The 230,686-nt window shown below is 55.1% G+C and carries 189 protein-coding genes, 1 rRNA gene and 1 riboswitch (1 of these 191 cut by a window edge); of the genes, 117 read left to right on the top strand and 73 right to left on the bottom strand.

The genetic code is table 11. From position 1 onward, the window contains the following. Together P1X16_RS14195 and prfA are read right to left on the bottom strand one after the other, a co-directional pair. Positions 1-1,355 carry the 5' portion of a hypothetical protein gene (locus P1X16_RS14195; RefSeq protein WP_277230114.1) on the bottom strand. Its footprint begins 184 nt before the window's first position, so the window shows 1,355 of its 1,539 coding nt (coding positions 1-1,355); the start codon lies at positions 1,353-1,355; its stop codon lies beyond the left edge, outside the window. 163 nt (positions 1,356-1,518) lie between these two features. Next, the gene (prfA, locus tag P1X16_RS14190; RefSeq protein ID WP_277230112.1) at positions 1,519-2,589 is read right to left on the bottom strand and encodes a peptide chain release factor 1; all 1,071 of its coding nucleotides are present in this window, start codon (positions 2,587-2,589) and stop codon (positions 1,519-1,521) included. 411 nt (positions 2,590-3,000) lie between these two features. On the opposite strand from prfA, the gene thrA reads away from it, so the two are divergent. From thrA to P1X16_RS14155, 7 genes are all read left to right on the top strand, one after another. Next, positions 3,001-5,448: a bifunctional aspartate kinase/homoserine dehydrogenase I gene (thrA, locus tag P1X16_RS14185; RefSeq protein ID WP_277230109.1), complete on the top strand. Its 2,448-nt coding sequence runs from the start codon at positions 3,001-3,003 to the stop codon at positions 5,446-5,448. Between the two features lie 416 nt (positions 5,449-5,864). Beyond that, complete coding sequence (locus P1X16_RS14180) at positions 5,865-6,794, top strand: homoserine kinase (RefSeq protein ID WP_277230106.1); 930 nt, start codon at positions 5,865-5,867, stop codon at positions 6,792-6,794. A 71-nt stretch (positions 6,795-6,865) separates the two neighbouring features. Beyond that, positions 6,866-8,158 carry a threonine synthase gene (thrC, locus tag P1X16_RS14175; protein WP_277230103.1) on the top strand — a complete coding sequence of 431 codons (1,293 nt, stop codon included), beginning with the start codon at positions 6,866-6,868 and terminating at the stop codon, positions 8,156-8,158. A 149-nt stretch (positions 8,159-8,307) separates the two neighbouring features. Beyond that, positions 8,308-8,994, top strand: a complete 687-nt coding sequence (locus P1X16_RS14170) for a DUF3365 domain-containing protein (RefSeq protein WP_277230100.1) — start codon at positions 8,308-8,310, stop codon at positions 8,992-8,994. 123 nt (positions 8,995-9,117) lie between these two features. Continuing rightward, entirely contained in the window at positions 9,118-10,296 is a 1,179-nt protein-coding gene (locus P1X16_RS14165; protein WP_277230097.1) for a hypothetical protein, read from the top strand. 140 nt (positions 10,297-10,436) lie between these two features. After that, complete coding sequence (locus P1X16_RS14160) at positions 10,437-11,216, top strand: hypothetical protein (RefSeq protein ID WP_277230095.1); 780 nt, start codon at positions 10,437-10,439, stop codon at positions 11,214-11,216. Positions 11,217-11,272: 56 nt separating this feature from the next. Next, on the top strand, positions 11,273-12,541 hold the full coding sequence (locus P1X16_RS14155) for an NAD(P)/FAD-dependent oxidoreductase (protein WP_277230091.1): 1,269 nt from the start codon (positions 11,273-11,275) through the stop codon (positions 12,539-12,541). Between the two features lie 26 nt (positions 12,542-12,567). On the opposite strand, the gene P1X16_RS14150 is transcribed toward P1X16_RS14155, so the two are convergent. The 3 genes from P1X16_RS14150 to P1X16_RS14140 all read right to left on the bottom strand — a co-directional run bounded on the left by P1X16_RS14150 (position 12,568) and on the right by P1X16_RS14140 (position 14,152). Then, positions 12,568-13,329: an exodeoxyribonuclease III gene (locus P1X16_RS14150; protein ID WP_277230088.1), complete on the bottom strand. Its 762-nt coding sequence runs from the start codon at positions 13,327-13,329 to the stop codon at positions 12,568-12,570. 86 nt (positions 13,330-13,415) lie between these two features. Beyond that, on the bottom strand, positions 13,416-13,778 hold the full coding sequence (locus P1X16_RS14145) for a hypothetical protein (RefSeq protein WP_277230085.1): 363 nt from the start codon (positions 13,776-13,778) through the stop codon (positions 13,416-13,418). Further along, complete coding sequence (locus tag P1X16_RS14140) at positions 13,775-14,152, bottom strand: carboxymuconolactone decarboxylase family protein (RefSeq protein WP_243798438.1); 378 nt, start codon at positions 14,150-14,152, stop codon at positions 13,775-13,777. The genes P1X16_RS14145 and P1X16_RS14140 overlap by 4 nt, the downstream gene beginning before the upstream one ends. A gap of 132 nt (positions 14,153-14,284) precedes the next feature. Here P1X16_RS14140 and P1X16_RS14135 point away from each other — a divergent pair, with 132 nt between their 5' ends. Together P1X16_RS14135 and P1X16_RS14130 are read left to right on the top strand one after the other, a co-directional pair. Further along, entirely contained in the window at positions 14,285-14,887 is a 603-nt protein-coding gene (locus P1X16_RS14135; protein ID WP_277230081.1) for a hypothetical protein, read from the top strand. Then, complete coding sequence (locus tag P1X16_RS14130) at positions 14,884-15,579, top strand: phosphoribosyltransferase family protein (RefSeq protein ID WP_277230079.1); 696 nt, start codon at positions 14,884-14,886, stop codon at positions 15,577-15,579. Before P1X16_RS14135 ends, P1X16_RS14130 begins: the two co-directional genes overlap by 4 nt. Positions 15,580-15,701: 122 nt before the next feature. Here the strand turns inward: P1X16_RS14130 and gldJ are convergent, their stop codons facing one another. Then, positions 15,702-16,943 carry a gliding motility lipoprotein GldJ gene (gene gldJ / locus P1X16_RS14125; protein WP_277230076.1) on the bottom strand — a complete coding sequence of 414 codons (1,242 nt, stop codon included), beginning with the start codon at positions 16,941-16,943 and terminating at the stop codon, positions 15,702-15,704. 68 nt (positions 16,944-17,011) lie between these two features. Further along, a complete protein-coding gene (locus P1X16_RS14120; RefSeq protein ID WP_277230073.1) occupies positions 17,012-18,142 on the bottom strand; it encodes a PorP/SprF family type IX secretion system membrane protein in 1,131 nt (376 codons plus the stop codon). A 282-nt stretch (positions 18,143-18,424) separates the two neighbouring features. On the opposite strand from P1X16_RS14120, the gene P1X16_RS14115 reads away from it, so the two are divergent. Together P1X16_RS14115 and P1X16_RS14110 are read left to right on the top strand one after the other, a co-directional pair. Continuing rightward, positions 18,425-21,493, top strand: a complete 3,069-nt coding sequence (locus P1X16_RS14115; protein ID WP_277230070.1) for an AsmA-like C-terminal region-containing protein — start codon at positions 18,425-18,427, stop codon at positions 21,491-21,493. 145 nt (positions 21,494-21,638) lie between these two features. Beyond that, positions 21,639-22,451, top strand: coding sequence for a DUF4382 domain-containing protein (locus P1X16_RS14110; protein WP_277230067.1), 813 nt, complete (start codon positions 21,639-21,641; stop codon positions 22,449-22,451). A 222-nt stretch (positions 22,452-22,673) separates the two neighbouring features. Here the strand turns inward: P1X16_RS14110 and P1X16_RS14105 are convergent, their stop codons facing one another. From P1X16_RS14105 to fumC, 7 genes are all read right to left on the bottom strand, one after another. Then, on the bottom strand, positions 22,674-23,294 hold the full coding sequence (locus tag P1X16_RS14105) for a thioredoxin family protein (RefSeq protein WP_277230064.1): 621 nt from the start codon (positions 23,292-23,294) through the stop codon (positions 22,674-22,676). A gap of 105 nt (positions 23,295-23,399) precedes the next feature. Beyond that, entirely contained in the window at positions 23,400-23,903 is a 504-nt protein-coding gene (locus P1X16_RS14100; protein ID WP_277230061.1) for a DinB family protein, read from the bottom strand. Positions 23,904-24,052: 149 nt separating this feature from the next. Then, positions 24,053-24,526, bottom strand: a complete 474-nt coding sequence (locus P1X16_RS14095; RefSeq protein ID WP_277230058.1) for a hypothetical protein — start codon at positions 24,524-24,526, stop codon at positions 24,053-24,055. Positions 24,527-24,765: 239 nt separating this feature from the next. Then, complete coding sequence (locus tag P1X16_RS14090) at positions 24,766-25,170, bottom strand: diacylglycerol kinase family protein (RefSeq protein WP_277230056.1); 405 nt, start codon at positions 25,168-25,170, stop codon at positions 24,766-24,768. Beyond that, positions 25,157-25,756, bottom strand: a complete 600-nt coding sequence (locus tag P1X16_RS14085; RefSeq protein ID WP_277230053.1) for a GNAT family protein — start codon at positions 25,754-25,756, stop codon at positions 25,157-25,159. Before P1X16_RS14085 ends, P1X16_RS14090 begins: the two co-directional genes overlap by 14 nt. 76 nt (positions 25,757-25,832) lie before the next feature. Then, positions 25,833-26,894, bottom strand: coding sequence for a DHH family phosphoesterase (locus P1X16_RS14080; protein WP_277230050.1), 1,062 nt, complete (start codon positions 26,892-26,894; stop codon positions 25,833-25,835). Positions 26,895-27,043: 149 nt separating this feature from the next. Beyond that, on the bottom strand, positions 27,044-28,447 hold the full coding sequence (gene fumC, locus P1X16_RS14075) for a class II fumarate hydratase (RefSeq protein WP_277230047.1): 1,404 nt from the start codon (positions 28,445-28,447) through the stop codon (positions 27,044-27,046). Positions 28,448-28,641: 194 nt separating this feature from the next. Here fumC and P1X16_RS14070 point away from each other — a divergent pair, with 194 nt between their 5' ends. Beyond that, positions 28,642-28,890 (top strand): hypothetical protein, encoded by a 249-nt coding sequence (locus tag P1X16_RS14070; protein WP_277230044.1) that lies wholly within the window; start codon positions 28,642-28,644, stop codon positions 28,888-28,890. Between the two features lie 94 nt (positions 28,891-28,984). On the opposite strand, the gene P1X16_RS14065 is transcribed toward P1X16_RS14070, so the two are convergent. Together P1X16_RS14065 and P1X16_RS14060 are read right to left on the bottom strand one after the other, a co-directional pair. Further along, a complete protein-coding gene (locus P1X16_RS14065; RefSeq protein ID WP_277230041.1) occupies positions 28,985-30,472 on the bottom strand; it encodes a TonB family protein in 1,488 nt (495 codons plus the stop codon). Next, positions 30,459-31,106: a sigma-70 family RNA polymerase sigma factor gene (locus P1X16_RS14060; protein ID WP_277230039.1), complete on the bottom strand. Its 648-nt coding sequence runs from the start codon at positions 31,104-31,106 to the stop codon at positions 30,459-30,461. Before P1X16_RS14060 ends, P1X16_RS14065 begins: the two co-directional genes overlap by 14 nt. A 494-nt stretch (positions 31,107-31,600) precedes the next feature. Here P1X16_RS14060 and P1X16_RS14055 point away from each other — a divergent pair, with 494 nt between their 5' ends. The 3 genes from P1X16_RS14055 to P1X16_RS14045 all read left to right on the top strand — a co-directional run bounded on the left by P1X16_RS14055 (position 31,601) and on the right by P1X16_RS14045 (position 33,807). After that, the gene (locus P1X16_RS14055) at positions 31,601-32,095 is read left to right on the top strand and encodes a hypothetical protein (RefSeq protein WP_277230036.1); all 495 of its coding nucleotides are present in this window, start codon (positions 31,601-31,603) and stop codon (positions 32,093-32,095) included. A gap of 111 nt (positions 32,096-32,206) precedes the next feature. Continuing rightward, positions 32,207-32,992 carry a hypothetical protein gene (locus tag P1X16_RS14050; protein ID WP_277230033.1) on the top strand — a complete coding sequence of 262 codons (786 nt, stop codon included), beginning with the start codon at positions 32,207-32,209 and terminating at the stop codon, positions 32,990-32,992. Between the two features lie 74 nt (positions 32,993-33,066). Then, the gene (locus P1X16_RS14045; protein ID WP_277230030.1) at positions 33,067-33,807 is read left to right on the top strand and encodes a TIGR04283 family arsenosugar biosynthesis glycosyltransferase; all 741 of its coding nucleotides are present in this window, start codon (positions 33,067-33,069) and stop codon (positions 33,805-33,807) included. Between the two features lie 24 nt (positions 33,808-33,831). On the opposite strand, the gene P1X16_RS14040 is transcribed toward P1X16_RS14045, so the two are convergent. From P1X16_RS14040 to P1X16_RS14030, 3 genes are all read right to left on the bottom strand, one after another. Beyond that, entirely contained in the window at positions 33,832-34,530 is a 699-nt protein-coding gene (locus tag P1X16_RS14040; RefSeq protein ID WP_277230027.1) for a metallophosphoesterase family protein, read from the bottom strand. A gap of 147 nt (positions 34,531-34,677) precedes the next feature. Then, entirely contained in the window at positions 34,678-34,893 is a 216-nt protein-coding gene (locus P1X16_RS14035; protein ID WP_277230024.1) for a hypothetical protein, read from the bottom strand. A gap of 87 nt (positions 34,894-34,980) precedes the next feature. Continuing rightward, positions 34,981-35,493 (bottom strand): hypothetical protein, encoded by a 513-nt coding sequence (locus P1X16_RS14030; protein ID WP_277230022.1) that lies wholly within the window; start codon positions 35,491-35,493, stop codon positions 34,981-34,983. Between the two features lie 180 nt (positions 35,494-35,673). Here P1X16_RS14030 and P1X16_RS14025 point away from each other — a divergent pair, with 180 nt between their 5' ends. The 8 genes from P1X16_RS14025 (at position 35,674) to P1X16_RS13990 (ending at position 42,772) form a co-directional block, all read left to right on the top strand. Then, positions 35,674-36,240 (top strand): NADAR family protein, encoded by a 567-nt coding sequence (locus tag P1X16_RS14025; protein ID WP_277230019.1) that lies wholly within the window; start codon positions 35,674-35,676, stop codon positions 36,238-36,240. Between the two features lie 116 nt (positions 36,241-36,356). Continuing rightward, positions 36,357-36,611 carry a 4a-hydroxytetrahydrobiopterin dehydratase gene (locus P1X16_RS14020; protein ID WP_277230016.1) on the top strand — a complete coding sequence of 85 codons (255 nt, stop codon included), beginning with the start codon at positions 36,357-36,359 and terminating at the stop codon, positions 36,609-36,611. A gap of 107 nt (positions 36,612-36,718) precedes the next feature. Next, positions 36,719-37,435 carry a 16S rRNA (cytidine(1402)-2'-O)-methyltransferase gene (gene rsmI / locus P1X16_RS14015; protein ID WP_277230013.1) on the top strand — a complete coding sequence of 239 codons (717 nt, stop codon included), beginning with the start codon at positions 36,719-36,721 and terminating at the stop codon, positions 37,433-37,435. A gap of 22 nt (positions 37,436-37,457) precedes the next feature. Then, entirely contained in the window at positions 37,458-39,176 is a 1,719-nt protein-coding gene (gene lnt, locus P1X16_RS14010) for an apolipoprotein N-acyltransferase (protein WP_277230011.1), read from the top strand. Positions 39,177-39,566: 390 nt separating this feature from the next. After that, positions 39,567-40,370: an inositol monophosphatase family protein gene (locus tag P1X16_RS14005; RefSeq protein WP_277230009.1), complete on the top strand. Its 804-nt coding sequence runs from the start codon at positions 39,567-39,569 to the stop codon at positions 40,368-40,370. 353 nt (positions 40,371-40,723) lie between these two features. Then, positions 40,724-40,918, top strand: coding sequence for a FeoB-associated Cys-rich membrane protein (locus P1X16_RS14000; protein WP_277230005.1), 195 nt, complete (start codon positions 40,724-40,726; stop codon positions 40,916-40,918). Between the two features lie 121 nt (positions 40,919-41,039). Beyond that, the gene (locus P1X16_RS13995) at positions 41,040-41,381 is read left to right on the top strand and encodes a hypothetical protein (RefSeq protein WP_277230002.1); all 342 of its coding nucleotides are present in this window, start codon (positions 41,040-41,042) and stop codon (positions 41,379-41,381) included. Between the two features lie 98 nt (positions 41,382-41,479). Next, on the top strand, positions 41,480-42,772 hold the full coding sequence (locus P1X16_RS13990) for an erythromycin esterase family protein (RefSeq protein ID WP_277230000.1): 1,293 nt from the start codon (positions 41,480-41,482) through the stop codon (positions 42,770-42,772). A 43-nt stretch (positions 42,773-42,815) separates the two neighbouring features. Here P1X16_RS13990 and P1X16_RS13985 read toward each other — a convergent pair whose 3' ends face one another. Further along, a complete protein-coding gene (locus tag P1X16_RS13985) occupies positions 42,816-43,838 on the bottom strand; it encodes an SPASM domain-containing protein (RefSeq protein ID WP_277229997.1) in 1,023 nt (340 codons plus the stop codon). 172 nt (positions 43,839-44,010) lie between these two features. Between P1X16_RS13985 and P1X16_RS13980 the strand changes: the two genes are divergently transcribed. Continuing rightward, positions 44,011-44,373, top strand: a complete 363-nt coding sequence (locus P1X16_RS13980) for a hypothetical protein (RefSeq protein ID WP_277229994.1) — start codon at positions 44,011-44,013, stop codon at positions 44,371-44,373. Positions 44,374-44,450: 77 nt separating this feature from the next. Here P1X16_RS13980 and P1X16_RS13975 read toward each other — a convergent pair whose 3' ends face one another. Further along, positions 44,451-45,923: a redoxin family protein gene (locus P1X16_RS13975; RefSeq protein ID WP_277229991.1), complete on the bottom strand. Its 1,473-nt coding sequence runs from the start codon at positions 45,921-45,923 to the stop codon at positions 44,451-44,453. Positions 45,924-46,115: 192 nt separating this feature from the next. Beyond that, on the bottom strand, positions 46,116-47,501 hold the full coding sequence (gene radA / locus P1X16_RS13970) for a DNA repair protein RadA (protein ID WP_277229988.1): 1,386 nt from the start codon (positions 47,499-47,501) through the stop codon (positions 46,116-46,118). A 547-nt stretch (positions 47,502-48,048) separates the two neighbouring features. Here radA and P1X16_RS13965 point away from each other — a divergent pair. The 5 genes from P1X16_RS13965 (at position 48,049) to P1X16_RS13945 (ending at position 53,828) form a co-directional block, all read left to right on the top strand. Further along, positions 48,049-49,485, top strand: coding sequence for an ATP-binding protein (locus P1X16_RS13965; RefSeq protein WP_277229985.1), 1,437 nt, complete (start codon positions 48,049-48,051; stop codon positions 49,483-49,485). Between the two features lie 246 nt (positions 49,486-49,731). Next, positions 49,732-51,387 carry an FAD-dependent oxidoreductase gene (locus tag P1X16_RS13960; RefSeq protein ID WP_277229982.1) on the top strand — a complete coding sequence of 552 codons (1,656 nt, stop codon included), beginning with the start codon at positions 49,732-49,734 and terminating at the stop codon, positions 51,385-51,387. A gap of 330 nt (positions 51,388-51,717) precedes the next feature. Beyond that, on the top strand, positions 51,718-52,557 hold the full coding sequence (locus tag P1X16_RS13955) for a metallophosphoesterase (protein ID WP_277229978.1): 840 nt from the start codon (positions 51,718-51,720) through the stop codon (positions 52,555-52,557). Next, positions 52,557-53,180, top strand: coding sequence for a hypothetical protein (locus P1X16_RS13950; protein WP_277229975.1), 624 nt, complete (start codon positions 52,557-52,559; stop codon positions 53,178-53,180). Before P1X16_RS13955 ends, P1X16_RS13950 begins: the two co-directional genes overlap by 1 nt. A 33-nt stretch (positions 53,181-53,213) precedes the next feature. Continuing rightward, on the top strand, positions 53,214-53,828 hold the full coding sequence (locus P1X16_RS13945; protein WP_277229972.1) for a hypothetical protein: 615 nt from the start codon (positions 53,214-53,216) through the stop codon (positions 53,826-53,828). Between the two features lie 58 nt (positions 53,829-53,886). On the opposite strand, the gene P1X16_RS13940 is transcribed toward P1X16_RS13945, so the two are convergent. The 6 genes from P1X16_RS13940 to P1X16_RS13915 form a co-directional block, all read right to left on the bottom strand. Continuing rightward, complete coding sequence (locus P1X16_RS13940) at positions 53,887-55,266, bottom strand: 1-acyl-sn-glycerol-3-phosphate acyltransferase (protein WP_277229969.1); 1,380 nt, start codon at positions 55,264-55,266, stop codon at positions 53,887-53,889. 309 nt (positions 55,267-55,575) lie between these two features. Continuing rightward, positions 55,576-57,057 (bottom strand): NAD(P)/FAD-dependent oxidoreductase, encoded by a 1,482-nt coding sequence (locus P1X16_RS13935; protein ID WP_277232944.1) that lies wholly within the window; start codon positions 57,055-57,057, stop codon positions 55,576-55,578. A 193-nt stretch (positions 57,058-57,250) separates the two neighbouring features. Next, complete coding sequence (locus P1X16_RS13930; protein ID WP_277229966.1) at positions 57,251-58,330, bottom strand: chorismate mutase; 1,080 nt, start codon at positions 58,328-58,330, stop codon at positions 57,251-57,253. A 240-nt stretch (positions 58,331-58,570) separates the two neighbouring features. Further along, the gene (locus P1X16_RS13925) at positions 58,571-59,419 is read right to left on the bottom strand and encodes a prephenate dehydrogenase (protein WP_277229963.1); all 849 of its coding nucleotides are present in this window, start codon (positions 59,417-59,419) and stop codon (positions 58,571-58,573) included. 27 nt (positions 59,420-59,446) lie between these two features. Beyond that, on the bottom strand, positions 59,447-60,619 hold the full coding sequence (locus P1X16_RS13920) for an aminotransferase class I/II-fold pyridoxal phosphate-dependent enzyme (protein ID WP_277229960.1): 1,173 nt from the start codon (positions 60,617-60,619) through the stop codon (positions 59,447-59,449). Between the two features lie 143 nt (positions 60,620-60,762). Next, positions 60,763-61,596: a prephenate dehydratase gene (locus P1X16_RS13915; protein ID WP_277229957.1), complete on the bottom strand. Its 834-nt coding sequence runs from the start codon at positions 61,594-61,596 to the stop codon at positions 60,763-60,765. Positions 61,597-62,038: 442 nt separating this feature from the next. On the opposite strand from P1X16_RS13915, the gene P1X16_RS13910 reads away from it, so the two are divergent. Then, positions 62,039-62,971, top strand: a complete 933-nt coding sequence (locus P1X16_RS13910) for a hypothetical protein (RefSeq protein WP_277229954.1) — start codon at positions 62,039-62,041, stop codon at positions 62,969-62,971. Between the two features lie 142 nt (positions 62,972-63,113). Here P1X16_RS13910 and P1X16_RS13905 read toward each other — a convergent pair whose 3' ends face one another. Beyond that, entirely contained in the window at positions 63,114-64,448 is a 1,335-nt protein-coding gene (locus P1X16_RS13905) for an alkaline phosphatase family protein (RefSeq protein ID WP_277229952.1), read from the bottom strand. A gap of 51 nt (positions 64,449-64,499) precedes the next feature. After that, the gene (locus tag P1X16_RS13900) at positions 64,500-67,667 is read right to left on the bottom strand and encodes a carboxypeptidase regulatory-like domain-containing protein (protein ID WP_277229949.1); all 3,168 of its coding nucleotides are present in this window, start codon (positions 67,665-67,667) and stop codon (positions 64,500-64,502) included. Positions 67,668-68,058: 391 nt separating this feature from the next. On the opposite strand from P1X16_RS13900, the gene P1X16_RS13895 reads away from it, so the two are divergent. Then, the gene (locus P1X16_RS13895; RefSeq protein ID WP_277229947.1) at positions 68,059-68,841 is read left to right on the top strand and encodes a porin family protein; all 783 of its coding nucleotides are present in this window, start codon (positions 68,059-68,061) and stop codon (positions 68,839-68,841) included. 512 nt (positions 68,842-69,353) lie between these two features. Further along, on the top strand, positions 69,354-71,777 hold the full coding sequence (locus tag P1X16_RS13890) for a T9SS type A sorting domain-containing protein (protein WP_277229945.1): 2,424 nt from the start codon (positions 69,354-69,356) through the stop codon (positions 71,775-71,777). A gap of 218 nt (positions 71,778-71,995) precedes the next feature. On the opposite strand, the gene P1X16_RS13885 is transcribed toward P1X16_RS13890, so the two are convergent. Together P1X16_RS13885 and P1X16_RS13880 are read right to left on the bottom strand one after the other, a co-directional pair. Beyond that, positions 71,996-73,984: a von Willebrand factor type A domain-containing protein gene (locus P1X16_RS13885; RefSeq protein ID WP_277229942.1), complete on the bottom strand. Its 1,989-nt coding sequence runs from the start codon at positions 73,982-73,984 to the stop codon at positions 71,996-71,998. 162 nt (positions 73,985-74,146) lie between these two features. Then, positions 74,147-76,375, bottom strand: a complete 2,229-nt coding sequence (locus P1X16_RS13880; RefSeq protein WP_277229939.1) for a beta-1,3-glucanase family protein — start codon at positions 76,373-76,375, stop codon at positions 74,147-74,149. Positions 76,376-76,972: 597 nt separating this feature from the next. Between P1X16_RS13880 and glyA the strand changes: the two genes are divergently transcribed. The 3 genes from glyA to rpiB all read left to right on the top strand — a co-directional run bounded on the left by glyA (position 76,973) and on the right by rpiB (position 79,852). Beyond that, positions 76,973-78,265, top strand: a complete 1,293-nt coding sequence (gene glyA, locus P1X16_RS13875) for a serine hydroxymethyltransferase (protein ID WP_277229936.1) — start codon at positions 76,973-76,975, stop codon at positions 78,263-78,265. A gap of 144 nt (positions 78,266-78,409) precedes the next feature. Next, complete coding sequence (tatC, locus tag P1X16_RS13870) at positions 78,410-79,282, top strand: twin-arginine translocase subunit TatC (RefSeq protein WP_346771250.1); 873 nt, start codon at positions 78,410-78,412, stop codon at positions 79,280-79,282. Positions 79,283-79,420: 138 nt separating this feature from the next. Further along, positions 79,421-79,852 (top strand): ribose 5-phosphate isomerase B, encoded by a 432-nt coding sequence (rpiB, locus tag P1X16_RS13865; protein ID WP_277229933.1) that lies wholly within the window; start codon positions 79,421-79,423, stop codon positions 79,850-79,852. Between the two features lie 192 nt (positions 79,853-80,044). Here rpiB and P1X16_RS13860 read toward each other — a convergent pair whose 3' ends face one another. After that, positions 80,045-81,457 carry a hypothetical protein gene (locus tag P1X16_RS13860; RefSeq protein ID WP_277229930.1) on the bottom strand — a complete coding sequence of 471 codons (1,413 nt, stop codon included), beginning with the start codon at positions 81,455-81,457 and terminating at the stop codon, positions 80,045-80,047. 414 nt (positions 81,458-81,871) lie between these two features. On the opposite strand from P1X16_RS13860, the gene P1X16_RS13855 reads away from it, so the two are divergent. The 5 genes from P1X16_RS13855 to P1X16_RS13835 all read left to right on the top strand — a co-directional run bounded on the left by P1X16_RS13855 (position 81,872) and on the right by P1X16_RS13835 (position 88,099). Further along, positions 81,872-82,312: a ribosome-binding factor A gene (locus tag P1X16_RS13855; RefSeq protein ID WP_277229928.1), complete on the top strand. Its 441-nt coding sequence runs from the start codon at positions 81,872-81,874 to the stop codon at positions 82,310-82,312. 119 nt (positions 82,313-82,431) lie between these two features. Further along, complete coding sequence (locus P1X16_RS13850) at positions 82,432-83,241, top strand: class I SAM-dependent methyltransferase (RefSeq protein ID WP_277229925.1); 810 nt, start codon at positions 82,432-82,434, stop codon at positions 83,239-83,241. A 53-nt stretch (positions 83,242-83,294) separates the two neighbouring features. Then, positions 83,295-83,672 carry a hypothetical protein gene (locus tag P1X16_RS13845; protein WP_277229923.1) on the top strand — a complete coding sequence of 126 codons (378 nt, stop codon included), beginning with the start codon at positions 83,295-83,297 and terminating at the stop codon, positions 83,670-83,672. Positions 83,673-83,720: 48 nt separating this feature from the next. Next, a complete protein-coding gene (locus P1X16_RS13840) occupies positions 83,721-84,953 on the top strand; it encodes an FtsX-like permease family protein (RefSeq protein WP_277229921.1) in 1,233 nt (410 codons plus the stop codon). Positions 84,954-85,132: 179 nt separating this feature from the next. Beyond that, positions 85,133-88,099, top strand: a complete 2,967-nt coding sequence (locus tag P1X16_RS13835) for a DEAD/DEAH box helicase (RefSeq protein WP_277229918.1) — start codon at positions 85,133-85,135, stop codon at positions 88,097-88,099. A gap of 52 nt (positions 88,100-88,151) precedes the next feature. Here the strand turns inward: P1X16_RS13835 and P1X16_RS13830 are convergent, their stop codons facing one another. The 4 genes from P1X16_RS13830 to P1X16_RS13815 form a co-directional block, all read right to left on the bottom strand. Then, positions 88,152-89,081, bottom strand: a complete 930-nt coding sequence (locus tag P1X16_RS13830; protein ID WP_277229914.1) for a carbon-nitrogen hydrolase family protein — start codon at positions 89,079-89,081, stop codon at positions 88,152-88,154. 150 nt (positions 89,082-89,231) lie between these two features. Then, entirely contained in the window at positions 89,232-90,242 is a 1,011-nt protein-coding gene (locus P1X16_RS13825; RefSeq protein WP_277229911.1) for an ATP-binding protein, read from the bottom strand. 11 nt (positions 90,243-90,253) lie between these two features. Beyond that, the gene (locus P1X16_RS13820) at positions 90,254-91,042 is read right to left on the bottom strand and encodes a hypothetical protein (RefSeq protein ID WP_277229909.1); all 789 of its coding nucleotides are present in this window, start codon (positions 91,040-91,042) and stop codon (positions 90,254-90,256) included. An 18-nt stretch (positions 91,043-91,060) separates the two neighbouring features. Further along, a complete protein-coding gene (locus tag P1X16_RS13815) occupies positions 91,061-91,558 on the bottom strand; it encodes a hypothetical protein (RefSeq protein WP_277229906.1) in 498 nt (165 codons plus the stop codon). Between the two features lie 170 nt (positions 91,559-91,728). Here P1X16_RS13815 and P1X16_RS13810 point away from each other — a divergent pair, with 170 nt between their 5' ends. Together P1X16_RS13810 and P1X16_RS13805 are read left to right on the top strand one after the other, a co-directional pair. Then, the gene (locus tag P1X16_RS13810) at positions 91,729-92,184 is read left to right on the top strand and encodes a hypothetical protein (protein WP_277229903.1); all 456 of its coding nucleotides are present in this window, start codon (positions 91,729-91,731) and stop codon (positions 92,182-92,184) included. Positions 92,185-92,277: 93 nt separating this feature from the next. Next, a complete protein-coding gene (locus P1X16_RS13805) occupies positions 92,278-92,814 on the top strand; it encodes a hypothetical protein (RefSeq protein ID WP_277229901.1) in 537 nt (178 codons plus the stop codon). A gap of 27 nt (positions 92,815-92,841) precedes the next feature. On the opposite strand, the gene P1X16_RS13800 is transcribed toward P1X16_RS13805, so the two are convergent. Beyond that, a complete protein-coding gene (locus P1X16_RS13800; RefSeq protein WP_277229897.1) occupies positions 92,842-93,303 on the bottom strand; it encodes a GNAT family N-acetyltransferase in 462 nt (153 codons plus the stop codon). Between the two features lie 181 nt (positions 93,304-93,484). Here P1X16_RS13800 and P1X16_RS13795 point away from each other — a divergent pair, with 181 nt between their 5' ends. After that, a complete protein-coding gene (locus P1X16_RS13795) occupies positions 93,485-94,672 on the top strand; it encodes a class I SAM-dependent rRNA methyltransferase (protein ID WP_277232938.1) in 1,188 nt (395 codons plus the stop codon). A 3-nt stretch (positions 94,673-94,675) separates the two neighbouring features. Here the strand turns inward: P1X16_RS13795 and P1X16_RS13790 are convergent, their stop codons facing one another. Both P1X16_RS13790 and P1X16_RS13785 read right to left on the bottom strand, forming a co-directional pair. Next, positions 94,676-95,563: a prohibitin family protein gene (locus P1X16_RS13790; RefSeq protein WP_277229894.1), complete on the bottom strand. Its 888-nt coding sequence runs from the start codon at positions 95,561-95,563 to the stop codon at positions 94,676-94,678. Then, complete coding sequence (locus tag P1X16_RS13785) at positions 95,545-95,808, bottom strand: hypothetical protein (protein ID WP_277229891.1); 264 nt, start codon at positions 95,806-95,808, stop codon at positions 95,545-95,547. Before P1X16_RS13785 ends, P1X16_RS13790 begins: the two co-directional genes overlap by 19 nt. A gap of 236 nt (positions 95,809-96,044) precedes the next feature. Here P1X16_RS13785 and crtD point away from each other — a divergent pair, with 236 nt between their 5' ends. From crtD to P1X16_RS13765, 4 genes are all read left to right on the top strand, one after another. After that, entirely contained in the window at positions 96,045-97,547 is a 1,503-nt protein-coding gene (gene crtD, locus P1X16_RS13780; protein ID WP_277229888.1) for a 1-hydroxycarotenoid 3,4-desaturase CrtD, read from the top strand. Positions 97,548-97,658: 111 nt separating this feature from the next. Beyond that, positions 97,659-98,342: a carotenoid biosynthesis protein gene (locus P1X16_RS13775; protein ID WP_277229885.1), complete on the top strand. Its 684-nt coding sequence runs from the start codon at positions 97,659-97,661 to the stop codon at positions 98,340-98,342. A 95-nt stretch (positions 98,343-98,437) separates the two neighbouring features. Continuing rightward, positions 98,438-99,049, top strand: a complete 612-nt coding sequence (locus P1X16_RS13770) for a hypothetical protein (RefSeq protein WP_277229882.1) — start codon at positions 98,438-98,440, stop codon at positions 99,047-99,049. A gap of 302 nt (positions 99,050-99,351) precedes the next feature. Further along, on the top strand, positions 99,352-99,936 hold the full coding sequence (locus tag P1X16_RS13765; protein ID WP_277229879.1) for an arylesterase: 585 nt from the start codon (positions 99,352-99,354) through the stop codon (positions 99,934-99,936). 107 nt (positions 99,937-100,043) lie between these two features. Here P1X16_RS13765 and glgP read toward each other — a convergent pair whose 3' ends face one another. Next, complete coding sequence (gene glgP, locus P1X16_RS13760; RefSeq protein WP_277229876.1) at positions 100,044-101,696, bottom strand: alpha-glucan family phosphorylase; 1,653 nt, start codon at positions 101,694-101,696, stop codon at positions 100,044-100,046. 440 nt (positions 101,697-102,136) lie between these two features. Here glgP and P1X16_RS13755 point away from each other — a divergent pair, with 440 nt between their 5' ends. The 5 genes from P1X16_RS13755 (at position 102,137) to P1X16_RS13735 (ending at position 111,135) form a co-directional block, all read left to right on the top strand. Further along, positions 102,137-103,582, top strand: a complete 1,446-nt coding sequence (locus tag P1X16_RS13755; protein ID WP_277229873.1) for a hydrolase — start codon at positions 102,137-102,139, stop codon at positions 103,580-103,582. 551 nt (positions 103,583-104,133) lie between these two features. Further along, complete coding sequence (locus P1X16_RS13750) at positions 104,134-106,038, top strand: glycoside hydrolase family 13 protein (protein ID WP_277229870.1); 1,905 nt, start codon at positions 104,134-104,136, stop codon at positions 106,036-106,038. A 175-nt stretch (positions 106,039-106,213) separates the two neighbouring features. Continuing rightward, positions 106,214-108,052: an alpha-amylase family glycosyl hydrolase gene (locus P1X16_RS13745; RefSeq protein ID WP_277229867.1), complete on the top strand. Its 1,839-nt coding sequence runs from the start codon at positions 106,214-106,216 to the stop codon at positions 108,050-108,052. Between the two features lie 337 nt (positions 108,053-108,389). Continuing rightward, the gene (locus P1X16_RS13740) at positions 108,390-109,799 is read left to right on the top strand and encodes an MFS transporter (protein ID WP_277229864.1); all 1,410 of its coding nucleotides are present in this window, start codon (positions 108,390-108,392) and stop codon (positions 109,797-109,799) included. 235 nt (positions 109,800-110,034) lie between these two features. After that, positions 110,035-111,135, top strand: a complete 1,101-nt coding sequence (locus P1X16_RS13735; RefSeq protein ID WP_277229861.1) for a glycosyltransferase — start codon at positions 110,035-110,037, stop codon at positions 111,133-111,135. A gap of 424 nt (positions 111,136-111,559) precedes the next feature. Here the strand turns inward: P1X16_RS13735 and P1X16_RS13730 are convergent, their stop codons facing one another. Beyond that, a complete protein-coding gene (locus P1X16_RS13730; RefSeq protein WP_277229858.1) occupies positions 111,560-113,269 on the bottom strand; it encodes a M28 family metallopeptidase in 1,710 nt (569 codons plus the stop codon). A gap of 163 nt (positions 113,270-113,432) precedes the next feature. Then, entirely contained in the window at positions 113,433-113,846 is a 414-nt protein-coding gene (locus tag P1X16_RS13725) for a hypothetical protein (protein WP_277229855.1), read from the bottom strand. 283 nt (positions 113,847-114,129) lie between these two features. Here P1X16_RS13725 and P1X16_RS13720 point away from each other — a divergent pair, with 283 nt between their 5' ends. From P1X16_RS13720 to P1X16_RS13670, 11 genes are all read left to right on the top strand, one after another. Next, positions 114,130-117,156, top strand: a complete 3,027-nt coding sequence (locus P1X16_RS13720; RefSeq protein ID WP_277229852.1) for a pitrilysin family protein — start codon at positions 114,130-114,132, stop codon at positions 117,154-117,156. A 733-nt stretch (positions 117,157-117,889) separates the two neighbouring features. After that, positions 117,890-121,312 (top strand): DUF4175 family protein, encoded by a 3,423-nt coding sequence (locus P1X16_RS13715; RefSeq protein WP_277229849.1) that lies wholly within the window; start codon positions 117,890-117,892, stop codon positions 121,310-121,312. A gap of 40 nt (positions 121,313-121,352) precedes the next feature. Further along, positions 121,353-121,811 carry an ATP-binding protein gene (locus tag P1X16_RS13710; protein ID WP_277229846.1) on the top strand — a complete coding sequence of 153 codons (459 nt, stop codon included), beginning with the start codon at positions 121,353-121,355 and terminating at the stop codon, positions 121,809-121,811. Continuing rightward, a complete protein-coding gene (gene ybeY / locus P1X16_RS13705; RefSeq protein WP_277229843.1) occupies positions 121,808-122,299 on the top strand; it encodes an rRNA maturation RNase YbeY in 492 nt (163 codons plus the stop codon). The genes P1X16_RS13710 and ybeY overlap by 4 nt, the downstream gene beginning before the upstream one ends. A 337-nt stretch (positions 122,300-122,636) precedes the next feature. Beyond that, on the top strand, positions 122,637-123,365 hold the full coding sequence (locus P1X16_RS13700; RefSeq protein ID WP_277229840.1) for a GNAT family N-acetyltransferase: 729 nt from the start codon (positions 122,637-122,639) through the stop codon (positions 123,363-123,365). A gap of 236 nt (positions 123,366-123,601) precedes the next feature. Next, positions 123,602-125,470: a tRNA uridine-5-carboxymethylaminomethyl(34) synthesis enzyme MnmG gene (gene mnmG, locus P1X16_RS13695; protein ID WP_277229837.1), complete on the top strand. Its 1,869-nt coding sequence runs from the start codon at positions 123,602-123,604 to the stop codon at positions 125,468-125,470. Positions 125,471-125,559: 89 nt separating this feature from the next. Continuing rightward, entirely contained in the window at positions 125,560-126,453 is an 894-nt protein-coding gene (locus tag P1X16_RS13690) for a class I SAM-dependent methyltransferase (RefSeq protein WP_277229834.1), read from the top strand. 308 nt (positions 126,454-126,761) lie between these two features. After that, positions 126,762-126,893, top strand: a complete 132-nt coding sequence (locus tag P1X16_RS13685; protein ID WP_277229832.1) for a hypothetical protein — start codon at positions 126,762-126,764, stop codon at positions 126,891-126,893. Continuing rightward, positions 126,877-128,499, top strand: coding sequence for an Ig-like domain-containing domain (locus P1X16_RS13680; protein ID WP_277229829.1), 1,623 nt, complete (start codon positions 126,877-126,879; stop codon positions 128,497-128,499). Before P1X16_RS13685 ends, P1X16_RS13680 begins: the two co-directional genes overlap by 17 nt. 959 nt (positions 128,500-129,458) lie before the next feature. Further along, on the top strand, positions 129,459-129,950 hold the full coding sequence (locus P1X16_RS13675; protein WP_277229826.1) for a DUF4385 domain-containing protein: 492 nt from the start codon (positions 129,459-129,461) through the stop codon (positions 129,948-129,950). 51 nt (positions 129,951-130,001) lie between these two features. After that, complete coding sequence (locus P1X16_RS13670) at positions 130,002-130,484, top strand: hypothetical protein (RefSeq protein ID WP_277229823.1); 483 nt, start codon at positions 130,002-130,004, stop codon at positions 130,482-130,484. A gap of 226 nt (positions 130,485-130,710) precedes the next feature. Here P1X16_RS13670 and P1X16_RS13665 read toward each other — a convergent pair whose 3' ends face one another. Beyond that, the gene (locus tag P1X16_RS13665; RefSeq protein ID WP_277229822.1) at positions 130,711-132,114 is read right to left on the bottom strand and encodes an inorganic phosphate transporter; all 1,404 of its coding nucleotides are present in this window, start codon (positions 132,112-132,114) and stop codon (positions 130,711-130,713) included. 411 nt (positions 132,115-132,525) lie between these two features. Here P1X16_RS13665 and P1X16_RS13660 point away from each other — a divergent pair, with 411 nt between their 5' ends. Then, positions 132,526-134,046: a glycine--tRNA ligase gene (locus P1X16_RS13660; protein WP_277229819.1), complete on the top strand. Its 1,521-nt coding sequence runs from the start codon at positions 132,526-132,528 to the stop codon at positions 134,044-134,046. 100 nt (positions 134,047-134,146) lie between these two features. Here P1X16_RS13660 and P1X16_RS13655 read toward each other — a convergent pair whose 3' ends face one another. Next, positions 134,147-134,551 (bottom strand): hypothetical protein, encoded by a 405-nt coding sequence (locus P1X16_RS13655; protein ID WP_277229817.1) that lies wholly within the window; start codon positions 134,549-134,551, stop codon positions 134,147-134,149. A gap of 230 nt (positions 134,552-134,781) precedes the next feature. Between P1X16_RS13655 and P1X16_RS13650 the strand changes: the two genes are divergently transcribed. The 9 genes from P1X16_RS13650 (at position 134,782) to P1X16_RS13610 (ending at position 150,188) form a co-directional block, all read left to right on the top strand. Then, positions 134,782-137,220: an MMPL family transporter gene (locus P1X16_RS13650; protein ID WP_277229814.1), complete on the top strand. Its 2,439-nt coding sequence runs from the start codon at positions 134,782-134,784 to the stop codon at positions 137,218-137,220. Positions 137,221-137,397: 177 nt separating this feature from the next. Further along, on the top strand, positions 137,398-140,811 hold the full coding sequence (gene ileS, locus P1X16_RS13645) for an isoleucine--tRNA ligase (protein ID WP_277229811.1): 3,414 nt from the start codon (positions 137,398-137,400) through the stop codon (positions 140,809-140,811). A 418-nt stretch (positions 140,812-141,229) separates the two neighbouring features. Continuing rightward, on the top strand, positions 141,230-141,889 hold the full coding sequence (locus P1X16_RS13640; protein ID WP_277229809.1) for a lipoprotein signal peptidase: 660 nt from the start codon (positions 141,230-141,232) through the stop codon (positions 141,887-141,889). Between the two features lie 447 nt (positions 141,890-142,336). Further along, the gene (locus P1X16_RS13635; RefSeq protein WP_277229805.1) at positions 142,337-144,352 is read left to right on the top strand and encodes an ABC transporter ATP-binding protein; all 2,016 of its coding nucleotides are present in this window, start codon (positions 142,337-142,339) and stop codon (positions 144,350-144,352) included. A gap of 62 nt (positions 144,353-144,414) precedes the next feature. Next, positions 144,415-145,161, top strand: a complete 747-nt coding sequence (locus P1X16_RS13630; protein ID WP_277229802.1) for an ATP-grasp domain-containing protein — start codon at positions 144,415-144,417, stop codon at positions 145,159-145,161. A gap of 193 nt (positions 145,162-145,354) precedes the next feature. Then, entirely contained in the window at positions 145,355-147,868 is a 2,514-nt protein-coding gene (gene rnr, locus P1X16_RS13625) for a ribonuclease R (RefSeq protein WP_277229799.1), read from the top strand. 218 nt (positions 147,869-148,086) lie between these two features. Then, on the top strand, positions 148,087-149,058 hold the full coding sequence (locus P1X16_RS13620) for a polyprenyl synthetase family protein (RefSeq protein ID WP_277229796.1): 972 nt from the start codon (positions 148,087-148,089) through the stop codon (positions 149,056-149,058). 93 nt (positions 149,059-149,151) lie between these two features. Beyond that, on the top strand, positions 149,152-149,805 hold the full coding sequence (locus P1X16_RS13615; protein WP_277229793.1) for a rhomboid family intramembrane serine protease: 654 nt from the start codon (positions 149,152-149,154) through the stop codon (positions 149,803-149,805). A 92-nt stretch (positions 149,806-149,897) separates the two neighbouring features. After that, the gene (locus P1X16_RS13610; protein ID WP_277229790.1) at positions 149,898-150,188 is read left to right on the top strand and encodes a PLD nuclease N-terminal domain-containing protein; all 291 of its coding nucleotides are present in this window, start codon (positions 149,898-149,900) and stop codon (positions 150,186-150,188) included. A gap of 122 nt (positions 150,189-150,310) precedes the next feature. Here the strand turns inward: P1X16_RS13610 and P1X16_RS13605 are convergent, their stop codons facing one another. Continuing rightward, entirely contained in the window at positions 150,311-150,931 is a 621-nt protein-coding gene (locus tag P1X16_RS13605) for a DUF2939 domain-containing protein (RefSeq protein WP_277229788.1), read from the bottom strand. 1,105 nt (positions 150,932-152,036) lie between these two features. On the opposite strand from P1X16_RS13605, the gene P1X16_RS13600 reads away from it, so the two are divergent. Then, the gene (locus P1X16_RS13600; protein ID WP_277229784.1) at positions 152,037-152,423 is read left to right on the top strand and encodes a helix-turn-helix domain-containing protein; all 387 of its coding nucleotides are present in this window, start codon (positions 152,037-152,039) and stop codon (positions 152,421-152,423) included. Positions 152,424-152,844: 421 nt separating this feature from the next. Here the strand turns inward: P1X16_RS13600 and P1X16_RS13595 are convergent, their stop codons facing one another. The 3 genes from P1X16_RS13595 to P1X16_RS13585 form a co-directional block, all read right to left on the bottom strand. Further along, positions 152,845-153,408 carry an acyl-CoA thioesterase gene (locus P1X16_RS13595; protein ID WP_277229782.1) on the bottom strand — a complete coding sequence of 188 codons (564 nt, stop codon included), beginning with the start codon at positions 153,406-153,408 and terminating at the stop codon, positions 152,845-152,847. 384 nt (positions 153,409-153,792) lie between these two features. After that, on the bottom strand, positions 153,793-154,110 hold the full coding sequence (locus tag P1X16_RS13590) for a DUF721 domain-containing protein (RefSeq protein WP_277229779.1): 318 nt from the start codon (positions 154,108-154,110) through the stop codon (positions 153,793-153,795). A 71-nt stretch (positions 154,111-154,181) separates the two neighbouring features. After that, positions 154,182-155,318, bottom strand: coding sequence for a DNA replication/repair protein RecF (locus P1X16_RS13585; protein WP_277229777.1), 1,137 nt, complete (start codon positions 155,316-155,318; stop codon positions 154,182-154,184). A 189-nt stretch (positions 155,319-155,507) separates the two neighbouring features. On the opposite strand from P1X16_RS13585, the gene pdhA reads away from it, so the two are divergent. The 12 genes from pdhA to recJ all read left to right on the top strand — a co-directional run bounded on the left by pdhA (position 155,508) and on the right by recJ (position 170,249). Beyond that, positions 155,508-156,563, top strand: coding sequence for a pyruvate dehydrogenase (acetyl-transferring) E1 component subunit alpha (gene pdhA / locus P1X16_RS13580; protein ID WP_277229774.1), 1,056 nt, complete (start codon positions 155,508-155,510; stop codon positions 156,561-156,563). A 58-nt stretch (positions 156,564-156,621) separates the two neighbouring features. Further along, positions 156,622-157,398 (top strand): tetratricopeptide repeat protein, encoded by a 777-nt coding sequence (locus P1X16_RS13575; RefSeq protein WP_277229772.1) that lies wholly within the window; start codon positions 156,622-156,624, stop codon positions 157,396-157,398. Positions 157,399-157,559: 161 nt separating this feature from the next. Then, positions 157,560-158,036: a 6,7-dimethyl-8-ribityllumazine synthase gene (ribH, locus tag P1X16_RS13570; RefSeq protein WP_277229769.1), complete on the top strand. Its 477-nt coding sequence runs from the start codon at positions 157,560-157,562 to the stop codon at positions 158,034-158,036. A 246-nt stretch (positions 158,037-158,282) separates the two neighbouring features. Continuing rightward, the gene (locus P1X16_RS13565) at positions 158,283-158,666 is read left to right on the top strand and encodes a TraR/DksA C4-type zinc finger protein (RefSeq protein ID WP_245120319.1); all 384 of its coding nucleotides are present in this window, start codon (positions 158,283-158,285) and stop codon (positions 158,664-158,666) included. 179 nt (positions 158,667-158,845) lie between these two features. Then, positions 158,846-160,804: a pseudouridine synthase gene (locus P1X16_RS13560; protein WP_277229764.1), complete on the top strand. Its 1,959-nt coding sequence runs from the start codon at positions 158,846-158,848 to the stop codon at positions 160,802-160,804. A gap of 194 nt (positions 160,805-160,998) precedes the next feature. Continuing rightward, positions 160,999-161,739, top strand: coding sequence for a type III pantothenate kinase (locus tag P1X16_RS13555; protein WP_277229762.1), 741 nt, complete (start codon positions 160,999-161,001; stop codon positions 161,737-161,739). Continuing rightward, positions 161,726-163,063, top strand: a complete 1,338-nt coding sequence (locus P1X16_RS13550; protein ID WP_277229758.1) for a hypothetical protein — start codon at positions 161,726-161,728, stop codon at positions 163,061-163,063. The genes P1X16_RS13555 and P1X16_RS13550 overlap by 14 nt, the downstream gene beginning before the upstream one ends. 16 nt (positions 163,064-163,079) lie before the next feature. After that, positions 163,080-163,667 (top strand): LPS export ABC transporter periplasmic protein LptC, encoded by a 588-nt coding sequence (gene lptC / locus P1X16_RS13545; protein ID WP_277229754.1) that lies wholly within the window; start codon positions 163,080-163,082, stop codon positions 163,665-163,667. 5 nt (positions 163,668-163,672) lie between these two features. After that, positions 163,673-163,933 carry a hypothetical protein gene (locus tag P1X16_RS13540; protein WP_277229751.1) on the top strand — a complete coding sequence of 87 codons (261 nt, stop codon included), beginning with the start codon at positions 163,673-163,675 and terminating at the stop codon, positions 163,931-163,933. Between the two features lie 187 nt (positions 163,934-164,120). Then, positions 164,121-166,241, top strand: coding sequence for a SurA N-terminal domain-containing protein (locus tag P1X16_RS13535; RefSeq protein WP_277229748.1), 2,121 nt, complete (start codon positions 164,121-164,123; stop codon positions 166,239-166,241). Between the two features lie 238 nt (positions 166,242-166,479). Then, positions 166,480-168,291: a tetratricopeptide repeat protein gene (locus tag P1X16_RS13530; RefSeq protein WP_277229746.1), complete on the top strand. Its 1,812-nt coding sequence runs from the start codon at positions 166,480-166,482 to the stop codon at positions 168,289-168,291. 236 nt (positions 168,292-168,527) lie between these two features. Continuing rightward, a complete protein-coding gene (recJ, locus tag P1X16_RS13525) occupies positions 168,528-170,249 on the top strand; it encodes a single-stranded-DNA-specific exonuclease RecJ (protein ID WP_277229743.1) in 1,722 nt (573 codons plus the stop codon). 38 nt (positions 170,250-170,287) lie between these two features. On the opposite strand, the gene P1X16_RS13520 is transcribed toward recJ, so the two are convergent. Further along, positions 170,288-170,692, bottom strand: coding sequence for a hypothetical protein (locus P1X16_RS13520; RefSeq protein WP_277229740.1), 405 nt, complete (start codon positions 170,690-170,692; stop codon positions 170,288-170,290). 190 nt (positions 170,693-170,882) lie between these two features. Continuing rightward, the gene (locus tag P1X16_RS13515) at positions 170,883-171,272 is read right to left on the bottom strand and encodes a DoxX family protein (protein WP_277229737.1); all 390 of its coding nucleotides are present in this window, start codon (positions 171,270-171,272) and stop codon (positions 170,883-170,885) included. A gap of 292 nt (positions 171,273-171,564) precedes the next feature. Between P1X16_RS13515 and lptB the strand changes: the two genes are divergently transcribed. The 3 genes from lptB (at position 171,565) to P1X16_RS13500 (ending at position 174,998) form a co-directional block, all read left to right on the top strand. Next, a complete protein-coding gene (gene lptB, locus P1X16_RS13510; RefSeq protein ID WP_277229733.1) occupies positions 171,565-172,296 on the top strand; it encodes an LPS export ABC transporter ATP-binding protein in 732 nt (243 codons plus the stop codon). Positions 172,297-172,504: 208 nt separating this feature from the next. Next, the gene (locus P1X16_RS13505) at positions 172,505-174,025 is read left to right on the top strand and encodes a GH3 auxin-responsive promoter family protein (protein ID WP_277229730.1); all 1,521 of its coding nucleotides are present in this window, start codon (positions 172,505-172,507) and stop codon (positions 174,023-174,025) included. A gap of 520 nt (positions 174,026-174,545) precedes the next feature. Further along, on the top strand, positions 174,546-174,998 hold the full coding sequence (locus P1X16_RS13500; RefSeq protein ID WP_277229727.1) for a hypothetical protein: 453 nt from the start codon (positions 174,546-174,548) through the stop codon (positions 174,996-174,998). A gap of 46 nt (positions 174,999-175,044) precedes the next feature. On the opposite strand, the gene P1X16_RS13495 is transcribed toward P1X16_RS13500, so the two are convergent. From P1X16_RS13495 to P1X16_RS13475, 5 genes are all read right to left on the bottom strand, one after another. Continuing rightward, entirely contained in the window at positions 175,045-175,824 is a 780-nt protein-coding gene (locus tag P1X16_RS13495; protein WP_277229724.1) for a TIGR00266 family protein, read from the bottom strand. A 189-nt stretch (positions 175,825-176,013) separates the two neighbouring features. Next, entirely contained in the window at positions 176,014-176,388 is a 375-nt protein-coding gene (locus P1X16_RS13490; RefSeq protein ID WP_277229722.1) for a hypothetical protein, read from the bottom strand. A gap of 310 nt (positions 176,389-176,698) precedes the next feature. Next, positions 176,699-178,243 (bottom strand): glutamate--tRNA ligase, encoded by a 1,545-nt coding sequence (gltX, locus tag P1X16_RS13485; RefSeq protein WP_277229720.1) that lies wholly within the window; start codon positions 178,241-178,243, stop codon positions 176,699-176,701. Positions 178,244-178,372: 129 nt separating this feature from the next. Next, a complete protein-coding gene (locus P1X16_RS13480) occupies positions 178,373-178,984 on the bottom strand; it encodes a pentapeptide repeat-containing protein (protein WP_277229717.1) in 612 nt (203 codons plus the stop codon). Positions 178,985-179,286: 302 nt separating this feature from the next. Beyond that, entirely contained in the window at positions 179,287-179,676 is a 390-nt protein-coding gene (locus P1X16_RS13475; RefSeq protein WP_277229714.1) for a RidA family protein, read from the bottom strand. A gap of 60 nt (positions 179,677-179,736) precedes the next feature. Between P1X16_RS13475 and P1X16_RS13470 the strand changes: the two genes are divergently transcribed. After that, a complete protein-coding gene (locus P1X16_RS13470) occupies positions 179,737-180,402 on the top strand; it encodes a 3-hydroxyacyl-CoA dehydrogenase family protein (RefSeq protein WP_277229710.1) in 666 nt (221 codons plus the stop codon). A gap of 5 nt (positions 180,403-180,407) precedes the next feature. On the opposite strand, the gene P1X16_RS13465 is transcribed toward P1X16_RS13470, so the two are convergent. The 4 genes from P1X16_RS13465 to P1X16_RS13450 form a co-directional block, all read right to left on the bottom strand. Continuing rightward, complete coding sequence (locus P1X16_RS13465) at positions 180,408-181,850, bottom strand: hypothetical protein (protein WP_277229708.1); 1,443 nt, start codon at positions 181,848-181,850, stop codon at positions 180,408-180,410. Between the two features lie 538 nt (positions 181,851-182,388). Then, positions 182,389-184,224 carry a glutamine--fructose-6-phosphate transaminase (isomerizing) gene (gene glmS, locus P1X16_RS13460; protein ID WP_277229705.1) on the bottom strand — a complete coding sequence of 612 codons (1,836 nt, stop codon included), beginning with the start codon at positions 184,222-184,224 and terminating at the stop codon, positions 182,389-182,391. A 104-nt stretch (positions 184,225-184,328) separates the two neighbouring features. Continuing rightward, positions 184,329-185,918, bottom strand: a complete 1,590-nt coding sequence (locus P1X16_RS13455) for a DUF4270 family protein (protein ID WP_277229702.1) — start codon at positions 185,916-185,918, stop codon at positions 184,329-184,331. Further along, entirely contained in the window at positions 185,902-186,720 is an 819-nt protein-coding gene (locus P1X16_RS13450; RefSeq protein ID WP_277229699.1) for a glycogen/starch synthase, read from the bottom strand. The genes P1X16_RS13455 and P1X16_RS13450 overlap by 17 nt, the downstream gene beginning before the upstream one ends. Before the next feature lie 121 nt (positions 186,721-186,841). On the opposite strand from P1X16_RS13450, the gene panC reads away from it, so the two are divergent. The 7 genes from panC (at position 186,842) to P1X16_RS13415 (ending at position 193,227) form a co-directional block, all read left to right on the top strand. After that, positions 186,842-187,711: a pantoate--beta-alanine ligase gene (panC, locus tag P1X16_RS13445; protein WP_277229696.1), complete on the top strand. Its 870-nt coding sequence runs from the start codon at positions 186,842-186,844 to the stop codon at positions 187,709-187,711. Positions 187,712-187,858: 147 nt separating this feature from the next. Then, positions 187,859-188,206 carry an aspartate 1-decarboxylase gene (gene panD / locus P1X16_RS13440; RefSeq protein ID WP_245120373.1) on the top strand — a complete coding sequence of 116 codons (348 nt, stop codon included), beginning with the start codon at positions 187,859-187,861 and terminating at the stop codon, positions 188,204-188,206. Between the two features lie 100 nt (positions 188,207-188,306). Then, positions 188,307-189,356, top strand: a complete 1,050-nt coding sequence (locus P1X16_RS13435; protein WP_277229693.1) for a lysylphosphatidylglycerol synthase transmembrane domain-containing protein — start codon at positions 188,307-188,309, stop codon at positions 189,354-189,356. Next, positions 189,343-189,825 (top strand): D-glycero-beta-D-manno-heptose 1-phosphate adenylyltransferase, encoded by a 483-nt coding sequence (rfaE2, locus tag P1X16_RS13430; RefSeq protein ID WP_277229690.1) that lies wholly within the window; start codon positions 189,343-189,345, stop codon positions 189,823-189,825. Before P1X16_RS13435 ends, rfaE2 begins: the two co-directional genes overlap by 14 nt. A gap of 89 nt (positions 189,826-189,914) precedes the next feature. Beyond that, the gene (locus tag P1X16_RS13425; RefSeq protein WP_277229687.1) at positions 189,915-190,613 is read left to right on the top strand and encodes a zinc metallopeptidase; all 699 of its coding nucleotides are present in this window, start codon (positions 189,915-189,917) and stop codon (positions 190,611-190,613) included. A 374-nt stretch (positions 190,614-190,987) separates the two neighbouring features. Continuing rightward, positions 190,988-192,148: an acyl-CoA dehydrogenase gene (locus P1X16_RS13420; RefSeq protein ID WP_277229684.1), complete on the top strand. Its 1,161-nt coding sequence runs from the start codon at positions 190,988-190,990 to the stop codon at positions 192,146-192,148. Between the two features lie 155 nt (positions 192,149-192,303). Beyond that, a complete protein-coding gene (locus P1X16_RS13415) occupies positions 192,304-193,227 on the top strand; it encodes a helix-turn-helix domain-containing protein (RefSeq protein WP_245120381.1) in 924 nt (307 codons plus the stop codon). Between the two features lie 176 nt (positions 193,228-193,403). Here the strand turns inward: P1X16_RS13415 and P1X16_RS13410 are convergent, their stop codons facing one another. Genes P1X16_RS13410 through P1X16_RS13400 form a run of 3 tightly spaced genes read right to left on the bottom strand, consistent with a single transcriptional unit; the run spans position 193,404 to position 195,327 of the window. Further along, positions 193,404-194,168, bottom strand: coding sequence for a geranylgeranylglyceryl/heptaprenylglyceryl phosphate synthase (locus P1X16_RS13410; protein WP_277229681.1), 765 nt, complete (start codon positions 194,166-194,168; stop codon positions 193,404-193,406). Beyond that, on the bottom strand, positions 194,146-194,925 hold the full coding sequence (locus P1X16_RS13405; protein WP_277229679.1) for a hypothetical protein: 780 nt from the start codon (positions 194,923-194,925) through the stop codon (positions 194,146-194,148). The genes P1X16_RS13410 and P1X16_RS13405 overlap by 23 nt, the downstream gene beginning before the upstream one ends. Positions 194,926-194,940: 15 nt before the next feature. Then, entirely contained in the window at positions 194,941-195,327 is a 387-nt protein-coding gene (locus P1X16_RS13400; protein WP_245120387.1) for a phage holin family protein, read from the bottom strand. A gap of 147 nt (positions 195,328-195,474) precedes the next feature. On the opposite strand from P1X16_RS13400, the gene P1X16_RS13395 reads away from it, so the two are divergent. Next, positions 195,475-196,614: a DnaJ domain-containing protein gene (locus P1X16_RS13395; protein WP_277229675.1), complete on the top strand. Its 1,140-nt coding sequence runs from the start codon at positions 195,475-195,477 to the stop codon at positions 196,612-196,614. Between the two features lie 136 nt (positions 196,615-196,750). On the opposite strand, the gene P1X16_RS13390 is transcribed toward P1X16_RS13395, so the two are convergent. The 4 genes from P1X16_RS13390 to P1X16_RS13375 all read right to left on the bottom strand — a co-directional run bounded on the left by P1X16_RS13390 (position 196,751) and on the right by P1X16_RS13375 (position 202,552). After that, complete coding sequence (locus P1X16_RS13390; protein WP_277229672.1) at positions 196,751-197,323, bottom strand: fasciclin domain-containing protein; 573 nt, start codon at positions 197,321-197,323, stop codon at positions 196,751-196,753. Between the two features lie 298 nt (positions 197,324-197,621). After that, on the bottom strand, positions 197,622-197,894 hold the full coding sequence (locus P1X16_RS13385; RefSeq protein ID WP_245120395.1) for a hypothetical protein: 273 nt from the start codon (positions 197,892-197,894) through the stop codon (positions 197,622-197,624). Positions 197,895-198,061: 167 nt separating this feature from the next. Then, positions 198,062-200,545 (bottom strand): DUF5686 and carboxypeptidase-like regulatory domain-containing protein, encoded by a 2,484-nt coding sequence (locus P1X16_RS13380; protein ID WP_277229667.1) that lies wholly within the window; start codon positions 200,543-200,545, stop codon positions 198,062-198,064. A 273-nt stretch (positions 200,546-200,818) separates the two neighbouring features. After that, positions 200,819-202,552, bottom strand: coding sequence for a PA14 domain-containing protein (locus P1X16_RS13375; protein WP_277229664.1), 1,734 nt, complete (start codon positions 202,550-202,552; stop codon positions 200,819-200,821). Between the two features lie 251 nt (positions 202,553-202,803). Beyond that, a riboswitch (SAM riboswitch) is annotated at positions 202,804-202,914 on the top strand. 72 nt (positions 202,915-202,986) lie between these two features. Here P1X16_RS13375 and metH point away from each other — a divergent pair. From metH to P1X16_RS13325, 10 genes are all read left to right on the top strand, one after another. Continuing rightward, complete coding sequence (metH, locus tag P1X16_RS13370; RefSeq protein ID WP_277229661.1) at positions 202,987-206,700, top strand: methionine synthase; 3,714 nt, start codon at positions 202,987-202,989, stop codon at positions 206,698-206,700. A 154-nt stretch (positions 206,701-206,854) separates the two neighbouring features. Next, the gene (metF, locus tag P1X16_RS13365) at positions 206,855-207,811 is read left to right on the top strand and encodes a methylenetetrahydrofolate reductase [NAD(P)H] (RefSeq protein WP_277229658.1); all 957 of its coding nucleotides are present in this window, start codon (positions 206,855-206,857) and stop codon (positions 207,809-207,811) included. 153 nt (positions 207,812-207,964) lie between these two features. Next, the gene (locus tag P1X16_RS13360) at positions 207,965-208,444 is read left to right on the top strand and encodes a hypothetical protein (protein ID WP_277229656.1); all 480 of its coding nucleotides are present in this window, start codon (positions 207,965-207,967) and stop codon (positions 208,442-208,444) included. 250 nt (positions 208,445-208,694) lie between these two features. Continuing rightward, positions 208,695-209,279, top strand: a complete 585-nt coding sequence (locus P1X16_RS13355) for an energy transducer TonB (RefSeq protein WP_277229654.1) — start codon at positions 208,695-208,697, stop codon at positions 209,277-209,279. Between the two features lie 116 nt (positions 209,280-209,395). Next, positions 209,396-209,935 carry a hypothetical protein gene (locus tag P1X16_RS13350; RefSeq protein WP_277229652.1) on the top strand — a complete coding sequence of 180 codons (540 nt, stop codon included), beginning with the start codon at positions 209,396-209,398 and terminating at the stop codon, positions 209,933-209,935. A 78-nt stretch (positions 209,936-210,013) separates the two neighbouring features. After that, a complete protein-coding gene (locus tag P1X16_RS13345; protein ID WP_277229649.1) occupies positions 210,014-211,549 on the top strand; it encodes an N-acetylmuramoyl-L-alanine amidase in 1,536 nt (511 codons plus the stop codon). 210 nt (positions 211,550-211,759) lie between these two features. Further along, complete coding sequence (locus P1X16_RS13340; RefSeq protein ID WP_277229645.1) at positions 211,760-213,157, top strand: OFA family MFS transporter; 1,398 nt, start codon at positions 211,760-211,762, stop codon at positions 213,155-213,157. A 45-nt stretch (positions 213,158-213,202) separates the two neighbouring features. Then, the gene (locus P1X16_RS13335; RefSeq protein WP_277229642.1) at positions 213,203-213,343 is read left to right on the top strand and encodes a hypothetical protein; all 141 of its coding nucleotides are present in this window, start codon (positions 213,203-213,205) and stop codon (positions 213,341-213,343) included. Between the two features lie 97 nt (positions 213,344-213,440). Further along, on the top strand, positions 213,441-213,863 hold the full coding sequence (locus P1X16_RS13330) for a DUF2007 domain-containing protein (protein ID WP_277229638.1): 423 nt from the start codon (positions 213,441-213,443) through the stop codon (positions 213,861-213,863). Positions 213,864-213,958: 95 nt separating this feature from the next. Further along, a complete protein-coding gene (locus tag P1X16_RS13325) occupies positions 213,959-214,681 on the top strand; it encodes a class I SAM-dependent methyltransferase (protein ID WP_277229636.1) in 723 nt (240 codons plus the stop codon). A 9-nt stretch (positions 214,682-214,690) separates the two neighbouring features. On the opposite strand, the gene P1X16_RS13320 is transcribed toward P1X16_RS13325, so the two are convergent. Beyond that, entirely contained in the window at positions 214,691-215,920 is a 1,230-nt protein-coding gene (locus tag P1X16_RS13320; RefSeq protein WP_277229634.1) for a molybdopterin molybdotransferase MoeA, read from the bottom strand. A gap of 217 nt (positions 215,921-216,137) precedes the next feature. Between P1X16_RS13320 and moaC the strand changes: the two genes are divergently transcribed. From moaC to P1X16_RS13305, 3 genes are all read left to right on the top strand, one after another. After that, a complete protein-coding gene (gene moaC / locus P1X16_RS13315; RefSeq protein WP_277229630.1) occupies positions 216,138-216,626 on the top strand; it encodes a cyclic pyranopterin monophosphate synthase MoaC in 489 nt (162 codons plus the stop codon). After that, complete coding sequence (locus P1X16_RS13310) at positions 216,616-217,800, top strand: NTP transferase domain-containing protein (protein WP_277229627.1); 1,185 nt, start codon at positions 216,616-216,618, stop codon at positions 217,798-217,800. Before moaC ends, P1X16_RS13310 begins: the two co-directional genes overlap by 11 nt. Before the next feature lie 71 nt (positions 217,801-217,871). Further along, the gene (locus tag P1X16_RS13305; RefSeq protein WP_277229624.1) at positions 217,872-219,797 is read left to right on the top strand and encodes a S41 family peptidase; all 1,926 of its coding nucleotides are present in this window, start codon (positions 217,872-217,874) and stop codon (positions 219,795-219,797) included. A 4-nt stretch (positions 219,798-219,801) separates the two neighbouring features. Here P1X16_RS13305 and P1X16_RS13300 read toward each other — a convergent pair whose 3' ends face one another. Next, positions 219,802-220,221, bottom strand: a complete 420-nt coding sequence (locus tag P1X16_RS13300; RefSeq protein WP_277229621.1) for a molybdenum cofactor biosynthesis protein MoaE — start codon at positions 220,219-220,221, stop codon at positions 219,802-219,804. A 99-nt stretch (positions 220,222-220,320) separates the two neighbouring features. Further along, positions 220,321-220,563: a MoaD/ThiS family protein gene (locus P1X16_RS13295; protein ID WP_277229618.1), complete on the bottom strand. Its 243-nt coding sequence runs from the start codon at positions 220,561-220,563 to the stop codon at positions 220,321-220,323. Between the two features lie 190 nt (positions 220,564-220,753). On the opposite strand from P1X16_RS13295, the gene moaA reads away from it, so the two are divergent. Beyond that, positions 220,754-221,770 (top strand): GTP 3',8-cyclase MoaA, encoded by a 1,017-nt coding sequence (gene moaA / locus P1X16_RS13290; RefSeq protein WP_277229615.1) that lies wholly within the window; start codon positions 220,754-220,756, stop codon positions 221,768-221,770. 61 nt (positions 221,771-221,831) lie between these two features. Then, complete coding sequence (locus tag P1X16_RS13285) at positions 221,832-222,629, top strand: alpha/beta fold hydrolase (RefSeq protein ID WP_277229611.1); 798 nt, start codon at positions 221,832-221,834, stop codon at positions 222,627-222,629. A gap of 95 nt (positions 222,630-222,724) precedes the next feature. On the opposite strand, the gene P1X16_RS13280 is transcribed toward P1X16_RS13285, so the two are convergent. From P1X16_RS13280 to moeB, 3 genes are all read right to left on the bottom strand, one after another. Then, positions 222,725-222,922, bottom strand: a complete 198-nt coding sequence (locus P1X16_RS13280; RefSeq protein ID WP_277229608.1) for a hypothetical protein — start codon at positions 222,920-222,922, stop codon at positions 222,725-222,727. A gap of 364 nt (positions 222,923-223,286) precedes the next feature. Next, positions 223,287-224,453, bottom strand: a complete 1,167-nt coding sequence (locus P1X16_RS13275) for a putative sulfate/molybdate transporter (protein WP_277229605.1) — start codon at positions 224,451-224,453, stop codon at positions 223,287-223,289. A 106-nt stretch (positions 224,454-224,559) separates the two neighbouring features. After that, complete coding sequence (gene moeB, locus P1X16_RS13270) at positions 224,560-225,666, bottom strand: molybdopterin-synthase adenylyltransferase MoeB (protein ID WP_277229602.1); 1,107 nt, start codon at positions 225,664-225,666, stop codon at positions 224,560-224,562. A 184-nt stretch (positions 225,667-225,850) separates the two neighbouring features. Between moeB and fdhD the strand changes: the two genes are divergently transcribed. From fdhD to P1X16_RS13250, 4 genes are all read left to right on the top strand, one after another. Next, the gene (gene fdhD, locus P1X16_RS13265; protein ID WP_277229599.1) at positions 225,851-226,714 is read left to right on the top strand and encodes a formate dehydrogenase accessory sulfurtransferase FdhD; all 864 of its coding nucleotides are present in this window, start codon (positions 225,851-225,853) and stop codon (positions 226,712-226,714) included. 149 nt (positions 226,715-226,863) lie between these two features. After that, the gene (locus P1X16_RS13260) at positions 226,864-227,196 is read left to right on the top strand and encodes a hypothetical protein (RefSeq protein ID WP_277229596.1); all 333 of its coding nucleotides are present in this window, start codon (positions 226,864-226,866) and stop codon (positions 227,194-227,196) included. Positions 227,197-227,248: 52 nt separating this feature from the next. Next, positions 227,249-229,825 (top strand): FdhF/YdeP family oxidoreductase, encoded by a 2,577-nt coding sequence (locus P1X16_RS13255; RefSeq protein WP_277229594.1) that lies wholly within the window; start codon positions 227,249-227,251, stop codon positions 229,823-229,825. A gap of 782 nt (positions 229,826-230,607) precedes the next feature. After that, positions 230,608-230,686 (top strand): 16S ribosomal RNA (locus P1X16_RS13250); the annotation flags it as partial.

Below are 230,686 nucleotides of genomic sequence, written 5' to 3'. Positions count from 1 at the left end.
TTTAGATCCGCAATAGGACCGATTTGGTTGCCTCGATTATCGAAACCGAGTTTGTCACCAGCATCCATTGCAGCTGCGTAATCCTTGGTACGCAAGATGCTGTTTTGGATGTTTATGTTTGACCGGTATGCATTGCCGTTTTTGAAGAACAACTCGTCGTCGATTGAACCCCATATAATAGAGTTATCAACTGTTACTCGAACTATGTTCGGAACAACTGCTTGTTCGGTGGCTACCTCATTTGTAAACCAGAGGGACTGAGACTCACGACGGAACTGCGGAGTATAGTTAGCAATTGTGCAAAAATTCAGGTTGTACGTACCACCGATACCGCGCACGGCGTATTCGCCGCAGTTAGTGAACAGGCAATTGCGCAGATCAAAGTCGCCGGAGAAACCGAATACACCGGCTCCTTCGAAGCTCAAGCCGTTGTCACCGCCGCCGAATGAGCGGGCTTCACCCGAAATGTTGCGTAGAATCGTATTCTCGGCCGTTACTCTCGGGTGAGGGCCGTTGAGTAGGTTGAGAATCAACAAACCATACGAGGCATTTTTGATTTCGGTGAAACGCACCAAGTTGTTGCGGCTGCTACTTGGGTCAAATTGTATACCAAGCCATTGCCCCGGAATATCGGCATAGAAAGGTTCTAGCCGGTCGCCTTGAAAGCGTACGAACGTAGCCGTGTCGGTAGGCGTAAGCTCCCCCGACGGGTTAGTGGCTTCGTTGACGCGTAACGTGCCGCGCACCAACATAGCCGAGCCGGCATGAGAGTAAATTCGGGTACCGGGCTGAATCCGAAGTGTTACGCCGGCGTCTACTACCACATAACCATAGATAACATGGGGGCGGTTTTTAGGCCACGTAGTATTGCGGGTAATATGTTCTTCGGGGCCGTGGAAATAGGCGTTCTGCCCGTAAGCTACCAACTTCACGTCCTGCTCGTTGCCGTTGGTGTTGAACAGCACTTGGTCGTCCACCAAGAACGGCTTGTTGTTAGTGGCATTTGGGCCGAGCACGGCTTTCACCAAAATGAGCAAGCTGTCTTTGCCCCGAATTTCTAGGTCGTTGGCTACGCGGGTTTCGTCGCCGTTGATGAGCAGGGAATAGGTACCGGGGTTGGTGTTGGCCAGCCGAATTTCCCTGACTTTCACAGCTCGGGAATTGCGGTTGTACACCCACAGGCGCTTGCTTACGGTGCCCACCTGCGCAAATACCGTATCAAACAACACAGTATCGGCCGAGAATTCCAGCTTGGCGCTAGCGTCTTTGGTAACTAGATCTTCCTTCGGCTCGCAACCCGGCAGCAAACAAAGCAACGCCGAGAAAACAAGCAGCAGCGGGAGTAGAAAGCGCATAGAGGAAGTTAATAAGTATATCTAACAAGAACGTCATGTTGAGCGGAGCCGAAGCATCTCGCGTGCTGATGTTGGGTTACTAATCCAGTGTCAGCACGCGAGATGCTTCGGTTCCGCTCAGCATGACGTTCTTATAGAAGCTAACGAGCTTACGACATCTTTATTACGACACGCCTTCTTTCAAGCGCTCAGCACTTTCGGCGAGGCGCAACTGCTCCACAAAGTCGTCGATGTTGCCTTCCATTACGCTGGCCAGGTTGTACACCGTGAACCCAATGCGGTGGTCGGTTACGCGGCCTTGCGGATAGTTGTAGGTACGAATCTTATCGGACCGGTCGCCGCCGCCAATCATGCTCTTGCGGGCCGCGCCTTCCACTTCGTTCTTCTTGGCTAACTCGATTTCGTAGAGGCGCGAGCGAAGCACTTGCAACGCCTTGTCGAAGTTCTTGAGCTGCGACTTCTGGTCTTGGCACTGCGCTACGAGGCCCGTGGGCAAGTGCGTGAGGCGCACGGCCGAGTACGTGGTGTTTACCGACTGTCCGCCGGGGCCCGACGACATAAAGAGGTCTTTGCGCACATCGTTCATGTCGATCTGCACGTCCAGTTCTTCGGCTTCGGGCATCACCACAATCGAAGCAACGGAGGTGTGAATTCGGCCCTGCGTTTCGGTGGCGGGTACGCGCTGCACGCGGTGCACGCCCGACTCGAACTTGAGCTTGCCGTACACGTCTTCGCCTTTCACGGCCAAGATAATTTCCTTGTAGCCGCCCGAAGTGCCTTCGGTGGCGTCAATCAAATCCATTTTCAGGCCGTGCCGCTCGGCGTAGCGCATGTACATCCGCTGCAAGTCGCCGGCAAAAATGGCCGCTTCGTCGCCGCCCGCACCGGCCCGGATTTCCATGATGACGTCTTTCGAGTCGTTGGGATCCTTGGGGAGCAGCAGGTCTTTAATAACTGCTTCGAGGCGTTCCTGCTCGGGATAGAGAGTTTCTAGCTCGTCTTTCGCCATCTGGCGGAAGTCCTCGTCTTTCTCGTTGGCAATAACCTCCTTGGCGCTGTCGATGTTAGCCAGCACGTTCTGGTAGGCCTTGTATTCAACAACAATCTTGTTGAGGTCTTTATATTCTTTATTAAGCGTCTTGTAGCGTTTCATGTCGCTCATGGCGTCGGGCTGCGTGAGCTGCTCTGCCACGTCGTTGAATCGCTGTTGGATGGCCTCCAGTTTGTCTAGCATCTTGCCTTCTGAGAATTGTATTGGGAGTGCAAAGGTACTGAAAACAAACACGTCCTGTGCGTGGTGCGGTTCCTCTTGCTAGCCGCAGAAGCGCGACAACTAGGCCTTTTCTCAGTTCTTTTTTCAGAATAGATAGCCAATTACCTATTGTCCTTATCAGAAAATGCCTACTTTACGGCCAGAAGTACGCACGCATGACCTCCCTTTCGTATCTAACTTTACTTAATTCCGCTTCCACCGGCGTCTGCTTGACGACCGGCACAGGCATTATTACAGGTATTACAACCCGCTAGACGGGCTGCGCTACCTCTCCTTGCTTTGATGTTTCGCAGCCCGTCGCCGGCCGCTTCCTAACCAGAAGCCAAGCCGGATCCGACGGGCTTTTTCGTGTCCACTCATCTCTTTAAACTCATGCAGGTTCTGAAATTCGGTGGTTCGTCGGTGGCTACGGCCCCTAACCTCCAACGTGTGGCGCAGCTCGTGGAAACGGCTGCCCGGCAAGCTCCCATCGTGGTTGTAGTATCGGCCCTCGGGGGTACCACCGACGCGCTGATTGAAGCCGGCCGCCTTGCCGCCACCGGTTCCGATGAATACCGCACCCGACTCAAACAATTGGAAGAGCGCCATTTAGAGGCGGTGCGCGGCCTGCTCCCCATCCCCGACCAAAGTGCGGTACTGAGCTTGGTGAAAACCTACTGCAACGAGCTAGACAGCGTGTGCGACGGGGTCTACTCGCTCGGAGAGCTGTCGAACCGGACGCTGGACCGGCTGGTAAGCTTCGGGGAACTGCTGTCGTCGCGGCTGCTGGCGGCTTGCTTGAAAGCGCACGGCGTGGCCCACCTCTGGCAAGACAGCCGGCAGCTGATACGCACCGACTCGCACTACGGCTTTGCCGCCGTAGACACGGCCGTTACCAATCAGCAGATTCAGGAATTTGTGGCCGCGCAGCCAAGTAGGGTGTACGTGGTGCCGGGCTTTGTCGGCAGCGATGCGCAGGGCACTACAACCACCCTTGGCCGCGGCGGCTCCGACTACACGGCCGCCATTTTTGCGGGAGCATTGGCGGCGGAGCGGCTGGAAATCTGGACCGACGTGAGCGGGATGATGACCGCCGACCCGCGCCTCGTGACGCTGGCCCGCCCAATTCCGCGCATCTCTTATCAGGAGGCTATGGAACTGTCGCACTTCGGGGCCAAGGTACTGTATCCGCCTACTATTCAACCGGTCATGAGCCAAGGAATACCGCTTTGGATCAAGAATACCTTCGCGCCGGAAGATGAAGGCACGCTGGTTGAAGTGAGTCCGCCCGCCAACCGGGACGTGGTGCGGGGCCTTTCGAGCATCGGGCAGCTGGCTTTGCTGAACTTAGAAGGCAGTGGCATGGTAGGCATTCCAGGCTTCTCGCGGCGGCTGTTTGGGGCGCTGGCGCTGTTGCGCATCAACGTAATCCTTATCACTCAAAGCTCGTCAGAGCATTCTATCTGCGTGGCCGTACGGGCTGCCGATGCTGGCTCGGCGCAAGCAGCCGTTGACGAGGAATTCAGCGTAGAAATAGCGGCTGGCAAAGTGGCGCCGTTGCGTTGCGAGATGGACCTGGCTATTGTGGCGCTGGTGGGCGAGCAAATGCGTAACCACCCCGGCATCAGCGGGCGTATGTTTGGGGCGCTCGGCCAGAACGGTGTGAACATCCGGGCCATTGCGCAGGGTTCGTCGGAGCGAAACATATCGGCCGTAATCCGGACCGCCGACGTGCGCAAGGCCATCAACGTGCTGCACGAGGAGTTCTTCGAGGAGACCACCAAGCAGGTGAACATCTTTGTGGCGGGTGTGGGCAATGTGGGCAAGAAACTGCTCGAACAAATGGCTCGGCAGCAGCAGTGGCTGCGCGAAAAGCTGCGCCTCAACTTGCGCGTAGTGGGCTTGGCCAACAGCCAGCGCTTCGTGCTGACGGAGGACGGCGGCATCGAACTGAACGATTGGCAGGCGGCGCTAGAGCAAGGCCAACCGCTGGATTTAAAGGAGCTAGTAGAACAGTTGCACAACCGCAACCTGCGCAATACCGTGTTTGTGGATGTGACGGCCAGCGCCGATGTAGCAAAAACCTATGCTTCCTTGCTAGAGAAAAGCGTGGCTGTGGTAGCGTGTAATAAGGTGGCCTGTTCGTCGGAATACGTGAGCTACGCCCGCTTGAAGTCTTTGGCGCGCGAGTTCAACGCCGAGTTCTTGTTTGAAACCAACGTGGGGGCGGGCCTACCCGTCATCGGTTCCCTCAACGACTTGCTGCGCAGTGGCGACGAGGTACACCGCATCGAGGCGGTCCTCTCCGGTACGCTCAACTTCGTGTTCAACCATTACGACGGCACTGTACCCTTTGCCGACGTGGTGCGCCAAGCCCAAGCCGAAGGCTACACCGAGCCGGACCCACGCCTGGATTTAAGCGGCACCGACGTAGCCCGCAAAATCTTGATTTTGGCGCGGGAAGCTGGTCAGGAGATGGAACTAGCTGATATACAGAACGAGTCCTTCCTGCCTGCCTCTTGTTTAGAAGGTGATGTGGAAGCCTTTTACGAGCAGCTGGCCGTACACGAACCCCACTTCCGCAGCCTCTACGATGCGGCAGCCGCTCAAGGTCAACGCCTGAAATTTGTGGCGCGCTACGCCAACGGCAAAGCTAGTGTCGGGCTGCAAGGCGTGGCGCCGGGTCACGATTTCTACGTGTTGCAAGGCAAAGATAATGCGGTACTCTTCTTCACCAACCGCTACCCCGAGCAGCCTTTAGTAGTGAAAGGTGCTGGCGCCGGCGCCGACGTAACGGCCTCCGGCGTTTTCGCCGATGTAATCCGAGCCGCTCGGGCGTAGCAGGCATAATAGCCAAAAATTGCACATCCAATCCGGTTCCAGTAGTCCATTATGCTTCATTCACAAATGGATTTGGGACACAACTAGACCGTCATGCTGAGCGGAGCCGAAGCATCTCGCTAGTGTGGTAAGCTCCTTCTACCACAACGAGTCGAGCGAGATGCTTCGGCTCCGCTCAGCATGACAGTTAGCACTGCAACGTCAGCACGCGAGATGCTTCGACAAGCTCAGCATGACCGTATCTTCTTCAAAGTCAGCACGCAAGATGCCTCAACAAACGGATGCCAGACTAAGCAGGACAGACTGTTAAAGAAATTACACTCTGACTTAGCCAAACAGCTTCTCAACAGACTACTACTTATAATCTCCGCCATTACTAGCAGCGAAGCACAAGCTTCGAGCTACATACTCAGCTTATGCCTACTTCCGATTTTCTGACGCTGTATTCACCGGCCACTGTGGCCAACGTGGTTTGCGGATTCGATGTGCTGGGCTTCGCGCTGGAAGCCCCCTACGACACTATGCAGCTGCGCTTGACCGAGCAGCCCGGCGTGACGATTACGCATGAAGACGACTTCAACCTACCCACCGAGCCCGCCCGCAACGTAGCCGGAGCCGCGCTGTTGGCGTTGCTGCGTGCTGCCCCCGCTGGAACGGGCTTCGAGATGCGCATCAACAAAGCCATTCTACCTGGCAGCGGCATTGGCAGTAGCGCGGCCAGCGCGGCAGGTGCCGTGGTGGGTGCCAATCAGTTGATAGGCAACATCTTCTCGAAGGAAGAGTTGGTGCGCTTTGCCATGTTCGGAGAAGAGGTGGCATCGGGCGCGCAACACGCCGACAATATTGCGCCGGCTATCTACGGCGGCGTCACGCTTATTCGCTCGGCCGAACCACTGGATATAGTGCCTCTGTCGGCGCCGCCGCTGCACGTGACGGTGGTGCACCCGCAGATAGAGGTGCGCACCGCCGATGCCCGCCAGATTCTGAAGCAACAAGTACCGCTAAAGTCTGCTATTCGGCAGTGGGCCAACGTGGCGGGGTTGGTGGCAGGTTTGCTGAAGTCGGATTATCAGCTCATTGGCCGTTCCTTGGAAGATGTTATTGTGGAGCCGGTGCGTAGCATCCTGATTCCGGGCTTTGCAGCTGTTAAGGCCCGCAGTCTGGAAGCCGGAGCGCTGGGTGGGGGTATTTCGGGCTCTGGACCATCCATCTTTATGCTGAGCGAAAACGAAGCAACGGCGCAAGCAGTAGCCGGTGCCATGCGGGAGGTATACGAGCAATTAGGCGTAGACTTTCACATCCACGTCAGCACCATCAATTCCACCGGCGTACGGCTTGCGCTCTAGCGCTACAGTGTACGTCCCGCTACACTGCATTACTTTTCAGAAGGGCCCTAAGTGGCCGCACACGTAACCTTATGCGCTACTACAGCCTCAACCAGCAAGCTCCTACCGTTGATTTTAAAGCCGCTACCATTGCCGGACAGGCACCAGATGGCGGGCTGTACTTCCCGGAACGGATTCCAAAGTTTTCTCCCGAACTGCTGCACAACTTTCGCACCATGGCTCGGGCCGAAGTAGCGTATGAAGTCATTCGTCCTTATGTCAGCGACACTATCCCGGAAGATGTTTTGCGCGGCATCTGCGCCGAAACGGTGGACTTCGAATTTCCATTGGTGCCCGTGACTAACCGCATAGCGGCACTGGAACTGTTTCATGGCCCAACGCTGGCATTTAAAGACGTTGGTGCCCGGTTTATGAGCCGCTGCCTAGGCTATTTCTCGCGGCAGCAAACGGCGCCCGTCACGGTGTTGGTGGCTACGTCCGGCGACACGGGCGGGGCTGTGGCCGATGGTTTCCTGGGCGTTGAGGGGGTCGAGGTAGTTATTTTGTATCCGTCGGGCAAAGTCAGCCCGTTGCAGGAATTGCAGCTGACCACGCTAGGCCAGAACATTACGGCCCTGGAAGTGCGCGGCAACTTCGACGATTGCCAGCGCCTAGTGAAGCAGGCCTTCCTCGATCCGCGCGTGACCGAACATCGCCAACTTACTTCTGCCAATTCCATCAACGTGGCCCGCTGGCTGCCGCAGCAATTCTACTACTGCTACGCCCTACAGCAGTGGGCGCATGAAACCCCGCCAGTGGTAGCAGTGCCGAGCGGCAACTTCGGCAACATCTGCGCCGGACTTATGGCCCACGCCTCGGGTTTGCCCATCGGACACTTTGTGGCCGCCTGCAATGCCAATTCGGCCGTAGCTGACTACCTCCGCACCGGTGTTTTCGAGGCCCGGCCGGCCGTTGTTACGCTCTCTAATGCTATGGACGTGGGCAACCCGAGCAACTTCGGGCGCATTTTGGAGTTGTTCGAACAGCGTCACGCCGATGTAAGCCGCATGGTCAGTGGCGCCATCGTTTCCGACGAGGAAACCACAGCCACCATCAAGCGGGTGCATCAGGAAACTGGCTACTTGCTCGATCCACACGGCGCCGTTGCGCTTCGGGCGCTGGAGCAATATTTAAGCGAAAATCCAACCGAGCACGGCATTTTCTTGGAAACAGCGCACCCCGTGAAATTCCCGGAAGTGGTAGAGCCCGTTATTGGCGCGGAAGTGCCCGTACCCACAGCAGTGCGCGGCCTCTTAACTCGCACCAAGCAGAGCGTGCTACTAGAACCCGATTATAAGGCGCTGCAAGAGTTTTTGCTGCAATAAAGTCGATGACACCCGTGCAGTGTTGCCTCTAAAAGGCGTGGTAGCCTGCCGACTTGGCCTTTGCATGCAAAACCTGAACGCAGGGTGGCAGGTAGTTGGGGAAGTGCGGCAGTTGTCGTCTCTTTGCCGCGTTGATTTGTTGTTTCGCTATGACCCATCTTTCCCGCCCCTTCACTGGATTCTTGCTGCTGTCTGTACTGCTAGCCGCTTGTCGGCCCGACCAGATCGAGCACATCAAAGACGGTAAGAAAATTGCGACTACCCTGGAAAACATGGCGGTAAAGCGTATTCTTCCCGTCGATTTGCTCCGCGCCACGCGCTGGGCCGGCGACTCGCTCACGCGCTACGCCGACCGCGAGCTTAAGCGTGTGCTCCGGGAGAAGCTACAAGCGGGCGGGGTAGCGGCGGCACTCCCCTATTGTCGCCCCGAAACATTTGCCTCTGTTGATACGCTGGAGAAAACGCTGCAAGCCACTGCACAACGCCGAAGTGCCCGGCCGCGCAACACTGCCAACCAAGCGTCCCTTACTCCTGTCGAGCTACAGCCTGATACCACTCGCCGCGTTGCTCGCCTTAACGGCGAAGTATTCACGTATCAGCGCCCGACAACGCTCGATGATGCACTGTGCTTGCGCTGTCACGGCGAAGTTGGCAAAGACATTTCGCCTACTGACTACGCTCTTATTGAAAAGCAATATCCTCAAGATCAAGCCACTGGTTACCGCTTAGGCCAAGCAATGGGCGTTTGGCAAGTAACGCTTCAGCGGGCTGGAGTAGCCGAGTTCTACACCATGAAAACCCGCAAAATCGTGAAGTCCCGCAAGCCGCTTTTCTAAGTTTTGCAACTATAGCTCAACCGAATCAATCGGATGCCTATACTTATACAATTAAACAAGTGACGACCACGGCATAGAAGTATAATAGCCTTAGATTAATGCGTTTACTAACGCGCTTTATATATGGAGCACTATAATATGAGGTGTTATTTATTGCTCCTGTCGGTATTGAGTTGGCTACTTGCCAAACCTATTTCTCCGTGCTATGCTCAACAAGTGTCTCTAAATCAATGTGTCCATACATTATCACAAGATAGCATAGCTATTTACTTCGACCGGGAGTACTCACTAGCCCCCAAGGAATGCGCCGTTATTAAGAGAGTGGGGCGGATAAACGAGAAAGGTAACTTCACTGCAACTGTGTCTGATTATCGGACGAGCGACACGAGCTTATTAGCGCAGTTCACTTATGCGCTTGGCACTTTGAATGGTCCGGCGACACTGTACTTTCCTAACGGCCGTTTAGCCGTTCAGGGAGAGCTTGTCAAGGGACAACAAAGCGGAGACTGGAAGTATTGGTATCCAAACGGACAACCACGCCAAGTACTGCGCTTTACGGTAACGGGCCCTACCCGTATTCTTGCTTATTGGGATTCAACAGGGCATCAACTAGCCAAAAACGGCACTGGCACTTGGGAAGGACAAACAGTATCGGGCCTTATTGCCCGCGGGAATATCCGCTTAGGTTTACCAGATGGCAATTGGACAGGGCAGCACAAGCAAAGCCATATTCCCGTCACGACAGAACTGTACGACAAAGGCGCATTCCGACGGGGGCGTCTAATCAAACCGCAAGCCGACCAGCCTGCTGCTTACAAGTTCTCTGCTTTACTCACTCCATTTGAGCCTTCACCGTTCTTAAAGGCAGATTACATGGTGCTAGGTTACACCTGTGACGAAAGTCAACGCCAAGCTCAATTCCAGCTTATCAAGAAAGACCTGCAATTACCTAGTGTTGAAATAGGAGTTACTCGCTATACAGATCGGTTGAACCAGCGCCTAACTCGTTACCGTTCAACTCATTGGTATAGCTCCATGCCGCCAGAAGTCACCGTACGGTGTTCGCTCGACCAAAAAGGACAGTTTGTAGATTTCGAATCTGAAACTTCTTCCTTACGTGAAGTGATTCGCTCCCTTGTTCTGTCATTACCATCTTGGCAACCTGCGCGCTATCAAAGCCAGCCCGTACTCGGCTACTTGGATATTACATTGGATACATCAACCGATAGAGTACAGATAAAACCTGCTGCTCGCCTACTTCCTTCTCAGCTACCACAACCCAATATAGCTACTTGGCCTTGAGAACATTAGAAGTTAGATGCGCTGCTGCTATACACTCAGCGTATCATGCAGTTAAATTCCATTTGCAAGAATAGTCACTGATTAAAGATCTACTTACCGTTGCGGTTCACAATCGGCTATCGAAACAAATTTAGCTTCTAATGCTACGTATATATAAGCGCTCCTGCTTGGCGCTTTGCAGTATCTTATGGCTTGGCACTGTCACCACGTGGGCGCAGAAGCCTTTGCAAAAAGAAGAGAAGGCCAAGCTAGATGATTGTTACCGGGTAGTTGGCAAAGACAGCGTCGTATTCTTTTACTCGGCTGACTATGTGCTTACGCCTCCGGGCTGCGCCGCCATCCGCCGCCATATCCGGCTGGACAGCGCCGGCCACTTTTGGGGTTACGTGCGCGACTATAAGCTCAGCAACAACAAACCCCTGTTGCAAGGCGCTTACCGGGAGGGGCTTATGGAAGGCCCGTTCGAAGTGTATCACGATACTGGCGAGCTGGCAGCCCGTGGCAATTACCGCAAAGGTCAGCAGGTTGGGGATTGGGCCTATTGGTATCCGTCGGGCCGGAAGCGGCAGGTGCTCAGCTTCCGCAATGGCTTGGACCCGCTGGTGCAGCAGTTTTGGGATGAGGCGGGCCAGCAGCTGGTAAAGGACGGCAACGGCACTTGGTATCGGCAGGAGGATGGCATGCAGCTGTCTGGGGCTGTAGTAGGTGGCATACCCGACGGCCGCTGGCAACTACGCCGCATAAACGATGAGCACTTGGTGGCGCGAGAAAACTTCGTGAAAGGAAACTTCCGAAATGGTGTGCTCATCGACCAGATGTATGCTTATCGGGACCAGTCGCGCTTCAGTGTGGCGGATTGGGAGCAGTACCGGGCAGCCGAAAAGTATAGCATAGGAACCCCTTGTTCCTCAGGCAAATAGGTTTGTTTCCGTGCGCGAACCTAACCTTAAAGCAAATTTTACAGTTTCGGGAGAGTATGAATGTTCCTGTTTCCGCACAGTTGCCCATCGTTATTGTGGGGGCCGGCATGGCTGGTCTTACCTGCGCCAACTACCTGCACCGCGCCGGCTGCCCGGTAGTGGTGCTCGAAGCTGCAGAAGCCGTAGGGGGCCGCGTGCGCACCGACGTCACGTCTGAAGGCTACCGCCTCGACTACGGTTTTCAGGTACTGCTCACCAAGTACCCGGAAGTGCAGCGCATGATTGATTACGGAGCTCTGAACCTTAAAGCTTTTCGCTCTGGCGCCGTTATTCGTATGCCCGATGGCCGCGAAACTACCTTACGTAATCCGCTGCAACAGCCCTTGGCTGCCTTCCCAGCTCTAACATCACCCATTGGTACGCTAACCGATAAACTGCGCATTCTCAGCTTGGTGCAGCATGTGCGTAGCCATAGCGCCGAAGAGCTATTGGCGCACCCCTCCACCGATACCCTCACTTTTCTGCGGCGCTACGGGTGGAGCGAACAAATCATCGACACGTTCTTCCGGCCTTTCTTCGGTGGGGTGTTTCTGGACCGCACCCTAACCACGGCCAGCAACTTCTTCGAGTTTGTGTTTCAGCAGTTTGTGGAAGGCGAAGCCGCAGTGCCTGCACTTGGCATGCAGCAGATTCCTGAGCAATTAGCCAACCGCTTGCCAGCCGGTACCGTGCGCCTCAATACGCCCGTCGAGTCGGTGGAAGGCAACAAGGTGCATTTACGCGGCGGCGAAATCCTAACTGCCGCGGCGGTAGTAGTAGCCACCAACGGCGACACTACTGCTCACCTGCTGCCGCACTTGCCGCAACTCCACGCTACTGCTTGGCGTCGTACCACCTGCACTTATTTTTCGGCCCCAGCCTCGCCAGGCCGCCAAGATAAACTGCTGCGCTTAAACGCGGCACATGGCCAAATGGCGCACAATGTCTGCTTCCCCTCCGACGTCTCGCCCGATTACGCACCACCCGGCCGCACGCTGGTATCGGTTAGCACCCACGGCGAGCATCACTTGCCCGAAACCACACTGGTGGCGTTGCTGCACGCCGAATTGATGGTTTGGTTTGGCGACGAAGTGGCGCAGTGGAAGCATCTGCGCACCTACCACCTGCCCCACGCCCTGCCCGTTTACGCAAATGGCAAGGCGCAGCACCAGGAGCTAAAACTCACCAACACCCTCTACCGCTGCGGCGACTACACGTCTTATCCTTCCTTAAACGCGGCTATGGCTTCAGGCCGAGAAGTAGCAGAGATGATCCTACAATCTTAGCTTATTGGCGCCTTGCCTCTATTCAGCTATATGTTGAGGTAAGCCGGGCAATGGTCGGAGTGCACCACATCAGGTAATAGGCCTGCCTCTTGGATGCGCGGCTCTAGTTCTTTATCGACCAGCAAGTGGTCGAGACGCCAGCCTACATTGCGCTTCCGTGAGCCAGCCCGGTAACTCCACCAGGAATAGTGGCCGGGCGCATCGCCGTGGTGATGACGAAAAGAATCGGTGTAGCCATCGGCCAGGAAATCCTTGAACCACTGCCGCTCCTCTGGTGTGTACCCCGGGCTGCTTTGGTTGGCTTTGGGGTTGTGCAAGTCAATCGGCGTCTGACAGCAATTGTAGTCTCCGCCGATAATGAGCCGCCGTCCCTCGGCCCGTAGTTGACTTACATACTTGCGGAAGAAATGCAGCCACTCCACCTTAAAGGCCTGCCGCTCTGCGCCACTAGTGCCGGAGGGCATGTACACATTCAGCACCGAGAAGTCATCATAATCCAAGCGTAGCACTCTGCCCTCTGTATCGTAGAGTTCGGTGCCGCAGCCAGTTTCTACGTGCCGGGGCAACTGCTTGGTAAAGGTAGCCACGCCGCTGTAGCCGGGCTTGGTGGCCGGGTGCAGATAGGCATGGTAACCAAGTTCGGTAAAGCCGGATATATCCAGCTCTTCTCGCCCGGCTTTTATTTCCTGCAGGCATAGCACGTCGGGCTGCGCTTCACGTACCCAATCTAGTAGTCCTTTACTCAGTGCTGAACGTAGTCCGTTAACGTTATAGCTAACAATATTCATTTGATTACCTGCGAATTATAAGAAAACTTCATGCCGCACTTTTGCCATCAAGAACAAAGAGCAGCATGAAGCTCTCTTTCCTTACATCACTCACTATCTGAGTCGAAATACTCCAGCATGTGCCATTTCAGCATGCGCTCCTGCTCTTTCAAGCTGGCAAATGGCACGGGATGCACAAGGCGGTAATGAGGCCAACCTTCTTCGTCCACCCGCTCCAGTTCATAGTGCCCCGACAAACTAAAGAGCTTACAGGTGGCAATGTGCATCAGATCCTGCTTCTGCTCTTTCGTGAAGGGGCCGGCTCCCTGGCCAAGTTCCTGTACCCCAATAAGCAGCAACAACGCATTTAGGTCGGGCTTTTTGCCGAAACGCTCCCGCATCTCGTTCATCAGTTGCCACCAACGAGCCTCGAACTCGGCTTCCGTTTCCTGCGGATCTAGGTAGCTCATGCGTCGTGGCTGTGCAGCGGAGCAGGCGTAGTGGCTTCTTCTTTCAGAATCTCCCAATACTCCACAGCGCGCCGAAAATGCGGAATCACGATGCTGCCCCCAATGAGGTTGGCAATGGCAAACACCTCATAGATTTCCTCGTCGGTTAGCTTCTCCTCGTAGCATTTGCCAAGATGATATTTGATGCAGTCGTCGCAGCGCAATACCATGCTGCAGGCTAGACCTAGCATTTCCTTGGTTTTCACGTCCAGCGCGCCCGCTTGGTACGTGTTAGTATCAAGGTTGAAGAAGCGCTTAATGACTTTATTATCAGCCGCCATGATCTTCTCGTTCATGCGCTGGCGATACTCGTTGAATTCAGTTACTTGAGACATATAGAATGTACACTTGAAAGTCTGGAAAAAAGGAAACACGAAAGTAGGCACAAATGATCCGGCTACTTGTATTAGCCACAATCAGGGGGTACTTTACAATACTGTTCTATTCTCTTTATTATATCGTTTAGCATGCGCTTTGTACGGTTTTGGCGCACAGCGCTGGCTTTGTTTCTAGGCCTTACTTTCTTCACCTCAGGCATGGCCAAGCTCTATTACCAGCATCAGTTTTGGGGCTGGATAGGCCCGGTGTGGCTAGCCGAGAAACTGCAACCGTTTCAATTAGGGCTGTATGTTGCCTTCGTTGCCGCCAGCCAGATAGTAACGGGCTTCTTACTGATTACGCGGCGGTTCTGGTTGTTAGGTGCAGTATTTCTGGTACCGATGCTTGCCAACATTCTGTTTGTCACCATCTCGCTGCAATGGGGTGGTACACCTTATGTAGTGGCGGTACTGCTTTCGATGGACATAGCCCTACTGCTTTCTGAGTACCGACGGCTGCGGGTGCTGTGGTCGGAAGTGGCGTACGTACCGCCATCCACGCAGCCCATGCGTACCATCAAAGGTCATGTGGTCTGGGCCACAGGCCTTCTACTAACGCTGTCGGCTGTACCCGTGTCATATATGGCACTTTCCTTGAGCTATTGGCTGGCCTTTGGCGGTATAGTGTTGGCGTGGTCCAGCGCTCTTGCCGATGATTACTCCTTCCGGCGGCTCCAAGCCAGCGCGTCATGATTCCACGCTTTCTGTCTGACTTTGTTGGCCTGATATTTCCGCAGGTATGCCTGGCTTGCGAGCAGGCGTTGGGCCGTGGCGAAGAGTACTTGTGTACTAATTGCCGCATGCAACTGCCGTACACCGACTATCATTTGCTTTCGGCAGATACCAATCCGCTGAGCCGTCGTTTTTGGGGCCGCACGCCCATACGCCACACCCTCAGCTACCTTCGCTTCCTACGCCGGGGACGGGTGCAGCACCTCTTGCATCAACTCAAATACCGAGGGCAGCGCGATGTGGGCCGAGTGCTGGGTCGATGGTATGGGCACGAGCTAGCCCAACACAATTTCCAGTTTGACTTGATAGTACCCGTACCTCTGCACCCTAGCAAACTAGCCAAGCGTGGGTACAACCAATCCGACCCTTTCGCAGAAGGCATGGCTGAGAGCCTACGCATACCGTGGCACGCCGCCGGCTTGCGCCGCATCGAACACACCGATTCGCAAACGCGCAAAAACCGCCTCGAACGGTGGGAAAACGTGGCAGGAGTATTCGAAGTAGCGGCCCTAACTCTTATCCAAGGCAAACACATCTTGGTGGTTGACGACGTGCTAACCACTGGTGCCACCCTAGAAGCGTGCGCAGCAACCTTGCTCGCTGCTGGAGCCGCCGAGGTCAGCGTCGCCACTATTGCGTGCGCCGATAGATAGCCGAATGCCTAGGCTGATCTTCCTATTCGAGTTAGCCTATCAACCAGTATCTACTCTGGTTATAAAACAAGAAAGGCTTGCCGCATGGCAAGCCTTTCTTGTTTCGCTATAGCGTTCCGTAATTACTTGTTGGAACCAGCGTTGATCATAGCGCAGCGGAAACCGATGGTTGCCGTAGCAGAGTCTTCGCCCATGAAGCGGCGGGTGCCGGGCGAGAGCCAGTAAGCTACGTCGCGCCAAGAGCCACCTTTGTACACGCGCACGTGGTCGTCGATGAGCGACTGGTAACCTTTCTTGTCGTACTTCTCAGCGGGGTCAAGGAAGCCATTCCGACGGAAGGGGTTCAAGTCTTCCACGTCTTCGAACGACAATGGGCGGTAGATGTCCTGTACCCACTCGTTTACGTTGCCGGCCATGTTGTAGAGGCCATAGTCGTTCGGCGGATAAGCGTAGACGTACTCCGTAATCATAGCGCCGTCATTCAGGGCGCCAGCAATACCTGCGTAGTCACCGCGGCCGCGCTTGAAGTTAGCCAAGAACTGACCCATCTTGCCGCCGTATGGGTTCCGCACCTGGCGGCCATCCCATGGGTAGATGCGCTTGTTTTCTTGGTTTTCGTTGCCGGTTTCCTGTGTACCAACAAGGGCTTGCGCAGCGTACTCCCATTCAGCCTCAGTAGGCAGACGGTAGTTTGGCAGGGTATTACCGTTCTCGATGGCAATGGCAGCACCACCCGCATCTTCGGTAGCACCTTCAGCAGCGGCAGCTCCTTTTTTCTTCTTTTTGAAGAGACCACCGCCACCACCGCCGTCGGCGTTGCTAGCAAGTGTCTCGTTTACCTTCGACGTACGCCATGTGCAATAGTCGTTGGCTTGTAGCCAGCTTACACCCACCACTGGGAAGTAGCGGAAGCCGGGGTAACGCAAGTAGTAGTCTACATACGGGTCGTTGAACGAAAGCTCACGGGCCCAAACCGTGGTGTCGGGCAGAGCTGACTGGTAGAACTCTTCGGAAGAGTCTTTGCGCACGAAGTGCAAATACTCCAGCCAGTGAATGTTAGCTACCTCGGCTTCGTCCATATAGAAAGAAGCAATAGTAACCGTACGCTCGATGTTGTCGTGCGTCATCGTTACGTCTTCTTCCTGCGAACCCAGCACAGTGCGGCCACCTTCGATGAAGACGAGGCCTGGGCCTTCGGGAATGCCTTGATAGTCGGCAACCTTCATGCCTTCTTCGGTATTGTACTCGATGCCCGTGGTAGAGCTGTACTTACCGGGTTTGGTAGCGGTGGGCGGGCCGCCCTTACAGGCAGCGAGGGCGCAGGCCCCTACAACCGCAAAACGCAGGTACTTGGAAAAATTCATGATTAAGTTTAAAACTACCCGTTAGAAAAGACGTTGGACAAGGTAAGCTGCTGCAATAATACAAAAAATCAAAATGCGGGACAAGGCGCAACCGGGTAATTCCGACGTTTTAATCGGCGCCAAGCAGCATCGAGCGAATCAAACGCACGAAGGGCCAAAGAAATTTCGTGTGCGCCACCTAATTCTGCACTTAATGCGCTCAGGCCGATATCATAAGCATATCCGACCCGAAAACTGCCGAGGCTAAGGCCAGCAATAGCGGTTAGAATTTGTTGCGGACGGGGGGCGCCAGGCAAGGGCACACCCCGGTATACGAGGCCAAGCGTGAGGGGCGTAATAGTACCATAAAGTCCAGCTTCAGCCCGCTCAGAACCGCCCTGCCGTACGTAGTGTACCGTGGGCGTTACGCTGATTTCGCGATACTGCTGCTTTTCGGTGCTCCGCACAAAATAGTGCTTGTAGCCCGTGCTTAGCTCCAGACGCAACGGCAATTTGGCCTGCGCACGAAAGCCTAAGTCGGGCTGATTGAGGTGCTGACCTGCGGCCGACACCCAAAACCGTTCGCCGTACAGTAACAAGCCTACTCCTACACTAGCGTAATTGACGGGCGTAAAGTCAACGACTTCGCGGGTAGGCATGCTGGTGGAGCCATCTTCGGCGAGTTGGTCACCGAAGACGAGATTGTCGTAGCTGATGCGTTGGTTGCCGTAGCTAGCGCGTATGCCACCACTAAAGGCCAGGTCTTTGGTAAGACGAGTGTGATAGGCATAGATGCCTCCTACTTCCACGCGGGTGTAGCCGAGGCCGCCAGTACGGTCATGGTTAATAAGCAAGCCCACGGCATTGCGCTGATCTTTGAATCGATAATCGGCGGCGAGTTGGCTGGTTTGAAAGGTGCCAGCCAGCGTAGGAAACTGGTTGCGGTAGCTGAGCGTTACGCTGGCATCGTCGAGTAGGCCAGCATAGGCAGGATTCTGATTGAGACGTGTGGCGTAGGGTTGGGCGAAATACAAATCTTGCGCAGCGGCTGGCAATGCCAGTGCCATAGCCCCGGCCAGCAATGGCTGCCGCAGCTTGCGCTCCTTTGTAAATCTCCGTCCGGTTTGCCCCTTCATCAGTGTGATAAACGCACGACCGGCGGCGCGTAGTGCGTCGCCGGACTTGTTTGCAGAAACTAAATTGCTGAATTCCTTACGCATTAAGTGAAAATCTCAACCACAAATCGATGAGTGAGCCCGTTTTCTGGCCCAGCGCCCCGGACAGACAAGACAGGGGTTGCTACTTTTGTACGTTTACCACGGCTTGGTACCTCGTACTTGGCACTTAGGTTGTTTAGGCAAATAATATTCTTGATTTCAAGCCTTTACCATTGCCTTGAGCTGCACCCTAAGGAAGCAATGTACTTCGTTGTATGCTAGTGTTGTACAGCTTTTTCGAATTGGCACCAAGTCTCCACAACAAAGCCTTCAAGCACAATATATATGCGTAAATTCTGGATTGGATTGCTGATTTTTCTGGTGGTGCTGGTGGCGGGTATCGCCCTTACACCTATCCTCTTCAAAGACAAAATCAAGCAGGCCCTCGACAAGCAGCTAGCCGAGCGAGTCGATGCGAAGGTACAGTACGACCCTAACAATGTCAGCCTAAGTCTATTCAGCAGTTTCCCTGACCTAGCCTTGGGCATTGACGAGCTACGCGTAATTGGGCAAGACTCGTTTGCCCACGACACCCTGGCTTATTTGCCTTCGTTCCGGGTGGGATTGGATTTGATGAGCGTTGTGAGCGGCGACCAAATCAAAATCAAGAGCATCTTGCTCGACCGGCCCGACATCAGCGTGAAGGTGTTGAAAAGCGGCAAAGCCAACTGGGACGTAATGCTGTCGGACTCGGCAGCAGCGGCCAAGGGCCAGGATACCACGGCCCTGAACCTAGCTATCAGCAAATGGGAAGTAACCGATGGCCACGTCCGCTACGAAGACCGCACCTTACCCTTCAGCATGGAGTTGCGTGGCCTCAACCACACCGGCTCCGGCGACTTTGCCAGCAACGTCTTCGACTTGGTGAGCGAAACTACCGCCGACCAATTTTCGATGACTTACGATGGCACCGAATACGTGAGCAAGAAAAAGCTGGCAGCCGACGTAACTATGGCCATGGACCTGGGCAAAATGTTGTTCACCTTCAAAGACAACAAGGTACAGCTCAACGATTTCCCGGCCACTTTTCAGGGTTCTATTGGGCTGCCCAATGCCACCGACATAACCTATGACCTGACGTTTAAAGCGCTGGAAACCGACTTCAAGAATATTCTGAGCTTGGTGCCGGGCGTGTACACGGCGCAGTTTAAGGATGTAGAAGCCGGGGGAAAAGTAGCGTTCGATGGCTACTTCAAAGGCGTACAGAACGCCGTGAAGATGCCGGGCTACGGCGTGAACCTGCAAATAAACAACGGCACGTTCCACTACCCGCAATTGCCGCAAGCTGCTAAGAACATCAACGTGAATATGGTGGTCGATAACCCTTCGGGTTTCACCAACAACGTGAAGGTGAACGTGAAGCAGTTCCACCTGGACCTTGGCGCCAACCCAATTGATGGCAACGTAGCTATTGACGGCCTAGAGCCAATGAAGGTGGATGGCCGCGTGAAAGCCAACGTGGACCTGGCGGAAATGATGAAAGTGTATCCGGTGCAGGACCTCGCCTTGCGCGGCAAGCTGTTTGTGGATGGCACGGCCAAAGGCACCTACTCTAGCACGCAGATGCCGGTAGTACAAGCCAAGATGAACCTGACTGACGGCTACGTGAAATCCAAGCAGTTTCCGGCTCCTATCGAGAACCTGTTGGTAACGGGCACTGTGCTGAATCCTACGGGGCAACTGAACGACACACGGGTTGATATTTCCAACTTCCGGATGTTGCTGGAGGGCGAGCCACTGGAAGGCCGCGTGGCAACTCAAGGCGTTGACAAGCTACGCTTCGATGCCGACGTGAAAGGGGTGGTTGATTTAACTAAGCTCACCAAGATTTTCCCGCTGGAAGGCATGACCGTAACCGGCCGCCTCAATGGCAACGTAGCCGCCAAGGGCAACATGGCCGACATTGAAGCCGGCCGTTACCAGACGGTGGTGGCTTCGGGTACGGTGAACGCACAGAATATCACCTATAAGAGCACCGACTTGCCGCAAGGCATGAAGGTGACCAAAGCCACGGCCACTTTCAACAACAACCAGATTACACTCCAGAACATGAGTGGCTTCGTGGGCTCGTCGGACATTGCGGCTTCGGGTACCATCTCCAACTATATGGGCTACTTGTTTGTACCGGGTCAGCCCTTGCGCGGCAACCTCACGGTGAACTCGCAGCGCTTCAATATGAACGAGTGGATGGTAGACGAAGTAAGTGCGAAGCCTACTACTGGCGCAACGGCTGCTACCAAAGCCCCTGCCACCGCTACCAAGGCAGACGGTGTGCTACAAATCCCGAAGGAGTTTGACCTGACACTGAACACCAACGTGGGACAGGTTATCTACGACAACCTGAAGCTAGATAACGTAAAAGGCACAGTAGGCGTGCGCGACGAAACGGCCACGTTGCAAGGCCTCACTTTCAACACGCTCGGGGGTACGTTTGGCACCAATGGCTCGTACAGCAGCAAAAACCTGGCGCACCCCAAGTTCAACTTCGGGCTTAACATCAAGAACCTGGATTTCCAGAATGCCTTCAATACCTTTAATTCGGTGCGCGCCATGGTGCCTCTGGCCGACAACCTGGAAGGCATCTTCTCGACCAACTTCAACGTGAGTGGCGAACTAGGGCCTGATATGATGCCCAACTACAGTACGCTCACTGGCAAAGGCATATTCGAGGTAGTTCGGGCGGCTGTGAGTGGCTCGCCGGTTATCAACAAGATCAGCAGCCTCACGCAGTTTCAGGAGTTGAAAAGCTTTGCCGTCAACAACAAGGATGTAGCGGCCGAAATCATCAACGGCAACTTCATTGTAAAACCGTTTGACCTAACCGTGGGCCAGATCAAGATGACGGTAGGTGGCTCCAACAACATTGGCAACGGTGGGCTGGAGTATGTAACGGCCCTGAATGTGCCGACTGGCAAGCTCGGCAACCAACTCAACAGCCAACTAACCCGCTTAACGGGGGTACAGAACCTGCAAGGCACCGAGCGGGTAACTCTAGGCCTAAACATTGGTGGCACAGTAGCGAATCCGCAGGTGAAGCTGGCCACTGGCAGCGTGAAAGCGCAGGCTAAAGACTTGGTAGGCAATATCGTGCAGGCGAAAGTTGACGGAGCCAAGTTGCAGTTGCAAGCAAAAGCTAAAGTAGCACAAGACAGCCTCCAACGTGAGGTGCAACGCAAGCAACTGGAGCTACAAGCCAAAGCTCAGCAAGAAGTTGAAAAGAAAAAACTCGAGCTGGAGTCGAAGGCCAAGCAAGGACTTAACAACTTACTTTTTGGTAAGCCGAAGTCGAAACCTGCTCCTCAGAGTACGCCAAAGCCAACCGAAACAGCAGATAGTACAAAATCGGGTCAGTAGAACTTTTTTTTGACGATTTGAGGCAAATCGGCACACTTGTTGCCGTTAACGGAGCAGCTCGATTGATCGGGCTGCTCCGTTGTCTTTTCATACTTACCCTATTCAGTTTTAGTATATGCGGTTTGGTACTCTCCTTCCTTTAGCAATGTTGACAACTGCTGTAGCTTTCACCAGCTGCAGCAAAGACGATGACTCCGGTTCTTCTAAACTGCAAGTAAAGCTGATGGATGCACCTGGTGACTTCCAGAAAGTGGTGCTTGATGTACAGCAGATTGAAGTTCACCTAAAAGAAGAAAACGACCCCGAGGGCTGGAAGATCCTTCCTTTTCAAGCCCAAACTATCAACGTACTCGATTACGTTAATGGCCGTTCGGCGCTGCTAGTAGACACTGATTTCGAGCCCGGCGACCTAAAAGAGATTCGCTTGAAGCTTGGCCCAGCCAGTTATGTTATTGGCAAAGATGGCCAACAGTACGATCTCAAGACGCCAAGCGGGCAAACCTCGGGCGTGAAGCTGAAACTCGATAAGGCAGCCGTACAGGAGCGCGCAACCTTCCAGCTACTGCTCGACTTCGACGTAGCTAAGTCAATTGTAGAGCGTGGCAACTGGCGCCCCGGCAACGACAAGAAAGAGCGGTATTTGTTGAAGCCCGTTATCCGGGTAGTTGCGCAAGATTTGCGTGCCGGCCTGCGTGGCACAGTTACTCCTGCCGCTGCTCGGCCCCAGGTACTGGCTATCCGCTCGTCCATAACAGTACCTGATACTTTCAGCACCGCAGCCGATGCTGCCGGAGCGTACCAATTGAGCGGGTTGCCATCTGGTACGTACCGCGTCGAGTTTTTCCCGACTACCACGGCCCCAACCGGCCAGCCTGAGTACAAGAACGTGGTGAAGTCTAACATCAGCGTTGTGAACGACCAAGTTACCGACCTAGGCTCAACCTCACTGACCCAATAAGCCCCTTACTCACCACACTTAACTAAGCAGTACCTATAGTTATTGAGTGATTATTACCTCTATAAATACTTGACTACTAAATATATTATCTAACACAATCCACTATTTATATCTGCCTCTTGGTTACAGGCTTCAAGAACGGCTAATAACTTAGAGCTTGAAAGCGAAAAAAACCTCTCCCTTGCTTAAGGGAAGAGGTTTTTCGTTTTTATGACAGTACGCTTACTCTAGGCCTTGTATCAGCGCCAACAACTCCTGCTGCGTGGCTTGCGTTTTATTTTGGGCATACCAGCCGTGGATCTTCTCCGCGTATTCTTCGTGAGTGGCACCTTGCGCTTTCAAGCCGAGTAGTAGCTCTTGAGCGGGCGCCGGGCGTGGGCCCCAACTTGCCACCTCTGTAAGCGTATCAGCCCGCAGCACAATCAACTTAGGAATAGAGCGGGTACCATTGGTAAGGTACTGATCCATCAAATCCAAGTTATCGTCGCGGAGCAAGTAGCGGGTGCTGAGCTTGCCGGCGCTGGCTTGCGCTACAGCTTCCAGAACGGGCACAATCTGGGCCGCATCGCCGCACCATCCCTCCGTGATAACCAAACCAATATAGTCTTGGCGCAAATTGGCTAGGGCCACTTGCAGTTCAGGTAGTACCCGCACCATCTTATCAATGCGCTGCATGCGCTGCACGTTGAGGCGCGTGTACTCGGTAAGCTTGTCGGACTGCTGCGGACCGGTGGTTAGGTTGTGGGCCAGCAGGCCGTCGATCAACTGGCGATAACTAGCGTACGAATGAGCCGCCTGTAGGCGCTCTGGCGTGAGAACAGGGGCAACTAATGGGTTCGGCATGAGTGAGGTTACTATTAGTCGAGTATAGATGTCCCTATAACAAAGAAAAGCCCATTTTGGTGGCCGCAATTGACACCAAAATGGGCTTCTGCTACTTCGGAAACTTTACAAACTTGGCGCGTCAGCCATAGCTGCCTTAGCCGACAGTTCGCGGCAGTACGTAATAAAGTCGGTATTGATAGGCTCGAGACCCGCAGCCCGCAATTCCTTCGCCACTTGGGCGCGGTGATAATTGGCGTGTACCGGCACGTGGGTAAAGATGTCGGACACTTGGCTGGTGTAAGTTTCACCAATAGAGTTGGTGTACGAAATCAGGCGCTGCAACTCGGCTTCGTCAGCATTGAGTACGTACTGATGAAACCGCTCAGAAGTCTGTTCGTGCCAGTGGTGCAGCGTAGCTAAGTCGTGCTCTTGCCACACTTTCACGGGGCTAGGCGTAGCCGTAAGACGGCCCAGCCAAATAGCCTGGGCATTGAGTACGTGACTGAAAATGCGCAATCCTCCGGCCGGGAGCGTAGCGCCATTGGCTACAAGCTGATCGAGGTGGTTAAGCAGGGTAGTATTGGCCCATACGTTGTAGGCGCCCAGCTTTTCGTTGGTATTGATCATGAGGTTGGTCTTGAATTTTGCCTGAAAAATAAGGAGAGAAAAGTGCTTCGATGATGAAGTTGGGTTTCCGATAACAACAAGCTTCATGAAACCACTCGGCCACGAGAGGGTGAGCAGGTCAACGAGCTACTCTCTCCATTCTGCTTTTGCTAGCGGGAATCTTGCCAAACCAATCTTTCTTCGGTCCGGCGCTTCGTGAAGTAGCGGCAGTTACCGTCGCCTTTGCCCGTGATACCACCCTCCGGATGACAGATTATTTTTCCGTTTTGGTCGTAGAGGTTGGAGTACTGGTCGCAGCAGCCCAAGGTTTCATAGTACACCACTTGGTCTTCGAAACGGTAGCGCATAATGCGGGCCGGTGGGTTTTGCCGCGGCTCCGCCGATAGTTTCTGGATGCGTGCTTCCAGCCAACCAGGCCGGGCGGCAGTATCGAACTGCACCATGGTGCCGTCGGGTACGGGTGTGACGGTGTTCTGCGAGGTCGGGGCGGGCGTAGAGACACTGCTGGTGTTGCCGCTGGCCGGAGGATCTGTCGGTGTAGTGACGACCACATTCCGCTGGCAAGCCACACCAAGCAAAAGCAACGCTGCCACCGGAACCGACCGAAAGAGAGAGGGACGCATAAGGCGAAGAAAAGAGGGCGCGAGAAGTAGCGGGCCCATCCAAAGCGCGAGCCCAACCGTCAGCTTACGCCCATCAAAGCACAGGGTTCGGTAAGCGCAGCACAAGCTTCAGCTTAAGTTGCGTAGCTTAAGAAGAAGGCCCAAGGTATACTGTTCATAGTCTGTAACATAGCCTCCCATGGCAACTCACGCAGCTGCGGTAGTCACAACGACTTACAGGTAGGAATTTAAGCTGAAGGTCAGGCGACGAATAGCGCCCACACCCGCGGACCGAATATCAACAGTCCTACGACCAAGGCTGCTACGGCTCCTACCAACACGGCGCCGGCAGCTACGTCTTTGGCCCGCCCGGCCAGCGGGTGGTATTCCGGCGACACTAAATTTACAACGGCTTCCACAGCTGTGTTCATCAACTCCAACCCCCACACCACTCCTACCGCCAGCGCGACAAGCGCCCACTCCAGCCAACTCAGCCGGAAGTAGAAGCCAAGACCAATAACTACCACCGTAGCCACGGCGTGGAATTGCAAGTGAATTTCTGAGCGCAGGGCGGCGGCTACGCCCCGAAACGCGTAACCGAAGCTTGCTGCCCGGCGGCGCACCAGGGCCGGAAAGCGGCGAGGTGGCAACTCAGGCTGATTCACGAGCATCGAATTCGCGGAATGTCTTCTGCCGCAGCACGTTCCACTCGGGTTTGATGACACTAAAAATGACGGTGTCGCGCCGACGGCCGCCTTGGGTATAGCGGTGGCTGCGCAAGATGCCTTCCTCGGTAGCCCCCATGCGCTGCATGGCGTCTCTCGACTTTTGGTTGTGCGCATCGGTTTCCAGTTCCACCCGCTCGCAGCCGAGCACCTCGAAGGCGTGCCGGAACAGCAGATATTTTGCGGCACGGTTTAGGCCCGTTCTTTGAAACTCGCTACCTATCCAAGTGTAACCAATAGAAAGCCGCGCTTCCTCCAGTTCGATGTTATAGTAGCTGGTGCTGCCGGCCACCCGGTCGGTGTCTTTGTCGATGACAAGGAAAGGGTAGCGCCGCTGCTGCTCCCGCCCCTGCAGGGCCGCGGCGATGTACGCAGCCAAGCTGATTCGGTCGTCGGCGCGGGTGAGGGTGTACTGCCATAGTTCGGGCTCGAAGGCAACAGTCTGTAAGTCTTCGAAGTCCGTGACAGCCAAAGGTCGCAACAGAACGCGGTTGTTTTCGAGGATAATGTCCTGAGTGAAATCCATAGCGTCAGCAACTGAAGTAAGGCAATACCAAATATGCCTAAAAAAGATTCAGTAGTAAGTATATGGGAATGGCCCGCTAAAATCCGAGGCCCTGCAAGAGTAACTGGTACTGCGCCAAAGGCAGATGACCACCACTGGCTTGCGGGTGGCCGTGCGCAAAATTAGCGGGCGGCTCGGCACCCGTGCGAGCAAAGGCCTCGCGCAAGATATTGGGAATGTGTAAGTCGCGGCTAGCAGCCCGGCCGGATACGGCTACTACGCCATCAGGCAAATAACCCAGGTTGGCACACAGCACTACCCGGTCGGGGAGGCGCTGAATCCACTGCTGTGCAACGAGCGGATGAATCTGGCAGGGCGAGTCAATAGTGATCAGTGCTACCGGTGAAGCAGCTGGACCAGCGGGCGGAAACTTTGGTGGCATTTTGCGCGCCACGGCAAGGTCCGCAGCTACTTCGGCCCGGTAGCCAGCCAGCGTGGCGTCTTGTGCTAGGCCGCGCGGGTTATCGTCGTGGAGCAGGTAGCGCAGAGGTAGCTCGAGGTTGAAGGAGCCAGCACGACGGGCTGCATTGCACATGGCTACGGCTTCTTTCAACCACTTGGCCGTGTGTTGCTTTTTGGTTTCAGCCAGAGGCGGCCACGGAGCCTGGTCGCCGAGGTCGGAGAGGATGCCGATGGCGGCCACCCACCGCAAGTCGGTTATGTCGGCTTCAGCAGCGAGCAGCTCGTAAGCCAGCCACGCCGAACATGGCACCGGGTCGAGGCCATAGCCCGTGAGTACCGTGCTGCCAGCGGGTGGCATGCCCTCCGGAATATGGTGGTCGACGTAGAGCACTGGCACTCCGGCCGCTTCGAGTGTGCCGTGCTCATGCACCCCTAAGTCGGTGACGATAAGCGCATCTGGCTTATGCGCCAGCAACATTTCGTGGACGCTCGGCGTCAAGAAAGCGTTTTCGCCCTTACCTGACGGCAACACCTCTACCTGCCACTCTGGACTGATGCGGTTCAGCCCGCGACCAAACAATGCGCCGGCTGCTAGTCCATCGGCATCGAAATGGCAATACACCACTACCCGACCCGCCGCCGGAATCTGGTTTAGAAAGGCACGAAAAGGCGTTACAAACTGAGGATAGGCCGACATGAAAACGAGCAGCCGGCCTAGTAGCCAGCTGCTCGTTGTTCGTAAACTGTGTTGTTAAGGTTCGGGAAGAAGCTGAGAGGCAAGACTAAAGTCTAGCTCTGCTCCTTGAAATAAGGAGGGAGCTAATCCTACTAACTTCTGGTTCCTTGCTACTTCTTAATCTCGCCTACCATGTCCTCGGGCTTCAGCCACTCGTTGAATTGCTCTTCGGTGAGGTAGCCGAGTTGCAGGGCAGTTTCTTTGAGAGTCGAGCCGTTTTTGTGGGCAGTTTGGGCAATTTCGGCGGCTTTGTAGTACCCGATGTGCGGGTTCAAGGCCGTTACCAGCATCAGGCTGCTGTCAACGTGCTTCTTGATGTTGGCTTCGATGGGCTCGATGCCGGTGGCGCACTTGTCGTTGAAGCTCACGCACACGTCGCCGATGAGGCGGGCAGAGTGCAGGAAGTTGTAAATCATGACTGGCTTAAACACGTTCAGCTCGAAGTGGCCATTCATGCCGCCGATGTTGATGGCGACGTCATTGCCCATCACCTGCGCGGCTACCATAGTCATAGCTTCCGCTTGGGTGGGGTTCACCTTGCCGGGCATGATGCTGGAACCCGGCTCGTTATCGGGAATGTGCAGCTCGCCGATGCCCGCACGGGGGCCCGAAGCCAACAGGCGGGTATCGTTGGCAATCTTCATCAGGCTGGCAGCCACCGTTTTGAGGGCACCGTGAGCTTCTACAATGGCATCATGCGCGGCCAGGGCCTCAAACTTGTTTTCAGCCGTGATGAAGGGCAGCCCCGTTAGGTCGGCTATGTGCTTGGCTACGTTTTCGGAGTAGCCGGGAGGCGTGTTGATGCCTGTGCCAACGGCGGTACCACCCAAGGCCAATTCCGAAAGGTGCGCCAGCGTGTTCTTGATAGCGCGCAAGCCGTGGTCGAGCTGCGACACATAGCCCGAAAACTCTTGGCCTACCGTCAGCGGGGTGGCATCCATGAGGTGGGTACGCCCGATTTTCACGATGTGCATGAACTGCTCGCTCTTGCTTTTCAGCGTGTCGCGCAGCTTTTCGATGCCCGGAATCGTGACTTCCACCAGAATCTTGTAGGCCGCAATGTGCATGGCCGTCGGGAAGGTGTCGTTGCTGCTCTGGCTCTTGTTTACGTCGTCGTTGGGGGCCAGCACTTTCTTTTCATCCGAAAGCTGGCCGCCTTGCAGCACGTGGCCGCGGTAGGCCACCACCTCGTTCACGTTCATGTTCGACTGCGTGCCCGAACCCGTTTGCCACACCACCAGCGGAAACTCCTTGTCGAGCTTGCCTTCCAGAATTTCGTCGCATACCCGGCCAATCAGCTCGGCTTTGTCGGCCGGCAGGATACCCGCGTCGCGGTTGGTGAAGGCGGCGGCCTTTTTGAGGTAGGCGAAGGCGCGGATTATTTCCTTGGGCATCCGGTTGATGTCCTGCGCAATCTGGAAGTTGTCGATGGAGCGCTGCGTTTGGGCGCCGTAGTAGGCGTCGGCGGGCACCTGTACGGTACCCATGGTGTCTTTCTCGGTGCGGAACTGCATGAAGTGGGTGATTAGGTGAGGAAGTGACTGTATTGAAATGACAGGCTCTAGCTGACGGGCGCAAAAGTACACACCGCGCCGGGCTCCGGGGCAGCTAGTTCAAAATTCTGTTATCGGGTAGCACTTATTCTCCGGACATAGTCAAGTAGCTAGGCTCTTGCGTACAACCACCTAATCACTCTTCTTTTTGCGCTATGAAAAAAACTTTTGAATCAGAATCCGACGCCTTGGCTACGCCTTCTGCTACCCCAACTACTGCCCAAGCTCCCGCAACCACGCCCGAATCAGACGAAAACTCCACCGAAAAAAAGCCTGTGCCAGCCGGTAACGGTGCCCCTGACTACAGTGACGTGGAAATCAAAACCGAATCTGACCTGCCTCAGCCCGAAAAGCCCGGCGGCAGCGCCACCGAACCCGAAAGCGGCGGTGGCTACAGCGGCTAAATAAGCAAGACTGTGAAGCACTGATAATGGGGAGGTTGAGGTTCTGCAGGCGTTAATAACGCAGCTCGAACATCAGCCTCCCCATTGCATGAGCTTACCTGTGGTCTTCCGGCCGGAACGGGACACTGACTTCCACGGTGCGGGCGGTCCGCCGCCCCTTTTGAACGGCAGGGTACCATTTCGGGCCTTCTTTGAGCAGGCGGATAGCTTCGGCGTCGCACTCTTCGGAAATGCCACGCACTACTTTGATATCCTGCAGGCTGCCATCTTCGGCTACTGTGAAGCTGAGCTTCACGTTTCCTTCCTTGCCTTCCTTGAGCGCCTCTTCCGGGTATTCCAGCTCTTTCTTCAGGTACTCCTGAAATGCTTTATACCCACCTGCCGGGAGGGCGCCAATGGAGATGGGCGCTGGCGGCCGCTCACGCCGCACCACTACCACTTCGTTGAGCGACTTCGTATCGGGCGCAAGAGCCAAGGCCACCAGGGTATCTTTCGGGGCAAGGCCCTGCTCCGAAGCAGCAAATCCAACATAGCTGAAGGTCAACGCCTTTACTGATTCAGGCACGAGCAACGAAAACGAGCCGTCGGCGGCCGTAGTGGTTGCTAGGTTAGTGCCCTTAGCTGCCACCGTCACGCCCGGCAGGAGTGCGCCGCTGGTGCGGTCCGTGACCCGGCCGCGCACCACCCGCATGCTCGCCGGCGCCGCCACCGCAGATTCAATTCGTCCATTTAAACTGTTGCTGACCATAGGCTTAGAGACCGATGCAGCTTGGGTGTTAGCCGGTTTGGCTTTCGGAGTTGGCGCCATTCGGGCGTAGGCCGCAGAGCTTTCCTTGTTGCCGTGTGCTTGTTTGGTTGCAGCCAACTGCGCAGTATCGGCGGCAACAGGAGCAGCTGCTTTGCTTTCTTCAGCAACACTCGCCACATCTGCCGTTCCCGCGACTGCCTCATTTGCTAGCGTGACAGCAGACACTTCGGTTGTCGTACCTTCTTGCTGGCGTCTTGCGTTCAACCTGCTGCGTGTTGGCTTCGACAACGTTACTGCCTCGTTTTGCTTTACCGGCGCAGGCGCAGAAGCAATAGCCTTGTCGGTTAGTGCCGCTTCTGTGTGCACCTCTGGCGCAGACGCAGCAGGTTCCGACGAAGGCTTCGCGGCTTCTTCAAGCTTTTTTTCCGGCTGGCGCATTGCTATTTGCGGGGCAGCAGCTGGGCCTTCGGTGGTCCGGCGCACTCCTAACCATATGGCCGTGCTTACAAGCAGTAAGACTATAGCCGCTGCCATTTGCCGCCAGGGCCACATCGGTACCACTGGGGCAACATCGGGCTGCTCTTGGGCTAGGCGGGCGCGCAGGCGGGCTTGCAGGTCGCTTACGGCCTGGTCGGTGGTGGCGAGGTCGGTTTGAGAAAGGCCTTCGAGTACGTCGGCGCAGCGGGAGCAGGTCAGGGTGTGGGCTTCTACATGGTGCTGCTCGGCCGCCGAGAGCGTACCGGCCACGTACTGTCGCAGCACCGCCATTGGCAGGTGCTGCCCCCCCGACGCATCGGGCGACAGTAGAGCAGGAAGTTGATCAGCGGGCCGCATCAGAAGAGAAAGACGTAGTGGGCGGTGAAGATTCGAGGTTGCGCTTGAGGTTGCGCTTACCGTTTTGCAGATGACTTTTTACCGTGTTCAGGTCGTAGCCAGTTTCCTGGCTGATGTCGCGGTAACATTTCTTTTCCAGAAAGAACAGTTCCAAACATCGTCGTTGGCCTTCGGGCAAAACACCCAAAGCATGTTCGAGGGCTTGTAGGCGGGCTTCGGCGAAAGTGGCTTCGTCGGGGTCATCAGGTTCTAGATGCTCGGCCACTACCGATTCCATATCGGCGGCATCCGGAAAATGTAACACCAGCGCCCCACCTCGGTCGGGGCCGGGCCGCTGCCGGGCCCGCAGTATCATCAAGCAGTGGTTGCGGGCCGTGGCGTGCAGCCAAGCCGGGAAATTGTCGACCTCGTGGCGCCGCAGCTTTTCAACTAGCACTTCGAAGAGTTGCATCACGGCGTCCTGCGCGTCGGCCTCGCCGGGCCCCAAGTACCGCCGGCAAATAGCAAATACCTCGGGCATATGGCGCTCATACAACACGCCCAAGTCGGCTACTTCGCCGTGCTGGCGGTAACAGGCCAGCAACTCCTCGTCGGATAGCTCGGTCGGCGACTTAGGACGGCGTTTGAAGAACATAGCTCAGCACAAACCTAGCACTAGCGACCTTCCTTTGGTGCGCCAGCCACCGGCTGCCCTGCCAAGATACGGCGGTTGCCGTTGCGACACCAACGGCTAGTTAGGCTCACCAGTATCTTATGCTAATTGTCATTCCGACGCAGGAGGAATCTGAGTTTAACCAATCAACGGTAATACCAGATTCCTCCTGCGTCGGAATGACAACTAGCATAAGACCTGGACACTTTTGTTAAGTTCGTGAAGATTTGTCTGCTCAGGGCAATCCGGTGCCCGAAGTCGAGCAAATAGGGTACCATGCTGCTCAACTGAGTTTGCGCCAATTGCACAGAGATTTTATTGAATTGTCTGCATCGGCGAATCTTGCAGTTTGAAGCCATCAACTGCCCAAAAAGCCCGTTCGTTACTGGCTGGCTACCGTATTTGAGCACTATCTTGTTCAACTTTTGCCCGCGGCTGGTTGGTGTGGGCGTTGATTTTGTCTTTTCCCTGGTGCCGTGCCACAGCCTCTTGCCGATACGCTGACCCACCTGCGCGTGGGCAACCAGACCTTCCTGATCAACTTCTATCAGGACCACCGCGACGACTTTGCGGAGTGGACGCGCCAGCGCCACCAACTCGACCGTGCCGCGGCCCACGAGTTGCTGCGTTCCATCCTTGTCGAGTTCTACAACCAAGTAGCCGACGGCCGCCTGACCAAGCTCCCGCCCGACCTGCGCGCCCACCTCTACGGTATGGCCGATCAACTTCCTCAGGCCGCTGCCACCACTGCGCTACCCGCTGCCGAAGCCCGTCGTCGCCGCCATTTGCTGGGTTTGTTTGGCCAGCTTAGCCCCGATTGCCAGCAGGTATTGATGTTCTTCTATTTCCGGGGCTACAACTTCAAAAAACTAGCCGGCAAAATGGGCTTTGCCAACGCCACCGTCGGCCGACTGCAGAAATCCAGCTGTCTGCGCCGCTTGTACGAGCTGCATTTACGGTCAGAGGAATGAATATCTACTACTTAGCCACAGGCACTCCACAAGCATAGCTCTATTTTGTCGAGCCCCCTATAAGTACTCTTATCAATTAGCTATAAACATCTAACAATCAGTCGCTACTTTATGGATCTGCGCCCTTATTTAGATGAACTGGAACGCTTTGCAGACGGGCAACTGTCGGAGGCGGAGCAGGAGGCATTTGAGCTGCGGTTGGCGCAGGATGAAAAGCTGAGCGCAGCATACGAAGAATACGAGCAATTCACGGCCGACCTGCGCTGGGTGGCCGGCCACGAAACCCTGCGGCACCGCCTCCGCAACCTCGACAAGCGCCTCGACGAACGGCAAGCTGCGCTAGCCAATATGCAGACCCGGACCGCCGCCCCCCGTATCCGGTGGGGCTTACTAGCGGCCGGCGTAGCCTTCATTTTAAGTTTGGGACTGTGGCTGCTCTTGCGCCCTCATCCTCTTAGCGCCGATGAAGCCTGGACCCGCTACTACGTGCCCGAGCCTGGCCTAACTGATGTAGCCGCCCAAGCCACTAAAAGTCCGCTGCTGATTGATGCCATGCGTCAATACCGGGCGGGTCATTACCCAGCGGCGCTTCACTCGTTGCGGCGCGTTTCCGCCGCTACCGTCGCCGACGATACGCTACTTTATTACACCGGTGTGGTCCTACTCCGGCACGCGGAAGCGGGTGCGGCGCGCAACTACCTCACCCGTGCCAGTGAGCAGCCCACTTCGGCTTTGGCAGGCAAGGCCCGCTACCACTTAGCTATGGCCCAATGGCGCACTGGTCAGTTGCCACAGGCTCGCACCAACCTACAGGCCGTCGCCGCCGATCCACAAAATCCGTATCAATTGCACGCCCAGCAAGTGCTGCGTGCCAAGGTGCTGCTCCCCCGCGACTAGTGAGACAACTGCGCCGTGGTGCTCTGTGCTTGCGCAGCAGCCCAAACCGGCGGTTTCTCTAGTCTCGAATACGTATGCGCCCTGTTCCTGCTCAAGCAGCTTCCAATGCCCCGGCTTCTATTAGCATTATCATTCCTACTTACAAGGAAGCTGATAGTATTGGGGCGCTAGTGCGCTACCTCCTCGAGGCTATAGCTTCGGATAATATCCTGGAAATCATAGTAGTGGACGCCAACAGCCCTGATGGCACGGCCGCAGTAGCGGAGCAGGCAGGCGCCAGGGTGGTGCAGTGCCCACGCAAAGGGCGGGCCGCTCAACTCAATTTTGGAGCGCGCCAAGCCACCGGCAGCATCCTTTATTTTCTGCACGCCGATTCATACCCGCCCGCCAGTTTCAGCCAAGAAATTCGAGAAGCTGTGCAGCAGGGCAACGGCGCGGGCTGCTACCGCTTAGCGTTCGACCACCCAAGCTGGTTTTTGAAAGCCAACGCCTGGTTCACCCGCTTTCGCTTCGAGCTATTTCGCTTCGGCGACCAAAGTTTGTTTGTGCGGCGCGACGTGTTCAGCCAGATTGGTGGGTACCGGGAAGACATGGTAGTGCTGGAAGACCAGGAAATCACGCGCCGGCTCCGGCGCGCCGCCCCGTTTCAGATTCTGCCGGGTCCTATCGTCACGTCGGCCCGCAAGTACCGCGAAAACGGCGTGTGGCGACTCCAAAGCATTTACTACCTGATTACGATGATGCACCGGTTTGGGGCTTCTCAGCAAAGACTAGTAAACATGTACCGTACCATGATCCGGCAGGACAAGGTATGAGGTAAGCTACTGATGCAGAACGTCTCAGCGGCGCGCAATAAAATAAGGTGGTTCTAGGTTGCGCTGCAAGGTTAGCTCGAAAGTATCGAGGTTGAGAGCGGCTAAGTGAGATAGTTCGGGGTTGTGCCGGTACACGCAGCCCGTGTCGAGACTAATGGCCTGGGCTCGGGTTCGGGCTTGGCGCTGCACCTCCGCCGTAGGAGTGGGCACGTGGCCGTGCACTAAGCGCCGGCCCTGCAGTCGGGCAGCATCGTAGGTGAACTGCTTGATGTTGAGCATCGTGTGCCAGTCGGCGCGCATCCGGTCGGGGGGCAGCCGGAAGTTGTAGCCTGCGTGTACCAGCGTGAAGCCTTCGATGTCGAGCTGATAAGGCAAGTCTTCGAGCCAGGTAAGGTAGGGGGCCGGAATATCTTCGGGGCGGGTCACGCCAAAGCTTTCCAGGGTGAGCTGCCGGTCGGCAGCCGAAGCCCACGTGAGCTCATGGAAGCCTCGGGCAGCATCGAGCAGTTCTTGGTCGTGGTTGCCGCGCAGGCAGTATACGCGTAGTCCACGGCTTGGCAGCGCCATCAAGTAGTCGAGCACGCCGCGGCTGTCGGGGCCTTTGTTGACGTAGTCGCCGAGCACGAACAATTCGTCTTCGGGTTGTAGCTTTATTTCCTGCTCCAGCAAGTGTTGAAAGGTTTGGAGGCAGCCATGCAAATCGGTGGTAACATATCGGGCCATAGGTAGCAGAACAAGGCGAGAGAACGGGAAAACAACAGCTACTACGCCGCGCCTTTAAGCGCGCGAAATCAACGATACCTGCTTTAACCAGAAAAGAAAAAGCACCTTCCGAGGTGGGAAGGTGCTTTTTTTATTTGTCAGCAATTCTCAGCTATACGCTGGCTTATCCAGTTCAGGCTTATCGAGGTTGCGGTTGGGGTGACGAACACCTGCATCATCGGCCTCCTGCTGAAGCCGCTCCTCGGTTTGCTCGTCTCGGTCGTTTACGGGCAGGTTACCAGCGCCCTTGGGCTGCTCGGTTTGCGAGGGGCTGCCGTGGTTTTCCTTGGACTGATGATTGGTATTATTGCTTTTGTAAGGCATGGCCGTGAAGATTAAAGGTGAAGGGTTTGTTTTCGGTGGGGGTGGTAAGAAAGCAAGGCACTTCTAAAACCGAGAATACCTCGGGGACTATTGATCAATAGCCGTATCGGTAGCGGTAGGGTCGGTGAGGTCGGCGTTGGTGCCTTGGCGAGCCAGCACGTCGTTGTTGGGCTGTGGCTGTTCCATTTGGCCCATACCTATCCGAGAATCAGGGTCTTCCATTTCGTCGAGGCCCGTGCGGTCATCGTCGGCATCCAGCTCATCAACCGGCCGACGGGCCTCTATCGGCGTGTCGTCGTCAAGGAGTTCAGGGTTGGGCATATCCTCATTGGCTTGCCGGTCACGACCTTGGTCGTCGGAGAGCATATTGTCGGGAGGCAAGGTGGTGGAATCGGCGTTGCGGTTTTCCCCGAGAGCCGTGATGCCGTTGGCTGTGTCGGTGCCATAGCCTTCCCGGCCTTCGCGGTTGCCGAAACCGCCACGCGCATCTTCATTCTTGGGTGGGTCGCCGCCGGGGATAATGTGTCCGGCTGCTAGCTCCTGGTCGGTAGTATCGTCGTTGATAACGCGAACGGGACGGTTCTTAGGGTCGATAGCCATAGGAGTTGTGGAATCTTGATGGAGAGGTAGGAAAGTAATGTGTACTGTGGTTTGTGAATTTGGGTTTAGGTTCACCCACAGCTTCTGCGCTGACGCCTGCTGTGGTGGCAAGTCAGTACTTTAGATCAACAGTTTTTTTCACCCCTCGCCTTCGTTTCAAAACGTTGTTATTTGATTTCTATGCCTACTGCATTTCCTGCTATCCGTTCCGTCGAATCATTGCGCCAGCATCTAGAAGCTGGTGAGCCATTGAAGTATCTGTTTTTCTGGGGCCATACCGGCCAGCCGGGCGCGGCAGTTGGCAAAGAGTGCTTCAGCCAATGGTACCCCGCAGCTTTCACACTCGACGGCGACACCTATGCAACGGCCGAGCATTACATGATGGCCGAAAAAGCCCGTTTGTTCGGCGACGATTCCACCCGCGCCGCCATTCTCAACGCCTCTCACCCCAACGAAGCCAAGAAGCTGGGCCGCGAGGTACAGAATTTTGATGGGCCTCAGTGGGATGCGGCTCGCTTTGCTATAGTCGTGCGGGGCAATGTTGCCAAGTTCAGCCAGCACCCGGCGCTCCGAGAGTTTTTGCGGCAAACCAACGCTCGGGTCTTGGTTGAAGCGAGTCCGGTTGACGCCGTTTGGGGCATAGGGCTAGCGCAAGACAGCCCGCACGCCAGCAACCCAACCGAATGGCGAGGCCTGAACTTGCTGGGGTTTGCCTTGATGGAAGTGCGGGAGCAGTTGGCCAAGTAAGGTAGGGCGCCTGCGCTGCAAGGTTTTACGTATGGTACCGCACCCCCTGCCTCCGCTGCTTGATGCGCAGAATCCTCCGGGAGAGGCCGGGGTACCTTCATAACTCATCTACTCTTATGTGGACTGAACAAGACAATGCCCTTACGCGCACCTTCCGCTTTCCCGACTTCAAAACGGCTTTTGCGTTCATGACCGACGTGGCCGCTGCTGCTGAACGGCTCGACCATCATCCGTGGTGGGCCAACGAGTACAGCACCGTCGAATTCCGGCTCCGCACCCACGACGCCGGCAACACCGTAACCAAACGAGACCATCGGCTAGCCGAAGCCATCGACCAACTAGCTGAACAGCACGGCGCAAAGGTCGCCTAAGTACCGACTACTAGTGTAGCCCTGGCGAAGTGAACCGCAGGCTGAAACTTGCTTGCCACTGCCTAGCGTTAGCCGCTGCTGATGCTCCACGTCCTACCTTTGTCTTTATGTCGGAACCTGCTACCACCCTGCTTTACTTAGTGCCCACTCCTATCGGTAACCTCGAAGACATTACCCTGCGGGCTATTCGGGTGCTGGGCGAGGTGGATACGGTGCTGGCCGAAGACACCCGTACCAGTGGCCGCCTCATGCAACACTTAGGGTTGAAGAAGCCCATGCTCAGCTACCACCTCCACAACGAGCACCAGCAGGTACAGCGTCTGCTGGAGCGGCTGGAAAAAGGCGAAACCATGGCCTTAGTGTCGGATGCCGGTACACCCGGAATTTCCGACCCGGGCTTTTTGTTGGTAAGAGAATGTCTGGCGCGCGGCCTGAAAGTGGAATGTTTGCCGGGTGCTACGGCGTTTGTGCCGGCACTGCTTAAGTCGGGCTTCGGGGCCGAGCGGTTTTCGTTTGAAGGGTTTCTGCCGGTGAAGAAAGGCCGCCAAACTCGCTTGCGCGAACTTGCTGCGGAAACCCGCACCATGATTTTCTACGAGTCGCCGCACCGGATAGTGAAGACGCTGGAGCAGCTAGGCGAAGTGCTAGGGCCCGACCGACAGGCGTCGGTGAGCCGGGAGCTAACTAAGCTGTTCGAGGAAACGGTGAACGGCAGCCTAGCGGAACTAGCCGCTAGCTTCGCGGCGCGGGCCAGCATCAAGGGAGAAATTGTAGTAGTAGTTCAAGGCCAAAAAGACCTTAAAGAGGAGCGTCGTGCTGACTAAACCGTCTGTATCAGAAATACCAGTGGCAGCCTCATCGGCAACCAGCGCTTCGGCGCGCGTTGCGTACTGGCGGCCGAGTTTGTTGGCCTTATTGGGGGCTGGGCTCTTGTGGCTAGGCTGGCCGGTACATCCCAGCCCGCTGTCGGCGCTGGCGGCTGTGCTGCTGGTGGCCTGGGTGCCGTATTTGCGCATGGAGCAGCTGCTGGTAGCACGCGGCTCTAGTGGCTGGAAAGTGTTCCGCTACACGTATTTGCTGCTGGTGCTTTGGAACGCCTTTACTACCTGGTGGGTGAGTTTCAGTACCTTGGGTGGTGGCATTGCCGCCGTGGTGCTCAACGCGCTGCTGATGTGCATCCCAACCATGGCTTTCTACCATACCAAGCGGCTGGCGGGCCCCACGCTCGGCTATATCTCGCTGCCCATCTACTGGATTGCCTTCGAGCAACTGCACCTGCACTGGGACCTGACCTGGCCCTGGCTTACGCTTGGCAACGGCTTCGCGCAGGCCAACCAATGGGTGCAGTGGTACGAATACACGGGCTTTTTGGGCGGCTCGTTGTGGATATGGGTGGTAAGTATCCTGGTGTTCCGCGCCTGGTTTGGCTTCCAACGCTCGGCTACTTCCTCCCCTAGCAGCCAGCATGCTATAGCGCATCAGCCTAGTGCTGCACCACTTGGGCGGCCAGTAGCGGCCCGCTGGTTGGCCCCGATACTGGCGGTGCTGCTGCCTATTCTTTTCTCCTACTTCATTGGAGCCACCTACCAAGAGAAAGGTGAAACAGCCGAAGTGGTTGTGGTGCAGCCCAACGTAGACCCGTTTCTGGAGAAGTTCAGCAGCAACCCCAACTTCATCCCGTACGACCAGCAGGTAACCCGCCTTATTGGTCTTACCGAGCAACAGCTTACACCGCAAACCCGGCTCGTGCTTTGGCCTGAAACGGCACTCGAAGAAGCGTATTTCGAGCAGAACTTCGAGTCGAACTCTAAGGTGATTCGCTTGCGCGACTGGCTTCGTCAGCATCCTGGTGTCGAGCTGATTACGGGCATGACCACCATCAAGATGTACGGCAGCAACAAGGAAACGGCCACCCCCACGGCCCGCTTCCGCGACGACCTGGGGTACTATGATGTATTCAATACGGCCGTTCACTTTACGAGTGCCACTGCTCCGGTTACGTTCTACCATAAGTCGCGCCTGGTGCCAGGCGTGGAGAAGGTGCCGGTAGTGCTTACCAAGCTTATTTCCAACATCGACTTGGGCGGCACCGTGGGTTCGTACGGCAGCCAAGACCAGCGGACCGTGTTCAAGACCAATACCCCCGCTCTGCGCCTAGCACCTTCCATTTGCTACGAATCGGTGTACGGCGACTTCATGGCCGAGTACATCAAGAACGGCGCAACGCTCATCGGCATCATCACCAACGACGGTTGGTGGAGCGACTCGCCCGGCCACAAGCAGCATTTCCAGTACGCCACCCTCCGCGCCATCGAAACCCGCCGCGACATTGCCCGCTCCGCCAACACCGGTATTTCGGGCTTCATCAATCAAAAAGGTGAAGTCCTGACGCGCACCGAATGGTGGGTACAAGCGGTTAGCCGCCACGCGGTGCATCTCAACCACGAGCTAACCTTCTACGTGAAGCACGGCGACCTATTAGGCCCCGCTACGCAGGTGCTGGCAGTGTTGCTGTTGGTGTTTGTGCTGGTGCAGGCATCACGGCGGCGAACTTCATTTAATTGAAGTGAGAAAGACGGCCCTAATCCCTCAACCTACTTCGGAGTTGAAGCGCTTGCTGATACACCAGACAAAGGAGGGCGTGTATTTATTTGGCTACGATACGAAAGAGGATGCCGCTTGCCTTTGGGATTCGTGGCATGAATCACTAACCGATGCAGAAGCTGCTAGTAAAGCATATGGCGTTGCTTTAACCGACTGGCAAACTATTCCAGATCCTCTACCCGGCTGTCAACAGGATTGGATTGCACCAGTGCGTGTGAAAGGCCGGGACGAGGGAACGCCACAATGGGGTAGTTTTGAGAAATTAGTTGATGGCCGGTGGTTACCTTTCGGCCCACAGTCGTCACCGAACTCTTTATCCCTTTGACTGCACAAGGCGCCACTTACCAATTTATGGATTACAATCAACTCAGCTTTCAGCTAGCCGCCGTTACCCGCCACGCGGGCCAGTTTATTCGTCAAGAAGCCGCCACCTTCGACCGGGGCCGCGTCGAAACCAAAGGCCTGCACGACCTGGTATCCTACGTGGATAAGGAAACGGAAAAGCTGCTCGTAGCCGGGCTGCGCGAGTTGTTGCCTGAAGCAGGCTTCATCACTGAAGAAGGCACCGAAGGCGCCGTGCAAGCCGACGAATACAACTGGATTATCGACCCGCTCGATGGTACCACCAATTTCGTGCACGGCCTGCCCTGCTACTCGGTGAGCGTTGCGCTGATGCACCACCAAGAGCTAGTTGCCGGGGTAGTGTACGAAGTGAATCGCGACGAATGCTTTCGCGCCGCCATCGGCTCCGGGGCTTTCTGCAACGAAATTCCAATTCACGTCAGCGACATTTCGCAACTCAGTGGCTCTTTGGTAGCTACTGGTTTCCCCTACTCGCAGTTTGGGCAGTTGCCTACCTACCTCCAACTCTTAGGGGCCTTCATGGAACGCTCGCATGGTGTCCGCCGCTTCGGTTCCGCCGCCGTTGATCTGGCGTACGTGGCCGCCGGCCGCTTCGAGAGCTTCTTCGAGTTCAACCTTAACTCCTACGACGTAGCCGCTGGTATTCTGCTCGTGCGCGAAGCCGGTGGCCGCGTTACGCAGTTCCTCGAAGATGGCGACCCAATTTTTGGTCGGGAGCTAATAGCCAGCAACAGCCATATTCACCAGGAAATGCAGGATACCGTCCGGGAGTTCTGGCAGGTGCAAGCCTAGCTTAGAACACGTTGCACTGAAACTAGAGCTAGTAGCTAGTTCCCCTCCTCAGGAGGGGTAAAGGGATGGTTGGTTACCCCCCGAACGATCCACAAGAACAGTCATGCTGAGCGGAGCCGAAGCATCTCGCTAGTGTGGTATATACTACTCCAGCGTCAGCACGCGAGATGCTTCGGCTCCGCTCAGCATGACAGATAGTTTGGCAACGCCAGCAATGAGTAGCCAACTATCCTTATCCTCTTCTCTGAGAAAACAAGCCTACTAGCTTTAGGGAGCAAATCTTTCTATAAACCAGGAAGTAAAGGTCCCGCGCCAGCAAACTTTTCCGTAGGTGTTGTAGTTTTGCAAGCATCATGCTGATTCAGACACTCATTATTGTTCTGCTTTTCGCCGGGGCTTCCTTCTATGTAGGGCGTATTTTCTGGCGGGCATTTTTCGACAAATCCTCAACGGGCTGCGCAAAAGGCTGCGGTGGAGCTTGCGGCACCATCGACGTCGACCGGCTGCAACGCACGATTGAGGCGGCAGCTAGCCGCGGCGCGAAGTAGCTTCACATTTCACTTTCCATATTTTTGGCAACCTGCCCCCGTACTGGCTCCGTATAGCCGGTACGGGGGTTTGTTTTAACGCCCTTTTAATGCTTCAGCTTTCCAACCGAACTCTACCATCATGCAAGACAAAGAAGAAGAACGCTCACTCATGAAAGTGGAAGAGAAGCTCAAAAAGGACGGTTTCACGGCCGACTTTCGCGTATCTGATGGTCGCCTCCACACCATCAGCGAAGAGCGGAGCAAGAGCTATGCCCCCAACGAAGTTGTAATTGTAGACTTCTACCGCTTCGAAGGCGAAAGTGACCCCGACGATATGTCCATCCTATATGCGCTTGAAACCGCCGACGGCGAACGAGGCACCATTTCTTCTGCCTACGGTACCTACGGCGACTCCGACGCGCTTGACTTCCTCAAACAAGTAGAAGACTTAGGCAAAAACTTGAAGAAAGAGCATAAGTAAGCTCCTCCTTCCCGGCCACCACCTTCGCTAGAGTGCGTCCCGAAGCAATTCGGGGCGCACTCTGCTGTTTCTGCCCCACCCAATCTCGACTACAACCCATGAAAACGGCTCTCCCAACCCACCCCTTGCGTACCGCCTCCGACCTCGATCCACTTATGCAAGCCATTGGCGACAAGCGCATTGTACTGCTCGGCGAGGCCTCGCACGGCACTGCCGAGTACTACACTTGGCGCACCACCATATCCAAACGGCTGATTCAAGAGAAAGGCTTTCAGTTCATTGCCGTGGAAGGCGACTGGCCCGACTGTTTCGAGGTGAATGCCGCCATCAAGAAAGACGAGGTAACCTACGGCTCGGTGCCACAGTTGCTGCGCACCTTCAATCGCTGGCCGACCTGGATGTGGGGCAACTGGGAAATTGTGGGCCTCGTGGATTGGCTGCACACGCACAACCGCCAGCAACCCGTTGAGCAGCGGGTAGGGTTCTACGGGTTAGACGTGTACAGCTTGTGGGAATCGTTGCAGGAGATATTGCATTATGTAGAAAAGCAGGGCGACGGTGCCGTGCAAGCGGCCCAACGGGCATTCCAGTGTTTCGAGCCCTACGGCAACGACCCGCAGGAGTATGCCCAAGCCATTGCCTTCGTGTCTGATGATTGCCAGGACGAAGTAACGGATATGCTGCGCGCCCTGCGCAAACAAACCGCCCAACAGCTCGACGGCTTGGCTGACCGCGAAACTAAATTTGGAGCCGACCAAAACGCGCTGGTCGCCGTGAATGCCGAACGCTACTACCGGGCCATGCTGCGCGGCGGCTCTGCGTCCTGGAATGTGCGCGACAACCACATGATGGAGACCCTCACTCGCCTCCTCGACCTGCATGGCCCCGACAGCAAAGCCATTATCTGGGAGCACAACACGCACGTGGGCGACGCTCGCTACACCGATATGCGCCGCGAGGATATGGTGAACGTTGGGCAGCTAACGCGAGAAGCGTATGGCCGTGAAAACGTGTTTATTGCCGGCTTTGGCTCCTACCAGGGTTCCGTTATTGCGGGCAAAAAATGGGGCGCCACGCCCGAAAAGATGACCGTACCCGCCGCCACCCGCGACTCGTGGGAGCACCAGCTTCACCAGCAGCTAGCCGGCGACAATGCCCTTCTGCTTTCCTCGGAGCTGCGAGAACACAAGGAACTCCAGCAGCCCATCGGCCACCGGGCCATCGGAGTGGTGTACCGGCCGGAGTTCGAGCGGTTCGGCAACTACGTGCCCTCCGTCATCCCCGACCGTTACGATGCCTTCCTTTTCATCGACGAAACTCAGGCGCTCCATCCCCTGCCCACGCACGCCGACGAGCACAATCCGCCAGACTTGTATCCATCGGGTCAATAAGAGTTGATTTCTACCACCTGCGCAGGCGTGCTTTAGCTAGTTTTCAGCCCCACACCTTGGTTCCTTGGGTGCAGTTACGGCACATTTCTATCTGGTCGCGGCCTTTCAGCAGGGAGGCCCGGAAGTCACGGTATTTGGTGCCGTGCCAGAGCTGGCGAAACGTCTGCGTCTGTAAGTCGCCGAGGCGGTACTCGGCATCCTTATCGAAGCAGCAGGGCACCACTAAGCCGTCCCAGGTGACCACGCAACTGTGCCACATTTTCCAGCAGTGGTTGAGTAGCCGGTTTTTGATTTGCCAAGTGCCGTTGCCCGTGTTTTCGTAGCGCGAATAGTAGTCGATGGTAGGAATGAGCGGGGAGCCGTTTTGGTAGTCGTAGATCTGCGCGGTCTTGAACCACACATCATCCACGCCCATTTCGCGGGCCAACTGCCGGGCGTCCTCCATTTGGTGCTCGTTGGGCCGTACCACCAGAAACTGAAACACCACCCGCGGCGTGCTCGACTTCAATTCCTTACGCCACCGAAGCAGGTTGCGCGTTCCTTCCAGCACCTTATCAATTTTGCCGCCCACCCGGTACTGCTGGTACACCTCTTGGGTGGTGCCATCCAGAGAAATAATCAGCCGGTCTAACCCGCTTTCTACGGTGCGGCGGGCGTTGGTATCGTTGAGGTAATGGGCGTTGGTGCTCGTGGCAGTGTAAATGCCTTTGCGCGAAGCGTAGTTGACCAGCTCCAGAAAATTGGGGTGCAGATACGGCTCGCCCTGAAAGTAGAAAATCAGGTACCACAACCGGGCCGCCACCTCGTCGATAGTTTTACGGAACAAGTCGTCGGGCAGCATGCCAGTGGGGCGGGTGAAGGAACGCAAGCCGCTCGGGCACTCCGGGCAGCGTAGGTTGCAACTGGTTGTGGGCTCAAATGACAAGGCTACTGGCAAACCCCAATGCCGCGCCTTCCCCGTTAGCTTGCTCAATGCGTAGCCTCCCACTACTTGCGCCGAATTCCAAACTCGGCGCGGAGTAGCTTTCGACAAGAAATTCAACGAATCGGTGAGCAGAGAAGCCATAGCAACGTAAAGGTAGACGGTAGATGCCAACACTTATTACCTGCAATAGTTGGTAAGCTTAGTTGCTAGCGCAACAGCAAGCGTAGTACTGCTCTATTCGCAACTAATTTAATTGGCAAAAACCTAAAGCTGTTGGCTGCCGTAAAAGGAGTACATCTATAGCTGACGAGCCATGAAAATTCAAGTTGAAGAAGGCCAGGACAAAGGATTCCTGCCCGACGGCCGCCACACGGTCGAAATAACAGACATTCAAGAAGGTACCAGTGAGCACCAGAACGTGCCGTTTTTTGCTGCCCGCATGGAAAACGAAGACGGCTTTATCACGCAGCGCTTTTATACCTCACCCACAGCCATGCCCATCTTGCTGTCCTTGTATTCGGCAGTAGGCATTCACCCCGAAGCGGGCAAAGACCTTGACACCAAGCAATTGCTAGGCAAGAAAGTATCCATTGAAGTAGGGGAACATAGCTACTCCGATCCTGCTTCCGGCAACGAGCGCAGCATCAAGCAGGCCTCCGGTTTCCGCACGGCCTAAATTTCTTGTTGGTCCCAAACACAAAGCGCCTCCCGATGCATCGGGAGGCGCTTTGTGTTTGGGGTTATCGAAGCCAGCTATTTGGCGGTGGCCTCAGAAGGCATTAGACTCGTGTAGGTGCTGGCCTTACCGAATGCCTCTTTAATTTCGTCGATGGCGGCATGGCTGCTTAGGCGCTTGGGCTTGGTATTGAGGAAGGTCCCGTCTTCGGCGAGCAGGAAGTACGCGGGTACATCTTCCAGGGCGTAGGCACGTGCTATTTGTGACCGAATACCACCGTTTTGATGCACCTGAATACCCGCTAGCTTCTTACCTACCACCAGTTGCTTCCAGGCTCCTTCGTTATCGTCGAGAGCAATGTTGACGAACACAATGTTTTTGCCTTGAAACTTACGCGCTAAGTCGGCAGCATACGGCAAGTCGCGCAAACATAAGCCGCTGGTTGTGCGCCAGAAATTCAAATACACCAGCTTGCCCCGGAAATCCCGAAGCTGCACGGTGTCGCCGTTGGCCGCTACTAACTTGAAATCAGGAGCGGGGGAGCCGATAGCAAACGCCTTATGGGTTTCGAAATCGTGCTGTAGCACCGGGAAGTACCGGTTGTTGGTATCAATCGTTTTGAAGTCGGCGAGCATAGCTGCCGACTGCTTCACGTGCCCAAACCGGAACGACTCTTGCAATACTCGCCCCATGATGATGGGCCGCACAACGCCGCTAAGTTGAGTTTTAGCAACATCGTAGCACACCTGATAGAAATCGGGGAACGTCCGCTGCTTGCCGCCAGCAATAGCTGTGTAGTGCACGTAGTTCAGCAAGAACTCCTGATACGCCTCACTGCGCATAGCCGCCTCATTGTTGATGAGGCTCTTGTCGTTCAGGAAGTCGTAGTACGTGGGCGTCATCTTCAGCCGACCCTCGGTGGCTACAATCTGCTCCCGCAAATCCTGAAAGGTAAGGCGGTCGTTGGCGTAGCTATAGTCGATTTCAGCTTGCGCGTATTTCTTGAAAGCCTCGCTGAAATGGTTGTCTTCGATGGCGTGCGTTAGGAACTTTTGCTCTTGCTTGCGCCGATAGTCGAGAAACGACAGGAAGGCCGGCTCATAGAGCATGATGTTTTCGGGCAGCACCTGAAAACCTTCATTTTCCACGAACTGCTCATCCATGTCGGTGAGGTAAGTGTTGGCTTCCGAGCCGCGGCCTTTGTACTTGACGCTGCTGGCCATGTCGCTGCCTTTAAAGCGAATATCGAGCGCATCGCCAGGCTCCAGGAATAGGTCGGTTACATCGTCGCCGTGCACGAGGTCGGCGCGGGCCGGACCTTCGAGCTTGAGCGCCATTTGAAACTCCCCCTTATCGTTGAGGCGGGCGTATGTTATTTGTTCTTTAGGATCTAAAGGATTTTCGCGCACCGATACCGCCACCGTGTCCGAAGTGCGGCTTGTTACCTTGCCCGTAAGCGTAACTGTACCTTGCGCCTGAGTGCCAAAAGACAAGGCCAGAAGACCCGCAGCCAGCAGGCTTCTCTTCAAAAAGCGAATAGCGTATGGCATCGAAGCTGAAGTTTCAGACTGTTTACGTGGGAAAGATTACACGACACTAGGACAGAACAAAACTCGTCTTTGTTCACCGTTCGCGGTATAAGTCAATTCCCGAACCGAAGATAAGGCATTTAGATTGTGAAAGTCCAATCCAAATTTTGTCTTTTTTTCGTTGTGCCAGTTTACCACCTTGTTTTTACAATATTATCCAAACAAACCCTCTAATACTGCATCAAGGCGGCTAGCTGGCTGCACTCTAATCCCGTAGCGGGATAAATCGAGGCCTCGAGCATTAAATTGGGAAATGTACATTTCTGCAAATCCTAATTTCTCGGCTTCACTGAGGCGCTGGTCAAGCCGGCTTACAGCCCGGATTTCTCCACTTAGTCCCACTTCTGCCGCCAAACATATTTCGCCCCGGATCGGCAGGTCATTCAAACTACTCACAACGGCCGCGCAAACTGCTAGGTCGAGCGCAGGGTCATCGAGGCGCAAGCCACCGGCAATGTTCAAGAACACGTCGTGCTGACCGAGGCGCAAACCGCTGCGCTTTTCGAGTACGGCGAGTAGCATGTTCAAGCGCTTGGCATCGAAGCCGGTAGAACTCCGTTGGGGTGTGCCGTACGTAGCGGGCGTCACGAGGGCCTGCACTTCTACCAGCAGCGGACGGTTGCCTTCCAGCGTAGCCCCGATGGCCATGCCGCTCAAGCTTTCGGTGCGCTGGCTAAGCAAAATTTCGCTCGGGTTGCTAACCTGCCGCAGGCCAGTACCTTGCATCTCGTAGATGCCTAGCTCGGAGGTGGAGCCGAAGCGGTTTTTGATGGTGCGCAGAATACGGTAGCTCAGGTGCCGGTCGCCCTCGAACTGCAACACGGTATCCACCATGTGCTCCAGGATTTTGGGGCCCGCAATAGAGCCGTCTTTGGTGATGTGGCCGATGAGCAGCACCGGCACGCCAGTTTCTTTGGCGTACTTCAGTAATTCCTGCGTGCATTCGCGCACTTGGCTCACTGAGCCTGCTCCACTCTCTACAAGTCCCGAGTGCAACGTCTGAATAGAATCGACGATGACCACGTTGGGCTGGAGCTGGTCGATCTGCTTGAAGATGTTCTGGGTGTTGGTTTCGGTGAGGATGTAGCAGCCAGGGTGTTGCTCGCCGAGCCGCTCAGCCCGCATCTTGATTTGCTGCTCGCTCTCTTCGCCCGACACGTAGAGCACCTTGAGTTGGCGCAAGGTCATGGCAATCTGCAACATGAGCGTGCTTTTGCCAATGCCTGGCTCGCCGCCAATCAGCACCAACGAGCCGGGTACTAGTCCGCCGCCGAGCACCCGGTCTAGCTCGCCGTCTTGGGTGAGCGTGCGGGGTTCTTCTTCAAACAGAATGTCGGAAATGACGCGGGGTTTGGCGGCTTTGCTGGTGCCGCCCACGCTGGTACTGGCTTTCCAGGCAGTGGCCGCCGTGGGTTCGTCTTTCTGAATAACTTCTTCGACGTAGGTGTTCCATTCGCCGCAACTAGGGCAGCGGCCAATCCATTTAGCTGATTGCGCACCGCAGTTTTGGCAGAAGTATAGGGTCTTAAGCTTGGCCATTCGGAGGGGTTGGGAGGAATAACTATAATGCTGAGGTGGGCAGAAAAGTTTGGTAAGAAACAGGTTTTAAAGAAAGTCGCGCACTGCTTACCAGAGGGCATTATCTGCAACACTACACCGAGCTAGTTTATAGCTGGTTACGCGGACTTTTGATGATTACCCGTACTTTGGCACCGTCAGCGCGGCACTGTTGGCGTGCTGATCTGTCACCTGAACTTATACTTGAGCTACAGGTTGCTTCAACGCCTGCCGGTCTTCGGTGCGTTGCCGCGGGCAGGTAGCCAGGCAACCCTGCAAGGAGGGCTTGCATGAGGAAGGAGGCAGAGTAACCCCAGGCTCTGGCAGCTGTTGGCAGCAAGACTCATCGTCTCTGCTGCCTGATTGAGCAACCACGCTGCTTTGCTTGATGCTCTCAAGCAACGTTAACCGAAGGCTTTATCTGCTTTCGTGCTCGACCCAAGCAGTGCTGCGCTTGGAAAAACACTTCGGTACCTTTAGTAGCAAAGACCAGTACCATCTTACTCATAACGCTTCGGCACCACTTGGCATGGCAAATCCTTCTGTTACTTCCAGCCCCTCTTCCGTTCAGGCTTCCACCCTAACTGTTGCCGACTTCTCCGTTATACCGCTGCTAGCCGATTTGCCGCTTGAAACGCTGGAATGGCTGATTGCGCACGGCGAGCGGCGGGACTACGCAGCCGGCCAAAGCATTCAGCAGCCCGGCGACCCCGCCGAATACATGGTGGCCTTGCTGGCCGGCGGCATACAGTTCTATGCGCTACGCAACGGCAACCGGGAGCCGATTTTTCGGGTGGAAGCAGGCCAAGTAAGCGGGGTGCTACCCTACTCGCGGTTGCAAACCATTAAGGGCTTGAGCGTGGCGGTGGGGCCTACCACCGTGTTTGCGCTGCACCGTAATCTGTTTCCGGAACTAGAGCGCGTGAGCCCGGAGCTAGTGCAACGGCTGGTAGGTTTGATGAGCGACCGGGCCCGCAACGAAGCCCGGGGGCAGGAGCGCGATGAAAAGCTGCGGGCCCTGGGCAAGCTGTCGGCGGGCTTGGCGCACGAGTTGAACAACCCGGCGGCGGCTATTGTGCGGGCAGCGGAAGCTTTAGCGAGTCGTTTGCACGAAGCGCCCATGCAATTCGGCGACTTGGTGTGCCATTGCCCGGAGCCGGCTGCGCTGGCAACCCTTACGGCGCTGGCTGCCACCCCGCCACCCGCCGGGCCGCCACTCTCAGGACTGGCCCGCGCCGACCGCGAAGACGAGTTGATTGATTGGCTGGAAACCCAGGAAGTAAACGATTCTTACTCATTGGCTACCGGTTTGCTGGACGCAGGCTTAACCCCAGCACAGCTCGAAGCGGCCACGGCGGCCCTACCCGCTCTGGCCCGCGCCCCCGCTCTTACCTGGCTCTCCACCCAACTTACTATGCTGCGGCTCATTCAGGATGTGCAGGAAGCCGGCGGGCGCATCAGCACGTTAGTCAGCAACGTGAAAACCTACTCCCACATGGACCGCGCCGGTGGCTTTGCTCCTCTCGACGTGCATGCGAGCCTGGAAAGCACCATCAACATGCTGACTTACCAAATGCGCGAGAAAAACATCCGCCTTGTGCGGGACTACGCTCCGGAGTTGCCGCTGGTGAGCGGACAAGTCAGCAGCCTCAATCAAGTGTGGACTAATTTGCTCGACAACGCTATTGATGCCTTACCTCCGGGGGGCGAAATCACGTTGCGCACCCGGCTTGAAGGAGAGAACATCCAAGTGTTTGTCATTGACAACGGACCGGGCATTCCCGCTGATATTCTGCCCCGCATTCTGGACCCGTTCTTCACCACCAAACCCGCCGGCGAAGGCACTGGCCTCGGCCTCGATATTGCCTTGCGCATTGTGGAAAACCACGGCGGCAAGCTGGAAGTCCGCTCCGAACCCAACCACACGGAGTTTTGCGTTTGGTTGCCAGTGGGCATATCGGAGTAATGGTGACGCAACTAGACGAGGCAAGTTGACTTAAATGGCGTTGTAGGTTATCTTATTATTAGATAGTTCTTGACTATATATAGTTAATCGCCATTCGCGAGCTATTTTGCTATCTATTTCCGACGCATGGCTACCGCTAGAGGCACAAATTCTCTTGATCTGTCTCAGTCGACCAGCGAGTGCTCAGCCAATACGGTAAGGAGCTTTACTCCTTATGCAGTTACTCATCGCAGATACTTTTAACTCATGAATAAGAAACCTATTATTCTCGCCGTCGACGACGATGCACAGGTGCTGAATGCCGTTGACCGAGACTTACGCAGCGAATTTCGGCGCGACTACCGTGTACTGCGGGCCGGCTCGGGCCGGGAAGCACTGGAAACCATGCGCGAACTACGGGCCCGGGAAGAGCCGCTCGCGCTGATCCTGGCCGACCAGCGGATGCCCGGCATGGAAGGGGTGGAATTGCTGTCGGAAGCGCGCACTATTTATCCTGATGCTAAGCGGGTGCTGCTCACAGCCTATGCCGATACCGAGGCCGCTATCCGGGCCATCAACAACGCCCGCCTCGACCATTACCTAATGAAGCCCTGGGACCCGCCCCAGCAGCTGCTCTATCCTACGCTGCACGATTTGTTGGCGGCCTGGCAAAGCGAGTATTCGCCGAAGTACAGCGGGTTACGGCTCATCGGGTTTCAATGGTCGCCGCTGTCACACGAAATCAAGGACTTTCTAACCGGCTACATGGTAGGTTTCCAGTGGCTGGATTTCGAAACCAACGCCGAAGCCCAGGAGCTGCTAACGGCCAAAGGCTTCACCGCCGCCGACCTGCCCCTGGTTATTTTCGAAGATGGTACCGTGATACCCCGTCCGTCTAAAACCGACCTGGCGCAGCGCATGGGACTTACCGTTACGGCCAAGCAGGAGCTGTACGATGTGGTGGTTATTGGGGCCGGTCCGTCGGGTTTGGCTGCGGCCGTGTATGGGGCCTCAGAAGGACTCAAGACGCTGATAATCGAGCGACAAACCTTTGGCGGTCAGGCAGGCACCAGCTCCCGCATTGAAAATTACCTCGGCTTCCCAACGGGCCTGAGCGGTGCCGAACTGGCTCACCGCGCCTGGGCCCAGGCGGTGCGTCTTGGCGCCGAAATTCTGGCTCCCCAGGAAGTGGTAGACCTCTGCGTGCAAGACGGCTACAAGGTTCTGACCCTTACCGACGGCAGCAAGGTGCGCACCCGCGCCGTGGTGCTAACCACGGGCGTTAGCTACCGCACCCTCGACGTGCCGGGCATGGACCGCCTAAGCGGCGCCGGCGTTTACTACGGAGCGGCCCGCACCGAGGCGCGTTCCTGCGACCAACAGGATGTGTACATCGTGGGAGGTGGCAACTCGGCAGGGCAAGCGGCTATGTATCTGGCTACTTATGCGCGCCAGGTGTACATTGTTATTCGGGGCGCGTCGTTGGCGGCTTCTATGTCGGCGTACCTGATCGAGCAGATTGGCAACACGCCCAACATCGAGATTCTGCCTTTCACTGAAGTAGCGGAAGTCTGCGGCAAGGATCATCTCGAAGAAGTGGTCTTGAAAACCAAAGGCGAATTTGTGAAGCGGCCCGCGCGGGCTCTGTTTGTGTTCATTGGCGCCAAACCCAGCACCGAATGGGTGTGCAGCACCGTTATCTGCGACAACAAAGGCTTCGTGCTTACCGGCCGCGACTTAGTGACTGACCCCCGCTATGCTACCTCCTGGAAGCATAACCGCGAACCTTACTTACTGGAAACCTGCGTACCCGGCGTGTTTTCTGCCGGCGACAGCCGAGCCGGCGCCATGGCTCGCGTAGCCTCCGCCGTTGGCGAAGGTTCTATGGCCATCAAATTTGTGCACCAGTACCTAGACGAATAACGCACTGCAAGTAATGAGAGGCCCTCGGGCTGAACAATAAGACCACACGAAAGACAAAATAGAAGAGAGAAAGTAAGTCAGGGAGTAATAGCTGAATTATTCCCTGATTTAATTTACTGGAAACGCGAAAAAAATTAGGCTTCCCTAATACTTGGTTTTTTGGCTGTGTAGTAACCTGCTGCCGCGTTTTCGATGGAAACGAGGACGTAAAAACCTTGCCGCAAGCGAATGGGAGCAGCTTCGTAGCGAAAACACTAAAGCACCTCAGTAGGTATGTAAGCAGCGCCCTGGCAAGTGTAGGGCGCCATTTGCTGATCTAGTGCCTCTATTATGTCTTTTTCTACTTCGTTCCGACTGCGCGCTCTGAGCTGCGCGGCGGCGTTGACACTGCTTGGTGGCTGCGAGATTTTAGAATTCAGTCCCAACGCTTACAATGGGTCGAAAGACCAGACCGATCTAACGGCCAAGCACTTGGCGCGCCTCGCGGCCAACCCGCTGCCGCCCGGCGACACGTTGCGCTTTGTGTTCTCGGGCGACTCGCAACGCTTCTACGACCACGCTGAAAAACTGGTAAAGAGCGTGAATCAGCAGCGTGGCTTGTCGTTGATGGTTATTGCGGGCGACATATCGGACTTTGGGCTGGCGCGGGAAATGCGCTGGATAGACGAACGGCTCAGCAAGCTCAACATTCCCTACCTCACCGTTATTGGCAACCACGATCAGGTAGGCAACGGCCGGGAAGCCTACCAGCACATCTTTGGCCCGCTGAACTATTCGTTTATATACGGCGACACCAAGTTCACCTTCATCGACACCAACAGCCGCGAGTACAACTTCAATGGCAAGATTCCCGATGTGCCGTGGCTGCAGCAGCAAGTAAGCAACCTGCAAGGTGCCAAACGACAAGTCGTGATGTCGCACGTACCGCCAGATGACGGCGACTTCGATTCGCGGCTAACTCCGGCCTATACCAACGCCTTGGCCACGGCACCCAAGCTGCTGTTTGAGTTGAATGGTCACCGGCACTCGTTCCGAATTGGCGAGACGTTCAATGACGGCGTGACTTACATCAATTCCGCTTCCTTCGAGCGAGACCAATACATCATTCTGACGGTTTGGAACGATGCCAACGACCAGCCGAAGTACCGCCTAAAAACCGTCCACTTCTAATGCGCCAGTTCCTTACTTTGCTGCTGCTGAGTGCAGCAACCCCGGCGATTGGTCAGGTTTCGGCTACGGCACCTGTTGCACAAGCTGTTGAGGCACGACCTTGGTACCGGCCTAACCATGTGCAGGTGCAAACAGCTGGCGGTATGGGGTTAATAGCAGCGGGCGTGGGCTACACCACGCTGCGCGACCGGCTGGAAGCGGATATCCTGGTAGGGTACGTGCCCGAAAAGCACGCAGGCTCTACCCTTTCCATTGCCACGGCCAAGCTGCTCTACACGCCCTACACCGTGCCGCTGAGCGACAAGTTTGTGCTCCGCCCCCTCACCATCGGGATTTACGGGAGCTACACCCACGGCACCATCAACGACGAAGTGAAAGGCCAGTACACCAAAGGGTACTATTGGTTTTCGACGGACACTCGCATCGGGCCCCTGCTCGGCGGCCGTCTCTCGTATTTGCGCCCTACGGCAACGCCTACTGACCGACAGCGCCGTATTTCCGCTTACTATGAGCTAGGTTCCAACGACTTGTACTTGGTTAGCTTGTTCAGCAACGCCAACCGGAAATCGTTAAGCCCGGCGGATGTCCTCACGTTAGGACTAGGGCTGAAGATGGATTTCTAGTATTCGTTTCTCTAGCCTCAGTTCTCGGAGCGTATGCCTCTTTCCGCGCGGAATCCTCTTTGCTTGGCCTTAGTAGTTGGCTTACTTGCCACCCATGTAGCGCACGCCCAACAGGATGTACCGTCGGCAGGAAAGGCGCCCTTCTTTCTGACGTTACAGATGGGCGGCGGGGCTGGCTTGGTGGCTATTGGGGGCGGAGTGCAGCTAGCACATCAGAAGCTGGAACCCGAGCTGCTGCTGGGCCGCGTACCGGGTAGGCTTAGCGGGCAGCCTCTTACCATCTTCACATTCAAGACTACCTACCTGCCAGTCAGGCCAACCTTTGGCCAACATTGGCGCGCAAGTGCTGGGGTCGGTGGCTACGTCAATTACACAACCGGCGCCACCATGCGCGACAGCCGCGACACAAAAGTCTATCAGCGAGGCTACTACTGGTTTTCTACCAAGGTTCGCACTGGCATTTTCGTAGCACCGCGCCTCACCTACGCCGGCAACCCGACTCTTGTTCATCCGAGCCCGCCGCGGGTGTCGGCCTACACCGAGTTTGGCACCAACGACTTGTACTTGCTGAGCCGACTGCCCAACAAAGGTGCGCCATCTTTCACCGAGCTGCTTACGCTAGGCTTCGGCTCGAAAGCTAGTTGGTGAGTGGCAAGCTGACGGCGTAGGAGTGTTGACACAACCTTCGGCTTGGCAACGGCACACATTACTCCTTCACTGTTCTGGCCAGATACTTTTCTCTTGCCTCGGACAGCAGCCGTAAAATGGTGGCGCGCTGCCGGAGCAGGTTTTCCATCAGGGGCCGCTGCTGACGGAACAGGCGCAACGCCCGCACCCGGCGCACACGGCTAGCCAGCTGATTCCAGTACGAGAGGGCATAGAAGCCCGTCAGAGGTAAGCTTATGGCGTAGAGTGTGGTCCAGCGCCAATCCTGCGTGAAGTGATGGACCAGCGCAACCTGAACGACGTAACCCACACTAAAGGTTATCATGCCCACTACCAGCATAATAGGCGCCACAAACTCCACTTCTTTGGTAGCCCGTTTGGCCACCACCGATGGCAGCTTGTACGGGAGGTAGTTGTTTACGGCGCCATACAAATACACCGGCAACCCTAGCGCGAGCTTCACCACCGCCCGCAATGCCCGTTCCCCCCGCGTCCGTCCTTTCCGCTCCGACTCCAGCGCGTCGTCGGTGAGGCCGAGGCGCTTTAGCTCACTTAAGTACGCCTGTAGGTGGGCCCGCGCTTCAGTTAGGCGGCCGGGGTCGTGCTGGTCGAAGTAGGTTACGGCTTGCAGCAGCGTGCGGCTAAGCTGGAAGTTGTCGTAGAGGGTGCGGGGGTCGTCTTCGATGAGGTGGCCGGTGAAGGTGCGCTCTAGCTGCTGCACCAGCTCGTCCTCGGCCGCGTCGCGCGTGATAACGAGGCGCTGCTCTAAGTGGCGGCGGAAGTCTTCGGTGAGTTGGTCGGCCGCGGCCAGGGGGTCTTGGCGGTAAGCTTCGGCGTAGTCGGCTACGCGGATGGGCGGGGCCACGTTGATAAGCACATCGGAACGAAAGTGCTGCGGATCGAAGTAGTTGATACCCACCGGCAATAGCCGTAGCCCAAGCTTGAAATCGTGCCGTGCTTCGGCCCCGAGCGCAATGCGGGCTGCCCCAGTTTTAAGGGGCCGCAGACGCCGTTCACTCACGCTGGTGCCTTCGGGGAAGATCATGACCGTGCCGCCCTTGCCCAGGTAGTCGTAGCACTTGCCGAAGGTGGCTTCGTTCTGAGCCGCCATCTGCTCGTTGGTGACGGGGGCACCCTCGGTTTCGACATCCTGCCGACGGTAGATAGGAATCGAGTTGCCCGACGTGAGGATGGCCCTTGTGATTGGGTTCTTGAAGAAGGTGCTCTTGGCTAGAAAGGAAATAGGCTCGCGCCGATTGGCGGCTACTACCAGCGGGTCCATGAGCGTATTGGGGTGGTTGCTGACCATGAGCAGCGGCCCCGGCGTCTGCAACCGGTCCCGGTGCCTAATCTCGAACCGACGAAAAAACACGCGCAAGGCCACCTGCACCAGGGGCTTCATGACAGTATAGAAGAGCATAGGCAACAAGTACGGCGGAACTTGGCAAACGGCCAAGTTGGTGCGTAAGGTTAAGCTTTAGCTAAGACAAGCTAAGCCACCCACCCGATGCAGAGTAGTTCTTGGTGTTCTATATAGGAACGCCATAAGCAGTTTCACGAAACCCGCGCTACTGCTCCTGTACGCCAAATAGTTAAAGCTCCTGAACGTTGTAGAGACGCGACACTTCGCGTCTCCTCGTTGCTGAGGTTGTTTACCCGTGCAAACCAAACAGCGCGGACGACGCGACGCGAAGTGCAGCGTCTCTACAGCGTGAAAAGGTCAGCTAGCTCAATTGCTATTAAGTGGAGGCGCAGGTTGCTTGAACACATCTTGCAAGGCCTGCCGGGCGGCGTGGTAGCCGCACATACCGTGCACGCCCCCGCCGGGAGGTGTGGAGGAAGAGCACAGATAGATGCCTTTGGCGGAAGTCCGGTAGGGAGAAGCACGGAGCGCGGGCCGGGTGAAAAGCTGCGTCACGCTCTGAATGCCTCCGTTGATGTCGCCGCCGATATAGTTACTGTTGTAGTCCTCCATCTGAGCGGTGTCGAAGGTGTGCCGGGCCAGAATACGCTCGCAGAAACCGGGCGCAAACCGCTCCACCTGCTTCTCGATAACCTCGGTCCTGTCCACCCGCGAACCGTTGGGAACGTGGCAGTAGGCCCAAGCGGTGTGCTTGCCAGCCGGGGCGCGGGTTGGATCAAACAGGCTTTGTTGGGCCAGCAATATAAAGGGACGCTCGGGGTGCCGGCCGTCGCTGGTTTGCTGCTCGGAGGCGGCAATTTCTTCGAAAGAACCACCCAGATGTACCGTACCCGCCTCGCGGCATTCTGGCGCCGTAAAGGGTATCGGCCCATCGAGGGCCCAGTCGATTTTGAACACGCCCATCCCGTAGCGGTATCGTTCTAACTGCCAGCGGTACAGCGACGAAAACTTGTGCCCGGCTATCTGGAGCAGTTGCCGGGGCGTCACATCGAGCAACACCGCGCGGGCAGAAGGCAGTTGCTCCAATGACTTCACGTAGAAGCCAGTTTCAACGGTGCCACCCAACGATTTGAAGTGCGAGGTCATGGCATCGGCAATAGCTTGCGAACCTCCCTGCGGAAGTGGCCACCCGCGCAAGTGGCCTACCGCCAGCAGTAATAGCCCGAAGGCCGCCGTGGTAGCGTTGCCCAATGGCTGAATAGAGTGGGCCGCCATACCCGCCCACAGCCCCCGAGCCTCCGGCGTGCGGAACCGCTTAACCAGCGCCGATGCTGAATTAATAGCATCGAGGCCAAAGCGCGCCATAGCAAACGGATGCCGCGGAATGCGGAGCGGCCCCAGAATAGCCGGCGCTAGTTTCGGCCAGTCGCGTACCACCGGCTCTAGCAGTTGGCGGTAAGCTGCCTCGTCGATGCCCAATTCTCGGGCGGTTTCAGAAAGGGAAGTAACCAGCTTGGCCGCCCGCCCGGTATCAAAAGGATGAGCCGCAGCCACGGGCGGGTCGATCAACTTCAAGCCGTAGTCAGCCAGCGGCAGGGTTTTGAAGAATGGCGACTCGGCCGCCAACGGATGGATTGCCGAGCAAATGTCATGTTTGAAACCTGGCAGCGTAAGCTCCGCTGTGCGCATTCCGCCCCCGATGGTGTCTTTGCCTTCCACGAGCAGCACCGACAGGCCGGCCTGTTGCAGCGTGATAGCCGCCGCCAACCCATTTGGGCCCGAGCCCACAACTACCGCATCAAAATCTCGCTTGTCCAATACCTTGTCATTAAATACTCTTACAAGTATAGAACGTATTCGGGCTTCCAACGGCTGTCTTTCAGCCCACCTACTCTTGCTGCTGGCGCCGCTAGTTTATCTCAGCTCAACAACTCGCTACGCGTTGAGTTTTGCTACAAAACGAGAGTTCGAGAGAAGTACAAGTATAACATTGCACCTTTCCCGAACTCTGATCTGATAATGAAGTACTTACACCTTAGCGCTACGAGTTCATCACCTTGTTCTGGCGGTTGATAGACTCCAAGTGAACGGCTTCGAGGTAGCTATGAATGAACTCGGGCGTAAGGCCCAAGGCCGTGCCCTGGCGCAGGCTGCGGTCCAGGATTTCGCTGTAGCGGTTGGTTTGCAGGATGGTGATGTCGTTGTCTTTCTTGTACTGACCGATTTGCTGCGCCACGCCCATGCGGCGGCCGAGCAGCTGCATGATTTCGGTGTCGAGTTGGTTGATTTGCTCGCGCAGACCCGCCAGAGCAGTTTGGAACTCGCGCTGGTTGTCGGGCTCGTGGCGCCATACCAAGTGCTCCAGCATGTCTTTGAGGGCGGCGGCCGTTACTTGCTGCTTGGCGTCGCTCCAGGCATTGTCCGGGTCGGGGTGCGACTCCAGCATGAGGCCATCGAAATCGAGGTCAATCGACTGCTGCGCTACGGCGGCCAGCGTGTCGCGGCGGCCGCAGATGTGGCTCGGGTCGCAGATGATGGGCAGGTCGGGCATCCGGCGCTTCATCTCGATGGGCAGGTGCCACATGGGGGCGTTGCGGAAGTCGGTGTTGCCGTAGCTAGCGAAACCGCGGTGAATCAGACCGAGGTCTTTCAGGCCGGCTTTGGCCAAGCGCTCTACGGCGCCCACCCACAGCTCTAGCTCCGGGTGAATCGGGTTCTTCACGAGCACCGGAATATCCACGCCCCGCAGCGCGTTGGCTATTTCCTGCACCGAGAATGGGTTGCCGGTGGTGCGGGCCCCTACCCACAGCACGTCCACTTCGAAGGCCAAACAATCCTCTACGTGTTTGGCCGTGGCCACTTCCACAGCCACTGGCAAGCCAGTTATTTCCTTGGCTTTGCGCAACCACGGCAGGCCCTTCGTGCCGATGCCCTCGAACATGCCCGGCTTGGTGCGGGGCTTCCAGATGCCAGCACGCAGCATATCCACGCGGCCCGTAGCCGCCAGTTCAGTGGCAGATTGCAGCACTTGCTCTTCGGTTTCGGCGCTGCATGGTCCGGAAATTAGAAGCGCCTTTTTGTGGATGTTCACGGTCTTGGGCGCGAGGGCAGTTTGGTTCATGGTATTGAAGTGTATGTGCGAAGTTTTAAAAGTGTTTTTGTGTCAGAAAAGACTTCCTATTTGATCTGGCGTCCACAGAGCTGAAGCATCTCGCGCGGTGCCGCTGGAGAAGTACTGTCATGCTGAGCGCAGCCGAAGCATCTCGCGTGCTGATGTAGGAGTACTAATCAGACATCAGCACGCGAGATGCTTCGGCTGCGCTCAGCATGACTGACGTTCAAGACTGCCTAGATTATAGGTTTAGGAAATGATTTTGCGAATGTGGTTGGCTTGTTCAATGGAATGTCGCAGCCCTTCGTAGTCCTCATCGGCTAGCAAGCGGCGTAGCTCCTGGAGCTGCCGCAGATGCTCGTCTAGCACGTCGAGCACGTTGGTGCGGTTCTGACGGAAGATGGGTACCCACATAGCCGGAGAGCTTTTCGCCAGACGCACCGTCGACTCGAAACCGCCGCTAGCCAAATCAAAGATACGCTGCTCTTCTTTCTCTTTCTCCAACACGGTGAGTGCCAGCGCAAAAGAGGTGATGTGCGAAATATGCGACACGTACGCGGCGTGCAAGTCGTGGTCAGCGGCATCGAGGTAGAGCAGGCGCATAGGCAAGGCCCGAAACAAGTTCTCTACTAGTTGCACTGCATCCGGGTCGCTGCGGTGCGCGTCGCACATCACTAGGGTTTTGCCGGCAAACAAGTGCTGCACGGCCGCCTCGGGTCCGGAGTACTCGGTACCGGCCATGGGGTGGATGGCCACGAAACGTCCACGGTTTGGGTGCTCGGCCACGGCCGCCAGCAGTTTCTCTTTGGTAGAACCCACATCTACTACTACTTGGCGGCCGGTGGCAGCATCCAGCACCTGCGGCAACACGCTGAGCATGGCATCCATGGGCACGGCTACTACTACTAGGTCGGCGGCGGCTACGGCGGTGGCGAGGTCGGTTTCAATTTCGTCGATCAGGCCGAGTTCCAACGCGCGCCGGGCGTTTTCGGGGCTAGCTTCGACTCCTATAAAGCGGGTGGCTAGGCCCTGCTGCCGTAAGCTTAACGCTAGGGAGCCCCCAATCAACCCGATTCCTATTACAGTTACGATGGTCATGTTCGTTGGAAGTTTACCTGTGTTTAGCTAGGCCAACGCCTTGCGTGACTGCACAATGCGGTCCACCGCCTTCCGAAGCACTGCTTCGCTTTGGCAGAGACTCACCCGGATAAAACCGTTGCCGTTGCTACCGAAAATGCCGCCGGGCGTCAGGAACACGCGGGCCTCATTTAGTAGCTCGTCGCTAAGGGCATAGCCATCGGTATAGGCGGGTGGCACGGCGGCCCACACAAACAGGCCGGTTTGCTCAGGGTCAGGCTGGCAGCCGAGGGTGTGCAGCAGCTCGAATACCACCTGACGGCGGCCCTTGTACACGGCGTTGAGCTCTGCAAACCACTCATCCCCAAGTGCTAGCGCCGCTACGGCCGCCTGCTGCACTGGCAGAAACATGCCCGAATCCATGTTGCTCTTGAAGCGCAATACCTCCCGCAGCCAATCGGCGCGGCCCGCGAGCAAGCCTACGCGCCAGCCAGCCATGTTGTGCGACTTGCTCAGCGAATTCAGTTCCAATGCCACTTCCCGCGCCCCCGGCACCGCCAGTAAGCTCATGGGCGCATCGTTGAGGATGAAGCTGTAGGGGTTGTCGTGGATCAGCATGATCTGGTGCTGCTGCGCAAAGGCCACAAGGCGCGCAAGGAACGCCGCATCGGCGCGGGTGCCGGTGGGCATGTGCGGGTAGTTGACCAGCATCATCTTCACCTCACTCAAGTCCGACTCGGCTAGGGCCTCCAGGTCGGGTAGCCAACCAGTAGCTTCCGTCAGGTTGTACTCGCGGATGGTGGCGCCGCAGATTTCGGCTACTGCCCGGTAAGTGGGGTAACCTGGGTTCGGAATCAACACCACGTCGCCGGCTTCCAAGAACGTCATCCCGATGTGCATCAAGCCTTCTTTCGAGCCGAGCAAGGGTAGCACTTCGGTAGCCGGGTCGAGGGTCACGCCGTAGGCGCGGTCGTACCATTCGGCCACGGCCGCACGCAAAGCCGGAATGCCTTGGTAGCTCTGGTAGCCGTGGGTGGTGGGCAGCGCAGCTGAGGCCGTGAGAGCTGCCGTTACGGTTGGGTGCGGCGGCAGGTCGGGGCTGCCGATGCCGAGGTTGATGATGTCGGCGCCAGCTTGGTTGAGGGCCGCAATTTCGCGCAGCTTCTGCGAGAAGTAGTATTCACCGGTATTCGCTAAGCGCTGAGCAGTTGAAACTTGCATGGCGGTTTGTTGATGGTTGCCAGTTACTCGGGAAGATTTCCAAGCTCCTGCTTGGTGCATTATCGACTTGTTTCTTGTTGAGGCAGAGCCGCCGTTAGCAGCATCTTATCAAGCACATGCTTGATGGTGATAAGCGGACTCGGTCAATAATATTCGCCGCGTTGATAGGCACCAAGCACTTGCAGATCGTCGGTGAGCAGGGTCAACTCTTGCAGCAGCGCCGGCAGTTGTGCGGCTTCGTCGAACTCGACATCAGCATGGAAGTAGTACTGCCAGGTGCGCCCCGGCCGCGGGCACGACTGTAGCTTGGAAAGGTTGAAGCCGTGGCCGGCAATGCACGTTAGCACGCGGGCCAAGCTGCCGCGCTGGTGGTCGGTGTGAAAATAGAGCGAGGCTTTGTTGGCCGTACTGATGGACCGCTCGGGGTCTTGACGCTCCAGCACCAGGAAGCGGGTGTAATTTTCGGGGTCGGCGTGAATATCGTGGGCCAGCACCTCCAGCCCGTAGAGCCGGGCGGCCGCTTCGCCGGCCACAGCCGCAATTCCTATCTGGCTGTGCTCGCGCAAGTGTCGGGCACTGAGGGCGGTATCTACAGTTTCAACCAATTGCCAGGGGTGCAGGGCCAAGAAGTCGGCGCATTGCAGCAGCGCCACCGGATGCGAGTGCACCTCCCGAATATCGGCCAGTTCTTGCCCCGGCAAGGCTAGCAAGTGCTGCCGGATGCGCAAGTATACCTCGCCCGTCACTTGCACCGCCGACCGCTGCAACAAGCTGTAGTTGGGCAGGATGCTGCCAGCAATGGAATTCTCAATGGCCATCAATCCAACCTCAGCGGCGCCACTCGTTACCTGCCGTACTACTTCGCTAAAAGTGGCGCAGGGCGCAATAGCCGGGGTTGAGCCGAAATAGTGACGGGCGGCCAACTCGTGGAAGCTGCCCGCATAACCCTGAATAGCAATGGCGGAAGAGGAGGACATTAGGGGTGACCGATAAGAAGAAGGAGAGGGAAGCACGGGACTTAGGAAAAGAGCATGAAAAAGGGCTCCACTGTGCGGGGCCCTAGGTTTGCGGTGTGCGGTGAGTCAGCAGCGGCAAAAACGGGCCTAGTTCTTCGAGTAAAAGAACGGGTAATAGAAGAAGGTAAAAATGGGAGCGAAGTGGCGCATGGAAGGAAAAGACGTAAAAAAAGCGCCTCTCGAAGTCGAGAGGCGCTGGAGTTTTCAGGTTGGAAAAGCTACACGGCGGCTGCTCGACTACGCAGAAGCGCAGAAGTAATAAAAGCCAAAAAAGTAGCGTTGCTGTGCCATGGGTGAGTAGCTTAACGGCGGCAATGTGGAGAAAGATTTTCAGAAAATCAACGATTTACCTTCTTCATTTTGTTAACTGGTACCGCCCCGAGTTTCGTATACACGACCACCTATGCAACACCGTCTCCTCTTTCTCTTGCTTTTGCCCCTGAGTTTGGCGTGTCCCTCCTTCGCCCAAACTCAACCCGACGCCAAGCCTTCCAAGCCGGCTGCCGCAGCTAAACCTGCTGCCACTAAAACGAAATCAGCCACCGCGGCAGCCAAACCAGCGGCCACGCCAGCCAAGGCCACTGCCGAAGCCGATGTACTAGAAAGAGCGTCGCAGCTGATGCAGGACCGTAAGTACGAGTCGGCTTACAAAGTGCTCAACCGCTTCGACCCCAAGCACCGCCGCCCGGCCGTGGTGCTCAAGAAAATGGAGCTGGCAATCAACTACAACCTGCGCAGCCGCGAGTACGAGGCGTTCGGCTTCCGCGACTTGGAACCGCTCGAACGGCTCGATTCGTTGCGGGTCCGCTACAGCCGCGCCGCCATACCCTACAACTTCCCGATAGAGCGCACGCTGCTGAGCTTGAAAAAGCAGTACCCCGCCAACTACAAAATAAGCCGGGCCTTAGGCGACTATTACTACCAAGTGTTGCAGTGTGATTGTGCCGAAGCCGAGAAGTCGCCCAAAACGCTGATGTCGCTGGTAGCGCGCAACTACACCACGGCCAACGCCCACGGCCTCGGCGACTTCACATCGTATTATGCGCTCGGCTACGTGAACATGCTGCGGAATCGGTTTGCCGAGAGCGTGGCGCCTTTCAAACGGGCCATCAAGCTGCGCCCGAGTTATGCCTGGACTCATTTCCACTTGGCCTATAGCTACAACGAACTCAAGCAACTGGCTAAGGCAGGCGAGGAAGCCCGTGCGGCGGCCCGCTACTTCACCGACGACCCGCAGATGAAGAGCGATGCCCTGTATATGGTGGAAGACATAGAACGCCGCCTCGCCACTACAACCACACCTAGTTCGAAAACCAGTTCCAAGAAAAAGATGTAGGCTAGGCTATAAAAGCAAAGAACTAAAACGACAAACGGACCGCAAAAATTGCGGTCCGTTTGTCGTTTTAGCCTCTTGCACTACACGAGCAATAGAATTCAGTAAGTATAGGTAGCACGTAAATTCACCAAGGGCTGGCCGTCTACCGCTTCACCACTTGCGCGGGCACAGGGCTTTGGGCACCCGTGAACGGCAGACCCAACAACCGGGCGGTAATAGGAGCTACATCTTGCAGCGCCATTTGGGGCACCACCTGCCCGGCCGTAAAGCCAGGACCAAAGCCAATGAAGCCGGTTTGGATTTGGGCGAAATCGGGGAAGAAGCCGTGGGTGCCGCCTTTGCCGAGCCGTATTACTTCGCCTTCGCGGCTGCTGTTCATGGATACGCCCGGTACGGGGGCCAGCGCCAGCGCCACATTCGGGTCGGCGCCAATCTGGTCTAGCTCGGCGCGCTCCACCACCCGGAACAGGTTGCGCTGCTCGGCGGGTGCGGCGGCCAATAGGCGGCGTACTTGCTCCAAGGTTTTCTTGTCGTTCTTGGTTTTCAGCATCAAGAAAGCGGCGGCGCCGGAAGTGTGAAACTGCGCTTTCCAGTCACCTTTGTTGGCGCCGTACAGGCCGTTCTGCGCCAGCCACACGTTGGGGGCCAGCGTGGTGGTGATGTCCACGAAGCCATGGTCACCGGTTACTATCACGGCCGTTTCCTTTTCGATGCCCGCTTTGGTGAGAGCCTCCACAATGTTGCCCACCACCCAATCGGCGGTGGCTAGGGCCCGGCGCACGTGCTCCCCGTCGCGGCCGTCTTGGTGCTCGGCGTGGTCTACCCCGAATACGTGCAAGGTGAGCAGCGCGGGCTTGTAGGTTGCCATCAGGTAGGCCGCAATACGGCTGCCGTTTTCGTCGCCGCTGACATAGTCGCTGCTCATGTCGCGGGCCGTGAGCTTGCCGGTGGCGTTGGTTTCAATTTCCTCCATCAGGCCTTTAGGCATAGTTTGCTCGCGCACCGGCGTGAAACGGTCCATATTTTTATCGAGCGACCAAAACTCGGGCACGTTGTAGTCGATGGGGGCGCCCACCGACACGGGCCACATCACGGAAGCCGACTTGAGGCCCGCTTTGTGCACGGCGTCCCAAAGCGTTTCGGTCTTGATTAGGTTTTCCTCCCAATACCAGCGCCCAGTGGCGCCATCGGGCTCGAAGGGCGAGTTGTAGTAGATTCCGTGCTGCAGCGGGGCCACGCCCGTAATGAGCGTGGTGTGCGACGGATACGTCACGCTCGGAAACACGCCCCGCACCCCATCGGCCGAGGTGCCCTGCGCGGCCATGCGCTGCAAGTTGGGCGTCGGCCACTTGGCTTCCCGGTAGAAATCGGGCCGGAACCCGTCGATGCTAATGAGAACTACGTGCTTGGCCGCTTGACCGAACGAGGTAAATGCCAGGCCGAAACTCAGGCCTACAGTGGCGAGAAATGACTTCATCTAGATGGAAGGGAAAGGTGATGACGAGTTGAAGTCTATTCGAATAGGTTCTTAGAAAGAATAGCGGGCGCCGAGCTGGAGCTGGTATGGCGTACCGTTTTGGAGCGTAGTGCCCACGTTCTCGTTGACGCGGTAGGTGTAGCGCCGCGTGGTTTGGTTGAAGCCACTAACCGTCAGCAGGTTCTGGTTGCCGAGGTTATAGTTCACGCCCCAGTCCTTGTTGAGCAGGTTGGCGAAGTTGAAGGCATCGACGCTGAAGGTGAGGCCCTGGTTTTTGAAGGTCTTGAAGGTCTTTTGCAGGCGTACATCAAACGTGCCCGAGAACGGGTTGATGCCCCCGTTGCGGTCGGCAATGCCGCCAAGGCTGCGCCGGATGTAGTCTTTGGCCCGGTTGTCGGGGTTGTCGAGCACCTTCTGCATGGAGGCCGCCACGGCCGGGTTGGTTTCCGGGTTGTTGGGGTCGAAGACGAAGGCCAGGTCATTGTCGGTACCGGGGCCACCCACGAAGTCACCGTTGATGTCGGCGTCCACGAGCAAGGAGTAGCGCGTGCCGCCTAGGCCGGTGAACCGGGCGCTCAGCGCAAAGCCTTTCACGGTAGGCGAGCTGCCGAAGAACACGACCTTGTGCCGGAACTGGTTGTCGGAATAGTTGATTTCGCTTAGGCTACGCGGGTCCGACTTCACGGGCCGGAAGGTGGACGTATTGGCCACGTTGCCGTTGTAAGACGTGTTGTCGCGGGTATCGTTGAGGGTGTAGCTGGCGTTGAAATACCCGTCGCGGAAGTAGCGCAGCTCGGCATCCACAATCATAGCCGCCTGCCTAACTTTAGCGCCATTGGTGAACTCCAGCGTGCGGCCCACGGCCGGCGTTTTGCGCCCGAGCACGTTGTTGGTGATGCCCGCGCCGGTGATGGTGTTGGCCGGCACGAATACGCCGCGGTTGGCTTCGTTGTCGAGCGTGAAGTAGGGCTGGTCCACGAGGTTGCGGTCCAGGTACACGTAGTTGTCGCGGGTGTAGGAGTACAGGAAGTTGACGCCCACCCGCAGCCAGCTGCTCACAATGCGGTTCACGCTCAAGTTGGCCTTGTACACGTTCGGCACCTGCAAGTCTTTGTTGTTCAAGTTAATGGTCGACACGTACGGCACACCCGGCAGCAAGTCGGGAGCCGTAGAAGGGTCGGCGCGGTAGGCGGGGAAGTCGGGACGGGGCACAGGATTCTGACCCGAGGAAGGCCGCGTCACGTCGATGGAGGCCACCTTGGTGCCGCTGTTCTGGATGTTGTTGACCTGAGCGTAGTTGACGGGGTTGGCCGAGAAAATGCCGCCGCCAAGCCGGACGATGCTTTTCCGTTCGCCCTTCACGTCCCACGTCAGCTGCACGCGGGGCTGAATGTTGTTCCAGTCGGTGGGGTTGTTGTCGGTGCGCAAGCCTAGCGCTTCTTGCACCACGGGGTTGTAGGCACCGGCCGTCAGGTAGCTCGTCATGTCCCAACGCAAGCCCACAATGGCTTCCACGTGGGGCAGCGGATTGTACTGCGCCTGCCCAAACAACGAGGTATTCAACACGTACTGCTGCACCGATGGCACGCCTTGCAACGGTACTTCCCGCGCGTAGCGGGTCGGATTTAAGTCGTTGAATTCCTGCACGCTATTGAACACAAAGCGCCCGTTTTGCTCGCTGGAAATGTAGGTATCCAGGTAAGTCAGCGTGTTGTCGGTGCCGAAGGTGAAGTTGTAGCGGCCTTTGGTCAGGTACGTGGTATTGACGAGCTGGATCTGGTTTTCCAGGTTGTTTTCGGGCGTGAAACGCTGCCCGCCAAGCTGCACCGACGTACTCCCCTGCCGCCCGTTGGGCAGGCGCGAGCGGACCGTCACAATGGCCCGCGGAATGTTGGCGGCCGGCAGTTGGTCGTTGGGGGTGTAGTCGCGCTTCACGGTCTGGTACTGCACCTTCAACTCGTTAAGCAGGTCGGGGCTGAACTGCGTGCGCAACGAAGCCAATGTGCTGTTCTCGCGCGACTTGAAGTTTCCGTACACCTCATATAGGTTGATAGACGAGTTGTCGTCGGTGCTGTTGGGGTTGTTCCAGTCGCTGTAGTTATTGCGCAGCGTCAGGCGGTTATTCTCGTTGATCTGCCAGTCGAGGCGCGCAAAAAATGTGTTAGCCAACGTCTTACGTCCGAACTCGCCGGTTTGCCGGGCGCTGCTTAGGCCGTACTTATTGCGGGCAATGGTCAGCACCGTATCCAGCGCCCCCGCACTGATACCCAAAGCATTGGCATCCGCATCCGACTTAATATCGGCAATAAAAAACGGAGCCGACTGATCTTGCCGGTCCAGGGCCGTGAAGAAGTGCAGTTTGTCCTTGATGATGGGGCCGCCGAGGCTAAAGCCGTACTGGTTGGTGGTAAAATTTTGGGTGCGGCGGTTGCCCCGGATGTCGTAGGGGCTGGCCAGGAAATCGGCGCGGTAGTAGTCGAAGATCGAGCCGGTGAAGGTGTTGGTGCCCGACTTGGTAACGGCGCTGATGGTGCCGCCGCCTTGGCGGCCTTGCGTCACGTCGTACACGTTGGTAGCCACCTCGAATTCGCGGATAGCCTCCAGCGAAAGCGAGTACGGTCCGTTGCCTACCGCCCCAGACGTGAGGTTGTTACGAGCACTCACCCCATCAATCAGGTAATTGGTCGACGAGGGCAATTGGCCGCCTACGCTGCCCCCGTTGGAGGTGGGCGCCAGCGAAGCCAGGTTGGTGAAGCTGCGGTTGAGCGTCGGAATCTGGCGGATGGTTTGGTCGGTGATGGCCGTGCTGCTGCCTAGGCGGTCGATGCGGCTGTTGAGGGCGTTGCCGCGCACCACCACTTCCTGCAAGCCAACGGTGGAAGGCTGCATAGTGAAATCCACAGCCAGTTGGTCGCCTAGGTTCAGCGTCAACTCGTTTTTCACTTGGTTGGTGGAACCGATGTAGCTGGCCCGCACGGTATAGGGCTTGCCAAGTGGAAGCTGCCGCAGAAAATAGCGTCCCTCTGCATTGGTGACGGTCGTCGTCTGGAAACCCGTTGCCTCATTGCGCACAATAATGGTTACGCCCGGCAGGGTAACACCTTTTTCATCAACTACCCGCCCCGCAATGGAAGCATCGGTCGATTGGCTGAAACCGGAGAAGGCACTCAGCAGTGCAACTGAAAAAACGGTGGAAAAGAGAGGAAAATCTTTGCACATAGCAGCAGGCTTGAATGAAGCCGCAAAGGTTCCTGCCTAGTGTAAAGGCAATATTATGGCCGCAAGACGATGGTGTTATCGTTTTGCCAGGATCAGCCTGCACTTTTCACAGAGACTTCACACGCAACATAGTGTCTGCGTAGCAACCCCTTGTTTTCTTATAGCCGTTGAGCTTGCGTACCGAGGTTAGTATCTGCACCTAGTGAGAATGCCGCAAGCTTTATGCCTCACCTTGGCTATATAGCTGCGCTTTGCCGCTTTTTGGGGTCTATGGCCTATCTCCTGACAAGTCTAAATCGGAATTGGCACGGTTTTGTAATTAGCCTTCGCAACACCGGCTTTTCTGCGACGCGCAACGCATCTCCGGTTCACAACTCTCAATCTTCCTGCTATGAATACGAAGCGACTTTTCGGCCGCCTGGCCGCGGCTACCCTTTTGTTTTCCGCCTTTACTCTCTCCGCGCAGGCTCAAATTCAGCCCCACCGCGTACCAGCTTATACCGGCAAATACACTGGCAAAGCACAAGCTCGCTCGGTATATTCTCCAAAATCAACGAGTTCCGCCCTCGGCCCGCAGTTCGGTATCCGGGCCGGCGTAAACGTATCCGACTGGTCGGGCGACGCGGTGCAAAGCGTGATGGACGTAGCCGACTTTTCCAGCGGCGCCGTCACCAAAGAAATGAAGCCTGGCTTCCACGTAGGCTTCTACGCCACGCTGCCATTGGGTTCGAGCTTCGCCATCGAGCCGGGCATCAGCTACTCCGAGAAAGGCACCAAGTTGGTTGGTACCATTCCCTTCGAGCCGCTTGATTTCCTGAATGCCCGCGTGACGGCAACTTCCCGCATGGCGTACATTGATGTGCCGGTACTAGCCAAAGCTTACATCACGCCCGGCTTCTACTTATTCGCCGGCCCGCAAGCCTCCTTCCTGGTCAGCAACAACGCCCGTGTAGAAGCCAGCGCCCTCGGCTTCTCGGCCTTCAAGCAAGACTTCGACATCAAAGACCAGTTCCGCCCCGTCGATTTTGGTGTAGTAGGCGGCATTGGCTATCAGTCCACCAGCGGCATCGGCTTCAGCGCCGGCTACGACTATGGCCTCTCCTCCCTTGACAAGAACAACCGCTTCGACTCTTATAACAGAGTTATTAAAGCTTCGCTGAACTACTCGTTTTAAGCAATCCTCTAAGTTGCCAGCAAGCTACTTTGCAGGTAAGCTATAAAAGCAGCATTCAATGCTGATGACTCATAATATTATGGGCCATCAGCATTGAATGCTGCTTTTATAGTTCAAGCCTCTTTAAAATTTACTGAATCAACCACTGCTTATTGGGATGATTCAGGCAAGTGTAATTATCATACCCGATCTGCAGCAAATTACAAACCGACTAATTCATATTATATAAATACAATTTTATCAATTACTATTCAAGCTTATTCAAGGTAAACCACACTAATAATACCATATTGACTTCCTACCTTTGGTCTATTAGGAATTGTTTGCCCTATGATCATTTAACATGATTCTATTAATCTCATTTTGTCTGAACATTTATGTATAAAATCTCTACTTCATTCATTTTAGCCGCCTCGCTATTCTGCTGCTTAGAAGGAGCTACAGTACTTAATGCCCAGTCACTAGATCCCTCTTTTCAACCTACTGTACTGAAAACGCCACTTACAGCAGGCTTGCAGTTAACAGTAAATTCGCTGGCCGTACAACCTGATGGAAAAATTTTAGTTGCAGGTGGCTTCGACTTTGTGAATGGAACCCTTACAGGTAAGCTACAGCGCCTCAACCCCGATGGCACCACAGATGCTACTTTCAATGTGGGGGGCACCGGGGCTAACGGATTCATCTCCAATATCCTGCTTCAGCCTGATGGCAAGATTCTGGTAGGTGGTGGCTTCACGACCTTCAACGGTCAGCCCTTTCCACTAGTAGTACGCCTCAACTCCGATGGTTCAGTTGATCAAAGCTTTACCTTTGGCACCGCTGCTTCTATCCGACAGATCACTAGCTTAGCTTTGCAGCCAGATGGCAAAATACTGGTTGGTAGCGGCACAACTTTTAACGGCGGTGTGCAGACCGGCGGGCTTGTACGACTACAACCCAATGGGACAGTGGATTCATCATTCAATAGTGGAACTGGTATGGACCAAGGTGGATCTGTATCAACTATTTTAGTACAAGCCGATGGCAAGATTCTGATAGGAGGTTCTTTCACTAATTTCGCCGGCCAACAGCTACGTTGGCTAGTTCGCCTAACCAGTACTGGTGTGGTAGACCCCAGCTTTATTGCCAACACAACAAACATCAACCTCGGTCCTATATCGGCTCTGGCCCAGCAGCCCGATGGCAAGCTCCTGATAGGAGGATCATTTACACAAGTTGATGGACAGCCAGCCGCACGAATAGCGCGCTTGTTGCTTGATGGCACCCTCGATAACTCATTCCAGCCTGGTACTGGCGCTAATAATACTGTTCGTAGTATCAGCCTGGAACCCAACGGCAGCATCGTTATCGGAGGCAACTTCACACAAGTGAATGGCATTAATCGAGGCCGAGTGGCACGCCTTACCTCTACAGGCAACCTCGACACAAACTTTGCAGCTGGAGTTGGAGCTAGCAACCAAGTCAACTACGTTACAACTATTCCTGCTGGCCAAGTGTTAGTTGCCGGCGGCTTTCCTCAATATAACGCTACTTCTTATGGTGGCATTGTTCGGCTAAATGGTACTACTGGCTTGCCTGACGCAGCATTTGCGCCAGTAGTCGAAGCTCGAGGAATACTTACGCAGGCAGTACCACTATCTAACGGGCAGCTATTAGTAACCGGTAATTTTACCCAGTTTAATGGCTTGCCCGCTCCTGGCAGCGCTAATGCGGTACGCCGCATCAATGCCGATGGTACCCTCGATGCCAGTTTCGTGTCCCAATCCACTGGTGCTGGCATTGTACAAGCCCTGCAGCCCAATGGCAGCTTCTATCTATTGGGAAACCAATTGTCCTACGTTTCACTCCAACGGCAGTTCGCATCAGGTGCCATCGACAATAGTTTTAATGCTCAGCCTTTTGGACCAACTACATTCAGCCCTGGTGTAGTACCAGCGCAATTACAAGGCGCAGTAGATCTGAACAACGGACAACTACTCGTATTTGGCCGTTTCCGTACTTACGGAGGCTTGAGTAACTTAAATGGTCTAGTGCGCCTCAACGCTGATGGTACACCTGATAATACTTTTGCAACAGTTAGTGGCCAGGCGGCCCGTCGTGTTGCTAAGGTGTTAGTACAATCTAGCGGGAAGTTGTTGGTGGTGAGTGATGATTTTCCCAACTCATCGGCCACTACTCTTGAGCGTCTCAACGCCAACGGCTCTCCAGACAACACTTTCTCAGTAGGAACGGCGGCTGGCACTGGTGCTGCTTATACAGTTCTGTCACAGCCTGATGGGCGTTTATTGGTTAGTGGCTCGTTCACTACCTTTAATGGCCAGCCAGCACCCTACGGTGTGGTTCGTCTTACAGTTGATGGCAGCGTTGACCCGACGTATTCCGCGTTAGCAGATTTTTATGTTCTGCGAGCAGTACAGCCAGACGGCCGCCTGCTCGCTAGCCGCAACTCGCCTGCTTACAGTAATACGCTTGTTCGCCTCAACCTTGATGGCAGTCTTGACGCAAGCTTTAATCCGATAGCCGTTCCGCAAAGTATTTTCACTGGTGATGATGTATTGAACGGTATTGCACTTCAGCCAACCGACGGCAAAATCGTCCTCTTCGGTTCATTCCGCTATGTAGCCGGACAAACTCGCATTGGCTTGGCTAGGCTTAGCAACATTGCGCTGAACACACATAAGGCACTGGCCTGGCAGCCTCTAGAGCTTTACCCCAATCCAGCCCATGAATCCGTAAATCTACAATTACCTGCCGCCTCCAAAACTCGACCCGCCACCCTAGTAGATTTGAACGGCCGCACGGTGAGACGCTGGTCTGTGCCTGCTCAGCAATCTAAAACCCAACTGAGCCTAAACGCAGTACCGGCTGGTGTATATCTGTTGCAAGTGCATGGCGAATCTGCGCTATACCAACAGAAAGTAATTGTAACGCACTGATTTTAATAGTCGATTAAATAAGTCTCGATTAAGAACAACCGCATCAACTACCACAAAGCCCCTGCCGGTAACCGGCAGGGGCTTTGTGGTAGTTGATGCTAAAGGCCAGGCCGGGTAGCACGGGTAATATGCAACCGGTAGTCTGCAACCAACCGGAACTCCCGCCGCAATAGGTGAGTGAAAGTCCCAGCCTGACCCAATACCTTGATTTCTGATTCTTACCGGGCGCCGTAGCCGTTCAGTGCTGGCTGCAACCCGTCCGCAATTTTAATTAAACGCACCAACTCTGCGCGATACCCCTCCACATCTTTTCCCCTTGCTTGATTCGCCAACTGAGCTGTACTCTCGAAAGTAGCAGTACCTCTGTACATTGACTCCCGTAGTAGCATTCCAAATTGAGCAACCGCAGTAGCGAAACGTATGTTTTCGGAAGCCCGTTCCAATGGTGTGACTGGTCCGAGCAATGTGCGCTCAAACAACCGGCTGGTACTGCCCTGCGGCTCCTTATAACGCAGCTTCACCATCAGTACGTCTGCGGAAGCTGGCGCGGGCTTTTCGGGACTGGCACTGGTTTGATACTTAAGTTTATCAACGGCAGCAGGGGCGCCGACGGGCACCACCTCATATAGGGCCGTGACTGTGTGGCCCGCGCCCATTTCGCCGGCATCTTTACGGTCGTTGTTGAAGTCTTCGGCGGCAAGGGTGCGGTTTTCGTAGCCAATAAGGCGGTATTCGCGTACCCGAGCGGGGTTGAATTCCACTTGCAGCTTCACATCTTTGGCCAGCGTAAAGAGCGTGCCGCCGAACTGCCGCACCAGCACCCGCCGGGCCTCGTCGAGGTTGTCGAGGTTGTCGAGGTAGGCGTAGTTGCCGTTGCCTTTGTCGGCGAGCAGTTCCATTTTCTTGTCTTGATAATTGCCCTGGCCCACGCCGAGCACCGTCAAGAACACCCCCGATTCCCGTTCCTGCTCTATCAGGTGTTCCATGGCGTCGTCGCTTTGCTCGCCCACGTTGAAGTCGCCGTCGGTGGCAAGTATCAAGCGGTTGTTGCCGTCTTTGGTGAAGTTTTCGCGGGCCACTTGGTAGGCTAGGCGCAAACCGGCTCCGCCCGCCGTGGAGCCACCGGCCCGTAGGTCATCAATGGCCCGCAGAATCTGGCTGCGTTTGTCGCCGGCCGTGGGAGGGAGCACGAGGCCGGCGGCTCCGGCGTACACCACCAACGCTACCTTGTCTTGGGGCCGCAACTCCTTCACCAGCAACTGCAACCCGGCTTGCACCAGCGGCAGCCGGTCGTCATCGTCCATCGAGCCCGACACGTCCACCAGAAACACCAGATTAGCGGGCGGCAGCTTATCGGTGGCAACTTGCTTGCCCTGCAACCCTACATGTACCAGCTGGTGCGCCGGGTTCCAGGGGCAAGTGGCCAGTTCGGTAGTCACCGAAAACGGCTCGGGGCCGGTGGGCTGCGGGTAGTCGTAGTGAAAGTAGTTCAGCATTTCTTCGATGCGAACGGCGTCTGCTGGCGGGCGTTGGCCCTGGTTGAGAAAGCGACGCACGTTGGTATAGCTGGCTGCATCCACATCAATGCTGAAGGTGCTAAGCGGGTCTTTGGTAGCGTTGTGAAACCCGTCTTCTTTGACATGCGCATAGGATTCACCGGCGCCAGGAGCGGGGCGTGGCACCGTCGGAAAATAGCCATGCAGGGCTCTCGCCCCGCGAATTCGTATCCCCTCGGCTTTAACTTTCTGACCCTGAGCGATATGCACACCGGCAACTTTGTCTGACAACTCTTCCTGCACTTGGTTAGGTGCAGTGCCAGCGGCACTTATTACCACTTCATTCAGTGGCGTGTTGTCGAGCCGCAACGCCACGTTTACCACGCGCTTCTCTTTGGTGACTTTGCGCTCCTGCGACACATAGCCAACCTGACTAATAACGAGTACCCGCTTACCGGCCGGCATTGTTAAAGCATAGGTGCCATCTGGGTTAGTGGAAACGCCAGTGTTGGTGCCTTTTGCTAGCACAGTCACGCCTGGCAGGCCTTTACCTGTAACTGCATCGGTGATGCGCCCGCGCACCGTAAGCGTGTCAGAAGCCTGGGGCGAAACAAACGAGGCCGCCGGGCCCGCTGGTTTATGTGCAAGTGAGGCCGCAAAGGCTAGGCTAGTAGTGGCGACCAGCAGCGGCAGAAGCAAGGAGTTCTTCATAACAGGCAGGATTAGGTGAAGCGGATACCTGTCTGATGCTTGCGCACTCCGGATTCCATACCGAGCAACAAGAATTTTTGCTCGGTGCTCTGCTAGCTTCTTCACAAAAAAGCAGGCTGCCCGATCTGTGGACAACCTGCATTTCGCACTAGCTACATTTGTTTATTTCTGGAAGCGGCGAATAATGGTTTGTTGGTCTTTGGTGCTGACTTCCAATAGATACAGACCAGCGGGCAAGGTGCTAACCGGGGCCGTACCCTCGTCGAAAGTACCGCTGCTCATCACGCGGCCGCGCGTGTCGAGGATGCGGTAGTGGCTGCCAATCAGCTTCAGCCCCGAGTTGCTTAGGTGGAGTTGGTCGACCACGGGGTTAGGATAAAGCTGCACATCGGCGGTGGCAGCATCGGAGCTTTTGGCGGCCAATGCCGTGCGAGCAGCGCTGTTCTGCGTGATACGCACCCAATTGATATTCCAGCCGCCGGTCTGGGCGTAGATGCCGAAATTGTAGGTGCCCGCATTGACCGTAACGGTCCGCGACACGGTGGTCCAGTTCTGCCAGCCGCCGGTGCCAGGAATTGTGGTATTGCCTAGCTGGATGCTGCCCCCGTTCAGGTCCGCCGACACGGTACCGCCCGCCGCGCCGCTGGCTACGCGGTACTCGATGGTATAGCTACCTGAAGTTGGGAAGTTAATGCTGTTCCACACCAGATAGTCGCCCTGATCAATGAAGCCCATGTTCTGGCCGCCTTCGGAGCAGGCTTCTACCGTCATGCCGTTGTTTACGTTGGCGGCTTCGGCTTCCAGCTGCCGGCTAAAGGCGGCGGTAGCCGTTTGCACCCGCACCGAAGTGGCCTTGTCGTTCCAGTTGCCGGTCCCGAGCGGGTTGTTGACCAGGCAGCTATTGCCAGCACTGCCCACCGTGAGAGAGGCGCCAGTGAAGTTGTCGCTTTCGTAGAGCACTACCTGGTAGCCACTGTTGACCCGGAGCGAAGAAATATCGTTGTCCAGTATACCCCGGCTCTGGAGCTGGCTTAGCGTGTAGTTGCCCACTGGCAGCGCAACGGCCGTGCCGGTGTAGTTGCAGTCTTTGTAAGTGGTAGCCACGCCGCCACTCGGAGTTGTGCCCGTGCCAGCGTAGCCGCCGAACGTGGCCACAACGCGGGTTGGCTGCGGCGTTTGGAGCGTGGCCGACTGGTCGTTTACGTCGTCGTAGGCGAAACCGTAGCTAAGCTGGTCTACGCTGATGCCGGGCAGGTGCCAGAAGCGCGCGTAGTAGTTCATGGGTGCGGTCTGGTAGTAGCGGCTGGCGTCGTACCAGTTCTGCTGGCCGGGGTTAGGCGTGGTGGTGTTTACTACGTGGCGGTTGATAGCAGCCGTTAGCTGGGCCTGCACCACTAGGTCACAGTCCCCGTCGCCTACGCGGTTGTCGAGCACTCCTTTGCCCTCGAATGCTTCCTGCGTGGTCGGCTTGCGCGCCACAACTCCCGTTCGGCCCGTGAAGGCCCCCGACTGCCCCACAACCGTAAGCCGGCCGTTGCTGATGCGCCCCTTGAATACGCCCGCGTTGCCGGCAAAGAAAATCAGATCCTCGTTCACGTACTTGTTCCAGATGGCGTCGATGTAGGAGCCGAAATAGTTGCCGTAAGGGCCGGGGGTGGTGCCGTTGGTACCGTCGTAGAACGCGGCCGTTTTGGAGGGGAAGGTGATTTCGCCGGTGGTGTTGTTTACCGTACCCTGAAACTCAGCGGGTACGTTGGCTTTGTAGGCCGCTACAATATCAGCGTGTGACTTTAGCTCGCCGGTGCGCTTCTGATAGCCGTTACCAAATAGCTCCAGGCCCATTGGGTACTTGTAAGAATCGACGCGGGTGGTGTTGCCGAAGAAGCCGAACTGGTTGTTGGTCAGCTCAATGAATTCGTACAGAATACCGCGGTTCGGGTCACTCGGATTCTGAGCATTAGGCGCTGCGTAGCCCGAGGGCGCCCCCGTCGAGCCGTAGAAATAGAAGTACAACTGTTGCCCCTGGGCAATGAACACCCGACAGCCAGCAATGTAGGGTAAGGTGAAGGTCTTGTTTGGAATGTCACTTAGCCGAAAAAAGCACGACGCATAGCGCGAGTTCTGCCCTGGCCCGGTGTTGCCGTTGTATGTTGGGCCAAGCACCGTGTTGTACGAAGAATTCATGGGCAGCACTTGGCTGGTGCGCGGGTCAATCCAAACATGCTCGCCCGCCGGGTTGAGACCCACAATGGCCACGTACAACGTGTTATCGGCGTAAGGTGAATTGTTGGCAATGGTAAACGGAATGCTGCCCTGGGCCAAGCTGCCGAAGGGCAGTAGCCAAGCGCCAAGCAGCAAGACTAGAACGGAAAGCAGAGTAATCTTTCTCATACAGATAAGGGTTGTGGTGGGAAGAAAGGTTGGATAGGGCACGCGGGCTGGCTCCGCCCCGGCGGCAGGCAAAACCAGCATATACTTATGCTTTACAGCAGCAAGACAGCAGAAATGAGTGATACTAACTCCTCATATTCAGTCAACTAGCCCGCGGATAACAGCTGGGCGCAGGCGGCTACAACATCTAGTGTAGCAACGACCTCATAGGATATTGCCAAGGTAGTATGGTTCAATCGGAAAGAAAAAGGCTAAAAAAGCCAGCTTAGATGCACGGTGTTTAGCGGCTGCTCTCTTACATCACAAGGTCTAGAAGCTTCCTGTACATCTTGCCCACCCATTCCTACGGCGCGGTGCCATTCCAGACGCTCGCCATCTGGACGAGTGTTACGCTTAACACACAAGCAGCCGGTAGTTACATCACCAGCGCATAACCAAATCTTGTAACATTTCTCAACTGAGCCCGCCGACTGAAACGCCTCCAACTGCTTATCACGCTAAGCCGGGTAAACCTTAATGGGCCACGCCCAGCGCGCACTTCATTACCTGTTGCTTTGCAGCTTGGCAGTTCCGGGCAGTGGGTGTACCTTTGAACCTATGGAAACGCAAGCCCCAACCCTGACCCAAGACACCGCCATCTTCGACCTGATTCAGCGCGAAAAAGAGCGGCAAACGCATGGTATTGAATTGATTGCCTCCGAAAACTATGTTTCGGAGCAAGTGATGCGGGCACAGGGCTCCATCCTGACCAACAAATACGCCGAGGGCCTACCCGGCAAGCGCTACTATGGCGGTTGCGAAATCGTCGACCAAATCGAGCAATTGGCTATCGACCGGGCCAAGGAGTTGTTTGGCGTTGAATGGGTGAACGTGCAGCCGCACTCCGGCGCGCAAGCCAACGCCGCCGTTATGCTGGCCATCCTCAACCCCGGCGACAAAATTCTCGGCTTCGATTTAAGCCACGGGGGTCACCTCACGCACGGCTCGCCCGTCAACTTCTCTGGCAAGCTCTACCAGCCTAGCTTCTATGGTGTGGAGCGCGAAACGGGCCTCATCGATTGGGAAAAAGTGAAAGAAACCGCCCGTCGCGAGCAGCCTAAGCTTATCATCTGCGGCGCCTCGGCCTACTCCCGCGACTGGGACTACAAAGCCCTGCGCGAAGCAGCCGATGAAGTAGGCGCCTTGCTGCTAGCCGATATTTCGCACCCCAGCGGTCTGATTGCCAAAGGTTTGCTTGGCAACCCCTTCGATTATTGCCACATCGTCACGACGACCACGCACAAGACCTTGCGCGGCCCCCGCGGCGGCCTCATCATGCTGGGCAAAGACTTCGAGAATCCGTTTGGCTTGAAGACGCCGAAAGGCGAACTGCGCATGATGTCGGCGCTGCTGGACTCAGCCGTATTCCCTGGCACGCAAGGCGGCCCCCTGGAGCACGTTATCGGCGCCAAGGCAGTGGCATTCGGCGAAGCCTTAAGCGACGCCTACACCGAGTACACCCAGCAAGTGATTCGCAACGCGCAGGCACTAGCGAAAGGCTTCACCGACCGTGGCTACGAAATCATTTCGGGCAGCACCGACAACCACCTTATGCTGATCGACTTGCGCAGCAAGGGCCTCACTGGCAAGCTGGCCGAGAATACGCTCATCAAGGCTGACATTACCATCAATAAGAACATGGTGCCCTTCGACGACAAGTCGCCCTTCGTGACCAGCGGCATGCGCATTGGCTCGGCGGCGGTTACCACCCGTGGCTTGCGCGAAACCGACATGGCCCGCATCGTCGACTTAATCGACGACGTACTGATGCATAACGACGACGACGCTTACCTGCTGCGCGTGCGCGGTCAGGTGAACGAGTGGATGCAGCAGTTTCCGCTCTTCGCATAATATCGAGTACCTGAGTAGCGGAGTAACAGAGTAATAAGGCAGAATCGGGGCTAAGTACATCTTCGGAGCCTCGGATTTCGTTTGTGCTCTACGTCTTGCCTTTCGACTTACTCAGTTACTCCGCTACTCCGTTACTTTTCCCCCGTGGATCAACAACACCCTTCTTCCGGGCACCCTGTGATGGGGCAACAGCAGGAAATGTCTTTCATTGACCACTTGGAAGCCCTGCGGTGGCATATCATCCGCTCGGCCATTGCCATTGTGGTATTCACTACGGCTGCTTTCCTAGCCAAGGACTTTCTGTTTCACGACCTGATTCTGGGGCCGTCCCGCGGCGACTTCTGGACTTATCGGGCTTTCTGCCGCTTCGGCCAGTGGATTCACGCCGAAAGCTTGTGCATCGGAGAGCCAACCTTCGACTTGCAGAACCGCCAGATGAGCGGGCAGCTCACTATGCACATCAGCTCCTCGTTTGTGGTGGGGCTGGCGTTGGCATTTCCCTACACGTTCTGGGAAATCTGGCGCTTTGTGAAGCCGGGCTTGTACCCGCACGAGCAAGCCAACTCGCGCGGTGCCGTGTTCTTTGTGTCCATCTTGTTTATTATCGGGCTGCTGTTCGGGTACTTCATTGCGGCTCCACTCAGTATCAACTTCTTGGCGTCCTACCAGCTCGATTCTACCATCGAAAACCAAATCGACTTGCAGAGCTACATTAGCACGCTCACAACCATGAGCTTGTCGTGTGCCTTTGTGTTCGAACTGCCGATGATTGTGTTCTTCCTGGCCAAAGCTGGCTTGATTACGCCGGAAATCATGCGGCTCTACCGCAAGCATGCCATTGTGGTCATTCTCGTTATTGCGGCCGTTATTACGCCTCCTGATATTTCAGCGCAGATCATCGTCACAATCCCGATTGTGTTGCTCTACGAGCTAAGTATCAACATTGCCCGCGTTGTGACCCGCAACCGCACCCAAATGCTCAACGACCGGCTCGCTCAAAATGGCGGCGTCAGCTAGATGACTACAGATTTCACCCAATGAATGTGGGGAATGCAGGAAAAGAAGGGGCTGGTGCCCTGCTCGATTCTCGCATTCCCCACATTTCTTTGTTGCCTTACTCAACGAGTTTTCTTCACTTTCCACACTTCCTCCCCTATGGACACCATTGCTCTAGGCTCCGACCACGCTGGCTTCGAATACAAGCAGATGCTAGCCCAGTGGCTGCGCGACAACGGTTACGAAGTCCGCGACTTCGGCACCCACTCTCCGGCCTCGGTAGACTATCCCGACTTTGTGCATCCGCTGGCCGAAGCCATTACCAGTGGCGAACTAGAGCGGGGAATTCTGGTGTGCGGCTCGGCCAATGGCGTGTGCATCACGGCCAACAAGCACCGCGGCGTGCGCGCGGCTATTGCGTGGGAACCTGAACTGGCCGCCCTGGCTCGTCAGCACAACGACGCCAACATTCTGTGCGTGCCCGCCCGCTTTATCAGCGAAGACAACGCCCGCATCATTGCCAACCAATTTCTGACTACTGCCTTTGAAGGCGGCCGCCACCAAACCCGCGTCAGCAAGATTGACGGGTAAGCAGTAGGCAGCGGGTTAACAAGCTTTCAAAAACCTGCTAGTCACCCAAAACCAAACCCCACCTGTCATCCTGACGAAGGAAGGACCTTATGCCCTATGAACCGTTGACGTACTATCGTCTGGTTCTGCGGCGATAAGGTCCTTCCTTCGTCAGGATGACAGGTGGGGTTTATCAATTCAGCTCAATTCACCTCACTTCAGCCGGTAGACCCGCGGGGTGCTGGTGGGCTGGTAGCGGCCGAAGATGGCGGGCACTTTGTATTGCAGTTCCGTGAGGCGGTTGGTTTGGTCGATGAGGACAGTGGGCGGCGCGGACTCTAGGTTGCGGGCCAAGCGATAGACGGCCGCATACTGGCTGAGGTGCCCGAAGTCCACTTGGGCCAGGCGCCAGTCGAGGTAGGGCGAGCCGATGGGATTGGTGAGGTAAGGCCGCAAGTCGGCGCCAAGTACCAGCAGGCGCTGTCCCCGCAGGTTGGCGTATTTGGGATTGGGCTGCACCGCATAGCGGGCCTCGGCGGGAAAACGCAGGACACCTTCCAGCCGCAGCAGTTCGCGGTAGCGCAGCCCCACCACGCAGCCAAGCAGCACCAGAAACAGCACATCAACCACCCAAGGCCTTGGGGACTTCTGCCACAGGAAGTAACTAAAATACGTGAGTGGCGGCAGCAGCAACCCGAGTGTGCCCGGCGCCGTGCCACGTCCAGCGGCCATCATCAGGATGGCAACCAGTAGCCAGACCAGCATCAGCTGCTGAAACTTCACTTGAAATACCAACCCAAGCGAGGTAGTAAAGGAACGGGCCAAGCCCAGCAGCAACACGGCACCGGGCAAGACAAGCAGGCGCCACTGCAACGGCAGCGGCAAGCCGTCGGCCCCCATGACGAGCCCGCTGAGAGAGGGCCGCAGATGAAATTGCCGGAAGGCGGGCAGAGAATCGTTGTACAGGAAAAAGGTAGCCACCACCGCATACGGAAAACCGAAGCCGCAGAGCAGCAGCAGAAAGCTGCGAAACGAGTTGGCAGCAAACACAATAACGGCAAATAGCCCCACCAGCAGAAACAGCGCCAGCGGGAGGTAGCACAGCGCCGCCACCCCAATCAGAAACCCGGCCCGAAATAGGCGACGGTTGTCGTACCCATCGCGCGAAGTAGGCAGCAAAGCGCTGAACCCGAGAATGATAAACGTGTGCCCGATTAGGAGCGGCGACAAAGTATCGAGGTCCGTCGTGACGCTGGACAGCACCAAGTAAGTAAGCGCCGCTAGGTAGCCCCGCTCGGGGTGGACATCGGCGCGGTTGAGCACAAAGTTTAGGCGCAGCGCCTGGATAAGCAGCAGCCCGAGCGCCAGAGTTCGGTAGAGCCACAACGGCCGCGAAGCTACCACGTCGAGGGCGGCAAAGAGGGCTGCTGACAGCGGTGCCGTGGCATCGTAAAGGTCGCGGTAGAGCAAGCCGCCAGCGTGCAGTCGCTCACCAATGAGCATGGCGCGGAGCTCGGCCATGGTTAGCGGCACGCCCAACCACACCAACGGCAGCCGCACCGCCAGCACCAGCAGGAGCAGCACCACAAGGCGAGTTGGTAGCGGACTTTTAAAAAACTGAAGCACTAGTTAAGCGAAGAAGTGACAGGTAAAGCAGTAATCAGCCGCAAAGAAAAACAGCCGATGAGGCAGCAGAAAGTTTGGCAGTAAAGCTACATTCATCTAGTGTAGTGTGCGTATGATAACTACTCTTGGGCTTAATCCCGTGTTGTTTCACTGCTCCTGGTTTCCTCAGCTACAGCACCGTACCGTAGGGCCACCAAGGGCAGCAAACCGTACACACAGGAGTAGCTTGTGCTTCCCCTTAGCAGTATGCTATACAGGGAGCTGTGCGCTAGCCCTCCGTGTTGAGTGAGTGGAAGCCAGCGGCGAGGGTGTAGTTGCGGCCACCGCCTCAACTACGTTATTCGCTTTTTGCCGGGCGCCTCCTTTTCGCTCACCCAAAAATCTGTCACCTAATCACCTACCTTTGCAGTTCTTATGGAAAGTAAACGACAGCAAAAAGTATCCAGCTTGTTGCAGCAAGACTTGGCCACTGTATTTCAGCGCGACTTGCCGCACTTGTTTCCGGGCCTCGCGCCAGGTATTGCCGGAGTGCGCGTATCTCCCGACTTAGGCGTAGCCCGTGTTTATCTGAGTCAGTTGCTAACGCGCGAAGGCAGCGGCCAAGAGATGCTGGATCTGGTGCAAGACAACCAGAAGCAAATCCGCCAGGCCCTGGCCAAGCGGGTTCGCCAGCAGCTCCGCATCGTGCCCGACTTGGTATTCTTCCTCGACGATTCCGCTGCTTACGCGGCCAAAATGGACCAGGTACTGAGCCAGCTCGATATTCCGGCCGCCGAGCCAGAATCCAACGACCAGCCGGACACCGAAGCGCCCAAACGCCCCAAACTCTTCACCGACGACGCAGAGAGCAACTAACTAGCGGAGTAGCTGAGTAGTACCGTTCTGAAAACCATGCAGTTGAACGGCATATTCAGGTACTCCGCTACGCCGTTACTCGTTTTTCACTTAGTTATTCCGCTACTCAGTTACTCGTTTTGCATTACGATCCGATAAAACGCTCTTTGGGCGAGGTTTTCAACCGCACCCCACTGCTGCGGCGCTTGTTCTATCATCTGCTCGATTTGCTGCTGCTCCGTACCTGGCACGTGCACCGGGAGCTCCGGCAGTGGGCTAAAGGCCGCACCACCGAGGCGCTTAGTATTCTGGATGCGGGTTCTGGTTACGGGCAGTACACCTACTGGCTGTCGAGCATGAGTGCGAAATGGCACATTCTGGCCGTTGATGTGAAAGACGAGCAGATTGCCGACTCCAACAAGTTCTTCCGCCAGATCGGTCGGTCCAACGTGCAGTTTGCGGTGCAGGACCTAGTGCTGTATCAAGAGCCCAACACCTTCGATATGGCATTGGCGGTTGATGTAATGGAGCATATTCTGGAAGACGTGGAAGTATTCCGCAACGTGCACGCCTCCCTCAAAGATGGCGGTATGCTGCTCATTTCCACGCCTTCCGACCAAGGCGGCTCCGACGTGCACTCCGACGACGAAACCAGCTTCATCGAAGAGCACGTGCGCGACGGCTACAACATCCACGAGATTCAGCAGAAACTGCGCACCGCGGGCTTCGAGCGAATTGAGGCCCAGTACAGTTACGGCGAGCCGGGCCAGATATCGTGGCGGCTGAGCATGAAGTATCCCATTTTGATGCTCGGCTACTCGAAATGGTTTTTCGCGCTGCTGCCGTTCTACTACCTCGTCACGTTTCCGTTCTGCTTGCTACTCAACTGGATGGATGCCAATACTAAGCACGACTCCGGCACCGGCCTCATCGTGAAGGCCTGGAAATAGACCTTTTCCGCCCGGCAGCGTATCTTCGGGCTCCAACCCGCTCCTTCTCCCTCATGGCTGATCCATCTGACCTCACGCAAATTCTTCAGTACCTCACAACGCAATCGGCGCAACAGGCACAACAAATTGCGTTGTTCTCAGACTCTTTGCAACGCAATACCAGCGTGCTGGAGACAGTGGTAAGCGTACAGAATCAGATGTTGGATCAGATGCAGCTCATCTATGAAGAGCAGCAGCAGTTTAACCGTAATCAGTTGGCCTTTAACAGCCGACAGGAACAGTTCAACAGTCGGCAGGAAGAAACGGATGCTATTTTGCTTTCGGAGTTGCGCGAAATAAAAACGGATTCGCGGGAGTTGAAAAACGTAGTGCTTAACGACCACGAGGAACGTTTGCGCCGTCTCGAAGAGTTTATGCGTCGCGCTAGCTAGGCAGTTTCACCCATTCTAATTTCTTAATTCCCACCCTGCACGCCCCGCATGGACGTTCCCTTGCTCATTGCCCGGCGTTATTTTCTCTCGAAGAAGAAGCGCAACATTATCAGCATCATTTCCAACATCTCCATGATTGGGGTGGCGGTCGGAACTATGGCGTTGGTCATTGTGCTGTCGGTATTCAATGGGCTCGAAGACTTGGTGCGCACGCTCTACGGCAAGTCGGACCCCGATTTGCTGGTGACGGCCGTGCAAGGCAAGTCATTTCCCGTCAACACCAAAATGCTCGATGACTTGCGGCGCATACAGGGCGTGGGCTTGCTTACCGAGGTTATCGAAGACAACGCCCTGCTCCAGTACCACGACCGCCAGATGGTGGTAAAGATGAAGGGCGTTTCGGAAAACTATTACACCCAAAGCCGCATCGATTCGGCTATTGTCGAGGGGGACCACCGGCTGCTACGCGGCGGCGACGAACCCTACGCGCTGCTAGGTGCTGGTGTGCAGCACGAGCTAAGCATTGCCCTCAACAATCGTCTGGCCCCGTTGCACCTCCTCTATCCTCGCAATACCGGTAAGAAGACGCTGTCGATGAATCCGGAAAATGCCTTCACCGAGCAAAGTATCTTGGCGGGTGGCGTGTTCCTGATCGAGCAGCACATGGACGACAGCTACATTTTCGTACCGCTCGACTTTGCCCAAAGCTTACTGCAATACGGCAACCGGCGCACGGCCCTGGAGCTAGGCGTAGGCGACGAACACGATATTCAGGAAGTAAAGGCGCTGGTTAAACAGCAGCTAGGCAGCCAGTTCCGCGTCCTCGACTCCGACGAGCAGCACGTGAGCTTGCTGAAGGCCATTAAGGTGGAGAAGATGTTTGTGTTCATCACGTTTGCCTTCATCCTGCTTATTGCCTCGCTCAACATCTTCTTCTCACTCTCGATGCTGGTCATCGACAAGCGTAAGGACGTGGCCATTTTGCTGGCTATGGGCGCAACGCCGCTCAACATCCGGCGCATTTTCTTGCTCGAGGGAGCCATTGTAGCTTTGGTAGGCGCCGTCACGGGTTTGGCGCTAGGAGTTGCCATCTGCTGGGCCCAACAGACCTTCCACATCGTGAGTATGGGCATGGCTACGAGCGTCGTAGACTCGTACCCAGTGAAGATGCAGTTCTCGGATATTGCTCTGACTGGCTTGGCCATCGTTCTCATCACGCTCACCGTTTCTATTCGGCCAGCGTTGAATGCGGCGAAAATAGACGTACGGGAGAATTTATAACATTTCTTAGGCAAAAACGGTAGCTTAGACCCCGCAATGGGTTTTTAGCTAATACTTTACCTGTTTTTTATCTTATTAATGTAACTATTTTCATATTTAATTTTATTTTTTGCGTTAATCCGCAATATTTAACCTCTGTAATTACTTTTAAAGCTTCAATTTGCTCGATACTCATCTTTATGAAGGTTTCTACTTCTCAGCCTTTCCAGATTGTTTATTCGTTGCTAGAGCACGAGTATTTAGGTTATCTATTTGAATCTTATGTAGTTCAGCGTAACGCGAAAGGACAGCTTACGCTTCAGCACCAAACGGTTTCCAGCAAGAATGCTCCTGAGTTTGCAGACGGGCTCGACCCAGTTGATTTCGAGCTAATTGCGCTAACCGACCAGATTCAGCAAGACGCCGTTATCAAGGAATTTTCAACCAAGAAGACCACCCCTGCCGATTTTTTTCTGAAAGTATTTGACCCGGAGAAGGGTGACAAGCCGCTCCAGGAAGAGATTTGCCGCTACGTGCAAGAGCGCATGGGCCAAGTACTGTCTCGGCTAACGGGCAAGTTGGTTTTCATTATGGGCAAGGATGGCGAGCCCACTTGGCACGAAATAGGGCTGGCAAAAGAAGCTGCGTCTATTCTATTCCACTTCCGGCGCAACGACGACAATACGCACTATTTCCCTACTATCCAGTACCAAGGGCAAAAGCTTGATTTTCAATACAAAAACGCTGTAATCGTGTGCGAGCAGCCGGCTTGGCTGCTACTCAACGACGTTCTTTACTACTTCCGGCACGAGGTGGACGGCAAGAAGCTGCGGCCATTCCTGAACAAGAAGTTCATTGTGATTCCGCGGCAAGTAGAGGACAGTTACTTTCAGCGCTTTGTAGCGCCGCTGGTCGAGTCGTTTGATGTGCACGCCCGTGGGTTTGATATTCGCTCGGAGCGCCATGTGGCTCTGCCGCACCTTACGTTCTCGGATGTACCTACTGCTACTATCGTGGCCGAAGAAGAGCGCCGTCGCCCTACCCCGGGCCGCCCCCGCTCCTCAGATACAGCCGTAGCCAACGTAGTAGCTCCCTCCGACCATATTCACTTCGACCTCTCGTTTCGGTACGGCAACTACACCGTACACAACGGCCACGACAAGCGGGTGTGGGTGCAGCTAGAAAAGAAAGAAGATAACTACATCTTTCACCGGCTGGTGCGCAACCTAGACCGGGAGCAGGAAATCATTCGGGAGCTAGCCGACCGCGCCTTGGAAGTGCGCAACGGCCGGGCTGTACTTGAAAAAGCCACTGCTTTTCGCTGGCTGCACCACCACTCCGACGAGCTAGCCCGCATGGGCTTTACGGTGCAGCAAGGCAGCACTTCGGGCAAAGATTACTTCATTGGCGCCGTGAGCGTGGAGGTCGGCATATCCGAAGCCAACGACTGGTTTGATGTGCGCGGCACCGTGCGGTTCGGCGATTTCGAAATACCCTTCATCAAACTGCGGCCCTACATTTTGCAGCGCCGCCACGAATATCGGTTGCCTAACGGCCAGATTGCCATTATTCCCGAAGAGTGGTTTACGCAATACCTGGAGTTGTTTGCGTTTGCCGAAGAACACGAGCATACGCTCACGCTGCGCAAGCATCACTTGGCCTTGGTATCAGACCTGCAAAACGGCAACCTAGCCACCGTAGTCATCAGCCGCAAACTAGAGAAGCTGCGGGGCTTCGAGACAGTGGAAGACCAGCCGATGCCGGTAGGTTTCCGCGGCGAGCTGCGGCCCTACCAGAAGGCTGGCTACAACTGGCTGCATTTCGTGAAAGACTACCACTTCGGCGGCTGCCTCGCCGACGATATGGGTCTTGGCAAAACCATTCAGACGCTGGCCTTGCTGCTACAGCGCAAGGAAAGTGGCGAAGCAGGCGGGGCGGCCTCGTTGCTGGCCATGCCTACCTCACTGGTATACAACTGGTTGAGCGAAGCCCAAAAGTTCACGCCCACGCTACGCATCCTCACGTACACCGGCACCTACCGCGACAAAAACGTGGAGCAGTTTGCCGACTACGATGTGATACTGACCAGTTACGGCATTGTACGCCTGGATGCCGAGCTGCTGAAAACCTACAAGTTCGACTACGTGATTCTGGATGAGTCGCAGGCTATCAAGAACCCAAGTTCCACTACCTCGCACGCCGTGCGCGGGCTGCACTCGCGCTACCGTCTCATCCTGACCGGTACGCCCGTTGAGAACAGCACCATGGATTTGTGGTCGCAGATGTCCTTTATCAATCCCGGTCTATTGGGCACGCAGGCGTTCTTCCGCAAGGAGTTTCTGAAGCCCATTGAGAAGGGCAAGGATGAAGGCAAAACGCGCAAGCTCCACGCCCTCATCAAGCCCTTTATCCTGCGTCGTCACAAGGCGCAGGTGGCCCGCGAGCTGCCCGACAAAATCGAGCACCTCAGCTACTGCCCCATGACCGAGGAGCAGCAGCACTGCTACGAGGAAACCAAGAGCTACTACCGCAACAAGATCCTGCAGAACATCGAGGAGCACGGCACGGCCAGTACGCAGTTCATGCTGCTCCAAGGCCTGACTAAGCTGCGCCAGATTGCCAACCACCCCCGCATGGCCGACGAGGAATATGCGCACGAGTCGGGCAAGCTGCGCGAGGTGATTCGTATGATTAAGAGCGTAGTTTCGGAAGGCCACAAGGTGCTTGTGTTCAGCCAGTTCGTAAAGCACTTAGATATTGTTCGGGCCTCGCTAGACGAGCGGCAAATCGAGTACGCTTACCTCGACGGCAACACCCGCGACCGGCACAAAGTGGTAACGCGCTTCCAAGAAACCGAGGACCTGCGCGTGTTCCTTATCTCGCTGAAAGCCGGCGGCGTAGGCCTCAACCTCACCGCCGCCGACTACGTGTTCATCCTTGACCCGTGGTGGAACCCTGCCGTGGAAGCCCAAGCTGTAGACCGTGCCCACCGCATCGGGCAGGAGCGGACGGTGTTCACCTATAAGTTCATCACCAAGGGTACCGTGGAAGAGAAAATCCTGGCGTTGCAGCACAAGAAGATTCAGCTCGTCACGGACCTGATAACCACCGACGAGGCCATCATCAAAAGCCTTACCAAGGAGGATATTGAGGAGCTGCTAGGGTAATACGCAAGAGGTGCTGGTCGCTCTTAAGAGGGCCAGTGCCTCTCGCTAAAAATTAAGGAGTGACGGGCTGCGTTGCGGGCTGATTCGCAACGGTTAGCTGGAATACATCGTTGCGGGAGTAGTGCCCTACGCAGTCAAAGTCTAGCTTGCTTTTGGCTAGTACCGAGGCATCTATTTCGGCCGTTAGCAAGCCTTCTTGGTCCCATAGGGGGCCGGCCAGGATTTCGCCCATTGGGGAGATGATAACGCTGCCGCCCCGGCTCATGATGTCGGGCTCGTCTTGCAAATCCGTTTGGTAACGCTCGGGATAGTCGGTTTTGCGCACGAACTGGTTGCTGGCCAACACATAGCAGCGGCCTTCTAAGGCAATGTGCTGCATGGTGGCCTGCCACGAGTCGCGGGCGTCGGCGGTGGGCGCTAGGTAAAGCTCGACGCCTTTCTGGTAGAGGGACGTGCGCGCTAAGGGCATGTAGTTTTCCCAGCAGATGAGTCCGCCCAATCGGCCTAATTCGGTGGCGAAAGTCACTAGAGTACTTCCGTCACTTTCGCCCCAGATATAACGCTCTAGGCCAGTGGGTTTGAGCTTGCGGTGCTTACCTAACAAGGTGCCGTCTTTGCCGAAATACAGCAGAGTGCAATAAAGCGTACCGCCGATTGGCTCTTTTTCGGTAATGCCCAAGGCCACAAACAGGCCCGCTTGCCGAACGGCCTGCTGAATACGCGCTAGTTCCGGAGAATCCACCTCCAAACTATTTTGCCAGTAGTCCAGCCACATAGCCCGGCCCTTGTCGGTGCGCCGACCTACAATGGCTTCAAAAGTTAAGCCCCGCGGGTAGCAAGGAATAAACGACTCGGGGAAGAGCAACAGCTCACAACCAGCTTCAGCCCCTCGCCGAATCCAGTCGATAACTATGTCCACGCTTTTTTCCGCGTTGAAAAGCGCTGGAGTGGCTTGTACGACTCCTACTTTACTGTTTTTCATGGGCAGGCGATTGGTTGCCGTCGAGTACAAGGTAACTGACGCAAAAGTATCACCCTGGCCGCAACTGGTACCTGCACTCACTAACCAGAACATACCGAATAGCCTGCTAGATGGTAGTTCTGACAAAGCAAGCAGTGGTTTGGCCGGACGTTAGCTTATCGTTTGCAGAGGCAAGCGTACAATGAATTCGGTGTACTGCCCTTCCTTTGTTTCAAAAGAAAGCGTGCCACCGTGGCCCTTCGTAATGATGTCGTAGCTCAGCGAAAGGCCGAGGCCGGTGCCTTCACCAGTAGGCTTGGTGGTGAAAAAAGGCTGGTAGATTTTCTGTTCTACCGCGGCTGGAATGCCGGTGCCGTTGTCCCATATCCGCAGCTCAAACTGCTGGTTTACGACTTGGGTACTTACCCTTATTTCAGCTTCATAACCTGCTTCATTGCGCTCCTGCTTTTTTTGAAGCGCGTAAAACGCGTTGTTGAACAAGTTGGTCAGCACTCGCCCCATATCCTGCGCGGCCACAGTAATAAGCTCTGCCTCAGCAGCATAATGCGTGGTAAGTATAACGTTGAAGTCTTTCTTTTTGGCCCGTATTCCTTGGTATGCCAGCCGAAGGTATTGGTCGGCCAGAACGCTCAAATCGGTGGGCTCCCGCTCAACAGAAGTGTTGCGGGCATGAAGTAGCATGCCTTTCACAATGGAATCGGCCCGGCGGCCATGAAGCGTAATCCTCTCTAGGTTGCCTTCCAGGCTATCCAACAATTCGACAACCAGGGGTTTTTGCCCATTCGGCAGTTGGGTAAGAACCTCTTCTTTAACCTCTTGCACCAGCTCGACGCAAATTTCAGAGAAGTTGTTGACGAAGTTGAGGGGGTTTTGAATTTCGTGCGCCACCCCTGCCGTCAGTTCCCCCAACGAGGCTAACTTTTCACTCTGAATGAGCTGGCGCTGCGTAGCTTTCAGATCAAGCAAAGACTGCTGCAAATCGGCGGTGCGCTGCTGGACTTGCTGCTCCAGCACCTCGTTTTGACGGGCCAGAATCTGGTGTTTTTCCTGCTCCTGACGCAACCGACGCCGCTGCTCCCGGACCACGATGCCCACAATGCCCGCTACTAGCAGCAGCAGGATCGGGCCAATAAGCAGGAAGGGTAGCAAAGCGTTAGGCATCAGCTGACCACTTAGTTTTCAGCGGTGGTAGTTAGGTGACCAACACCAATGGTCTTCTGCCCCAACAGCTTATAGGTCCGTGGGTGCCACTGGCTGTAGTGCAGCCAATAAGGAAGCGCCCGCAGTGGGGCTATGTCTAGGGGAAAGAAGCTGAACATCCAGGCAAACAGCCCCATTTGAATGGCAAACAAAATAGTGTCCGGGCTGCTGACTATGTCATCTAACCGCACTGTTGTCGCAACATCGTAACCCGAATTATATATAATGTTGGTTGCTACGTACGTGACTATGGTGTAGGAAAAATAAACTAGAACGGCGATACTAAAAAAGAAATCTGGTTGGCTTTCTAAATATAAACTGGTGCGGCTTACGCGCATGATATGCAGTAATGCGAGGGATACTAGAATTATACTACCAAAAGCTTGTGAATAGCTATTGACATCTGTGAATAAACCATTCAAAAAAGCGGCATCAAAAAAAGCAATGAATACGAAAACTACTAAAGATATTTTTATATAATTCTTGATTCTACTAGACAGAAAAAGTCTGTAATAAGTAGCCGATAGAAGTGCTACAGCTACTGCAGTGGATAGATGAAATATATAGACATTGTTACGGAAAATTGCTCTACTTACTACATCTAAAATATAAAACACAAACTCAAATTCGATATAATAGGCAACAGGTCTGAATTTATAAGTTACAGTAGAGCGTCGCAGCCATAAAGAAATGAATGGCAACATGGGTGCTGCCTCTAATACCCGGTTTAGAAGGTGAATCGCCTCAAGCCAGATATTCATGGCACGTATTGTTTGAAATTAATCTGCTAGTAGAACACTCGTATCATCACAATTATTAGGGCATTTCATTTCACTATACCCAATCAAATAATCCCGTACCTCAGTTGTTTTAACCCCTGACGGATCAACATCATTGTATGTTCCGGTCAAGTCTTTACCCGCTTTATTAACACCTACAACAATCAACCTTGCTTCACCATTATCGCGCGATACGTAAAAGTTTAAACCCTCGCACTCTTGTTGCTCCATTATTGTTTTTAGGAATGTATTAGAAAAATAATGCGCTCGTCCATACTTGTTTTCGTTTGCGTTACCTCTACCGAAATCGTCCCTGTGCTTCTTGGTCCATTTTTTGGCGTCATCCTTACTTGCGAAAATTTTGCCTCCTGCCCTAGTATCAATAGGGACATGAGCGAAGGTTAGATTTGAAGAAGTTTTGTTCTGACTTTGGGTTTGGCAACCGCCAACTAGTATTAGTGTAAAACAACTTGCCAGGAACCAGCTTCTAGAAATCATTTCAACAAAGTTTGAGGTTACAGTAAAGGAGTAGCAGTTGCTTTCGGGATGCAACACTCAGCTCACCACACATACCCATGTTAGGATATCTATATTACTATAAATTCCTTGAAAAGGAAAGGTCTTGCTGTATATCAAGCACCTCATCCATATTGTCCTACTAACCATCCATGCACCTTTACCTCCGCACGCACGTAGCTGCTTCACCCGCTCAGGTTTCTGCTGGCTTCACGCGGGAGTTGTTTCTGGCTTTGGCTCCACCGTTTCCGCCATTCCGTTTGCTCCGCTTTGATGGCTGCCAGCGTGGCGACGAGGTACATATCGAGTTAGGTGCAGGCCCTTTGCGCCGGCGCTGGACCTCGCTCATTACCGACGATGGCATCATGCCCGATGGCACGCATTACTTTGTGGATAAAGGCCAAGTGCTACCGGTTCCGCTTCGCTACTGGCAGCATCGCCACCTGATGCAGCCTGCCCCTGGCGGAGGCTGCTACATAGTAGAGGATATCGAGTACCGCACTGCCTCCAGCCTGCTCGACCGGCTGCTGTACCCGGTGATGTGGGCACAGTTTGCGTGGCGACGGCCCATTTACCGACGCTGGTTTGGGCTCGTAGGCAGGCGCTAGGCTATGAAATTAGGCGACGGGTAGCGTTACGGGCACCTCTGCCGTATACGCCTAGGTCAAGCAGCGTATATTGCTTGGAATCTGGTTTTGCTTATGCACATCTGTTTCACTTCTGCCCGCCGCGTGCGGCCTTTTCGGCGTCTGTCTACCGCTTTGCTCGTGTTGGCTTTTACGGCCAGTTGCAGTAGCACCCAACCTGCTTACCTCTTCCAGCCAACAGCTTCGTCGCCAGTTACTCAGCCCGCCACGGTTGCAACTGAAGCAGCGACAGTAGTAGCACCTGAAGCAACACCAGAACCAGTGCTAGCCGCTCCAACACGCCGCCTGCACCGACTGAAGCCTCGGCAGCTACGGCAAACGTTGCGCACAGCAGTAGCGCAGGGCTTGGTTCGGATGTCAGCAACCCCACAGGCCAGTCGGTCGGCTACGCAGGCGGTGCGCCACAAGGCTGGGGCAGCACGCAAACCGGCGGAGGTAGGGCTCGGCACCACAGTATTCGGGATACTTGGCTTTTTGGCGGTGCCTATCGGGCTTATAGGGTTGGCGCTAGGTGGCGGGCTCGTGTGGGGTATTCTTGCAGCGGCTGGCGCGCTTGCCATCCTTATTGCCTGGCTTGATCCGTTTGCATAGCCAAGCCAACGCAAACACTTGGCTCTGTTACAGATCGAGCGCCATCTTCACGTCTGTTCGCTGGTAGGGGCTAGTTGGTATGGGCACGTCGCGAAAGCCTAGTTTGCGGTACAAAGCTAGGGCTGGCGTGAGGCGCGAATTCGACAGCAGTTCGAGTTCATGGGCACCCAATTGACGCGCTTTCTGGATGGCGGCCTGCCCCAACGCATAGCCTACTCCAAGGCCTTGCGCAGCCGGCGACACCGCCATCTTAGCCAATTCGAACACGCCGTGGCCTTCGTTGATTAGCGCACACGTACCTACTAGCTGGCCCGCGTGCTCAGCCATCAGAATGGCACCGCCGGGCTCCAGAATATACCGCTGCGGCTCGTCAAGCATTTGGTAATCGGGGGTTTCCATCACAAAGAACTGAGTTATCCATTCTTCGTTGAGGGCGCGAAACACTGGCTGGTGGGCTGGTTCGTAATCGAGGATCCGGATGGTGTGCATGATGAAACAAGATAAATTCTTCCACTGATTTTCTTGTTAGCAAGTGGGCTAAGTGGTTTCTGCTCGTGGTGGTCCACGCCTTTGGTACGTGGTCTTTTTCAAAGGAATAGCAGGAGTTGGAGAAGGCCAAATGGCTTTGGCGTACCTTTGCGTTTTCTTGTTTCGTTTGAATTCCCGCACCATGCCCGCTTCCGTCACGCTTAAGCCAGGTAAAGATCAATCCCTTCGTCGTCGTCATCCATGGGTATTTTCCGGGGCCATTGCTCGCATGCAAGGTGAGGTAGTGGAGGGCGAAGTGGTGATGGTGCAGGCCTCCAATGGTGAATTATTGGGTATGGGCCACTATGCGCCAGGGTCTATTGCCGTGCGCATGCTCGACTTCGGCCCCGCGGCCCAACTACCCGACGCCGGCTTTTGGGAAGCTCGCATCCGCAACGCCTACCAGCTTCGGCAGGGCCTCGGCCTGACGGGCACCGGCACCACCAACGTCTACCGCCTTACGCACGCCGAGGGCGACGGGCTGCCCGGCCTTATCATTGACGTGTATGGCGACGTGGCGGTGGTGCAGGCCCACAGCGCCGGCATGTACAAGGCGCGCCCACTTATTGCGGCGGCCTTGCAGACAGTGATTCCCGGTCTCCGCGCTATTTACGACAAGAGTGCCGAAACCGTACCCGCCAAGGCTGCCCCTGATGCCAAGAATGGCTACTTGCTGGGCGAAAGCAACGGCGCGGAGCACATCGTGCAGGAAAACGGCCACCCTTTCGCGGTGGATTGGGAAACCGGCCAGAAAACCGGCTTCTTCATCGACCAGCGCGACAACCGCAGCTTGCTGGCCCGCTACGCTCCTGGCCGCCGCGTGCTCAACACGTTCTGCTACACCGGCGGCTTCAGCTCCTACGCGTTGCAAGCTGGCGCCGAACTGGTGCACTCCGTTGATTCCAGCAAGAAGGCCATCGAGCTAACCGAGCGGAACGCTGCCCTCACCGGCCTCGAAAGCAAGCACGCTGCCTATGCCGAAGACGTGTTCAGCTTCCTAAAAGCCAGTGAAGAACAGTACGACCTCATCGTCCTCGACCCACCGGCGTTTGCCAAGCACCTCTCAGCCCGCCACAACGCCCTGATGGGCTACAAGCGCCTGAATGCAGCTGGCATCAAGCAGATTGCGCCGGGTGGGTTGCTGTTCACGTTCAGCTGCTCGCAGGTGGTATCGGCGGAGCTGTTTGAGGGTGCCGTGCTGGCCGCTGCCATCGAAGCGGGCCGCCCAGCCCGCATCCTGCACCGCCTCACCCAGCCCGCCGACCACCCCGTAAGCTTGTTCCACCCCGAAGGCGAGTATCTGAAGGGCCTAGTGCTGGCCGTGGAGTGACAACTACTTGCCTGCGCTTGGCGTGGGCATCTGCATCAGAAACTGGTTGCCGGAGCCACCGGTGTAGGTAGGCACATTGCTACCGCCTTTCTCCCAGGCTTCTATCCACCGCATTTGCACTAGTAGCGGCGTGAGTGACTGTTGCTGTTTTTCGTTGGCATATGCTTGGGCATCGGCGGCAATGCGGATGGCTTTGGCTCGGCCTTCCGCTTCGGCGATGTTGATGCGGGCTTGGGCTTCAGCCTGTCGGATGCGGTTTTCAGTTTGCAAGCCCGTTTGAACGGCCGTATTCTTAGCATCGATGGCGGCTTTGAGGCTGGCTGGCGGCTCCAACTTAGTGGTGATTTGCTGCACAAGGAAGCCCATGTTCTGGAGCTGCGCTACCAAGTTGGCTTTCACCCGTGCCTCGTAGTTGCCACGGTTGCTAATGAGGCTGTCGGCGGTATAGCGGTTAGTAGCGACGCGGTAAGCCTCGTACACGGCCGTCTTCAGGAAGCCGTCTTCAATAGCAGGCAATGGGCGGCGGTACTGCCGGAAGATATCGTCTACCTTATCCGATTGGATATAGTAGTTGAGGCTTGGGGCCACGCCGAAACTGGAGCCGTCCTTGCTCTGCACCTCAAACTCCTCGTATTCTTTGTGTTGGGTGTACACTGGAAACTCGTACACAGCTGTACTCAGCGGACTGTAGAACACCCAACCAGTGGTGTAAGTAATGTCGTCGACGCCGCGGCCCGAGCCGGCTAGGTTCACTTTAATGCCCACGTTGCCAGCATCAATGCGCTCCACCTTAATCAAACTACAACCCGCTACAAGCGCCAGCAGCAGTAAGCCAACGAAGACAAGTGGTTTCAGCCAATTACGGCTGGGGTTTAGTTGATATTGGGCCATTTAGAATTAGAAGATGATGGAGGAGTGGAATTAGACTTAAGGAAATAAGCAGCGAGAAATCGGCTAGCCTGGTACAACGACAAGGCTACACCGGCAGCCAGTCCTAGAAACCCCAGGATGCCGCAACCTAGCCACCAGTTAGAGGGTCGGCTCAGCCAGTCGAGACACGCTGGCACGGCATATGGCAGCACCACGACATAGAATAGCAACCAGAAGACTATGCGCGAGTAGAAAGTACTTTTCACCGACGTTGAGTAAATATTCAAATCTACTATATCTGAAGAGTAACACCTGGTAATTTACCATTTGCAGTCACGCTTCTATGAATCGTAAAAACGCGGGTGGCATTACAGACAAAAGGCTATTTACCTTAAGAATTTGCAGTGGCCCCGCTGTTGGCTGTCTTTTTAATTTCGAAACCGAAGCCATAAAGCGCATTTTCGAGTTATAGCTACTTACAACCTAACTTCTACTTCACTCTGTGGCTCGCCATCAACCATTCGTTTCTCCTTCTTCGCAACCTGTTGCCGTCGTTGGGGCGGGCATAGCCGGCATTGCCACGGCGGTTCGGCTGGCCGTGCGGGGGCACCGCGTTACGGTGTTTGAGGCACAGGCGAGCTTCGGAGGCAAGATGCACCAGTTGGAGCTGCCGGGCGGCTACCGGTTCGATGGGGGGCCGTCGTTGTTTACGTTGCCGCACCTCGTCGATGAACTGTTTGAGCTGGCTGGCCGCAACCCCAAAGACTATTTCCGCTACCAGCGGCTCGACCCGATTACGCAGTACTTTTTCGCCGACGGCACCCGCCTCACCGCCTGGGCCGACGAAGAGAAGTTTGCGGCCGAAGTGGAAACCAAGCTGCACGTTCCGGCCGCCGATGTGCTGGCTTTTCTGGCGCGCAGCCGGCGCTCCTACTCGGCTACGGCAGGCACGTTTCTGCAAAAGTCGTTGCACCGAGCCAAAACCTACCTCAGCCCCGAGGTGCTGAAAGCAGTAGCGGCCGTGCCACAGCTGGGTTTGCTGGAAACCATGCACCAGCGGCACCAGTCGGCTTTTCCGCAGGATGCGCGCCTCGTGCAGCTCTTCGACCGGTTTGCCACTTACAACGGCTCCGACCCGTACCAGGCGCCGGCCACGCTCAGCATGATTCCGCACTTAGAGCACGGGCTGGGCGCGTACTACCCCGAAGGCGGTATCTATGCCATTGCCCAGAGTTTAGTTCGACTGGCCGAAGAGCTCGGCGTGCAGTTTCGTTACCAGGAACCCGTGCTGGAAATTCTGACCGCCGATGGCCGCGTAACCGGCGTCCGGACAGCGCAGGACGTGTATGACTTTGGGCTGGTAGTCAGCAACATGGACGTGGTGCCTACCTACCGCCGCTTGCTGCCCACACAGCCCGCACCGGAGCGCACGCTAAGCCAGCCCCGCTCGTCATCGGCCCTGATTTTTTATTGGGGAGTAGCGCGGCGCTTTCCGGAGCTGGGGGTGCACAACATCTTTTTCTCGGAAAACTATCAGCAGGAATTCGAGGCCATTTTCCAGCAAAAGACGGTTAGCACCGACCCCACCGTGTACGTCAACATCACGAGCGGGCATACGCCCACCGATGCGCCGCCGGGCCACGAAAACTGGTTTGTGATGGTGAACGTACCCCATGACCAGGGGCAGGACTGGCCGGCTCTCATCAACCAAACCCGACAAGCCGTGCTAACCCGCGTAAGCAAAGCCCTTGGCACCGACGTGGCTCCCCTCATCCGGGCCGAGCACGTCTGGGACCCGCCGGGCATTGCTGGGCGCACCTCGTCGTTTGGCGGGGCGTTGTACGGCAGTTCCAGCAACAATCAGCTGGCAGCTTTCCTGCGTCATCCCAACTTTTCGCGTAAGTTGGAAGGACTGTACTTTTGCGGCGGCTCGGTGCACCCCGGGGGCGGCATTCCCCTCTGCTTACTTTCCGCCCGAATCGTTTCTGACTTACTTATGAGTTGAGAACTCTGCGTTCTGAATTGACTTCGTGTTGCTCTCGACAGACGTATGCAGTTGAGCGAACGGCCGATTCAAAATTCTCTGTTTGAGATTCATATTCCACTTTTTCCTTTCATGCCCGACCCGACTCAACAATATTTGGCCCCGGCAACAACACAACTGAGCGCCCAACGACGGCGGCTACGTGTTGCGCAAGGTGTGCTGCTTCTGTTTCATATCACCGGCTTTTTGGGGCTAGGTTTCTCGGAAAATCCAGCCTTTTACCTACAGTTTGTACCTCTGAATCTGCTGCTCACGGTAGGACTGTTGCTGGCATTTCAGCCCAACCGCAGCGTGGCATTTGTGTGGTTTTGCTTGGTAACAACGGCCGTTGGCTTTTTTGTGGAGGTGGTTGGCGTCCGCACGGGGCTGGTGTTTGGGTTCTACAAGTACGGCCCTACGCTAGGGTTGCAGTGGATAGGCGTGCCGTTGCTGGTAGGCGTTAATTGGCTGATGCTCACCTACACAACTGGCATTCTAGCACGCTATCTGCCGGTGCCGGCCTTTGTGCGTGCACTGGTAGCAGCGCTGCTCATGGTAGGTCTCGATGCTTGCCTGGAGCCCATAGCCGTGCGCTACAACTTCTGGCAGTGGCGCTTCGACGTTATTCCGCTCCAAAACTTCAAGGGGTGGTTCATGGTATCTCTCATCCTGCAGGTGTTTTTCAACCGCTCCGACTTTGTGAAGCGCAACGAGCTAGCCCCCTTTATATACATGCTACAGTTGCTGTTTTTCTTCGGATTGGGGCTTATAGGTTAACTTTCTATAGAAAAATAAAACCAGTTAGGAATACTATTTGCTTGTATTAGCGGCGTTAGTAACGAGTTGTATTCCCACCCAACCCATTTTGTTCTATGGAGCAAGTAGTACTCCATCAATTACTTGATAAAGCAAATTTACTGTTCCGGTCTGTAGGGCTAGGATTGGTACATGAAGAGCAGATAGCAGCTGCCCTCGACCTCGATTTAGCAGCATTTCGCTACCAGTTTGGCTCTAAGGCTGAATTGATAACCCAGGTTGTTCGGCGCAACATAGAGCGGCAGCGTTACGAGCACGACCAGTTGTTTGGTAACTTAGGTACGCCGGTGGAATGCTTGCTGGCGCTGCTCCATCATAGCCTCCACGAGCTGCGTCGCTCGCCTCACTACGATTATCATGTGATGCGCGAGCAGTATCCACAGGCCTGGGATACTATTCAGCAGTATTTGCAACAGTACTCGTACCCGTTGCTTACTCGACTGTTGCAGGAAGGTATTGTGGAAGGGCAGTTTCGGGCCGACCTCGACGCGCCGTTTATTGCGCGTATCATGCTGGCCCAATTCAGCTTGATTGTCAACGAGGAAGTGTTCCCGCCTGACCACACCAACCTGGCCGACGTTTACCGCAACATCTTCTTCTATTATGTGCGCGGCTTGTGCACTGAAGAAGGGGTTCGGCTGGCAACCACGCATTTCGCCCGCATGTAGCTCTCCTCAGCGTTCCAGACATGCATTTTGCACAAAAAGCCTATGGGCCCGACTTCGTAAAGAGGTTGGGCCCATAGGCTTTTATAAGGTACCGGAAGCAACCACTACAGGAACCTGCAACGCTGCTTAGCCGTTTGTTTTTATATCACCTAAGCCTCGTTAGAGACCCTTAGATCCTGGTTTTTGTTTCTGCAGCACCTACGCTTTTCACCTGGCTGCCTGGTGGTTGTCGTGCTCCAGCTAGCCCGACAGTTTGTGCCGAGTTTAGCGTTGCGCAGGTCTTCCCATTGCTCTTCCTTTCTATGCAAAACATAATTTTCTTTGGTGACAGCCTGACGGCCGGCTACCAACTGCCCGCCAGTGCGTCGTTTCCTAGTGTGCTTCAGCAGCGGATTGATTCACTCGGCTTGTCCTACAAAACCTTTAATTATGGCGTCAGCGGCGAAACCAGCGCGGGCGGGCGGATGCGGTTGGCCAGCGTACTAAACCGCCAGCCCGTTGACGTATTCGTGCTAGCGTTGGGAGCCAATGATGGGCTCCGGGGCATTCCAGTCCGCGAAACCACCCAAAACCTGCAAACCATCATCGACCAAGTGAAGCTCAAGTACCCCGAAGCTCGCATTGTGCTGGTAGGGCTGGAATTTCCGTTCGACTTGGGCCCCTTGGGTGGTCACCGCATGGCCCGCTATGCACTCGAGTTCAAGGCCTTATTCCGCGAGTTAGCCGATAAGAACAGCTTGCCCTTCGTACCCTTCCTGTTGCAAGGAGTAATTGGCCAGCGCCACCTTAACCTTCCCGATGGCGTGCACCCCAACGCGGCCGGTCAGAAGATTCTGGCGGACAATGTGTGGGCCGTGTTGGATGGCGTGTTGGCAACAAAAGTCTAAAACCAGTAACAGCACCAAAACCTCAAACACTAGCGCCCCTCCTTGAAACCAGGAGGGGCGCTAGTGTTTGAGCTCAACAAGCTTTCCAGCAGTTAGTTGCGTTTCGGCTATTTCGCGTTATACAGCTTTTGGTAGTACTCGGTGGCCATGCGGTGCGATTCGAACTCGGGTTCTACTTCGCGCATGGCGGTTTTCACTACTTCCAAATACTTATCGGGCTGGCCGTAGTAGAGCGGCACGATTTCGTTTTCCAGCACGTCGAGCAGGCTAGTTGCCTCGATGTCGTCCTTCACGTTGTCGGCCTGGTAGGGGTCGGTGTGAGGGATGATGAAGCTGTTTTCGCCGTGGCGGGCAAATTCAGGTACCCAACCGTCGGCAATGCTCAGGCTGACCGAGCCGTTCATGGCGGCGGTCATGCCGCTAGTGCCAGAGGCTTCGCGGGGGTAGCGGGGTGTGTTCAGCCAGATATCGGAGCCGCGCTTGAGGTAGCCGGACAGGGTTAGCTCATACCCCGTTAGGACAGCGCAGTTGTTGAGCGGCTTGACTTTGCGGATGATATCGTTGAAAAGGCCAATGGCGCCGTAGTCCTTGGGGTATGGCTTGCCGGCCCATAGCACTTGCACCGGCCGGTCGGCGTTGTTGATGATGCTCAGGAACCGATCGAAGTGGCGCAGAATCAGGTCGGCGCGCTTGTAGCCGGCGAAGCGGCGGGCCCACACTACGGTCAGCACATCGGGGTTGAGCAGGGTGCCGGTTTGGTCGGCTACGATGTCAAACAGCTGCTTTTTCAGCTTGCGCTTGCGGGCGAGTAGGGCTGTGTCGTCGTTGGCTTCGAGGGCGGCGTGCAGTTGCTGGTCGCGCCAGTAGGTGCCGTTTTGGGCGTTGGTAATGGCAATGATGGGGCAAATGCCTTTGTTGCTGCCCCACATTTCGTTGGCTACGGTGCCGTGCACTTTGCTTACGCCGTTGGAGAGGCGCGAGAAGCGCAGGGCAGTAAGCGTGTAGTTCAGCTGGTCGTTTTCTACGCCAGCTACCTGCCTGATTTCCTCGGCAGGCACCGACCCAAAGAACGACATCTTGGCCAGCAGCGGCAGCGGATGTTCCTCGTTGCCGGCTAACTCGGGCGTGTGCGTGGTGAATACCAGTCGCTTACGCACTTCTTCGAGCTGGCGGCCGTGCTTTTCGTAGAGGTAGAACGCCAGCGGCAAGCCGTGGCCCTCGTTGAGGTGGTACACATCCACATTCACGCCTAATATGTCGAGCAGCTTACCGCCACCTACGCCAAGCAGAATGCTTTGCGCGATACGAGCAGCCGTGTCGGCGTCGTAGAGATGGTGGGAGATAGTACGCGAGATAAAGTCGTTTTCGGGAATGTCGGTGGTGAGGAAGAACATGGGGGCCGTACCGAACGTGTCGGGGGCGAGGTAGAGCGCGCGCACGTGCACATCCACATCGTGAATGGTGATGGGGAAGGTGATGCCCGTGTCCTGGAGGAAGGAATACGACTTCTGGCGGAAGTCGGCGCGCATGGTTTGGTCTTCGTTGCGGCCCTGGTCGTAGTAGCCGAAGCTCCACAGAATGCCAATACCTACGAGGTTTTGCTTGAGTTCATAGGCTGACCGCATATGCGAGCCAGCCAGGAAGCCGAGGCCCCCGGAATAGGTTTTGAGCGCCTGATCCAGCGCAAATTCCATGGAGAAGTAGGCCGCCTGCGTCGTGAATTCGGCAGCGGGAGTGTAGGGTTTAAATTCGAAAGCCATCGAGAAGAAAGGTCAGAGAAAAGGCAGCTCAACCAAGCTACCCACCGCCCCGACATACGGCCAGTACAGCAATACGTTCGGGGCAAGCACCGGCCAAGGTGCGGACATTCCGAGTGAAAAACAAAGTGCGATACGCCTGCACGGAGGGAGCTAGCAGAAAATCAGGGCCGAAAGTAGACGCGTGTAGGGCAGCAGGAAAACCAAGGCAAAAGGCTGCTATGTATGGTTCGTCCGCTTCTAAAGCTCGGTATTCAGGATAAGCTGAAGGGCACTATAGATAGTGAAATTCATATAATAAAATGCATATGGTTTGGATGGTACCAAGAACCCAACCCGTTGTAACTTGACACAACCGTAACATCAATCTTGGCCTAACTGGCTGATTGACTAGGTAGTTTTGCGCTCTTGTCCTACTCCACCTCAACCCTAAACAAGCTTAGATGAAGTTCACTCCTTTACTTGCCACCGCGCTCCTGACTTTGTCGGTTGCTTGCTCTAAAGTAGAGCCTACGCCAAGCGCCGCTCCTAGCGCAACGACTGCCGCTGCTGATGTTAGCGCCGCCGGATTTCCGGAAGGGTTTGAAACCGGCACCAAAACCGCCTACACCACGGGCTCCGTCACGCTCGGCTCCGGCTCCTGGACCTTGAACGACGCCCTAATCGGCAACACCACCGCCGACGCCAAAACCGGCAGCCAATCGGTGCGGGTGCGCAACGTGGGCACGGTGGGCATGAACTTCAATACCACCACCGGCGCGAGCGTCGTGACGGTCGGCCACGCCGTATACGGCACCGATGCTAGCTCGCAGTGGGAGCTGTGGGTAAGCCAGAACAGCGGCAGCTCCTACGTGAAAGTGGGCAGCACCATCACGAGCAGCAGCGCCACGCTGAGCACGGCTTCGTTCAGCGTGAACCTAAGCGGCAGCGTACGGCTGCAAATCCGCAAGATTTCGGGCGGCACCAACCGCATCAACATCGACAACGTGACGGTGGAGCAGTACGGCACCGACGGGGGTGGCACCACGCCGCCACCTGCTACCGGCGGCAAGAAGTTTCTCTTTGACGGTTCGCACGGCGAGCTGGCGGGCAATGCCGATTGGGTGCTCGACGTGAACAGCGGTGTAGCCTCGCGCTACCCGTCGCCGGCGCAAAGCGGCATCACCAGCACCACCGCCGAAACCTACTGGACGGGTGCTATTTCGGCGTGGGGCGTGGCCTTGGCCAAGCAGGGTCACACGGTAGAGCAGCTACCAGCCGGCGCGGCCATCAGCTACGGCAACACCGCTAACCCACAGGATTTGAGCTACTACAGCGTATTCGTCGTTGATGAGCCGAACATCATCTTCACGGCCGCCGAGAAAACGGCCATCCTGCGGTTCGTGCAGAACGGTGGCGGCCTGTTCATGATTTCCGACCACGACATCTCAGACCGCAACAACGACGGCTACGACTCGCCCGACATCTGGAACGACCTGATGCAGAACAATTCGGTGCAGGCTAACCCCTTCGGCTTCACGGTGAATCTCGACAACATCGTAGAAAACAGCAGCAACGTGCGCACCGGTACCAACCCGATTCTGAACGGGTCGCAGGGTTCCGTGACGCAACTTTCCTTCCACAACGGCGCCACCATGACCCTCAACCCCACCGCCAACAGCACGGTGCAGGGCCTAATCTGGCGCACTTCCGCCACGCAAGGCAATAGCTTGGCTATGGCTGCCAGCAGCACCTTCGGCTCGGGCCGCGTCGTTATCATCGGTGACTCCTCGCCCGCCGACGACGGTACCGGCTCACCCGGCAATACCGTCTACGACGGCTGGAATGAAAACCCAAGCCACTCCCGCCTGCACCTCAACGCCTCGCTCTGGCTGGCCAAGTTGCAGTAGCGGCTACATAAGGGAAAACTAGGACTGCAGCTAGCAGCCTAGTTTTCCTTTTCAGCTGATGTGGTGCATCTAGCAAGGAGGAGTTCGAGGTAGTTCACGTGGTAGAACGACCACCTAAGAACGTCATGCTGAGCGCAGTCGAAGCATCTCGCTCGAGTCGTTGAACTCATAAGGGATTTACCACACTAGCGAGATGCTTCGGCAAGCTCAGCATGACGTTCAGAGATGAATGTTCAAGGATTGGCCAACTACCTCTCGACTCTCCTTGCTAGATGCGTAGCATCAGCTGAGGAGAGTCGAGAGGTAGTCGTCTAGCTTTAACACTAGGAACTGCTATTCCTATGAGTTAGATAGTGAACAACAGTGCGAGACAACTGCTGAAACACTCGAAAATCCTTTATTCCTATTCGTTTCTGAAAGCCTCGCCATTTGGTGGGGCTTTCTGCTTTTAGACAGCGGTTAAATTCTGCTGTAGAGGCTGCCTGGCGAGGATGCTAGGGTTCTAGGGAGGGGCTTGTTACCTTACCGCCCCCATCAAGTCCCAAATTCCCATGAAATCGTTCCACTTCCTGCTACCGGCGCTGGTAGCTAGTCTGTTGGCGGCATCGGTTGCCGAAGCGCATTCCAACTCCGACTTAGCAAGTTCACCAGCTGCTCCCGCCAAAAAGCCCGCCGGCATCACCCGTATTGATCCAACTTTCTGGTGGGTAGGCATGAAGAACCCGAAGCTCCAGCTGCTGGTGCACGGCCCCGGCATAGCCAACAGCACCGCCAGCTTGCGCTACGAAGGCGTGACGCTGGACGGTACGCAGAAGCTGGAAAGCCCCAACTATCTGGTAGTCAACCTTACCATTAGCCCGACTGCCAAGCCGGGTCAGTTGAAGCTGGAGTTTAAAGGAGCGAAGAACTTCAGCTATAGCTACGAGTTGAAAGCCCGTACCACGCCCGGCGACAAAACGCAGGTGCAGGGCCTGACCACGCAGGATTTCATCTACTTCCTGATGCCAGACCGGTTCTCGAACGGCGACCCCAAGAACGACTATATCAAAGGCATGCGGGCTCCGGCCGCGGCCCGCGACTCGATGTACAGCCGCCACGGCGGCGACCTGAAAGGCATAGCCAACCACTTCGACTACTTTAAAACGCTCGGCGCTACGGCCTTGTGGCTTACGCCCATCGTGGAAAACGACCAGCCCAAGGCCAGTTACCACGGCTACGCCCTCACCGACTACTACAATGTGGACCGCCGCTACGGCACCAACGAGGAGTACCGCGCCTTTGTGCGCAACGCCCACCAAAACGGGCTGAAAGTGGTGCAGGACGTGGTGCTCAACCACATGGGCTCGGAAAACTTTCTGTTCCGCGACCAGCCCGCCAAAGACTGGTTTCACCAGTGGCCCACCTTCACGCGCAGTTCCTTCCGCGACGCGGCCTTCAACGACCCTCACGGCTCCCAATACGACCGGAAGCTGTTCGGGGAAGGCTGGTTCGATACCACCATGCCCGACCTCAACCAGAGCAATCCGCTGGTGGCAACCTACGTCATCCAGAACAACTTGTGGTGGGTGGAAAACACTGGCATCGACGCCTACCGCATTGATACCTACTCGTACTCGGACCGCAACTTCCTGATGCAGTGGGGCCAAGCACTGCTGGACGAGTATCCGCAGTTGGGGATGTTTGGCGAAACGTGGGTGCAGGGCACGGCGCAACAAGCCTACTTCGCCCGTAACATCCTGCCATCCACCGACGGGTTCAAGAGCAACCTGCCCGGCGTCACGGACTTTCAGCTGCAATACGCTATTAATGAGGCGCTAACTAAAGATGCGGGCTGGACCGAGGGCATCAGCAAGCTCTACTATACCCTGCACGACGATTGGCTCTATGAAAACCCTATGCGCAACGTGGTGTTCCTCGACAACCACGACATGAGCCGTTTCTACTCGGTGATAGGGGAGGACTTTGCCAAGTATAAGATGGGGGTAGCGTGGCTGCTCACCACGCGCGGCATTCCGCAGCTTTACTACGGTACGGAAGTGCTGATGAAGAACTTCTCGAACCCCGATGGCAAGGTACGAGAGGACTTTCCCGGCGGCTTTCCGGGCGACAAAAAGAACTTGTTCACGTCGCGTTCTGGCCAAGAGGCCGAGGCGTTCGACTACGTAAGCAAGCTGGCCAACTACCGTCGTACGCACGAGTTTTTGCACGCCGGCAAGCTCATGCAGTTCATCCCCGACCAGGGCGTGTACACGTATTTCCGCTACTCCGATGCTGGCACGGTGATGGTGATGATGAACTCCAACAAAGACGAGAAAACCGTGGACATGGCGCGGTTTGCTGAACGGCTCAATGGGTTTTCCTCAGGTGTGGAGGTGACGACGGGGGCGGCAATTACAGATTTGAAAACGGTAAAGGTGCCGGGCCGGACGGCTTGGGTGGTGGAGTTAAAGAAATAGTGCTTTATTTATAGTGGTTTCACGATTCTTAGTAGAATAAGGCACCGCAACGTACTGCTAGGTGCCTAGTTTATAGAATCGTGTACGCTTTCTGCCTACCTCTCTGCGCCACCTGTCGGCCCGCAACTCCAGCACAAATGCCCGCAGCCACGCAAACTTCTGCCCCCCGCCCCGTATGAAGAAACTTGTCTTGCCGGCCATGCTTGCGTTGGCCGCTTTTACTTTTCCATTCTCGCGTATAGCTCAGCCCGTGTCCGATACTGTCTTCCTTGCGGATCCGAACACCACCGAGGAGGTTCCTCAGGACCACAAACTGGTCATCTATCAGTTGATGACCCGCCTGTTCGGCAACAAAACCGCTGTCAACAAACCCTACGGTACCGTGCAGGAGAACGGCACCGGCAAGTTCAACGACATCACCGACAAGGCGCTCCAGGAAATCAAGAAGATGGGCGTCTCGCACGTGTGGTACACCGGCGTGATTGAGCACGCCACCATGACCGACTACACCGCGCAGGGTGGCCCCGGCCCCGACGATGCCGACATCGTGAAAGGCCGCGCCGGCTCGCCCTACGCCATCAAGGACTACTACGACGTGGCCCCCGACCTGGCCGTGAACGTGAAAACCCGGATGACGGAGTACGAAGCCCTCATCAAGCGCACCCACGCCAACGGCTTGAAGGTGCTCATGGACTTCATTCCCAACCACGTAGCCCGCAGCTATAAGTCGGATGCCAAGCCAGCCGGCGTCTTCGACCTAGGTGCTCAAGACGACAAAACCAAGGCCTTCGCACCTAACAACAACTTCTACTACCTGCCCGGCCAGAGCTTGGTGGTACCCAAAGAAGGCAACCCGCTAGGTCCGGCCCTCGGCCCGCGTGAGGACGGCAAGTTCGCCGAGACGCCTGCCAAAGCCACTGGCAATGACGTGTTTTCGGCCACGCCGACCGTAAACGACTGGTACGAAACGGTGAAGCTCAACTACGGTGTTGATTACCAGAACAACCGCAAAACCTACTTCGAGCCGATACCGGACACCTGGAAGAAGATGCGCGACATTCTGCTGTTTTGGGCCAAGAAAGACGTGGACGGCTTCCGCTGCGACATGGCCGAAATGGTGCCCGTCGAGTTTTGGGCGTGGGTGATTCCGGAGGTGAAGAAGGTGAAGCCCGACATCGTGTTCATTGCCGAAGCCTACAACCCCAAGGAATACCAGACCTACTTCGAGAAGGGTAAGTTCGATTTCCTCTACGATAAAGTGGGCCTCTACGACGCCCTGCGCCGCCTGATGACGGGAGGTGGCAATACCGAGGAAATCACGAAAGTGTGGCGTGAGGAAAGCCGCGGCTACTCGTCGCGGATGCTGCGCTTCCTCGAAAACCACGACGAGCAACGCATTGCCTCCAAGGACTTTGCCACCGACCCGCGCACCGCTATTCCGGCTATGGTGGTTACGGCTACGTTGGGTTCGGGTCCGGTGATGTTGTATTCGGGGCAGGAAGTAGCCGAGCCAGCGCTGAAGTCGGAAGGCTTTTCCAGCGAAGATGGTCGCACCACCATCTTCGATTATTGGGGCGTGCCGGAGCATCAGAAATGGATGAACGGCGGCAAGTTTGATGGCGGCAAGCTCTCGGAAAGCCAGAAGCAGCTCCGCGACTTTTACTGCCGCCTGCTCAACCTGAGCAGTTCCAGCGAGGCCATCCGCAAAGGCAAGTTCTACGAGCTGCAAGACGCCAACAACCTCGGCCAAGACTACGACCAGAAGCACGTCTACAGCTACCTGCGCTACACCGACAACCAGCGCCTACTCGTCGTCGTCAACTTCAGCCGCGACAAAACCTCGAAGCCGACCATCCAAATCCCGCGCGAAGTGCGCCAGCGCATAGGCCTCGACCCCGACAGGTTCTATACCTACACCGACCTGCTCAACAACACACCGCCCACGGAAAACCTCACGCTCAACCTGCCACCCCTGAGCGCCTACGTGTTCGAAATCAAGCCGAAAGGCCAGTAGAATCAAGAGCCAACAATAAAGAAGAACGTCATGCTGAGCGCAGTGCAACGAAGCCGAAGCATCTCGCTAGTGTGGTAGACCCTCTTAGCAGTGCAACGAGTCGAGCGAGATGCTTCGGCTTCGTTGCACTGCGCTCAGCATGACAAGTAGTGTGGTAAAGTCAATTAGGCCCACAACGTCAGCACGCAAGATGCTTCGACTGCGCTCAGCATGACGTTCTTGGTAAACACCGGTTAATCAACTACTCCTAGATGCGTTGGCTCCGCTGTGCTATGCATGAGGTTCTTTTGCTATCTTATTACCTTCACCGCATCCCCACCACCAATTCCCACCTCCTATGGCAACCGGCGTAGCGGCGGCTCCGAGTAGCACCCGCAAAAAACCTCGTTTGAGCTTCTGGCAAATCTGGAACATGAGCTTCGGTTTCATGGGCATTCAGTTCGGGTTTGCTCTTCAAAATGCCAACACCAGCCGCATCTTCTCGAACCTCGGCGCCAACCCCGACGACATTCCTATTTTGTGGGTGGCGGCCCCACTGACGGGGTTGCTGGTGCAGCCGGTTATTGGCTATATGTCGGACCGCACGTGGAGCCCACGGTGGGGGCGGCGGCGGCCTTTCTTTTTGGTGGGCGCCATCTTGGCGTCGATAGCCATGCTGATTATGCCCAACTCGCCCACGCTGTGGATTGCGGGTGGAATGCTGTGGATTATGGATGCTAGCATCAACATCAGCATGGAGCCGTTCCGGGCTTTCGTGGGCGACAAGCTACCCAACGAGCAGTATACCAGCGGCTTTGCTATGCAGTCGTTTTTTATTGGGGTAGGCGCCGTGGTAGCGTCGTTGCTGCCTACGCTGCTCACCAAGTTGGGAGTCGCTAATGAAGCGGCGGCCGGGATTGTGCCCAACTCGGTGAAGTATGCCTACTACCTCGGGGCGGCGGCGTTTTTCTTGTGCGTGCTTTACACGGTATTTACGTCAACGGAGTACCCGCCCGAAGACATGGAGGCGTTCGAGCGGGAGAAAAGCTCGGTTACGTTTATGCAGGGCGTCAAGGAAACCTTCTCGGGCGCTTTGCACATGCCCAAGGTGATGAAGCAGCTGGCAGTGGTGCAGTTTTTCACGTGGTTTGGGCTGTTTTGCATGTGGATTTTCACCACGTTAGCCGTTACCAAGCACCTCTACGGCACTACCGATTCCAAGTCAGCGGCCTTCAACGAGGGGGCCAACTTTGTGGGCGAAGCCTTTGCCATGTATAGCGGCATCTCGGCTGCGTTTAGCTTGTTGCTGCCTGTGGTGGCCCGCAAATTAAGCCGCAAACTAACGCACATGGTTTGCCTGACGGCGGGTGGTCTTGGTCTTATGTCGGTGGCGTTTATCACTGAGCCCTGGATGCTGCTTGTGTCGATGGTAGGAGTGGGTATCGCCTGGACTTCTATTTTGTCGGTGCCGTATGCTATGCTGGCCGGCTCGATTCCGGCGCACAAAATGGGACACTTCATGGGAGTTTTCAACGCCTTTATTGTGCTGCCGCAGGTGTGCGCTTCGTTGGGCTTGCCGGCCATCATGAAACAGTTTCCGAGCCTCGACCCGCTGAACGTAGTGGTGTTGGGTGGCGTGCTTATGGTACTGGCCGGCTTGTTTACCCTTCGCGTCGACGACAACGAGAAGGTAGCGCTGCCGCTCACCGACGACCAGCCCATCAATCCTAGCTACGACCCCGGCGCTATTCCCGACCCCAGAGTTTAACTATTCTCTGCTATACTTTCTTGCCCCGGCTGCTTCTGTGGTCGGGGCTTTTTGTTGTGCTTGAGCTTGCCGATGTGCTTGAAGCACTGCGTGTTTATACGGATGGGGCAGGCTTCAAAATACGCATTTACCTCACAACGCATTATTTGCTACGCGCCGTACACCCTAAGCAAACCAGGACTGCGCTTCCTTTCTCGATTCGGGCGGTGCGACCTATTCCCTCTCATAACCGCCTATGTTGCTCTCGATTATCTTTTTGAGCTTGTTTTTCGGGCTCTTTATTGTGTTTTTGGTGCTGCTGCTGCTCGCCAAGCCAGCCCCGGCCGGTACCAAAGCCCGGCCCCGAGTAAGCATTCTGATTGCGGCCCGCAATGAGGAAGCTACCATCGAGCGGTGCCTTACCTCCCTAACCCGCCTCAATTACCCGTCGGAGCTACTGGAAATCCTGATTGCCGATGACGCGTCTACCGACAACACGGCGGCCGTTGTGGCGCACTTCATCAAAGACAAGCCGCAGTTCCGGCTGCTGAGCGTGCGCCACCGCTTGGGCACGGCCCGCGGCAAAAGCAACGCCCTGGCCCACCTCTGCCGCGCCGCCACCACCGACTATTTCCTGCTCACCGACGCCGACATGGCGCTTGCCCCTGAATGGGTGGAAACCATGCTAGCCGCCACCGAAACCAACAACGTGGGCGTCGTGACGGGCATCACCACCGCCAACAGCACTGTATTCGGTCGCCTCCAGGGTCTCGACTGGCTATTTGGCCTCAACGTCATCCGGCTGCTGTCTGATACGGGTGTGCCGGTTACGTCGGTCGGCAACAACATGCTGGTTACGCGGGCGGCTTACGAGTCCATTGGCGGCTATGAGGCACTAGCCTTTAGCATCACCGAAGACCTGCAACTCTTCTCCAAGATTGTTGCGCAGGGGTGGGGCTTCCGCAACCTCTGCGACCCACGCATACTTGGCGTAACGGTGCCCCAACCCACTATGCGCCATTTGCTTTGGCAGCGAAAGCGCTGGATGAAAGGCGCTGTCCGGCTCCCTAGCCAGCTTTCGTTGTTATTCGGAGCCTACGGCATCTTCTACCCTATCTTGTTCTGGCCTGGTTTGCATACACCCCTGTTTATGCTTGGGGTATACGCCGCTAAAATTCTGTGCCAGACGCTGTTTCTGGCCATCACGCTCCGGCAAGTAGGCCGCCGCGAATCATTGGGGCTGCTGTTACTGTACGAGCCCTACCTCTGCGTCATGTCGCTGGCCGTCATTGGCTACACCCTCTGGCCCGGCTATATCCAATGGAAACAGCGCCGCTACCAATGGGCCGAAGGTTGAGTTACTTGTTTTTATACCCACAAAAAAAAAGCCCTGGCACTAAATGCCAGGGCTTTTTTTGTTTCAGCACCTACTGAAAGCACGTGCGTCATACCCTACCTAATCATCATACGGACCAGAGACAAAGCATCTAGCTGGCCGCCATTCCTGACACAAGCTGTTTTTCAATGCAATTAGCCCGTCATGCTGAGCGCAGCGCAACGAAGCCGAAGCATCTCGCTAGTGTGGTAACCTCTTTTGCCGATGCAACGAGTCGAGCGAGATGCTTCGGCTCCGCTCAGCATGACGGTTAGTTTGGCAACGTCAGCACGCGAGATGCTTCGACTGCGCTCAGCATGACGGTTAGTGTGGCAGCGGCAGCATGCGGGACGTTTCAATAAGTGAATAGTGAATCATGTAGCCGTTTAATGTCAACGAGTTATCTCTACTTGCTAGCTAAGCTTTTCTCCCGGGTGGCCTTGAACTCCGAGCCTGGCTTCCATTTCGGGAACGTGCTTTCTTCGGCGAGGCGCTGGCCGATGCGGAAGAGCAGGCGCGCATCCTGTTCCATGCCGCGCAAATCCCATTTGGGGTCGTACTCGTCGGAGGGCTGGTGGTAGTTTTTGGCGGTGTAAGCTTGCATCTGTTGGGCGGCGTATTCTTTGCCGCGGGCACGGCTGTCGAAGGCACCTTTGGCATCGAGAGCGGGCACGCCTACGAAGGCAAAGCTGAAGTGGTCGGAGCGGTAGAAGCTGCCTTTTTCGGGGTGCTGGTCGGGCAGGATGTAGCGGTTCTGCTCTTTGGCGGCGTCGCGGGCGTAGTCATCTAGCTCCGACTGACCGTAGCCGATAACCGTCAAGTCGCGCATGGGTCCGAAGGCTGACAAGGCATCCATGTTCAAATCAGCCACCGTTTTCTTGAGCGGAAATACCGGGTGAGCGGCATAGTAGGCAGAGCCCAATAGGCCCTGTTCCTCACCGGTTACGGCCAAAAACACGATGCTCCGGCCGGGCGCTTTAGGCAGCTGCGTGTAGGCTTTGGCGATACTAATCAGTGCAGCGCAGCCACTGGCGTTGTCCACGGCGCCGTTGTGGATAGAGTCGCCGTTGATGGCCGCCCCAATGCCGAGGTGGTCCCAATGGGCAGTGTAGATAATGTACTCGTCGGCGCGGGTGGAGCCGGGCAGTACCGCCAGCACGTTTTTAGAAGCAGTGCGACGCAGCTTATTTTTCACGCTCGTGCTCATGGTTAGACCGCCGAGCGAGCTGGCCTTGAAACCGGGCTTGTTGGCCGCGGCATAGGCTTCCTCGTACGATTGGCCGGCGGCCGTAAACATCTTCTTAGCCGCATCCAGTGTCATCCAGCCTTCAATCACGCACTTGCTGGCGCCCTTGTCGGCGCGTTGCGGCCGGAGTTTGGCGCCGGAGTAGCTGCTTTGCACCACCGACCACGGGTAGGCAGCCGGCTCGGTGTCGTGCACGATGATCAGGCCGGCGGCGCCCTGGCGGGCGGCTTCCTCGTATTTGTATGTCCAGCGGCCGTAGTAAGTCATGGCCTTGCCCTTAAATAAGGTGGTATCGTTGCCAGCATTGCCGGGGTCGTTGACGAGCACCACCACGGTTTTGCCTTTCACATCCAGGCCCGCGTAGTCGTTCCACTTATACTCTGGGGCCACCACGCCGTAGCCGGCAAACACCATTTCAGAATTTTGCAGCGCTACGGCGGGCTTTTCCTGTTCCGTGAAAGCCACGTAATCCGTTTTGTAATTGAGCGTGATAGGGCCGCTTTTCCCGCCGCTTATCTGCATAGTAGGGGCGGGCTGGCCGGTGATTTCCACCAACGGCACATTCTGGAAGTAGGTACCATCGGGACCGGGCTTCAAGCCTAGCTTCCGAAACTGGTCGGTGAGGTAGGCCACGGTTTTCTCTTCGCCCACCGTGAAGGGTTTACGGCCTTGAAACTCGTCGGAAGCCAACACTTTTATTTGCTGGCCGATATCGGCGGCCGTAATGCCATCGGGTGGCGAGACAATGGTGGTATCAGACGGCGAACTAGAAGCCGCCGTTCCGGCCCCCGCCTCCGACGACGAAGTGGATTTGCTCTGGCAGCTGGCTAGCGCCGCGAGTACCAGCACACAGGAAACAGAAATGCGCATACGACAAAGTAGATGGAGGAATAGGCAACTCAAGTTGCCCGCGCCCCAAGGTGTCGAAAATGTCGCAAATGATAGAAACGGAACTGCTTACGCCTTACAGCGGCACTATGCTAACTAGTTGTAGAACAAACGTTATTACTATCGCTACGGCCTGGCAATCTACTTACGAGCGGCTCTGCAACCACTCCTGCGCGGCTTGCTCTTCGGTGAAAACCCGCATGGCCATGCTGTCGGCCACCGAATCAGTAGCCATCTCTTCGGCTAGGCGCAGGCTCAGCGTCTCGGCGTGGTAGGGCAGCACGAGGTAGGCCAGGCAAGGCCGAACGCCAGGGAGTGCACTTGTTAACTGCTCGCGGAAAGAAGTAACCACCCAACGAAAATCAACAGGATCGGCTAAACCGCGGCTGCGCAAATCCACCAACCAACGACCTACCTTCTCGCGCTGCGCTAGTTCGAGGGCTGCTTGGTAGCCGCTCCGGTGCTCCTCGGAAGTAGCCGGACGGGTCCAACGCAAGAACACCTGGCCCAAATCGGGGCGGTAGGAAAGAAGCAAGTATTCGAGGTTGGTAACGAGCATAACAGCAGCAGAATCCAGCAAATATAAGTGCCAATCCTATTAGTTAAGCTATCCTTGCGTTTATGAATTTGTAATGAAGCAACTATTTTTTACAATATTCATATTACTTGGCATTCAGAACGGCAAGCAGCATTTCCTATGTTTAGTGGAAATACTGCTGTCTAGGTGGAAAAGATAGATTAAAGTTGACCACAGTTCATGCGTCTTTTTGGATTTGGGCGCGTCTATCAACCTCTTTACTTCCCGATTACGTTTTCATTTTTCTTTTAGTAGTACCATCCATATGACCTTGAAATCTATTTGGCTGCTAGGCCTCGGGGTTGCCTTAGCGTTGCCTCCCGCCACGGCTCAACAAAAACCAGCGGCCAAACCTGCTGCCACTACGAGCGGCACGCGCCTCGTTGAGAAAGTAACCCGCAAAGGCACCGAAGTAGTCATTCCGTACGAGAAGTATGTGCTGCCCAACGGCCTAACCTTGCTGATCCACGAAGACCACTCCGACCCACTCGCCCACGTCGACGTGACGTACCACGTAGGCTCGGCGCGCGAGCAGATCGGCAAATCGGGGTTTGCTCACTTCTTCGAGCACATGATGTTCCAGGGTTCCGACCACGTTGGCGACGAGCAGCACTTCAAGCTGGTTTCCTCGGCGGGCGGCACCCTCAACGGTTCCACCAACCGCGACCGAACCAACTACTACGAAACCATTCCCAACAATCAGCTCGAAACGGCGCTGTGGCTGGAAGCCGACCGCATGGGCTTTTTGCTGGATGCCGTAACGCAGCAGAAGTTTGAGGTGCAGCGCTCCACCGTGAAAAATGAGCGGGGCCAGAACTACGACAACCGCCCGTACGGCTTGGCTGGCGAGAACATTGCCAAAACGCTCTACCCGTACGGCCACCCCTACAGCTGGCTAACCATCGGCTACCTCGAAGACCTGGACCGGTCGGACGTTAACGACCTGAAAAACTTCTTCTTGCGCTGGTATGGCCCCAACAACGCCACTATCACCGTAGGCGGCGACGTGAAGCCGGCCGAAGTGGTGAAGATGGTGGAGAAGTACTTCGGCCCCATCAACCGCGGACCCGCCGTGCAGAACATGAAGCTGCCCGAGCCGGTACTTTCCGCCGACCGATACGTGAGCTACGAAGACAATGTGCGCTTCCCGATGCTGCAAATGGTGTTCCCCACCGTGCCGCAGTACCACCCCGACGAAGTAGCTATTGATGCTCTGGCCGAGATAATCGGGGGCGGCAAAACGTCGTTGCTCTACAAGAACCTCATCAAAACGCAGAAGGCGGTGCAGGCGCAGGCCTACCACCCTACCACCGAGCTGGCTGGCGAGTTTACTATCACCAGCTTGAGCTTGCCGGGCAAAGGCCTCGATAGCATGGAAGTGCTAGTGCGCCGCACCCTGGCTGAGTTTGAGCGCACCGGCGTGACCGACGACGATGTGGCCCGCTTCAAGGCCAGCCGCGAAACCGACCTCATCAACGGCCTGAGCAGCGTGAGCGGCAAAGTAAGCCAGTTGGCTGCCTACCAGACCTTCTCAGGCAACCCCAACCGCTTGCCCCTAGAGCTGCAAAAAGTGCGCAGCCTCACCAAAGCCGATGTGCTGCGCGTGTACAACAAGTACGTGAAAGGCAAGCACGCCGTAATACTAAGCGTAGTGCCGAAAGGTGCCAGCAACCTAGTAGCAAAAGCCAACAACTTCACGCCGAGCAAAGAAGGTTACCAAGCGCCGAAAGACGAGTACGCGGGCCTGAAGTACGTGAAGGCCACCGACAACTTCGACCGGAGCAAGCAGCCCAAGAGCGGTGCTAACCCAGTGGTGCAAGTGCCGGCTGTGTGGCGCGAAGACTTCGAGAATGGCCTGCGCGTGATGGGCAACCGCAACACCGAAATTCCGACGGTGACGATGCTGCTGACGTTGCGCGGCGGCCACCGCCTAGAGCAAACTACCCCCGGCAAAGCCGGTATAGCGGCCCTCACGGCTGCTATGCTCAACGAAGGCACCCAGAAATACACCGGTGAGCAACTAAGCGCCGCTCTTGACCGCCTCGGAAGCTCCGTTCGGGTGTATGGTGGCGAGGACAATACGCAGGTGGTGGTGAGCAGCCTCACCAAAAACATACCCGCCACGCTGGCGCTGCTGGAAGAAGTGTTGCTGCATCCTCGCTTCGACCAAGCTGATTTCGATAGGGTGAAAAAGCAGACGCTGGAAGGTATTGCCAACCAGAACACGCAGCCCGTGGTCATTGCCAACAAAACCTACTCCCGCTTACTCTACGGCCCCACCGATATTATGAGCGTGCCGGTATCGGGTACTACAACCACAGTGCAGAGCATCACGCTCGACGATGTAAAGCAGTTCTACACCCAGAACTATGCGCCCAATGTGAGCTACCTCACGCTGGTAGGCGATGTTGACCAAAAAACGGTGGTGCCGCGCATGGCCTTCCTGAAGTCGTGGGCCCGTAAGAACGTGACGCTGCCCGCCGGCCAGCCGGCCCCGCAGCCCGACAAAACGCGCATCTATTTCGTTAACAAAGACAACGCCGCGCAGTCGGAAATTCGGGTGGGCTACCTAACCAACCTGCCCTACGATGCCACCGGCGACTACTACCGCGCTTACTTGGCCAACTACATTTTGGGCGGCGCCTTTAACTCGCGCATCAACCTGAACCTGCGCGAAGACAAAGGCTACACCTACGGCGCGCGCTCCGGCTTTCAGAGTTCCCGCTATGTAGGTCCGTTCACGGCGCAGGCCGGCGTGCGGGCTGATGCTACGGCGCCCTCGGTGAAGGAGTTCATGAGCGAAATCAAGAACTACCGCAACGGCGCCACGGACGAGGAACTGCAGTTTCTGCAAGCGTCGGTAGGCCAGCAGGATGCACTTCGCTATGAAACCGGCCAGCAGAAAGCGGCCTTCTTGGGCCGCCTTCTCGAGTACGACCTGTCCAACGACTATGTGCGGCAGCAAAGCGAAATTCTGAAGAATCTGAAGCGCGAAGACTTGCAAGCCAGCGCCCAGAAATACCTGCCCGCCGACAACATGTACATCGTGGTAGTAGGCGACCGGACCAAGGCTTTCCCAGGCTTAGCTGAGCTAGGCTACGAAGTGATAGAACTCGACCTGGAAGGCAAGACGGTAACGGCTCCTGCCGCCGCGGCAGCTCCGGCAGCTACTCCAGCGCCCGAGGCGGCTACCGCCGAGAAAATGAAGATGGTAACCAAGGATGGCAAAGGCAAAAAAGAAAAGCGCAAGCAGAAAACTAACGAAGATGGTACAGCTGGCAAAGGCAAGTAATTGCCGCTAAGTGCTTTCCAGTCAATAGAAAGCCCGGTTCGGAAACGAGCCGGGCTTTCTATTTATCCGTGTGTGAGCTACGCACTTCGCCACTTACTTTTTCGTTGCTCTACCACCACACCAAACCAACCAGAACCACTTACTACCCTCTCGATTGCCCTAAACTGGTATTGTCATGCTGAGCGCAGTCGAAGCATCTCGCGTGCTGCCGTTGCCAAACTAACCGTCATGCTGAGCGCAGTGCAACGAAGCCGAAGCATCTCGCTAGTGTGGTAATCTTAGTTAGCCTCACAACGTCAGCACGCGAGATGCTTCGACTGCGCTCAGCATGACGGGTAGTGTTGCAACGACTTCGAGTGAAATACTTTGTCTTTGATGCTTTCTTGACTTGATGCACCTCACGCTCAGCATGAAGGTTGCTTTAACAACAATATGCCAGAGGCTTCTACTCCAAGTAGCACGTTAGACCTTTCGGAAACTAATAAAACCTATACTTCGGTGAGAAGGGGGTAGGGTGAATGAAAAGGTTCTTTATAATTTCAATTTACTCGTATGAATAACTAATAAGTACTTAGCAGCTAGCTTGGTTCAGTGCTCGAACTCCGCTAGCTGAAGCGTGTTGTGTGCTCGCCGGAACCGGCCGGGGGCAAACCCGGTTCTATCGGCGAGGGCGTGCAGCCCGTGCGCTTATTCTGTATCTTTCCCAGGCTGTAAATGGCCTTTGGATTATAGTATGCCTGTGTCGCAAGAATCAACTTCTACCTCTTCGGCTTTGCGGGAAGTGCTGGCCCGCCTCGAAGCCTTTAAGCGCAAGTTCTACCTGTCTCTACTGGTGCGCGGTGCGCTGGTAGCCGGGGCCTTGCTGCTCAGCTTGTTTCTGGTTCTGAACACGCTCGAATACTTCCTCTACCTGCCCACATGGGTACGGGGCGGCTTGTTGTTCGGCTTTTTAGGACTGGCTATCTATGCCTTTATGCGCTGGATTTGGCAGCCGCTGGCCGCCCTCACCAACCTGCGCCGCCTGCTCTCCGACGAGCAAGCCGCTTTGCGCGTAGGCGAGATTTTCCCCGATATCCAAGACAAGCTGCTGAACGCGCTACAGCTGCAAGACAAAGCCCAGGGCAACGCCCTGATTGCAGCTAGCTTGGAGCAGCGTGCGGGCCAACTAGCTGGTTTTCGGTTCGAGGAAGGTATTGATATTCAGAAGCAAACCAAGCCGCTCTGGAAATATGTGGCTATTCCGGCCGCTGCTATTATGCTGGTGTTGCTGGTGTATCCGGCCTTATTTGTGCAGGGCACCGAGCGGCTGCTGAACTACCGCCAGAAATACGCGCCACCGGCGCCGTTTGCGTTTGTGGTAGAAAATAAAAACCTCACCGCTTTCCAAGGCGAAGACTTCAAGCTGGATGTGCGCGTGGAAGGGGAGGTGTTACCCAACGAAATCAGCATAGTATACGGCGGCCGCGAGCGGCGCCTCACCAAAGAGCAAGGCAACCACTTCACCTACCAGTTTCAGCAGCTTCAGCGCGACGTGCAGTTCCAACTAAGCGCTGCCAACGTTGTGTCCGACGACTACGACCTGACTTTGCGCCAGCGCCCTAACCTGCGCGACTTCTCGGTGCAAGTGACGTACCCGGCCTACATTGGTAAGCCCGCCGAAACCATCCGCAACACCGGCAACCTCACGGTGCCGGAGGGCAGCACCGTCCGCTGGCAGTTCGCCACCCAGGCCACCGACCAGCTGCAACTGCTCTTCAAAAGCCCCGACGAAACCGTAACGGCCCAGGAAGCTGGCGAAGACTTCACGGCCTCGCGCAAGGTGATGCGCACCCAGAACTACGCGGTGCGCCTGCAAAACCCGGCCAGTCTCAACCGCGACCCTATCGAATACCAGCTCACTGCTATTCCCGACCAGATTCCGGAAATCACGCTGGAAAGTTTCTCCGATACCACTTCCCTGCGCTACCTCGCGCTCGGCGGTTCGGTGCGCGACGACTACGGCCTCTCGCGCTTGCAACTGCACTACCGCATCACGAGCAAGGGTCGGCCTAACGCGCCGTTTCAAGCGCGGGCGCTGCCACTCACCGGCAACACAGCCCAGACGTATGCCTACCAGTGGGACCTGCGCCCGCTGAAAATGCAGCCTGGCGACCGGCTCGAATACTTCGTGCAAGTGTGGGACAACGACGGCGTGCACGGCCCCAAGTCGGCGAAGACGCGGGCGGCGGAGTTCCGCTTGCCGAGCCGCCAAGAGTTGCGCGAGCAATTGAATTCGCAGTCGGAATCGGTGCAAAGCCAACTCAGCAAATCGGCCGAGCAAAGTAAGAAGCTGGAGCGTGAACTGGCCAAGAGCCAAGACAAGCTCAAAACCAAGCGCGACCTAAATTTCCAGGACCGCAAGCAGCTCCAAGACATGCTGGAGCAGAAGCAGCAGATGGATCAGCAGATGGCGGACATGAAAAAAATGTTCGACGAGCTGACCCAGAAGCAGGACGAGCTAGACCCCAAGAGCCAGGAGCTGGCCGAGAAAGCCAAGGAGCTGCAAAAGCTGATGGAAAGCCTGCTCGACTCCGAAACCAAAAAGCTGTACGAGGAACTGCAGAAGCTGCTGGAAAAACAGCAGGACATGACGCAGCCCGACATGCAGAAGCTGATGCAACAGCTCGAGAACAAGGAAAACACCTTGCAGAAAGAGCTGGAGCGGGCCCTCGAAATGTTCAAGCAATTGCAGTTCGAGCAGAAGCAGGAAGAAACCTTGGATAAGCTGCAGGAACTAGCCAAAGAGCAAGAGAAGCTGGCCGAGGAAACGCAGAAAAACGACAAGGAAAACGCCGACAACAAAGAGAGCAAGCAGCAACAGCAACAGAAGCAGGAAGACCTGAAGCAGCAGCAGCAGCAAAACCAGCAGCAGTTCGACGAGCTGAAGAAAGACCTGCAAGACCTGAAAAAAATGGACGACCAACTCGGCAACGAAAACGAGGCCGACGAGATGAAGCAGGAGCAGCAGCAGGTCGACGAGCAGATGGAAGAAAGTGAGCAGCAGCTCTCGAAAAACCAGAACAAGAAAGCCAGCCAAAGCCAGCAGCAAGCCGCTAAGGGCATGAAGCAAATGGCGCAGAAGATGCAGAATCAGATGAGCGAGGAAGAGCAGGATCAGCAGCAGGAAAACATCGACGACCTACGCGACATCCTCGAAAACTTGCTCAAGCTCAGCTTCGATGAGGAAACATTGATGAAGGATTTCCGCAAAGTCGACCAGTCCGATCCGCGCTTTGTGCAGCTCGGCCAGCAGCAACGCAAGCTCAAGGACGACGCCCGCGTGGTGCAGGATTCGCTCTACTCCTTGGCCAAGCGCGCCTTCCCCATCCAAAGCTTTGTGACGCGCGAAGTAGGGGAGATGAACGGCCGCATCAACGAGTCGCTGGACCATATTCGGCAGCGCAACGTAAGCCGCGCCACCGCCAGCCAGCAGCAGGCTATGACCAGCATGAACAACTTGGCGCTTATGCTCAACTCGGCGTTGCAGCAGATGCAGCAACAGCAGCGCGAGAGCATGGCCCAGCAGCAGTCCGGCGACGGCAAACCCGGCAAGAGCAAAAAGAAAGGCAAGCAGTCCGGCGACGGACAATCGGGCCGCATGGGCAAGATGCAGGAGCAGCTCAACCAGCAGATTCAGCAGTTGCAGCAGAGCGGCAAACAAGGCCGCGCCCTCAGCGAAGACTTAGCGAAGCTGGCCGCTCAGCAGCAGATGCTTCGCCAAGCGTTGCAAGAGTTGGAAAAACAACAAAAAGGTGGCAAACCCGGCCAGAAAGACGGCAAAGGAGAGCAAGCAGGCGGCGGTACCGGCGAATTGAAAAAAATGATGGAACAAACCGAAACCGACCTCGTAAACAAACGGCTAACGGAGCAGACGGTCATGCGCCAGCGTCAAATTCTGACTCGCTTGCTCGAAGCCGAGAAATCGGCACGGGAACGGGACCAGGATGAAAAGCGCGAGGCCCAAACCGCCCGCACGCTTCCACCCGTATTTCCTCCTGCCTTCGAGCAATACAAACGCCAGAAAGACCGCCAAACTGAGCTTCTCCGCACCGTACCTACCACTCTCACGCCTTATTATCAGCGGGAAGTCAGCGAATACTTCCAGAAAATGAAATAGCGTTGCTAAGTTTGCGCCCCGCCGTTCCTTACCATTTCCTATGAAGCAGGTTAAAATTCAGATTCCCTCGCTTGTCGAGAACATTCGTGTCGTGGAAAGTTTCATCGATAACTCGAAGGACACCTTTCATATCGAAGACGATATTTATGGCAATATCATGGTAGCAGTGACGGAAGCGGTAAACAACGCCATCCGCCACGGCAACAAATTCGACAAGGACAAAAATGTGTACCTGTCGCTGTACGTCGATACCGACCGGGTGAAGTTTGAGGTGGAAGACGAAGGTCAAGGTTTTGACTACACCAACCTGATAGACCCCACTGCCCCCGAAAATCTTGAAAACCCCGGCGGCCGTGGCATCTTCCTGATTCGCCACCTCGCCGACGAAGTGGAGTTCACCAAAGACGGCCGCAACGTGCAGCTCACGTTCATGCTTTCTACCCCTTCGGAAGCAGCCAACGCAGCAGAGGACACGACTTCCAGCAATTATCAGGCATGATTCAGCACCCGCCCGGTACCGAACACGAAATGAACAGCGGCCTCCCTCAAGATTCGCACGAGTCGCACGGCATCGAGTTTCTGGTGGAAGACGTGCCATTCGAGCTAGCCGACGCGGAAGCGTTAGGCTCGTGGATTGAGCGGGTGATAGATGTGCACGAATACGAGTTGGTGCAGCTCACCTACATCTTCTGCTCCGACGAATACCTGCACCGCGTGAACATGGAGTACCTCGACCATGACACGTACACCGACGTCATCACCTTCGACAATGCCGATGATGCCGACATCATCGAAGGCGACATTTTTATTTCGGTGGAGCGGGTGCGTGAAAATGCGCAGCAGCTAGGCGTTCCGTTTATCGACGAGTTGCACCGCGTCATGATTCACGGCGTGTTGCATCTGTTAGGATACGCTGATAAGGACTTGATTAGCCAAACGGCCATGCGCGCGAAAGAAGATTATTGCTTGTCGTTGCGTACCTTCTAAAAAATCTTGCGAGGTTTCTCAAAGCTGTAATAAGATAAAACGCCCGCCTAAACGCGGGCGTTTTTTGTATACTTTAGAATACGCAAAGTGCCTATCAAAACATTCTGCTGAGCGAAATCAAAGCATCTACCGTCCTGATAGTATGCCGACATTATAGTGGTATTGTCATGCTGAGCGGAGCCGAAGCATCTCGCGTGCTGACGTTGTGAGGCTAACTGATTATACCACCCTAGCGAGATGCTTCGGCTCCGCTCAGCATGACGTTTTTATAGTTCTACTACTTAGTGCGATGCGTGCTATCAACTCAGCACCCTGTTAATTACAAGCAGTTAGCCTTATGTCCGCTACTCCTTTTCAAATGCCCGTTATCCGGGGCGAGGCGCTGGATTTTTATCTAAGCCAGGGGTATTACCGGATGCATCAGGACCTGTTTACCTGCCAGTTTCTGCCTATTGATGGTGGTTTTTACACGGTGCACTGGCTGCGTTTGGTGCTGGCCGATGTGCAGTATGGCCCAGAACAGCGCCGCCTGTTGCGCCTCAACGAACGGTTTTCGGTGCGGTTCCGGCCCTTTCAGCTTACCGATGAGCTAGAAGCTCTTTACGCTGTGTACCGCCGTTCCATCACCTTCGATGCGCCCGCCACGGTAGAGGAATTTCTGCTGGCCGGCGCAACGCACAACATCTTCAACACCGAGGTAATTGAAATCCGGGACGGGGAGCAGCTGATTGCGGCCGGCATCTTCGACAACGGAGCACGCAGCCTGGCTGGCATCATGAACTTCTATGACCCTAGCTACCGCCGGCATAGTTTGGGCAAGTACCTGATGCTGCTCAAAATTAACCACGCCATTCGCCAGCAAAAGACTTACTACTATCCTGGTTACCTCGTCTATAATTATCCGAAGTTTGATTACAAGTTGTTTCCCTGCCTGGCGGCTACCGAGGTGTTCGACTGCCGCAGCAGCCAATGGCTACCATTTTCGTGGGAAGCAGTGGCCTCTCAATCAGCTGGTTTGCTAGCTGATTGGCAGGAAGAGTACTTCGACCAAGATATGGAAGAGTAACCGTCCGGGTCATACAAAAGAGCAGCAGAGTGCCTATCTTTGCGCACGTTCTGAGCGGGTTGCGTCCGAACTTTCGATGATTTGCAGGGAAACGCCCGCCTTGTTGCGGGCGTTTCGCATTGTAAACCCAAGCTTCGGTTTGGGAAGTCGTGGCGGACGTTGAACGACCTACGCAGCAACTGGTGTTATCCCCAACACACTTATGCCTCGCCAAGTTAAAACTTGGCGCTACTACCATGTTTCAGCAAGAAGAATACGACGTTATTGTAGTAGGAGCGGGCCACGCCGGCTGTGAAGCCGCGGCGGCAGCTGCCAATTTGGGCTCCAAAGTCCTGCTCGTAACGATGAACATGAACACCATCGCGCAGATGTCGTGCAACCCGGCTATGGGCGGCGTGGCCAAGGGCCAGATTGTGCGCGAGGTGGATGCTCTCGGCGGTCAAAGCGGCATCATCACCGACAAGACGATGATTCAGTTTCGGATGCTGAACCGCTCGAAAGGCCCTGCTATGTGGAGCCCGCGCGCGCAGTCGGACCGCATGCGCTTTGCCGAAGAGTGGCGCAACACGCTGGAACAAACACTGAACGTGGACTTCTGGCAGGAAGCTGTAATGGGCTTATTAGTAGAAAACGATACGGTAGTGGGCGTGAAAACGCAGCTCGGTATCGAGTTTCGTAGCAAAGCCGTGGTACTCACCAACGGTACCTTCCTGAATGGCCTGATTCATATTGGCGAGAAAAACTTCGGGGGTGGCCGTGCCGCCGAGCGTGGTAGCACCGGCATCACCGAGCAGCTCAAGGAACTAGGCTTCGAGGCGGGCCGCATGAAAACCGGCACCCCGCCCCGCGTAGACGGCCGCAGCCTCGACTACTCGAAAATGGAGGAGCAGCCCGGCGACGAAGTACCAAGCAAATTCAGCTACTTGCCCACACCACCGCTGGTGAAACAGCGTCCGTGCTATATCACCTACACCAACTCCGAGGTGCACGAAATCCTGCGCGAAGGCTTCGAAAAGTCGCCGATGTTCCAGGGCCGCATCAAGGGCTTGGGGCCGCGCTATTGTCCATCGGTAGAAGACAAAATCAACCGCTTCGCTGATAAGGACCGCCACCAGATTTTCGTGGAGCCCGAAGGCTGGAGCACGGTGGAAGTGTACGTGAATGGTTTTTCGAGCAGCTTGCCCGAGGACGTGCAATACCGCGCCGTGCGCAAAATTGCGGGCTTCGAGAAAGCCAAGATGTTCCGTCCCGGCTACGCCATCGAGTACGACTTTTTCCCCCCGACGCAGCTCAACCTCACGCTGGAAACCAAGCGCGTACGCAACCTCTACTTCGCCGGCCAGATCAACGGCACGACGGGCTACGAGGAAGCAGCTTGCCAAGGTCTGATGGCCGGCATCAACGCCCACAACCGCGTGCACGGTAAAGACCCCTTCATCCTGAAGCGGAGCGAAGCTTACATTGGTGTGCTCATCGACGACCTCGTGAACAAAGGCACCGACGAGCCCTACCGCATGTTCACGAGCCGCGCCGAGCATCGCATCCTGCTCCGCCAAGACAACGCCGACCTGCGCCTAACGCCGCTTGGCTACGCCATTGGGCTGGCTTCGGAAGAACGGATGGAACTGGTGCGCGAGAAAGAGCGCCAAACCGGTGAGGTGATTGAGACCTTAAAGAACTTCGCCATCGAACCAGCTGAAATCAACGGGTTGCTGGCGGAGCTAGGTTCGGCCACTATCACCGAGAAAACCCGCGCCATCAACCTGCTGCGCCGCCCCAACATCGAGCTATCGACCCTGACGGGCGTGCTGCCGGGCCTGACGCTGGCGTTGGCTCCCTACGGCCCTGAGGCGCTAGAGCAGGCTGTGATTTTGGTGAAGTACGAAACCTACATCGAGAAGGAAAACCAACAGGCCATCCGGGCTGCCGAGCTAGAAAACTTTGTGATCCAAGGACGCCTCGACTACAAAGCCATGCCCGCTCTCTCGCACGAAGCCCGTGAGAAACTGTTGCGCGTGCAGCCCGAAACCATTGGCCAGGCAGCGCGCATCAGCGGCGTTTCGCCCGCCGATATTTCGGTGCTCATGGTGTACCTTGGCCGATAATTGATTACAGATTCCAAGTCCTGAACGGGTAGGTGGAAAACCAACTATCCGTTCAGGATTTGGAATTTGCGATTCACAATTCCCGAAAAGTGGTTTACGAACGGTTAGAGAAGTGCCCAGTTTGTGGAAAGTCAGCGTTTCGCAACAAGCTGGTAGTGGAAGACAAATCAGTTAGCAAGGAAAGCTTCGCCATTCAGCAGTGCGAAGCGTGCACCTTTCAGTTCACCAATCCCCGACCCGATGCCGCCCACATCGGCCGTTACTACGAGTCCGACGACTACGTGTCGCACAACAGCGGGGCGGCCGGCGTTATCAACCAGGCTTACAAAGTCGCGCGGTTTTTCACGATGCGCCGCAAGGTGGCCATGCTCAACAAGCTGGCGCCGCGCAAGGGTCGGCTGTTTGATTACGGCTGTGGCACCGGGCACTTTCTGGCTGCCGCCAAAAGCAACGGCTGGCAAATAGCGGGGTGGGAGCCCAACGCCCGCGCTCGGGAAGAAGCCTCCGAGCGCGCCGGGCAGCCTATTGGTACCGAAAGCCTGATTTCATTTGAGCGCGGAAGCTTCGATGCCATCACGCTTTGGCACGTGCTCGAACACGTACACGAGCTAAACGAAACCCTGCAACAACTCATCAGCTTGCTGAAGCCCGATGGCGTGCTGCTGATTGCGGTGCCCAACGTGGATAGCCTCGATGCGCAGCACTACCGCCAAGATTGGGCCGCCTACGATGTGCCGCGGCACCTCTACCATTTCAGCGAGAAAACCATGACGCAGCTACTCAAAAAGCACAAGCTCACGGTGCTCCAAACGCTGCCACTGTCGCTGGATGCTTACTACGTAAGCATGCTCAGCGAAAAGCACCGCGCCGAACGTGGCGGCGGACTGGTATCGGTGCTGAAGGCGGGGTACAAGTCCAACCAATACGCTGCTCAACACGAGGGCCAATACTCCAGCCTCATATACGTAGCCGCCAAACGCTAATTGCAATGCTTCTGCCCGTGGTTTGCGTGTTGGGTTCCGTGCTGGCTATGCTGCTAGCCGTTCCTACACGCGCCGGCAGGGTAGGGGAGAAGTTGCTTTTTAAAAGGGCCTTTGTGCTTGTCACCCCACCACTGTTCCCTCCGAGAAAGAGGTGCGTTCAAAAAAACAGACGACTGCTACTTCTCTTCCGGAGGATGTCGCGCATGAAGCGAGGTGGGCCAGGGTTGGGGCAACCACTTCGCATACGCTTCCGGTAATTTCGCACGTTGCTACGCGTATGTTGCTTGACACTGTGTGCCGGCTGGCTCTTGGCTCCCAACACCGCTACTGTGTCGGTCGACGAAGGTAAAACGACCCGCAAAACCACTTTATTGACAGCGTTGGCCATTGCCGCGCTGACTATCTCCACGCTCTTGCTTTATAATGTCCGTTCGCGCTAATCTTATTTTTCTGCTGGCTGCCGGTGCCGGCTTGGTTGGCTGTGCTTCCATCAGTTCGCCTACGGGCGGTGAAAAGGATGTTGTGCCGCCCAAGCTAGTGAGCACAACGCCCACCGATGGTGCCCGCAACTACAAAGGCCAGGTGGTGCGGATGGTGTTTTCGGAGTCGGTGCAACTCAAGGACCTTAGCAAGAACCTCATTATCTCGCCGGCGCTGCCGGAAGATAACCCCTACAAGCTGCGCGAAGACCGGAACTCGATTTCCTTGCTCTTCGATAAACCCCTTGACCCGAACACCACCTATTCCTTTAACTTCGGCAATGCCGTAGTCGACATCACGGAAAGCAACTTAGCTTCCAACGTGCAGGTGAGCTTTAGCACGGGCGCCGTACTCGACTCCGGTGCGGTGCAGGGCACGGTGCGAGATTTGCTGACCAACAAGCCGGCCGACGCAGCGTCGGTACTGATGTACCCGGAATCCGATACGGCGGGCGTGCGCCGGGGCCGGCCGTACTACTTAGCGCGCGCCGATAAGAGTGGCGCGTTCAGCTTGCGCAACCTGAAAGCTGGTCGCTACCGCATCTACGGCCTTGCCGACAAAAACCAGAATACCCGCCTCGACGAAGGGGAGAAGATTGGCTACCTACCCGATTTCATCACCATTGGCCCTAAGCCCGATTCGGTGGAGTTGCTGCTGGTTCGGCCCGATGCGCGCCGGCCGGTCAGGGGCAGCCAGCAAGGCTCATACTCACAGTTCCAAGTAAGTTATGGGGAAGGACTTCGCTCGGCTGTGATTGCACCAGTAGGCGCTGCGCCTACGCCTCAACTCAACGAAGCTGTTCAAGTCGCCGAGCAAGGACGCAGCGTAATCCTGTATCGGAGCCCAGCGCTGGCGGAAGGTCGTTATTTGATTGCTGCCACCGACAGCGCCGGCAACGTCTCGCGCGATACGCTGAACGTGAGGTTCCCGGGTACAGCGCCTACCAAGCGCGGCCCGGTGTACACGGTAGAAGGTTCGCCGCGGGAAGTGTACCGGCAGGGGCAGGTGCAATTCGCCTTTACAGAGCCCCTCCGAGTGGCAGCCGGCAAGCCATTTGCGGTGTTGCAGGAAGATTCTGCGGCCGCCCGCCGCCCCCTGACGCTGCCAGCCAATGGCATCCTTAGTCCTGACCGCACCAAACTGACGGTGCTACTCGACACCAAAGCCAAGAACACGATTACGCTGCGGCTGGATACCGTCAACCTGACCACCATCAGCGGCCAGCGCCTCGGCGCCAAGCCGCTGCGCCTCCGCGTCACCGACCAGGCAACGTACGGCAGCCTCGCAGGCACCATCGAAACCAAGTACAAGCGCTACGAAGTGCAGCTTCTTGATTCGCAAGGCAAAGTGGTAGCTTCGTTGGATTCACCGAAAGGCACTTTCCTCTTCGACCGGCTAACTCCAGCTGTCTACACCTTCCGGGTTTTGATTGATGCCGATGCCGACGGTCGCTGGCGCGGAGGAGACCCCAAGCTGCTACTACCGGCCGAGCCTGTCTATCTGCGACCCAAAACAGAACAAGTACGCGCTGGCTTTGAATTAGAAGCTATCAGCCTAGCTTTCTAAGCTAATTCAACTCAATAAACACCAAGCTCATCTTTGTAGTCGCTCTAGCGCGGCTTCGAAGATGAGCTTGGCGTTTTTACCTGGTTTAGTACGTCAGCTAACAATGGAGCGTAAGGCTCAACCTAGGCCTGCTTTAAGTGTGCACAAGTCACCTGAAGTAACTTAAAAATGCCTCTACTGGCTGGAAACGACGTTTTACTAGCTTTTCCAGTTTAGCCCTTCTTTCGTGACAGTTGATAAATCTGCCTGAAAACCGCTTTTCCAACACCAAATCCAATAGTTTCCACAGAAGGGAAAGCGGTTTCCAGTTACTAGGTGCGGTTTTAGGTGCTTATCCACAGCAAATCCACAGGTTTATCCACTCTGTGATGCGCACCACCGGTAATCTGTGGATAACACGGGGGAAATGTGGGGATAATGCGTGCAGAAAAATGGGATAAGTTTTTTTGCGCATCTCAGGTCTCTAACAGCTCCGTTTTCCCACCGCTCCGTTGTGGACAAGCGTGGATAAGTTTGCCACTTAGAAAGCGCTTTCCACACCCCAAATAATTGTGAATTGTGGATTAGTGGATAAGCCCTGTGGATTGTTAAAAACTCGGTTAAGTATCTGATAAAAAGCAAGATGATATGCACACACCCTGTTGATAGACGGTGTATAAAGCCGACTCTATGCACAAGTTATCCGGAGTGTGGATTACTCTTTTCCATTGTCCACTTATACACAGCCCTAACGACGGGGATAAAAAAGATTTATTTAAAAAAAGACTTTTAAAAAGTTATTAACTGTGTGGACAACCCGGCTGGCCCTCAAAAAAAAAAGCAGGGCGCCTGACGTGTGATTAAGCTGGACCGAGCAGTTGGCGCAAAACCACAGAAAGCAGTTAAAGGAGTAAGCTGGGCCGCGGGCCTTCATCTTATTCATGATCGGTGCGTATACTGTTGACAGCTGCCTCGTCTCTATGCCCTTCGATTACGACCTTGATTTTCGCACAGTGGATTTTCGGGCCCACCCCGAACTCTACCGCGTGGGCAAGGGCGAGCAGGGAGTCCTGCTTGTACAGCCCTATAAAGGGGAGATTCTGCCCCACTGGCGCTTCCGGACCCCGGCAGTGGCACAGGAGTCGGCCGACACGATTTACAAGCTGTTTGAGGCCTACTTAAAAGCCGAAGACTTTGTAGGAGCCGATATGGCGCGTAAGTTCTTGCAAATGGGCTTCACTAGGTCCCGGCGCTATGCCAACCATAAGGGAGGCAAGAAGTACGACGGTCCGGTGCCGGACGACAAGAAAGGCCAAAGTGGAGCTCATGGCCGCGCCGAGTTGCCCCGGTCAATTGAAGACGCCGAAAAGGCGGAAGCAGCGGCCATTTTCAAGCTGAAGTGGGACCAAGCCAAGCAGCACCCCGACTACCTACGCCAGATGGCCGATTTTAAAAACCGCTACGGGAAGTGATACCCGTTTGGCTACCTTTACTCCTTCCACACTCTTTCCACCACAACCGCCATGAACACTACTCAACAACCTTCTAGTACTGAAGAAAACGAAATTATTCTTGGTACCGGAATGGGCCCTCTACGCTTTGGGGCTTCCATGGATGAAGTGCGCGCTCTGATGGGTGAGCCCGAAGAAATAGAAGAATCAGAAGAAGAAGATGAGTTCGAGCACCAAGCCTGGAACTACCTGGAAGAAGGCTACTCGCTTTACTTCGACCGGGAAGACGACTACCGCCTCAGCTGTATCGAAACCGACCACCCCGGCATGCGGCTCTTCGGCGAGCCCATCCACGGTAAATCACCCGACCGTATTCAGGAACTGATGCGCCAGCATGGCTACGAAGCCAGCGAGGTGGAAAAGATGGATACCGGCGAAATGCGCGTTTCCTACGAAAAGGAGATGATTGACCTTTACTTCGATGAGGACGAGCTTCAGTTCGTGAATTTCGGAGTCTTTATTTCGGAGGACCTGGACGTGCAGTGGCCCGCCTAGTATCAACTTATCCACAAAACAGGCGTTTTTGCCTGTGGATAAGTGGATAAGTGCTTGATTTATCAAGTATTGAGGTCCTCCTATATCCGCCAACTGCGTACTTATCCACCGTATTCATCTCACTTTGGGAATAAGGTGAATAAAAAAAGCCGCTCTGCACTAGAGCGGCTTTTTGCATTTGTATGGGAGCCCAATACTTGCGCCCTCCTGATTTACTAAGAACTGATTACCCTAAAATAGCCCGGAACAACAGGAATAACCCGCCGGACAGGGCCATAGTTACGGGCAAGGTAAGCACCCAAGCTAGTGCAATGTTGCGCACCATTTGGGGGTTCAGGTTCTTGATACCACGGTTGGCTACCATGGAGCCGGCAATAGCCGACGACAGTACGTGCGTAGTAGACGATGGCAAGTCGTAAGCCGTAGAAATACCGATCATACTAGCGGCAATCAGCTCCGATGAGGCGCCTTGTGCATACGTCAGGTGTTCTTTACCAATACGCTCACCAATGGTTTTTACAATACGCTGCCAGCCGATCATAGTACCTAAGCCTAACGAAACCGACACGATGAGCAGCACCCAGGTAGGAGCATAGTCGGTGAAGGTGCGCATGTTCTTCAGGGAACTGTCGAGCGAACTACGGTCGGCGGCGCTTAAACTTATTTTTTCGCTGCTTTGAATTTTCTTGGCTTGGTTGCTGAGCAGCAGGATGTCTTTGCGGATCTGGAAACGGGCATTTTGGGGGAGCTGGGCTACTTCCGTCTTACCCGCAAAAATGGAGTCCAGCGAATTGGTGTGCATCCGAATGTTGGTTACAGCCGTGCGGTCATCTGCACTCAGGTCCGCCGGATTCACTTTTTGCATCACCTGCTCCACCTTTACCAGCGAGTCGCGCATGTCGAGGGGGTTCTTGCCGTGGTCGAGCGCAAAGAAGGTAGGTACAATGCCAATCAGAATCAGCATGACCAGTCCCACGCCTTTCTGGCCGTCGTTGGAGCCGTGGAAGTAGCTCACCAGCGTACAGGTAGTAACCAGAATCAGGCGAATCCAGAGCGGTGGCGGCTTGCGCTTGTGTGGCTCTTTAAAGATGGTTTTGTTGGCCACGAAGCGCTTCAACAAGAACATCAGGATGATGGTGAGCGAGAAGCCAAACAGCGGGCCAATGAGCAAGGCTAAGCCAGTTTCACCGGCTTTGCTCCAGTTCACGGCTGCGCTCCGGGTACCTGGCAGCAACGTAAAAGCAATACCTACGCCGAGAATACTGCCAATCAGGGCGTGGGACGACGACGAGGGGAGACCGTAGTACCAGGTACCTACGTTCCAGATGATGGCCGCCAGAATCAGAGCGCCCACCATGGCAATGCCGTGGTACACGTTCTGGTCGACCAAACTCTCGACGGGCAGCAGGTACACAATACCCATGGCCACGCCAATGCCGCCCGTCAGTACGCCAATGAAGTTCCAGAAAGCCGACCAGACGACGGCCACCCACGGCCGGAGGGCATTGGTGTAGATAACCGTAGCCACGGCGTTGGCCGTGTCGTGGAAACCATTGACAAATTCAAATGCGCAGGCTGCTAGCAAACAGACAATAAGCAGAATCAGCACATGAGGCTCTAAGCCAAGCATAAAAGGAAATTTGGTGGAAATTCAGATTTCAACAATCAAAGGTAGGATTGCCCAAAGGCGGCACAAGATTATGAAATTGTTACGGGTGCAATAAAAATCGTCGTAGGACAGTCGCTAAACGCAGGCAAGCCCTTGGAGTTGAGGCAAGCTCAGGGGTGTCAAGTAGCAGGTTGATAAAGGTGCTTTGCTGCACAATACTTGGCTTTCATCCAATGTAAGCTTCGCAGCCTACCAAGCTTATACTACTTTTGTCGTCATTCAAGAAGAGAAGCGCGTAGCGAAACTAAGAAGGTAAGACAAAAGGGAAAGAGCCGGCATTCAGCACTTGGTCTTTTCGCGGATGGCTTCTTTGTTTTCCACAGGCTTTTCCTTTCTCTGAATTCCACTCCCGATTCTATACTCTTTTCGTTTATGAGCAACGCCCCGCAGAAAGCCGCCGAAACCGCGGAAAATACCTTGGCCGACATTGTGTCGCACGCGAAAGAATACGGCTTCGTATTTCCGTCCAGTGAAATCTACGACGGGCTTGCCGCCGTGTACGATTACGGCCCGAACGGCGTGGAGCTGAAAAACAACCTCAAGCAACTGTGGTGGCGGGCCATGACGCAGCTCAACCAAAACGTGGTGGGCATCGACGCGGCCATCTTTATGCACCCGCTTACCTGGAAAGCGTCCGGTCACGTCGACGGCTTCTCGGACCCCATGATCGACAACCTCGACAGCAAGAAGCGCTACCGCGCCGACGTGCTGCTGGAGGAGAAAGCCGCCGAGTACGAAAAGAATGGGGAGAAAGAGCGGGCCGATGCACTGCTAGCCGAAATGGGTCGCCTGCTTACGGCCGAAGACCTAGCGGGTGTTCGGCAGCTCATCATCGACGAGAAAATAGCGTGTCCGGTTTCCAAGACCAGCAACTGGACCGAAGTTCGCCAGTTCAACCTGATGTTCTCCACGCAGGTAGGCGCCGTAGCCGGCGACTCCAGCCTGATCTACCTGCGGCCCGAAACAGCGCAAGGTATTTTCGTCAACTTCCTGAACGTGCAAAAGTCGGCGCGGATGAATATTCCGTTTGGCATTGCGCAAATTGGTAAGGCCTTCCGCAACGAGATTGTGGCTCGGCAGTTCATCTTCCGTATGCGGGAGTTCGAACAGATGGAAATGCAGTTCTTTGTGCGCCCTGGCACCGAGGATGAGTGGTACGACAAGTGGATGGAAACGCGCCGTCGTTGGCACGAAGCAATAGGCTTATCAGCCGAAAAGTTGCGCTTTCATGTCCACGACAAGCTAGCTTTCTATGCAAAGGCCGCGGTTGATATAGAATACGAGTTTCCGTTTGGCTTTAAGGAAATGGAAGGTATTCACTCCAGAACTAACCACGACTTAAGTCAACACCAACAGTACAGCCGCAAAAAGCAGCAATACTTTGACAACGACATCAACCCCGAAACCGGCAAGCCCTACGGCAACTATGTGCCCTACGTGGTAGAAACTTCTGTCGGGGCTGACCGGCTGTTCTTGGCTACACTTTGCCAGGCGTTCGTGGAAGAGACAGTGACAGAAGGGGAGGGCGAGCAGCAGCAAACCAAAACCCGCAAGCTGTTGAAGCTACACCCCGCGGTAGCCCCTATCAAAGCGGCCATCTTCCCGCTGGTACGCAAAGACGGGCTACCTGAAAAAGCAACGGAAATCTTCAACGCCCTGCGCCACGATTTCCGGCTTGTGATGGAAGAGAAGGATGCCATCGGTAAGCGCTACACCCGCCAGGACCTCATCGGTACGCCTTTCTGTATTGCTGTCGACCACCAAACCCTGGAAGACAACACCGTAACCGTCCGTCACCGCGACTCGCGCGAGCAAACCCGCATGCCTATCTCGGTGCTGCGCAGCTATATTGGTGAGGCCGTAAGTTTCTCTCGGATATTCGAGAAGCTATAGGCTAACTACTTACCGTGGTACAATAAAAGAGAAGGCCCTAACACTAGTTAGGGCCTTCTCTTTTATTATCATTTCGAATGTGGATAACTCTGTGGAAAACTTAGTTACTGCTAAGCCAGTGGGTAGCCTCGCGGCGCGAGGTGAAGTAGTTGAACTCCACTTTAGAGGGCGGCAAGGTAGCAGAACTGGACGCTAGGATATTGCCGATTTGGTACTGATACTGCTTCTCCGATACCACCGCTGCAATGAACAACGAGCGGTCAGGGTAGGGAAGCAGAATTTCCGTCAGTGGTTGCAGAATATGCTCGGTTTCGTCGGTGGGGGGAGCGTTACGCTTCAGGTCCAGCAACAACTTAGCGACATTGTGCTTCAGCATTTTTTCCAATGCTTTCTGGTAGGTGGTCCTGAACGAAATCGACAGACGCGTAGCGCTATAGCTAAGACAAAGAATGTCGGAAGCCGAGTTATAAATAAGGGACGCGTCGGGTGTGTGAAAGAAGGTCATCGAAAGCGGCAAAACTTATGTATCGGCATAATGCAATGGTTGAAATCTGCAAAACACTGATGGGCTGTCTATTAAACTTTATCTTCCATAGAAAGTTGCCTTTGCTCTAAATTTATTTGTTTGCCATCAGAAACTCCTTGACCTCAAGCGTAATGAGGGACCCCGCTTACGTGGCATAGAGTCCGATAAGCTGCCGATGGTTGCGTACCTTTGCTGCATTTTAGCAGCCTATGTGGAGTAAACTAGCCCTATTCGTCATCAAGAACCGGCGGATTCTGATCCTGCTACTGGCCGCCATGACGGTATTCATGGGCTGGCAAGCACGCAAAGTGGAAATGACCTACGACTTTGCCCAAGTCGTCAGCCCCGACGACCCGGACATGGTGTATTTCCAGCAGTTCAAGCGCACCTTTGGCGAAGACGGCAACGTGTTCGTGCTCGGCATGCAAGACAGCAGCGTCTACGAACTCGGCAACTTCAACGAGCTACGCACCCTCACCGACACGCTCGGCAAGGTGCAAGGCGTGAGCGGGGTGCTAAGCGTGACGCGCCTGCCGCGCCTCGAAAAGGATACCGCTACCAGCACGTTCAAAGCCCTGCCTATCTTCCGCCGGGCTCCGCAAAGCCAAGTAGAACTCGACTCGCTGATGCGGGTGGTGAACGCGCAGGAGTTCTACAAAGGGCAGCTCATCAGCCCGACTACCGGCGCCACGCTGCTGGCCCTCACCCTCGACCCCAAGTTTCTGAACTCCTCGAAACGGGAAGCGGTGATGCAGGAAATTCTCAGCCACGCCGACCGTTTTCAGCAGAAGACCGGCATCAAGATGCACTATGCCGGCCTGCCCTACGTGCGCGCCACTATGACCACCAAAGTAGCCGCCGAAATGAAGCTCTTCGTGGGCCTCACGGTGGTGATGATGGCCATTACGCTGTTCATGTTCTTCCGCACCTGGTCGGCGGTGGTGTTTCCGCTGCTGATTGTGCTGGTAGTAGTGGTGTGGTGTGTGGGAACCATGGTGCTCATGGGCTACAAAATCAACCTGCTCACTGGCCTGATTCCGAGTATTATCATCGTTATCGGCATCCCGAACTGTACGTATCTGCTCAGCCGCTACCATTATGACTACCGCAAATCCGGCAACCAAGTGCTGGCGATGGCGCGGGTAGTGCGCAAGATTGGCCTCGTAACCCTGATGAACAACACCACCACGGCCATTGGCTTTGTGGTGTTTTGCTTCACCAACATTGCCATCCTGTTCCAGTTTGGGGCGGTGGCTACCATCAATATTTTCGTGGCGTTTGTGGTGTCGTTTATCATGATGCCCATCGTGTTTACCTACCTGCCGCCGCCTACGCCCAAGCAGCTTCAGCACCTCGAAGCCAAGCCCCTCACCAAGCTGTTAGAGTTCTTCGACTACCTGGTATTGGAGCGCCGCCAGACGGTATACATTGCCGCCCTTGTGCTGATTGTGCTGGCTACGTTTGGAGTAACCAAGGTGCGGTCGGTGTCCTACATGGTCGATGACTTGCCCAAGGATTCGTCGGTAAACTCCGATCTGAAGTTCTTCGAGCAGCACTTCAACGGCGTGATGCCGCTGGAAATGGTGGTGGATACGGGCAAGAAAAAGGGCATTCTGAAGCTGAAAAATTTAGAGAAGATTGACCGGCTCGAGAAGTTCCTGCGCACTCAGCCCGAACTGACCACCCCCGTCAGCATCGTCACGTTCTTGAAAGCCAGCACGCAGGCCTTCTACAACGGCAACCCCGACTACTACCGCCTGCCCGACAACTCCGAGAAGAACTACGTGCTTAGTTACCTCGCCCGCTCGCAGTCGGCCAATGAGGGCGGTAGCAGCCAGATGATGCAGAAGCTGCTTCGCTCGTTCACCGATTCCTCGGGTCAGCGTGCCCGCATTTCCCTCAAAATTGCCGACGTTGGTTCGCACAACCTGGATACCTTGCTGGCCCGGAAAATTCAGCCCGAAATCAAGCAGATTTTCAACGGTACGGGCATGGAGGTGAAGATGACCGGCACGACTATCCTGTTCACCAAAGGCAACGAATACCTGATTGGCATGCTCAAAGAGAGCCTGATTATTGCTTTCGGGCTGGTGGGACTGGTGGTGTTGCTGCTGTTCCGGAGCATACGGGCGGTGTTCTTCACGCTGTTGCCCAACTTCTTTACGCTGCTTCTCACGGGAGGCATCATGGGCTACTTCGGTATCCCGCTTAAGCCGAGTACGGCCCTCATCTTTAGCATAGCGCTAGGTATCGACGGCGACAACAGCATTCACTTGCTGGCGAAGTTCCGGCAGGAAATGGCCATCAACGGGCAGCGGGTGCAGGCTGCCATTAGCACCACGCTCAGCGAGGCCGGTACCAGCATGATTTACACCAGCATTGTATTGTTTTTAGGCTTTTCGGTGTTTGCTTTCTCGGAGTTTGGCGGCACTAAGGCTTTGGGCCTGCTGATGTCCGCTAGCTTGCTGATTACCAACTTCTCGAACCTGATTCTGTTGCCCGCTTTGCTTGTTACCTTCGAGCACGGCAAAGACGAAACCATCGACCAATCTTCTATTCGCCACTACGACGATGAGTACCACGAGGAAGACGATGATTTCGAGCTGAATTTGAACCGGATGCAGGTACAGCCTAAAGTGAACGGTTAAAACAACCACAATAAATGTCTTGGCATCCCGAGGCGGTAGCCGAAGGACCTTCTCACGTTAGAACGAATGCCTCGAACAGTTCTGAAGCGAGTTGTTCCAACGTGAGAAGGTCCTTCGGCTACCGCCTCAGGATGCCAGCAACGATTTTGCTTAAGATCCCATAGATCAATAGATCATATGAACTACCCCGAATACAAGCAGCCGCTCAACTACGGCCAAGTTGGTACCGATATCCTGGCTTGGTGGAAGCAGAACGGCATCTTTGAGAAGAGCGTAAGCTCCCGCGAAGGGCAGCCGACGTTCGTGTTTTATGAAGGTCCGCCTTCGGCCAACGGTGCCCCCGGCATCCACCACGTCATGGCCCGAACGGTGAAGGACATCTTCTGCCGCTACCAGACCTTGCTAGGCAAGCAGGTAAACCGCAAAGGCGGCTGGGACACCCACGGCCTGCCCATCGAGCTGCAAGTCGAGAAGGAGCTAGGTATCACGAAAGAGGATATCGGCAAGAAAATCAGCATCGAGGACTACAACCAGCGTTGCCGCGAAACGGTGATGCGCTTCAAGGCGCAGTGGGACGACCTCACCGAGAAGATGGGCTATTGGGTGGACCTCGATGACCCCTATATCACCTTCGAGCCCGAGTATATCGAAAGCTGCTGGGCGCTGCTCAAGAAACTCTATGACAAGGGCCTGCTCTACAAAGGCTACACCATTCAGCCCTACTCGCCAGCGGCCGGCACCGGTCTGTCTTCGCACGAACTCAACCAGCCCGGCACCTACCGCGACGTGAAAGACACGACCATCGTGGCGCAGTTCAAAGTGAAGCGCGACGATAAGTCAGAGAAGCTGTTTGTGGGTGCCGACGACGCGGCCGAAACTTTCATCCTGGCTTGGACGACCACGCCCTGGACCTTACCCGGCAACACCGGTTTGGCGGTAGGTAAGAACATTCCGTACGTGCTGGTGCGCACCTTCAATCCCTACACCTTCGCGCCTATTCGCGTGGTGCTGGCGGAGGCGTTGGTGGGCCGCTACTTCTCGGAGAAAGGCAAAGACGCTTCGCTGGAAGAATTCAAAGCGGGTGACAAGGTGCTGCCGTGGCGCATTGAAGGCAGCTTTAAAGGCGCTGACCTTGTGGGTATCCACTACGAGCGATTGTTCGGTACAAACAAAGGCTTCCCGTCTTTTGAGGGCGATGAGCGGGCGTTCCGCGTCGTTGCCGGCGACTTCGTGACCACCGAGGACGGTACGGGTATCGTACACATCTCGCCCACGTTCGGCGCCGACGACTTTAAGGTCGCGCAGCTCAACGACATCCCGGCCTTGCTTGTGCCAGATAAGGATGACCCTAACAAGAAGGTGCCCATCGTGGACCGGACGGGCCGTTACGTGGTCGAGATGGGTGAGTTTGGCGGCCGGTGGGTGAAAAACTACGACGGCCACGACGACTCCGGCACCGACTACAAAACCCTCGATGAAAGCATTGCCATCCGCATGAAAGGCGATGGTACGGCTTTCAAAGTGGAGAAATACGAGCACACCTACCCGCACTGCTGGCGCACCGATAAGCCCGTGCTGTACTACCCGCTCGATTCGTGGTTTATCAAAACCACAGCGGTGAAAGACCGGCTCATCGAGCTCAACAAAACCATCAACTGGCAGCCCGCCAGCACCGGCACTGGCCGCTTCGGCAACTGGCTGGAAAACCTGGTGGACTGGAACCTGAGCCGCTCGCGCTATTGGGGCACGCCGCTGCCCATCTGGCGCACGCAGGATGGCACCGAGGAAATCTGCATCGGCAGCATTGCCGAGCTGCGTCAGGAAATCGACAAGGCCGTAGCTGCCGAGGTGATGACCCACAATCCGATTCCGGAAGGCGCCACCGTGGACCTGCACCGGCCCTACGTGGACGATATTTTCCTCGTAAGCCCAAGCGGCCAGCCCATGTACCGGGAGCCCGACCTCATCGACGTGTGGTTTGACTCCGGGGCTATGCCGTACGCGCAGTGGCACTATCCGCTCGAAAACAAGGAAACGTTCGAGAAGAACTTCCCCGCTGATTTCATTGCCGAAGGTGTGGACCAGACCCGGGGTTGGTTCTTCACGCTGCACGCCTTGGGCGTGATGCTGGAAGATTCAGTGGCCTTCAAAAACGTGATGGCCAACGGCCTCGTGCTCGACAAGAACGGCAACAAGATGAGCAAGCGCCTCGGCAACGCCGTAGACCCGTTTGCCACCATCCAGCAGTTTGGTCCCGATGCTACGCGCTGGTACATGATTGCCAATGCGCAGCCGTGGGATAACCTCAAGTTCGACCTGGCCGGCATCACGGAAGTGCAGCGCCGCTTCTTCGGTACGCTCTTCAATACCTACTCGTTCTACGCCCTCTACGCCAACCTCGACGGCTTCCAGGCCCGCGAATTCGACCGGGTGCCGCACGCCGAGCTAACCGAGCTAGACCGCTGGATCCTGAGCAAGCTGCAGTCCCTGATCCTGGAAGTGCGCGGCTACTATGACAGCTACGACCCTACCAAGGCCGCCCGCGCCATCCAGGATTTCGTGACCGACCAGCTTTCCAACTGGCACGTGCGCCTCTCGCGCCGCCGCTTCTGGAAGGGTGAGCTGACCGCCGATAAAAAGGCGGCCTACGAAACCTTGCAGGAATGCCTCGTGGTAGTTTCGCAGCTCATGGCTCCCATTGCGCCCTTCTTCGCCGAGTGGCTCTACCAGAACATGACCAATGGCATGCGTGAAGAAGCTGTGGCCAAGAACACGCCGCTGGCACCCGAATCGGTGCACCTCACGCTGCTGGTGCAAGCCAATGAAACGCGCATCGACAAGGCGTTGGAAGAGCGTATGGAACTGGCGCAGCGTATCTCGTCACTCACGCACTCGCTGCGGAAGAAATCGGTGCTGAAGGTGCGGCAGCCGTTGCAGCGCATCCTGGTACCGGTACTAAATGATACCACGCGCGAGCAGGTAGCCAAGGTGGAAGACCTGATCTGCGCCGAGGTGAACGTGAAGCACGTGGAATTCCTCGACGATACCAGCGGCGTGCTGGTGAAGTCGGTGAAGCCCAACTTCAAGCGCCTAGGGCAGCAATACGGTGCCCGGTTGAAAGCCGTAGGTGCGCGCATTCAGCAGATGACGCCTGAGGAAATCAGCACCCTGGAAAAGACTGGCCAATTAGCTGTAGAAGTCGATGGCCAACCCATCACGCTGGCTCCCGACGACGTGGAAATCCGCACCGACGACCTGCCCGGCTGGCTGGTAGCCACCGACGGTCCGCTCACCGTGGCCCTCGACGTGACCCTCACCGACGAGTTACGCCACGAAGGAGTAGCCCGCGAATTGGTCAACCGCCTCCAGAATCTGCGCAAAGACAGCGGCCTGGAAGTGCAAGACAAAATCCGCGTGACGCTGGCTTCTGGTCAAGCGGGCCTGGAAGCGGCCGTGCAGTCGTTCGGGGATTATATCCGGGGCGAAATCCAGGCGGTAGCGCTGGACTTTGCGGCGGACGTGAACGGCGGCTCGGTGCTGGAATTCGACGAGTATAAGGTGCCGGTGCAGCTGGAAGTTGCAAATGGCTGAGTGCATCAATCCGTCATGCTGAGCGCAGTCGAAGCATCTCGCTAGTGTGGTAAAATCATCTACTAGCAACGATTCGAGCGAGATGCTTCGACTACGCCTCCGGCTGCGCTCAGCATGACGGGTTATCGATTTATTCAACAGGTTCTTTGTCTCATTACTCACTACTGAAAAGTACACCAGCGTCCAAACCTGCGGCTAGGGCGTATGTATTCGTCTAAATCCCACTCGATTCAGCTTAAAACGGCACAAACAGCCCCTCGAAACATATACCAACGGCACAGAAGATAGGACCCGCCTCGGGGCAGCGAAGTCTAAAATTCTGCGTCACTTTGTGCTAGGATGGGAGGGAGGTTAGAACACTGCTTTTCTGTCAGTCTTTCAAACCCGCTTCTAGCCTCTTGCTTCTCACCCGTACCCTATGAAATATTGGAAATACTATTTGGTGGCCCTGCTGGTCATTGCCATTGATCAGCTCTCGAAGTGGGCTGTGCACACGTACATGCAGCCCGGCATGCCCGGCGAAGTCCCGGTTTTCGGTGATTGGTTTAAACTGCATTACACCCTGAATCCAGGCATGGCCTTTGGGTTTGAACTGCCGCCACCTTATGGTAAAGTGGTACTTACCATCTTCCGAATCGTGGCCGTAACGGGTATTAGCTACTACATCTACCGGCTGTGGAAGGAGCGGGCACCCCAAGGCCTACTAATCTGCATTGCCCTGATTCTAGGCGGTGCCATTGGCAACCTAATCGACTCAATTTTCTACGGCATCATCTACGACAATGCGCCCTTTGGCGTGCCTACGCCCTGGCTGCACGGGCAGGTAATTGACATGTTGTTTGTCGATTTTCCGGATGGTTTCTTCCCCACGTCTTGGCCGCTGGTAGGTGGAAAAGTCATTCCCGACTTCCCCATCTTCAACATCGCTGACTCTTCTATCTTCATTGGGGTAGCCCTAATCCTGCTCAACCAAACTCGCTTCTACGGCCACCAGTACCAAGAGGCCAAGCCCCTAGCTGCCGAAGACCCGGAAGCCGCCCAAGCCCGCCACGATGCCGAAGCCACAGCTGCTTCCTAAATAATTGACGCTTTAAATGCCCTAAAACGGCCGGTTGGAACTCTTCCAACCGGCCGTTTTTTATTAAGGTCGGCTACTAGCTCAGCGAGTTGAGCCAAACGAGGCCGCTTTAATCATTGAGTCATTGCTTTATAATCTGTCCTGTTGAACATGTGGGCGCATCAAGCCAGGGCCCGAGCATCTCACGTGCTGATGTTGCCAAAGTAACTGTCATGCTGAGCGCAGCCGAAGCATCTCGCTCGAATCGTTGAGCTCATAAGGCATTTGCCACCCTAGCGAGATGCTTCGGCTGCGCTCAGCATGACAGATAGGCTACTCAGACGATTGAAATATTAGACCGTTCTACGTTCAACCCGTCAAGCACCTCCCGCTTCGCGCTACACCCATACTGCCTTATCTTTACTGACTTCGTCTCATTATCCGCCAACTGAAAGTTGGCGTTGCTTTATGTTCGACCCCATTCTCTCCGTCCGCAACCTAACCATCGACTTCTCCAGCCACCGCGGCGACACGCGGGCCGTGTCGGACATATCGTTCGACCTGCACCGGGGCGAAACGCTGGCTATTGTGGGCGAGTCGGGGTCGGGCAAGTCGGTGACGTCGTTGGCCTTGATGGGGCTGATTCCGCTGCCGCCGGGCCGCATCACGACGGGGGAGGCCCGCTTCCACTCCGAGGCGCTCGGCGAGGTGGACCTGCTGAAGCTCACCGAAGAGCAACTGCAACAGGTGCGCGGCAACGACATCAGCATGATTTTTCAGGAGCCGATGACGTCCCTGAACCCGGTGTACACCTGCGGCAGCCAAGTGGTGGAAGCCCTGCGCCTACACACCAACCTCGATGCCAAGCAAGCTGAAGCCCGCACGGTAGAGCTGTTCACGATGGCGCAGCTGCCGCGGCCGGAAAAAATCTTCAAGTCCTACCCGCACGAAATCAGCGGGGGCCAGAAGCAGCGCGTGATGATAGCCATGGCCATGGCTTGCAACCCTGCTATCCTCATTGCCGACGAGCCCACCACGGCCCTCGACGTAACAGTGCAGGCCCGCATGCTCCAGCTCATCGACCAGCTGCGCCGCCAGCACAACACCGCCGTCCTCTTCATCACCCATGACCTCGGCGTAGTAGCGGAAATAGCCGACCGTATCCTAGTCATGTACCGGGGCCGCGTGGTGGAGCAGGGGCCTGTGCTCGACATCTTCACCAACCCTCAACACCCGTACACAAAAGGCTTACTCGCCTGTCGGCCAAAATTATCGGTAGGCCGAAAAAAATTACCAGTAGTAGCCGATTTCATGCGTGAAACAGCCGATGGAGGCTTTATTTCCACGGAACAAGCTTCTACGCAACTCACTGCTAGTGAAACCAGTGAATTCACGGTTGAGCCTCCTAAAAACGGAATTGAAACTACCAAAACGTTCCCCGTGGAACATTCCGATGTTCCACACCTCAGTAACTCCTTTTTGGGAGTTGAAACCGCACCTACGCTAGAGTCTGGTCTGGCATTGCCAGCTGCAGGCAGCGACGCTGCTGTCCTTGATGCACGCCCGGCTACGGCAGATGCAAATGGGGTAGAACTTATTTCATCTTCGTTCAGTGGCACTTCCGAACACAGCCAATTAATCACACATGCAACCAGCACCGCGCCGCTGCTGCAAGTGGAAAAGCTGAACGTGCATTTCCCTATTCGCAAAGGCTTCTTCAACCGTAAGCCCGAGGTGGTACGGGCCGTGGATGGCGTGAGCTTCGATATTTATCCGGGCGAGACGGTGGGTCTGGTAGGAGAGTCGGGCTGCGGCAAGACTACCTTAGGCCGGGCGTTGCTCCGGTTGGTTGAGCCAACGTCGGGCAGCATTCTGTTTGAAGGGGTGGATTTGGCTAAGCTGCCTGCCGGAGAGTTGCGCCGCCGCCGCCGCGAGTTTCAGATGGTATTTCAGGACCCCTACGCTGCCCTCAACCCGATGATGACCGTAGGCGAAGCCATTCTGGAGCCTATGCGGGTGCACAACGTGGGCGGTACCAAAGACCAGCAAAAGACCCGGGTACTGGAGCTGCTGCGCACTGTTGGCCTTACCGAAGCGCAGTACCAGCGCTACCCGCACGAGTTCAGTGGCGGCCAGCGCCAGCGCATCTGCATAGCCCGTGCTCTGGCCTTGCAACCCAAGTGCATCATCTGCGACGAGTCCGTCTCTGCCCTCGACGTATCAGTGCAGGCGCAAGTGCTCAACCTGCTCAATGATCTTAAGCGCGAGTTCAACATCACCTACCTCTTCATCACCCACGACCTGTCCGTTGCCCGCTTTATGTCGGACCGCCTGCTGGTGATGCGCCAGGGTCAAATAGTAGAAAGCGGCCCGGCCGCCGAACTCTACGCTCATCCGCAGCACGACTACACCAAGCAACTCCTAGCCGCCATTCCCAAAGACGAGCCCGCTGATATTCGCGCTGCCGTGGCTAGCCGGGTGTAACGCCGAAGCCGGAGCTTCGTGCTACAGTTGCCTAACGGCTCCCAAAGCCAGCAACATCTTCTATGCGTATCGTCTACCCATCTTTGCCTTACGAGCCCCAAACCGTTGACCCTTTGTGGGAGCCGGAGTACCAATGGGGGCTCAATAATGGGATAGAACTTACTCTCTTCGACGAGGCAACCGGCCGGCTTTTCCCGCGCCAGCTCACAACTGCTCCCACGCTTTATCGGGGCTGGATGCTTTCGGCAACTGAGTACGAAGCCTTGGAGCAACTAACCTCTTTGCGCGTCAGCACAGCACAGTATCAAGCGTCGCACCAGGCTACGGGCTGGTACGATCAGATAGCAGAATACACGTTTCCGAGTTGGTTTCAGCCCGCTGGTGTCGCGCCAGATTTCAAGGCCGGCCAGCGCTATTTTGTGAAAGGACTAGTTAAGTCGTTTGGCGCCGATTCTATGGTGGCTTCGGAAGCGCAGTACATTCGGCTACATGAAAAGCATCAGGTGCCCGCCGACGAAGTGCTATTTGTGCGAGAGTTTGCAGAGCTAATGCCGAACTCGGAGCGGCGGTTTTTTGTGGTAGCAGGAGTAGCCTACGGAGCCCACAGTGTGGAACTGCCTACTGCCCTACGACCCGTGCTGGCCCGGCTAGCGCCCCGTCTTTTTTACTCGCTAGATGTGGCGCAACTGGTGGCGGGTAAATGGGTAGTAGTGGAAGTTGGCGACGGGCAGGTTTCAGATTTAAAAGAGTGGGATGTAACTGATTTCGGCGAAACGGTGTTAAAGCAGTTGGTCGTCGTAAATCCCTAACAGTGCTTTTCCGGCCTGAAATAGTTATTTGCGGATATATTCCGTATTATCTTCTTGAAGCCCGAATAGTCAGCTACTGACGCTGGCATTGGGCCAAGTACATTCACCTTGGAAAGTCGCTAATCCGGCTGACTTTCCTTCTATCACCCCGCCGCCTGAGAAAACGACAACCCCTGGCGGCCTTTATTTTCTGATGAAAAGAAAAGACGAAACCGCCGCCCCCCGCGCCCCTCGCGCGAAGGCAGCCCGCAGCGAACAGGCTGCTCCTATCACGGTAACCAAAGACCAGGTCTACCGCATATTCACCGATAGACCCACGGAGGTTGTTGCATATCGCCAACTCTCCCGGCGCCTCGGCGTCACTACCAAAGAGCAGCGCGAAGTGGTGTTTGCCCACCTGCGCGAGCTAAAGAACTCCGGCATACTCACGCTCGTCTCCAACGACGAATACCGCCTGACCGACCCGGAGGCTGCTGCGCGCGCTACGGTGCCTGCTAGCAGCAAAAAACGCCGCCACGACGATAACACGCCCGTGCCTGCCAAGCCTGCCCGCTCGGTGCAAGCCGAGTTCGGCAACGACCCCGTTGTGCACCGCCGCCGCGGAGCGGGCTTCGACTTCCCTTCCGATGAATTGCGGCCCGAAACCCGGCGCCGACAAGACAGCGGCGGCGACACTATCACGGGTACCGTAGCGTTGGCCACCGACAACTTTGCTTTCGTTGTCAGCGAGGAAAGTGAAAGTGACGTGCGCGTATTTACCGACCGGCTGAAGTTTGCCATGAACGGCGACACCGTGCGTGTGCGCCTGCGCGGCTCCCGCGACGGCCGGCCTGTCGGCGACGTGGTAGAAGTACTCAACCGCGTACGTCCCGAGGTGGTAGGCCGCTTGCAATTGCAAGGCGGCATTGGCTTCGTGAAGCCCGACAACCGCAAGCTGTACTTCGATGTGTTCGTGCCGTTCGAGAACCTACATGGAGCCAACCACGGCGACAAGGTGCTGGTGCGCATCACTGAATTCCCCGACAATGACGCCGGCCACTCGCCGGTAGGGGAAGTAGTGCGCAGCTTCGGACAAGCCGGCGCGAACGAGGCCGAGATAAACGCCATCATGGCTGAGTTTGGCTTGCCTTTCGAGTTTCCGCACGAAGTGGAAGTGGAATCGGAAGCCATATCCGACCAGATTTCAGAAGACGAAATCAGCCGCCGCCGCGACTTCCGCAACATCACCACCTTTACCATTGACCCCGCCGATGCCAAGGACTTCGACGATGCCTTGAGCATTCAGAAGCTGGAAAACGGCAATTGGGAAATTGGGGTGCACATCGCCGACGTGACGCACTACGTGAAGCCCGGGACTGAGCTGGAGCGTGAAGCCAAGCACCGCGCCACGTCGGTGTACCTCGTGGACCGCGTGATTCCAATGCTGCCCGAACGCCTCTCCAATGGTCTTTGCTCGCTACGGCCCAACGAAGACAAGCTGACGTTCTCGGCGGTGTTCGAGCTCGACGAGAACGGTAAGCTGTACGATTCGTGGTTCGGCAAAACTATTATCCACTCCGACCGACGCTTTGCCTACGAAGAAGCGCAGGAGCGGATTGAAGGCTTGGAAGCCGACTACACCGCCGAGATTCAGCTCATGAACAGCATCGCCAAGAAGCTATGCGCAAAGCGCTTCAAGCAAGGTGCCATCAGCTTCGAAACGCAAGAGGTGAAGTTCAAGCTTGATGCCGAAGGCAAGCCGCTCGGTGTGTACGTGAAGGAGCGCAAGGACGCGCACAAGATGATCGAGGAGTTTATGCTGCTGGCCAATCGTAAGGTGGCTGAGTTTGTGTTTCGCCTCAAAAACCGCAAGCCGCGCTTCACCATGGTATACCGTGTGCACGAAGCGCCCGACCCGGACCGCCTCCAAACCTTCGCCCTCTTCGCTAAGAAATTCGGCCACGACCTCGACCTGAGCAACCCCAAGAAGCTCAGCACCGAGCTCAACGACCTCTCGACGGAAGTAATGGGCCGCCCCGAGCAGAACGTGATTCAGACGCTGGCCGTGCGCACCATGAGCAAGGCCATCTACACCACCGAGCCGCTCGGCCACTTCGGTCTGGCCTTCGACCACTATTCGCACTTCACGTCGCCCATCCGTCGTTACCCCGATATGATGGCGCACCGTCTGCTCGAGCACTACCTCGAAGGCGGGAAGAACGTAGAGGTGGGACCGGTGGAAGAAGAGTGCAAGCACTCTTCGGAGCGCGAGAAACTAGCCGCTTCTGCCGAGCGGGCCAGCATCAAATACAAGCAGGTGGAGTTCATGTCGGAGGTTATCGGCGAGACGTTCACCGGCGTGGTGTCGGGCCTCACGGAGCGCGGCATGTACGTGGAAATCGAGGAGAATAAGTGCGAAGGCATGGTGCGCCTGAGCGAGATTCCCGGCGACTTCTTCGAGCTTGACAAAGACAACTACCGCATCGTGGGTCAGCGGACCAAGCGCATCATCCAGTTCGGCGATGAGCTGCAAGTGGTAGTGAAGGCCGCCAACCTGCTCGACCGCACCATCGACTTTGAACTGGTAGACAACCGGCCCGATTCGGTGAAGCAGCGCGAGCAGCAGGAGCGCCGCGAAAACCGTCCTCCCCGCGGCTACCGCCCCGAGCGCAGCAACGGCCGCTCCGGCGGCCGACCCGGCGGGGACAAAGGCAAGCGCCGGCGGTAGAAGTTTTATGTGGGCAGCGCCTTCCTGAACGTCTGTCATCCTAAGCTTGCGAAGGACCTTATCCTGTTGGAACGACTATCGTAGTCACGTCTTGTTCTAGTATGATAAGGTCCTTCGCAAGCTCAGGATGACAGACGTTTTTAGTTGCTCTGCGGTGGCTTACTTAGCTTCTCAGTCACTCCTCCGTACCTTTCCACCTGAACCGTACCCGCTTTTCCGTGGACCTTTCTTTCTTCAGCAACAAGATCACCACTGGCCTCGATAGTCTACACTACGGCGACCAGCCTTCGGCGCTCTACGAGCCCATCCGCTACATCATGGCCCTTGGCGGCAAGCGCATCCGGCCGCTGCTTGCGCTGCTCGGCGCCCACGTCTTTACCGACGACCTCGACCCGGTGCTCAAACCCGCGTTAGGCGTAGAGGTATTCCACAACTTCACCTTGCTCCACGACGACATCATGGACCAAGCTCCGCTACGCCGCGGCCAGCCCACGGTGCACGAAAAGTGGAACGCCAACGTGGCCATCCTGAGTGGCGACGTGATGCTGGTGCGGGCTTACGAGTTGTTCTTTGACGTGCCCGCTCACCTGCTGCCTACCATCCTGCGCCGCTTCAGCCAGACCGCTGCCGAGGTGTGCGAGGGCCAGCAGTGGGACATGAATTTCGAAACCGAAACCGAAGTCAGCATCGCGCAATACCTGGATATGATTCGGCTGAAAACAGCTGTTCTCCTCGGCTTCGCGCTGGAGCTAGGCGCCCTGCTTGGCGGCGCCAGCACCACCGACGCCGACCACCTGCGCCAGTTCGGCGTGGGCATCGGCTTGGCCTTCCAGCTCCGCGACGACCTACTCGACGTTTACGGCGACGCTGCCACTTTCGGCAAGCGCGTTGGGGGCGATATTGTCTCGGATAAGAAAACCTTCTTGCTGCTCACTGCCCAAGCGCAAGCCAATGCTCGGCAGCAGGCCGTATTGGCGCGGCACATCGGCCAGCCCGTACTGAGTGCCGAAGTAAAGGTGCATGCCATTCGTACCCTCTACGATGAGCTCGAAATTCGCCCTCAGACCGAAGCGCTCATCAACGACTACTTCCAGGATGCCTTGCAGCATTTGCAGCGCGTAGAAGCCTCCGAAACACGCAAAGCACCATTGTTGCAGCTTGCTCTCCAACTCATGGACCGTGAGCAGTAGCCTAAAGGGGTTTTAAAGCTTGCTGTCACCAGTACACCGCACCTTCACACATTCAAGCAGCAGCTTGTTCTGCTCGTTCCTAAGCTTCTGTCAATGCCCTTCATTAACCCTGCCCTGATTCTGATAGCCCTGACGGCTGGTATTTCTATGTACGCTTGGTCTAATCGGGAGCTAATGGAGAAGTGGATCTTCAGCCCTTACCTCGTGTCGCAGCGTGGCGAGTGGTACCGGTTTCTTACCTCCGGTTTTCTGCACGCCGATTTCGTGCATCTGGGCTTCAACCTGTTTGCGTTCTACTCTTTCAGTCCGGCCGTATTAGCTGAGTTTGCCAGCACGTATGGCTTGCGTACCGGCATTGCTTGTTTCCTGCTGCTGTATATAGGTGGCATCATTCTGTCAGACATTCCCACTTATTTCCGCCACCGCCACGACCCGGCTTACCGCAGCCTTGGGGCCTCGGGCGGCGTATCGTCGGTGCTGTTTGCCAGTATCTTGTTCTACCCAGTGGCTAAAGGTGGAGGTGGTATCATCATTTTCCCACTGCCTATTCCAATCCAACCCTTTCTGTTTGGCTTCCTATACTTGGCGTATTCCTATTTCCAAGGTCGCCGTCGGGGCGACAATATCAACCACGACGCGCACTTCTATGGCGCTTTGTTCGGGATACTGCTCGGCTTGGTGCTTATTCCGCAATCGGGCCTTGCGTTTCTTCAACAAGTGCGTGTTTATTTAGGCAATATTCTGTAAATCAATTAGTTATAATTATTATAGGTCGTGTTCTATATCTATTCCGGGAGTTGTGCGTAGAAAACTCGCAAACCAACTCACTCCCGACTCCCATGAACAAACTCGCACCTTATCTAAACCGATTTGCAGTAATTGCGCCGATGCTTGCGCTTACCCTCACAACTAGCGCCTGTAGCCGTTTCAACAGCAGAGGCGGCCTTAGCCTTTGGGGCTTCGTCCTTTTAGCGCTGGATGTATTGGCTCTGATTGACGTTTTCAAGCAGCCTTGGACTATTGGCAAGAAGCTACTCTGGGCCGCTATTATTTTCTTCTTCCCATTGGGCGGACTAATCATCTACTACCTGTTTGCCGGCCGTGGCAACTCCAATACGGGAGTGGTATAGCATACCTCTAAAGGCTCATTCAAGACAAAGCCCCTCACTGCAACAGCGGTGAGGGGCTTTGTCTTGAATGAGTAAACTCTGATGAAACTGACAGTCTTCGGTCTCTGCCAGCTTTGCGCTAGTTATCTTAATAGCCGTTGCTTTTCTAGCCGCGCTACCTGCTTAAGCAAGTCGCCGGTGTTTGTTATTTCTGTTACCTGCCAATGGTCGCCGCGGTTGAGCATTTTCAGTTCCACCACCATGGTCGTGTCGTATTTAGGTTGCGTGAACTCAATACCGACTAGTGCTTGCTCGCCCTCCTCCTTCACGTATTTCACGTCCTTGAACTTGCTGTCGGGACTTGCCACTTTGCCCGCAAGACCTGCCAGCGAGATATTCATCATGCCCTTGGAGGCAGCTGCGTTAGCTGCTCTCTGCAACGAACCGGTTTCAACGAATTGCTGCACCTCCTTCCGGACTACTTGCGTCAGCTGAGGCTTTAGCATTCGTAAAGCACTTTTGAAAGTCAGCCCTCCCGGATTAAGCAGCCCGAGCGATGACCCTTGGTTTGCTACTTGATCCACCAGATTGCCCGTCACGCTGTTCACATCAACATAGCGCTCGAAGGTGGCCATGTCGTGGGTGCGTGCTGCGTTGGCCACTTGCACTAGCGCATACTTGGGTCCTGCTTTCAAGCTCTGGTAGTAGAAGTAGCCACCCACAGCTACTAGCGCCACTAAGAGCAATAGAATGATTCGTTTCATGGTAAGAACATGGGTAAAGTAGAATTTCTAGCCTCTAAAATACCGGTTTCTTCCTTCGGGCTTCTGCTTATGCTACCCTCAGGAGTATACAGCTGTACTACATGTGGCGCCTGGCACAGCAACGTTGTTCCGGCTTAAGCTTAAGTAGCTCTTCGTCTCTACACAGACTATCAAGATGGTAAGGTTGGATGGTGCTTCAATCGGAAACTAGAGCAAATAGTCTCGCTAAAACGGTGAGTGGGCTTCCTAGTCAGCCTTCATCATTAACGTTTCTATAAGCAGTTTGGCGGGTTCCAGTCGTCCGTATTTGGCAGGTATACCTGGTTGGACACGGTCTTCGAGACCACTCGTTTGGAGACCTTTCAAGAGCCGATCAAGAGCAAGCTGCTGCTGACAAAATTGGCATCGAGCCCCGACTTGCTGATGCTTAATTGGCGCCTCCTTCGCAAGCATCACACCATCTATGAAGGTAACCTTTACCCATGTCAGCGGAGGATGAAGCAGGCCTTGAAAAGCACCCAGCAACCCTGGAATTTAGACGCAGCATACGAGCGCCAAATCACGAATTGGTGTGCACAGGGTAGAGGGTAGAAGTACGTCTGTTCGGCTTACGCGTGCGCCTCGGAATGCGAGTAAGCTAGTCTACAGATATCGGCTATTACAACTCGATAACATGAGGTACTACTTCCCAATTATTTAGCCCATCTACTAGCCAGCTCTGCCATTGAGCGTTAATCGTAATGAAGGCATAAGTCTGCCTGTTCATGGCTCGCAACATCATTCACTATCTACTGCTCAGCGAAGCCGGCACTGTTGCCTTTGTGCTTAGGCAACTCACTTACCAAGAAATGGGTGTTCAGGAGCGTAACAATAAAGAAAAGCGTGCTCGATTCGCTGTATAGCGCGTTTTGCTTGAACTGTCCACAGTACAGTGTACACTAATGTAACGGACGTAAATGTTACGCTTGACATTGTAAAGTGTATTACACTTGTAACTATTGTATGATGTTACACGTTGCGTATCGTATCACTATTTACAGGACTTGTTTTGTTGTTCCGTACAGAAGTGTCATATTTACAATCTCGTTTTACATCAACTCAAATCATGTCGCATCAGGGTCAAATACTGCAAGAAGCCATCAAAAACAGCGGTATTTCTATTACCCGTATCGTAGATGAGTTGGGTATTACACGTCCTACTATATATCGTAAATTCAAGGAAGAGACACTTGATTACACCTTTGTAACTCGTGTTGGTGATATAATTGGACACGATTTTTCCAATGACTTTACGGCGTTACAACAGGCGCCTCTACCATTTGTATCATCTGCTGCTCCTGTTACACCTTTACAGAGTGTAACGCAACGTAGTGTGCCGTTACAGCAGCCTGAGCAAGACTGTGTTAAACAGCTCATGACCCTCCAAACCAAGTATATTTCCCTGCTAGAGGCTTACAATGAGCTACTGCTGAAAGTGTATGGTCCACGCTAACAAATATGTTCCACGTGAAACATATTTGTCTGTTGCGCCTCGGACACATACCAATTATCCGTGCTTAGTTTGATGCGATGATAGTAGCTCAGGAGACAACACGGATGATAACTTGATAGGTGAGAGCTAGGGATTATATAGCTACTTAATGAGCGTATAGACGCACTGATAAGCTAGAATACTAGGTGCCTCGACAGGGTAAATTTTAAGCTCTACAACAAGGGCGTGGGTAGGCGAACTGGAGTAGAGGAGGCATGTCAGATAGCCTAATGCTCGGCACTAAACTGCACCTGCCAAAACAGCAAAACGGCGAGACGCATTTAGGTGCATCTCGCCGTTTTACGTGAAGTATGTTGTGTTATAAGCAACGCTCTAAAAAGCCTTCTGGCTAAGTAGAGTAAGAGGCCCTGATAACAAGTTTTCAATACACAATCTTGCACCTCTCCTGGTCGAGAAGGTGGAGCTGCTGTTCAACTGCAAGAGCTGTCAGAGCATTGTCAAACTCGCGTCGGTGCTGCGCGTTAAACTCGCGCCTTTTGATAGCCTCCAGAAAGCGCCGCGTGTCCTCGGTTGATTCCAATGACAGACCTGGTACACCCGTTGGTTTGCCAGCGTCATCTTTGGCCACCATGGTGAAGTAGGAAGTGTTGGTATGTTTGACGGTGCCCGTACGAACGTCTTCCGCAATAACCTTGATGCCGACTAGCAGTGAAGTTCTGCCGACATAGTTAACGGAAGCCAGTAGCGAAACTAGCTCGCCGACTTCAACCGGTTGAAGAAAGTTAACGCCATCGACACTGACGGTGACGCAGTATGTACCCGCGTGTTTGGAGGCAGCAGCATAGGCTACTTTATCCATTAAGGAAAGAAGAATGCCGCCGTGGATCTTGCCGCCGAAATTGGCATACGATGGAATCATCAGTTCCGTAAGAGTGACGCGCGAATAAGATACCGGCCTAAAATCCGGTAGGAGAGTGGAGGCCATAAAAGAGGTTGTATGAGAGTAGTAAGCGAACCAACCCAGAGCTGACCCATTGACGGGCGCTCAGATAAATTGATTCGAGGCAGAGGTCTATACTATGCCAGCAGCTGAGAACTGGTGTTTCAGTAACTCACCTAAAGCAAGTAAGAAAAGGGAGGACTCTCAAAAGCACAAATGCTCGGATCTGTCTAGCTATAAAGATTCACTAGACATACAATTCGAGATGTTGACAGCAGCAGTGTCCAGAGCATCTAAAGTGTGCTGTAGAGAAAGTGCTAACAGGATAAGAAGAAGCTAAGCAGTGAACTGGTGTAAATCCGAGTAAGGGCACACTATAAGAGCACAGACAAACTATAATAGGAGCCACTCACACTAGCTACCTACTTTCTAAAGAAACACAACCTCTTTGATGACGGCTTCGCCGACTTCCGAGTTGATCAGCTCCATAACACGCGTCTTTGCCATTACCAGTTCGTGCTTGAGAGGAGCAGAGGTAAGACGAACGAATAGCTTGCCATTGCTCACATATACCTCCTTGGTCTTTAAGGCAACTGCCTTGCCCATCACACGCTCCCAGCTCGCAACGACAGTCACTTCGTTCAGCTTGCCTTGCAGGCGGTACGCCTTAAGCAAAGACTTGATGCTGTCCTTGAGAGATACAATATCTCCCTGACGGGAGTTTTCGACGGAGCTAGGTTTTTTCAAGGTCAGACGTTATAATAATGCGCGTGAAAACGAGCCTGTAAAAGCGAACAGTAAATATACTTCCGTAGAAACTACAGCGCTACTACCGTTCCTCTTTCGACTCGAAAACGGCTGACTTGTTCTGATAAGTTGGCCAATGCTCGGTCGGTACGGTCGAGGTGTGTATCGGTTAAGAAGACTTGCCCGAAGGTATGGTCAGCAACTAACTGCAAAAGGCGAGTAATACGTTTCTCATCGAGCCGGTCAAAAATATCGTCGAGTAGGAGTAAGGGCTTGTGCTGTTTGCGCGCAGCCAGTATCTCGAATTGAGCCAGCTTCAGGGAAATGACATATGACTTCTGCTGACCCTGCGAGCCATAGCTTTTGACGGGTAAACCGTCCATCAAGAAAACGAAGTCATCCTTGTGAGGCCCAACAGTGGTGCGTTGTAGCGCAAGGTCTTTGCGCTCATTCAAACGGAGGAGCTTGGCAAAGTCAGCTTCGAGCAGTTGGGTCTTATAATCAAGCGTGACAATTTCCCGACTGTCGGCGAGCTGCTGGTAGTGGCGCTGGAAAACAGGAGTGAAGTCTTGTAAGAACTGCTGACGAGCTTCTATTATTTTTTGACCAGCCGGTACCAACTGCTCGTCTAATACAAGTAGGTACTCTCGGTCGTAACCGCCTTGGCGCTCGGCCGCCAGCTTGAGCAATGAGTTGCGCTGCCGCAGAATGTGGTTGTAAGCAATAAGCAGCTCCAGGTACTCATGGTCGAGCTGCGAGATGAGACTATCGAAATACTTGCGTCGCTCTTCGCTGCCCTGCCGGATAAGATCGGTATCATAGGGGGAAATAAGTACTGCCGGATATCGACCTATGTGGTCGGATATACGTTCATAAGGTTGCTTGTCATGAGTCACTGCTTTCTTCTGACCAACTCGCAAACTAACCTGAATGACCTCGGTAGGGAGTGGTAAAGATGGAAGAGCAGCGTCTTCGGGAGTGCGCTGAAAACGACCTTTCACCACAAAGAACTCTTCGTCTTGTTTTATGCTTTGGGTATCGGCAGTAGAGAAAGCGCTTTTAGTAAGAGAGAGGTAATGAATAGCATCTAGTAAGTTGGTCTTGCCGCTTCCGTTGTCACCCACAAAACAATTGATACGCGGTGAGAGGCGAAGATTGGCTTCGCTATAGTTTTTGAAGAACAATAGGTGTAGGTTTTCTAGAATCATGCGAGGTTCGTAATTGCAATCCTTTTACGTACTTTCGCATCCCAAACGCGAATAACTGAAAGTAAGATGGCGGAGACGAAAGTAAAGGCTGCCCCCAAGGCTTCCAATTCGACGAAAAAAGCGTCGACTACGAAAGCCGCATCCAAGCCCAAAGAAGCTGCAGCCGAACCGGTAAGGCAGCCAGATCCAATGTTGCCCCCTTCCAACCCCGAGGCAGAAGCTGCTACGGGTGCTCCGAAGGCAAGCAGCCCGGCTAACCCAGAGTTTCCGAAGGAGACGTATCTGACCTGGTACGAGCAAATGCAACTCATGCGGAAGTTCGAGGAGAAGGCTGGTCAGCTGTACGGGCAACAGAAGATTAAAGGTTTCTGTCACCTCTATATTGGTCAGGAAGCTTGCGTAGCTGGAGCCGTATCAGCCCTTACCAAAGGTGATAAGTGGATCACGGCTTACCGCGACCACGCCCACCCGTTAGCATTAGGTACTTCACCAAATGCTATCATGGCTGAACTGTTTGCAAAAGCCACGGGTTGCTCGAAAGGCAAAGGTGGTTCCATGCACATATTCGATAAGGAGGTAAACTTCGTTGGTGGTCACGGCATCGTGGGTGGTCAGGTTCCGCTAGGAGCAGGGCTGGCTTTTGCCGAGAAATACAACAAGACTGGCAACCTCTGCATCTGCTACATGGGTGATGGTGCCGTTCGCCAAGGCGCTTTGCACGAAGCCTTCAACATGGCTATGCTCTGGAAACTGCCCGTCATCTTCGTAGTGGAGAACAACGGTTACGCCATGGGTACCTCTGTGCAGCGCACTTCCAATGTAACGGAACTCTATACCCTAGGTGAGTCGTACGACATGCCTTCGGAGCCCGTGAATGCTATGAACGTAGAAGACGTGCACAATGCAGTAGCTCGTGCTGCTGAGCGTGCTCGCGCTGGCGAAGGCCCAACGTTCTTGGAGTTCAAAACCTACCGCTACAAAGGTCACTCAATGAGTGACCCTGCCAAGTATCGCACCAAGGAAGAACTAGAAGACTACCGTTCGCGCGATGCTATCGAGGCAGTCCGGCATACCATCCTTACCAACAACATGGCTACCGAGGAAGACTTGGCGGCTATCGACGAGAAGATCAAGGCGCAGGTACAAGAGTCGGTTGATTTCGCTGAGAACTCACCCTACCCAACTGCCGACGAGTTGTACAAGGACGTGTATGTACAGCAAGACTATCCTTATATCCGCGACTAGTATTTAGAGAAGCGGAGACGCACCCGGCCCCGGCCGTTGATGACTTAGCAATTACCTCATGTCGAAGATTCCATATACGGGTAAAACCCCCGGCGCTCGTCAGCCTCAACAGCAAGTTGCGGCTGATCCGCTGCAACCCATTGAAAGCTATAACCCCGAGCATCCATTGCTAGAGGATCCAGATGCCCTGGCCACTCGGTTAGTGGAGACGGAAGATTTCTTACGCCGTAAGAAAGGCATCCTCCTCGGCTTGCTTACAGTGCTGGTGCTGGCGGTAGTGGGAGCATTTGCGTTTTTCACTTGGCGTAGTTCACAAGACACCAAGGCCCAAGCTGCCATGTTCCAGGCCGTGAATTACTGGGAAGCTGATTCGCTGAAGAAAGCCATGAAGGGCGACGGCCAGTATGTAGGTCTGGAGTCGGTTGCTAATGAGTACAGCGGTACCAAGGCTGGCAACCTAGCCAACTTTTATGCTGGTGTAGCTGCACTTAAGCAAGGCCAGTACAAGGCGGCTGCCGATTACCTAGAGGATTTCTCGTCCGACGACTTGCTGCTACAAGCCCGGGCTTATGCCTTGCTAGGCGATGCCAACTTAGAGCAGAACAAGTACAAAGAGGCCGCAGACTTCTATGAGAAAGCTGCCAATCACAACGCCAACGAGCAGTTCACTCCTGGTTACTTAATGAAGCAAGCCACCGCATTGGAGCTAGCCAAAAACTACGAAGGAGCGGCCAAAGCTTACGACCGGGTTCTAACGGAATACCCTAACTCTTTTGAGGTAGCAGAAGCCCGCCAGTACAAGGCACGTGCAGAAGGTCTTACTGCTAGCAAGTAGCCTTTGACTTCCACAAAGAGAATGGGCGTAACTAGAAGGGAAAGGACGGTTTTCGAACCGTCCTTTTCTTTTATCCAGTAGATCATCAACAAGCAGGTATAGTGTCCCTATCGGTGGCAAGAGTACCTTTGGAGGCAAGAACTCAAGCAACAATTCCTACTATGGCAACATCGCTGAAAAACTTAAGCGAATACACCTCCGACCAGTTCATCGACATTTCCGATAAGCGCTTTGGCTTAGTGGTAGCCGAGTGGAATCGGGAGATAACGGATACCTTAGCCAAAGGCGCTTACGATACGCTCGTTAAGCATGGTGCCAAAGAAGAGAACATCTTCCGCAATACCGTACCGGGTAGTTTTGAACTAACCTTGGGTGCGCAACTTCTAGCGCAACACGAAGAGATAGACGCCGTCATTTGCTTGGGCGTAGTAATAAAAGGCGAGACCAAGCACGACGATTATATCTGCCACGCGGTAGCCAACGGCATCACCAACGTGGGGCTCAAATTCAACAAGCCCGTTATCTTCGGTTTGGTAACCACAAACACGTTAGAGCAGGCGTGGGATAGGGCCGGAGGCAAGCACGGCAACAAAGGCGTGGAAGGTGCAGTAGCAGCCATCCATATGCTTGGCTTCTAAGCTCATCCATATTGCCGCCATTGTTAAGCTTCGGCGAATTATTACAATAGTTATCCGACAAAATTGTAGCTTTGCGCCCGAAAATAGCCAGGTCTTAAAGCCTGGTTTGGATGAAAGCCAGATATAACATAAAATTCGGGTAAACTAAATTGCCTGTATTGCTGTTCAGGCCACATCCAGGAATCTAGTCGGTTCTGCCGGCAGCCTCTTCATTGTCCAATCCTAGTTTACTTTTTCTTACCCGACATGAGTGACGAAACTATGCGCTATTCCAGGGAGGATTTGGCCGAATTCGAGCAAATCATCCAGGAAAAGCTGACCGCCGCCCGCAAAGAGGTTGTTTTTATTAAAGAAACCTTGAGCCGCAAAAACGATTCAGGTACCGACAACACGGCCTCGTCGTCGAAGGTACTCGAGGATGGGGCAGACACTGCCGAGAAGGAGAGTCTGAACCAGCTGGCGTCGCGTCAGATGAAATTCATCCAACAGCTTGAAAACGCACTCGTGCGTATCAAGAACAGCACCTATGGTGTGTGCATTGGCACTGGCAAGCTGATTCCAAAAGAGCGTCTGCGGGCAGTTCCTCACACCCAGCATTCGATCGAAGCAAAAATGGCCCGTCGCGACTAACGACGAACCGCAAGTACACGATGCCCGGACTACCGGCCGGCTTCTCCATGCGTGGAGGACGGGCTGCTAGTCCGGGCACTGTTTTCTGCGGTCTTTCGTTTGCAGCGAATAAGCCGTAACTTATAGTATTCACTACTTCTCATTCGTACCGTAGCGATACGGAACTCATACTTGCAACCATGGGCAAGAAGCACAACTCTGGCGATACGCCTAACCGTCGTGGCCGCACCGAGCGGCCATCTTCCGGCAACACCGGCTCCGGTTTTTATCAGAAATTCAACACGCCTCGGCCCGGTGCCGACCGCGCAGGTCGTGGCGACGCGCCACGTTTTGGCGGTGCCAATGACCGTGAGCGTTCGGGCGGCAACCCCCGCTTCGGCGACAACAACCGCGACGGCGGTTCAGCACCGCGCTCCGGTTTCGGCCGCAGCACCAGCGACCGGCCCAGTGGTTTTGGTGGTCCCAAGAAGTTTGGCGCCGGCTCTGGTAGCTTCGGTAAGCCAGCCAGCGGTGGTTTCAACCGCGGGGGCGAAGGCGGCTATAGAGGCCGTGACAACGACAATGGCAGCCGGCCTTATAGCAACCGGCAAGAAGGCGGTAGTCGGTCGTTCGACCGCAGTGCACCGCGCCGCGACGATGATCGGCGGCCTAGTGGCTACACTCGCAACAACGAAGAGCGCCCGGCTCGTCCGTTTGAGCCCAAGAAGACCTGGCAGGGGCAGCCTTATCGGCGCGAAGGTCAAGAGGCTGTACCCCGCGGAAATCCTGGTGAGCGGAACCGTAAGTTTATCAAGACCGACCCTAACCTAAAAGACAAGCCAACACCAGTTGCTCCGCGCGAATCAGAGTTTAACCGGGAGCCACGCCCAACGGAAAACTTAGGTCCAGACCGGGCTATTCGGCCCGCTCGGCCATTCGATTTCCGGGGCCGCCCAGAGGAGTTTAATGAGGATAGAGAGCAGCGCCCAGCCCGCCGCGAAAGCAGCGAAGAGCGGCCTCGGAGTAATTATGGCGAGCGGCGTGAAGGCAACTTCGGCAGCAGCGCCGGTGAACGGAGCGGCTTTGGCAGTCGGAACTACGGCGAGCGGCGTGAAGGTGGCTTCGGTGCCAGCCGTGCTTTCGGTGGCCAGCAGGAGCGAGGCTACGGTAGTCGTCCCGACAACCAAGGGTTTGGTGAGTCGCGTCCAGCTCGTCCATATGGCGAGAGGAACGACCGTCCAACTCGGCCTTTCGGCGAACGTGCAGAACGTCCGGAGCGCGTAGCGCGTCCCGATAATCGGCCGGGGCGTGATGCCTCGACGCCCAACCGCGCCGACAAGTTGAAACGCGGTGAAGTAGCCGGGCAAGCTCCCGATTATAAGAACCTCAAACACTACGAGCAAGACAAAACCCGTGGCAACAAACGGCGCCGTGAGGAAGATGATACCGACGGTGAGGTACGCTTGAACCGCTACATTGCCAACGCGGGCATTTGCTCGCGTCGTGATGCCGATGCGCTGATTGCCGCCGGCGAAATCAAGGTGAACGGGCAGGTGGTAACCGAGATGGGCTACAAAGTGCAGCCTACAGATACCGTGCAGTACGGCAAGACCAACCTCAACCGGGAGAAACTGGTGTACGTGTTGCTCAATAAGCCGAAAGACTTTATCACTACGACCGACGATCCGGAAGGACGCCGCACGGTGATGGAGTTGGTGAAAGAGGCCTCGAAGGAGCGCATTTTCCCGGTAGGCCGCCTCGACCGTAACACAACAGGGCTGTTGCTTTTCACCAACGATGGCGAAGTAGCGCAGAAGCTCTCCCACCCCTCACACCGCAACAAAAAAATATATCAAGTAGAACTCAGCAAGCCGCTGACCGAGGAGCACCTCGGACAGATTGCAGCTGGTTTGGAACTGGAAGATGGCAAAGCGGAGGTGGACGATGTAGCGGTAGTAGCAGGCAACGCGCACTTCGTGGGCATCGAGATTCACATTGGTCGCAACCGCATTGTACGCCGCATCTTCGAGCACTTAGGCTACGAGGTAGTTTCGCTGGACCGAGTGCAGTATGCAGGTCTGACGAAGAAAGATTTGCCCCGCGGCAAATGGCGTTATCTGAACGAAAAGGAAGTTATCCGCCTGAAGTACTTCATGTAAAAAGTGATAGGTGAGGAGGTAGAAGCCTGCAGACTGTGGAGTAAGAAAACAAGGCGGCCAAAGTATTTCCGTGAGGAACGCAACCTTGCTTGCTCAAATACTCTCTTCTACTTGACAGCTGCTAGATAGTAGGTAACTAACTCTTACGCTGCTACCTCCTCACTTGCCACTCGTTCTTTCTTATTCGCTTATCTGTGCGCACTCTTACTCTCGATATCGGAAATACAGCTGTGAAGTATGGCTGCTTCGAGGAAGATGCATTGCTTGAAACAACGGATTGCACGCCCAACGAATTGATTGCTGTGGTGCGGCGCTTGAAGCCAGAGCACGCCATTGTGTCGTCGGTAGTAACTGCTACGCAGGAATGGATTAACCTTCTGCAGGCAGAACTGATAGGGAGCATACTGGAGTTCAAGCCAGCAACTACGCCCTTGCCGCTGCAGAATGCTTATGCAACTCCGCATACGCTTGGGGCCGATAGGCTGGCGGCGGCAGTAGGAGCGGCTTGGTGCCGACCTAACCAAGATACGCTGATTGTGGATGCGGGCACCGCCATCAAGTGTGACTTGGTGGAAGGTGGGCACACGTTCCGGGGCGGTAGTATTGCACCGGGGCTACAACTGCGGTTTCGGGCGCTACATACGTTTACAGGCCGCCTGCCGTTGGTGGAATTGCCTGCTGACTTGGACGCTCCTATTCCTCTAACTGGCGACACCACTACAGCAGCCATTCAGAGTGGAGTGCTCAACGGAGCCGCTGCCGAAGTGAACGGGCTGATTGACAGATACCGGGAGCAATTTCCGGAACTTGGAGTTGTATTGGCTGGTGGCGACGCTAGCTTTTTCCAACCCCGGTTGAAAGGCCTTATCTTTGCCATTCCGGAGCTTGTGTTGATAGGGCTCCACCGCATATTAGCTTACAATGTTGAACTCTAAATACGCTGGGCTGCTGGGACTAACGCTGTTGGGTCTCGGAGTTGCCACCCGGAGCCAAGGCCAACGGCTCGGCAATTCGCCATACTCCCGCCTAGGTTTAGGCGACACGTATTTCAATGCCGGTGGTGTCCGGCAAATGGGCATGGGAGGCACCGGGCTGGCCGCACCCAATGGAGTGCAGGTAAACGATTTGAATCCGGCCTTGCTCTATTACATGAACCGCACCACGTGGGAAGTGGCCGTGAACAGCCAGTACAAAACGGTGCGCAACAATACGCAGTCGCAGAAGACGGGTAGCGCCACGCTTGGGTATTTTGCATTGGCCGTACCGCTCTCCACGCGCTGGGGAGCTGCTATCGGGCTCAAGCCCTTCAGCTCCGTCGATTACGAATCGGTGCAAACAACCGTGCTGAGTGATTTAAACCAGACGCCGGTTGAGAGACGCTACCTGGGTCAGGGAGATTTGTCAGAAGCGTATTTCGGGCAAGGCATCCGGTTGGCAAAAGGCTTGTCGGCGGGCCTAACGGCTTCCTACATTTTTGGAAGCATTGATTTGTCGACCGGTACGCAGGTGCAGGTGGCTAACTCCTTGACCGAGACCCGAGCGGTAAACATCGACCATATCCACTATTCTGACTTCAAGTTTAGGGGTGGCCTGCACTACCGCGGCAAGTTCAACGACAAGCTGAACTACAACGTGGGCGGCGTCTATGCTTTCCAAACCAATCTGAACGGGGAACGGCTGCGGACTCGGGAAACCCAAAACGCCAATGGCAGCCAAGTAAGTGGCACCCGGGCTGATACCTTGGCTCAGGAAACCGGCTATGCCGTAGTGCCTGCGCTAGCGCAGTTTGGCATCAGCATCGACAACAATAAAAACTGGTCGATCAATGCCGATGTAGCCCAGCAGGAATGGTCGAAGTTTCGGTCGTTCAACCAGCAGGGCGGCACCGCCGCTGTGCCTTTGAGCAATACGTTTCGGGCAGCGTTAGGCGGGGAGTACGTTCCTGATCCAACTTCCGTTGATAATTATTTCAAACGGGTAACGTACCGGGTGGGTATTTCCATGGCCCAGATGCCGTACCGTCCTGCCGGCCAAACCCTGTATGACCGTGCCGTTAGCTGGGGTTTCTCACTGCCCGTGTCGGCTTCGCCTCTCGAGGCTACCACGGTTAGCTTGGCCTTCACCTACGGACAACGGGGCAACGTCGACGTGAACCGGATTGGTGGTGCCGAAGAGCGTAATATCAAGGAAGACTACATCCGGGCACAGTTGGGAATTTCGCTTAACAACCGTTGGTTTATTAAGCGTCGGATTGAATAAGCTGCCGTTCTTACTTATGCGTCCTTTCCCTTTGATGTGCTGGTTGCCTTCCCGTGCGGCTTTGCTGTTGCTGCTGGCAAGTTCGTTGGCGGCTGGTTGCAAAAAAGCCGAGCCGCAAGCCAAGGAGCCAGTGAAATACAACGGGCCGCTGCTGGAGTCAACGAACGTGTTGACGTTGTACAGCGACTCGGCCAAGCTGCAAATCCGGTACACTGCTCCACTCGAGCAGCAGTTTGAGAATGGCGACCAGCTTTACCCCAAAGGGCTGCTGGTAACTTTCTTCGATAAAAGCGGGCAGAAAGTGGTGAACAGGCTGAGCGGCAAGTACTGTAAGTACGAGAAGGCGAAGAACCTCTATACTATGCGCGGCAACGTGCGAGTAAACAATGAGGAGAAGCAGCAGCGCATGTACACCGAGGAGCTATTCTACGACAAGCAACGAAACGTGGTCTACACCGACTCCGCTACGTTCGCGCAGTTCGTGACGCCCACCGATTCCTTGACGGGCTACGGCTTGTTTTATAACATGACTACCAGTCGTTACCTCTTCAAGCGCCCTGCTGGCCAATTTATTGTTGAGCCAGCTACCACCACTCCTCAGTAGCAGCCATGCAATTCGATAAAGCTTTGTTGCGCACTGTTCTGTTTTCGGTAGGGGTTGTTTCGTTTGTAATTGGTGCTTATCAAACCGTGTTGCAAAACGATAAAAACGCACTGCGCGACAACTATTGGTTGTTTATGATATCGTTTAGCTGCGTGATGCTATTTCGATATTTGAAGATGAAAGAAGAGAAGAAAGCGCCCAAAACGCAAGTGAAGCAACCAACCACCCCTGCCAAGCGAGTGCCGCGCAACAAGCGTCGGGGGTAGTGAGCTAGGGGAAATAAGAATATAGAACAACGTCATGCTGCGCTTAGTGAAGCAGCTGGCTCACGTGGTAAATACTTCCACTCCACGAGCCAGTTGCTTCGCCAAGCGCAGCATGACGTCCTTTCGCCTTTTTCTGATTATTTTGCGACTCTTTACGCTTTAACCTACTGTGCTTTTTTTCAAGTAAATGGCATTAATTAACACGATTCGGGAAAAATCAGGCTGGGCCGTTGGTACTGTTGCCATTGGCATGCTGCTCTTCATTGTGGGCGGCGACCTGATAGGGGGGAAAAACCGCTTGTTTGGCGGCAATCAAAACGTAGTAGGCGAAGTAGCCGGCCAGAAAATAGAACTGACGGATTTCAATAACGCGTTAGAGCAAGCCAAACAGTCGTTTGTGCAGCAGCAAGGCCGCCAGCCCGACGAGCAGGCTATGGGCTACTTGCGCGACCAGGCTTGGAACCAGACCATCTACCGCATTGCCTTCCAAAAGGAATTCGATAAGCTCGGTTTGTCCGTATCCGACGACGAGCTAACGGACATGGTACAAGGCCGCAACATCCACCCCAGCATCCGGCAGGCCTTCACCGATCCAAAGACCGGGCAGTTCGACCGCGCCAAAATCATTCAGTACCTGCAAGGCCTCGACAAGCTGCCCCCAGATGCGCAAGCCGCTTGGCAGAACTTTGAAGCCAACTTGGGTCCGGAGCGCATGGGTCAGAAGTACAACAACCTGATCAAGCTTAGCACCTACGTAACCACGGCCGAAGCCAAGCGCTTCGACGAAAACCAGAACACTCGCGCGAGCATGCGCTACCTGTTTGTTCCGTACTTCTCTATCTCCGATTCGGCGGTGAAGGTGACGGACGACCAGTTGCAAGCCTACCTCGACAAGAACAAGAGCCGCTACAAAGTGGAAGACGGTCGGAGCATCGAGTACGTTACCATTCCGGTGGTAGCTTCCAAGGAAGACACTGCGGCCGTGCAGCAGACGGTTGCCCAATTGGCTACCCAGTTTGCCTCGGCGCCCAACGACTCGCTTTTCGTTAAGCTTAACTCCGACCAGCCTTACAATGGCAATTTCGTGTCACCGGCTGATATGCCGGAGAAGCTGCGTCAGCAACTGCCCCTCACGGTAGGTAAGGTATATGGCCCTTATGCCGAGAATGGCACGATCAGCTTGGTGAAGGTGACCGGTGAAAAGGCGGGCGGCCAGGCTTCGGCTCGGGCCAGCCACATCCTTATTAAGCCTGAAGGCAACACGCCAGAGGCAGAGGCTGCCGCGTTGGCCAAGGCCAAAAAGGTATTGGCTGAAATTAAAGGCGGTGCTGACTTTGCTGCTATGGCTCGTCAGTACGGCACCGACGGAACTGTAAACACTGGTGGCGACCTGGGCTGGTTCCAGCAGGGCCGCATGGTACCCGAGTTTGAAAAGGCCATCTTTGCGGCTACTTCTACCGGCTTGCTGCCCAACCCGGTTAAAACGTCGTTCGGCTACCACGTTATCAAAATCACGGCGCCTAAAACCACGCAGACGTATCAGTTGGCTACCGTGCAGAAAAGAATGGAGCCTTCGGAAGCCACGCGTGAAGCAGCTTATACCCGGGCTCAAACGCTGAAAGGTGAAGCCACCAACTTGGAGTCGTTCCGCAAAGTGGTAGCCAAAGAAAAGAACTTACAGAAGCAGGAAGCCAAGGGCCTCGGCCGCGGCGACCAGGCAGTGAACAGCCTGCAAGGCGCCCGCGAGATTGTGCGGTGGGCTTACGGTACGGCCGGCAAGAAAACCGAAGTTGGCGACGTGTCTGAGGTATTCGAAGTAGGTGACCAGTATGTAGTAGCCGTGCTGACCGGCGAGCGGACCAAAGGCACTGCCGACGTAGCCAGCCTGCGGCCAGAGCTTACGGCTGCCGTGCGCAACGAAGAAAAAGCCAAGCAGATCATCGGTAAGCTAAACGGCAAATCCGGCACCTTGGAGCAAATTGCCGGAGCATATGGTTCGGCTGCCCAAGTGAAAACGGCGGATGGTGTGGTACTAGGTTCTGGCACGATTCCAGGCCTTGGCAGCGAGCCACTGGCAGTAGGCAAAGCCTTCGGCTTGAAGCCCGGCCAGAAGTCGGCCCCGATTCAAGGCGAGCAAGGTGTGCTGATCGTAGAGCCAGTAAGTGTACAGAAGCCTTCCGCTCCTTCCGATATAGTTGCCGTGCGCAAGCAGCTAACCGACCAGCGGGTAGCCCGCGCCGATGGCTTGATCTACGAAGCCGTGAAAGCCAACGCCAACATCAAAGACGAGCGCAACAAGTTCTTCTAAACCTTGTTGATTGCAATAGAAAAGCCGCTTCTTCGGGAGCGGCTTTTTTTATGGCCCACAGGCGTCAGATGCTGTAGCGCGAAGTCTGCGCTTTGCGCATCATCGAACGACCTTGTTAGGTATAGGCATAAAAGAGTTGGGCAGAATTGCGTCGGATTTCCTGCTTATCTTGAAATGAATCTGACGGCGCTACCGTTTGCTTTCACGTCCGTTGCTACTTGCAACTTATCCTGTTTCTATGCGTCACCTTCCCTGCCTGCTGTTCTCTTTCCTGCTACTCAGCGCTGCTCCGCTTCAGGCCCAACAAGAGGTGGGCAATGTTTCTTTAGCCAAGGAGTACACCCGCAAAGGAGAGTTCGAGAAAGCTGCTTTTCTCTACAGTAAGCTGCCTTCCGATGCCCAAACCTCAGTTGCTATACTGCCCGACTACCTCGCGTCCTTGCAAGGGCTAAAGCGCTACAAAGACGCCGAGAAACTAGTAAAGCGCGCTATCCGTCAACACCCCGAGGAGGGAGGCTATGGCGTGTCGTTGGGTGCCCTCTATGCAGCCTCCGGCGACCAAGGAGCCGCTACCAAGCAATACGAAAAAGTAGTTAGTCAACTTACTTCGGCACAGGTACTGCCCGTCGCGGCGGAGTTCAGCCGCCGCAACTTGCCTGATTGGTCCGAGAAGACATATCTGCGCGGTCGGGAGTTAGCCAAAAACGACTTGGAGTTCAGCACGCAGCTCGTGCAGCTCTATACGCAGAGTGGCAACACCGAGAAGCTGATGGCGGAAACTCTGCGCTTGGTACAAGACGACGAGCAGCAATTGCCTTTCGTGCGCAACATGCTGCAAAACAGCCTCCAGAACGAGAAGGACTTTGATGCTCTGGAGCGCCAGTTGCTAACCAACGTGCAGAAGTACCCCGACCGGAGCGTGTACAGCGAGTTGCTGTTGTGGCTGCAGGTGCAGCGGCGGGACTTCACGGGGGCGCTGGTGCAAGCCAAAGCCCTCGACCGTCGTGGCCGCACCGAAGGAAGCCGCGTGATGGATCTGGCCTCTATTGCCCAATACAACAAAGACTACGAAACCGCTATCAGCGGCTACGAATATGTGCTACGCGAGTACAAGGGCGGGCCTTTTTACGCTTCCGCGCGCCAACGCTTGGTGCAGTCAAGAGAAGCGCAAGTCCGCGAAACCTACCCCGTAGACCCCGCTAAAATCCGCGAGCTACTAGTGGAATACCAGCAGGTACTCACCGAGCTGGGCCGCACGCCCCAGACCGCGCCCGTCCTGCGTAGCATGGCCGTGCTGCACGCGTTCCAGCTCGACGAGAAGGACAAGGCCATAGCCCTGCTGCAAGAAGTCATTGACATGCCCCGCGCCAGCATCGAGGTAGTGGATGAGGCCAAGATCAATCTGGCAGATATCTATTTGCTGCGGGGCGAGCCGTGGGAAGCCACCTTGCTGTACTCGCAGGTGGAAAAGTCGCACAAGGATTCGCCGCTGGGGTACGAGGCCAAGCTGCGCAACGCCCGCCTGAGCTATTTCGCCGGTGACTTCAAACTGGCCAAAAGCCACCTCGATATTCTGAAGGAAGCTACCACGCGCGAGATTGCCAACGATGCCATGCAGCTTAGCCTGCTCATCACCGACAACACGGCTATGGACACCGCGGGCGTGGCGCTACGCGACTATGCCACCGTGGAGCAACTCGTGTTTCAAAACAAACTCCCCGAAGCGCTGCGCGGCCTCGATGCGCTGCTGCAGAAGTACCCGGGCCACGCCCTGCAAGACGACGCATGGTACTTAAAGGCCCAGTTGCAGCGCCGCACCGGCGACTACCGCGCCGCAGTGGCTACGCTCGAGAAAATCACGAGCAACCCCAAATACGACGTACTAAGCGACGACGCCATGTTTTTGCTGGCTAGCATTCAGGAAGAGAACCTGCAGGATAAAGAGCAGGCGAAAACGCTCTACAACCAATTTCTGGTGAAATATCCGGGCAGCATCTACGTAGCCGAAGCCCGCAAGCGGTTCAGAAAGCTGCGGGGGGATAGTCTATAAACTCCGGTATTGCTCTACCCGAAAAACAAAAACATCAAGCCTAGCGCGACGATGAATATCAAGTACATCAAGCCATCGGAGAGGATGTACTGGCCGTATTTGCGGAAAAATTCGCGAAAGTTGGACATAGCGCAAAACTAGGCATTTCGAGGCGTAGCGGGCAGCTAACAACTAGGCGGGCGGGGTTTTCTTCGTACTTTTGAAGATAATACTGCCCCGGCCTCCTGCCTGTACTCATGGAAAAACGATGGATTCGCAAACCTGCGCCCGATACTGAGAAGGTTCAGTTTCTGGCTGACGCGTTGCGCGTGAAGGAAACCATTGTAGCGCTGCTTTGCCAGCGCGATATATGCACTTTTGAGGAGGCCCGAGCGTATTTCCGACCAAACCTGCGGGAACTACCCAGCCCTTTGCTGATGCGCGACATGGACCGCGCGGTAGCCCGTCTCACCGAGGCCCTACACAGCGGCCAGAAAGTGCTTGTATTCGGCGACTACGACGTGGATGGCACCACTTCCGTAGCAGTGGTATACAGCTACCTGCGCCGCTTCTTTGGCCCCGAGCGAATCGACTACTACATACCCGACCGCTATAAAGAGGGCTACGGGGTGTCGGAGGCCGGTATCGACTTTGCGGCTGCCAATGGCTTTGCCCTCATCATTGCGCTCGACTGCGGCGTGAAATCCGTGGACAAGGTGGTGTACGCCAACGAGCGAGGTGTCGACTTCATCATCTGTGACCACCACTTGCCGGGCACCGAGCTACCCGATGCGGTAGCCGTGCTCGACCCCAAGCGTCCGGGCTGCGCCTATCCGTTCAAGGAGTTGTCGGGGTGCGGGGTTGGGTTCAAGCTGATGCAGGCTTTCACCGAAGATCAGGGTCTTGATGAGGAGCCACTTTACGATCTGCTCGACTTGGTAGCCGTTAGTATCGCGGCGGATATTGTGCCCATCATAGGCGAAAACCGGACGCTCGCCTACCACGGCCTGCGCCTGCTCAACGACTTTACTCGGCCTCAACGTCCCGGTCTGGATGCGTTGCGCGAACTGGCTGGCCTGCAAACCACCGAGCTTAACATCAGCAGCCTAGTTTTCGGCTTTTCGCCGCGCATCAACGCGGCTGGCCGTATGGGCGACGCCAAGCGGTCAGTGGCCATGCTGCTGGCTTCCAGCAAAGAAGAGGCGTTCGAAAAAGCATCGGTAGTCGACAAAACCAACCAGGAGCGCCGGGGCTTTGACACAAGCATCACCAAGGAAGCCTTGGATATGATTGAGGCAGATGCCCTCTTCCAGGATGCTCATACCACGGTGCTCTACAAGGAAGACTGGCACAAAGGAGTGGTCGGCATAGTGGCTTCGCGCTGCCTCGACAAGTACTACCGCCCCACCATCATTCTTACGCACAGCAACGGCAAAGCTACCGGCTCGGCTCGCTCGGTGGCCGGCTTTGATGTGCACCAAGCCATAGAGGAGTGCGCCGATCTGCTCGACCAATACGGTGGGCACATGTACGCCGCAGGGCTCACGCTTCCGGTCGAGAACCTGCCCGCTTTCCGGGCCAAGTTCGAGCGGGTGGTGGCGGGCCGCATCCTGCCCGAGCAGATGATTCCGCCGGTGGATATTGACACCGAAATGGAGCTGAGCGAAGTCACCAACGGCTTCTACAACTTGCTCCGCCAGATGGAGCCCTTTGGGCCCGGCAACACCAATCCGACCTTTATGGCTCGCAACGTGTATGCCGCCCCTAGTTCGGCTCGCGTGGTTGGTCAGTCGCACCTCAAGCTGGCCCTCACCCAAGACGGCCACCACGTGCTCGACGCCATTGGCTTCGGCTTAGCGGAGCATCTGCCGCGCATTCTGGAGGGGGAGCCGTTCAGCGTATGCTACACTGTAGAAATCAACGAGTACCGCGGAGTCAAAACCTTGCAGCTGCGCGTAAAAGATATTCGCTGGGAGTAGCAAAGCAGCAGTTTGGCGAGCTAGCCCTGCAACTGGGGTTAGGGCGTTGGAAGCCGCGTAGGTAACATATAGTTCTTGCCGCCCCATCGCAGGTAACGCTTATCGACATAAGTACCGCTAAGTTCACGGGTTGGCTGCACGATTAGGTTGACTTCTTTGTAGTTCTGCAGCCATAACCAGGTTACCTCGCCGTTTTGCCGACGTTCTTGAATCGTCTTCTTCCCATTTGGAAGATAGGCCGTGAACAGTTCCCTACTTGAGCCATTGTGGCGATGCACTATTTTGTGCTCCCAAGCCGGCGCAAATTTTGTAATCGAAGTTCGAATAGGCGAGAACGGAACTACATAATAGCTCTTAACAGTGATGCGGCGGGCTGCTGCCCGATTTGCTTTGGTAATAACAACTCTTGTTTTCTGCTCGATCTGCTGACGAGCTATAGCCACTTGGCTGAAAAGTGAATCACGAGCAGCAGTAGCCTTGGTAGCGTCGGTAATAAGTTGCGCCGAAACGCTAATCGGAAACAGTAGTAAAGCAGTTATCAGTAAATTTCTTTGCTGCACAAACGAATCGATTTGGGGGTGTTATAAGGATATATAATCGTTCAAAAATAAAGCCACACGGTAGAGCTACGGATTATCCTATCTTTATTTCTCCGGGCCTGACCCGGCTACTCCACCACACCCAAGCAACTAGCACGAGTTGCAATGGCAACCGCAGCCACAGCGCCCACATTGGTACCGGAAAACCAGCCCCGTGCGTTTGGAGCATGTATATATTTGCCGGAAATACGGCGAACAATAATGCAATCAACCCCCAGCCTGCAGCCTGACGTGTAGCTGGCAACAGCATTCCTAAACCTCCTACTATTTCGGCCGCCCCGCTTACGTATACGAGCAGCAGAGGTGCCGGCAGATAGGGTGGCATAATGCGCACATAGGGTTCTGGCGCTACAAAATGCAAAACGCCAGCCCCCACGAAGAGCAGCGCTACTAGGTAAACACTAAATCGGCGTAGCAAAGGCATACATGAATTGCTAATAGGAGAGAGGCAAGGTTCAAGCAGAAAGTTGCTGCTCTAAGTTGCACCGGATTCAGGGCAGAGCAGCTTAGCTACTGCGTTTAATTTGTAGCGGCTTGAACTGGAGTCGGGTAGCAGGTTGTCTAGCATATACCCAACTCCGTGGTCTTGCTAAGGCTTAGGAATTGAAATTCAGTAAGTAAGATATAGCCAGCAACTCCGTTGTACTAGGCTAGCTGCAATGCCGTTAGCGTAGCAGTAGCTGCCATCCTCGTGCCTTCCGTTACCTTTGCCCCGCATGATTCTTCGAGCCGATAACCTAGTTAAGAAATACAAAGCCCGCACCGTAGTCAACGACATGTCGTTGACGGTGGAGCAAGGCGAAATTGTGGGGTTGCTGGGACCCAATGGGGCCGGTAAAACCACCTCTTTTTACATGACCGTGGGCATGGTCAAGCCCAATTCCGGCCGCATCTACCTCGACGACCGTGAAATCACGAAGCTGCCTATTTACCAACGTGCCCGCCTGGGCATTGGCTACTTGGCGCAGGAAGCTTCGGTATTTCGGGATTTGAGCGTAGAGGAAAACATCCTCTCGGTGCTCGAAATGACCGAACTGCCCAAGCAGGCGCAGCGCGACAAAGTAGAAGAACTGCTTAACGAGTTTAGCCTTACGCATGTGCGCAAAAACCTCGGCCGGGTACTGAGCGGCGGCGAGCGGCGGCGCACCGAAATAGCTCGTGCCCTGGCCGTCGACCCTAAGTTTGTGCTACTCGATGAGCCTTTTGCCGGCGTTGACCCCATTGCCGTAGAAGAAATTCAGGGCATCGTGGCCAAGCTCAAGCACAAGAACATCGGCATTCTCATCACCGACCACAACGTGAACGAGACGCTTAGCATCGTGGACCGAGCTTACTTGCTTTTTGAAGGCAAGCTGCTGAAAGCGGGTACCGCCGAAGAACTGGCTGCTGACGAAATGGTGCGCCGGGTGTACTTAGGTAAGCACTTCGAGCTAAAGCGGAAGATATAGGCGTAGCTGGCAGGCCCTGAACCTACCAGATGTAAGCTGTGGCATGAGTCGGCATTGCGTTAGTTCCAAAGCGGGGATTTTAGGCGCATCTTGACGTTCCTGAAGGCTGGTTTTTTGTCGGCTCGTCTTTTCCGGCAACATTCCTCTGCAAGCTGCGGTACAAAACGCAACTTGCGCGCTCCTTGGCCTTCCCATCATTTCCAGCTCTGTGTTAAATACCATCCTCACGTGGGCCGTTCAGCGGCGTTTAGCGGATATCAAGCACTTTCAGCAGCACCCGCACGAAGTGCAGCAGGAAGTGCTGCGTAGCTTGCAGCACACCGCCAAAAACACGGAGTGGGGCCGCCAATACGGTTACGCCGATAACCTATCGGGCCGAGAATTTGCGCAACGCGTACCGATAAGCAGCTACGAGGAACTATACCCCATGCTGGAGCGCGTACTGCGCGGCGAACGGAATGTACTGTGGCCCGGTCAGGTTCAGTGGTTTGCTAAAAGCAGCGGAACCACCAACGCCCGCAGCAAGTACATTCCAGTCACGCACGAGGCCTTGCAAGACTGCCACTACCGCGCCGGCCGCGACATGACGGCGCTGGCCACCCTTCACTATCCCGAGGCGCAGGTATTTAGCGGCAAAACTTTGTCGCTTGGGGGAACGCACGGTCCTAACCCCATGCGGCCTCAAGATTCTGCCTCCAGGGCCGGCGACGTATCGGCCGTTATCATGCAGAATTTACCGGGTTGGGCCGAACACGTCAGGACGCCGCCGTTGGAGTTGGCGCTGCTCGATGAGTGGGAAGAGAAGATAGAGCGTATTGCCCACCATGTACTACAGGCCGATGTCCGCGTGCTAGCCGGGGTGCCCACCTGGATGATTGTGTTGCTGCGCCGGGTATTGGAGCTAGCCGGTACCGACAATATCACCGAAGTATGGCCTAACCTGAGTTTGTTTCTGCACGGAGCCGTGGCATTTGGGCCGTACCGGAAGCTGTTTCGGCAGTTGATTCCTACCAGTCAAATGCATTACCAGGAGGTCTACAACGCTTCGGAAGGATACATTGCATTGCAAGACGAGCCCGATTCCGAGGATCTGTTGCTGCTGCTCAACCACGGTATCTACTACGAGTTTCTCCCCGCCGATCAGTGGGATGCCCCCGAGCCCCGTACTGTGCTACTGGAAGAGGTGGAGCTAGGCAAAAGCTACGCCCTTATCATGAGCAGCAATGCGGGCTTGTGGCGCTATAAGATTGGGGATACTGTGCGCTTCACTTGCTTAGCGCCCTACCGTATTCGGATTACGGGCCGCACCAAGCATTTCCTTAATGCCTTCGGCGAAGAGGTAGTAGTCGAGAATGCCGAGGCGGCAATAGCAGCAGCGTGCCAAGCCACCAATACCACCGTCCGCGACTTCACCGCAGCTCCGGTTTACTTTGCCGGGGCGGCCGACGGCTCCCGGGGTGGCCATCAATGGCTGATAGAATTCCTCACTCCGCCGCAGGATACCGAACGTTTCACCGCGGTACTCGATACTACTTTGCGCCAACTTAATTCTGACTACGATGCTAAACGGCATCGTGATATAGCCTTGGTGTCTCCGGTACTTACCGTAGCTAAGCCAGGGCAATTTGAGCGTTGGCTGGCACAGCACGGCAAGCTTGGCGGGCAACATAAAGTGCCGCGTCTCAGCAACTCACGCGAAATGCTAGAGGAAATATTGGCTGCCTCGTAGAACTTGCAATATCTCCGTAAGGGGAATGCAAATGGAAGAACGGGCTTCTATGTTATTTAATAATTAAGTTTATATTAGTGGATTGTTCGACGCTCTTTGTGTTCCTCCGTGTCCGCTATTGCCTCCTCTCGTTCTCGCCCCTACGTTTCCCGCCGGAAGCGCCGCCTGTTATCCAACGAAAATTCCCCTCTGGCCTCTCGGTTTATGATAGGGGTGTTGGGCTTGCTTATGCTAGCGCTGATCGTAAGTTTAGGCATCATTGCGTCGAGCCTAGTTAGCTCGGAGCCTGCGGCCCTTGCTAATACCACTGCCCCGGCCGCGTCGTTGCTGCACTGGTAAGTTAAATTATCTGATAGGGAGTCTCTTATAAGAAGAAAAGAGCCGTTTCGGCTTCAGGTAAAAGTGCGCGAATTTCGGAAGGGGCCGTATATTGAAGTACAGCACATATAGCTTCAACCGAAGCCGATAGTACGTACACTTGCCTCTTTCACTGATGCGTTTTGCTCCTTACATACTTGCCTTGGCACTTCCGTTAGGTTCTTGTGCAACTGCTAAGCACGGGCCTATCGGTTTCTGGTCGCAGCAGCGTTACGACAAAGAATTGCGTCAGCATGGGCCTTGGCCAACTTACTACGATGACGCGAAGCACCAGCCGATGGCATTGGGTCGCTTCCGCCATGGGCGCTACGCCGGACGTTGGCGCTACTACGCCCCCGATGGTACACTAGAGCGCGCCGAAAAATTTGCCCGTAAGCCGTACGGCCTCATCTCCATCACCGAGTACCAAGCTGGGGGCAAGAAAAAGCGCCAAGGTCAGGCTCGTATTCTAGACGAGCCTGACGGTATTCATTTCTTCTGGTTTGGCGAATGGAAGGTGTTTGATGCGCAAGGGTACCAAACAGCAGTAGAGCATTACGACCAAGGTAAACTACGCGGCACGCAACTCATCCATATCAATCTGCAGGGCAGATAGCAAGGACGTATGAACTCCAGCAAGCTGCAGTCCTAGGCATAGCAGCTTACTCGTCGAAGAGGCCGCCCAAATTGCCTAGTACACTGCCGCTTTCTTTGCGGGCATTGCCACCGGCCGGAGCCAGCGCCTGAATTAGTTTCTTCACGGGCATCGATTGTAGCCACACCCGACCCGTGCCGCGGAGCGTAGCCAGCAGGAGGCCTTCCCCCCCGAAAATCATGGACTTCAAGCCCCCGGCCCGGGTGATGTTGAAGTCGATGCTTGGCTCAAACGCTACTACGCAGCCGGTATCTACCCGGAGCAATTCGTTGTTGAGTTGCTTTTCGATAACCGTGCCGCCCGCGTGAATAAAAGCTCGGCCGTCGCCGGTTATTTTTTGCAGAATAAATCCTTCCCCACCGAAAAAGCCTGCCCCCAACTTTTGGTTGAAGTGGATGTTGATTTTGGTGCCCCGTGCTGCCGCTAAAAAGCCGTCCTTCTGCACAATCAGGCCTTGCGGCAAGGTCCGCAGCTCCAGCGGAATAATAGTGCCCGGATACGGCGCCGAAAACGCCACCCGGCTCTTGCCATAACTACCGCGGTGCGTGAAGTGCGTCATAAACAACGACTCGCCCGTGATAAGCCGCGTACCCGCCGAAAACAGCTTGCTCATCAAGCTTTGGTCGGGCTCCGAGCCGTCCCCCATTTTGGTTTCGAAGGCAATGGCTTCCTCCATATACACCATGGCGCCAGCTTCGGCAATTACGGTCTCGTTGGGGTCTAGCTCGACCTCTAGAACTTGAATGTCATCACCAAGAATTTTGTAATCAACGTCGTGGGACTGCATGAGTGGAAGGAGTTAAGGTGGAAATACCGCTTCAAGTATAGTAAAAGCACTGCATTTCAAACCAAGCTCCTAGCATAAGTAGCGCGAAGATCTTTTGCGTACCAGTGTAAAGCCTAAAACAGCAATAAGCCCCTAGCGACTGCACGAGGGGCTTATTGCGTTGCTCTTCGCTACCGCACTTCGTTTCGTCTATACGTCGTCGGGTAGCTCGGCGCGGGTATCGGCGGCTTCAGCAGCGGCATCCGGGTCGTCTTTCGGGCCTTTTTTTTTGGTTTCGCGGCTAGTACGACGCATGAAATCCTCGTCCGACTCTTCGGGCTCCTGCGCGCCTTCTTCGAGCGGAAATTCCTCGTCGTCTTTCTCTCCAAACTGCCCGTCGCGGTTCACTAGTTTCTTGTCGCGCACGTGGCGGTTCAGGAACGTGTTGATGTCCTCGATAGAATAGTTGGAGGTGATTTCGCCTAGCGGATTTATCTTGATTTCAAACCCTTCCAGCTCTTTATGCACCCGAGCTTTCTTGTCAGGGTCGTTTTTACTTTTCTTATTAACGGGTTTCTTCGCCATGATGTCCTGCGTGGTTACGGTTCCCAAACGACCTCTCTGTCATTGCGAGGCCGCTCTATATCAATCAGTACGGCGCGACGCCCATAGCGGATACGTGAAAATTAGGTTCGACCGCCAAGCAACGGCTTCCGCACGACAAGGCGATGGTTGTCTTGGTGTTAACTAGCTCGATGTCCATTCTTTAAAAACTAGCTCTACACTTCACCAACGACTTCAACCTTGCTGTAGCAACGGGTAGAATGCAAAAGCGCCCAGCACTACTGCCGGGCGCTTTTCCTATACATATAATTCCGCCTAACGCTGCAGGTGCTCAGCTGGCCACCAGCTGACTAACAGCGGCTTCAATGCGTTCAGCAGTTTCCTGGGCTCCTAGAATACTCATTACAGCCATCAGGTCGGGGCCGGCAGTGATACCTGTTACTGCCACGCGCAAAACTTGTAGCACTTGGCCAATCTTCATGCCTTGGCTTTCCACCACTTGCGTAAGCAGGGCCTTCAACCCCTCGGGTGAGGTATCGGCAGCAGATGGAAGCTCCTGAGCGTAGGCCGCCAAGGCACCGGCAACCTGTGCGTTCCACTTCTTGCTGATTACCTGCTCGTCGTAGCTAGTAGGGCGGTGGAAAAACAGTTGAGCCTCGCGAGCCAAGTCGGCAGGGAAAGTCGCGCGCTCTTTTACCAGAGCTGCAATCTGCTCGGCTTTATCGGTCGGGCAGCTGATGCCTTGCGCTTGCAACGACTCCAATAGGTAGCCAGCCAACTCGGTGTCGGGCTTGGCGCGCAGATACTGCTCGTTGTACCAGCGAACCTTGTTCTGGTCGAAGCGGGCGGGCGACTTGCTTACCCGCTCAATCGAGAAGTTCTCGATCAGCTCGTCCATCGTAAATAGCTCCTGCTGCGTACCTGGGTTCCAGCCTAGGAAAGCAAGGAAGTTGATAAAGGCCTCGGGCAAGTAACCACTTTCGCGGTAGCCACTGCTGACGGTGGGCTGGCCGGATTCGGCGTCGGTGCCGTGCCATTCCAGGGGGAACACTGGGAAGCCGAGCTTGTCGCCGTCGCGCTTGCTGAGCTTGCCCGTGCCGTCGGGCTTGAGCAGCAGGGGCAAGTGAGCAAACTGTGGCATGGTAGCTTCCCAGCCTAAATAACGGTAGAGCAGCACGTGCAGCGGCGCCGAAGGCAGCCACTCCTCACCCCGAATCACGTGGGTGATTTCCATGAGGTGGTCGTCTACGATGTTGGCCAGGTGGTAAGTCGGCATACCGTCCGACTTCATCAGGACTTTATCATCTACGGCCGAAGAATGCACCACTACCCAACCCCGGATAAGGTCGTTGAAGCGGATTTCTTCTTTGCGGGGCACTTTCAAGCGAATTACGTAGGGCGCCTCGTTGTCAAGCAGCTGCTTCACCTCGTCTTCGGGCAGCGTGAGCGAGTTGCGCATCTGGGTGCGCGTAATGCTGTTGTACTGTGGATTAGGCACCTTAGCGGCCGTGAGGCGGGCCCGCATGGCATCCAGTTCCTCGGGCGTATCGAAGGCATAGTAGGCGTGCCCGCTCTCGATGAGCTGCTGCGCGTACTGGCGGTACATAGGCTTCCGCTCGCTCTGCCGGTACGGAGCGTGGGGGCCACCTTCCTCGATTCCTTCGTCAATCACGATGCCACACCAGCGCAACGCATCCATGATGTACTGCTCGGCGCCGGGCACAAAGCGGTTCTGGTCGGTATCCTCGATGCGGAGCAGCATTTTGCCTCCTAGCTTGCGAGCCAGCAGGAAGTTATACAGTGCGGTGCGCACGCCGCCAATGTGTAGCGGCCCCGTAGGGCTAGGTGCAAAGCGCACCCGTACTTCTCTTTCCATAAGTCAGTCAGTTCGCAGTGTCTCCGGGATGGAGAAACGCGCCGCAAAGGTACGACATCCTACGTGTGAACGGAGAAGACCGGCTAACCAGAAATCCATCCGCCAAGGGGTTTGGCTAGTGCTACCTGTTTACCTGCTTATAACGAGCTCGTATTTGGTGAGCAGCCCTGGCAAACTGTGCGCCGCAAACCGAGCCTGGCGCACCTGATTGAGCTCCGGATCCAATACCACATCATGAGCCGTAACGAAATCAACACCGTTGAGCTTGGTGGCATTGAATACCGCACCTAGCAGACCGCATTCCTGAAAAACCGCGTTGGTTAAATCAGCTTGTGTGAAATCTGCTTCGCGTAGAGAACAGTTAACGAAGCGTGTATTGGGCATGGCTTTGCCCTGAAAGGAGGCATAATCGAGTTGGCACTGATCGAAATGAACGCCAAATAGCATATCGCGACACGCGTGAAACTGCAGCCCTAGTAGCTTGCAGCCTTCGAATGCCACGTTTTGCAGGGCCACATGGCTGAGGCTGGTGCCAGCGAAGTTGCAGTTCTCGAACAGGCAGTCGGTGAAGCGCCGCCCCGATATGTCGGCGCGGGTGAAATCGAAATTGCTGAATCGGTACTGCTCGAACTCTTGCTGCCCAACCATACTTGGGGGCAACGCTCGGTCCAGTACGTTTTCAGCCGGAAAAAATGCGGGCTTGGTTAATGGCTTGCTTGCCTTACGGGAAGAAGGGCGCATCTAATCACGGTTACGGAAACTGAGCCATAATATTAACCCCAGTAGCGTGATGCCTCCACGAATAAGCCAGGCGGTAGTAACGCCCCACTGCTCTATCCAAGTCAGGAGCATCGACTTCATGCCCAAAAAAGGCAGCACCAACGATAGGAGCCCTAGTATAAACAACCCAAGTCCAAGCTCTTTCATAATAGGTAAATAATGATGTAGTGACTTTATGAAGTAGTGGGCCCGTGAAGTCGGTATTCCAGAGAAGCAACTTGCTCCAACAGAATGCAACCCCACGGGCTCACAGAATCCCTCGGCTACTGCTTTACCGCTATGCAGGAAATTTCCACTTGCACGTCCTTCGGTAAACGACTCACTTCCACCGTTTCGCGTGCCGGAGCGTAGTCGGCGGTGAAATAACTACCGTATATTTCGTTGATGAGGTTGAAGTTGCCGAGGTCTTTTACGAAGATGCTGCACTTCACCACATCGCGCAGGGTAAGGCCTGCGGCCTCAAGCACTGCTTGCAAATTGCGCATCACTTGGTGAGTTTCCTCTACCACGTCGCCGTTGCCAACTAGCTGCCCAGATTGGGCGTCGAGGGCAATTTGACCGGAGACGTATACCGTGTTGCCTGCTTGCACAGCTTGGCTATAAGGCCCGATAGGAGCAGGAGCCTGGTTGGAAAAAACAATGGTATTGGCCATGCAGTCAGCGTGAAAAAATGAACGATAAATCTGTCTTCGGGCTAAAGTAAGAGGAAAATTATGCACTTACTCATCGTGGAAGGCACCCACATAGAAGCGGAACTGCGCCGTAAATTCGGCGCCAGCCACACCTACGACTTCTGTCCCGCCGCTGCTCCCGACCTGCGCACCCGTCTCAGCGCCGCCGACGTAGGCTTCGACCTCCGCCCGTGGCCCGAACTACACTACGAACTTCCGCGCCAGCCGCTCTTCTACGATACGTCCCGCACTTCTTTGGCTGCGCTTTTTCACAAGGAGGCCCCTCCCTTAGGCCCCGTGTTTGGCGTCTGTGCTTTCCCTACTTTGCTTGATAGAGAGGTACTGGAAACTAGCCTCTACCGCCCCGAAGATGCCTCGTTATTAGCCAGTACCTGTACTCAACTTGGCACCACATACTGCACCGTACCAGATCGGGTAGGGCTGGTTACGCCTCGCATGGTGTGCCTGCTAATCAACGAAGCCTGCTACGCGCTACAAGAGGGTGCTGCCTCTGCTCACAGCTTGGATGCTACTCTGCAGTTAGGCTCCGCACATCCCCGTGGTCCTTTCGAATGGGCCAATCAGATCGGGGTAGCACGAGTCTACGAAACCCTAGAAGCTTTGTGGCTAGACACACATGAGGAGCGTTATAAAGCTTGTGCCTTGCTCAAAGCTATGTATTTAAGAGACAGCCAATTTGTGTTGTAACCTCTCTAAAATCTTAATAATCTTCGCCACGAAGTCCATAACCAGAATATCCCGTGTATAGCACTTACTAATGTTAAGGGATAAACTAGAAAAAAATATCGTTGCTCTACATGGTGAAGTACTACTACAAATAACAAAATGCAGTATATGGGAGCAAGACGAATTAAAAGCAGGACAATATTAAACTTGCGTGGCCAAATTAAAAAGCTGAATAAACCAATACCAGTCCAAAACCAATGCCATGCTGTGAAAAATAACCTAATGGCTTTTTGCCATATAGATAATTCATTGAAAGGCCAAGCAAAAACAGAAGCTCCATTATCTGGTAAAGCTAAGTAATAGGTTAACCGTAGCGGAGTGAGTAGGTAATATCTTAGAGGATGCTCTTTAATAAACGCATTATGGTATCGTCGAAGCGCGGACACTGCTCGTTTCTCACTAGCAGCACGCACTAAAGCAGGCATTGAGTCATTACTAGAAATCAGTATTTGATTTCGTAGCCATACCAACGAATCATATGTAGCAATTGTAGTGAGTTGCCATGGTTGAGGGCTAGTTCGAGCAGGAGGTGTGGATCTTGTAAGCCATGCTATAAGCGAAGTAGTACTCCATAACACGGGCTCTTCTCCCATCGCTGCCACATAACTCCGAGTCTCTAAATGCAGATCAGAATACTGCATTCCTGCATATTCTGTTTGCAAAGGAATAAAGCGCTTGTAGATAAACCAGTTGCGAGCTGTCCATAAAGCGTCTGGGATTATGAATGGTAACAACAACAGTGTAATTGCATAACTGGTTTGGCGTATTTGCACAAATACTATTTTTCGGTGATAATAAGCGTATGCTAGTATCCAGAAACCAAAAAAGGGTAGCATAAATGGTCGTAAAAAGACCACCCAGGATAACCAGCAGCCAGCTATAAAGTAGTAAGATAATCGACTAGCTTTAAGCGCTGTTAAAAAATAGTACAAACTAATAATAAGAGCACTTGAAGCGAAACTTTCCGTGAAAACGAACAGGTCATTTTGAATGCTATAAGGACTTAGAGCGTATAGAAAAGCAGCAGTATAGGCAAGAGCTATTTTGTTCGTTAGAATGAGAGTTACTTTAGATAAATAAAATAACGCTACTAATCCAAGTAGTATTTGTGTGGCTATTACTGCATTATAAACATATTGCTGGTTGTTGGGTAATATTATTTTTGCTAGACCATATATTACACCATATCCAGGCATACGACCAGCGTAGCCAGGTAAATAATTTAATTCGTAATTGTATTGACCGTATTTAATTAAATTATCTATCGATTTAAAATAAAATTCTTCTTCACCATACCGTTTACCAATAAGCCCCGTGCCGCTTCTGGCAATGCCCATGGAAAAATATAGAAATATGTATAAGCTAAGACGTAATAATGCAGCAAGCCAGAGAATACGTTGTTTGAGCATAAGGTAAACATACAATGCACTTCGAGTCTTTCAACAAACACACATTTGCTGTAAGACTTGAGTGTCCGGTATCTTAGTGCAGTGCCAACCTGAACAATAATACTTGGGTTATTGAAACCAGCATATGCTTTAGAGATAACCAATAGTGCTAGCAGCAAAAAGCAAACGAGGATATACCCATTGTTATCGTAGTTGTAAGAAACAAAGCATCAGGATGGCTATACTCTGACATAACAGTGTAGCATCTGTCCTGTCCACTGCATATATAACTTAGCTAGCTCTCATCCCCATGCTTTCTGACATCGTTCGCCTATAAAGTCATTAGCTGAAAGAAAAGCGCACCAACATAGCAAGAAAAAAGGCTAAATGCCCCGCTTAATAGCAAAGCCATCTATATGTAATACAGCCTGCCAAAGAATTTCTGCATTATCAACGAAGCTCGACTCGATGAATCAAGCTGGTAGCAGTAAACAGAATAAGCAAAAAAGCAGCGCCATGTAAACATAGCGCTGCTTTTTATAAGAAATAAATCAAGCTATTACTCCACTGTTACTGACTTAGCCAAGTTACGAGGCTGGTCTACGTTGCACCCACGCAGTACTGCTATGTGATAAGAAAGCAACTGCAAGGGTATCACAGATACTAGCGGTACAAGCACTTCGGAGGTGGCAGGAACTTCTATAACAAATTCAGCCATCTGTGGAATAACTTGGTCGCCTTCTGTTACTACTGCTATAATGCGACCTTTACGGGCTTTCACCTCCTGGATATTGCTTACTACTTTCTCGTAAGAACTGTCCTTGGTGGCAATGACCACTACGGGCATATTCTCATCGATCAGAGCAATAGGGCCATGCTTCATCTCAGCGGCTGGATAGCCCTCCGCGTGGATGTAGCTAATCTCCTTTAGCTTGAGGGCACCTTCTAAAGCCACGGGGAAGTTGTAGCCTCGGCCCAAGTACAAGAAGTTGGGAACGTCCTTGAAAGTCTCGGCAATCAGTTCGATTTCATCGTTCAGAAGGAGAGCTTTCTCCACCTTTGCCGGGATGCTGCCAAGCTCAACCATCAGCTCCTGCAAACGCGTGTCGGAGAGTGTGCCGCGCTTGTGTCCTACTATCATGGCCAGTATGGTCAAGACGGTTACTTGAGCGGTGAAGGCCTTGGTGCTAGCTACACCTATTTCGGGGCCAGCGTGCGTGTAAGCGCCAGCATCAGTAGCACGTGCAATACTGCTGCCGACTACGTTGCAAATGCCGAAAATTGTGGCACCTTTGCTTTTTGCAAGCTCAATAGCGGCCAAGGTATCAGCAGTTTCACCGCTTTGTGAAATTGCAATTACGATGTCGCGCTCTGTAATAACTGGATTCCGGTAACGAAACTCTGAAGCGTATTCCACTTCCACCGGAATGCGGGCCAAGTCTTCCAGTAGATACTCTGCCACTAGCCCAGCGTGCCACGATGTGCCACAAGCTACAATAATGATGCGGTCGGCGTTCATGAACTTACGCTCATACGCCCGGATACCGCCCATATTTAAGTGGCCAGCTACAAGCTCCAATCTGCCTCGCATAGAGTCGAGGATGGAACGTGGCTGCTCGAAAATTTCCTTGAGCATGAAGTGTTCGTAGCCACCCTTTTCGATGCTATCGAGTTCCATCTCCAACTTCTGAATGTACGGCGTCTGATGCACATCCTCTTTGCTACGAATATCGAGCTTGCCGTCGCGAATGATGGCTATCTCATAGTCGTTTACATAGACTACTTCGTTGGTGTACTCGATGATTGGTGTAGCATCGGAGGCAATGAAAAATTCATCTTTGCCAATGCCAATCACCATTGGCGAACCCTTACGAGCCGCAATCAATTGGTTAGGTTCGTCGCGGCTGAGCACTACAATAGCATACGCTCCGACTACCTCGTGCAATGCCAAGCGCACAGCTTCTTCTAGTGTGCAATGGTTTTGGCGCTGAATCTCCTCAATAAGGTTCACGAACACTTCGGTATCCGTATCAGATTGAAACACGTGACCTTGGTGCTGCAAGTGCTGCTTCAGGGCCGCGTAATTTTCAATAATGCCATTATGAATAATAGCTATCCGCTCGGAAGTGGAATAGTGAGGGTGGGCATTCGTGTCGTTCGGCTCACCGTGGGTAGCCCACCGGGTATGGCCCATGCCTACATTGGCATGCGTATCCTTTTCCTTGATAAAGGTTTCAAGTTCTGCAACCTTGCCTTTCTTCTTATAGACGTTCAAGTCCCCGTTGAGTAGCGCTACTCCTGCGGAGTCGTAGCCCCGGTATTCAAGCCGACGAAGACCTTTAATGATAATGGGACAAGCTTCCCGGTAACCGATGTAAGCAACAATTCCGCACATAATAGAGGGGACAGCGAAAAAGATTTCAGTGAAAAATCGATAAGCCGCGGCTCAGGCAAATGCCGTGCCGCGGCTTCCGACGCGAAAATTAATTAAGTGCAAATCTACTGCAACTTTGAGTAGTATACACGCAGCTTGATGTTTTTCCCATCGAGCACGGCCCGCTCCAAGCCTAAAGCACCCGACTGCCGCAGCTGAGGAGAAAGAATAAATGCTGCCGGAGCTACACCACTTAGCTTGTTATAAACATAGGATTGCACATACCCCGTCAGCACCATTCCATAATAACGATTAACATCAGACACACTAAACAACGGCGCTTGAGCAGCCTGTTGATAGTAGCCAGTAGGGACAGGCGGATCTCCAGCAAAGCTGTTTCCGATTGATGAGATAGGAGGTGTCAGCTGGCTAACAGCATCGCTCAATACTAGTCTTTCCACCCGGCTGTTCAATAAAATCCGCTTTAGAGGCTGATTAAACTGATTTACCTCATAAAGGTAGATGCTGTTAGGAGATGCGAACAGCAGATTTGTGTAGGGTTGAGCAGGAATCAACAGCTCAGCTCTGTTGATAGCAATAGAAGGAACATTGCCTCCATGCACTTGAGCTTGGGCCTTTAGGGATTCAAGACCTGGTATCTCAAGCTTGGTTCCAATCCCGTTGCCTAGCTGCGTATACACCGCATCACCAGTTTCACCAGATGGTATTGCCAACGCAGCTCCACCAGCACCCTGAAGTCGATTAAATGGAGCAAGTAGGTCAGTTTTAATTTCAGTGAAGTAGCGCGGAGCACTTAGTGTGGAGCCAAATCCAGCAGAACGGTTGCCAAATGGGATGCTATAAGAACCTTTTAAAGTACCATTGGCTTTCTTGTTAGCATAATGGTAGTAAAACACCACCCGAGAGACGGTACTAGTAGAGGAACCATTAGTTGGGAAACCCACAACAGCACTAGTAAAGCCACTCACAGGCTGTACCGCTAAGCCCTTCCAAACAGCATCTAAGCTAGCTTGATTGAAAGACTTGTCGAGAAGCCGACTGAACACGGTGACAGCTGTTGAGGAACCCGCGCTATTTACCTTTAGCCGAATCGTTTTATCGGGTACCGTTACTTTGAACGTAGAGGTATCGGTGGTGCTGCTAGGATCTTTGCGCTGATTGAACTTCCGGGAGCCATTGAGCCGACCACTGAGGCCAGTGCCAAGCGCGTTGGCTGCATCCACTGCCGCCGAGGAGTTGGAGTTGTATATGCCTTGGTCATCAAGCGAGTTAACCAATGGATAAACGTTAACCCGCAATGGGGTAGTCGCCGATCCATATACCGACTCGAACGGCATAACCAACACCACGGAGTCGAGCTGTGGATTGGGTGCAGTGCCAGCCACTAGCGAAGGAAGGGTATCGCCGGGTAGGGTGGAAAGCTTCAGGTTGAAGTACCCATTGGCAGTGGTAGTGCCCAAGGCATTATCACGCACGCGCCCTATCAGGTAGGAATTGGTTTTCAGCGTTTCCACCGAGTCTTGCAACACCGTAGACGCAGTAACAGGAAAATCCTCGTATTCGGTGCTACTAGTGCCGGGGCCCGGCAAATCTACGCCTAAGTCACTAGCATCTTCGCAGCCAGTAGCTGCGAAGAGTAGTGTAGAAAACAGAGAAGCCGAAGCAAGTCGGCGGGCGCTAATTGGCCAATTCATTATAGAGCGCGTAGTAAGAAGTCAGTAGGTTTTCGTCGGCACCTACTTGCCCGAGTTGCTTGCTGCGCGAGTACTCCGTGAACAGCACGTTGAGGTTGTCGCTGAAGTCTTCGTCTGATTTCATCACCGCGTCGGCATATTCCATACCTACTTTGATGAAACCACCGAAGTCAGCCGTCTTCAAGCAGGCGAGCATATCGTCATCGATATCCAGCATTTTGGCCTTTTCGATGATGTCGCCCTGGAATTTGAAGTCAAACTCGTTGTTGTAGATGGTGAACACCGATTTGGCGTCCTTGAAAATCGGATCCTTCTTATAGGTCGTTTTCAAGTACATCGGAATCAGGCCCGTCATCCAGTCGTTGCAGTGCACGACGTCGGGAGCCCAGCCTAATTTCTTCACGGTCTCGAGGACACCTTTGCAGAAGAAGATGGCGCGCTCGTCGTTGTCGGCATGAAACTTATCGTTCTTGTCAACGAGGACCGACTTGCGGTGGAAGTAATCTTCATTGTCGATGAAGTATACTTGCAGCTTGGCATTGGGAATGGATGCCACTTTGATGATGAGGGGCTTTTCGTCTTCACCAACAGCGATGTTGATACCAGACAAACGGACAACCTCATGCAGGCGATTCTTGCGTTCGTTGATGATGCCGAAGCGAGGAACGAAAATTCGAATTTCCATTCCCATTTCCTGCATGCCCTGCGGTAGTCGCCGCAAAAACTCCGCTACTTTGGTGGTTTGCAAGAACGGATCAATTTCCGTAGCCGCGTAGAGGATTCTCAACTTAGAGGAGGACATAGTGGTCGGAAAAGGGGGGTTAGGAAAAGGCAATGCGTTGGGGTGCACAAAATTAAACAAATTTGGGCGAAAATTCAACCAAACTCGCTTGGAACCCCTCCAAGCAGGCTCAATACCCTCTATGGAGATACTGCACACGGCCGCTTCGTTGCAAGCACATGCCGAAAGTTGTCGCCGCGCTGGCCAACGCATTGCCTTGGTACCAACAATGGGCGCTTTACATGAAGGCCACTTACAACTAGTGCGTGCCGCCGCCGCCGCTTGTGACGTAGTGATAGTCAGCATCTTCGTGAATCCCACGCAGTTCAATAACGCCGAAGATTTTCGTCTCTATCCTCGGTTACCCGAAGAGGATACTGCTCTGCTTGCTCCAGCTGGTTGTACAGCGCTTTTCCTGCCTTCAGTAGAAGAAATGTATCCGCAGCCAGCCGTACTCCGCTTCGATTTTGGGGCCCTAGAACGTGTGATGGAAGGGGCTCACCGACCCGGTCATTTCAATGGAGTAGCCACGATAGTGAGTAAATTATTCCACTTAAGCCGACCGCACCAAGCTTATTTTGGCCAGAAAGATTGGCAGCAAGTGGCTATCATTCGCCAACTGGTAGCAGACTTGTCGTTTGATATCAAACTGGTGTCATTTCCGACGGTGCGAGAGTCTGACGGGCTGGCTATGTCGTCGCGCAACCGTCGGCTTTCAACAGAGGCACGTGCGGTAGCGCCCCGCTTACACCAAGCCCTTGAACTAGCAGCCCGGCTGGTGCAAGCGAGACAAGTTCCACCTTCCGCGGTGCAAGAAGCGGCAACTGCTTACATCCAAGCCGAGCCCTTGTTTCGGCTGGAATACTTCGAGGTGGTCGATGCGCACACTTTGCAGCCTCTAGTTGAATGGCAACCAGGGCAGCAAGTAGCGTTGTGTCTGGCCGCTTTCCTAGGCGACGTGCGGCTGATCGACAACTTGGTGATTTCATCGGGCAATAAGGCACCCGAATAATAACGAGGCGCAGCACTTAATGGCTTCTGTTGGGATACGCGCGTATAGGGCGCGCTACTTCGTTTGTATTTGCTGCTGTTTATCTACTGCGTTCAACGAAGTAGCTGTTTGTATCTTTGCAGTCTTGTACCACCCTGCCTTATCTAAATGCATATCGAGGTTCTAAAGTCTAAAATTCACCGCGCCAAAGTCACGCAGGCAGAGCTGCATTACGTAGGTAGCATCACCATCGACGAGGACTTGCTCGACGCAGCCAACATGGTTGAAAACGAGAAAGTAACCGTTGTAAACGTAAACAACGGGGAGCGTTTTGAAACCTATACTATTCGTGGAGAACGGGGCTCGGGCATGATCTGCCTGAACGGTCCGGCGGCCCGGCGCGTAGCTGTTGGCGACATCGTAATTATCTTTTCCTACGCTCTAATTGACTTTGCAGAAGCGCGTGCCCACCAGCCTACACTAGTATTCCCTGACCAGCACAATCGGCTAGTTTAGTCAGTATAGGTGTTTTCTTTTAAATCGCTGGTTGTATATTGCATACTTGCGAGAAAAAATTGTACTCCAACTGTCAATTGACAACTGACGTCCATCGCTTGTGAAGCAACTTCTGAATTTCTTGAAGTACACCCTGCTGCTGGCAGTATCAGGGCTGTTGATGTGGTATGCGATACGCGGCCAAGACTTAGCTCGAATTGGACAGTACGTGCGCGGTGCTAATTATTGGTGGCTAACCGTCACGATGATACTTTCAGCGCTAGGATACTTCAGCCGGGCTTACCGGTGGAAGATGCAGCTCGACCCCACCGTCACGGGCCCAAGGCCATCCTACTGGAACGTGTACCACGCCATGATGGTGGGCTATTTGGCCAATATGGTATTGCCAGGCCGGGTAGGGGAAGTAGTTCGCTGTACATTGCTGCAGCGTACCAGCAAAATCCCGGTGCAGGTATCGTTGGGTACTGTTATCACCGAGCGAATCATCGACGTGCTGGTACTGCTTGCCTTACTTAGTGCCGTGTTGCTGCTCGACTTCAAGACATTCTGGAATTTCGCCGACGAGTACTTGTTACAAGGCAAAGCCGACGCCCTGGCCCGCAACCGCAATGCCCTGGTAGCAGCTGGCTTTGTGGCCTTGGCGGCCCTAGTTCTTGCCGCGTATTTGTTGTGGCGCAATATGGCCCAACTGCGTCAGAATGCAGTGTTCAACAAGCTGGTAACCTTCGTGCAGGGCTTGTTGGCTGGTGTATTCAGCATAGTGAAGCTAGAGAATAAAGGCGGCTTCTTGCTGCACACGTTCTTTACATGGCTGGTGTATTATCTCATGGATTACCTGGCGTTTTTCGCCTTCCCAGAAACGTACAACCTCGACATGCGTGCGGGCCTCGCGGTTCTCACTTTCGGGGCCTTTGGTATGGCCGCTCCTGTGCAAGGTGGTATTGGGGTATTTCACTTGTTGGTGCAGAGCACCTTGCTTGTTTATGGTATCAGCCGCGAAGGGGGCATCGCCTACGCCCTCGTTGTACACGGCGCCCAAACCATGCTAGTAGTGCTTATGGGTGGGGTGAGTTTCTTGGTCAGCATGGCAAATACAGGCCGCGTACTGAGCCCCTTAGCTGTTTCTGTTCCGGCTGATGCAGTGGAGTAAAGACAAAATAATGAGCCGAACGGCGCTGGCAGCTACGGTGGCTGCTTGGAAAGCCGAAGGCCGCAAGGTCGTGTTTACCAACGGGTGCTTCGACCTGTTGCACCTAGGCCATGTCGATTACCTGGAAAAAGCCCGCCACCTCGGCGATGCGCTAGTGGTGGGCGTAAATACTGACGCTTCGGTAAGCTGTATAAAGCCCGGCCGGCCACTTCAAGACGAAGTGTCACGAACCCGCATACTGGCCTCTCTTTTGTTTGTTGATGCGGTAGTACTCTTCGACGAGCCGACGCCACTAGCGCTGATTGAGGAGACGCTGCCCGACATTTTGGTGAAGGGCGACGACTATGCAATCAGCGGAATTGTAGGCCACGAATTAGTGTTACAAAACGGTGGGCAAGTCCTGACCGTACCACTCGTGGCCGGCTACAGTACGACGCGCATAGTCGAGCGTATTTTAAAAGGCTCTTAGTTGTTGCTTTCTGGTTGCTAGTTGTTGAGCTACAGTTCAGCAACACCAGAACAGCAACTAGCAGCCAGAAACCAAAACTAGAGACTTCCATGTACTACAATTCGGGTCCCATTTACTTTATCGTCATTCTGGCGATGCTGGCTAGTTGGTTTATCCAATGGCGCTTGCGCAGCAAAATGACCAAGTACTCTCAGATTGGCTTGCGCTCCAACCTTTCGGGCAGGCAGATTGCTGAGCTGATGCTAGCCGATCATGGCATTACCGATGTGCGGGTTATCAGCACAGAAGGCCGCCTCACCGACCACTACAATCCGGCCGACAAGACCGTGAACTTAAGTGAGGAGGTGTATGACGCACGGAGCGCTTCGGCCGCGGCTATAGCTGCTCACGAATGTGGCCACGCTGTGCAGCACGCTACTGCGTATGGTGCGTTGCAATTCCGTTCGGCTATGGTGCCTGCTTTAAGCGGGGTATCGCGCTTTATGCCCTTCATTCTGCTGGCGGGTGTACTTATGATCAAGACTACACTTATTCCGCTAGGAGTAGGTATCGTGTTGTTCGCTCTCACTACCCTCTTCGCTTTCGTGACGCTTCCTGTCGAGTTCGACGCTTCTAACCGAGCGCTGGCATGGATTGACCGACGCGGCATTGTAACGCCACAAGAGCACGCAATGGCAAAAGATGCTCTTCGGTGGGCCGCCATGACCTACGTGGTTGCTGCTATCAGTTCTTTGGCTACGTTGCTGTACTACGTTAGCATCTTTATGAGCGGCCGCGACCGTCGCTAATTTCAGCTTAGTAAGTGCCTAACTAGGTGCTTATAGACCCTTCCCGCAAGGCCGCTGCTTCAGTAATGAGGTGGCGGCCTTTTTTTGCGCCTTAGAGCTTAGCTTGATTAGGCTGTTCTCATTTTGCTGTTGAAGAATCGGGGCCAATACCACGGCACTATACTTAAGCAATTTAGGTTTTAGCGTGTAGTGTCAAACGCTGTGTTGCTAGTTGCTGTGTTCTTGTTCTCTCTTCAACTGATGCCTTCATGCAAGCGGTGTGGGCCGGAGAAAAAAATTATGGCTGGCAACTACTTGTGATGTATGCAGCGTAAATTCGTGTCAAAACTCTCACGGTTTTCTTTCATTTCACGCCATTCGGCTATCCCCATCCCATGCTGACCACCACCCAATCCTCTATTTTCCAGCTCACCGAAGAGCAACTAGCTGTGCAAGCCGCCGCCCGCGACTTTGCGCAGTCTGAACTTTGGGCCGGCGTTATTGAGCGCGACGAACACCAGAAATTTCCAGCCGAGCAAATCAAGAAGATGGGCGAGCTGGGCTTTATGGGCATGATGGTGAGCCCGGAGTACGGTGGCGGTGGTATGGACACGATGAGCTATGTACTGGCCATGGAGGAAATCTCCAAGGTAGATGCTTCTTGCTCCGTTATCATGTCGGTGAACAACTCGCTGGTGTGCTGGGGCTTAGAGAAGTACGGCACCGAGGAGCAGAAGCAAAAGTATCTGCCGCGTTTGTGCAGCGGTGAAATCATCGGGGCATTTGCTCTTTCCGAGCCTGAAGCTGGGTCGGATGCTACCAGCCAGCGCACTACTGCCGAAGACAAAGGCGACTATTATCTGCTGAACGGCACCAAAAACTGGATTACCAACGGCACTACTGCCTCGGTGTATCTGGTGGTTGCGCAAACCAATCCTGAGCTAAAGCACCGCGGTATCAACGTGCTTATCGTAGAGAAGGGCATGGAAGGCTTCCAGACCGGTCCGAAAGAAAACAAGCTTGGCATTCGTGGTTCTGACACTTGCTCGTTGATGTTTACGGACGTGAAAGTGCCCAAAGAGAACCGCATCGGCGACGACGGCTTCGGTTTCAAATTCGCTATGCAGGTGCTAGCCGGCGGTCGAATCGGTATTGCGGCGCAGGCATTGGGCATTGCTTCGGGTGCCTACGAACTGTCGGTGAAGTATGCCAAAGAGCGCAAAGCGTTTGGGGTGCCTATCTCACAGCACCAAGCCATTCAATTCAAACTAGCAGACATGGCGACTAATATTGATGCCGCTCGTCTGCTGTGCTTGCAGGCCGCTCATGATAAGGATATGCACCAGGATTACGCCAAATCTGGGGCTATGGCGAAGCTGTTTGCGTCCAAAGTTGCCATGGATACTACGGTTGAGGCAGTGCAGGTACACGGGGGCTACGGATTCGTGAAAGAGTACCACGTAGAGCGTATGATGCGCGACGCCAAAATCACTCAGATTTACGAGGGAACTTCTGAAATTCAGAAAATTGTAATCTCGCGGGAAATATTAAAATAACCGCAGATAGTTTAAAAATGAGATTTGTTGCACAAAACCCAGCTAATATTTAGCTGGGTTTTCGTTTTTGTGAATTTTTATATCTTATTTTGCATTACATTAGCCCAGCTGACAGGGGAACTAGGATAATCATAGACCACAACCACCCATAAAAGATGGAAGATTATAATAAAGTGATTGAATCGCTTGGTGTGCGCTACATCAAAGCGAAGAACTTGGTGTTGCAACAGCCCTTCACGGTGCGCAACAACTATGACGTCGGCAACAACTTGATTTTGTTGCATAAGGGACGTATCACCTTTGGTGAAGAGGAGCAGGTAGTTGAAGAAGGCGAAATGCTATTCATCCCCGGTGGCCGCGCTACCAAAGTTAATTATGGAGAGTCGTCTGGTAAGGTCATTACCAACGACGATATGATCAGTAACAAAGACAAGTTTTTCCACTCCAACACCGATCTGGATCTGATTGGTGATGCAGAGGAAAGCCACTCGTTCGTGAGTTTCGAGGCGAAGGTATTTGACTCGGTTAACTTCTTCTCTTCGCTGGATGTACCAGCTTTCTTGATTTCCAATAACTCTAAGCTGGCCAACCTCATCATCAAGGTGGTGGAAGAAAGCCTGCAGGAGTTGCCTGGCCGGGAGCGGCTGATTACGATTTACACCGAGAATATCGTGGTGGAAATCGTGCGCTACATCCTCAAGAACAAGATGTTTGTGGAGCAGTTGGCTACCAACAGCACTTACTTCAAGGACCCACGCCTGATCGATCTGTTCAACTACATCAAGGAGAACATCGGTGGCGACCTGTCCAACAAAGTACTCAGCAACGTAGCCAACGTGAGCGAGGACTATGTAGGCCAGTACTTCAAGATGCTGACTGGTATCAACCCCCAGGACTACATCGAATACCAGCGTATGGAGCGGGCCGTATTCTTGTTGCGTACCACCAAGAAAAGCATCCGCGACATCGGGAAGGAAGTGGGCTACAAAGACACGGCTTACTTCTGCCGCCGCTTCAAGATGATGTTCGGTATTCCAGCTGGCAAAATGCGTCGTCGGGAATCAGCCATGAACATCTAATGCCGCACAATTACCAGCGCGTATTGTAGTGGATTAGAGTATAGAAAAGCCCCGTGTTGCTTTGGCAGCACGGGGCTTCTATTTAATATCAAGTGCCGTGTACTAAGCAGTAGGCCAAGCTACTTCACAGGTACAGCGCGGTAATCTAAGTGAGCACTTCTGGCGCCAACTGCTGTTTAAACAGCACTGACCGTGTTAAAGCTTTGTACAACCTGCGCTACTTGGCCTAGAAACTCGGGGTCTTTCTCGATCTGATTGCCGATAACAACAATGTCGGCGCCAGCAGTAAGGGCAGCGTGAGCCTTATCTACAGTATTGATGCCACCCCCAACGATGAGAGGCAATTCTACAGCCTGCCGCACTGCCCGAATCATGGCCGGCGAAACAGGATAAGCAGCGCCGCTACCGCCGTCCAAGTATATCAGGCGCAACCCGAGCTGCTCGCCCGCCATGGCCGTGCAGGCCGCAATGGTTGGCTTGTCGTGGGGGAGGGGCGTGGTACCGCTCATATAGCTGGCGGTGGTTTGCCGGCCCGAATCGACGAGCATATAGCCGGTAGGCAGAATCTGGAGGTTGCTTTGGCGCAGAGCTGGTGCCGCAATAACGTGCTGCCCAATCAGAAACTCCGGGTTGCGGCCCGAAATCAACGACAAAAGCAAAATACCATCAGCCTGCGAATCGAGATGGAGGCTATGGCTTGGAAATAGCAGAACAGGTACGGGAGACTGGCTCTTCAATAAACGAATGAGGGCAGCCTGATGAGAACTCATCACCAAGCTGCCGCCCACAAAAAAGTAATCAACTACGTGTTGCGCACTCAGCTCTAGCATCTGTTGACAGCCGGCCTCGTCTAGATTATCGGGGTCGAGGAGTACAGCTAATGCCTTATGACCGAGCTTACGGCGTTTATTTAGAGCATCATAGAGGCTGGTGAGGCGCATTCGCGTCGTCGTCGTGAAAGGTAAAGTCGATGTCCCGGGTTTCCGGCTCCTGATGCGGAGTGGTTGCAAGGTCGGGATTTTTGAACATCGGCATATACTCTCCCACTTTTTTAGCTACCACTGCCATAAGTACTGCCGTGGCCTGCGCTATCAGCATCTTGCCGGTATCCGACTGCAAAAAGGCGCGGAAAGTATCGGCTACAATAGAAGATGCTCCCTCCGATTGATCGGGTCCGTCGTACTGGTACGAGCGGCCTTGGTGCATTGTTGGTAAGGTTCGCGATGCGCTATAATCAAGTGGCCGGAACGGGTCGGAATCGAGGTCGGCGGCTTGGGCGTGGTATACATCGGGGGCAATGTCGGCCCGCTCAGAAGCTGGAGTCTGGAACCCGCGGTCGGCATAGTGGCCGCTACGTGCGCCCAAGTCGTCGTTTATGGCATAATCAACCCCACCTGGAGAGCCTTTGCGCAGAGACCTAGCCGAACGCTGCGTACGAGGGCCACTGCCAAGTTCCCGATCCTGCTTAGGCTTGTACTTCTTATACTTCTTGGGTCCACCAAAAGCTTTCGATATCAGCCAAACGCTGCCTATTACTCCGGCGCCAATAGCTGCGTACTTGCCTATCTGCTGCGTCTTTACTTTGATATCTTCTTTAATGCCGTCGACTTCGCCCATTAAGGCGCGCTCGTATTCAAGCTTCTGGCGCTCCAGAAACTCTTTTTCATCTTCGAATAGAGGGTTGGTTGGTTCGGCCATGTTCAAATAGGTCAATTAAGCTTGGCGTTTGTCGGATTTGTAAATGGTGTTGTTGAGCAGCTTATCGGCCAAGCCCTGGAACAGCTTTTTGTCTACTCCCACTACAAATATGATGAGCAAAACCAGATAAAAAGCAGCTACGATGCCGAAGCCCCAGAAAGGACTATCCAGTGCATCGTTGAGCATCAACGCCACAAACAGGTTCAGGAAGATGAAAAATAGCAGGCCAATAGCCGCTAGCGACACGCCGTGCACAGTACCTACGAAAGCTGATTTCACCTTTTCCTGAGTTTCCAGGCGTACCAAATCGATACGGGTGTCGAGGTAGCCTTTCAAGTTACCGATGATGTTTTCGGTACGGGGCGTTTTAGTTGAGTCGTCTTCGTCGTTGAAAAGGCTCATATGAAGGAGAAGATTTGCGGAAAATCATGTTACCAAAGCAGGCTCTGGAAACGCTGGTTGAAACCAAGTTTTCAGATAGCACATTCATACGGGAAAGGCGGCTTCTTGTCTGAATTCTGCCGTACTTTTACCTACTAGCATTGTCCCTTGAGTCAGAATCATTACCATGTACTCGGAGTGCCGGCTACCGCTACTCCTGTTGATATAAAGCTGGCCTACAAGAGGTTAGCGGTGCAGTTGCACCCAGATAAGCACGGCGGTAACCCTATATATGAGGAGCGATTTAAGGCCGTAGCCGTAGCCTATCGAGTTCTGAATGATCCGGCTCGTCGGGCAGCCTACGATCAGCAACTACGGCAAGCAGAACAGCGGCTAGCCGAAGCACAGCGCCAACAAGAGTACCGGGTACAAGGCCAGCGGGTATATGGCGTGCCGATGCCGCCTCCAGCCCCTTTGCGTACGCGCCGGCCCGCCGGGTCGGCAGAGCGGCACTATCGTTCTATCCCTAAGCAGCGCAAGTTTACGCGGCGCGATTATATCCTTACGTTCAGTTTGCTAGCAGGCTTGCTGTTCTTTGTGATGATCGTGAAGTTGACCATGGACCATGTAACGGCCGTGAGCAATTACGAAGATGGCCTTGCAGCCTACGGACAGCGGAAATGGGAAACGGCCAATGCCTACTTCACGGAGGCCCTTCATTTCAAACCTACCTATAGAGAAGCTCTGAAACGGCGCGCCGAGATTCAGCATCTTATCAACAGAAACTACCGCGAAGCAGGCAACGATTATGCTGCTGCCTTGCGCGAAACCAAGGAACCTGCGGAGCGTGCTACGTTGCTGTACCGCTTGGCGCAGTGCCAAGTGCAACTCGGGCAGATAGCCAGTGCCGAACACAACTTGACGAATGCGCTGGCGCTGGATTCAACCCAAAGTGGCGCCTGGCTAGCACGAGGCGAAGTGCGGCTGTTCGAGCAACGCCGCTTTCCCGGCGCCATCCACGACTTTACGGCAGGCCTACGCCACCGCTCCATTGTAGGCCGGCCCCTGCCTACGAAGTATCTCACGTATCGGGGGTTGGCCTATTTCAAGCTGCAAGATCTAACCCAAGCCCGGCAAGACTATCGGCGCGTACTGGAAGCCAACCCTCGCAATGGGCAAGTACATTTTTTACTAGGCCGAGTAGCTCAACAGGAAGGGAATGCGCCTGCTGCCTGTGAGTTTTTTCGTCGGGCAGTGCTGCTTGGTTATATATACGCCGATGAAGCCCGCCAGCAGAATTGCCCCTAAGTGGTTAGTCTGTTGAGTTAGAAATTCGCTATTATAGGCATACAAAAAAAGCGCCTTCCCCGCAGGAAGGCGCTTTTCGTATGATGTAAGTTCAAGGCTGTGCCTTACTAGTTAGCCTGCCGATTAGCAACTGCAACTAGGGCATTAACACCTTGTCGATAACGTGAATCACGCCGTTGCTTTGGATTACGTCGTAGGTGGAGATAGTAGAGACACCGCCTTTCTCGTCGACGAGTACTACGTTTTTCGGGCCGTTCATCATGGCCTTCAATGTGCCGCCGCTTACCGTCTTCAGCGAGGCGGTGCCTTTGCCAGCTTTGATGGCCGACATAATCTTGTCGGCGGTCATGTTGCCGGCTACCACGTGGTAGGTCAGAATCTTGGTGAGCGTTGCCTTATTCTCGGGCTTCACGAGGATTTCAACAGTACCGGCTGGCAGCGCGTTGAAAGCGGCGTTGGTAGGAGCGAAAACCGTGAAAGGGCCTTTGCCTTGCAGCGTCTCTACGAGGCCGGCTGCCTTCACCGCAGACACCAGCGTAGTATGGTCAGCCGAGTTAACAGCGTTTTCCACAATATTCTTATTCGGGTACATGGCTTGACCGCCAACCGATACGGTGCCGGGCGTCATGGTAGCTTGAGCAGAGGCCGAAGTAGCAGTAACAGTTCCCAATAGAGCCACTAAGGCAAAGGAGAGCAGGTTTTTTTTCATGATGAAGGAAGAGGAGGAGGTGTAGTGAAGTTATTTGAGGGCATCTACGCCTGAGCTCTTCTTCTTGGATTTATTGCACCCTAAAAATATTTTATGCGAGCTATCTAATTAGTGGCTTTCCTTCGGTGCTTTATAACTGTCGAGTTTGGTTTCGACTTCTGGACTTCAGGATCTTAGCATCTGAAAACTAGAATAGCTGCAGCACTGAAAATAAATGTGCACTCGGTTGCTTTGCCAAGCAAAACGCCCGGCCTGCAACGAGCAGACCGGGCGTTTGTCAAGATGAAAATACTAGGGGCTAGTTCAGCCACACAGTGAGCAGCACCTCAAAACGGTGCGGTGCAAAAGCGTTGTAAAAAGGAGCTTCACCCTGGAATCCTAATACGTGAACCAAGGCGATACCCTCGGTACGCGAATCAACTACCCGAACAGGGTAGAGGCGGTCCTTTTCGGGCCAGTCACCTACGTGATTGAAAGGGCGCTGGCTGTCGTCTACGCAACGAGCGTAATCAACAAAGGGGGCGTGCCGAGTGGCTTCGGCAAAGGTCAGGTTATCTACTTCGTATGCCATAAGCTCTTTTACAAAAAGCGACAAGATTTGATTCAGAAGGAAGCCAGAAAACAGCGGGTTATCTGCGGGTAGCAGGTAGCCGACGGGTAATATAGTAAGTTTGATCTTCTAGTACTGCGTCGGCACTAGTATTAATTTACTGTTGCGTCGTCGTACGACCTCCGAGTTTAAAGCTTGAACTGGAAGCTAAACTTCACACCAAAATTCCTGGCGCCCGGCGAGTCGCGGTACGTGAGACGATGTATAAAATCTACGCGAACCACCCGGAATATGTTCTCGACACCGTAGCCCACCTCGGCGTAGGGCAGGCGGCCTAGCGGTTGAAAGCGTGGCAAAGGCTGCCCATTATTTGGGTCTATTTCCGGAATAATTTCGTTGTTGGCTTGGTCAACGCTGCCATATAGTACGTTGCCCGTAGCCACTAAGCGCCAGTTCAGCTTCTTGATAGCGGGTATCGAATTCAACAAGAAGCCCTCGAAGTAATGATCGAAGCGCAGTCCTACGTATCGGTCGCTGACAAATTCGAAGTAGCGCATCAAGTTATAAGCGCCAGCGTTGTAGAACGGCGACTGGTTGCCCAGGTGCGCCTTGAGCATGGGGTAGGGGATAGTACTCGGTACGTAGCCCGCATCGAGCGTATATTCGGTGCGGCCCAGCTGGCCGAGCCGTACACTCTGTGCTACAATCAGGTTGATCTTGTGATAGCTAAAGTCGCCGCCCAGAAAGTTTTTAAGCCCAAGCGTGTAGCGCACCGTGAAGACGGGTAGCTTCTTGAGCCCGATAGGGGAGCGGTAGTTTTGAGTTTGGCTTTGTACCAGCACCTCGTCGGGCGCGTAGCGCGATTCCACTACCACCTCCGACGCATTGAAATTGTCTTCGGTAGGGGCGCCCGGCTCGGGCTCGTCGGTGTAGTAGGCAAAGCGGTAGAGCGGCCGAAACTGCTGCCTACGTAACGTGACCTTCTGCGTGAAACCCCGGAACAAGTCGGTCTGAAACGACATCGAGGACAAGTCGCGCAGCAGAGGCCGACCGTTGGTGATGTTGCCTAAGCGGGCTGAGGCTTCAAAAAGCGGGTTCTCCAGTGCGTAGTCGTTATCGAGCAGTGCTACCTGATCTATGTCGTGGCGATGCTCGAAGCCAATAGTGGTCCAAGTGCGGCGGTCGAGGATGCGGTTTACGCGCAGGCCGTACTTGAGGCGCGCATCGCGCAGGCCGTACGCCAAATACGTGCGAGCAGCCCAGGTGCGGCTGATATCGGGCGTAGTCCGAAAGCCAATGCGCGGCCGTAGCCCCTCAATGTTGTTGTAGCCGATGGCGGCTGGCACGGGACCGACGTCGATTTTACCTACCCGATAATACCCACTCACCACCACGGTGGCTACTTCCAAAAAAGAGCGCACCGACGGTAGCTTGCGCACCGAGTCGAGCACCATCATGGTTTTCTGCTCCTGCACGGAAAGTGAGTCGGGCCGATTCTTATCAAAGTAGTCGGCTTCGCCTTTGAAGGCATCGGCCGCCGTTTCCATGGGCACGTCGTAGAATTCGAGCGGGTGGTATTTGCCGGGCTCGAAGTTGGAATTGACGGTTGTGAAGCGGGCCATAAAGCCTGTGCTCTTACTCGTTGGACGGATGCCAATCACTACGCGGGTGCGCAATGGCAGCCACGGCCCGGCCGCGGTAGGCGTTAGTTCCTGCCACACTTTCACCTGATCCACGAAGTTGAGGTTGGCGTCGGAACTCACCCGCAAATCGACGCGGCGCAGGGCGTACGACTTGGTGGTTATCCAGATGGTGCCCGTAAAGGCCAGGTCCTGCGAGCGGCGCGGCGTCACGGCGAGCTGATAGCAAAAATCGTCGCCGATGTACACCGAATCTTGCAGCTCGTACTCGTACGTGAACTTCCAGCCGTCGGCAATCGGGGATATAAAGTCTTTGCCTAGCAATTGCTGCCAGTTGGGGTAGAAGTCCCAGTCCTGAAAAGACGACCCCATAATCTGCGACACCACCGAGCCTTCACGCGGCGCAATGCCGCGCATCTGGTTGCGCTTGATTTCCTCGCGCCGCCTGATGGGCCGCTGGTGCGCATAATAGCGCGACAACATTTCGGAAGCGAAAACGGGCACTACGGGCTTGCCGTCGGCCCCGCGCTCCAACCCGATGCTGTCGGCTACGGCGGTCATCTGGCGCAATACTTTGCGGCGGGCTACCTGATCGGGCAAGTTGTTGATGCTGATTTCGGTGCGGTTGTAGCTGTCGAACTCGAAGGCGTCAAGGCGCTGCTTGTCGTTTTGAGGCTTGTGCTGCTGCACCCGGCGCATAATGGCATACGCCGGATTCTCGGTAGGGCGCACCACTACCTCGTTCAAGGAAACAGCCCCGGTTCCAAGTGCGAAGTCGATGGTCTGGGTTGTGGCCTGGCGGTTCAGCGCTTTCTTAATGGGAGTAAAGCCCATAGCGGAAGCCACTACCGTATCGGCAGGGGCAGTGTTGAGCTGGTAACGACCTTCGGCGTCGGCGGTGGCACCCGCCGTGGTGCCCGGCACAAAAATGGACGCAAACGGTACAGGTTTCTGCGTAGCGGCTTCTGTAACCCGCCCCCGAATTAAAAGCTGTTGTGCATAGCTGTGCCCGGCTCCGACTAATAACAGCACCAGAAACAATAGACACCTAGTTCGAAATAGCAAGGCAGCAAGAACGGATAAGCGAGTGAAAATCAATTATAAATAGTCGGGGAGCTGTAATATACAGAATACGAACGGGTGGCGGGTGTAGGTTAGGCTAGAGATGATAATTTACTCGGCGAGTTTAATCTAACTATCTCTGTATGTGTACTCTTCCGACGGACAATGCGTTCATTTTCAGGAGCGAAAGATATTCGCTCGATGCCGGCGAATAGGAAATTTCCTGCTGTCGACGTGGCCTATTTATTGGACTACCACTTCCACCCGGCGGTTGCGGACGCGCTGCTGCGGGTCGCGGTTGTCGGCCACGGGGCGGGTGCTGCCGTAGCCGCGGGCCACCAGCCGAGCCGAGTCGATGCCCTGTTGCACCAAGTAGCGCCGTACCACGCGGGCGCGTTGTTCGGAGAGGCGCAGGTTGAGGACAGGCTCCCCCACATTGTCGGTGTGGCCGGCTATTTCGAGGCGCAGGGTGGGTTGGGCACGTAGCGTGCGGGCCAAGCTGTTCAGAACCGGGCGCGAGGTAGGAAGGAGGCTGGCCGTGCTTTGGGTGAAATATAAGTTAGGCAGCGTTACGGTGGCACCGCGGCTGAGCGTGCGGAAGTCCGGCAAGGGAAGCACTGTGTCCCGCAGAACACGAAGTACTGGTGCAGGTCGACGCGGAGCGGCCCGAACGATAGTGGGTGTTGTAGCACGCCGAGGCAGGGCTGGTTTTGGAATAGCTAGGCGTGGCTGCGCGGCTGCTACTGGCGGAACTACTGCGGCAACAGCAGGCTGAGGTACGGGCAGGTTAGGGTAGAGGTACTGCCGAGGCACCACTACCGGGTTGCGGTCCGAGGCGCTGGGCCGAGTCCAGGAAAACACGGCGCGCGAGTTGCCTTTCACTTGGCGGTAGGTGATGCTAACTCGGTACCAGCGTCCGGCCGTTAGGCGTTGGGCAAAGTCGAGCGGTACTGGAGTCTTATTGAAAAACTCCTTATCGAAGCTCTTCATGCTCAGTACATTGTCGCCAGCAAAGGTGACGTCGTGGGCATCATCAAATTCGGTGTGAAATACATACACTCCAGTTTCAGGCGCCAACACATAGCCCGTCCAGCGCACACTGAAGCCTTGAGCGGGCACGCCCGGCACCGGCGGCTTCTGCTGCCAAGCCACCTGCACGACGGGCTCTATCCTTGTCAGTACGCCCGGGCCTTTATCAACTCCTGCAAAGTAAGTGGCTCGTAGTCCCACGCCTGGCGCCGGCGCTACCATTACTGAGGCCGCCACGGCTTCCTTCACATTATCGGGCGGTTTGATGCGCATGGGCACCGGCTTGGGAGCAAGCGCCCCCGGTACTATACCAATAGAGCCCGACGATTTGGCTGGAGCCAGTGCTACCGGCGGCTTAGTAGTAGGGATAGGCTTTGCTGATGCAGGCAAAGAAGTGTAGAGGTAGCGGGGGGGAATAGCATCTAACTCATCTAAGGAAGGAGTTGACGTCAACTCATTGGTCTTGCTGGGCAATTGCCATGCTAGCAGTGCCCGGCTGTCCCACCTAACTTGGTAGTATTCCACCCGCAGCGAATAGTAGCGGCCCGCTATAAGTGTCTTGCGAACTGTGTACCGCGTGACTCGCTGGTCCACCCAAGAGTCTAGTACTTTGCGGCCTCCTATCCACACGCGCATGCCGTCATCGGTAGCCATGTTGAACGTGTAGACGCCCGTCACGGGAGCATACACATAGCCCGTCCAGCGGACCGAAAAAAACTCGCCTGGCACGCCCGGCACCGGCGACACAAAGTGGCTGCCGTCGGAGCCAATGGTCCAGTTGAAATCTATGGTTTTGTCGGTGCGGGTCAGGGCTAGCTTCTCGAAGTTTGTGCCGTCGTAGTACTGGCCTCGTAGGCCGCTACCGACAGTCGTTGGCTGCTGAGCAACTGCTAAGCCTGTCAGTAGCACCAGATACGTTGTGCAAAATTGGCGAAGCAAGGCCAGCATTCTCATAGCAGCATACCCCAAGGCATTACTTGATTGTTCCTCTGATTGGGCATGAGCAAGATGAACGAAAATGCTGGCTAGGTCAATTTTATTCAACCAACAACTGCTTTAGTCCCATGAGTTGCTTTATGGCATCTGCCTCAGGCATGCAGGATGGAAACTTTGGTCCAGCTTGTTGAAATAGGGGCTTGCGGTAGAATGCAATAGCGGCGGATTGAATTTCGAATTTTCCTGCTGTATCTTTGTAGAGTTACTTATCCAGAAAGACTGAGGGATTGGGCCCTACGACGTCTTGGCAACCTGAATAAAACAAGGTGCCAACTCCCATTTCGTCCTACTTCTGCGGCGGAAGAAGATAAGTACGGAACCTGCACCCGCAGTTTTCTCTTTCTGGATGAGCTGGTTCAACAACGGCATTCTGTAAAGAGAAACATATGAAAACCCACTGTCCCGACTCCCCGCTTTACGACATTCTGCAGCGGCGCATCTTGGTGCTCGATGGCGCCATGGGCACCATGATTCAGCGGCACCCGCTGGAAGAGGCAGATTTTCGGGGTACTCGCTTTGCCGACCACCCCAAGCCGTTGCGGGGCAACAACGACCTGCTCAGCCTCACCCGGCCCGACATCATTAAAGGCATTCACGCCGAGTATTTTGCCGCCGGGGCCGACATGGTGGAAACCAACACGTTTAGTGGCACCACCATTGCGCAGGCTGACTATGGGCTCGAGGACATTGTATATGAATTGAATTACGAGTCGGCGCGCCTAGCCAAGGAAGCCGCCGACGAGTTTACGGCGCAGAATCCGGGCAAGCCCCGCTTCGTTGCTGGCGCTGTGGGGCCTACTAACCGTACCGCCTCCCTCTCGCCCGACGTGAACCGGCCGGGCTTCCGGGCCGTGACGTTCGACGAGCTGGCTACCGCCTACCACGAGCAGGTGCGCGGCCTCATTGATGGTGGCTCTGATGCGCTGCTCATCGAAACTATCTTCGATACGCTTAATGCTAAAGCGGCTTTGTACGCCGTACAGAAGTTCTTCGACGAAGGCGGCCGCGTGGTGCCCGTTATGATTTCGGGCACGATTACCGATGCTTCTGGCCGCACCTTGTCGGGGCAGACGGTAGAAGCTTTCTGGAACTCCATTCGCCACTTGCCGCTACTGAGTGTGGGTCTGAACTGTGCCCTCGGTGCCGACCAACTCAAGGTGTACGTGAAGGAGCTCAGCCGCATTGCTGACGTGCATATTTCGGCTTATCCCAACGCCGGTCTTCCCAATGCCTTCGGCGGCTACGACGAGTCGGCGCAGGAGTTTGCGGGTGTGGTAGAAGGCTACCTCTCCGACCGCCTAGTGACGGTGGTGGGCGGCTGCTGTGGTACCACACCGCAGCACATTGCCGAACTGGCTAAGTTGGCCGATAAGTACGAGCCGCGCCCCTTGCCGGAGATAGTACCTGCCACACGCTTAAGTGGCCTGGAGCCTTTCGGTATCACCGAGGAAAGCCTGTTTGTGAACGTAGGTGAGCGGTGCAACGTGACGGGTAGCCGCGCATTTGCCCGCCTTATCCGCACGGGCGCCTATGAGCAAGCCCTGCAAGTGGCTCGCGACCAAGTGGAAGGCGGCGCCCAAATCATCGACGTGAACATGGACGAAGGCATGCTTGACTCCGAGCAAGCCATGACTACGTTCCTGAACCTGATTGCCTCGGAGCCTGATATTTCGCGGGTGCCCATCATGATTGACTCCTCGAAATGGAGCGTGCTTGAAGCCGGCCTGAAGTGCGTACAGGGCAAGAGCATCGTTAACTCCGTTTCGCTGAAAGAAGGCGAAGAGGTGTTCAAGGAGCGTGCCCGCACGGTCCGCCAGTACGGCGCGGCCATGGTGGTTATGGCCTTCGATGAGAACGGCCAGGCCGACTCCTACGAGAAGCGCATCGAAATCTGTAAGCGCAGCTACGACATTCTGGTCAACGAAGTCGGCTTCCCGGCCGAAGACATCATCTTCGACCCCAACATCCTGACCGTGGGCACTGGTATGGAAGAACACCGCAACTACGCGCTGGACTTCATTGAATCGGTTCGTTGGATCAAAGCCAATCTGCCCGGCGCCCTTACCAGTGGCGGCGTCTCCAACATTAGCTTCTCGTACCGCGGCAACGACGTGGTGCGCGAGGCTATGCACTCATCGTTCCTCTTCCACGCCATTAAAGCTGGCCTGGATATGGGCATCGTGAACCCGAGCCAACTGGCTGTGTACGACGAAGTGCCGAAGGACTTGCTGGAACTGGTAGAAGACGTGCTGCTCAACCGCCGCCCCGATGCCACCGAGCGCCTTGTCGACTTCGCCGAAACAGTGAAGCAGAAAGACAAAGTGGAAGTGGTAGCCGATGCGTGGCGCAGCTTACCAGTGCAAGAGCGCCTGCAACACGCCCTGGTGCGCGGCATCACCGAGTTTATCGACCAAGATACCGAAGAAGTACGCCAGCAAGTAGGCCGCCCGCTCGAAGTAATCGAAGGCCCGTTGATGTCGGGTATGAACGTGGTAGGTGATTTGTTCGGCGCCGGCAAGATGTTCCTGCCACAGGTGGTAAAATCGGCACGGGTGATGAAGAAGGCCGTGGCCTATCTGGAACCCTATCTGCTGGCCGACAAGCAAGGCTCGGAGCGCCAAACGGCGGGTAAGATCTTGCTGGCCACCGTGAAAGGCGACGTACACGACATCGGCAAAAACATTGTGGGCGTCGTACTGGCCTGCAACAATTTCGACATTGTGGACTTGGGCGTGATGGTGCCGCTGGAGCGGATTCTGGACGAAGCCGTAAAGCAGGAAGTCGATGTTATCGGGCTGAGCGGCCTGATTACCCCGAGCCTCGACGAGATGGTGTACGTGGCGCAGGAAATGGAGCGGCGTGGCCTGAAGCTGCCGCTGCTCATTGGCGGTGCTACTACTTCGCGCCTGCATGCTGCCGTAAAGGTGGCACCCAACTATTCGGGGCCGATGGTGCACGTAAACGATGCGTCGCGCAGTGTGGGCGTAGCGGCTGGGCTGTTGGGTTCTGGCAAAGACGAGTACGCTCGCACCGTGCGCGACGAGTACCGCCAGCTGCGGGAAGACTACGCCGGCCGCCAGCGTGATAAGAGCTACCTCAGCATCGAGGCGGCCCGCGAAAATGGCTTCAAAGCCGATTGGGAAACCACGCCTATCGTGAAGCCAACCTTCCTTGGTACTCGCACCCTAGAAGACTACGACCTAGCCGAGCTGGCTACCTATATCGACTGGACGCCTTTCTTCCAGACCTGGGAGCTGAAAGGCCGCTACCCACGCATCCTTACAGACGAGAACGTAGGTGAAGCCGCCACGCAACTCTTCAACGATGCGCAAGCCATGCTTAAGCGCATCATCGACGAGAAGCTGCTCACTGCGCGCGCCGTAGTCGGTTTCTGGCCCGCCAACACCGTGGATTACGACACCGTGCGGGTGTTCAAGGATGACAGCCGAACCGAAGTAACCACTGAGTTCTTCACGCTGCGTCAGCAGAGCGAGAAAGCCGCGGGAGTTCCAAACCTAGCTTTCTCCGACTTTGTGGCGCCGCTGGAAACCGGCCGGGCCGATTATATCGGCGGCTTTGCCGTGACGGCGGGCATCGGTATCGAGAAGCACCTCGAGAAGTTCGAAGCCGAGCACGACGACTACTCTAGCATCATGATGAAAGCTCTGGCCGACCGTTTGGCCGAGGCTTTTGCCGAGCGCCTACACCAGCGCGTGCGGGAAGAGTTCTGGGGCTACGATCCGGCCGAGAATCTTTCCAACGAAGACCTGATTCAGGAGAAGTACAAAGGAGTGCGCCCGGCGCCCGGTTACCCCGGCTGCCCCGACCACACCGAGAAAATCACGCTTTTCCAGTTGCTCGACGCGGAAAATAAAACCGGTATCCGGCTCACCGAAAACCTGGCTATGTATCCGGCCTCGTCGGTTAGCGGCTTGTACTATGCGCACCCCGACTCACGCTACTTCGGCTTGGGCCGGATTGGCGCCGACCAGGTGGCCGATATTGCGCAGCGCAAGAATATGCCGCTGCCGGAGCTAGAGCGTTGGTTGATGCCGAACCTAAATTATGATCCTACGTCGGTGCCCGTAACTGCGCTCTAGGTTTCCTTGCTACCTGCGTCTTCTTTATAAGGAGAAGCAGCAAATCAAAACATTTCATCCTGTGCTTAGCCAGAGCTAAGACATACGTTATACTCGATACCTGCACCATCTAGCCTTTCCCTTCTAGGGGAAGGCTAGAAGCGGGGCCCACTCTATGAAAGTAACCGACCATATTACCCGCGCCAACGGCAAAACCCTGTTTTCTTTCGAGGTGCTGCCGCCGCGCAAGGGCGAAAACATCCAGAACCTATTCAGCAATATCGAGCCGCTGATGGAGTTCAAGCCGCCCTTCATTGACGTGACATACCACCGCGAGGAGTACGTATATCGTCAGCACCCAAATGGCTTTTTGGAGAAAAAAACGGTGCGTAAGCGGCCGGGCACAGTGGGCATATGCGCGGCCATCAAAAACCGCTTCGACGTCGATACGGTGCCTCACCTCATCTGCGGTGGCTTCTCAAAGGAGGAAACCGAAAATGCCCTCATCGACCTGCACTTCCTCGGTATCGATTCGGTGTTGGCTTTACGTGGCGACCCAATTAAGTCGGAAGGTACGTTCAAGCCGCACCCCGACGGGCATGCTTACGCCAGCGACCTTATTGGGCAAGTGAAGTCGCTGAACCATGGCGAGTACTTGGATGAAAAGCAGGACGATACCTGGGCTACCAACTTCTGCATCGGCACAGCTGGCTACCCCGAAAAGCACTTCGAAGCGCCCAACTACGGCGCCGACATCCGTTACCTGCGCCATAAGGTAGACCGGGGCGCTGATTATATTGTGACGCAGATGTTCTTCGACAACGAGCAATTCTTCAAGTTCGAGAAGAGCTGCCGCGACGCCGGTATCACCGTGCCCATTATTCCGGGCCTGAAGCCGCTCACCACCAAAAGTCAGCTCACTATGCTGCCGCGCACGTTCTTCCTGAACCTGCCCGAGCCGCTAGTGGAAGCCATCAGCCAGTGCCGCGACAACGACGCCGCCCGGCAAGTTGGCATCGAGTGGTGCATCAATCAGTCCAAGGAGTTGATGGCTCATGGCGTTCCAAGCCTGCACTATTATAGCATGGGTAAGGCGGAGGCCATTCGGCGGGTAGCGCAAGAGCTATTCTAGTCGCCTAAACAAACTCGAAGCAGCGCGCCAGGTAGCGTGGCGCGGAGAAATTCTTTTAGAGAAGCGAGTATTCAATACGAATCCCCACTCTCTCGTACAAAGAAGCTCTCCGTGCCGCGCTACCTGGCGCGCTGCTTTACTTATACTTCCACTATGTCGACTCTTGACGAGCTGTTTGTGCGCCTGCGGGAAGCCACTACCCCGATTGAAATAGAAACCTTGCAGAGCGGCATCTGGCAACTTTGGCTTACAACTGGCGAGCTTCTCTTAGATAAACATTTAGAGGCCGGTATGCGGGCGTTGTCGGCGGGAAACTACACGCAGGCCATCACCGATTTCACCACTCTCACTGAGCTGAAGCCAGCTTATGCGGAGGGTTGGAACAAGCGCGCCACTGCCTATTACCTACGGGGCGAATACCGCGCTTCCTTGGCTGATATACGCGAGACGCTACGCCGAGAACCCCGCCATTTCGGAGCTTTATCGGGCTGGGCCAGCATGCTGCGCACCCTCGCCGATGACCAAGGCTTGCTGCGAGTGCTAGTAAAACTAGAGCAGCTTTGTCCGCATTGGCCGGGCTTACAAGGGCAACTCCGCGAGTTACGCAACCGATTGAACGAGTCAGGGGAATAATCCACTGGTCTTATATTGTAGGTTGCTATTGTATTTGTATATTTCCTGGCATTCATTCCTATTCGATAAGTCTATGCCTGCACTGTAGTTGCTTGTATGCTCTGTAAACAAGCATATTACGAGCAAAGCAGATAGCTTTTCGTTTCGGAATGATAAAAAATTATTTGTATTTAAACAATAAAAAAATGTCTTTGCAGTATCCGCTGATTCCCCCCATCAGCAGCTGCAGTTGCTTCAGCCCACCCGTTCTATGAAACACTTGTATGCATTATTAATTGGTTGTGCCACGTTGGCATTTGCAGCACCCGCGCAGGCACAACGACAACGCACAACCGAATACGAAAGCGGTATGATAGAGAAAGGCCAGAAAGTAGGTGTGTGGGAATATTATAGCTACACCCGCGACGGCCGCCAAGTACTAGTTCAGCGCTACGATCATACTGCCCAGAAATTAGTGTTCTATCGGCCTATCGAAGACAAGCCCTATGAAGTCGAGATAAAGCCCGGCGAATGGACGCGCACGAATGTGCAGCAGCCACCGCTTTACATTGGGGGTGAAGCTGCATTAGCAGCGTATATGAGTAAGCTCACTTATCCACAGGAAGCACAAAACCGCAACATCCAGGGCCGTGTCCTGATTGAGTTTGCAATCGATACACTAGGCCGCACCTCGAAATACAAAGTACTAAATGGTATTGGTGGCGGCTGCGATGAAGAAGCATTGCGTCTTAGCCAAAGTATCCCACCGCAATGGATTGCACCCCGCTTAGATGGTCGAGCCGTTCCGGTGATGTATCAATTGCCGTTTACCTTCCGGCTGGAGAGAGCTAAGTAGAAGTTACGTTAGTGGTGTAAGCTACAAGGTTCAGGAATGCGCGCAAACAACTGTTGGTGTAGAGCCCAACACTACTACCGCGCACTTTACCTGGCTAGGTTACGTACATTGGAGCCATGAAACTGCTCTCCTTTTTCCAGCCATTGATTGTTACCTGTCTTGGGGCCTTGGCCCTCACCGCCTGCGATTCTACACCACGCGAGCGGCAAGAAATAGTGCGTGAAGAAGCCCGCAAACTCGACACCGCCGCCAACCGGGCTGCGGCCAAGCTACGTGTGGCCGGTCGGCGGGCGGCTCGCTTCGATTCGGCCTCGCGCGCACGTAGTCGTCAGCCTCTCAACGAGAAGGCTACGGCCACATTTACCAACCAGCTTTTGGGGCGTTATGCTGCCATCGAGGAGTTGACGCCTACTACCATTGAGCCTGCTTTTGTACAGTTTATGCAGCAAGTGCGGGCTCGGCATCGGCAGTGGACGCAGCGCGATTGGGATTATGCAACGGTCATTAGCCGCCGCCTCAATGCGCAGTTTCGCGCCATTCGCCTTGACATCAAGGGGCGCGACGAACTGCACATCCGGGCATTGCAAACCGAGTTTACGGCCCTTGAAACCCGCCGCGACGTGAAAGACTTAGGCGAGGCGGTGAAACAACCTTAACGGAATTTGCTTTTGTGTGCCGAGCCCCGCCCTGTGCGGGGCTTCTGCGTTTGAGGGAATTGTGGCTAGATAAAAAGTATGCTAAAACGCGTTGCAAATTTTGGTCGAGGGTTGTTGGCCGGTATTGGGGTGTTCGTGGGCCTTACGGGGCACGCACAAACTCTGCCACCTATTATCTCGGCGGTTGAAACGGTGCCGGCTGTCAATCAGTGGTTAAGCCCCGGCGACCGGCTACAGGTGCGCCTCATGGCCCAGCCGGGCGTCCGGGCTACCTTTCTTAATGGGCAGCGCTTGGTTGAGTTAACCCCGACCCAGGCACAAGGTAAGTCCGGGGTATACCAGGGCACCTACCTCGTGCAGCCCGGCGACACGCTGAACGACCGGCGTATTGAGGTGCAAGTTCTCACACCGGATAGCGTGCTGGAAGTTGGGTTTAGCGGGAATACTGTCCGCTTTCTCAACCCCAACGAACCCCAACTGGCCGTAACCCGCACGGATTTAGCCTACCTAAACTATGGGTTGGGGGAAGATCGGCTGGGTGGCGCCAAGCTTGGTTACCTGGACTCGTTGGTGGTGCTCCACCTTACGGGCCGTGTGGGCGAACTGTACCGCGTGCAACTCGCGGCGGGTCAGCAGGCTTGGGTGCCGCAGAATGTGGTGCGGTTGCTACCGCCCGGAGGTTTCGTGCCCACTTCCCTCACCGGCTCCTGGAGCGTCCAAGGCGATTCGCTGTATGACTATGTGCGGGTGCCGCTCAGCGCAAGACTACCGTATCGTACCCAGCTACTCGAAAATCCGACGCGGCTAGTAGTAGATGTGTTTGGCGCCACTTCCAATACCAACTGGATAACGCAGCGCACGGGTTTGCAAGAGCTAGGAGCGGTGTACTACGAACAGCCGCAGCCCGACGTAGTTCGACTGGTGCTTCCGTTGCGCCACCGCCAAAGCTGGGGCTACCACCTGGGCTACCAGGGCAACACATTGGTGGTGCGAGTAGCGCGCCCACCCGCTAAGCTCCGGTTGCGCAATTTGCTTGTGGCTGTTGATGCAGGACACGGAGGAACCAATGTGGGCGCAGCGGGAGCCAGCGGTGCCCGCGAGAAAGACCTGACACTAGCCATTGCCCAGAAGCTACGCCAGGAATTAGAGCAGGCCGGTGCCCGCGTGGTAATGACCCGAGAAGCAGACGTCAGTGCCGAAATAAGTGACCGGGTAACCCTGCTTCGTCGGCGCCGGCCAGCATTGTTGGTGAGCATCCACGTCAACTCTTCCAGTAACACCACCGTGCAAGGCACCAGTGCTTTCTACCGCTATGTGGCTTTTCGGCCGCTTGCCCAGGCGCTCTATAAGGAGATGCAGGGTACCGGGCTGGCGGGGTGGGGGCTGATAGGCAATTTCAATTTCGGCTTGAACGGGCCCACCGAATACCCCAACGCGTTGGTGGAAACAGCTTTCGTCTCCAACCCAGCCGATGAGCAGCGCCTTACGAATCCGGCTTTTCAGCAGCAAATGGCCCGGGCCATGACACGCGGACTTAAGGAGTTTCTGAAACAGACCAGAGCAAAAGGTCCCCGCGGCTGGTTGCTAAAACAAGCGGCTATCGAAGGGAAATAATGTCCTAAGAAGCTGTAATAGGGGTAGGTACACGAAACGAAGCAAAGCACGGACTTTCAGCTATATTTTTTTAGCAAAAAATAGTTGGACGTTTAAAAGCATCTAGCGTAGAAAGCCGATATCTTCCTCATTCTCAGTTGAAGTTGAGGTTTTTCAAACTGCTTCTGGGAAAGCTGTTCCTACTATCCTCCATCAAAACCACCGCTTCGCATGGCAGAATCTTCTTTACTGGACCGTAGCCGCACCGTGGCTGGCCCTGGGTACAACCGCTGGCTGGTACCGCCCGCCGCTCTGGCTATTCATTTGGCCATTGGACAAGCGTATGCCTTTAGCGTGTTCAAGAAACCACTTGGCACCCTTATTAGTGGCAACCCGGACGCACCGGCTCCCACCGACTGGACGCCCGGCCAGCTCGGCGTTATTTTCTCGATTGCCATTGTACTGCTTGGGTTGTCGGCGGCAATTTTCGGGAAATGGCTGGAACGAGTAGGTCCGCGCAAGGCCATGATGGCATCGGCGCTGTGCTTTGGGGGCGGGTTTTTTATCGCCGCACTGGGGGTGCACTTGCACAGCATCTGGCTGGTGTACTTTGGCTACGGCTTTGTGGGCGGTATTGGGCTAGGTATTGGCTACATATCACCAGTTAGTACCCTTATCAAGTGGTTTCCCGACCGGCGGGGTGTAGCCACGGGCATGGCCATCATGGGTTTTGGGGGCGGCGCCATGATTGGCTCACCGCTAGCAGTAGCCCTCATGGATCGATTTAAGGACACTGCTCCCCAAGGAGTAGCTCCCACCTTTCTGGCTATGGGTCTGATTTACTTGCTGTTCATGCAGTTCGGCGTCTGGACCATTCGGGTGCCGGCCGATGATTGGAAGCCTGCTGGCTATGTGCCCTCTAACGAGCACAGCGCCCTCATTACCACTGGCAACGTAACGGCCGACAACGCCATCAAGACGCCGCAGTTCTGGCTGCTGTGGGTGGTGCTCTGCATGAACGTAACGGCTGGTATCGGCGTGCTCGAAACGGCTTCACCTCTTATTCAAGAAACTTTCTCGGACGCCGCTATGGGTGCTGGACGAGGCGTAACGGCGGCGGCAGCGGCTGGCTTTGTGGGGCTGCTGAGCTTGTTCAATCTGCTGGGGCGCTTCTTCTGGTCGTCGGCTTCCGATAAACTGGGGCGCAAAACCACGTACGCCATCTACTTCGGTTTGGGCATTTTGCTGTATGCGTTGGTTCCTACCCTGGGAGAAGGTGCGCAGCTTACACTGTTTGTAGTGGTGGCCTGCGTAATTCTGAGTATGTACGGCGGCGGCTTCGCAACTATTCCGGCCTACTTGTCCGACTTGTTCGGGAAGATGCAGGTAGGTGCCATCCACGGCCGCTTGTTAACGGCTTGGAGCACGGCTGGCGTACTAGGCCCGGTGATTGTAAACTACCTTCACACCAACGCTAAGGCCAAAGGACTGGCAGGGGCAGCGGCGTATCAATCGGTGTTCTACACCATGGCCGGTTTGCTGGTGGTTGGGTTGATTGCCAACTTCCTGGTGCGCCCGGTAGCCGAAAAGTACTTCGAGAAGGAAGCTGCCAAAAAAGTAGCTGCTTAAGCAAGCTGCCGCTTCCTGTTTCTTCATCCATCATTACTTCAACTCATGGAACATACTTCATCTAATACTCCAGATAATTCTTCTAGCTCTGGCGTTGCGCTAGCAGTGGCTTGGCTGTTTGTTGGGATTCCACTCGCCTGGGGCGTTACCCAAACCTTTATTAAAGCACTGGCGCTGTTCAAATAATGCCGACTGTAGCCAAGTCTCCACAATAAAATACTTAGTCTGTGAAAGAAGCACTCATTTGGGTGCTTCTTTTGTTTTGTCTGAAACTACCAGCACCATGTCCGACCAGCCTGCCGACGAGTCCATTATTCAGCTTGCGTCTTTCGCCAATGCTATATCGGCGCATCTGGCTAAAAACCAGTTGGAAGCCGCCGACATTCCCTGCTTTATCAGCAACGAGAATCGGCCGTATGGGCCCATTTCTGGTGGAGTACGCCTGCACGTCCGTCGCCGCGACCTAGCCGCCGCGCAGGAATTGCTGTACCCCAACCAAGCAGCTATGCAAGCCTTACCCGTCACCGACGAATCAGACGCAGCAACGGAAATAATCCGCTGCCCACGTTGCCACCATACCGATGTCGTGTGCCGGCAATTGCCCGAACCTAATGATAGTCTGCTTACCAAACTGCGCCTCTGGATAATGGCGCCGGAGAAGCCGCAATGCCATTGCTTTCAATGCGGCCTGGACTTCGAAACCTGAGCTGCTGAGTAGGCGTGGTGGAAAGGGTTTACTGCTAACAGCTTATCAGTAGTGGCAGTGCTTCAAGTCTCAATGGCAAGAATTCCTTGTTCCTCATGAAAATACATCCTGCGAATAGAAATCCACTAGGGGAGGCAGCGGATGATACTAGTCAAGGGCTTGCATCCTCGCGGCCAGCAGTTGCCTACCCGCTACTTCCTCCCGATGCTACTCCAACTCAGCAACGGGAGTACGAGCGTGGCCGCTGGAATCATTTCTTGCTGGATACCACGTGGCGGCAGACTCGCTTCAACGACCAGCCTAATACGCTGTTAGTTGAAGCAGTACGCGGCCGATCAGCTGGCAACGCTTTGGATGTGAATATGGGCGAGGGGCGCAATGCTCTCTACCTAGCGCAGCAAGGCTGGCAAGTCACGGGCGTAGATTATGCCGATAAGGCGCTGGCGTTTGCCCAACAGCGGGCTCAGCAATTAGGCGTGTCTCTCACTACCATCGCGCAAGATGTAACTACCTATGCCTGGGGTACCAACCAGTGGGACCTAATCGTGCTTTGCTACGCCGATGAGGAAACTCATGTAGCGCAAACATACGCGGCACTCAAACCTGGTGGCCTGCTTGTGTTCGAGAACTTTCACGCTGATGTCAACCAAGCACGGGGCATCAAACCAGGTTCGCAGATAGGGTTTGCAACCGACGAGTTGAAGAATACCTACGCCGCTGCTGGCTTCCAGATCCTGCGCTACGAAGAGCCAGTTGGAGTTGCTGATTTTTCCTTGGAAACTCAGCGCCTAGTCAAGCTGGTAGCTCAAAAGTGCTGAAAAGTAATTTCACCGAAACCGCCATGCGGGCAGCACAGTGCCCGCAGCAAACAGCTCTTGCTCGGGCGGCAGCTCCAGAAACGCGTTGCTAGCCAGAAGGCTGGCTAGGTCGCCGGAGCCGCCGGCCCGCTCAGGGTAAGCCAGCAATTGGCCGTTGCTAGCGTGTTCTAGGCGGACCAGCAAGAAGTGCGTGAGCTTGGGCCGGAAGCTGACATCAGTTGACAATACGGCCGGCACAGGCCCTGCTTCGGGCAGAGCAGCAGCAGTAGGCTGCAACACACCGAGTAGCCAAGGCCGTGCGTATCGATAGAAATTCACGAACGTGGATACTGGGTTGCCGGGCAGCGCAAACACCACGGCGCCTCCGGCGCTTTGGCCAAACCAGAACGGTTTGCCGGGCCGCTGCTGTACCTCATGGAAGATTTGCTTTACGCCTAGTTCGCGCAGCACTTCCGGCAGAAAATCGGCTTTGCCCTTCGATACGCCTCCGCTGAGTATTACAGCATCAAACTCAGTGAGTAAGGCAGGCAAGCTCTGTTGCAGCACGGCCACATCATCATTGAAATGAAACGCCTGCGTGATGGCGCCTGTTTGCTCGGCCGCGGCTTGCAGCATAAGGGCGTTGGAGCGGCGAATCTGGTGGGGGAGGGGCCGGTCGGCAATCGATACTAGCTCGTCGCCGGTGCTGACTACTGCTACCCGGGGCAGGCGCGTGACAGCTACCGTAGTGGCTCCAATGGTGGCTGCTACCGCCAACTCGGCCGCACCCAAGTAGGTGCCAGCTGGTAGCAACAAGTCGCCTTGGCGACGGTCGGCGGCGCGGCGGTGGACGTTGTGGCCCGCGTGGGGCGGCAGCACCTGTACGGTAGCAAAACGCTGGCCGGTAGTTTCATCCGTCCGGAACGCAAGGTCCTCGTACCGGATAACGGTGTCGGTACCCTCGGGGAGCATGGCGCCGGTCATGATTTCGGTGGCCGCCTGCGGGTCGAGCTGGGGCGTAGGTGCTTGGCCGGCAAACTGGGTACGTTCAATCGGAAGCTCGGTCAGGCCCGCTGCCAGAGTCTCGAAGCGGACCGCAATGCCGTCCATGGCCACCCGGTTGAACGGAGGAAAGTCTCGGTCGGCGTGCAGGTCTTCGCGCAGGATGCGGCCCGCCGCCAAGGGCAGCGCCAAGAACTCGGCCGGCAAGGGCTGAATGGTGGCCGCAACGCGGCGAGTGGCTTCTTCTACGGAGAGCATAGGCACGAATATAGCGGAAGCTTCCGCTTGCGGTGGCAATAGTAACCAAGCACGGGCTTGCGCGGTTGAGTACGGGTCTCGTGTACGGTGCCCAAAGTACGGCGAGCGGCATACCCACCATAACTTGCCATCTGTCTGGCGCGTACCGGCCTACGAATAGCAGCGTAAACACGGCGCGAGCTTCCACCACTTCGAGCGTACGCTCTATCTTGTTTCCATGTCTGAATCTTCCAAGCTCACCCACCTCAATGCCGCTGGCCAACCCGCCATGGTTGATGTAGGCGCCAAAACCGCCACCCGCCGTGTAGCGCGGGCCCGCAGCCGCGTAGTAGTAGGCGCCGAAATCCTGGCTTTGGTGCAGGACGGCGACCTGCCCACGCGCAAGGGGCCGGTATTTCAAACCGCTATCCTGGCGGGTATTATGGGTGCCAAACGGACTTCGGAACTGATTCCGCTCTGCCACCCCTTAGGCCTCGACGACTGCCAAGTGCGCATAGAAGTGCAGGCACCGGATGCTGTGCTTATCGAGTGCACGGCCAGTGTAACCGGCAAAACCGGCGTCGAAATGGAGGCCCTAACCGGCGCTTCGGTAGCGGCCCTCACTATCTACGACATGTGTAAGGCCCTCTCGCACAACATTGTTATTCAGGAAACCCGGCTGGTCAGCAAAACCGGCGGCAAACAAGACTTTCACCATGTCGACTGACACGCCTACTCCGCACCGTAAACACGCGCAGCTTGCCCGCCCCGCGCTAGGCGAATTCAGCCGCCACGAGTTAGCTGTTCTCGGGGCTCCCTGTAACCGAATTAAAGAGCTGGTAACCCGCCTCTTGCCTCACTTAGAACCCGTTCTGCGCGTGGCCTACGTAGATGCCGACCATGCCGCCGGCGACGATGCCGCGCAGGGAGGCACGGGAGGTGCCGACGCTATTCTGCAAGCTGGTGCCAGCGCCGAGCTAACCGACAAAATCACGTTTCGCCGCCTCGACCTGCGCCGTGACGTTGATAAGTTCGCGCAGCAGGAGTGGATGCAACACCAAAGCCTAGTGCTGGTGAACGGCAACCACTTCCGGGCCCGGCAGCAAATCATCATTCTCGACCCGGCCAAACCGCTCGAAAAAAAGCTGGACCGCCTCACCGATGTGCGCCTGATTTTGCTGCCCGACGGTGTAGCCGAGCTGCCCAACTACCTGCGTGAACATTTGCAGGATGCTGCCATACCACAACTCGCACTGACCGACACCGAAGCTATTGCTGCCGCGGTGTTGCAGGAGTGGCAGCAGCAGCGCCCACACGTACGCGGCTTGGTGCTGGCGGGTGGCCAAAGCCAGCGCATGGGCCAAGACAAAAGCCGCCTGACGTACCATGGCCAGCAGGAACAGCGGGCTTATGCGGCCGCGCTATTAGCACCCTTCTGCGAAGACGTCCTGGTCTCCTGCCGTCCCGACCAAGTGGCGGAGCTTGAAGCGGCTGGCCTCTCGCCCTTGCCCGATACCTTTCTGGGCCTCGGCCCCATGAGCGGCCTGCTCTCGGCTTTTCAGCTAGACCCAGATGCAGCTTGGCTGGTAGTAGCCTGCGACTTGCCTTTTCTCACCGAGGACACCTTGCGCCACCTGCTGGCGCACCGCCACGCTGGGCGCATGGCCACGGCCTACCGCAGCCCCGAAAACGAGTGGCCAGAGCCGCTTATCACTATCTGGGAGCCGCGCAGCTACGCCACGCTGCTACGCTTCCTGAGCTTAGGCTACTCTTGTCCCCGCAAAGCCCTTATCAACTCCGATATCGAACTGCTGCCGCCGCCCGCGCCGGCCGAATTACGGAACATCAACACCCCGGAAGAGCGGGAGGCGGCCGCGCAGGAATTGAGTTCGAAAGCCTAGTGCTGAAGCATAGCTATACAAAGTCAGGAAGTATCGCAACCTTAGCGCATCTTCCTGACACTGTTTAGTATATGAAACTATGTTATCTGCGTATGGCCCTGGTTTTGGGGCTGGGTACGGCTGCGTCGGCCCAAAACGTAAATTTCGAGAAAGTAGACTACCAAACGCACAAATCCACTGACTGGTGGTCAACCATCGACAACGGCTATCGGGTTACTGCCGATTCGTTATTGCGGCACGAGGGGCGCTATTCATTGCGCATTCAACCGGGAGGCACGCGGCTGAACGACAAGCCACTTGCGCAGGCGCCTGCCAAGTTTGTTTGGCGTTTCAAAGCCGAGCAAGACACCGCTTTTCAACGCGGCTCCGGTATCACGCTCGACAACCTAAACAAGCAGCAAATCGAGAACTTGGCGGTGCTAGGCCGCGTGTGGGGTTTCGTGAAGTACTACCATCCCGCCATTGCCCGCGGCGACTACAACTGGGATGCTGAACTGCTGCGGGTGTTGCCGAAGGTGCTGGCCAGCAAAAACCAAAAAGCGCGCAGCGAAATCCTCGGCGCATGGCTTGCCACTCTTGGCCCCATACCCGCGTGTGCGAGTTGCCAAGAGCCCGCCGCCACTATCGTTCGTTTGCAGCCCGACTTAGCTTGGCTAACCGATAAAAAACAGGTAAGCCCGGCGCTAAGCAAGCAGCTAGTGTATCTGCGCCAAAACCGAAATCAGGGCGACCATTACTATGTGAAAAGCGTGCAAAATGTTGGTAACCCCATCTTCCAGCACGAAGAGAGCTACGCCGACCTGACAACGCCCGATGCGGGCTTGCGCTTGCTAGCGCTGTACCGCTACTGGAACATGATTGCCTATTTCTTCCCTTACCGCTATGCCATCGGGGAAGACTGGCAGCAGGTGTTGCCCGATATGATTCCGCAGTTTGCCGCCGCTGCCACAGCCGAACAGTACCGCCTGACGGCCCTGAAGCTAGTAGCCCGTATCCATGATACCCACGCCACTGTTTCCAGTGACAATATCCTGAGCAACTATCTGGGCAAGTACTATGCTCCCGTGCGCATCCGCTTCGTAGAGGGCCAGGCCGTAGTGACTGATTACTACAAAGCCACTCTAGGGAAGCAGTCGGGCTTGGAAATAGGCGATGTTGTGGTGCAGGTAGATGGGGTAGCAGTGCCCGAACTAGTGAAGAAGTGGCAGCCACTTGCACCCGCTTCCAACGAGCCCACCCAGCTACGCATCATCGCCAATATGCTGCTCCGCGGCAACACAAAGGAAGTGCCCTTGTTGGTGCGCCGCAACGATAAGGAGTTTGCCCTCACCATCAATCGGTATCCGGCAGGTGGCTTGAACTTGGCTTTGAACGGCGGCACTGCTAGCCCTTTGCTGCCCTCTTGGCGAAGGCTGCCCAACAACATCGGCTATATTTTTCTCGGCACAATACGCAACAAACTCCTGCCCGAGATTATGGATTCACTAGCCCACACGAAAGGCTTAGTAATTGATATTCGGAATTACCCGTCTGAGAATACAGTATTTACACTTTCCAAGTACTTGCTGTCTGAACCAGTTGAATTTGTTCAGTTCAGTGCACCGTCGGTGATATATCCGGGCGTGTTTGAAAAACAGCCACCAGTTAAGTTAGTGCCGGACGGACGTGTGCCTTACGCAGGTAAAGTAGTTATCCTGGTAAACGAGATAACGCAGAGCCATGCGGAGTACACGACCATGGCGTTTCGTACTACCCCAGGAGCCACCGTGGTAGGCAGCACCACCGCCGGAGCCGACGGAAACGTGTCGAGCATAGTGCTGCCGGGCAATGTTTACACCCACATTACCGGCCTTGGAGTCTATTACCCGGATGGCCGGGAAACGCAGCGCGTGGGTATAGTGCCTGATGTGGAAGTGAAGCCAACCATCCAAGGCATCAAGGAAGGGCGCGACGAAGTGCTGGAAAAGGCGGTGCAGCTAATCGAGAAAGGCAACTAATAGCTTACGGATGGGCGGCTACCCACACGTCGCCGTCCTCGTAAAACTCTTTCTTCCAAATAGTCACTACCTGCTTCAGCGTATCAATGATGTACTGGCAGGCGGCGAAGCTTTCGGCGCGGTGTGGCGTAGACACGGCCACTATCACCGCCACGTCGCCGATTTGGAGGGTGCCTTTGCGGTGGACAACTACTACGTTTTCGAGCATCGGCCATAGCTCTTGGGCCTGGGTGGCCACTTTGCGTAGCTGGTGCAAGGCCATGCTGTCGTAGGCTTCGTATTCGAGGCGCACGACGGGGCGGCCGGTGCTCTTGTTGCGAACCGTGCCAATGAAGGTATTAACCGCCCCGGCGCCGTCGGCCTGCACTAGTTGCAAGGCGGCGGGTACATCAATGGGCTGGTCGGTGAGGTCGATGGTAATCAAAGCAGAACAAGCAAGCGAGAGGGTAGAATAACTAGCAGCGGTCAGGCAAAAAAGGAAGTGGCAGAAAATCAAGTGTTTGTTCTGCCGCCTCAACTCGGTTTAGCCTCCGGCTACCGGCGGAATCAGCGCAATTTCGTCCCGCTCGTGCAGAAGCTGCGTGTCGGTGGCGTACTCGTTGTTGACGGCTACGGCCAGGCTGCTGAGTTGGCCCAGCGCCGGATATTGCGCGCGCAATTGTTCGAGCAATTGCTGCACCGGCTGGTCGTTGGGCGCGTTAACTTCCAGCACCGATTGGCCAACTATTTCTTTGGCAATGCCAAAAAGAGCTATTTTCAGGTTCATAACATGCTATATTACGTAAAGGCCAAACTAGATGTAGCCACATCAGGTTATCCGCAGCACGAAGCTAACATCGTGGCCTCACAAGGTCAGATTACGCATAGTGAAGAACAAATGACTGTTTTTCTAGAAAAAACGTTAAGTCTGCGTTGGCCGTGCCGAAAAACTAGAATCTGCGTAATACCCGCTCCCTATGTCTGCTGTTGCTTCGTCTGTTTTGTATGATAATCATGGTCGGCCGCTCGAATACGTGCGCCTAGCCGTGACGGACCGTTGCAACCTGCGCTGCTTCTACTGCATGCCCGAAGAAGGCATCAAGTACATGCCCAAGCAAGAGCTGCTGACCTACGAGGAAATGGAACGCCTAGTGGGCCTGATGGCAACGCTAGGCGTGCGCAAAGTGCGCCTCACCGGCGGCGAGCCTTTTGTGCGGCGCGACCTGGTGCCGTTCATGGCCCGGCTGGCGGCGCTGCCCGGTATCGACGACTTGAGCCTCACTACCAACGGCGTCCTGACGGCTCCTTACGTGCCCGACTTGGTGCGTATTGGCGTGAAGTCCGTCAACCTGAGCCTAGACACCTTGGACCGGGCGCGCTTTGCCCGTATCACCCGCCGCGACGAGCTGCCGCGCGTTATGGACACGTTTTACGCGTTGCTCACGGCTGGTATTCAAGTGAAGATCAATGCCGTAGTGATGGACGGGCAGAACATCGAAGACTTGGTGCCACTCACGGAATTGACGAGGGAGCTGCCAGTTGATGTACGGTTTATCGAGGAAATGCCGTTCAATGGCGGAAGCCATGCGGCCACGCCGGCTACGTTGCCCTGGAACCATCGCCGCATTCGGGAGCACCTCGAAGAAAGCTTCGGCGCGCTCACGCCTTTAGTAGGCAAAGCAGGCGCCACGGCATCCGAGTATCAAGTGACTGGCCACTTAGGGCGCGTGGGCATTATTGCGGCGTATTCGCGCACGTTCTGTGGCACCTGCAACCGGATTCGGCTCACGGCCGAAGGCGGCCTCAAAACCTGCCTCTACGACCAAGGCGTACTCGACATCCGGGCGCTGCTTCGCAATGGCTCTTCCGACGCGGAAATTGTAATGGCCCTTACCTCGGCTTTTCAGCATCGGGCCGCCAATGGCTTCGAAGCCGAACGCCAGCGCCCCCTGCATCAGCTGAGCTTCGAGTCGATGTCGACGATAGGAGGGTAGCACCTCGTGCGCAGCATTTGGGCCTGGTTCTGCGTAGCTAGTGCCTGACCAATGAACTGCTATGAAGATTCTGATTGCCTTGCTCGCCTTGGCCGGATTGCTCTATGTGGGTGTCTGTGTGCTGCTGTATTTCAAGCAGGAGCGGCTGTTGTTCTTTCCGCAGAAGCTTGCCAGCAATTACCGCTTCACATTTGGCGTTCCGTTTCAGGAGCGCTGGATTAAGACTTCCGATAACACCCAGTTGCACGGCTTACTATTCCCGGCTGATTCCTCGAAAGGCCTGATCTTCTACCTACACGGCAATGGTGGCGCCCTCGATAGTTGGGGCGAAGTAGCTCCCTTCTACACTCGCCTCGGCTACGATGTATTCATGCTCGACTACCGTGGCTATGGCAAAAGCGGCGGCCAGATGCAAAGCCAAGCACAGTTCCTCGGCGACGTGGAAGTTGCTTATCAACACTTACTTACTGAATATCCTGAAAACCGGGTGGTAGTGCTCGGCTACTCCTTGGGTACCGGAGCGGCCGCCTGGCTAGCGGCCCATCATCAGCCTCGACTGCTACTACTGCAAGCGCCCTATCCGAGTATGCGGGCCATGGCTCGGCACTATTATCCCTGGGTTCCAGGCTTTATCGTGCGCTACCCGCTGGCTACCGATAAAGTGCTGCCCCAAGTCAAGGCACCCGTCGTTGTTTTTCACGGCGACCAAGACGAGATTATCGATTATCAACTGACCTTGCTGCTGAAGGCAGCACTAAAGCCGCAGGATCAGTTTGTTACGCTAGCGGGGGCGGGCCACAACAACATGACTAGCAATCCGGTGTATCAGGAAATGGTGCAACGCCTTCTTAGCCACTAACTTCCTAATACGAGGGTGCTACTACCCTCGCAATTCATCTTAATTCAAGACCAGCCTAGTTTGTTGGACGTTGGGGCTGGGTGCTCTAGCTAAGTCTAGCCTTCGGTAGTGCTAGTGTCCAACTGCTCTAGTACTTGGTCTATGGTCAAGCTGCCCTCCACGAAACGAGTAAGCAAGGCGCGCTCATAGGGACCAGGGTCTAGCGCAGTGTTCTGAGTGAATCGTAACGCCCACGTAACGGCGTACTGGCGCTTTTCTTTGTTTTCGAGGAGGGAAGCTCGGGTAGCATTCATAGGTGCAGTAGGGCAGTAGTGGCGCGCATTTAATATACTGCAATATCAACAAAATACCCCCCCCCTCCTTATTAGGTAAATACGTAATTTTCTAGCTGTTGCATACGTATTATCAATTAGCTGTTGTTGATATAAATACGGAGGTTTTGAAGGTAAAATCCGTAGGAATAACGCGTGTTAACGTGTTATCGGCAGGCTGCCATTAGCTTTTTCACGCGTATATAAATAGTCATAAAACTACGGCGCCAAAGAATTTTATTAAAATAGGATTAAGTAGGAAGACGAGCTTTGCCATAGCCTAAGTATTGAGCTTCTATGAGGCTATTTTAGTGAAGGGCCGCAAGTGGCTAGCAGCTACAAGGCACTATTTGCCGATACCTACCCAGCCGCGTCGCATGGCGTAGTGCAAGCAGGTTCCTACTAGCAATCCTACTAAATAGCCGTAGGGCAAGCCTGCGCAAAGCAAGCCCGTCAGGAGGGCCAGCAGCAATCCGGCCCGGTCCGCTACAAGGTCACGGATAAGGGCCGCTAGCGTCAACGATTCAAACAAGAGCAGAACTCCAAGGATAGGCAGCGGGAATATCTGTACTACTTGCTGAAAGCCTTGGCTGAAAAACAAGCCTAGCACTAGAAACAGCACTCCATAGAGCACCACCGAGCCCCCCGTGCGGGCACCAAACGCGTAATGCCCTACCATGCCGCCCGAGCCGTGGCAAACCGGAAAGCCGCCCAGGAACGGATTCACTAAGTTCATCAGGGCATAGGTAAAGCTGATTTGCTTCACGGTTAGGTTGCGCTCCGGGAAATAATCGTGCGCTATTTGCCGGGTAGCCAGGATGGAGTTGCCGAGCGACAACGGAATCTGGGGCAGTGCCAGCAGTACCGCCCCCGTCAGAATATCGGCGGTAGCGGGGGTGTGCCAAGAGGGTAGGTGTAGGCCGATGGCGCGTTGGGCCGTGTCTAGATCAAGCTTGAAAACCAAGGCGTACAGCACTCCCAATGCAATGACTACCAAGGCCGCAGGCCAGCGGCGGTTGCCGAGCAACAGCACCGTAACCGTGAAGCCCGCCGCCGCCAGCGCGTAGCCCGGTAGCCCATCGGCAGGCACGTATTCTTTGAGCGCCAACGTGGCTAGCTGCAAGGCCAAGCCAAACTGAATACCGCGCACTACAGGTTTGGGCACCAGCCGGGCCAGCGCATCAATAAGCCCCGTAATCGAGAGCAGAAACATGCTGATGCCAATGGCCAGCCCGCCTCCGTAAATCACTCGGCCCGGAATCTTTTGTGCAATAACCAAGGCAGCAAAAGCTTTGAGCGGCTGCACGGGCATGGGCATTCCGTACCAAAACCCCGAAAACACCTGCATCAGCCCAAACATTACCAGCACTCCGGCACTGTCTGCACCCGAAGCGGCCAGTACTCCAATCAGCAGCGGTAGGTCGGTACCTAGGTCGCCTAGGGCACCGGCTAGTTCGTTGCGGTCGAAGCGCAGGCGTGGACGAGTAGGGAGGGGAGGAGCAGTAAGCGGCATGCGTTGTGGAGTGGGGAAGTGGGAAAGAAGCGACGAGTGGAAAGCAGTAGAGCAACTAGGTTTGCTGTTCGAGCTGCACTGGTAGTGCACTCACTAGCCTTGTTACTTAGTTGCTCTGCGACGTAACAGCTAGTTCTTCCCACGCTTCTATCCCACCGTCTAGATTGAGCAGGTTGGCAAAGCCAAACTCGGTTTGAAGCCGCTCAATAGCCTGTGTGCTCCGGCGACCCGAGCGGCAGTACACCACCACCGGATGATGGCGCGGAATGGCATTTACCCCCTTGGCTAAGCTGCCTAGCGGCAACAACGTGGCCCCAGCTAAGTGCTTCCGGTGAAATTCGTCCGGCTCGCGCACATCAAGCAAGAAAGGCGCGTGCTCCGACTCCAGCTGCTGCTGTAGCTCCGTGGCCGAAATAGCGTTTACCCCTACACTACACAAGTCGGCGTAATCGGTTGGGCTAGCCGATTGCAAGTTGATAGCTGCTGACTCCGGACGGCGCGCAAACTTCACCACCCGGGTTTGAAACGACAGCGCATCCAGCACCCATAGGCGCCCGCTTAATACTTCGCCAATGCCGAGCAGTACTTTCAGCGTTTCAGACGCTTGCGCTGTGCCAACAATACCGGGCAGCACGCCCAATACGCCAGTAGCATCACAGTTAGGAGCTTCCTTGCCCGAAGGCTGCTGCGGAAACAGGCAGCGGTACGTAGGGCCGCCCTGGTAGTTAAACACCGACACCTGCCCTTCAAACTTGTAAATGGCTCCCGAAATCAGCGGCTTGTTGAAGCTCACGCAGGCATCATTGAGCAAGTAGCGCGTCGGGAAGTTATCGGACCCGTCCACTACTACATCGTACTTCGATACTAGCTCGCGCACGTTGCCTAACGTAGCGCGGCATACGTGCACTTCTGTATGCACCAGCGGGTTGAGCTGCCGCACCACCCGTCCCGCTACCTCGGCTTTGAACTGCCCTAAGTCGCGGGGGCCGTAGAGAATCTGGCGCTGCAAATTGCTGGTCTCTACTTTGTCGGCGTCAACTATACCCAGCGTGCCTACTCCGGCAGCAGCCAAATATTGCAGCACAGGACAGCCAAGTCCGCCGGCTCCCACCACTAGCACCCGAGCATGCTTGAGGCGTAACTGGCCATTTTCCCCAATTTCGGGTAGCTGCAAATGACGGCGGTAACGGTTGCGTTCTTCAGAAGTAAGCACGGTAGGAAGAAAAAAATAACAGTGAGTATGAAAGCTAGTATTCGGGCACGGCGCAGCAGCCTGCTCACCAAAGCAACATTTAAACCTTGATCTGTACCGCAAGGTTAAACAACTATAGCACCGGCTGCCACTTTTGCGCTTTCTCGCTGCTGCCCAAACCGACCTCTTAATTTCCCATTTTTAATTGAAAGTCTTCCTACCTCCCACCAGCTACGAGTACGTAACCGTGCACAAAGTGCAAGGCAGCGACGTAGCCACCGCCTCCGATGTGCTGGCCGTGGAAGAACCGTTGGAAATTCGCGTCGGCTACGGCCCTAGTGGGCAGCGCGAGCACCGGACTCTTTCCATCACCATGCGCACCCCCGGCCACGACTTCGAGTTGGCGGCCGGCTTTTTGCTTACCGAAGGCATCGTTCGGACGCGCCAAGATTTGCACGGCGTCATCTACTGTCCCGATGTAGAGAAAGAGGAAGAGCGCGAAAACGTGGTGCGAGCCGAGTTAGCTCCTACCGCCACCCCCGACCTGCCCCGCCTCGAGCGCCACTTCTACACCAGCAGCAGCTGCGGCGTCTGCGGCAAAACCAGCATCGACGCCGTACATGCCGCCTCTTGTCCGGTGCTGCCCACCAACGGCCCCTACGTTCACCCCGACGTTATTCACCATTTACCGGCCAAACAACGGGAGGCGCAGGCCCTGTTCGAGCAAACCGGGGGGCTGCACGCCGCTGCATTGTTTTCGCCGACGGGTGAATTGCTTTTGTTGCGCGAAGATGTTGGACGGCATAATGCCCTCGACAAAGTAATTGGAGCCGCCTTCTTGCAAGAGTGGTTGCCGCTGCACCAACATGTGTTGCTGGTTAGTGGCCGCGCTAGTTTCGAGTTGGTGCAAAAGGCGGCCGTTGCTGGCATTGCCGTACTGGCTGCGGTAGGCGCGCCTAGCTCCCTGGCCGTTTCCGCCGCCCGCGATTTTGGCATGACCGTATGCGGCTTCGTGCGCCAAAACCGCTATAACGTCTACTGCCACGAGTGGCGGTTGAAAGACAACTAACTATTTCCGGCCTTCAGCCTCAGGTATATGAAGTCAGGCATACTCTGAGGCGTTCATATAAATGAATCAGCCTTAAACCTCTCTCCACCAAGCGTCATTTAACATTCCGGCTACGCAAGCAGCCTGTTAAGTGATAACTGTTCAATGAAATGAAGCTCCGCATCGAAGATAACTCCCTCCGCCTCCGGCTATCCTCCGAAGAGGTAACCGACTTCCAGCAAACTGGCCGCCTCGAAACTGTCGTACCACTCGGCCCTTCCGTGTCCGACCGACTCATTTACGCTCTCCAACGCGACGAAAATGCCACTGGCTCAGCGCCTAACATCTCCTACACATCGGGTCGGGTGGTAGTGCGCTTACCAGTCGATGTGGCCGATGCCTGGACTTCTTCCGACGAGGTAAGTTTGCGCGGTATAGTAGAGGTTGCCGACAACCAAGTAGTACATATATTAGTAGAAAAGGACCTCGGCTGTAAGCATTAGCCGAGGCTTTTAAGCTCGCGTTCTAATTCCCACCGTTACCCGTTGTCAAGCCATGGAAAATTCTCCCGCCACCGATCCAAGCCAAGCCGGTCAGGAGCAAGAGCAGAAAGCCAGCAATGCCCCCAAAAGCGGCGAGCGTCCTAGTCAGGGCGATGCACCAGCCCCCGACCACTACCATACCAACGCTGACAACCCAACTATGGCGGAGCACGAAGCTAGTGCTGGTGCACCCAAGCGCCACATCCCGGCGCCCGAAACGGCCAACGCCAAATACCTGTTCCCCATCCTCGCCCAACCCCCCGAAGAGCTAACGGGTTTGCGCCTCGAAGGCCGGGCCAAAATAGCCGCTGGCGTTACGGCCGTAGTCAAGTCCATGCAGTTCAGTTGGGGCGAAGGCGGCGTTAGCCGCGGCTCCAAGGCTTTGCTTGGTATGAACCAAAAAGACGGCTTCGACTGCTCATCTTGCGCCTGGCCTGACCCTGACGACCACCGCTCAGTAGCCGAGTTTTGCGAGAATGGTGCTAAAGCTGCCGCTTCCGATGCCGACGAGCGCGCAGCCGGCCCCGAGTTCTTTGCCAAGCACACCCTCGCCGAGCTTTCCCGCCTCACCGACCGTGACCAGAATAACACCGGCCGCCTAACACACCCCCTGGTCAAGCGTCCCGGCTCCGACTACTACACCAAGATTGAGTGGCCCGAAGCTTTCCAGATTGTAGCCGATGAGTTGAACGCCTTGGCTTCGCCCGACGAGGCTGTGTTTTATACTTCCGGCAAAGTGCCCAACGAGCCAGCCTTCCTGTTCCAGCTATTCGCCCGCGAGTTCGGCACCAACAACCTGCCCGACTGCTCCAACATGTGCCACGAAAGCAGTGGCTCTGCCCTCAGCCCCACCTTAGGCTTAGGCAAAGGCTCGGTCACGCTCAACGACATCTACGAAGCCGAAGTCATCCTCATTATCGGTCAGAACCCCGGTACCAACCACCCGCGCATGCTCACGGCTTTGCAAAAGGCCAAACGCAACGGCGCCAAAATCATCAGCGTCAACCCCCTCATCGAAGCTGGCCTCAACCACTTCAAGAATCCTCAGGACTTTATGAACCCGCTCAAGGCGCTAGGCGCGCTGATGGGCGATGGCACTCAAATTACGGACCTCTACCTGCAAGTGCGCGTCAACGGTGATATGGCGCTGCTGCGTGGTCTCATGAAGCATCTGTTCGAGGCTGAAGATGTAAATCTAGGTCAGGTTATAGACCGGCCGTTTATAGATAAATATACAACTGGCTTCGAAGAGTTCGAGCAGAATATCCGCAACACTAGTTGGGAGGATATCGAGGAGCTAAGCGGTATTTCTAGAACACAGTTGCTGGAAGCCGCCAACATCATTGCCACCAAGCAAAAGATTATCACCTGCTGGGCCATGGGGGTCACACAGCAGAAAAATGGCGTGCAGACCATTCAGGAAATCGTGAACCTGCAATTGATGAAAGGCGCTATCGGCAAACCCGGTGCGGGCACTTGCCCAGTTCGAGGCCACTCCAACGTGCAAGGTGACCGGACCATGGGCATTTGGGAAAGAGTAAGCACTGAATTCCTTGATTCCCTGGAAAAGGAGTTCAAGTTCTCTGCTCCCCGCAAAGACGGTTTCGACGTGGTGGAAAGTATCAAGGCCATGGTCGAAGGCAGAACCAAAGTTTACTTCAGCCTTGGCGGCAACTTGCTAGCCGCCGGACCCGATACCGAGTTGATAGCCGAAGGCATGCGCAAGCAGAACCTCACGGTGTTTGTGGGTACCAAGCTCAACCGCGGCCACCTCGTCACCGGAAAAACCAGCCTGCTCCTTCCATGCTTCACCCACGCCGACATCGATATGCAGCGCTCCGGCCATCAAATGACCTCCTGCGAAAACTCGATGGGCGTTGTGAGCCAGAACAAAGGCATCTTAGTTCCTTTAGCCGGTGAGATGCTCAGTGAAGTAGCCATCATTAGCGGTGTTGCTATTGCCACCCTCGGCGACCGGACCACTACTGATTGGGTAGCCATGACCGAAAACTACGACGTCATCCGCGACCATATTGCCCGCGTTATCCCGGGCTTCGAAAACTTCAACGAGAAGCTGCGTCGCCCTGGTGGCTTCTATTTGCCGAATGGTCCGCGTGAACGGAAGTTCACCACCAAAAATGGCAAAGCTAATTTCACATCTACCAAACTAACCAAACACACCCTCGAGCCCGGTCAGCTGGTGCTGATGACAGTACGTAGTCACGACCAGTTCAACACCACTATCTACGAATACAACGACCGGTACCGCGGCATCCACAACGAGCGGCGTGTCCTCTTCATGAATGCCGAAGACATCGCCGATCGTGGCTTGAAAGCCAAAGGCCTCATAGATATAACGAGTCACTTCGAAGGTGAACAACGCACCGTAGAGAAATTTATCGCTGTTCCTTACGACATACCCCGAGGAAATGTAGCAGCCTATTTCCCCGAAGCCAACCCACTAGTACCTATTTCCAGCGTGGCTGAAGTTAGCAACACGCCTACCTCGAAGTATGTAGTAGTAACGGTGGTCGCAGCCAAAGAGAGAGTAAGCGTTGGTCGGCCCACAAGAGTTGCGGCAGAAGCGTAAAGCAATTCACAGGCTTCTACCATATTCTACCACATCCAAAGACGCCCGCATTTTAGAATACCTACTCTACGAGCTAGTATTCTGAACCTTCGAGAGTAAGAATACCAACCACAAAGCCTAGTACCGCTTCCGCTTATAGCTGAAGCATGGTACTAGGCTTTGTATTAACTACTAGGTATTATCAACTCGCTGCAATGGAAACAAGCTGATAATCAAGCCCGCTAAATAGCCGCGAGGGTTTTTACAAAGAATTTTCAACAAAAAAGTGACCTAGCTATTGCTATGAAAGATAGGCCTAGTATCTTTGCACCCCGCTTCAACAGGAAGGGGAGAAAACGCCAGAGACAGCAGGGAAACAAAAAACTTTTTTTGCTGATTTTCTTGACATCTACGGAAAGCAGATAGTATATTTGCACCCCGCTTTGATAGAAGGCACTGAGAGGATTTGAAAGAAGAGATTGGTGAAAAATAAATTTTCAAAAATTTCTTGCAGAAAGAAAAAAGCCTCTTACCTTTGCAACCCCGAACGAAACGACGCTCGGTAATCACAGCAAAAAGAAGCTAAATTAAGCTTCTACACGGTTCCTCTAAATGAGAGGGGCATACGTTCTTTGAATGTTTGAGACAAACAAATGGTAAGTGTTTTGCAGGCTTCATCTTTATTGATTTAGCTAGCATACATAAGAAACCAAGCACACGAATTAAATGACGACAACGTCAAATAGTGAGCAGGGTCAGCACTCGACATCGCTCTTGGTTCGCCAAGGGTAAGTAGAATTTATACAATGGAGAGTTTGATCCTGGCTCAGGATGAACGCTAGCGGCAGGCCTAATACATGCAAGTCGAACGGGTGTAGCAAT

The sequence above is a fragment of the Hymenobacter sp. YC55 genome, from assembly GCF_029433095.1.
GTDB lineage: Bacteria > Bacteroidota > Bacteroidia > Cytophagales > Hymenobacteraceae > Hymenobacter.
Note: the sequence above shows the minus strand (reverse complement) of the source record. Positions and strands in the feature narration are given on the sequence as shown.

What these genes read in the sequence shown, in the direction of transcription:
- P1X16_RS13420 (WP_277229684.1), top strand. Translation starts at nt 190,988, where the DNA reads ATGCTGACCACCACCCAATCCTCTATTTTCCAGCTCACCGAAGAGCAA.
- P1X16_RS13825 (WP_277229911.1), bottom strand. Translation starts at nt 90,242, where the DNA reads ATGCCTAACGCTTTGCTACCCTTCCTGCTTATTGGCCCGATCCTGCTG.
- P1X16_RS13285 (WP_277229611.1), top strand. Translation starts at nt 221,832, where the DNA reads ATGAAGATTCTGATTGCCTTGCTCGCCTTGGCCGGATTGCTCTATGTG.
- P1X16_RS13650 (WP_277229814.1), top strand. Translation starts at nt 134,782, where the DNA reads ATGTGGAGTAAACTAGCCCTATTCGTCATCAAGAACCGGCGGATTCTG.
- radA (WP_277229988.1), bottom strand. Translation starts at nt 47,501, where the DNA reads ATGGCCAAGCTTAAGACCCTATACTTCTGCCAAAACTGCGGTGCGCAA.
- P1X16_RS13490 (WP_277229722.1), bottom strand. Translation starts at nt 176,388, where the DNA reads ATGGCGAAGAAACCCGTTAATAAGAAAAGTAAAAACGACCCTGACAAG.
- P1X16_RS13660 (WP_277229819.1), top strand. Translation starts at nt 132,526, where the DNA reads ATGAGCAACGCCCCGCAGAAAGCCGCCGAAACCGCGGAAAATACCTTG.
- P1X16_RS13680 (WP_277229829.1), top strand. Translation starts at nt 126,877, where the DNA reads ATGTCCGTTCGCGCTAATCTTATTTTTCTGCTGGCTGCCGGTGCCGGC.
- P1X16_RS13845 (WP_277229923.1), top strand. Translation starts at nt 83,295, where the DNA reads ATGGCTGATCCATCTGACCTCACGCAAATTCTTCAGTACCTCACAACG.
- rsmI (WP_277230013.1), top strand. Translation starts at nt 36,719, where the DNA reads ATGTCGGAACCTGCTACCACCCTGCTTTACTTAGTGCCCACTCCTATC.
- P1X16_RS13600 (WP_277229784.1), top strand. Translation starts at nt 152,037, where the DNA reads ATGTCGCATCAGGGTCAAATACTGCAAGAAGCCATCAAAAACAGCGGT.
- P1X16_RS13465 (WP_277229708.1), bottom strand. Translation starts at nt 181,850, where the DNA reads ATGCTCAAACAACGTATTCTCTGGCTTGCTGCATTATTACGTCTTAGC.
- P1X16_RS13530 (WP_277229746.1), top strand. Translation starts at nt 166,480, where the DNA reads ATGCGTCACCTTCCCTGCCTGCTGTTCTCTTTCCTGCTACTCAGCGCT.
- P1X16_RS13710 (WP_277229846.1), top strand. Translation starts at nt 121,353, where the DNA reads ATGAAGCAGGTTAAAATTCAGATTCCCTCGCTTGTCGAGAACATTCGT.
- P1X16_RS13815 (WP_277229906.1), bottom strand. Translation starts at nt 91,558, where the DNA reads ATGATTTCTAGAAGCTGGTTCCTGGCAAGTTGTTTTACACTAATACTA.
- P1X16_RS14180 (WP_277230106.1), top strand. Translation starts at nt 5,865, where the DNA reads ATGCCTACTTCCGATTTTCTGACGCTGTATTCACCGGCCACTGTGGCC.
- panD (WP_245120373.1), top strand. Translation starts at nt 187,859, where the DNA reads ATGCATATCGAGGTTCTAAAGTCTAAAATTCACCGCGCCAAAGTCACG.
- P1X16_RS13335 (WP_277229642.1), top strand. Translation starts at nt 213,203, where the DNA reads ATGGAACATACTTCATCTAATACTCCAGATAATTCTTCTAGCTCTGGC.
- P1X16_RS13390 (WP_277229672.1), bottom strand. Translation starts at nt 197,323, where the DNA reads ATGAAAAAAAACCTGCTCTCCTTTGCCTTAGTGGCTCTATTGGGAACT.
- panC (WP_277229696.1), top strand. Translation starts at nt 186,842, where the DNA reads ATGGAGATACTGCACACGGCCGCTTCGTTGCAAGCACATGCCGAAAGT.
- P1X16_RS13585 (WP_277229777.1), bottom strand. Translation starts at nt 155,318, where the DNA reads ATGATTCTAGAAAACCTACACCTATTGTTCTTCAAAAACTATAGCGAA.
- P1X16_RS13320 (WP_277229634.1), bottom strand. Translation starts at nt 215,920, where the DNA reads ATGCTCTCCGTAGAAGAAGCCACTCGCCGCGTTGCGGCCACCATTCAG.
- P1X16_RS13310 (WP_277229627.1), top strand. Translation starts at nt 216,616, where the DNA reads ATGTCGACTGACACGCCTACTCCGCACCGTAAACACGCGCAGCTTGCC.
- rfaE2 (WP_277229690.1), top strand. Translation starts at nt 189,343, where the DNA reads ATGCAGTGGAGTAAAGACAAAATAATGAGCCGAACGGCGCTGGCAGCT.
- P1X16_RS13965 (WP_277229985.1), top strand. Translation starts at nt 48,049, where the DNA reads ATGGCAAATCCTTCTGTTACTTCCAGCCCCTCTTCCGTTCAGGCTTCC.
- pdhA (WP_277229774.1), top strand. Translation starts at nt 155,508, where the DNA reads ATGTTGCCCCCTTCCAACCCCGAGGCAGAAGCTGCTACGGGTGCTCCG.
- P1X16_RS14100 (WP_277230061.1), bottom strand. Translation starts at nt 23,903, where the DNA reads ATGATCAATACCAACGAAAAGCTGGGCGCCTACAACGTATGGGCCAAT.
- ybeY (WP_277229843.1), top strand. Translation starts at nt 121,808, where the DNA reads ATGATTCAGCACCCGCCCGGTACCGAACACGAAATGAACAGCGGCCTC.
- P1X16_RS13975 (WP_277229991.1), bottom strand. Translation starts at nt 45,923, where the DNA reads ATGCCATACGCTATTCGCTTTTTGAAGAGAAGCCTGCTGGCTGCGGGT.
- P1X16_RS13575 (WP_277229772.1), top strand. Translation starts at nt 156,622, where the DNA reads ATGTCGAAGATTCCATATACGGGTAAAACCCCCGGCGCTCGTCAGCCT.
- P1X16_RS14170 (WP_277230100.1), top strand. Translation starts at nt 8,308, where the DNA reads ATGACCCATCTTTCCCGCCCCTTCACTGGATTCTTGCTGCTGTCTGTA.
- thrA (WP_277230109.1), top strand. Translation starts at nt 3,001, where the DNA reads ATGCAGGTTCTGAAATTCGGTGGTTCGTCGGTGGCTACGGCCCCTAAC.
- glgP (WP_277229876.1), bottom strand. Translation starts at nt 101,696, where the DNA reads ATGGCTTTCGAATTTAAACCCTACACTCCCGCTGCCGAATTCACGACG.
- P1X16_RS14025 (WP_277230019.1), top strand. Translation starts at nt 35,674, where the DNA reads ATGCCTACTGCATTTCCTGCTATCCGTTCCGTCGAATCATTGCGCCAG.
- P1X16_RS13480 (WP_277229717.1), bottom strand. Translation starts at nt 178,984, where the DNA reads ATGCGCCCTTCTTCCCGTAAGGCAAGCAAGCCATTAACCAAGCCCGCA.
- P1X16_RS13410 (WP_277229681.1), bottom strand. Translation starts at nt 194,168, where the DNA reads ATGCGCCTCACCAGCCTCTATGATGCTCTAAATAAACGCCGTAAGCTC.
- P1X16_RS14080 (WP_277230050.1), bottom strand. Translation starts at nt 26,894, where the DNA reads ATGTCGGCCTATCCTCAGTTTGTAACGCCTTTTCGTGCCTTTCTAAAC.
- P1X16_RS14110 (WP_277230067.1), top strand. Translation starts at nt 21,639, where the DNA reads ATGTTGACAACTGCTGTAGCTTTCACCAGCTGCAGCAAAGACGATGAC.
- P1X16_RS13730 (WP_277229858.1), bottom strand. Translation starts at nt 113,269, where the DNA reads ATGCGCATTTCTGTTTCCTGTGTGCTGGTACTCGCGGCGCTAGCCAGC.
- mnmG (WP_277229837.1), top strand. Translation starts at nt 123,602, where the DNA reads ATGTTTCAGCAAGAAGAATACGACGTTATTGTAGTAGGAGCGGGCCAC.
- P1X16_RS14095 (WP_277230058.1), bottom strand. Translation starts at nt 24,526, where the DNA reads ATGCGTCCCTCTCTCTTTCGGTCGGTTCCGGTGGCAGCGTTGCTTTTG.
- P1X16_RS13385 (WP_245120395.1), bottom strand. Translation starts at nt 197,894, where the DNA reads ATGGCATACGAAGTAGATAACCTGACCTTTGCCGAAGCCACTCGGCAC.
- metH (WP_277229661.1), top strand. Translation starts at nt 202,987, where the DNA reads ATGAAAACCCACTGTCCCGACTCCCCGCTTTACGACATTCTGCAGCGG.
- moaA (WP_277229615.1), top strand. Translation starts at nt 220,754, where the DNA reads ATGTCTGCTGTTGCTTCGTCTGTTTTGTATGATAATCATGGTCGGCCG.
- P1X16_RS14060 (WP_277230039.1), bottom strand. Translation starts at nt 31,106, where the DNA reads ATGTTCTTCAAACGCCGTCCTAAGTCGCCGACCGAGCTATCCGACGAG.
- P1X16_RS13720 (WP_277229852.1), top strand. Translation starts at nt 114,130, where the DNA reads ATGACCTTGAAATCTATTTGGCTGCTAGGCCTCGGGGTTGCCTTAGCG.
- gldJ (WP_277230076.1), bottom strand. Translation starts at nt 16,943, where the DNA reads ATGAATTTTTCCAAGTACCTGCGTTTTGCGGTTGTAGGGGCCTGCGCC.
- P1X16_RS13535 (WP_277229748.1), top strand. Translation starts at nt 164,121, where the DNA reads ATGGCATTAATTAACACGATTCGGGAAAAATCAGGCTGGGCCGTTGGT.
- P1X16_RS14155 (WP_277230091.1), top strand. Translation starts at nt 11,273, where the DNA reads ATGAATGTTCCTGTTTCCGCACAGTTGCCCATCGTTATTGTGGGGGCC.
- P1X16_RS13495 (WP_277229724.1), bottom strand. Translation starts at nt 175,824, where the DNA reads ATGCAGTCCCACGACGTTGATTACAAAATTCTTGGTGATGACATTCAA.
- P1X16_RS13950 (WP_277229975.1), top strand. Translation starts at nt 52,557, where the DNA reads ATGCGCCAGTTCCTTACTTTGCTGCTGCTGAGTGCAGCAACCCCGGCG.
- P1X16_RS13920 (WP_277229960.1), bottom strand. Translation starts at nt 60,619, where the DNA reads ATGCAAGTTTCAACTGCTCAGCGCTTAGCGAATACCGGTGAATACTAC.
- P1X16_RS13635 (WP_277229805.1), top strand. Translation starts at nt 142,337, where the DNA reads ATGTTCGACCCCATTCTCTCCGTCCGCAACCTAACCATCGACTTCTCC.
- P1X16_RS13725 (WP_277229855.1), bottom strand. Translation starts at nt 113,846, where the DNA reads ATGCTCGTTACCAACCTCGAATACTTGCTTCTTTCCTACCGCCCCGAT.
- P1X16_RS13840 (WP_277229921.1), top strand. Translation starts at nt 83,721, where the DNA reads ATGGACGTTCCCTTGCTCATTGCCCGGCGTTATTTTCTCTCGAAGAAG.
- P1X16_RS13930 (WP_277229966.1), bottom strand. Translation starts at nt 58,330, where the DNA reads ATGAACCAAACTGCCCTCGCGCCCAAGACCGTGAACATCCACAAAAAG.
- P1X16_RS13275 (WP_277229605.1), bottom strand. Translation starts at nt 224,453, where the DNA reads ATGCCGCTTACTGCTCCTCCCCTCCCTACTCGTCCACGCCTGCGCTTC.
- P1X16_RS13475 (WP_277229714.1), bottom strand. Translation starts at nt 179,676, where the DNA reads ATGGCCAATACCATTGTTTTTTCCAACCAGGCTCCTGCTCCTATCGGG.
- P1X16_RS13735 (WP_277229861.1), top strand. Translation starts at nt 110,035, where the DNA reads ATGTTGCTCTCGATTATCTTTTTGAGCTTGTTTTTCGGGCTCTTTATT.
- P1X16_RS13565 (WP_245120319.1), top strand. Translation starts at nt 158,283, where the DNA reads ATGAGTGACGAAACTATGCGCTATTCCAGGGAGGATTTGGCCGAATTC.
- P1X16_RS13470 (WP_277229710.1), top strand. Translation starts at nt 179,737, where the DNA reads ATGCACTTACTCATCGTGGAAGGCACCCACATAGAAGCGGAACTGCGC.
- P1X16_RS13775 (WP_277229885.1), top strand. Translation starts at nt 97,659, where the DNA reads ATGCCCGACCCGACTCAACAATATTTGGCCCCGGCAACAACACAACTG.
- P1X16_RS13855 (WP_277229928.1), top strand. Translation starts at nt 81,872, where the DNA reads ATGGAAAGTAAACGACAGCAAAAAGTATCCAGCTTGTTGCAGCAAGAC.
- P1X16_RS13415 (WP_245120381.1), top strand. Translation starts at nt 192,304, where the DNA reads ATGGAAGATTATAATAAAGTGATTGAATCGCTTGGTGTGCGCTACATC.
- lptB (WP_277229733.1), top strand. Translation starts at nt 171,565, where the DNA reads ATGATTCTTCGAGCCGATAACCTAGTTAAGAAATACAAAGCCCGCACC.
- P1X16_RS14165 (WP_277230097.1), top strand. Translation starts at nt 9,118, where the DNA reads ATGGAGCACTATAATATGAGGTGTTATTTATTGCTCCTGTCGGTATTG.
- ileS (WP_277229811.1), top strand. Translation starts at nt 137,398, where the DNA reads ATGAACTACCCCGAATACAAGCAGCCGCTCAACTACGGCCAAGTTGGT.
- P1X16_RS13450 (WP_277229699.1), bottom strand. Translation starts at nt 186,720, where the DNA reads ATGTCCTCCTCTAAGTTGAGAATCCTCTACGCGGCTACGGAAATTGAT.
- P1X16_RS14105 (WP_277230064.1), bottom strand. Translation starts at nt 23,294, where the DNA reads ATGCCGAACCCATTAGTTGCCCCTGTTCTCACGCCAGAGCGCCTACAG.
- P1X16_RS13400 (WP_245120387.1), bottom strand. Translation starts at nt 195,327, where the DNA reads ATGAGCCTTTTCAACGACGAAGACGACTCAACTAAAACGCCCCGTACC.
- P1X16_RS14145 (WP_277230085.1), bottom strand. Translation starts at nt 13,778, where the DNA reads ATGAGCTACCTAGATCCGCAGGAAACGGAAGCCGAGTTCGAGGCTCGT.
- P1X16_RS13915 (WP_277229957.1), bottom strand. Translation starts at nt 61,596, where the DNA reads ATGTCCTCCTCTTCCGCCATTGCTATTCAGGGTTATGCGGGCAGCTTC.
- P1X16_RS13295 (WP_277229618.1), bottom strand. Translation starts at nt 220,563, where the DNA reads ATGAACCTGAAAATAGCTCTTTTTGGCATTGCCAAAGAAATAGTTGGC.
- P1X16_RS13900 (WP_277229949.1), bottom strand. Translation starts at nt 67,667, where the DNA reads ATGTGCAAAGATTTTCCTCTCTTTTCCACCGTTTTTTCAGTTGCACTG.
- prfA (WP_277230112.1), bottom strand. Translation starts at nt 2,589, where the DNA reads ATGCTAGACAAACTGGAGGCCATCCAACAGCGATTCAACGACGTGGCA.
- P1X16_RS13595 (WP_277229782.1), bottom strand. Translation starts at nt 153,408, where the DNA reads ATGGCCTCCACTCTCCTACCGGATTTTAGGCCGGTATCTTATTCGCGC.
- P1X16_RS14050 (WP_277230033.1), top strand. Translation starts at nt 32,207, where the DNA reads ATGGATCTGCGCCCTTATTTAGATGAACTGGAACGCTTTGCAGACGGG.
- P1X16_RS14000 (WP_277230005.1), top strand. Translation starts at nt 40,724, where the DNA reads ATGCTGATTCAGACACTCATTATTGTTCTGCTTTTCGCCGGGGCTTCC.
- P1X16_RS13810 (WP_277229903.1), top strand. Translation starts at nt 91,729, where the DNA reads ATGCACCTTTACCTCCGCACGCACGTAGCTGCTTCACCCGCTCAGGTT.
- P1X16_RS13665 (WP_277229822.1), bottom strand. Translation starts at nt 132,114, where the DNA reads ATGCTTGGCTTAGAGCCTCATGTGCTGATTCTGCTTATTGTCTGTTTG.
- P1X16_RS14160 (WP_277230095.1), top strand. Translation starts at nt 10,437, where the DNA reads ATGCTACGTATATATAAGCGCTCCTGCTTGGCGCTTTGCAGTATCTTA.
- P1X16_RS13790 (WP_277229894.1), bottom strand. Translation starts at nt 95,563, where the DNA reads ATGGCCCAATATCAACTAAACCCCAGCCGTAATTGGCTGAAACCACTT.
- P1X16_RS14140 (WP_243798438.1), bottom strand. Translation starts at nt 14,152, where the DNA reads ATGTCTCAAGTAACTGAATTCAACGAGTATCGCCAGCGCATGAACGAG.
- P1X16_RS13345 (WP_277229649.1), top strand. Translation starts at nt 210,014, where the DNA reads ATGCTAAAACGCGTTGCAAATTTTGGTCGAGGGTTGTTGGCCGGTATT.
- thrC (WP_277230103.1), top strand. Translation starts at nt 6,866, where the DNA reads ATGCGCTACTACAGCCTCAACCAGCAAGCTCCTACCGTTGATTTTAAA.
- P1X16_RS14135 (WP_277230081.1), top strand. Translation starts at nt 14,285, where the DNA reads ATGCGCTTTGTACGGTTTTGGCGCACAGCGCTGGCTTTGTTTCTAGGC.
- P1X16_RS14070 (WP_277230044.1), top strand. Translation starts at nt 28,642, where the DNA reads ATGAAAAAAACTTTTGAATCAGAATCCGACGCCTTGGCTACGCCTTCT.
- P1X16_RS14085 (WP_277230053.1), bottom strand. Translation starts at nt 25,756, where the DNA reads ATGGATTTCACTCAGGACATTATCCTCGAAAACAACCGCGTTCTGTTG.
- P1X16_RS13885 (WP_277229942.1), bottom strand. Translation starts at nt 73,984, where the DNA reads ATGAAGAACTCCTTGCTTCTGCCGCTGCTGGTCGCCACTACTAGCCTA.
- P1X16_RS13630 (WP_277229802.1), top strand. Translation starts at nt 144,415, where the DNA reads ATGCGTATCGTCTACCCATCTTTGCCTTACGAGCCCCAAACCGTTGAC.
- P1X16_RS13655 (WP_277229817.1), bottom strand. Translation starts at nt 134,551, where the DNA reads ATGACCTTCTTTCACACACCCGACGCGTCCCTTATTTATAACTCGGCT.
- P1X16_RS13955 (WP_277229978.1), top strand. Translation starts at nt 51,718, where the DNA reads ATGTCTTTTTCTACTTCGTTCCGACTGCGCGCTCTGAGCTGCGCGGCG.
- metF (WP_277229658.1), top strand. Translation starts at nt 206,855, where the DNA reads ATGAAAGTAACCGACCATATTACCCGCGCCAACGGCAAAACCCTGTTT.
- P1X16_RS13700 (WP_277229840.1), top strand. Translation starts at nt 122,637, where the DNA reads ATGTCCGCTACTCCTTTTCAAATGCCCGTTATCCGGGGCGAGGCGCTG.
- ribH (WP_277229769.1), top strand. Translation starts at nt 157,560, where the DNA reads ATGGCAACATCGCTGAAAAACTTAAGCGAATACACCTCCGACCAGTTC.
- moaC (WP_277229630.1), top strand. Translation starts at nt 216,138, where the DNA reads ATGTCTGAATCTTCCAAGCTCACCCACCTCAATGCCGCTGGCCAACCC.
- rpiB (WP_277229933.1), top strand. Translation starts at nt 79,421, where the DNA reads ATGGACACCATTGCTCTAGGCTCCGACCACGCTGGCTTCGAATACAAG.
- P1X16_RS13945 (WP_277229972.1), top strand. Translation starts at nt 53,214, where the DNA reads ATGCCTCTTTCCGCGCGGAATCCTCTTTGCTTGGCCTTAGTAGTTGGC.
- fumC (WP_277230047.1), bottom strand. Translation starts at nt 28,447, where the DNA reads ATGCAGTTCCGCACCGAGAAAGACACCATGGGTACCGTACAGGTGCCC.
- P1X16_RS13455 (WP_277229702.1), bottom strand. Translation starts at nt 185,918, where the DNA reads ATGAATTGGCCAATTAGCGCCCGCCGACTTGCTTCGGCTTCTCTGTTT.
- gltX (WP_277229720.1), bottom strand. Translation starts at nt 178,243, where the DNA reads ATGGAAAGAGAAGTACGGGTGCGCTTTGCACCTAGCCCTACGGGGCCG.
- lptC (WP_277229754.1), top strand. Translation starts at nt 163,080, where the DNA reads ATGCGTCCTTTCCCTTTGATGTGCTGGTTGCCTTCCCGTGCGGCTTTG.
- P1X16_RS13985 (WP_277229997.1), bottom strand. Translation starts at nt 43,838, where the DNA reads ATGGCTTCTCTGCTCACCGATTCGTTGAATTTCTTGTCGAAAGCTACT.
- P1X16_RS13770 (WP_277229882.1), top strand. Translation starts at nt 98,438, where the DNA reads ATGGAGCAAGTAGTACTCCATCAATTACTTGATAAAGCAAATTTACTG.
- P1X16_RS13280 (WP_277229608.1), bottom strand. Translation starts at nt 222,922, where the DNA reads ATGAATGCTACCCGAGCTTCCCTCCTCGAAAACAAAGAAAAGCGCCAG.
- P1X16_RS14045 (WP_277230030.1), top strand. Translation starts at nt 33,067, where the DNA reads ATGCGCCCTGTTCCTGCTCAAGCAGCTTCCAATGCCCCGGCTTCTATT.
- P1X16_RS13255 (WP_277229594.1), top strand. Translation starts at nt 227,249, where the DNA reads ATGGAAAATTCTCCCGCCACCGATCCAAGCCAAGCCGGTCAGGAGCAA.
- P1X16_RS13910 (WP_277229954.1), top strand. Translation starts at nt 62,039, where the DNA reads ATGCAACACCGTCTCCTCTTTCTCTTGCTTTTGCCCCTGAGTTTGGCG.
- P1X16_RS14130 (WP_277230079.1), top strand. Translation starts at nt 14,884, where the DNA reads ATGATTCCACGCTTTCTGTCTGACTTTGTTGGCCTGATATTTCCGCAG.
- P1X16_RS13960 (WP_277229982.1), top strand. Translation starts at nt 49,732, where the DNA reads ATGAATAAGAAACCTATTATTCTCGCCGTCGACGACGATGCACAGGTG.
- P1X16_RS13715 (WP_277229849.1), top strand. Translation starts at nt 117,890, where the DNA reads ATGCCTGTGTCGCAAGAATCAACTTCTACCTCTTCGGCTTTGCGGGAA.
- P1X16_RS14115 (WP_277230070.1), top strand. Translation starts at nt 18,425, where the DNA reads ATGCGTAAATTCTGGATTGGATTGCTGATTTTTCTGGTGGTGCTGGTG.
- P1X16_RS13990 (WP_277230000.1), top strand. Translation starts at nt 41,480, where the DNA reads ATGAAAACGGCTCTCCCAACCCACCCCTTGCGTACCGCCTCCGACCTC.
- P1X16_RS13940 (WP_277229969.1), bottom strand. Translation starts at nt 55,266, where the DNA reads ATGCTCTTCTATACTGTCATGAAGCCCCTGGTGCAGGTGGCCTTGCGC.
- P1X16_RS13830 (WP_277229914.1), bottom strand. Translation starts at nt 89,081, where the DNA reads ATGAAAAACAGTAAAGTAGGAGTCGTACAAGCCACTCCAGCGCTTTTC.
- P1X16_RS13550 (WP_277229758.1), top strand. Translation starts at nt 161,726, where the DNA reads ATGTTGAACTCTAAATACGCTGGGCTGCTGGGACTAACGCTGTTGGGT.
- P1X16_RS13330 (WP_277229638.1), top strand. Translation starts at nt 213,441, where the DNA reads ATGTCCGACCAGCCTGCCGACGAGTCCATTATTCAGCTTGCGTCTTTC.
- P1X16_RS13995 (WP_277230002.1), top strand. Translation starts at nt 41,040, where the DNA reads ATGCAAGACAAAGAAGAAGAACGCTCACTCATGAAAGTGGAAGAGAAG.
- P1X16_RS13515 (WP_277229737.1), bottom strand. Translation starts at nt 171,272, where the DNA reads ATGCCTTTGCTACGCCGATTTAGTGTTTACCTAGTAGCGCTGCTCTTC.
- P1X16_RS13755 (WP_277229873.1), top strand. Translation starts at nt 102,137, where the DNA reads ATGAAGTTCACTCCTTTACTTGCCACCGCGCTCCTGACTTTGTCGGTT.
- P1X16_RS13640 (WP_277229809.1), top strand. Translation starts at nt 141,230, where the DNA reads ATGAAATATTGGAAATACTATTTGGTGGCCCTGCTGGTCATTGCCATT.
- P1X16_RS14020 (WP_277230016.1), top strand. Translation starts at nt 36,357, where the DNA reads ATGTGGACTGAACAAGACAATGCCCTTACGCGCACCTTCCGCTTTCCC.
- P1X16_RS13925 (WP_277229963.1), bottom strand. Translation starts at nt 59,419, where the DNA reads ATGACCATCGTAACTGTAATAGGAATCGGGTTGATTGGGGGCTCCCTA.
- P1X16_RS13795 (WP_277232938.1), top strand. Translation starts at nt 93,485, where the DNA reads ATGCCCGCTTCCGTCACGCTTAAGCCAGGTAAAGATCAATCCCTTCGT.
- P1X16_RS14030 (WP_277230022.1), bottom strand. Translation starts at nt 35,493, where the DNA reads ATGGCTATCGACCCTAAGAACCGTCCCGTTCGCGTTATCAACGACGAT.
- P1X16_RS13895 (WP_277229947.1), top strand. Translation starts at nt 68,059, where the DNA reads ATGAATACGAAGCGACTTTTCGGCCGCCTGGCCGCGGCTACCCTTTTG.
- P1X16_RS13610 (WP_277229790.1), top strand. Translation starts at nt 149,898, where the DNA reads ATGAACAAACTCGCACCTTATCTAAACCGATTTGCAGTAATTGCGCCG.
- P1X16_RS14040 (WP_277230027.1), bottom strand. Translation starts at nt 34,530, where the DNA reads ATGGCCCGATATGTTACCACCGATTTGCATGGCTGCCTCCAAACCTTT.
- P1X16_RS13835 (WP_277229918.1), top strand. Translation starts at nt 85,133, where the DNA reads ATGAAGGTTTCTACTTCTCAGCCTTTCCAGATTGTTTATTCGTTGCTA.
- P1X16_RS13880 (WP_277229939.1), bottom strand. Translation starts at nt 76,375, where the DNA reads ATGAGAAAGATTACTCTGCTTTCCGTTCTAGTCTTGCTGCTTGGCGCT.
- P1X16_RS13675 (WP_277229826.1), top strand. Translation starts at nt 129,459, where the DNA reads ATGCCCTTCGATTACGACCTTGATTTTCGCACAGTGGATTTTCGGGCC.
- P1X16_RS13355 (WP_277229654.1), top strand. Translation starts at nt 208,695, where the DNA reads ATGAAACACTTGTATGCATTATTAATTGGTTGTGCCACGTTGGCATTT.
- P1X16_RS14005 (WP_277230009.1), top strand. Translation starts at nt 39,567, where the DNA reads ATGGATTACAATCAACTCAGCTTTCAGCTAGCCGCCGTTACCCGCCAC.
- P1X16_RS13800 (WP_277229897.1), bottom strand. Translation starts at nt 93,303, where the DNA reads ATGCACACCATCCGGATCCTCGATTACGAACCAGCCCACCAGCCAGTG.
- P1X16_RS13560 (WP_277229764.1), top strand. Translation starts at nt 158,846, where the DNA reads ATGGGCAAGAAGCACAACTCTGGCGATACGCCTAACCGTCGTGGCCGC.
- P1X16_RS14120 (WP_277230073.1), bottom strand. Translation starts at nt 18,142, where the DNA reads ATGCGTAAGGAATTCAGCAATTTAGTTTCTGCAAACAAGTCCGGCGAC.
- P1X16_RS13325 (WP_277229636.1), top strand. Translation starts at nt 213,959, where the DNA reads ATGAAAATACATCCTGCGAATAGAAATCCACTAGGGGAGGCAGCGGAT.
- glyA (WP_277229936.1), top strand. Translation starts at nt 76,973, where the DNA reads ATGGAAACGCAAGCCCCAACCCTGACCCAAGACACCGCCATCTTCGAC.
- P1X16_RS13905 (WP_277229952.1), bottom strand. Translation starts at nt 64,448, where the DNA reads ATGAAGTCATTTCTCGCCACTGTAGGCCTGAGTTTCGGCCTGGCATTT.
- P1X16_RS13305 (WP_277229624.1), top strand. Translation starts at nt 217,872, where the DNA reads ATGAAACTATGTTATCTGCGTATGGCCCTGGTTTTGGGGCTGGGTACG.
- recJ (WP_277229743.1), top strand. Translation starts at nt 168,528, where the DNA reads ATGGAAAAACGATGGATTCGCAAACCTGCGCCCGATACTGAGAAGGTT.
- P1X16_RS13745 (WP_277229867.1), top strand. Translation starts at nt 106,214, where the DNA reads ATGAAGAAACTTGTCTTGCCGGCCATGCTTGCGTTGGCCGCTTTTACT.
- P1X16_RS13670 (WP_277229823.1), top strand. Translation starts at nt 130,002, where the DNA reads ATGAACACTACTCAACAACCTTCTAGTACTGAAGAAAACGAAATTATT.
- P1X16_RS13820 (WP_277229909.1), bottom strand. Translation starts at nt 91,042, where the DNA reads ATGAATATCTGGCTTGAGGCGATTCACCTTCTAAACCGGGTATTAGAG.
- P1X16_RS13260 (WP_277229596.1), top strand. Translation starts at nt 226,864, where the DNA reads ATGAAGCTCCGCATCGAAGATAACTCCCTCCGCCTCCGGCTATCCTCC.
- P1X16_RS13805 (WP_277229901.1), top strand. Translation starts at nt 92,278, where the DNA reads ATGCACATCTGTTTCACTTCTGCCCGCCGCGTGCGGCCTTTTCGGCGT.
- P1X16_RS13615 (WP_277229793.1), top strand. Translation starts at nt 149,152, where the DNA reads ATGCCCTTCATTAACCCTGCCCTGATTCTGATAGCCCTGACGGCTGGT.
- P1X16_RS13605 (WP_277229788.1), bottom strand. Translation starts at nt 150,931, where the DNA reads ATGAAACGAATCATTCTATTGCTCTTAGTGGCGCTAGTAGCTGTGGGT.
- P1X16_RS13765 (WP_277229879.1), top strand. Translation starts at nt 99,352, where the DNA reads ATGCAAAACATAATTTTCTTTGGTGACAGCCTGACGGCCGGCTACCAA.
- P1X16_RS14035 (WP_277230024.1), bottom strand. Translation starts at nt 34,893, where the DNA reads ATGCCTTACAAAAGCAATAATACCAATCATCAGTCCAAGGAAAACCAC.
- P1X16_RS13350 (WP_277229652.1), top strand. Translation starts at nt 209,396, where the DNA reads ATGAAACTGCTCTCCTTTTTCCAGCCATTGATTGTTACCTGTCTTGGG.
- P1X16_RS13340 (WP_277229645.1), top strand. Translation starts at nt 211,760, where the DNA reads ATGGCAGAATCTTCTTTACTGGACCGTAGCCGCACCGTGGCTGGCCCT.
- P1X16_RS13980 (WP_277229994.1), top strand. Translation starts at nt 44,011, where the DNA reads ATGAAAATTCAAGTTGAAGAAGGCCAGGACAAAGGATTCCTGCCCGAC.
- P1X16_RS13425 (WP_277229687.1), top strand. Translation starts at nt 189,915, where the DNA reads ATGTACTACAATTCGGGTCCCATTTACTTTATCGTCATTCTGGCGATG.
- P1X16_RS13740 (WP_277229864.1), top strand. Translation starts at nt 108,390, where the DNA reads ATGGCAACCGGCGTAGCGGCGGCTCCGAGTAGCACCCGCAAAAAACCT.
- P1X16_RS13375 (WP_277229664.1), bottom strand. Translation starts at nt 202,552, where the DNA reads ATGCTGGCCTTGCTTCGCCAATTTTGCACAACGTATCTGGTGCTACTG.
- glmS (WP_277229705.1), bottom strand. Translation starts at nt 184,224, where the DNA reads ATGTGCGGAATTGTTGCTTACATCGGTTACCGGGAAGCTTGTCCCATT.
- rnr (WP_277229799.1), top strand. Translation starts at nt 145,355, where the DNA reads ATGAAAAGAAAAGACGAAACCGCCGCCCCCCGCGCCCCTCGCGCGAAG.
- P1X16_RS14150 (WP_277230088.1), bottom strand. Translation starts at nt 13,329, where the DNA reads ATGAATATTGTTAGCTATAACGTTAACGGACTACGTTCAGCACTGAGT.
- P1X16_RS13360 (WP_277229656.1), top strand. Translation starts at nt 207,965, where the DNA reads ATGTCGACTCTTGACGAGCTGTTTGTGCGCCTGCGGGAAGCCACTACC.
- P1X16_RS13405 (WP_277229679.1), bottom strand. Translation starts at nt 194,925, where the DNA reads ATGGCCGAACCAACCAACCCTCTATTCGAAGATGAAAAAGAGTTTCTG.
- P1X16_RS14065 (WP_277230041.1), bottom strand. Translation starts at nt 30,472, where the DNA reads ATGCGGCCCGCTGATCAACTTCCTGCTCTACTGTCGCCCGATGCGTCG.
- P1X16_RS13540 (WP_277229751.1), top strand. Translation starts at nt 163,673, where the DNA reads ATGCAATTCGATAAAGCTTTGTTGCGCACTGTTCTGTTTTCGGTAGGG.
- P1X16_RS13750 (WP_277229870.1), top strand. Translation starts at nt 104,134, where the DNA reads ATGAAATCGTTCCACTTCCTGCTACCGGCGCTGGTAGCTAGTCTGTTG.